The sequence below is a fragment of the Nocardioides nanhaiensis genome (assembly GCF_039542785.1).
Taxonomy (GTDB): domain Bacteria; phylum Actinomycetota; class Actinomycetes; order Propionibacteriales; family Nocardioidaceae; genus Nocardioides; species Nocardioides nanhaiensis.
Genome location: NZ_BAABIM010000002.1, coordinates 106149 through 333060, shown reverse-complemented (window position 1 = coordinate 333060; position 226912 = coordinate 106149). Strand labels below are relative to the sequence as shown.

At 74.0% G+C, this 226912-nt stretch carries 207 protein-coding genes, 2 tRNA genes and 1 pseudogene (2 of these 210 only partly in view); 137 read left to right on the top strand and 73 right to left on the bottom strand.

Annotation, left to right across the window (positions count from 1 at the left end; all coding sequences use genetic code 11):
- A protein-coding gene (locus ABD948_RS09740; RefSeq protein ID WP_345265197.1) for a hypothetical protein crosses the window boundary here: on the bottom strand, positions 1-30 show its beginning. 936 nt of this gene lie to the left of the window's left edge; the window shows 30 of its 966 coding nt (coding positions 1-30); it begins with the start codon at positions 28-30; its stop codon lies off the left edge, out of view.
- A gap of 387 nt (positions 31-417) precedes the next feature.
- On the opposite strand from ABD948_RS09740, the gene ABD948_RS09735 reads away from it, so the two are divergent.
- The 9 genes from ABD948_RS09735 to ABD948_RS09695 all read left to right on the top strand — a co-directional run bounded on the left by ABD948_RS09735 (position 418) and on the right by ABD948_RS09695 (position 15293).
- Positions 418-1665 carry a DUF2786 domain-containing protein gene (locus ABD948_RS09735; RefSeq protein WP_345265195.1) on the top strand — a complete coding sequence of 416 codons (1248 nt, stop codon included), beginning with the start codon at positions 418-420 and terminating at the stop codon, positions 1663-1665.
- Positions 1666-1669: 4 nt separating this feature from the next.
- The gene (locus ABD948_RS09730; RefSeq protein WP_345265193.1) at positions 1670-2671 is read left to right on the top strand and encodes an ADP-ribosylglycohydrolase family protein; all 1002 of its coding nucleotides are present in this window, start codon (positions 1670-1672) and stop codon (positions 2669-2671) included.
- A 153-nt stretch (positions 2672-2824) separates the two neighbouring features.
- Entirely contained in the window at positions 2825-3400 is a 576-nt protein-coding gene (locus ABD948_RS09725; RefSeq protein ID WP_345265191.1) for a nuclease-related domain-containing protein, read from the top strand.
- Positions 3401-3528: 128 nt separating this feature from the next.
- The gene (locus ABD948_RS09720) at positions 3529-4215 is read left to right on the top strand and encodes a nuclease-related domain-containing protein (RefSeq protein ID WP_345265189.1); all 687 of its coding nucleotides are present in this window, start codon (positions 3529-3531) and stop codon (positions 4213-4215) included.
- 73 nt (positions 4216-4288) lie between these two features.
- Positions 4289-7240, top strand: a complete 2952-nt coding sequence (locus tag ABD948_RS09715; RefSeq protein WP_345265187.1) for an alpha/beta fold hydrolase — start codon at positions 4289-4291, stop codon at positions 7238-7240.
- Complete coding sequence (locus ABD948_RS09710) at positions 7237-8073, top strand: ABC transporter permease (RefSeq protein ID WP_345265185.1); 837 nt, start codon at positions 7237-7239, stop codon at positions 8071-8073. Before ABD948_RS09715 ends, ABD948_RS09710 begins: the two co-directional genes overlap by 4 nt.
- Positions 8074-8182: 109 nt before the next feature.
- A complete protein-coding gene (locus tag ABD948_RS09705) occupies positions 8183-11536 on the top strand; it encodes an SNF2-related protein (protein WP_345265183.1) in 3354 nt (1117 codons plus the stop codon).
- A 185-nt stretch (positions 11537-11721) separates the two neighbouring features.
- The gene (locus ABD948_RS09700; protein WP_345265181.1) at positions 11722-14469 is read left to right on the top strand and encodes a class F sortase; all 2748 of its coding nucleotides are present in this window, start codon (positions 11722-11724) and stop codon (positions 14467-14469) included.
- Positions 14470-14552: 83 nt separating this feature from the next.
- Positions 14553-15293 (top strand): hypothetical protein, encoded by a 741-nt coding sequence (locus tag ABD948_RS09695; RefSeq protein ID WP_345265179.1) that lies wholly within the window; start codon positions 14553-14555, stop codon positions 15291-15293.
- Here ABD948_RS09695 and ABD948_RS09690 read toward each other — a convergent pair.
- The 3 genes from ABD948_RS09690 to ABD948_RS09680 all read right to left on the bottom strand — a co-directional run bounded on the left by ABD948_RS09690 (position 15275) and on the right by ABD948_RS09680 (position 17263).
- Positions 15275-16000: a hypothetical protein gene (locus ABD948_RS09690; protein ID WP_345265177.1), complete on the bottom strand. Its 726-nt coding sequence runs from the start codon at positions 15998-16000 to the stop codon at positions 15275-15277. The genes ABD948_RS09695 and ABD948_RS09690 overlap by 19 nt on opposite strands.
- Before the next feature lie 204 nt (positions 16001-16204).
- On the bottom strand, positions 16205-16807 hold the full coding sequence (locus tag ABD948_RS09685) for a mismatch-specific DNA-glycosylase (RefSeq protein WP_345265175.1): 603 nt from the start codon (positions 16805-16807) through the stop codon (positions 16205-16207).
- Positions 16808-16849: 42 nt separating this feature from the next.
- Positions 16850-17263 carry a VOC family protein gene (locus ABD948_RS09680; protein WP_345265173.1) on the bottom strand — a complete coding sequence of 138 codons (414 nt, stop codon included), beginning with the start codon at positions 17261-17263 and terminating at the stop codon, positions 16850-16852.
- A 76-nt stretch (positions 17264-17339) separates the two neighbouring features.
- On the opposite strand from ABD948_RS09680, the gene ABD948_RS09675 reads away from it, so the two are divergent.
- Positions 17340-17774: a hypothetical protein gene (locus ABD948_RS09675; protein ID WP_345265171.1), complete on the top strand. Its 435-nt coding sequence runs from the start codon at positions 17340-17342 to the stop codon at positions 17772-17774.
- Positions 17775-17783: 9 nt separating this feature from the next.
- Here the strand turns inward: ABD948_RS09675 and ABD948_RS09670 are convergent, their stop codons facing one another.
- Together ABD948_RS09670 and ABD948_RS09665 are read right to left on the bottom strand one after the other, a co-directional pair.
- On the bottom strand, positions 17784-19133 hold the full coding sequence (locus tag ABD948_RS09670) for a phosphodiester glycosidase family protein (RefSeq protein WP_345265169.1): 1350 nt from the start codon (positions 19131-19133) through the stop codon (positions 17784-17786).
- Positions 19134-19203: 70 nt separating this feature from the next.
- A complete protein-coding gene (locus ABD948_RS09665) occupies positions 19204-19980 on the bottom strand; it encodes a matrixin family metalloprotease (RefSeq protein WP_345265168.1) in 777 nt (258 codons plus the stop codon).
- A gap of 73 nt (positions 19981-20053) precedes the next feature.
- Here ABD948_RS09665 and ABD948_RS09660 point away from each other — a divergent pair, with 73 nt between their 5' ends.
- Positions 20054-21250 carry a site-specific DNA-methyltransferase gene (locus ABD948_RS09660; protein ID WP_345265166.1) on the top strand — a complete coding sequence of 399 codons (1197 nt, stop codon included), beginning with the start codon at positions 20054-20056 and terminating at the stop codon, positions 21248-21250.
- Positions 21247-22008 carry a class I SAM-dependent methyltransferase gene (locus ABD948_RS09655; RefSeq protein ID WP_345265164.1) on the top strand — a complete coding sequence of 254 codons (762 nt, stop codon included), beginning with the start codon at positions 21247-21249 and terminating at the stop codon, positions 22006-22008. The genes ABD948_RS09660 and ABD948_RS09655 overlap by 4 nt, the downstream gene beginning before the upstream one ends.
- A gap of 7 nt (positions 22009-22015) precedes the next feature.
- On the opposite strand, the gene ABD948_RS09650 is transcribed toward ABD948_RS09655, so the two are convergent.
- Positions 22016-23419 carry a WS/DGAT/MGAT family O-acyltransferase gene (locus ABD948_RS09650; protein WP_345265162.1) on the bottom strand — a complete coding sequence of 468 codons (1404 nt, stop codon included), beginning with the start codon at positions 23417-23419 and terminating at the stop codon, positions 22016-22018.
- 148 nt (positions 23420-23567) lie between these two features.
- On the opposite strand from ABD948_RS09650, the gene ABD948_RS09645 reads away from it, so the two are divergent.
- The 4 genes from ABD948_RS09645 (at position 23568) to ABD948_RS09630 (ending at position 27154) form a co-directional block, all read left to right on the top strand.
- Positions 23568-24278 carry a GmrSD restriction endonuclease domain-containing protein gene (locus ABD948_RS09645; RefSeq protein WP_345265160.1) on the top strand — a complete coding sequence of 237 codons (711 nt, stop codon included), beginning with the start codon at positions 23568-23570 and terminating at the stop codon, positions 24276-24278.
- A 152-nt stretch (positions 24279-24430) separates the two neighbouring features.
- Positions 24431-24826: a hypothetical protein gene (locus tag ABD948_RS09640; protein ID WP_345265158.1), complete on the top strand. Its 396-nt coding sequence runs from the start codon at positions 24431-24433 to the stop codon at positions 24824-24826.
- An 88-nt stretch (positions 24827-24914) separates the two neighbouring features.
- Positions 24915-26021: an FUSC family protein gene (locus tag ABD948_RS09635; protein ID WP_345265156.1), complete on the top strand. Its 1107-nt coding sequence runs from the start codon at positions 24915-24917 to the stop codon at positions 26019-26021.
- Positions 26021-27154 carry a DNA polymerase IV gene (locus ABD948_RS09630; RefSeq protein WP_345265154.1) on the top strand — a complete coding sequence of 378 codons (1134 nt, stop codon included), beginning with the start codon at positions 26021-26023 and terminating at the stop codon, positions 27152-27154. The genes ABD948_RS09635 and ABD948_RS09630 overlap by 1 nt, the downstream gene beginning before the upstream one ends.
- Positions 27155-27187: 33 nt before the next feature.
- On the opposite strand, the gene ABD948_RS09625 is transcribed toward ABD948_RS09630, so the two are convergent.
- From ABD948_RS09625 to ABD948_RS09610, 4 genes are all read right to left on the bottom strand, one after another.
- Positions 27188-28327, bottom strand: coding sequence for a glutamate--cysteine ligase (locus ABD948_RS09625; protein ID WP_345265152.1), 1140 nt, complete (start codon positions 28325-28327; stop codon positions 27188-27190).
- A gap of 45 nt (positions 28328-28372) precedes the next feature.
- Positions 28373-28927, bottom strand: coding sequence for a DUF402 domain-containing protein (locus ABD948_RS09620; protein ID WP_345265150.1), 555 nt, complete (start codon positions 28925-28927; stop codon positions 28373-28375).
- Between the two features lie 91 nt (positions 28928-29018).
- Entirely contained in the window at positions 29019-29861 is an 843-nt protein-coding gene (locus ABD948_RS09615; RefSeq protein WP_345265148.1) for an SDR family NAD(P)-dependent oxidoreductase, read from the bottom strand.
- The gene (locus ABD948_RS09610; RefSeq protein WP_345265146.1) at positions 29858-31411 is read right to left on the bottom strand and encodes a flavin-containing monooxygenase; all 1554 of its coding nucleotides are present in this window, start codon (positions 31409-31411) and stop codon (positions 29858-29860) included. Before ABD948_RS09610 ends, ABD948_RS09615 begins: the two co-directional genes overlap by 4 nt.
- 59 nt (positions 31412-31470) lie before the next feature.
- On the opposite strand from ABD948_RS09610, the gene ABD948_RS09605 reads away from it, so the two are divergent.
- On the top strand, positions 31471-32088 hold the full coding sequence (locus ABD948_RS09605; RefSeq protein ID WP_345265144.1) for a TetR/AcrR family transcriptional regulator: 618 nt from the start codon (positions 31471-31473) through the stop codon (positions 32086-32088).
- 88 nt (positions 32089-32176) lie between these two features.
- Here ABD948_RS09605 and rocD read toward each other — a convergent pair whose 3' ends face one another.
- The 4 genes from rocD to ABD948_RS09585 all read right to left on the bottom strand — a co-directional run bounded on the left by rocD (position 32177) and on the right by ABD948_RS09585 (position 36563).
- On the bottom strand, positions 32177-33388 hold the full coding sequence (gene rocD, locus ABD948_RS09600; protein WP_345265142.1) for an ornithine--oxo-acid transaminase: 1212 nt from the start codon (positions 33386-33388) through the stop codon (positions 32177-32179).
- A 103-nt stretch (positions 33389-33491) separates the two neighbouring features.
- Positions 33492-34943: a sensor histidine kinase gene (locus ABD948_RS09595; protein ID WP_345265140.1), complete on the bottom strand. Its 1452-nt coding sequence runs from the start codon at positions 34941-34943 to the stop codon at positions 33492-33494.
- 5 nt (positions 34944-34948) lie between these two features.
- The gene (locus ABD948_RS09590; protein WP_345265138.1) at positions 34949-35668 is read right to left on the bottom strand and encodes a response regulator transcription factor; all 720 of its coding nucleotides are present in this window, start codon (positions 35666-35668) and stop codon (positions 34949-34951) included.
- A gap of 4 nt (positions 35669-35672) precedes the next feature.
- Positions 35673-36563, bottom strand: coding sequence for a DUF6597 domain-containing transcriptional factor (locus ABD948_RS09585; RefSeq protein WP_345265136.1), 891 nt, complete (start codon positions 36561-36563; stop codon positions 35673-35675).
- A gap of 26 nt (positions 36564-36589) precedes the next feature.
- Here ABD948_RS09585 and ABD948_RS09580 point away from each other — a divergent pair, with 26 nt between their 5' ends.
- The 3 genes from ABD948_RS09580 to ABD948_RS09570 are packed head-to-tail and all read left to right on the top strand — an operon-like array spanning position 36590 to position 37952.
- Positions 36590-36991, top strand: coding sequence for a VOC family protein (locus ABD948_RS09580; protein WP_345265134.1), 402 nt, complete (start codon positions 36590-36592; stop codon positions 36989-36991).
- A gap of 60 nt (positions 36992-37051) precedes the next feature.
- Positions 37052-37375, top strand: a complete 324-nt coding sequence (locus ABD948_RS09575; protein WP_345265132.1) for a hypothetical protein — start codon at positions 37052-37054, stop codon at positions 37373-37375.
- Positions 37365-37952 carry a hypothetical protein gene (locus tag ABD948_RS09570; RefSeq protein WP_345265130.1) on the top strand — a complete coding sequence of 196 codons (588 nt, stop codon included), beginning with the start codon at positions 37365-37367 and terminating at the stop codon, positions 37950-37952. The genes ABD948_RS09575 and ABD948_RS09570 overlap by 11 nt, the downstream gene beginning before the upstream one ends.
- On the opposite strand, the gene ABD948_RS09565 is transcribed toward ABD948_RS09570, so the two are convergent.
- Positions 37940-39526 carry an FAD-dependent oxidoreductase gene (locus ABD948_RS09565; RefSeq protein WP_345265128.1) on the bottom strand — a complete coding sequence of 529 codons (1587 nt, stop codon included), beginning with the start codon at positions 39524-39526 and terminating at the stop codon, positions 37940-37942. The genes ABD948_RS09570 and ABD948_RS09565 overlap by 13 nt on opposite strands.
- 125 nt (positions 39527-39651) lie before the next feature.
- Here ABD948_RS09565 and hrpA point away from each other — a divergent pair, with 125 nt between their 5' ends.
- Both hrpA and ABD948_RS09555 read left to right on the top strand, forming a co-directional pair.
- Positions 39652-43440 carry an ATP-dependent RNA helicase HrpA gene (gene hrpA, locus ABD948_RS09560; protein ID WP_345265126.1) on the top strand — a complete coding sequence of 1263 codons (3789 nt, stop codon included), beginning with the start codon at positions 39652-39654 and terminating at the stop codon, positions 43438-43440.
- 45 nt (positions 43441-43485) lie between these two features.
- Positions 43486-44082 carry a hypothetical protein gene (locus tag ABD948_RS09555; protein ID WP_345265124.1) on the top strand — a complete coding sequence of 199 codons (597 nt, stop codon included), beginning with the start codon at positions 43486-43488 and terminating at the stop codon, positions 44080-44082.
- Positions 44083-44094: 12 nt separating this feature from the next.
- Here the strand turns inward: ABD948_RS09555 and ABD948_RS09550 are convergent, their stop codons facing one another.
- Positions 44095-44748, bottom strand: coding sequence for a hypothetical protein (locus tag ABD948_RS09550; RefSeq protein ID WP_345265122.1), 654 nt, complete (start codon positions 44746-44748; stop codon positions 44095-44097).
- A 178-nt stretch (positions 44749-44926) separates the two neighbouring features.
- Here ABD948_RS09550 and ABD948_RS09545 point away from each other — a divergent pair, with 178 nt between their 5' ends.
- Together ABD948_RS09545 and ABD948_RS09540 are read left to right on the top strand one after the other, a co-directional pair.
- Positions 44927-45328, top strand: a complete 402-nt coding sequence (locus ABD948_RS09545) for a type II toxin-antitoxin system PemK/MazF family toxin (protein WP_345265120.1) — start codon at positions 44927-44929, stop codon at positions 45326-45328.
- A 56-nt stretch (positions 45329-45384) separates the two neighbouring features.
- A complete protein-coding gene (locus ABD948_RS09540; RefSeq protein WP_345265118.1) occupies positions 45385-46809 on the top strand; it encodes an ABC transporter substrate-binding protein in 1425 nt (474 codons plus the stop codon).
- On the opposite strand, the gene ABD948_RS09535 is transcribed toward ABD948_RS09540, so the two are convergent.
- Both ABD948_RS09535 and ABD948_RS09530 read right to left on the bottom strand, forming a co-directional pair.
- Positions 46806-48176: an HRDC domain-containing protein gene (locus ABD948_RS09535; RefSeq protein WP_345265116.1), complete on the bottom strand. Its 1371-nt coding sequence runs from the start codon at positions 48174-48176 to the stop codon at positions 46806-46808. The two genes, ABD948_RS09540 and ABD948_RS09535, sit on opposite strands and share 4 nt — an antisense overlap.
- Entirely contained in the window at positions 48173-48802 is a 630-nt protein-coding gene (locus tag ABD948_RS09530) for a DUF3000 domain-containing protein (protein WP_345265114.1), read from the bottom strand. The genes ABD948_RS09535 and ABD948_RS09530 overlap by 4 nt, the downstream gene beginning before the upstream one ends.
- Before the next feature lie 69 nt (positions 48803-48871).
- On the opposite strand from ABD948_RS09530, the gene hemE reads away from it, so the two are divergent.
- Complete coding sequence (gene hemE / locus ABD948_RS09525) at positions 48872-49948, top strand: uroporphyrinogen decarboxylase (protein ID WP_345265112.1); 1077 nt, start codon at positions 48872-48874, stop codon at positions 49946-49948.
- Here the strand turns inward: hemE and ABD948_RS09520 are convergent.
- Entirely contained in the window at positions 49933-50697 is a 765-nt protein-coding gene (locus ABD948_RS09520) for a DUF4349 domain-containing protein (protein WP_345265110.1), read from the bottom strand. The genes hemE and ABD948_RS09520 overlap by 16 nt on opposite strands.
- 491 nt (positions 50698-51188) lie before the next feature.
- On the opposite strand from ABD948_RS09520, the gene ABD948_RS09515 reads away from it, so the two are divergent.
- From ABD948_RS09515 to ABD948_RS09500, 4 genes are all read left to right on the top strand, one after another.
- Complete coding sequence (locus ABD948_RS09515) at positions 51189-51833, top strand: ABC transporter permease (RefSeq protein WP_345265108.1); 645 nt, start codon at positions 51189-51191, stop codon at positions 51831-51833.
- Positions 51830-53059, top strand: a complete 1230-nt coding sequence (locus ABD948_RS09510; RefSeq protein ID WP_345265106.1) for an ATP-binding cassette domain-containing protein — start codon at positions 51830-51832, stop codon at positions 53057-53059. The genes ABD948_RS09515 and ABD948_RS09510 overlap by 4 nt, the downstream gene beginning before the upstream one ends.
- Positions 53056-53847, top strand: coding sequence for an ABC transporter permease (locus tag ABD948_RS09505; protein WP_345265104.1), 792 nt, complete (start codon positions 53056-53058; stop codon positions 53845-53847). Before ABD948_RS09510 ends, ABD948_RS09505 begins: the two co-directional genes overlap by 4 nt.
- Before the next feature lie 69 nt (positions 53848-53916).
- On the top strand, positions 53917-54879 hold the full coding sequence (locus ABD948_RS09500) for a glycine betaine ABC transporter substrate-binding protein (RefSeq protein ID WP_345265102.1): 963 nt from the start codon (positions 53917-53919) through the stop codon (positions 54877-54879).
- Between the two features lie 34 nt (positions 54880-54913).
- On the opposite strand, the gene ABD948_RS09495 is transcribed toward ABD948_RS09500, so the two are convergent.
- Complete coding sequence (locus tag ABD948_RS09495) at positions 54914-55852, bottom strand: LysR family transcriptional regulator (RefSeq protein WP_345265100.1); 939 nt, start codon at positions 55850-55852, stop codon at positions 54914-54916.
- A gap of 84 nt (positions 55853-55936) precedes the next feature.
- Between ABD948_RS09495 and ABD948_RS09490 the strand changes: the two genes are divergently transcribed.
- The 6 genes from ABD948_RS09490 to ABD948_RS09465 all read left to right on the top strand — a co-directional run bounded on the left by ABD948_RS09490 (position 55937) and on the right by ABD948_RS09465 (position 61913).
- Positions 55937-57199, top strand: coding sequence for an acyl-CoA dehydrogenase family protein (locus tag ABD948_RS09490; protein WP_345265098.1), 1263 nt, complete (start codon positions 55937-55939; stop codon positions 57197-57199).
- A gap of 156 nt (positions 57200-57355) precedes the next feature.
- The gene (gene sfnG, locus ABD948_RS09485) at positions 57356-58477 is read left to right on the top strand and encodes a dimethylsulfone monooxygenase SfnG (protein ID WP_345265096.1); all 1122 of its coding nucleotides are present in this window, start codon (positions 57356-57358) and stop codon (positions 58475-58477) included.
- A gap of 3 nt (positions 58478-58480) precedes the next feature.
- The gene (locus tag ABD948_RS09480) at positions 58481-59686 is read left to right on the top strand and encodes an SfnB family sulfur acquisition oxidoreductase (protein WP_345265094.1); all 1206 of its coding nucleotides are present in this window, start codon (positions 58481-58483) and stop codon (positions 59684-59686) included.
- Between the two features lie 24 nt (positions 59687-59710).
- Entirely contained in the window at positions 59711-60877 is a 1167-nt protein-coding gene (locus tag ABD948_RS09475; RefSeq protein ID WP_345265092.1) for an LLM class flavin-dependent oxidoreductase, read from the top strand.
- The gene (locus ABD948_RS09470; RefSeq protein WP_345265090.1) at positions 60877-61389 is read left to right on the top strand and encodes an NAD(P)H-dependent oxidoreductase; all 513 of its coding nucleotides are present in this window, start codon (positions 60877-60879) and stop codon (positions 61387-61389) included. Before ABD948_RS09475 ends, ABD948_RS09470 begins: the two co-directional genes overlap by 1 nt.
- Positions 61386-61913 (top strand): flavin reductase family protein, encoded by a 528-nt coding sequence (locus tag ABD948_RS09465; RefSeq protein ID WP_345265088.1) that lies wholly within the window; start codon positions 61386-61388, stop codon positions 61911-61913. The genes ABD948_RS09470 and ABD948_RS09465 overlap by 4 nt, the downstream gene beginning before the upstream one ends.
- 4 nt (positions 61914-61917) lie before the next feature.
- Here the strand turns inward: ABD948_RS09465 and ABD948_RS09460 are convergent, their stop codons facing one another.
- Positions 61918-62607 (bottom strand): MBL fold metallo-hydrolase, encoded by a 690-nt coding sequence (locus ABD948_RS09460; protein ID WP_345265086.1) that lies wholly within the window; start codon positions 62605-62607, stop codon positions 61918-61920.
- Between the two features lie 56 nt (positions 62608-62663).
- Between ABD948_RS09460 and hemG the strand changes: the two genes are divergently transcribed.
- On the top strand, positions 62664-64022 hold the full coding sequence (gene hemG, locus ABD948_RS09455; RefSeq protein ID WP_345265083.1) for a protoporphyrinogen oxidase: 1359 nt from the start codon (positions 62664-62666) through the stop codon (positions 64020-64022).
- 21 nt (positions 64023-64043) lie between these two features.
- Here hemG and ABD948_RS09450 read toward each other — a convergent pair whose 3' ends face one another.
- Positions 64044-65690, bottom strand: coding sequence for a DUF429 domain-containing protein (locus ABD948_RS09450; RefSeq protein WP_345265081.1), 1647 nt, complete (start codon positions 65688-65690; stop codon positions 64044-64046).
- A gap of 58 nt (positions 65691-65748) precedes the next feature.
- On the opposite strand from ABD948_RS09450, the gene hemQ reads away from it, so the two are divergent.
- Positions 65749-66471: a hydrogen peroxide-dependent heme synthase gene (gene hemQ, locus ABD948_RS09445; protein WP_345265080.1), complete on the top strand. Its 723-nt coding sequence runs from the start codon at positions 65749-65751 to the stop codon at positions 66469-66471.
- A gap of 162 nt (positions 66472-66633) precedes the next feature.
- Here the strand turns inward: hemQ and ABD948_RS09440 are convergent, their stop codons facing one another.
- A complete protein-coding gene (locus tag ABD948_RS09440; RefSeq protein WP_345265078.1) occupies positions 66634-67011 on the bottom strand; it encodes a hypothetical protein in 378 nt (125 codons plus the stop codon).
- A 126-nt stretch (positions 67012-67137) separates the two neighbouring features.
- Here ABD948_RS09440 and ABD948_RS09435 point away from each other — a divergent pair, with 126 nt between their 5' ends.
- On the top strand, positions 67138-67776 hold the full coding sequence (locus ABD948_RS09435; RefSeq protein ID WP_345265076.1) for a hypothetical protein: 639 nt from the start codon (positions 67138-67140) through the stop codon (positions 67774-67776).
- 15 nt (positions 67777-67791) lie between these two features.
- Here ABD948_RS09435 and ABD948_RS09430 read toward each other — a convergent pair whose 3' ends face one another.
- Both ABD948_RS09430 and msrB read right to left on the bottom strand, forming a co-directional pair.
- Positions 67792-68640, bottom strand: coding sequence for an NAD(P)-dependent oxidoreductase (locus tag ABD948_RS09430; protein WP_345265074.1), 849 nt, complete (start codon positions 68638-68640; stop codon positions 67792-67794).
- 10 nt (positions 68641-68650) lie between these two features.
- Complete coding sequence (msrB, locus tag ABD948_RS09425; protein WP_345265072.1) at positions 68651-69067, bottom strand: peptide-methionine (R)-S-oxide reductase MsrB; 417 nt, start codon at positions 69065-69067, stop codon at positions 68651-68653.
- Between the two features lie 144 nt (positions 69068-69211).
- Here msrB and ABD948_RS09420 point away from each other — a divergent pair, with 144 nt between their 5' ends.
- Genes ABD948_RS09420 through ABD948_RS09410 form a run of 3 tightly spaced genes read left to right on the top strand, consistent with a single transcriptional unit; the run spans position 69212 to position 71872 of the window.
- On the top strand, positions 69212-70285 hold the full coding sequence (locus tag ABD948_RS09420; RefSeq protein ID WP_345265070.1) for a ferredoxin reductase: 1074 nt from the start codon (positions 69212-69214) through the stop codon (positions 70283-70285).
- Between the two features lie 19 nt (positions 70286-70304).
- Positions 70305-71531 carry a fatty acid desaturase family protein gene (locus ABD948_RS09415; RefSeq protein WP_345265068.1) on the top strand — a complete coding sequence of 409 codons (1227 nt, stop codon included), beginning with the start codon at positions 70305-70307 and terminating at the stop codon, positions 71529-71531.
- Positions 71528-71872: a hypothetical protein gene (locus ABD948_RS09410; protein WP_345265066.1), complete on the top strand. Its 345-nt coding sequence runs from the start codon at positions 71528-71530 to the stop codon at positions 71870-71872. The genes ABD948_RS09415 and ABD948_RS09410 overlap by 4 nt, the downstream gene beginning before the upstream one ends.
- A gap of 4 nt (positions 71873-71876) precedes the next feature.
- Here the strand turns inward: ABD948_RS09410 and ABD948_RS09405 are convergent, their stop codons facing one another.
- A complete protein-coding gene (locus ABD948_RS09405; RefSeq protein WP_345265065.1) occupies positions 71877-72101 on the bottom strand; it encodes a DUF3107 domain-containing protein in 225 nt (74 codons plus the stop codon).
- A 53-nt stretch (positions 72102-72154) separates the two neighbouring features.
- Entirely contained in the window at positions 72155-72793 is a 639-nt protein-coding gene (locus ABD948_RS09400; protein WP_345265063.1) for a TetR/AcrR family transcriptional regulator, read from the bottom strand.
- Positions 72794-72974: 181 nt separating this feature from the next.
- Here ABD948_RS09400 and moeZ point away from each other — a divergent pair, with 181 nt between their 5' ends.
- The gene (gene moeZ / locus ABD948_RS09395; protein ID WP_345265061.1) at positions 72975-74183 is read left to right on the top strand and encodes an adenylyltransferase/sulfurtransferase MoeZ; all 1209 of its coding nucleotides are present in this window, start codon (positions 72975-72977) and stop codon (positions 74181-74183) included.
- On the opposite strand, the gene ABD948_RS09390 is transcribed toward moeZ, so the two are convergent.
- Positions 74149-74823 carry a TetR/AcrR family transcriptional regulator gene (locus ABD948_RS09390; RefSeq protein ID WP_345265059.1) on the bottom strand — a complete coding sequence of 225 codons (675 nt, stop codon included), beginning with the start codon at positions 74821-74823 and terminating at the stop codon, positions 74149-74151. The genes moeZ and ABD948_RS09390 overlap by 35 nt on opposite strands.
- A gap of 67 nt (positions 74824-74890) precedes the next feature.
- Between ABD948_RS09390 and ABD948_RS09385 the strand changes: the two genes are divergently transcribed.
- From ABD948_RS09385 to ABD948_RS09375, 3 genes are all read left to right on the top strand, one after another.
- Positions 74891-75604, top strand: coding sequence for a GAP family protein (locus ABD948_RS09385; RefSeq protein ID WP_345265057.1), 714 nt, complete (start codon positions 74891-74893; stop codon positions 75602-75604).
- Between the two features lie 68 nt (positions 75605-75672).
- On the top strand, positions 75673-76554 hold the full coding sequence (locus tag ABD948_RS09380) for a hypothetical protein (protein ID WP_345265055.1): 882 nt from the start codon (positions 75673-75675) through the stop codon (positions 76552-76554).
- Between the two features lie 197 nt (positions 76555-76751).
- Positions 76752-77063 (top strand): MGMT family protein, encoded by a 312-nt coding sequence (locus tag ABD948_RS09375; RefSeq protein WP_345265053.1) that lies wholly within the window; start codon positions 76752-76754, stop codon positions 77061-77063.
- A gap of 15 nt (positions 77064-77078) precedes the next feature.
- On the opposite strand, the gene ABD948_RS09370 is transcribed toward ABD948_RS09375, so the two are convergent.
- Together ABD948_RS09370 and tpx are read right to left on the bottom strand one after the other, a co-directional pair.
- On the bottom strand, positions 77079-79532 hold the full coding sequence (locus tag ABD948_RS09370; protein WP_345265052.1) for an SCO7613 C-terminal domain-containing membrane protein: 2454 nt from the start codon (positions 79530-79532) through the stop codon (positions 77079-77081).
- Between the two features lie 71 nt (positions 79533-79603).
- Positions 79604-80095 (bottom strand): thiol peroxidase, encoded by a 492-nt coding sequence (tpx, locus tag ABD948_RS09365; RefSeq protein WP_345265051.1) that lies wholly within the window; start codon positions 80093-80095, stop codon positions 79604-79606.
- A 55-nt stretch (positions 80096-80150) separates the two neighbouring features.
- On the opposite strand from tpx, the gene ABD948_RS09360 reads away from it, so the two are divergent.
- On the top strand, positions 80151-81569 hold the full coding sequence (locus ABD948_RS09360; protein WP_345265049.1) for an amidase: 1419 nt from the start codon (positions 80151-80153) through the stop codon (positions 81567-81569).
- A gap of 3 nt (positions 81570-81572) precedes the next feature.
- Here ABD948_RS09360 and ABD948_RS09355 read toward each other — a convergent pair whose 3' ends face one another.
- Entirely contained in the window at positions 81573-82784 is a 1212-nt protein-coding gene (locus tag ABD948_RS09355; RefSeq protein ID WP_345265047.1) for a YncE family protein, read from the bottom strand.
- Complete coding sequence (locus tag ABD948_RS09350; RefSeq protein ID WP_345265045.1) at positions 82781-83329, bottom strand: SigE family RNA polymerase sigma factor; 549 nt, start codon at positions 83327-83329, stop codon at positions 82781-82783. Before ABD948_RS09350 ends, ABD948_RS09355 begins: the two co-directional genes overlap by 4 nt.
- Before the next feature lie 159 nt (positions 83330-83488).
- On the opposite strand from ABD948_RS09350, the gene ABD948_RS09345 reads away from it, so the two are divergent.
- The gene (locus ABD948_RS09345) at positions 83489-84559 is read left to right on the top strand and encodes an alkene reductase (protein WP_345265043.1); all 1071 of its coding nucleotides are present in this window, start codon (positions 83489-83491) and stop codon (positions 84557-84559) included.
- Between the two features lie 31 nt (positions 84560-84590).
- Here ABD948_RS09345 and ABD948_RS09340 read toward each other — a convergent pair whose 3' ends face one another.
- Together ABD948_RS09340 and ABD948_RS09335 are read right to left on the bottom strand one after the other, a co-directional pair.
- Entirely contained in the window at positions 84591-85316 is a 726-nt protein-coding gene (locus tag ABD948_RS09340; RefSeq protein WP_345265041.1) for an FAD-binding oxidoreductase, read from the bottom strand.
- Positions 85317-85326: 10 nt separating this feature from the next.
- Complete coding sequence (locus ABD948_RS09335; protein WP_345265039.1) at positions 85327-85959, bottom strand: sulfite oxidase-like oxidoreductase; 633 nt, start codon at positions 85957-85959, stop codon at positions 85327-85329.
- 47 nt (positions 85960-86006) lie between these two features.
- Between ABD948_RS09335 and ABD948_RS09330 the strand changes: the two genes are divergently transcribed.
- Entirely contained in the window at positions 86007-86660 is a 654-nt protein-coding gene (locus ABD948_RS09330; protein ID WP_345265037.1) for a DUF6198 family protein, read from the top strand.
- Here the strand turns inward: ABD948_RS09330 and wrbA are convergent.
- On the bottom strand, positions 86657-87253 hold the full coding sequence (gene wrbA, locus ABD948_RS09325; RefSeq protein WP_345265035.1) for an NAD(P)H:quinone oxidoreductase: 597 nt from the start codon (positions 87251-87253) through the stop codon (positions 86657-86659). The genes ABD948_RS09330 and wrbA overlap by 4 nt on opposite strands.
- Positions 87254-87339: 86 nt before the next feature.
- Here wrbA and gatC point away from each other — a divergent pair, with 86 nt between their 5' ends.
- From gatC to ABD948_RS09270, 11 genes are all read left to right on the top strand, one after another.
- Positions 87340-87639, top strand: coding sequence for an Asp-tRNA(Asn)/Glu-tRNA(Gln) amidotransferase subunit GatC (gene gatC / locus ABD948_RS09320; RefSeq protein ID WP_345265033.1), 300 nt, complete (start codon positions 87340-87342; stop codon positions 87637-87639).
- Complete coding sequence (gene gatA, locus ABD948_RS09315) at positions 87636-89180, top strand: Asp-tRNA(Asn)/Glu-tRNA(Gln) amidotransferase subunit GatA (protein WP_345265031.1); 1545 nt, start codon at positions 87636-87638, stop codon at positions 89178-89180. The genes gatC and gatA overlap by 4 nt, the downstream gene beginning before the upstream one ends.
- Positions 89177-90679, top strand: coding sequence for an Asp-tRNA(Asn)/Glu-tRNA(Gln) amidotransferase subunit GatB (gatB, locus tag ABD948_RS09310; protein WP_345265029.1), 1503 nt, complete (start codon positions 89177-89179; stop codon positions 90677-90679). The genes gatA and gatB overlap by 4 nt, the downstream gene beginning before the upstream one ends.
- A gap of 64 nt (positions 90680-90743) precedes the next feature.
- Positions 90744-92288 (top strand): prenyltransferase/squalene oxidase repeat-containing protein, encoded by a 1545-nt coding sequence (locus tag ABD948_RS09305; RefSeq protein ID WP_345265027.1) that lies wholly within the window; start codon positions 90744-90746, stop codon positions 92286-92288.
- Between the two features lie 242 nt (positions 92289-92530).
- Positions 92531-94129, top strand: coding sequence for a prenyltransferase/squalene oxidase repeat-containing protein (locus tag ABD948_RS09300; protein ID WP_345265025.1), 1599 nt, complete (start codon positions 92531-92533; stop codon positions 94127-94129).
- A gap of 2 nt (positions 94130-94131) precedes the next feature.
- A complete protein-coding gene (locus ABD948_RS09295) occupies positions 94132-95130 on the top strand; it encodes a hypothetical protein (RefSeq protein ID WP_345265023.1) in 999 nt (332 codons plus the stop codon).
- A complete protein-coding gene (locus ABD948_RS09290; protein WP_345265021.1) occupies positions 95127-96278 on the top strand; it encodes an energy-coupling factor transporter transmembrane component T family protein in 1152 nt (383 codons plus the stop codon). Before ABD948_RS09295 ends, ABD948_RS09290 begins: the two co-directional genes overlap by 4 nt.
- Positions 96275-97870 carry an ABC transporter ATP-binding protein gene (locus tag ABD948_RS09285; RefSeq protein WP_345265019.1) on the top strand — a complete coding sequence of 532 codons (1596 nt, stop codon included), beginning with the start codon at positions 96275-96277 and terminating at the stop codon, positions 97868-97870. The genes ABD948_RS09290 and ABD948_RS09285 overlap by 4 nt, the downstream gene beginning before the upstream one ends.
- Positions 97867-98709, top strand: coding sequence for an ECF transporter S component (locus ABD948_RS09280; protein ID WP_345265016.1), 843 nt, complete (start codon positions 97867-97869; stop codon positions 98707-98709). Before ABD948_RS09285 ends, ABD948_RS09280 begins: the two co-directional genes overlap by 4 nt.
- Before the next feature lie 123 nt (positions 98710-98832).
- On the top strand, positions 98833-99054 hold the full coding sequence (locus ABD948_RS09275) for a hypothetical protein (RefSeq protein ID WP_345265014.1): 222 nt from the start codon (positions 98833-98835) through the stop codon (positions 99052-99054).
- Positions 99055-99069: 15 nt separating this feature from the next.
- Entirely contained in the window at positions 99070-99987 is a 918-nt protein-coding gene (locus ABD948_RS09270; protein WP_345265012.1) for an alpha/beta fold hydrolase, read from the top strand.
- A 16-nt stretch (positions 99988-100003) separates the two neighbouring features.
- On the opposite strand, the gene ABD948_RS09265 is transcribed toward ABD948_RS09270, so the two are convergent.
- Positions 100004-100876, bottom strand: coding sequence for an EamA family transporter (locus ABD948_RS09265; RefSeq protein ID WP_345265010.1), 873 nt, complete (start codon positions 100874-100876; stop codon positions 100004-100006).
- A 53-nt stretch (positions 100877-100929) separates the two neighbouring features.
- Between ABD948_RS09265 and ABD948_RS09260 the strand changes: the two genes are divergently transcribed.
- The 4 genes from ABD948_RS09260 (at position 100930) to ABD948_RS09245 (ending at position 105954) form a co-directional block, all read left to right on the top strand.
- A complete protein-coding gene (locus tag ABD948_RS09260; protein ID WP_345265008.1) occupies positions 100930-102051 on the top strand; it encodes a WD40/YVTN/BNR-like repeat-containing protein in 1122 nt (373 codons plus the stop codon).
- Positions 102052-102108: 57 nt separating this feature from the next.
- The gene (gene ilvD / locus ABD948_RS09255; RefSeq protein ID WP_345265006.1) at positions 102109-103794 is read left to right on the top strand and encodes a dihydroxy-acid dehydratase; all 1686 of its coding nucleotides are present in this window, start codon (positions 102109-102111) and stop codon (positions 103792-103794) included.
- Positions 103795-103805: 11 nt separating this feature from the next.
- The gene (locus ABD948_RS09250; RefSeq protein WP_345265004.1) at positions 103806-104792 is read left to right on the top strand and encodes a hypothetical protein; all 987 of its coding nucleotides are present in this window, start codon (positions 103806-103808) and stop codon (positions 104790-104792) included.
- 142 nt (positions 104793-104934) lie between these two features.
- Positions 104935-105954, top strand: coding sequence for a S66 family peptidase (locus ABD948_RS09245; protein WP_345265002.1), 1020 nt, complete (start codon positions 104935-104937; stop codon positions 105952-105954).
- A gap of 15 nt (positions 105955-105969) precedes the next feature.
- Here ABD948_RS09245 and ABD948_RS09240 read toward each other — a convergent pair whose 3' ends face one another.
- Positions 105970-107535, bottom strand: coding sequence for an acyl-CoA carboxylase subunit beta (locus ABD948_RS09240; RefSeq protein WP_345265000.1), 1566 nt, complete (start codon positions 107533-107535; stop codon positions 105970-105972).
- Positions 107536-107667: 132 nt separating this feature from the next.
- Here ABD948_RS09240 and ABD948_RS09235 point away from each other — a divergent pair, with 132 nt between their 5' ends.
- Complete coding sequence (locus tag ABD948_RS09235; RefSeq protein WP_345264998.1) at positions 107668-108495, top strand: hypothetical protein; 828 nt, start codon at positions 107668-107670, stop codon at positions 108493-108495.
- 154 nt (positions 108496-108649) lie between these two features.
- On the opposite strand, the gene ABD948_RS09230 is transcribed toward ABD948_RS09235, so the two are convergent.
- Complete coding sequence (locus tag ABD948_RS09230; protein WP_345264996.1) at positions 108650-109867, bottom strand: GNAT family N-acetyltransferase; 1218 nt, start codon at positions 109865-109867, stop codon at positions 108650-108652.
- A 35-nt stretch (positions 109868-109902) separates the two neighbouring features.
- Here ABD948_RS09230 and ABD948_RS09225 point away from each other — a divergent pair, with 35 nt between their 5' ends.
- Complete coding sequence (locus ABD948_RS09225) at positions 109903-111144, top strand: kynureninase (protein ID WP_345264994.1); 1242 nt, start codon at positions 109903-109905, stop codon at positions 111142-111144.
- On the opposite strand, the gene ABD948_RS09220 is transcribed toward ABD948_RS09225, so the two are convergent.
- From ABD948_RS09220 to ABD948_RS09210, 3 genes are read right to left on the bottom strand one after another with little or no spacing between them, the layout of a single operon-like run.
- On the bottom strand, positions 111141-112502 hold the full coding sequence (locus ABD948_RS09220; RefSeq protein ID WP_345264992.1) for a threonine/serine exporter family protein: 1362 nt from the start codon (positions 112500-112502) through the stop codon (positions 111141-111143). The two genes, ABD948_RS09225 and ABD948_RS09220, sit on opposite strands and share 4 nt — an antisense overlap.
- A 12-nt stretch (positions 112503-112514) precedes the next feature.
- Complete coding sequence (locus ABD948_RS09215; RefSeq protein ID WP_345264990.1) at positions 112515-112865, bottom strand: UBP-type zinc finger domain-containing protein; 351 nt, start codon at positions 112863-112865, stop codon at positions 112515-112517.
- A 4-nt stretch (positions 112866-112869) separates the two neighbouring features.
- Positions 112870-113541: a Pr6Pr family membrane protein gene (locus tag ABD948_RS09210; protein ID WP_345264988.1), complete on the bottom strand. Its 672-nt coding sequence runs from the start codon at positions 113539-113541 to the stop codon at positions 112870-112872.
- An 80-nt stretch (positions 113542-113621) separates the two neighbouring features.
- On the opposite strand from ABD948_RS09210, the gene ABD948_RS09205 reads away from it, so the two are divergent.
- The gene (locus ABD948_RS09205) at positions 113622-114425 is read left to right on the top strand and encodes a 4a-hydroxytetrahydrobiopterin dehydratase (protein ID WP_345264986.1); all 804 of its coding nucleotides are present in this window, start codon (positions 113622-113624) and stop codon (positions 114423-114425) included.
- Complete coding sequence (locus tag ABD948_RS09200) at positions 114422-115660, top strand: FAD-binding domain-containing protein (RefSeq protein WP_345264984.1); 1239 nt, start codon at positions 114422-114424, stop codon at positions 115658-115660. Before ABD948_RS09205 ends, ABD948_RS09200 begins: the two co-directional genes overlap by 4 nt.
- Here the strand turns inward: ABD948_RS09200 and ABD948_RS09195 are convergent.
- Entirely contained in the window at positions 115629-117863 is a 2235-nt protein-coding gene (locus tag ABD948_RS09195; protein ID WP_345264982.1) for a molybdopterin-containing oxidoreductase family protein, read from the bottom strand. The genes ABD948_RS09200 and ABD948_RS09195 overlap by 32 nt on opposite strands.
- Positions 117864-118103: 240 nt before the next feature.
- Here ABD948_RS09195 and ABD948_RS09190 point away from each other — a divergent pair.
- The 3 genes and pseudogenes from ABD948_RS09190 to ilvC form a co-directional block, all read left to right on the top strand.
- Positions 118104-119891, top strand: a pseudogene (locus ABD948_RS09190) (acetolactate synthase large subunit); the annotation flags it as partial.
- Positions 119888-120439 carry an acetolactate synthase small subunit gene (gene ilvN, locus ABD948_RS09185; protein ID WP_345264978.1) on the top strand — a complete coding sequence of 184 codons (552 nt, stop codon included), beginning with the start codon at positions 119888-119890 and terminating at the stop codon, positions 120437-120439. The pseudogene ABD948_RS09190 and the gene ilvN, both read left to right, overlap by 4 nt.
- A gap of 42 nt (positions 120440-120481) precedes the next feature.
- A complete protein-coding gene (ilvC, locus tag ABD948_RS09180; RefSeq protein WP_345264976.1) occupies positions 120482-121510 on the top strand; it encodes a ketol-acid reductoisomerase in 1029 nt (342 codons plus the stop codon).
- A 118-nt stretch (positions 121511-121628) separates the two neighbouring features.
- Here ilvC and ABD948_RS09175 read toward each other — a convergent pair whose 3' ends face one another.
- A complete protein-coding gene (locus ABD948_RS09175; RefSeq protein WP_345264974.1) occupies positions 121629-122477 on the bottom strand; it encodes an ABC transporter permease in 849 nt (282 codons plus the stop codon).
- Entirely contained in the window at positions 122474-123421 is a 948-nt protein-coding gene (locus ABD948_RS09170) for an ABC transporter ATP-binding protein (protein WP_345264972.1), read from the bottom strand. Before ABD948_RS09170 ends, ABD948_RS09175 begins: the two co-directional genes overlap by 4 nt.
- Before the next feature lie 120 nt (positions 123422-123541).
- Here ABD948_RS09170 and ABD948_RS09165 point away from each other — a divergent pair, with 120 nt between their 5' ends.
- The 4 genes from ABD948_RS09165 (at position 123542) to efeB (ending at position 127742) form a co-directional block, all read left to right on the top strand.
- Positions 123542-124270 carry a DsbA family oxidoreductase gene (locus ABD948_RS09165; protein WP_345264970.1) on the top strand — a complete coding sequence of 243 codons (729 nt, stop codon included), beginning with the start codon at positions 123542-123544 and terminating at the stop codon, positions 124268-124270.
- A gap of 108 nt (positions 124271-124378) precedes the next feature.
- The gene (gene efeU / locus ABD948_RS09160; protein WP_345264968.1) at positions 124379-125254 is read left to right on the top strand and encodes an iron uptake transporter permease EfeU; all 876 of its coding nucleotides are present in this window, start codon (positions 124379-124381) and stop codon (positions 125252-125254) included.
- A 35-nt stretch (positions 125255-125289) separates the two neighbouring features.
- Positions 125290-126471 (top strand): iron uptake system protein EfeO, encoded by a 1182-nt coding sequence (efeO, locus tag ABD948_RS09155; protein ID WP_345264966.1) that lies wholly within the window; start codon positions 125290-125292, stop codon positions 126469-126471.
- Complete coding sequence (gene efeB / locus ABD948_RS09150; RefSeq protein ID WP_345266768.1) at positions 126468-127742, top strand: iron uptake transporter deferrochelatase/peroxidase subunit; 1275 nt, start codon at positions 126468-126470, stop codon at positions 127740-127742. The genes efeO and efeB overlap by 4 nt, the downstream gene beginning before the upstream one ends.
- A gap of 25 nt (positions 127743-127767) precedes the next feature.
- Here the strand turns inward: efeB and ABD948_RS09145 are convergent, their stop codons facing one another.
- A complete protein-coding gene (locus ABD948_RS09145) occupies positions 127768-129339 on the bottom strand; it encodes a hypothetical protein (RefSeq protein WP_345264964.1) in 1572 nt (523 codons plus the stop codon).
- A gap of 7 nt (positions 129340-129346) precedes the next feature.
- The gene (locus ABD948_RS09140; protein WP_345264962.1) at positions 129347-130498 is read right to left on the bottom strand and encodes a P-loop NTPase family protein; all 1152 of its coding nucleotides are present in this window, start codon (positions 130496-130498) and stop codon (positions 129347-129349) included.
- Between the two features lie 127 nt (positions 130499-130625).
- On the opposite strand from ABD948_RS09140, the gene ABD948_RS09135 reads away from it, so the two are divergent.
- Complete coding sequence (locus tag ABD948_RS09135) at positions 130626-130748, top strand: hypothetical protein (protein WP_345264960.1); 123 nt, start codon at positions 130626-130628, stop codon at positions 130746-130748.
- Here ABD948_RS09135 and ABD948_RS09130 read toward each other — a convergent pair.
- Positions 130723-132357, bottom strand: a complete 1635-nt coding sequence (locus ABD948_RS09130; protein WP_345264958.1) for an ABC-F family ATP-binding cassette domain-containing protein — start codon at positions 132355-132357, stop codon at positions 130723-130725. The two genes, ABD948_RS09135 and ABD948_RS09130, sit on opposite strands and share 26 nt — an antisense overlap.
- A 219-nt stretch (positions 132358-132576) precedes the next feature.
- Between ABD948_RS09130 and ABD948_RS09125 the strand changes: the two genes are divergently transcribed.
- The 4 genes from ABD948_RS09125 to serA all read left to right on the top strand — a co-directional run bounded on the left by ABD948_RS09125 (position 132577) and on the right by serA (position 135842).
- On the top strand, positions 132577-132999 hold the full coding sequence (locus ABD948_RS09125; RefSeq protein WP_345264956.1) for a hypothetical protein: 423 nt from the start codon (positions 132577-132579) through the stop codon (positions 132997-132999).
- The gene (locus ABD948_RS09120) at positions 132996-133343 is read left to right on the top strand and encodes a hypothetical protein (protein ID WP_345264954.1); all 348 of its coding nucleotides are present in this window, start codon (positions 132996-132998) and stop codon (positions 133341-133343) included. The genes ABD948_RS09125 and ABD948_RS09120 overlap by 4 nt, the downstream gene beginning before the upstream one ends.
- Positions 133340-134134 carry a WXG100 family type VII secretion target gene (locus tag ABD948_RS09115; RefSeq protein WP_345264952.1) on the top strand — a complete coding sequence of 265 codons (795 nt, stop codon included), beginning with the start codon at positions 133340-133342 and terminating at the stop codon, positions 134132-134134. The genes ABD948_RS09120 and ABD948_RS09115 overlap by 4 nt, the downstream gene beginning before the upstream one ends.
- Before the next feature lie 118 nt (positions 134135-134252).
- Complete coding sequence (gene serA, locus ABD948_RS09110) at positions 134253-135842, top strand: phosphoglycerate dehydrogenase (RefSeq protein ID WP_345264950.1); 1590 nt, start codon at positions 134253-134255, stop codon at positions 135840-135842.
- 171 nt (positions 135843-136013) lie between these two features.
- Here the strand turns inward: serA and ABD948_RS09105 are convergent, their stop codons facing one another.
- The gene (locus ABD948_RS09105; RefSeq protein WP_345264948.1) at positions 136014-137468 is read right to left on the bottom strand and encodes an HNH endonuclease signature motif containing protein; all 1455 of its coding nucleotides are present in this window, start codon (positions 137466-137468) and stop codon (positions 136014-136016) included.
- 402 nt (positions 137469-137870) lie between these two features.
- A complete protein-coding gene (yczR, locus tag ABD948_RS09100) occupies positions 137871-139343 on the bottom strand; it encodes a MocR-like transcription factor YczR (RefSeq protein WP_345264946.1) in 1473 nt (490 codons plus the stop codon).
- Between the two features lie 62 nt (positions 139344-139405).
- Between yczR and yczE the strand changes: the two genes are divergently transcribed.
- From yczE to ABD948_RS09010, 18 genes are all read left to right on the top strand, one after another.
- On the top strand, positions 139406-140086 hold the full coding sequence (gene yczE / locus ABD948_RS09095) for a membrane protein YczE (protein ID WP_345264944.1): 681 nt from the start codon (positions 139406-139408) through the stop codon (positions 140084-140086).
- 25 nt (positions 140087-140111) lie between these two features.
- A complete protein-coding gene (locus ABD948_RS09090) occupies positions 140112-141713 on the top strand; it encodes a hypothetical protein (RefSeq protein ID WP_345264942.1) in 1602 nt (533 codons plus the stop codon).
- A gap of 110 nt (positions 141714-141823) precedes the next feature.
- Positions 141824-143068 carry a toxic anion resistance protein gene (locus ABD948_RS09085; protein WP_345264940.1) on the top strand — a complete coding sequence of 415 codons (1245 nt, stop codon included), beginning with the start codon at positions 141824-141826 and terminating at the stop codon, positions 143066-143068.
- A gap of 3 nt (positions 143069-143071) precedes the next feature.
- Positions 143072-143575, top strand: coding sequence for a hypothetical protein (locus ABD948_RS09080; RefSeq protein WP_345264938.1), 504 nt, complete (start codon positions 143072-143074; stop codon positions 143573-143575).
- Entirely contained in the window at positions 143572-145293 is a 1722-nt protein-coding gene (locus ABD948_RS09075; RefSeq protein WP_345264936.1) for an AAA family ATPase, read from the top strand. The genes ABD948_RS09080 and ABD948_RS09075 overlap by 4 nt, the downstream gene beginning before the upstream one ends.
- On the top strand, positions 145290-146567 hold the full coding sequence (locus ABD948_RS09070) for a hypothetical protein (protein WP_345264934.1): 1278 nt from the start codon (positions 145290-145292) through the stop codon (positions 146565-146567). Before ABD948_RS09075 ends, ABD948_RS09070 begins: the two co-directional genes overlap by 4 nt.
- Positions 146567-147553 (top strand): glutamate ABC transporter substrate-binding protein, encoded by a 987-nt coding sequence (locus tag ABD948_RS09065; RefSeq protein WP_345264932.1) that lies wholly within the window; start codon positions 146567-146569, stop codon positions 147551-147553. The genes ABD948_RS09070 and ABD948_RS09065 overlap by 1 nt, the downstream gene beginning before the upstream one ends.
- A gap of 4 nt (positions 147554-147557) precedes the next feature.
- On the top strand, positions 147558-148703 hold the full coding sequence (locus ABD948_RS09060) for a hypothetical protein (protein ID WP_345264930.1): 1146 nt from the start codon (positions 147558-147560) through the stop codon (positions 148701-148703).
- Entirely contained in the window at positions 148703-151123 is a 2421-nt protein-coding gene (locus tag ABD948_RS09055; protein WP_345264928.1) for a serine/threonine-protein kinase, read from the top strand. Before ABD948_RS09060 ends, ABD948_RS09055 begins: the two co-directional genes overlap by 1 nt.
- Complete coding sequence (locus tag ABD948_RS09050) at positions 151120-152331, top strand: protein phosphatase 2C domain-containing protein (protein WP_345264926.1); 1212 nt, start codon at positions 151120-151122, stop codon at positions 152329-152331. The genes ABD948_RS09055 and ABD948_RS09050 overlap by 4 nt, the downstream gene beginning before the upstream one ends.
- Positions 152332-152383: 52 nt before the next feature.
- On the top strand, positions 152384-153661 hold the full coding sequence (locus ABD948_RS09045; protein WP_345264924.1) for a vWA domain-containing protein: 1278 nt from the start codon (positions 152384-152386) through the stop codon (positions 153659-153661).
- Positions 153658-154440, top strand: coding sequence for a double zinc ribbon and FHA domain-containing protein (locus ABD948_RS09040; RefSeq protein WP_345264922.1), 783 nt, complete (start codon positions 153658-153660; stop codon positions 154438-154440). The genes ABD948_RS09045 and ABD948_RS09040 overlap by 4 nt, the downstream gene beginning before the upstream one ends.
- 146 nt (positions 154441-154586) lie before the next feature.
- The gene (locus ABD948_RS09035; RefSeq protein WP_345264920.1) at positions 154587-156188 is read left to right on the top strand and encodes an ABC transporter substrate-binding protein; all 1602 of its coding nucleotides are present in this window, start codon (positions 154587-154589) and stop codon (positions 156186-156188) included.
- Positions 156176-157210, top strand: coding sequence for an ABC transporter permease (locus ABD948_RS09030; RefSeq protein ID WP_345264918.1), 1035 nt, complete (start codon positions 156176-156178; stop codon positions 157208-157210). Before ABD948_RS09035 ends, ABD948_RS09030 begins: the two co-directional genes overlap by 13 nt.
- A complete protein-coding gene (locus ABD948_RS09025) occupies positions 157207-158103 on the top strand; it encodes an ABC transporter permease (protein ID WP_345264916.1) in 897 nt (298 codons plus the stop codon). The genes ABD948_RS09030 and ABD948_RS09025 overlap by 4 nt, the downstream gene beginning before the upstream one ends.
- A 68-nt stretch (positions 158104-158171) precedes the next feature.
- Complete coding sequence (locus ABD948_RS09020) at positions 158172-158942, top strand: ATP-binding cassette domain-containing protein (protein ID WP_345264914.1); 771 nt, start codon at positions 158172-158174, stop codon at positions 158940-158942.
- Complete coding sequence (locus ABD948_RS09015) at positions 158939-159568, top strand: ABC transporter ATP-binding protein (protein ID WP_345264912.1); 630 nt, start codon at positions 158939-158941, stop codon at positions 159566-159568. The genes ABD948_RS09020 and ABD948_RS09015 overlap by 4 nt, the downstream gene beginning before the upstream one ends.
- Complete coding sequence (locus ABD948_RS09010; protein ID WP_345264910.1) at positions 159565-159945, top strand: TraR/DksA family transcriptional regulator; 381 nt, start codon at positions 159565-159567, stop codon at positions 159943-159945. The genes ABD948_RS09015 and ABD948_RS09010 overlap by 4 nt, the downstream gene beginning before the upstream one ends.
- Positions 159946-159949: 4 nt before the next feature.
- On the opposite strand, the gene ABD948_RS09005 is transcribed toward ABD948_RS09010, so the two are convergent.
- Positions 159950-160519 (bottom strand): O-methyltransferase, encoded by a 570-nt coding sequence (locus ABD948_RS09005; protein WP_345264908.1) that lies wholly within the window; start codon positions 160517-160519, stop codon positions 159950-159952.
- A gap of 432 nt (positions 160520-160951) precedes the next feature.
- Here ABD948_RS09005 and ABD948_RS09000 point away from each other — a divergent pair, with 432 nt between their 5' ends.
- From ABD948_RS09000 to ABD948_RS08990, 3 genes are all read left to right on the top strand, one after another.
- A complete protein-coding gene (locus ABD948_RS09000) occupies positions 160952-161092 on the top strand; it encodes a hypothetical protein (protein WP_345264906.1) in 141 nt (46 codons plus the stop codon).
- Positions 161093-161103: 11 nt separating this feature from the next.
- Positions 161104-162165 carry a 3-isopropylmalate dehydrogenase gene (locus tag ABD948_RS08995; protein ID WP_345264904.1) on the top strand — a complete coding sequence of 354 codons (1062 nt, stop codon included), beginning with the start codon at positions 161104-161106 and terminating at the stop codon, positions 162163-162165.
- Positions 162166-162238: 73 nt separating this feature from the next.
- A complete protein-coding gene (locus ABD948_RS08990; RefSeq protein ID WP_345264902.1) occupies positions 162239-163312 on the top strand; it encodes a branched-chain amino acid aminotransferase in 1074 nt (357 codons plus the stop codon).
- Between the two features lie 13 nt (positions 163313-163325).
- Here the strand turns inward: ABD948_RS08990 and ABD948_RS08985 are convergent, their stop codons facing one another.
- The gene (locus ABD948_RS08985) at positions 163326-163649 is read right to left on the bottom strand and encodes an ArsR/SmtB family transcription factor (protein WP_345264900.1); all 324 of its coding nucleotides are present in this window, start codon (positions 163647-163649) and stop codon (positions 163326-163328) included.
- 3 nt (positions 163650-163652) lie between these two features.
- The gene (locus tag ABD948_RS08980; protein WP_345264898.1) at positions 163653-164312 is read right to left on the bottom strand and encodes an SRPBCC family protein; all 660 of its coding nucleotides are present in this window, start codon (positions 164310-164312) and stop codon (positions 163653-163655) included.
- A gap of 129 nt (positions 164313-164441) precedes the next feature.
- Here ABD948_RS08980 and ABD948_RS08975 point away from each other — a divergent pair, with 129 nt between their 5' ends.
- Positions 164442-166289 (top strand): serine/threonine-protein kinase, encoded by a 1848-nt coding sequence (locus ABD948_RS08975; protein ID WP_345264896.1) that lies wholly within the window; start codon positions 164442-164444, stop codon positions 166287-166289.
- Positions 166290-166480: 191 nt separating this feature from the next.
- A complete protein-coding gene (cimA, locus tag ABD948_RS08970; protein WP_345264894.1) occupies positions 166481-168073 on the top strand; it encodes a citramalate synthase in 1593 nt (530 codons plus the stop codon).
- On the opposite strand, the gene ABD948_RS08965 is transcribed toward cimA, so the two are convergent.
- A complete protein-coding gene (locus ABD948_RS08965; RefSeq protein ID WP_345264892.1) occupies positions 168054-168668 on the bottom strand; it encodes a TetR/AcrR family transcriptional regulator in 615 nt (204 codons plus the stop codon). The two genes, cimA and ABD948_RS08965, sit on opposite strands and share 20 nt — an antisense overlap.
- 112 nt (positions 168669-168780) lie before the next feature.
- On the opposite strand from ABD948_RS08965, the gene ABD948_RS08960 reads away from it, so the two are divergent.
- The gene (locus ABD948_RS08960; protein ID WP_345264890.1) at positions 168781-170223 is read left to right on the top strand and encodes an amidase; all 1443 of its coding nucleotides are present in this window, start codon (positions 168781-168783) and stop codon (positions 170221-170223) included.
- Between the two features lie 95 nt (positions 170224-170318).
- Here the strand turns inward: ABD948_RS08960 and ABD948_RS08955 are convergent, their stop codons facing one another.
- Positions 170319-170633 carry a hypothetical protein gene (locus ABD948_RS08955; RefSeq protein WP_345264888.1) on the bottom strand — a complete coding sequence of 105 codons (315 nt, stop codon included), beginning with the start codon at positions 170631-170633 and terminating at the stop codon, positions 170319-170321.
- A 66-nt stretch (positions 170634-170699) separates the two neighbouring features.
- Here ABD948_RS08955 and ABD948_RS08950 point away from each other — a divergent pair, with 66 nt between their 5' ends.
- Both ABD948_RS08950 and ABD948_RS08945 read left to right on the top strand, forming a co-directional pair.
- Entirely contained in the window at positions 170700-171500 is an 801-nt protein-coding gene (locus ABD948_RS08950) for a MerR family transcriptional regulator (RefSeq protein WP_345264886.1), read from the top strand.
- A gap of 11 nt (positions 171501-171511) precedes the next feature.
- Positions 171512-171910, top strand: coding sequence for a VOC family protein (locus tag ABD948_RS08945; RefSeq protein ID WP_345264884.1), 399 nt, complete (start codon positions 171512-171514; stop codon positions 171908-171910).
- A 21-nt stretch (positions 171911-171931) separates the two neighbouring features.
- On the opposite strand, the gene ABD948_RS08940 is transcribed toward ABD948_RS08945, so the two are convergent.
- Genes ABD948_RS08940 through ABD948_RS08930 form a run of 3 tightly spaced genes read right to left on the bottom strand, consistent with a single transcriptional unit; the run spans position 171932 to position 173861 of the window.
- Positions 171932-172540, bottom strand: a complete 609-nt coding sequence (locus ABD948_RS08940; RefSeq protein ID WP_345264882.1) for an energy-coupling factor transporter transmembrane component T family protein — start codon at positions 172538-172540, stop codon at positions 171932-171934.
- An 11-nt stretch (positions 172541-172551) separates the two neighbouring features.
- Positions 172552-173244 (bottom strand): energy-coupling factor ABC transporter ATP-binding protein, encoded by a 693-nt coding sequence (locus ABD948_RS08935; RefSeq protein WP_345264880.1) that lies wholly within the window; start codon positions 173242-173244, stop codon positions 172552-172554.
- Complete coding sequence (locus ABD948_RS08930; protein ID WP_345264878.1) at positions 173241-173861, bottom strand: biotin transporter BioY; 621 nt, start codon at positions 173859-173861, stop codon at positions 173241-173243. The genes ABD948_RS08935 and ABD948_RS08930 overlap by 4 nt, the downstream gene beginning before the upstream one ends.
- 125 nt (positions 173862-173986) lie before the next feature.
- On the opposite strand from ABD948_RS08930, the gene ABD948_RS08925 reads away from it, so the two are divergent.
- Positions 173987-174562, top strand: a complete 576-nt coding sequence (locus ABD948_RS08925) for a TetR/AcrR family transcriptional regulator C-terminal domain-containing protein (RefSeq protein ID WP_345264876.1) — start codon at positions 173987-173989, stop codon at positions 174560-174562.
- A 10-nt stretch (positions 174563-174572) separates the two neighbouring features.
- On the opposite strand, the gene ABD948_RS08920 is transcribed toward ABD948_RS08925, so the two are convergent.
- From ABD948_RS08920 to ABD948_RS08900, 5 genes are all read right to left on the bottom strand, one after another.
- Positions 174573-175451 carry an alpha/beta fold hydrolase gene (locus ABD948_RS08920; RefSeq protein WP_345264874.1) on the bottom strand — a complete coding sequence of 293 codons (879 nt, stop codon included), beginning with the start codon at positions 175449-175451 and terminating at the stop codon, positions 174573-174575.
- Between the two features lie 55 nt (positions 175452-175506).
- Positions 175507-175965, bottom strand: coding sequence for a GNAT family N-acetyltransferase (locus tag ABD948_RS08915; RefSeq protein ID WP_345264872.1), 459 nt, complete (start codon positions 175963-175965; stop codon positions 175507-175509).
- A gap of 131 nt (positions 175966-176096) precedes the next feature.
- Positions 176097-177257, bottom strand: a complete 1161-nt coding sequence (locus tag ABD948_RS08910; protein ID WP_345264869.1) for a zinc-binding dehydrogenase — start codon at positions 177255-177257, stop codon at positions 176097-176099.
- A complete protein-coding gene (locus ABD948_RS08905) occupies positions 177254-178501 on the bottom strand; it encodes a hypothetical protein (RefSeq protein WP_345264867.1) in 1248 nt (415 codons plus the stop codon). Before ABD948_RS08905 ends, ABD948_RS08910 begins: the two co-directional genes overlap by 4 nt.
- Positions 178498-178992: a SigE family RNA polymerase sigma factor gene (locus ABD948_RS08900; RefSeq protein WP_345264865.1), complete on the bottom strand. Its 495-nt coding sequence runs from the start codon at positions 178990-178992 to the stop codon at positions 178498-178500. Before ABD948_RS08900 ends, ABD948_RS08905 begins: the two co-directional genes overlap by 4 nt.
- Before the next feature lie 150 nt (positions 178993-179142).
- Here ABD948_RS08900 and ABD948_RS08895 point away from each other — a divergent pair, with 150 nt between their 5' ends.
- The gene (locus ABD948_RS08895; RefSeq protein WP_345264863.1) at positions 179143-179496 is read left to right on the top strand and encodes a glyoxalase superfamily protein; all 354 of its coding nucleotides are present in this window, start codon (positions 179143-179145) and stop codon (positions 179494-179496) included.
- Between the two features lie 75 nt (positions 179497-179571).
- Here ABD948_RS08895 and ABD948_RS08890 read toward each other — a convergent pair whose 3' ends face one another.
- From ABD948_RS08890 to ABD948_RS08880, 3 genes are read right to left on the bottom strand one after another with little or no spacing between them, the layout of a single operon-like run.
- Entirely contained in the window at positions 179572-181890 is a 2319-nt protein-coding gene (locus ABD948_RS08890) for a GNAT family N-acetyltransferase (protein WP_345264861.1), read from the bottom strand.
- Entirely contained in the window at positions 181887-183185 is a 1299-nt protein-coding gene (locus ABD948_RS08885) for a lysine N(6)-hydroxylase/L-ornithine N(5)-oxygenase family protein (RefSeq protein WP_345264859.1), read from the bottom strand. The genes ABD948_RS08890 and ABD948_RS08885 overlap by 4 nt, the downstream gene beginning before the upstream one ends.
- Positions 183182-184681, bottom strand: coding sequence for a pyridoxal phosphate-dependent decarboxylase family protein (locus ABD948_RS08880; RefSeq protein WP_345264857.1), 1500 nt, complete (start codon positions 184679-184681; stop codon positions 183182-183184). Before ABD948_RS08880 ends, ABD948_RS08885 begins: the two co-directional genes overlap by 4 nt.
- A gap of 192 nt (positions 184682-184873) precedes the next feature.
- Between ABD948_RS08880 and ABD948_RS08875 the strand changes: the two genes are divergently transcribed.
- The 7 genes from ABD948_RS08875 (at position 184874) to ABD948_RS08845 (ending at position 192304) form a co-directional block, all read left to right on the top strand.
- A complete protein-coding gene (locus ABD948_RS08875; protein ID WP_345264855.1) occupies positions 184874-185362 on the top strand; it encodes a pyridoxamine 5'-phosphate oxidase family protein in 489 nt (162 codons plus the stop codon).
- 32 nt (positions 185363-185394) lie between these two features.
- Positions 185395-185673, top strand: coding sequence for a DUF7218 family protein (locus ABD948_RS08870; RefSeq protein WP_345264853.1), 279 nt, complete (start codon positions 185395-185397; stop codon positions 185671-185673).
- Positions 185674-185790: 117 nt separating this feature from the next.
- Positions 185791-188631, top strand: a complete 2841-nt coding sequence (gene ppc, locus ABD948_RS08865; RefSeq protein WP_345264851.1) for a phosphoenolpyruvate carboxylase — start codon at positions 185791-185793, stop codon at positions 188629-188631.
- A gap of 106 nt (positions 188632-188737) precedes the next feature.
- A complete protein-coding gene (locus tag ABD948_RS08860; protein ID WP_345264849.1) occupies positions 188738-189781 on the top strand; it encodes an acyl-CoA dehydrogenase family protein in 1044 nt (347 codons plus the stop codon).
- The gene (locus tag ABD948_RS08855) at positions 189778-191157 is read left to right on the top strand and encodes a PIG-L family deacetylase (RefSeq protein ID WP_345264847.1); all 1380 of its coding nucleotides are present in this window, start codon (positions 189778-189780) and stop codon (positions 191155-191157) included. Before ABD948_RS08860 ends, ABD948_RS08855 begins: the two co-directional genes overlap by 4 nt.
- Positions 191150-191875 carry a glycosyltransferase family 2 protein gene (locus ABD948_RS08850; RefSeq protein ID WP_345264845.1) on the top strand — a complete coding sequence of 242 codons (726 nt, stop codon included), beginning with the start codon at positions 191150-191152 and terminating at the stop codon, positions 191873-191875. The genes ABD948_RS08855 and ABD948_RS08850 overlap by 8 nt, the downstream gene beginning before the upstream one ends.
- Before the next feature lie 129 nt (positions 191876-192004).
- A complete protein-coding gene (locus ABD948_RS08845) occupies positions 192005-192304 on the top strand; it encodes a PspC domain-containing protein (RefSeq protein WP_345264843.1) in 300 nt (99 codons plus the stop codon).
- A gap of 94 nt (positions 192305-192398) precedes the next feature.
- Here ABD948_RS08845 and ABD948_RS08840 read toward each other — a convergent pair.
- A tRNA-Lys gene (locus ABD948_RS08840) sits at positions 192399-192474 on the bottom strand.
- A 222-nt stretch (positions 192475-192696) separates the two neighbouring features.
- Positions 192697-194310, bottom strand: a complete 1614-nt coding sequence (locus tag ABD948_RS08835) for a phytoene desaturase family protein (protein ID WP_345264841.1) — start codon at positions 194308-194310, stop codon at positions 192697-192699.
- A 142-nt stretch (positions 194311-194452) separates the two neighbouring features.
- Here ABD948_RS08835 and ABD948_RS08830 point away from each other — a divergent pair, with 142 nt between their 5' ends.
- From ABD948_RS08830 to ABD948_RS08735, 20 genes are all read left to right on the top strand, one after another.
- Complete coding sequence (locus ABD948_RS08830; protein ID WP_345264839.1) at positions 194453-196516, top strand: sensor histidine kinase; 2064 nt, start codon at positions 194453-194455, stop codon at positions 196514-196516.
- Complete coding sequence (locus ABD948_RS08825) at positions 196513-198672, top strand: sensor histidine kinase (protein ID WP_345264837.1); 2160 nt, start codon at positions 196513-196515, stop codon at positions 198670-198672. The genes ABD948_RS08830 and ABD948_RS08825 overlap by 4 nt, the downstream gene beginning before the upstream one ends.
- Before the next feature lie 28 nt (positions 198673-198700).
- Positions 198701-199651 carry a pirin family protein gene (locus ABD948_RS08820; protein ID WP_345264835.1) on the top strand — a complete coding sequence of 317 codons (951 nt, stop codon included), beginning with the start codon at positions 198701-198703 and terminating at the stop codon, positions 199649-199651.
- Positions 199652-199682: 31 nt separating this feature from the next.
- A complete protein-coding gene (locus tag ABD948_RS08815) occupies positions 199683-201677 on the top strand; it encodes a penicillin acylase family protein (RefSeq protein ID WP_345264833.1) in 1995 nt (664 codons plus the stop codon).
- Between the two features lie 462 nt (positions 201678-202139).
- Positions 202140-203141 (top strand): sugar ABC transporter substrate-binding protein, encoded by a 1002-nt coding sequence (locus tag ABD948_RS08810; protein ID WP_345264831.1) that lies wholly within the window; start codon positions 202140-202142, stop codon positions 203139-203141.
- Between the two features lie 100 nt (positions 203142-203241).
- Entirely contained in the window at positions 203242-204708 is a 1467-nt protein-coding gene (locus ABD948_RS08805) for a sugar ABC transporter ATP-binding protein (protein WP_345264829.1), read from the top strand.
- Positions 204705-205685 (top strand): ABC transporter permease, encoded by a 981-nt coding sequence (locus tag ABD948_RS08800; protein WP_345264827.1) that lies wholly within the window; start codon positions 204705-204707, stop codon positions 205683-205685. Before ABD948_RS08805 ends, ABD948_RS08800 begins: the two co-directional genes overlap by 4 nt.
- Positions 205682-206740: an ABC transporter permease gene (locus ABD948_RS08795; protein WP_345264825.1), complete on the top strand. Its 1059-nt coding sequence runs from the start codon at positions 205682-205684 to the stop codon at positions 206738-206740. The genes ABD948_RS08800 and ABD948_RS08795 overlap by 4 nt, the downstream gene beginning before the upstream one ends.
- A 16-nt stretch (positions 206741-206756) precedes the next feature.
- Positions 206757-208178 carry an amidohydrolase family protein gene (locus ABD948_RS08790; RefSeq protein ID WP_345264823.1) on the top strand — a complete coding sequence of 474 codons (1422 nt, stop codon included), beginning with the start codon at positions 206757-206759 and terminating at the stop codon, positions 208176-208178.
- Positions 208179-208190: 12 nt separating this feature from the next.
- Positions 208191-208760, top strand: coding sequence for a hypothetical protein (locus ABD948_RS08785; RefSeq protein WP_345264821.1), 570 nt, complete (start codon positions 208191-208193; stop codon positions 208758-208760).
- Positions 208757-209770: a Gfo/Idh/MocA family protein gene (locus ABD948_RS08780; RefSeq protein ID WP_345264819.1), complete on the top strand. Its 1014-nt coding sequence runs from the start codon at positions 208757-208759 to the stop codon at positions 209768-209770. The genes ABD948_RS08785 and ABD948_RS08780 overlap by 4 nt, the downstream gene beginning before the upstream one ends.
- The gene (locus tag ABD948_RS08775; protein WP_345264817.1) at positions 209771-211090 is read left to right on the top strand and encodes a PucR family transcriptional regulator; all 1320 of its coding nucleotides are present in this window, start codon (positions 209771-209773) and stop codon (positions 211088-211090) included.
- Positions 211087-212103, top strand: coding sequence for an FCD domain-containing protein (locus ABD948_RS08770; RefSeq protein WP_345264814.1), 1017 nt, complete (start codon positions 211087-211089; stop codon positions 212101-212103). Before ABD948_RS08775 ends, ABD948_RS08770 begins: the two co-directional genes overlap by 4 nt.
- A gap of 120 nt (positions 212104-212223) precedes the next feature.
- Positions 212224-213621: an amidohydrolase family protein gene (locus ABD948_RS08765; RefSeq protein ID WP_345264812.1), complete on the top strand. Its 1398-nt coding sequence runs from the start codon at positions 212224-212226 to the stop codon at positions 213619-213621.
- The gene (locus ABD948_RS08760) at positions 213618-214550 is read left to right on the top strand and encodes an NAD(P)-dependent oxidoreductase (protein ID WP_345264810.1); all 933 of its coding nucleotides are present in this window, start codon (positions 213618-213620) and stop codon (positions 214548-214550) included. The genes ABD948_RS08765 and ABD948_RS08760 overlap by 4 nt, the downstream gene beginning before the upstream one ends.
- Positions 214551-214680: 130 nt before the next feature.
- A complete protein-coding gene (locus ABD948_RS08755) occupies positions 214681-215784 on the top strand; it encodes an LLM class flavin-dependent oxidoreductase (protein ID WP_345264808.1) in 1104 nt (367 codons plus the stop codon).
- Positions 215781-216359, top strand: a complete 579-nt coding sequence (locus ABD948_RS08750; protein ID WP_345264806.1) for a carboxymuconolactone decarboxylase family protein — start codon at positions 215781-215783, stop codon at positions 216357-216359. The genes ABD948_RS08755 and ABD948_RS08750 overlap by 4 nt, the downstream gene beginning before the upstream one ends.
- On the top strand, positions 216349-217119 hold the full coding sequence (locus ABD948_RS08745; protein ID WP_345264804.1) for an alpha/beta fold hydrolase: 771 nt from the start codon (positions 216349-216351) through the stop codon (positions 217117-217119). Before ABD948_RS08750 ends, ABD948_RS08745 begins: the two co-directional genes overlap by 11 nt.
- Positions 217112-218260, top strand: a complete 1149-nt coding sequence (locus ABD948_RS08740) for a flavin reductase (protein WP_345264802.1) — start codon at positions 217112-217114, stop codon at positions 218258-218260. The genes ABD948_RS08745 and ABD948_RS08740 overlap by 8 nt, the downstream gene beginning before the upstream one ends.
- A gap of 106 nt (positions 218261-218366) precedes the next feature.
- Positions 218367-219134 (top strand): SDR family NAD(P)-dependent oxidoreductase, encoded by a 768-nt coding sequence (locus ABD948_RS08735; RefSeq protein WP_345264800.1) that lies wholly within the window; start codon positions 218367-218369, stop codon positions 219132-219134.
- 171 nt (positions 219135-219305) lie between these two features.
- On the opposite strand, the gene ABD948_RS08730 is transcribed toward ABD948_RS08735, so the two are convergent.
- The 3 genes from ABD948_RS08730 to orn form a co-directional block, all read right to left on the bottom strand.
- A complete protein-coding gene (locus tag ABD948_RS08730) occupies positions 219306-219794 on the bottom strand; it encodes a nucleoside deaminase (protein ID WP_345264798.1) in 489 nt (162 codons plus the stop codon).
- 147 nt (positions 219795-219941) lie between these two features.
- A tRNA-His gene (locus tag ABD948_RS08725) sits at positions 219942-220017 on the bottom strand.
- Positions 220018-220059: 42 nt separating this feature from the next.
- A complete protein-coding gene (gene orn, locus ABD948_RS08720) occupies positions 220060-220683 on the bottom strand; it encodes an oligoribonuclease (RefSeq protein WP_425576587.1) in 624 nt (207 codons plus the stop codon).
- Positions 220684-220864: 181 nt separating this feature from the next.
- Between orn and ABD948_RS08715 the strand changes: the two genes are divergently transcribed.
- Together ABD948_RS08715 and ABD948_RS08710 are read left to right on the top strand one after the other, a co-directional pair.
- Positions 220865-221596, top strand: coding sequence for a DsbA family protein (locus tag ABD948_RS08715; RefSeq protein WP_345264794.1), 732 nt, complete (start codon positions 220865-220867; stop codon positions 221594-221596).
- Between the two features lie 44 nt (positions 221597-221640).
- Positions 221641-222672: an adenosine deaminase gene (locus ABD948_RS08710; protein ID WP_345264792.1), complete on the top strand. Its 1032-nt coding sequence runs from the start codon at positions 221641-221643 to the stop codon at positions 222670-222672.
- Between the two features lie 237 nt (positions 222673-222909).
- Here the strand turns inward: ABD948_RS08710 and ABD948_RS08705 are convergent, their stop codons facing one another.
- Complete coding sequence (locus ABD948_RS08705) at positions 222910-223818, bottom strand: SGNH/GDSL hydrolase family protein (RefSeq protein ID WP_345264789.1); 909 nt, start codon at positions 223816-223818, stop codon at positions 222910-222912.
- A gap of 77 nt (positions 223819-223895) precedes the next feature.
- On the opposite strand from ABD948_RS08705, the gene ABD948_RS08700 reads away from it, so the two are divergent.
- On the top strand, positions 223896-225560 hold the full coding sequence (locus tag ABD948_RS08700) for a hypothetical protein (RefSeq protein ID WP_345264787.1): 1665 nt from the start codon (positions 223896-223898) through the stop codon (positions 225558-225560).
- Positions 225561-225585: 25 nt separating this feature from the next.
- Here ABD948_RS08700 and ABD948_RS08695 read toward each other — a convergent pair whose 3' ends face one another.
- Positions 225586-226912, bottom strand: the 3' portion of a protein-coding gene (locus ABD948_RS08695) for a HAMP domain-containing sensor histidine kinase (RefSeq protein WP_345264785.1). 149 nt of this gene lie beyond the right edge of the window; the window shows 1327 of its 1476 coding nt (coding positions 150-1476); its start codon lies off the right edge, out of view; its stop codon occupies positions 225586-225588.

The following is a 226912-nucleotide window of genomic DNA, read 5'->3' as shown; positions in this document are numbered from 1 at the left end:
GCTGGCCTTGACGATGGTCTCCTCGCTCACGGGGGCATCTTGCCCTCACCGGGTGCGATCCCAGGCACTGTCGGTGCGCGGTGACACCATGCCTCGCGGGGTCGCCGAGGCGAAGGGGGACACATGGGGAGCAACAGCAGGGCACGGCGGGCAGCCAAGGTAGGGGCACGCGATCGGCAGCGTCGGGTTGCCGCGGGGGTGCGTGCACCGGGACCCGAGGTGCGACCCGAGCCGGAGCCGGCGCAGGATGTCGGGGCGCACCGCCGCGCAGCGCTCGCGCGGTTGAGGGCGGCGCAGCGTGGGGGAGGCAAGGAGGAGCTCGGGCATGCGCAGGAGGCGTGGGATGCGATCGAGGAGCAGCTGCGGCTCGATGACCTCCGCGAGGCGGAATGGCGCTCGCAGCAGGAGGCCGAGCTCATGAGCGACGCGATGGACACCCGCGTCCGCGCGGAGGAGGGGTGGCTGCAGCTGCTGCAGGCGGTCCGTGGAGCCGTCCATCGTGTCCCAGCGCGTGCGGATGCCTTGGCGTTGATGCCCACCGCCGAGGTCGACGCGGTCGGGGAGCGGCTGCTCACCGGGCTGCTGCCGCACCTGTGGCGGGCCGGCTGGCAGCCCGCCGAGGTGGTGCGGCACGTGCGCCGGGAGGCCTCGGCGGCGGCCGCCTCGCTGGCGGAGCTGGCGATCCGGGTCGAGGACGCCGGCCGCACCGGTCAGGGCGTCGACCCGCGGTGGGCGCAGCAGGTGGCCGATCTCGACCACGCCCGGATCTCCACGCGCGGCGGTTGGCTCTCGGCGTGGCGACGCGCTCGCAGGCTCGACGAGGCGAGCGCCTACGAGGCGGCGGTGCAGGTGATGGGCGTGCTCGAGACCGTACCCGTGCTCGACGTGCTCGTCCCGCCGCCCGGGGCCGGCGCCGAGTCACTCACCGTGGTGGGCGTGCTGGCCGGAGGCGCCGCGGACGACCCGGTGCTCGGTCGTATCCGCAAGCTGCTGGCCAAGGCCGAGTCCACCGAGTTCGAGGGTGAGGCGGAGTCGCTGACCGCCAAGGCCCAGGAGCTGATGACCCGCCACGCCGTCGACCTCGCCGCGGTCCAGGTCGCCGCCGGTGACGGCGGCGCCCGCGACGACGTGCCCCGGATGATGCGGCTGCCTGTCGACGCGCCCTACGCCGACGCGAAGTCGCACCTCGCAGCGGTGGTGGCGCGGGCCAACCGGTGCCGCGCGGTGCTGCTGAGCCGGCTCGGGCTGTGCTCGGTGCTGGGCCACGCCCGCGACCTCGAGGTCGTCGAGCTGCTCTTCACCTCGCTGCTGGTGCAGGCCCAGCAGTCGCTCACCGCCGCGGGGCGGCGTGCGGGCGCTGGCAGCCAGCTGCGCAGCAGCAGCTTCCGCGCCTCCTTCTACCTCGGCTTCGCGCTGCGCATCGGGGAGCGCCTCGAGGCAGCCAACGAGGTCGCCATCACGCAGGCCGGTGCCCAGGGCACGAGTGCCCTCCCGGTGCTGCGATCGCGGGAGCAGGCGGTCCAGGACGCCTTCGACGAGCGCTACGGCGAGACGTTGGTGAGCAGCGGGATCCGCGGCGGCTACGACCCCACCGGCCACCACCTCGGCCGCAACGCTGCCGACCGGGCGCGCCTGGACTCCGGCCAGCTGCCGGGCCGAGGATGACCCGGTGAGTGCGACGACGCAGGAGATGCTCGACCGCGCCGTCGGAGTGCTGCTCGGGCAGGCCATCGGCGACGCGCTCGGTGTGCCCTACGAGTTCGCCACGCCGCCCGGCCCCGGCGAGCACGCCCAGATGCTGGGTGGTGGCCTGGGTGACTTCGCACCGGGGGAGTGGAGCGACGACACGGCGATGGCCGTCGGTGTCGCCGAGGGGCTGCTGGCGGCGCGACGTGGCGGCGGCAGCGTCGACGACGAGGTCGCCGCCCGCTTCCTGGCCTGGTACGACGACGGCCCGGCCGACATCGGCAACCAGACGGCGGCCGTGCTGGGTGCCACCCGCCGCGCGCTGGCCGGCCCCGACGTGGGCGCCGGTCCCGGCGCCGTGATGCGCCGCGAGGCGCAGGCCTTCGCCCTCGAGCACCCGCACAGTGCCGGCAACGGTGCGCTGATGCGCACCGGCGTCGTCGCGCTGGCCCACCTGGAGGACCGCGCCACCCTGGCGCAGTCCGCCCGGGCGATCGCCGGCCTGACCCACGCCGACCCGCTCGCCGGCGACTCCTGCGTGCTGTGGTGCGAGTCGGTGCGCCGGGCCGTGCGGGAGGCGGTGCTGCTCCCCGCGGCCGGGCTCGATCTCCTGCCCGAGGACCGCCGCGCGCCGTGGGCGCAGTGGCTGCGCGAGGCCGTCGACCCCGTGCGCGCCGCCGCCGAGCCGGTGCCCGGTCGCACCTTCACGCCGAACGGGTTCACCGTCACCGCCCTGCAGGCCGCCTGGGCCGCCATCGCCACCACCCAGGAGGAGGGCGGCGAGCAGGGGCCGGCGGAGGGGCTGCACGCGGCCGTCCGGATCGGCGACGACACCGACACGGTCGCCGCCATCGCCGGCACCCTGCTGGGCGCCCGCTGGGGGGCCGCGGCGTGGCCGACGCCCTGGCGCGAGTCGGTGCACGGGTGGCCGGGGCGGCGCGCGGACGACCTCGAGGCCGTGGCGCGGGGGTTGGCCGAGAGCTGACCAGATCTGGCCGGGGGCAGGCCGGGAGCAGGCCGTGCCACCACCAGCACCCACCCGGGTGGTTTCGCCGTCCGATCGGTCAGTCCTGCCCCGAACCCCTGGGCGAGCAGCGGCGACGTCCCTACCGTCGAGGGGTCACCGAGGGAGGGCCTGATGACTGCAGGGCGCGGCGAAGGCGCGCGGGCGACGGAACAGCGGTTCCGTCGTCTGGCTGAACGTTGGGTCGCCGGACGCGAGTCCACCCACGCCACCGCCGTGGCGCTCTCGGCGCTACCACCCTCGGAGTGGGTGGTGCTGCACGAGCCCGCCCGTCCCGGCCGATCGCGGCGCGGGTGCGACCACCTGGTCGTGGGCCCGGCAGGCGTCGTCGTCATCGACTCGGCCAGCTGCGCCGGGTACGACCGCGACGACCCCGTGATGACCACGGAGGGACTCCCGCACCCCCGGGTGGTCCGCGACGTCCAGGCGTCGGCCGACGCGGTCTCCGAGCGGGTGCCCGGCCGGGTGGCCGCCAGCGTCTGGCCGGTGCTGTGCGTGGGCTGGAACCTGCCGCGCGGGATCACGGTCGGCCGGACCCGGGTCACCTCGCCGGCGATGCTGCCCCTGCTGCTCGCCGACCTGCCGCCGGTGCTCTCGGCGCCGCACGTGGTGGCGGTGGCGCACGGGCTACGCCAGGACCTCGCCTCGCGGAGCACCGCCCGAGCCGGCCGTGGCCGCTCCGCAGGCTGACCCGCGCGGGCCCCACGAGGTCCCGCGCCCTGGTCCGTCCGGGTGGTGCACGACGGACCGATCGTCGCGCAGAAGCGGGTGGCGAGTGGGTACTGGTCCTGCAAGCCCCGCCCCCAGGAGGTGACACCGTGCGCCACACCCCTCAGCATCAGCACACCCCCGCCGAGCACCAGCTGCACGCCCTCGACGGCGCCGCACCCGTGCGCGCCTTCGCGCCGCTGCACCGCTACGGCTGGACGGTGCTGCACGACGTCGCCTGGCCCGAGCGTCGCTTCGCCACCATCGACCACGTCGCCGTCGGCCCGGCCGGTGTCTTCGTCGTGGTCTCCACCACCGACCCCGGCGTGCTGACCTCGCTGGCACCTGCGTCCACGGCGGACCCGATCCCCGTGCGTCCCGAGCTGGAGGAGGTCCTGGCGGCCGCCACCGCACTGCGCCAGGTGCTGCCCGAGTGGGTCGCGGATCGGCTCCAGCCCATGGTCAACGTGGTGAGCAGCGCACCGCACGAGTCGCAGGCGCACGGGGTGCTGGTCTGCTCGACCACCAGCCTGCCCGACGTCGTGGCGTCCTGGCCCGCCGTGTGGGCCGAGTGGCAGACCTCGGTGGCCGTCGACGACGTGCGCGAGGCGGTGCGACGCGACCTCCGCGGTCCCCGCGCCCTTCCGCCGCAGCGCCCGGCGCCCCGACACCGCACCCGCGCCCGGCTCGGGATGGCGGCCGGCGCCGCCGCCCTGGCGGGCAGCTCGGTGGCCTTCGCCAGCCAGACGGCCCTGGTCGCCGAGACCGCGCAGCTGCTCAGCGGCCTGCTCGCCTGACCTGAGGGCGCGCAGTCGCCGGTCGCACCGGACCCGCGCGCCCACGTCACCACGGGTCCCGGAGAATGGCGCGGTGAGACACCGACGACGCCGAGGCGGCGCACCCGGCCGACGCGCGGCCGTCGTCGTGACGGTCCTGCCGGCGCTCCTGGCGGCGCTCCTGCTGGTGACCCCGGCCCAGGCGATCCAGGCAGCCCCGGCCAGCGCGGCGGAGCAGGAGCGCCCGGAGGGTGGCACGCCCCTCACGGTGGCCGTGACGCCGGAGCCCGACGGCGGGCAGGTGAGCCTGGAGGCCACGCTGTTCCTGCCCCCGGAGGGCACCGCCGGTGCCGACGACGACGGCCGCTACGCGGCCGTGATGCTGGCGCACGGGTTCGGCGGCAGCCAGGACGACCTGTTCGCGCAGGCGCGCGAGCTGGCGGCGGAGGGCTTCGTGGTGCTGACCTGGACCGCCCGCGGCTTCGGCGGGTCCGGGGGCCGGATCCACCTGAACGCACCCGACTACGAGGTCGACGACGTCAGCCGGCTGCTCGACCTGCTGGCCGCCCGGCCCGAGGTGCGCCTCGACGCCGCGGGGGACCCGCGCGTCGGCATCGCGGGCGGTTCCTACGGCGGGGCGATCGCGCTGCTCGCCGCCGGCTCCGACGACCGCGTCGACGCCCTCGTGCCGGCGATCACCTGGCACGACCTGGCGCAGAGCCTGGTGCCCCAGTCCGTGGTCGGATCGACGGCCGGGGACGCCGCGCCGCAGTCCCCGGCCGCCGTCGACCCCGTGGCCACCGCCGGGGTGTTCAAGAAGCGCTGGGCCTCGCTGTTCTTCGCCTCCGGCCTCGGGTCGAGCCAGGGCGGCGACGCCGAGGCGGCTGCCGAGGGCGGCTCCTGCGGTCGCTTCGACCCCACGGTGTGCCGTGCCTTCCTGCGCGCCGCCACCACCGGCGTCGCCGACGAGGCGACCCTCGAGCTGCTGCGCGCCAGCTCGCCGGCCGCGGTGCTCGACCGCGTGGAGGCGCCCACCCTGCTGGTGCAGGGCGCCCAGGACTCGCTGTTCGGTCTCGACCAGGCCGACGCCACGGCCCGCGCGCTCGCCGCGGCCGGCACGCCGGTCGCCGTCCGCTGGATCGACGGCGGCCACGACGCCGCCGCCGACACCTCCTTCGCCGAGGACCTGCTGGACCCCTCGCTGGCGTGGTTCGACCACTACCTGCGCGGGGGGCCCGACCCCGGCGCCGCGTTCGACTTCACCCTGCCGGTCACCGGGCTCGACGACGGTCCGCCCGAGCGTCGCCGGGCCGGTGAGTACCCGTTGGCCGCCACCGACGGAGCCGGCGCCGACATCGACAGCGCGGTCGTCGAGCGCGAGGCCCTCGACCTCGCCGGTGGCACCCAGACCCTGGTCGCCCCGCCGGGCGGCGAGCCGGCCGCGCTCACCAGCCTGCCCGGCACCGGCCCCCTGCTGCAGGCCACCGGCCGCGCGGGAGCCGGCTACCCCCTCGCCGCACTGCCGGGGGAGTCGGCGGTCTTCGAGTCCCAGGCGCTCGCCGAGCCGTTCACCGTCGTCGGGTCACCGCGGGTGCGGCTGGCGGTCACCTCCTCGGTCGCCGACGCCGTGCTGTTCGCCTCGCTGTGGGTGGTGAGCGCCGACGGCACCGCCACCCTGCCGCGCCAGCTGGTGGCGCCGATGCGCCTGGAGGGACTGACGCCGGGCGAGCCGCGCGAGGTCGAGGTGGCGCTGCCGGCGTCGGCCTACCGGGTGCAGGAGGGGCAGCGGCTGCGGCTGGTCGTCTCCACCACCGACGCCGCCTACGCCCTGCCGGCCGACCCGCGGCTGTACCGCGTGGGGCTGGCCGACGGCGCACCCGACGCCCTGGTGCTGCCGAGCGTGCCCTCCGAGCGGGTCGAGGCCGCCGGTCGGCTGGTGCCCCCGGCGCTGCTCGGCGTCGTCGCGGCGCTGCTGCTGCTCGCGCTCGTCTCGGCCCTGGTGGCCCGGCGCCGTCGTCGCGCCCCCGTGCCCGCCCCCGGGCTGGAGGACGTGCCGCTGGTGGTCGAGGGCCTGGTCAAGGCCTACCGCAACGGCTTCCGTGCCGTCGACGGCGTCTCGTGGCGCGCCGAGCGCGGGCAGGTAGTGGGCCTGCTCGGCCCCAACGGCGCCGGCAAGACCACCACCATGCGGATGCTCGTGGGCCTGATCCGCGCCGACGCCGGCACCGTGCACGTGCACGGCGAGCCCGTGGTGGCGGGCTCGCCCGTGCTGCGTCGCGTGGGCGCCCTGATCGAGGGGCCCGGCTTCCTGCCGCACCTCTCGGGCCGTGAGAACCTGCACGCCTACTGGGCGGCCACCGGTCGCCCCGAGCACGAGGCCGGCTTCGAGGAGGCCCTCGAGGTGGCCGACCTCGGCGTCGCCGTCGAGAAGCCTGTGCGCTCCTACAGCCAGGGCATGCGCCAGCGGCTCGGGATCGCGCAGGCCATGCTCGGGCGACCCGAGGTGCTGCTGCTCGACGAGCCCACCAACGGCCTCGACCCGCCACAGATCCGTGCGATGCGCGGCGTGCTGGCGCGCTACGCAGCCGCCGGCCGCACCGTCGTGGTCTCCAGCCACCTCCTGGCCGAGGTCGAGCAGACCTGCAGCCACGTCGTGGTGATGCACCGCGGGCGGGTGGTGCTCACCGGCGAGGTCGCCGAGCTGCTGGAGGGCTCGCAGACCACCCTGATCGGTGTCGAGGGTGGCCGCGAGGAGGCGCTGCGCGCCGCGCTGCTGCTCGGCGCGCTGGAGGGCTCCGACCGGCTCGAGGAGGTCGACGTGGACCCCGACGGTCGCGTGCGGGTGCGCGGCCGGGTGCCGCGCCCACGCCTGGTGACGGCCCTGGTGGGCGGACGGGTCGCGGTCTCCTCGGTCGACGGGCGCCGTCACCTCGAGGAGGTCTTCATGGGGCTGGTCGGCGAGGACCGCCCCGCGCAGGTGGCCGACGTGGGTCAACCGGACAGCCAGCCGACGAGCCGGTCGGAGAAGCCGGGGGGTGCGCGATGAACGACCGACGTGCGGTGCGCTCCGCGGCGCCGCTGCCGCTGCGCGCCGAGCTGCGCCGCCAGCTGGGTCGCCGTCGAACGCTGCTGACCTTCGGCTTCCTGCTGCTGCTCCCGCTGATCCTGGTGGGCGCCTTCGCCCTGGGTGACGGCGGCTCGGGTCGCGGTGCGAGCTTCGTCGACCTCGCCCAGGTGGGGCCCGCCAACTTCACCGTCTTCGCGCTGTTCGCCAGCACCGGCTTCCTGCTGGTGGTGGTAGTCGCGCTGTTCGGCGGCGACGCGGTGCCGGCCGAGGCCAGCTGGGCCTCGCTGCGCTACCTGCTGGCCGCGCCGGTGCCGCGCGGGCGGCTGCTGCGGGTCAAGCTGCAGGTGGCGCTGCTCTCGAGCGCTGCCGCGCTGGTGGTGCTGCCGGCGTGGTGTCTGGTCGTCGGCACGGTCGCGTACGGCTCGACGCCGTTCGAGGGCGCCGGCGGCGACCGCCTCGACTGGTCGCAGTTCTGGCCGCGGCTGGCGCTGATCGTGGGCTACCAGCTGGTGAGCCTGCTGTTCGTGCTGGCGCTCGCCTTCTGCGTGGGCGTGGTCACCGACGCGCCGCTGGGTGCTGTGGGCGCGGCGGTGCTCGTCACGATCGTCTCCTCCATCCTCGACAGCATCGAGGCGCTGGGCGGGTTGCGCGAGGCGCTGCCCACCCATGCCCAGTTCGCGTGGGCCGACGCACTGCGCGAGGAGGTCGCCTGGTCGGGCATGGCCACGGGTGCCCTGTGGTCGCTGGCCTACACGGTGGTGCTGCTGGGCGCGGCGTTCTACCTCTTCTCGCGCAAGGACGTGCTCAGCTGACGCGCGGCCGGTGCTCTCCACGGGCCGGGCGGCGACCCGCGCGGCTGTCGGCGCCCCTCGGTAACCTCCAGCACTCGGGGCCGGCGGGCCCGTCGGGGGGAGGTAGGCGATGACGCAGCAGGACCTGGTCGACCTCGTCGACCCCTCCCTGGGGCACGACTTCGACGCCGGCACGCTCCAGCGTGCCCGCGCCCTGCTCGCCCAGCACGCCGTCGCCCGGCTGCGCGTCGAGCGCGATCCCGACGTCGTGCACGCCACCGCCGCGGTGGCGGGGTCCGGCTACGTGCCCTACGAGGTGCACGCGTGGCTGCGGCGCACCGACCACCCGGCCGCCCGCGCCGCCGGCGAGGAGGTCGTCGTCACGACCTCCTGCACGTGCCCGGTCTCCCGCCAGTGCAAGCACGGCGCGGCCACCGTCTGGGCGGCGCTGGACCAGGCCGAGCAGCAGCGCCGACCGGTCTGGGAGACCACGCTCGAGACCGTCCTGGAGGAGCTCGCCGAGCGGCCGCGCCGCAGCGGCGCACCCAGCGCCCTCGCCCTCCAGATCGACCTGCTGGCGCCGAGCGTCGGCGCGGGGTGGCGCGGTGGGCCGGTGCTGCTGATGCGGCCACTGCGCCGCAACGCCAAGGGCACCGCGTGGATCAAGAGCGGCGTCGGCTGGAACCGCCTCTCGCTGGGCACCGACCCGCACGCCTTCGTGCCCGAGCACCTCGAGGTGCTGAGCCAGCTGCAGGCGGCCTCCACCGGGTTCCGCACCTACTCCTACGGCAACGACGCGCTGGCGCTGGGCGACGTCGGGCCGCGGCTGTGGCGGCTGCTGCAGCGCGCCGTCGAGCTGGGCGTCGAGCTGGTGCCCGCGGGCGCGCTCGCCGAGGTCGAGGTGACGCCCGAGGAGCTCGAGGCGAGCGTCGAGCTGCGTGGGGGTGAGCCGGGGGAGCAGCTCCCGGGTGCGGCGGGCGTGGTCGCCGCGGCGGGCGAGCCGGGCGTCCTGGCCGAGCTCGGCGTGCAGGCGCAGGGCCGCTGGTGGTCGGGGCGGTCGCTGGTGCCGGTCGGGCGGCCGGCGCACGGCGTCGCCCTGCTGGAGCAGCTGCCCGGCCCGAGCGTGGCCTACCGCGCCGTGCTCGCCGGTCTCTCGCGCCCGCTGCCCGCCGCCGTCGCCCGCCTGGCGCAGGAGCCGCTGTGGGTGCCGGCGCAGGCGCGCGCGAGGTTGGAGGCGGAGTACCTGCCGCGCCTGGTGCGCCAGCTGCCGGTGGCCTCGCGCGACGGTGCCGTCGAGGTGGCGCGACCCGAGCCACCCCGGCTGCTGCTGCAGGTCGACTGGGCCGAGGCCACGCGTGCCGCGCTGCGCTGGCGGTGGGCCTACGGGCGCGGTGAGGGCGTCGTCGAGCACGGGTTGACCGACGCCGACCAGGAGCGCGACCCGCGGGGTCTGCGCGACCCCGAGGCCGAGCAGGAGCTGCTCGCCGAGGTGGTGGGCAGCGGGCTGGTCGACCACCTGCTGAGCGCCGGGGCGCTGCGCGAGCACGACGAGGTGGCGGGCGCCGCCGCGCTCGCGCTGGGGCGCTGGGTGCTGCCCGCGTTGCGTGAGAGCGGGCTGGTGGAGGTGCGCGAGACCGCGGCGCCCACCTTCCGCGAGGCCGAGGGGGCGCCCAGCATCCACGTCGGCGCCGAGGAGGGCGCCGGCCCGGCCGGGCGCGGTGCGGGCGGTGGGCAGGACTGGCTGGACCTGTGGGTCACCGTGCGCATCGACGACGAGCAGGTGCCGCTACCCACCGTGCTGGAGGCGCTCACCCTCGGCGAGCCGCTGATCGTGCTGCCCAGCGGCCTGTTCTTCCCCACCGACCACCCGGCGCTGACGCGGCTGCGCGAGCTGGTGCAGGCCGCGGCCGAGATCCACGGCACCGGCGAGGACGACGAGGAGGGCCTGCGGGTCTCGGTCGACGACGTCGACGCGTGGACCACCCTGGCCGAGATCGCGGAGATCGACCGTGCCGCCGCCGCATGGGCCGAGCGTGCGGAGGCGCTGCGCGACCTCGACGAGCTCCCCGAGCGGCCGGTGCCGACCGGGCTCGTCACCGAGCTGCGCGCCTACCAGCGCACCGGCTTCTCCTGGCTGGGCTTCCTTCGCGAGCACGGCCTCGGCGGCGTGCTGGCCGACGACATGGGGCTGGGCAAGACCCTGCAGGTGCTGGCGGCGATCGCCGAGGCGAGGGGTGCGGGCAGTGCGCCGTTCCTGGTGGTGGCGCCCACCAGCGTCGTCGGGGCCTGGGTCTCCGAGGCGGCCCGGCACGCACCGGACCTCACGGTGGTGGCGGCCACCGGCTCGTGGTCGCGGCACGGCGGTGCCGCCGAGCTGGCCCGGCAGCTGGAGACCGCCGACGTCGTCGTCACCAGCTACACGCTGCTGCGCCTCGACGAGGTGTACGCCACCCACGAGTGGGGCGGCCTGGTGCTCGACGAGGCCCAGCACGTGAAGAACCACCGCTCCAAGGGGCACGCAGCGGTGCGGGCCATCCGGGCGCCCTTCCGGGTCGCGGTCACCGGCACGCCGTTCGAGAACCGGCTGCTCGAGCTGTGGTCGCTGCTCAGCATCACCAACCCCGGGCTCTACCCGCACCCCGCCCGCTTCAGCCGCCACGTCGTGCGCCCCATCGAGGCGGGCGAGGAGGAGGCGCTCGTGCGGCTGCGCCGTCGGCTGCGGCCCTTCCTGCTGCGCCGCACCAAGGAGGTCGTGGCCGCCGACCTGCCGCCGAAGCAGGAGCAGGTGCTCGAGGTCGAGCTGGCGCCGCGGCACCGCACCCTCTACGACACCCACCTGCAGCGCGAGCGGCAGCGCATCCTCGGGCTGCTCGAGGACTTCGACGAGAACCGCGTCGCCGTCTTCGCCGCCCTCACCCGGCTGCGCCGCCTGGCGCTGCACGCCGGGCTCGTCGACGCCGAGCACGAGGGGCTGCCCTCGGCCAAGCTCGACGTGCTGGTCGAGCACCTGCACGAGCTGGCCGCCGAGGGCCACCGGGCGCTGGTGTTCAGCCAGTTCACCAGCTTCCTGACCCGGGTGCGTGCCCGCCTCGACGACGAGGGCATCGCCAGCGCCTACCTCGACGGCTCCACCCGCGACCGGCCGGCCGTCGTCGAGGGGTTCCGCAGCGGGCAGCAACCGGTGTTCCTGATCAGCCTCAAGGCCGGCGGGGTGGGGCTCACCCTCACCGAGGCCGACTACGTCTTCGTGCTCGACCCCTGGTGGAACCCCGCCGTCGAGGCGCAGGCCGTCGACCGGGCCCACCGGATCGGCCAGACCCGCTCGGTGCACGTCTACCGCCTGGTCTCCGCCGAGACCATCGAGGAGAAGGTGATGGCGCTCAAGGAGCAGAAGGCGCAGCTGTTCGCCGATGTCCTCGACGGCGGCGGCGGGTTCGGCGCGGCCATCGGTGCCGACGACATCCGGGCGCTCTTCGAGGACTGATCGCCGGGCCGACGCGGCCCGACGGGTGACGACGGACACCGCCACGGCCCACCTCTCGTCCACAGAGCCGGGGCGCGACGGGGTTCTCCACAGGCCGGCGTCACGGGCGAGCGCGATCAGGCCGTCGCGGGCGAGGGTCGTGCGCACCAGCGACGACCAGCGACGACCCGACTCGGAGGATCCTCATGCCCGCACCACCGACCGTGACCACCCGGCCCCGACCTCGCCGTCGGTCGGCCCTGACCCTGCTGCTGGGGGTGCTGGGCCTGCTCGTCGGCGCCGTGACCCCGGTGCTGGCACCGCTGGCGGCGCCCTCGCTCGCGCCGCAGGCCGCCGCCGCCACCGTGGCGCCCGACGCGGCCTGCCGGCGCCTGGACCCGAACCTGGTGCGCGGCGTCTGCCTGCGCTACACCCTCGGCGGACGCACCGCCCACACCTGGCTGGGCACCTACCGCACACCCGACGGCTCGATCTTCTTCTGCATCGACTGGCTCTTCGACTCCCGCCTGCCCAGCCGGGCGCGGGAGGTGAGCACCGAGGACCTGCGCAACCAGCTGGGTCGGCGCATCGGCGACGCCGAGGTCGCCGCGCTCAACCAGCTGATCTCGCGGTGGGCGCCGCGCGGCTCCACGGGCAGCGACGTGCGCGACGCCGCCATCGCGCTGATCGTGCGCGAGGTGATGAGCGACGGCGAGCGCCGCGGCGGCGTCGTCTACCCGGCGGGCCTCGAGGTGGGCGAGCAGGTGCAGCCGCCGGTGGGTGGGCTGCCGGGTCCGGTGCTGCCGACCGCCGAGCGGATGTGGCAGGAGGCCTCGCGCTGGCGTGGCCCCTACCGGCTGCGGCTGACGACGCGCGCCGAGGGTCCGATGCGCCTGGGCCGGGCCCGCGCCTACCGCGTGGTGGTGCGCGCGGCGACCGGTGCCGCCGTGCCGGGACTGCGGGTGCGGCTGCGCTGCAGCGGTCCGGTGCGCTGCCCGGAGTCCGTGCGCTCGCGTACCCGCCCGGTGCGGGTGCTGCTGCGACCCGCCGGGCTGGGTCGGGTGGTGCTGCGCGCCGAGGTGGAGGGCCCGGCCGCCGACGGCCGGCTGCACGTCGTGCCGGGGTGGCGCCCCCACGGCGGGCCGCTGGCCCGGGACGCCGGGGTGCAGCGCGGCTGGATCGCCGGTCGCAGCACCGCGCGCGCCGCCGTCAGCGCCCGGGCGGACGTGCGCCGCGCCCGGCCGCGCGTGGTCACGGAGACCTCGGCGGCGGTGGTGCGGCCCGGAGAGCCCGTGCACGACGTGGTGCGGGTCAGCGGAGCGCCGCGCGGCTACCGCGCCACGGCGGTGGCCACCTTCTACGGTCCCTACGCCGAGCAGCCGGGTCGCGAGGACTGCCGCCCCGGGCAGGAGGCGGCGCAGGTGCGCTTCGCCGTGCGGGGCAACGGGACCTACCGCACCCCGGCGGTCACCGTGACCGAGCCCGGCTACTACACGTGGGTGCAGGAGCTGCCGGGCGGCCGCCGGGCGCTCGCGGTGCGCACGCCGTGCGGACTGGTGCCCGAGACCACCCGGGTGGCGAAGGCCCAGCCGGTCGTCACCACCGAGGTGTCGCGCCAGCGCGTCACCGTGGGGGCGCGACTGCGCGACACCGTGACGGTGAGTGGGCTGGGCCCGGCGCTGCCGGTCACGGTGCAGTGGACGCTGCACGGTCCGCTGCCCGACCGGTCCGGCTCGTGCGCCGGCCTGGCCTGGAGCGCGGCGCCCGTCGCCGCGCGCGGCCGGCTGGCGGTGCCCGGCGACGGCACCTTCACCACGGCCCCGACCCGGGTGCGCGCCGGCGGCTGCTACACCTACAGCGCCGCCGTCGCGGCCACCGCGCGCAGCGAGGCGGCCGCCCACCCGCCCGGCATCGCCGTGCAGACGGCACTCGTGGAGCGCCGCACGCCGCGGGTCCGCACGCGCGCCTCGCAGCAGCGAGCCCTGGTCGGCGACGTCGTGCACGACCGCATCTGGGTGTCGGGCCTGCCGTCCTGGGGGAGCGCCACGGCCCACTGGACCCTGCACGGTCCGATCGCGCCGCGACCGGACGGCACGTGTGACCGGCTCGACTGGTCGCGCGCCCCGGTGGCCGACCGCGGCGTCGTGGTGGTGCGCCGCAACGGTGAGCACACCGGCGGGCGCACCCGGGTCGCCAGGCCCGGCTGCCACACCTACAGCGTGCGGCTGCCTGCCACCGGTGCCACCGAGGAGGTGCTGAGCCCGGCGGGTCACCCGCTCGAGACCCTGCTGGCCCGGCGCCCGAGCATCCCGTTCGTGCCCGAGGTGCCCACCGGTCCGGTCGGCGGCATCGACCTGCCGGCTCGCGCTGCGCGAGGCGTCCGGGAGCCCGGGCTCGTGCTCCGCGGGGCGGCCACGGGACCCGAGGCCAGCGCGCCGACGGCGCGGGCCGTGCCCCAGCACCGGTGGAGCCGTTACCAGGCCGCGGCCGGCACGATCGAGCCCAGCAGCGGCATGCGGCTGCAGGTGCCGGCGGTCGGCGTCGACGCTCCCGTGCACCGGGTCGGGCTCGACGGCGGCGCGATGGCGGTGCCGGGCGACGTGCGCCGCGTCGGCTGGCTCGGCAGCTCGGCGGCACCGGGTGACCCGATGGGCTCGGCGGTGTTCTCGGGGCACGTCTCCAGCCGGACCGGTAGGCCGGGAGCCTTCGGACGGCTGCGACTGGTGCAGCGCGGTCAGCGGGTGCGCTGGGTGGCCGGCGGCACCACCCACACCTACGTGGTCACCGGGGTGCGCCGCTACTCGCGTGGGGCGGGGGTGCCGGCCGCGGTGTTCCGCACCGACGGGCCGGCGGTGCTCAACCTGGTCACCTGCGCCGGCAGGGTCGCCACCGACACCGGGTTCCACTACACCCAGAACCTGGTGGTGACCGCGCGACGGGTGGGCCCGCGCTGACCCGAGGCCGAGGGGGCGACGGGGCCGGAGTCTTTGCCCACGGGCGCAGACGCGGCCCCGCTCGCCGCCCTATCCTGCCGAGGGTGGCGCCCCACGAACCCCAACGGCCGCCGGCTGAGCCCGGTGACCCCGGCCAGGGCCCGGCGCGGGAGGAGCAGCCGGGCAGCTGGGAGGTCTATCGTCCGGACCCGCCGGGCGCCACCCGGGCCCCCCGTCCCCTTCCCGAGCCGCGACGTGGCTCGGCTCCGCTGCTGGTCGCCCTGGGGGCGATCGCACTGGTGGCCGGAGCCGGCATCGTGGCGGTGGTCGTCCTGGCGGGAGGTGGGGACGCCGAGCAGCAGGGGACGGAGGCGCCGGCACCCGCGATCGCGCAGGAGGTCCGACCGGAGGCGCCACCGCAGCTGCACACCCCGGAGGGGTGGCGCTCGCTGGTGCAGGCGGTGCGCGAGGAGACCGGCGGCACCCGGGCGTTCAGCGTCGTCCTCTACCCCGAGTACGCCGTCCTCGACCTGCCCGTCCAGGCCACGGGGTCCCGCTTCCACTCCTACCGCTTCGACGGCGAGCTCACGATGAGCACGAAGGGCACCAGCCCCTACCGGGTTTTCGACCTGGGGCGGATCGACCCCGCGGTCACGGGTCGGCTGCTGGCCACCGCCCGTCGCGAGCTGGTGGAGGACCCCACGAGCACCTACGCGATCATCCGGCGTCCCGACGAGGGCACGGCCTGGTACTCCGTGTATGCCAGCAACGAGTACTCCGAGTCGGGGTTCATCCAGGCCGACCTGGCCGGCGTCGAGACCCGTCGCTACCTCTCCCCGCCCTGAGCCCCGGCGACCAGACGGACCAGCCGGCGCCCCGTGGGCACGAGGTCGAGGTCGCGGTCGGCGCCGAAGCGGGCGACGCTGGCCATCATCGCCGTCATTCGGCGCTCGAGCTCGCCCCGGTCGCCACCGCTGCCGTAGAAGGCGTGCACGTCGGTCACCGCCTCGGCGGGGAAGAGCTCCTCCACGAGGGCGGCGACAGGCTCGGAGCCCTCGACCACGGGGCCGCGCACCACGTTCTGCACGTAGCCGAACGTGCCCTGGGTGGCGATGGCGACGGGGGTGTGGTCCACCAGCCACCGGTGGCGCCAGGTGGCGTCGTCGAGCTCGGCGGGCCGCCGCAGCAGCGCCACGTTGGCCAGCGCCGGGACCCGCTCGCAGTCGTCCCAGACCTCCGGCGGGGGCAGCGGGCGCCGCTCCTCCACCTCCCACCCGTGCCACTCGCCCGCGAGCGCGGTCACCAGCGAGGTGGCGGCCGCGTGGTCCGCACCGTCGGTCCACAGGCTCACCACGGCCGTGAACGGCTCGCCCGTGCTCAGGCGCAGCGCGCCCGCCACCGGCTCGTCGTCGAGGTTGAGCTGCAGCCGCTCGACGCCAGCGCCCGCCAGCGCGGTGTGCCACGCGGGGTCGAGCAGCGCAGCGTGGTCGACCGCCCTCCCCGCGAACACCAGCTTGCGACCCGTGCCCGCCGACTCCTGAGCCTCACTCATGTACTCACGCTAGAACAGGTTCCACTCGGCGTCACCGACCTGGCGTGAGTGCGCACAGGTGGACCGCCGACCCGTCCTGACAGCGCACGGTTCGACCGCCGACCCGTCCTGAAAGCGCACGGTTCGACCGCCGACCCGTCCCGAGTGCGCACGGGTCGACGACCGAGCCGTCCCTGCTCGCGACAGGTCAGCGGGACGGTGCGGTCAGCCGGGGAGCAGCCCGGCGGCGCGCGCGGGCTCGGCGTAGGCGGCGGCCAAGGTCTCGGTGGTCTCGTGCGCGTTGAGGCCGCTGGGGTTGGGCACCACCCAGAGCTGGGCCCCGTGCAGGTCGGCGGGCTGTCGGCCGGGCGCGGCACGGCGCTCGCCGAAGGCCGTGCGGTAGGCCGTGATGCCGGCGATCGCGACCACGCGGGGGCGGGTGCGCTCCACCAGGGAACTCAGGCGCACGGCACCCTCGCGCAGCTCGTCGTCGCGCAGCTCGGAGGCCTTGGCCGTGGCGCGGGGCACCACGTTGGTGATGCCGATGCCGAGCGAGCGCAGGGCCGCGCGGTCGGCGTCGGTCATGCCGGCGGCCGGGTCGATGCGCTCGGTGAGGATGCCGGCGCGCAGCAGCGCCGGGTAGAAGCGGTTGCCCGGGTGGGCGAAGTGGGTGCTGGTGGCCGCCGTCCACAGACCCGGGTTGATGCCCACGAACAGCAGCGCCAGCGGAGGGTCGTCGGCCCCGGGCAGCCGGTCGGGCACCTCGGCGTCGCGGAAGGCCTCCAGCTCGGCGCGGGTGAAGCTGCGCCGCGCACCCGGGGTCGTCATGCCAGCAGGGTGCCAGGCGCCCCGCGCCGCACCGCGGCGAGGTCAGGCCACGAAGATGCAGAACGGGTGGCCGGCGGGGTCGGCGAACACGTAGAGCGGCTCCTCGGGGTCGTCGGTGCGGTCGAGCAGCAGTCGGGCGCCGAGCTCCTCGGCCCGCGAGCGCTGCCGCTCGAGCTGCGCCGTGTCACCCACCGTCAGGTCGAGGTGCAGCTGCATGGGCACCTCGGGGTCGGGCCACGTGGTCGGCGTCAACCGGTGCACCTGCTGGACGGCGAGCCGCCGCTCACCCTGCTGCGTGGTGAGCACCAGCCAGTCGACGTCGTCCGGGCTGTCGTCGGAGGGGGGCTCGTCGCCGGGTCGGTAGCGGAGGCCCAGCAGCTCGCGCCAGAACTCGGAGAGTCGCCGAGGCTCGGTGGTGTCCAGCACGGTGTGCAGCAGCTGCGGGTGGTCGCTCACCCCACCAACCTCGCCGTCGGCTGCTCGCGGGTCAAGGAGTGCGGAACCGGCAGGTCGGCAGTAGCGTCCGACCACCATGAGCCGTCGCGTCCTCCACCTGCTGCCCGTGCTCGTGCTGGTGGTGCTGCCGGCAGGGTGCGGCGAGTCCTCACCGACCACCGGCTCCACGACCTCACGCAGCTGGGAGCTCGTCGAGATCCTCGACGCCACCGCCGCCGGGGGCTCGGTGAGCAGCCGCCCGGTGCCGGTGGGCACGGCCGAGCAGCAGCGGGCGCTGACCCGCGACCTGACCCGACCCGAGCTCGCGCGGCGGCTCGCCGAGGTGGTGGCCGAGCACGAGACCGCACCCGGACGCCGGCTCGTGGGCGCGATCGTCGCCATCGGCTGCACGCCGCCCACCGAGGTGACCTACGACGACGGGCTGGTGCGGCCGCCGCCGTCCGGGGCGCAGGTGCAGTGCCTGGCGCCGGTCACCTCGCTCGCGGTGCTCGAGGTGCCGGCCGAGGGCTGACCAGCTGCGTCAGCGCGGTGCGCGGTAGGTCAGCTGCAGCCCGTTGGGCACGGCGCGCTGCGCGCCGTCCGACGGCGTGTTGACGGTGCGCAGGCCGCCGCGCGGGCCGCGCGCGAGCATGGTGGAGGAGCCACCGCCGTCGAGGTTGAGGGCGTCCTCGGCGCCGAGGTCGATCATCTTCTGCGCCAGCTCGACCATGGTGTAGCCGCGGCTCACCGAGGAGCGTCCGTCGACCACCAGCAGCAGCAGCGAGCGGGTGTCGCGGTCGAACCCGACGGCGGTGCGCGGGTGCATCTCGCGGTCGTCGACGACCTCGACGAGGCCGTCGCGCAGCAGGATCTTGTTGCCGGTGATGGCCATGCGTGGCTTGCCCTCGAGCCAGCGGCGCAGGGTGAGTCGCTGGCCCTTGCGAGCCCCGGCCAGCTGGCGAGCCCCCTCGCCGCGGCCCACGTAGACGGTGCCGCGGATCGGCTGACCGGCGGGGAGCGTCGTGCGGTTGGCCACCACGCGCCCCTTCTCGACGACGACCATGCGCACGTCCCGCTTCTGGCCGCCCACCCACCGCGCGCCGGCGGTGGTGCCCCAGGCCCGCGTGTAGACGCCGATGCCGCCGGGGCGGACCTCGGGGGAGTTGAGGTGGCTGATCCGCCAGGCCGGACGCTCCACGACACGGGTCAGCAACGGCAAGGTGTCGACCTCGTAGCGGCCGCTGCGCGTGAGGAAGAAGGCGGCGTTCCAGCCGTCGACCGGCGCGTGTCGCAGCCCCCGCTCGCGCGCGGCGCCGACGCCGAGCGGCGCGCCGGTGTCACCGATGTCGAAGAAGTCGCCGTTGACGGCCGCGACGACGGGCTTGCGGTTCGCGACCATCGTGCGCAGCGGCACGGTACGGCTGACGGCACCGGCGTCGAGGTAGTCGACCGCGAGGCCGGGCGTGCGCAGGTTCGCCGTGACCAGCTGCATGCGCACCGGGCCGCGCTTGGTCGCCTCGTCCCACTCGGTGACCGAGACGCCGGGGCTGACGGCGACGCGTCGCGGCACCGTGGTGCGGCCGATGCCGCGGCGCGACGGCGGCAGCGTGCGAGCGACCGGGCCGGGGACGCCGTCGGAGGAGTGCAGCCAGCGGGAGGGCACGCGCGGCCCGCGCGGCTGGGCCTGGGGCAGGGCGCTGTCGGCGGCCACCTCGACCCCGTCGGGGGTGAGGACGGTGGCGGTGAGCGCACGGTCCGGGCTGGAGATCGGCGAGCGTGGGTCCTCGGCGGTCGCGGGCGACGTCGTCAGCGGGGCGACGAGCGCGAGCGTCGCGAGGAGCGCGCCGAGGGCGAGGGGCGTGCGGGTGGCACGGGGGGAAGGGGTGTGCACCGCACCCAGGGTAGGCGGGCAGGGCCCCGCCGTCCGGCACTCCCGGCGCCTCCGCGCGCCGGGCCCGGGCTCAGCCGCAGGGCACGCGTCCGAGCAGCGCCAGGCCGGTGAGGTCGCCGGGCCCGAAGTCGGTGCGGCCCAGGTTGGTGGCGTGCATCAGCTCGCCCTCGTCGTCCACGTGGGCGAGACCGACCAGGTGGCCGAGCTCGTGGATCAGGATGGCGCGCTGCTGCTCGCGTCCGCCGATCATGCCGTCGAGGTCGGCGTAGGTGTCGGCGTCGAGCACCACCATGCCGCTCACGTAGCGGCCGAAGCCGGCGCTGCTGAGGGTCACCGGGCCGGCCAGCCCGGCGACGTCGCCCGCGAGCCCCTCGACCTCGTCCTCGTCGGCCCAGCCGATCAGCACCGGGTCGGGACCGCCGATCCCGATGCCGCCGCTGCGCTCGTCGAAGCCGCGGTCGTCGGTGGTGCCCTCGTCCTCGAACTCCAGGCCGGTGGCGGCGGAGACCTCGGCGACGCCGTCGTCCACCAGCTCCCGCCACTCCTGCGGCGCGCCCTCGGGGTTGACCACGAAGCGGATCGGCCGGCACGGGTTCCACCCCACGGGCTCGTCGCCGCCGGGCTGCGTGGAGAGGAAGCGGTAGGTGCCCTCGCCCGAGAAGGGGACGGCGGCGATGCGCCGCTCCTCGAGGCCGACCAGCCCGCGGAACCGACTGCCGGCGTCGCCGGGGTCGAGCATCAGCACGCAGGCCGCCACCAGCAGCGCCAGCACCGACCCGATGCTCATCCGGGAGCTCCCGGAGAGCCCGCGCCGGCGGGCGGGCTCGGGGGGTGGCCAGGGGTGCACGCGACCATCCTCCCCCGCGACCCCAGCGCGGCGGCGCGCGGAGGCGGGCACCGACCGGCCTATCCTGCGCCGGGTGTGGAACACGTTCGTCGAGGCCGACAACCTGGCGGTGCTGCGTGCGCTGCCGGCCGGCGTCGTCGACCTGGTGTACATCGACCCGCCCTACAACACCGGGCACGACTTCGCCTACGCCGACACGTTCCGCTCCGAGGCCCGGCCGGGGCGGGCCGGTAGGCACGAGGCGTGGCTGGCCATGATGCGCCCGCGGCTCGAGGCCGCCCGTGCCGTGCTGGCCTCGACGGGCGCGATCGCCGTCAGCATCGACGACCACGAGTCGGCGCACCTGCGGCTGCTGATGGACGAGGTGTTCGGCGAGGAGCAGCGGCTCGCGCAGGTGGTGGTGAACCTGAACCCGAAGGGCCGGCAGCTGGGGGGCGGCTTCGCGACGAGCCACGAGTACCTGCTGGTGTACGCGCGCGAGGCGCGGCTCTGCGTGCTCGACGCGAGCTCGGCCGACACCGTGGACCCCCGCGACTTCCCGCTGCTGGCGGACGAGGGGCGCCGCTACCGCAGGCTGCCGCTCAGGAATACCAACAAACGTTTCAACCCCGTCTCGGCGCCGACCCTGCACTACCCGCTGTGGGGCGACCCGGCCACCGGGGAGGTGCGCGCCGAGCACTTCGACGGCGCCACCCGGGTGCTGCCGGTCTTCGGGGACGGTCGCCCCGCCGTGTGGCGGTGGAGCCGCCCGCTCGTCGAGCAGCGCCCCGACGACCTGGTGTGCCGCGTGGTGCGCGGCAAGCTGGGGGAGCGGGTCGACGTCGAGCAGCGCGACTGGCTGCACCCGGGGCGCCGCAAGAAGCTGCGGACGGTGTGGATGGCCGAGGAGGTGGGCTCCACCGACACCGCCGTCGCCGAGCTCAAGGCCCTCGTGGGGCACGTGTTCGAGTCGCCCAAGCCGACCGGCCTGCTGCTGCGTCTGCTCGGCACCATGCCCTCCGATGCCCGGGTGCTCGACTTCTTCGCCGGCAGCGGCACCACCGGCCACGCCGTCGCCCTGGCCAACCTGGCCGACGGCGGCAGCCGGCGCTGCCTCTCGGTCAACCACGCCGAGCCCACGCGCCCGGGGTCCAACGCCGATCGTGCGGGGCTCCCGACCGTGGCCGAGGTGACGCGCCTGCGGCTGCGCGCCGTCGCCGAGCGTCTCGGCGGCGGCTACACCGAGCTCGGTGTCGGCGACCCGTGGCCGGGGGAGGGGTGCGACGCATGACCGGCTACGACGAGCTGGGCGAGGTGTACGAGTGGCTGATCTCGGACGCCAAGCTCGACCCCGACGACTTCGCGGCGACCTTCGACGACGTCCTCGCCCCGTTGCCCGCCGGCGCGCACGTGCTCGACAGCTCCTGCGGGACCGGTCAGCTGGCCGTGGGGCTGGCCCGGCGGGGGCTGCGGGTGACGGCTACCGACGCCAGCGCGACGATGGTGCGCCGGACGGCTCGTCTCGCCGAGGAGCACGCAGCCCCCGTGCGCGCGGCGCAGGCGACGTGGGAGGAGCTGCCGCGCCACCTCGACGACGCCTCCCTCGACCTGGTGTTCTGCGTCGGCAACTCGCTCCACCACGCCGCCGGTGATGGGGGTCGGGCTGCCGCCCTCGCGGCGATGGCGCGGGTGCTGCGCCCCGGGGGCCGCCTGGTCCTGACCTCCCGCACCTGGGAGCGCGTGCGGGCGCGGGGCTCCCGACTCGAGGTCTCGGAGCGGCTGGTGCGGCGCGCCGGTCGCGATGCCGTGGTGGTCTACCGCTGGGAGATCGCGGAGCGGTGGGAGGAGGAGCACCGCATCGAGATCGCGATCGCGCAGCTCCCGGACGACGGCTCCGCCGCGGTGCGGACCCGCTCGGAGCGGCTGTCGTGCTGGCCCTACCGCCACGAGCAGCTCGAGGCCGAGCTGCGTGGCGTCGGGCTGCTGCCGGAGAGCAGCACCTTCGACCCCGACGCCGAGAACTACCGGGTGGTCGCCGTCAGGGTCTAGTGCCGGGTCAGACGCCGGCCGCCTTCTCGAGCGCGGCCACCTCGTCGTCGAGGTGGGTGAGCAGGCGCTGCAGCCGCGGCACGGTGCGCCGGCAGCCGGTGAGGCCGAAGCCCAGCTTGCCGTCGTAGGAGGTGCAGGTGATGTTGAGCGCCATCCCTTTGATGGGGATCGAGAGCGGGTAGGTGCCGACCAGCTCGGCGCCGTTCCAGTACTGCGTGGTGCGGGGGCCGGGCACGTTGCTGATGATCACGTTGTACGGCGGGCGCACGATGCCCTGCATGCGCAGCATCGGCGTCAGGATCGCGGGGGCCTGGCCGAGCGCGCTCATGGCCACGATCTGCACCGGCGTCATCGAGGAGAGCGCCTGCTTGCCGTCGCGCATGGAGCGGTGGATCGAGGTCAACCGGTCGGCGGGGTCGTGGAGGTGGGTGGCCAGCTGCGCCATCACCGCACCCACCGCGTTGCCGCCGTCCGCGTTGGCGATCTGCGACTGCTTGGCGTTGAGCCCGACCGGCACCATCGCGACCAGAGGGGTCTCGGGCAGCGCGTCGAGCTCGAGCAGGTAGGTGCGCAGCGCGCCGGCGCACATGGCCAGCACGACGTCGTTGAGCGTGGTGCCGGTGGCCTTGCCGACGGTGCGCAACCGCTCGATCGGCCAGTCCTGGGCGGCGAAGCGGCGAGAGCCCGTGATCGACTGGTTGAAGATCGTGCGCGGCGCGTGCAGCGAGACCGCGGCCGTCTCGTTGCGCAGCCCCTTGCTGAGGGTCTTGACGAGCGCGCTGGGCAGGCCGGCGGCCTCGGCGGTCAGACCCAGCGCGGTGCGCAGCGCCGAGATGGGCACCTCGGTCAGCGGGGTGCCGGAGTCGGCCTCCTCGGAGCTCTTGCGTGAGCGCGGGCGGGCACCCCACGGCGCGGGCGTCCCACGCTTGTCGGGGTCGGTGCTGTGCACGCTGGCCAGCAGCCGCATGGCCGAGATCCCGTCGACCAGCGCGTGGTGCAGCTTCGTGTAGGTGGCGACCCGGCCGTCGCGCAGCCCCTCGATGACGTGGGCCTCCCAGAGGGGCCGCTCGGGGGCGAGTCGGGTGCCGTGCAGCCGGCCACAGAGCTCGAGCAGCTCGCGCACCCGACCGGGCTTGGGCAGCGCGCTGTGGCGCACGTGGTGCTCGGGGTCGAACTGGTCGTCGGGCTTCCACACGAGCTGTCCGGCGGTGCGCAGCGAGCGGTGGGGCGTGCGCAGGAACAGCGGGTTGATCTCCTCGGTGTCGCGCATGCTCTCGTACATCTCGCGCACGTAGGAGCGTCCGGCACCCTCGGGCTTGCGGTAGAGCTGCAGACCGCCCACGTGCATCGGCATCGAGCGGTTCTCGGCCAGCAGGAAAGCGGTCGAGGTGGGGTCGATGGGAGTGACCACGACGTGCCCCCTGTCCAGTTCGGGTCGGTGGCGCCGACCGCATCCGTCGATCCAACAGGGCGGTGACGCTCGACACAAGCAGCAGGGGTTTCCCTCGTCGTCGCGTCGCGGTCTTGTGGTGCTCACCGGACGCCACGAGGCTCCTCGGGTGACCACTCGGAGCACCACCGCCACGCCCCCGACCGCCCTCTCGCCGGTGCGACGCCTGCTGTCGTTCCTGCTCACCGCCGGTGTGCTCGCGCTCGGCCTGACCCTCGGGCTGGTGGCCGTGCCGCCGATGGCGGCCGCGGAGACCTACTCCGCGCCGTTGGCGCAGGCCGTCGAGGACCTGTCCGGGGCCAGCGAGGTGCGCACCGGCTACTCCCGCGACCTGTTCCCGCACTGGGTCGACGACGACGGCGACGGCTGCGACACCCGGCGCGAGGTGCTGATCAGCGAGGCCGACGACCCGGTGTCGGTGGGCAGCGGCTGCGCGCTCAGCGGCGGACGGTGGTTCTCCTACTACGACCGCGTCTCGTGGACGAACCAGGCCGACGTCGACATCGACCACATGGTGCCGCTGGCCGAGGCGTGGGACTCGGGCGCCCGCAGCTGGACGACGACCACCCGTCGCGCCTACGCCAACGACCTCGGCGACGCCCGCTCGCTGGTCGGCGTCACCGACTCGGTCAACCAGGCCAAGGGCGACCAGGACCCCGCCCAGTGGCTGCCGCAGTACGACCGCTGCCGCTACCTGCGCGAGTGGGTCGCGGTCAAGCACCGCTGGCGCCTCTCGGTCGACTCCGGCGAGCGGTCCGCGCTGCGCTCGCTGGCCTCCGGCTGCTCCTCGATGACGGTCACGGTGACCCGGGCGCGCTGATCGGACCGCTCCCCGTCCACAGCCGGGGGTCGTGACGTCGCCCCTCCACAGGCGTCGCCGACCCGCTCGCCGCAGCTCCTCGCGCTGCCTAGCGTCCTCGCCGACCGCCGGATCCCTCCGGTGGCACGGTCGAGACCGCTCGAGGAGATCCGATGACCCGACCCCAGCCCACCCCGTCCACCCCGTCCACCCCGTCCACCCCGTCCAGCCGGCGCCTGCGCCCCGGGCTGCTCGCCCTCGCCGGGGTGCTCACCGGCCTGCTCGTCGGGCTGCTCGGCGTGGCCACCGCGGCCGGCCCGAGCCGGGTGGCGGCACCACCGCCGGACACCATCGTGGCGGTCGAGGGCGACGCCGCCAACGGCTTCGGCATCCACTACTACGACGGCTCGGCGATCTACCCGCCCACGGACTCCGAGTCGCGGGCCGAGTGCTCGGAGTACGACACGCGGGTGGCCCGCGTGCGGTGCCGCACCGAGGTGCGGGTCTGGTACCGCGACCTGGCCGACCTGCAGCAGGCGCTCGCACACGCCCACAGCACCCGGCGCTGAGCCGGCACTGACCCGGCACTGCTCCGGCCCGGGTGCCCCGGGGGCGGCGAGCTCGCCACCCCCGGGGCACGCCTGCGAGGATCGGGGCATGGAGGCCTCGCTGGACCGGCTGTGGAGCCGCGGGCGGGTCTCGGTGCGCCAGCGGCTGGGCCGGCTGCGCGCCAAGCGCTTCCACGTCGCGCAGTGCGCGCTCGCGGCCGGCGTCGCGTGGTTCCTGGCCGCCGACGTCTTCGACCACCCCACGCCGTTCTTCGCCCCCATCGCGGCAGTCGTCAGCCTCGGCACCTCCTACGGCCAGCGGCTGCGACGGGTCAGCGAGGTCACCGTCGGCGTCGCGGTCGGCGTGCTGATCGCCGACGTGCTGGTGCAGGTCACCGGCTCGGGCGCCTGGCAGCTGGCGCTGGTGGTGGCCCTGGCCATGTCGACGGCGCTCGTGCTCGACACCGGCAACGTCCTGGTCACCCAAGCAGCGGTGCAGTCGATCGTGGTGGCCTCGCTGGTGCCGGCGCCCGACGAGGCGCTGGTGCGCTGGACCGACGCGCTGATCGGCGGTGCGGTGGCGCTGGTGGCGGCCACCGTGGTGCCCGCCGCACCGCTGCGCCGTCCTCGCGAGCAGGCCGCCCGGGTGGTGCGCAAGATCAGCGAGCTGCTGCGCGCGGCCGGCGACGTGATGCTCGACGGCGAGGTGGACCACGGCCTGGCCGTGCTGGCCGACGCGCGGTCCACCGACTCGCTGATCCGCGAGCTGCAGCTGGCCGCCGACGAGGGCATGTCGGTGGTGGCCTCCTCGCCCTTCCGGGTGCGGCACCGGCCGCACCTGCGCCGGATGAGCGAGCTGGTGGACCCGCTGGACCGGGCGCTGCGCAGCACCCGGGTGCTGGTGCGGCAGACCGCCGTCACCGCCTACCACCACCGCGAGGTGCCGCAGGCCTACGCTCGGCTCGCGCACGCCCTGGCCGACGCCGCCGAGGCCGCTGCGGCCGAGCTGGCCGAGGACCGGATGGCGGTCTCGGCGCGCGAGGCGCTCGTCGAGGTGGGCCGCGCCACCGGCGAGGTGGAGCGCTCCGCGGTGCTCGCCTCGGAGGCGATCCTGGCGCAGCTGCGCTCGATCACCGTCGACCTGCTGCTGCTCACCGGGATGGACCAGATGGAGTCCACCGACGCGCTGCCGCCCCCGCGACCGCTGGAGGGCTGATGCCGTCGCCGCAGGACGAGGCGCAGGACCAGGGCAGCCCACCGCGGTGGGTGCTGCACGTCGACCTCGACCAGTTCCTCGCGGCGGTGGAGGTGCTGCGCCGCCCCGAGCTGGCCGGGCGGCCGGTGGTCGTGGGGGGCCGCGGTGACCCGACCGAGCGTGGCGTGGTCTCCACCGCCTCCTACGAGGCGCGTGCGTTCGGCGTCGGCTCCGGCATGCCGCTGCGGGTGGCGGCGCGCCGCTGCCCCGAGGCGGTCTTCCTGCCGGTCGACCGACCGGTCTACGAGGCCGCCTCCGAGCAGGTGATGGCCACGCTCCGCGCGCAGCACTGGGACGGGGTGCCGGTGGTGGTGCAGGTGCTGGGCTGGGACGAGGCGTTCGTGGCACCCGGCGGGGGACCGGAGCCCGAGCGGGAGGGCCCACCGACCGCCGGCCGCGACCCGGAGGCCTTCGCCCAGCAGCTGCGCGCGGCGGTGCTGGAGGCCACGGGCCTGCGCTGCTCGGTCGGCATCGGGTCCAACAAGCTGCAGGCGAAGATCGCGACCGACCGCGGCAAGCCCGAGCCGGGCGTGCACGTGATCACCCACGACACCTGGTTCGACCAGCTGGGTCACGAGTCCACCCGGGCGCTGTGGGGCGTCGGCCCGCGGATCGCGGCCCGGCTGACCGAGCTCGGCGTCGAGACCGTGGCGCAGCTGGCGGCCGCCGACCCGCACGAGCTCGCCGCCGCGCTGGGGCCCACCACCGGACCCTGGTACCGGCGGCTGGGGCGGGGCGTCGACGACAGCCCGGTGGACGCCACCCCGTGGGTGCCGCGGGCCCACGGCCGCGAGGAAACCTTCCAGGCCGACCTGGAGCTGTGGTCGGAGGTCACCGACGCGGTGCGCCGGATCACGCGCCGGGTGCTGGCCGACGTCGAGGCCGAGGGGCGCGACGCCTGGCGGGTCGGGCTGAAGCTGCGCTACCGGCCCTTCACGACGGTCAACCGCAGCCGCAAGCTGCCCGCTCCCACCCGGGACCCCCGCGTGCTGGAGGAGGCGGCGGTGGCGCTGCTGGACCGGGTGGAGCAGGACAGGCCCGTGCGGCTGGTCGGCGTCCGGCTGGAGATGGTGCCGCCCGAGGGCGGCTACTGAGCCCTGGACACGGAGCACTGCCCGTGGGCCGGACTACCGCACCGGTTCCAGGCTGCTGCGCAGCTCGCGCACCACGGAGTCGACGACGGCGACCAGGTCGCCCTCGTGCGCCCGGGCGACGGCGCGCTGGCGCTGGTAGGAGGCGCCGCGCTCCGGGATCCGCGCCACCGAGGCGAGCTCTGCGGAGCAGCCGAGCCGCTCGGCCACGGGCGCGAGGCGCTCCAGCAGGTCGGCGAGGTCGTCGGTGACCAGCCGCTCGGTGGACTGCTCGTCGACGATCACGATCGCCTCGAGCCCGTAGCGCGCGGCACGCCACTTGTTCTCCTGCACGTGCCATGGCGGCATCGTCGGCAGCCGCTCGCCAGCAGCGAGCCGGGTGTCGAGGTCGACCACCAGGCAGTGCATCAGCGCCGTCAGCGCGGCGAGGTCCTCGACGGTCGAGACGCCGTCGCACACCCGGTTCTCCAACGTCCCGAGGTGGCAGGCGGGGCGCAGGTCCCAGCGGATCTCGGAGAGGTCGTCGATGACGCCGGTGGTGAGCTGGTCGCGGGCGAAGGCCTCGAACTCGGCCCACTCCTGGAAGTGGAAGGGCAGTCCGGCGGTGGGCAGCTGCTGGAACATCAGGGCGCGGTTGGAGGCGTAGCCGGTGTCGACGCCGGCCCAGATGGGCGAGGAGGCCGAGAGCGCCTGCAGGTGCGGGTAGTAGGTGAGCAGCGCGGTGAGCACCGGCATCACGCGGGACTGTTCGGGCAGCCCGACGTGCACGTGCACGCCCCAGATGAGCATCTGGCGGCCCCACCACTGGGTGCGGTCCATCAGCTCGCGGTAGCGGTGTCCCTCGGTGAGCTCCTGCGCGGTCCACGAGGCGAAGGGGTGGGTGCCGCCGCCGTAGAGGTCCAGGCCCAGCTCGTCGGCGGCGGAGAGCACCGGCACCAGCGTGCCCCGCAGCTGCGCCATCGCCTCGGGCACGGTCTCGCACACCCCGGTGACCACCTCGACGGTGTTGCGCAGCAGCTCCTGGTGCAGCCGGTCGGGCTCGGGCAGCCGGTGGCGTGCGCGCGCGAAGAGGTGCGAGGCGTCGTTGCGCAGGTCCCGCGTGCGTCGGTCCACCAGCGCCAGCTCCCACTCCACCCCGAGGGTCGGGGAGGGGGAGGCGTGGAAGTCGATGCGCACCGGCTCAGCGTTCCACAGCGCCAGGTGGCTCCGACGCGAGCCCGGTCAGGAGCCGGTCTGGTCGTGCGCGAGGGCGTCGTCCAGGACGGCGAACCAGGCGTCGACCCGGCCGTCGAACGGTGCGTGCGCCTCGCACAGGGCCGTGCGGATCCGCTCGGCGGTCGTGACGGCGAGCAGCACCAGCTCCTCGGGGTAGCCGAGCTCGGTGCGGTGCCGGGCGAACTCGTCCTCGTCGTCGACCCACACGCGGCCGCTGGGACCGCGCACGACGTCGAGGTCGAGGTCGACGGCGTTCAGGTCGGGGCCGGTCCAGTAGGGCGGCGTGGTCATGTCGACGTAGCACTCCACCGGACCGCCGGCGGCGTGGAAGGTGGCCACCCACCCGCGGTCGTGGCTGCGGCCCGGCGGGGGCACCAGGCACACCTGCGCGACCGGCGCGACGTACTCGGCGCCCGGCCGGACCATGCGGGTCCCCATCGGCACGCCGAGCCAGGTGCCGTCGTCGTCGGTGCCCAGCACCAGCGCGTCGAACTGCCAGTGCGCGCGCCGGCCCCACTTGGTCATGACGACGCGCGCGACGTCGCCAGCGTGGGGGGCCATGCCCCCATCCTCCCAAATGCGTGCCGGTACGTGGCCCGAACGGGGGAGCGGGCCGTTGCCGGCCCGCCCCCGCGGACGGTGTCGATCGGGGTCAGACGGCCTTGGTCTTGGGGGGCAGCACGCGCTTGGAGGCGATGGCGACGACGTCCTGGTAGCGCGAGCCGGTGAGCTTGGCGAAGTGGTGCAGGGCGTGGGCGTCGAGCCCCACCAGCACCCGCGCCTGGTTGCGCAGGATGCCGCGCACGATGATCTCGGCCGCGCGCTCCGGCGTCATCTTGGCCAGCTTCTCGTCGAAGAACTTCGCGGTGGCCGCCTGGTCCTCGCTCTCCGAGACGCGGGCGTTGCGGGCGATCGCGGTCTTGATGCCGCCGGGGTGCACGGCGGTGACGCCGACGCGGTGACCGGCGATGAGCATCTCCTCGCGCAGCGCCTCGGTGAGGCCGCGCACGGCGTACTTGGTGGCGTTGTAGGCGCTCTGCCCGGGCATCGAGATGAGACCGAAGAGCGAGGACAGGTTGACCACGTGGCCGTCGCCGGAGGCGATCAGGTGCGGCAGGAACTCCTTGGTGCCGTGCACGACGCCCCAGAAGTTGATGCCGACGATCCACTCCATGTCGTCGTAGGAGATCTCGGCGAGGTCACCGGAGAGCGCGACGCCGGCGTTGTTGACCACCACGTTGACGCGGCCGAACTGCTCGGCCACGGCGGCGGCGTAGGCGGCGAAGGCGTCGCGGTCGGCGACGTCGAGCCGGTCGCTGCGCACCTCGCGCGCACCGGCCCCCTTGACCAGGTCGACGGTCTCGGCGAGGCCGGCCTCGTCGACGTCGGAGAGCGCGAGCAGCGAGCCGCGGCGGGCGAGGTTGAGGGCGAGGGCACGGCCGATGCCGGAGCCGGCACCGGTGATCACGACCACCTTGTCGTCGAGGGTCTTCATGCGGAGGCCTCCTGGAGGTCGGGGGTGCTGGTGGGCTTGCTGGTGGGTGTGGGCTCGAGGCTGGTGGGTGCGGTGACGCGGTAGGCGTCGACGTCGAAGCTGGCGGTCTGGCCGCGGAACGCGAACGTGCTGCGCGGCCACAAGGTGGTGTTGTTGCCGTGCGCGTCGAGGTACCAGCTCGCGCAGCCGCCGGTGGTCCACACGGTGGGCTTCATCCGGCGCTGCAGGTCGGCGTTGTACCCGTCCTGCCTGGCCCGGTCGACCTCGAGCACCGCGTAGTCGTGGTGGCGCATGGTGCGCAGCGCGTCGCGGATGTAGGCCACCTGCGACTCGATCATGAACACCATGCTGGAGTGCCCCAGGCCGGTGTTGGGGCCGACGATGAAGAACAGGTTCGGGAAGTCCGCGACGGCGGTGCCCTTGTAGGCGGCCATGCCGGTCTCGCCCCACACCTGTGCCAGCGTGCGGCCCGAGCGACCGGTGAGGTGCTCGGTGATCGGCAGCTCGGTGGTGTGGAAGCCGGTGGCCACCACGAGCACGTCGATGGGCCGCTCGACGCCGTCGCGGGTCACGACGCCGCCCTCGGTGACCCGGGCGATCGGGTCGGTCACCAGCTCGACGTTCTCGCTGGCCAGCGCCGGGTAGTAGGTGTTGGAGATCAGGATGCGCTTGCAGCCGATCTCGAAGTCGGGCGTCACCTTGGCACGCAGCTCGGGGTCCTTGATGCCCTTGGCGATGTTGCCGAGCGCCATCTTCTTGGCGGGGTAGGCCAGCTTCGGCATCCGCGTGAACGCGGGCACGTAGCTCTCGCGGCCCCAGTAGATCGCCGTGCGGTACAGGCTCTGCAGGCCGGGCACGTGGCGCAGCGCGAGCTTCTCCACCCCGCTGTAGCGACGGTCGTGGCGCGGCAGCACGTAGGGCGCGGTGCGCTGGTAGACGTCGAGGTGGCCGGCCACCTGCTGCAGCTGCGGCACGATCTGGATGGCCGAGGCGCCGGTGCCGATGACGGCGACGCGCTTGCCGGTCAGGTCGGCCTCGTGGTTCCAGCGGGCGGAGTGGAAGATCTCGCCGCCGAAGCCCTCGATGCCCTCGATCTCGGGCAGCTTGGGCTCGGAGAGGCCGCCGGCGGCGCTGATCACCGTGCGGGCGGAGAAGTCGCCGCTGGTGGTCTGCACCTGCCAGCGCTGCGCGCTGTCGTCCCACGTGGCCGAGGTGACCTCGGTGTCGAACAGGAAGCGGTCGAGCACGCCCGAGCGCTGCGCCACCTTCTGGATGTAGGCCTGGATCTCGGGCTGCGGCGAGAACGACATCGACCAGTCCGGGTTCGGCGCGAAGGAGTAGCTGTAGAGCTGGCTCGGCACGTCGCACGCGGCACCCGGGTAGGTGTTGTCGCGCCAGGTGCCGCCGACGTCGGAGCCCTTCTCGATGACGACGAGGTCGCGCTCGCCGTCCTCGTCGAGCTTGATGGCGGCGGCGAGGCCCGCGAACCCGGCGCCGATCACCAGGTGGTCGACCTCGCGGGGTGCGGGGGAGGGGCTGGGGGTGCTCATGGGGAGGACTGTACGAGCGTTATTGAACAATCGTCAATAGAATCGGTAGGATGGTCCCCGTGAGCGCCACCACAAGTTCCGCCCGGACCCGGCTGACCCCCGAGCAGCGCCGCGAGCAGCTGCTCGACCTCGGCGTGCGCCTGCTGGCCAGCCGCTCGCTCGACGAGCTCTCGATCGACCTGCTGGCCGAGGAGGCCGGCATCTCGCGCGGGCTGCTCTATCACTACTTCGGCAACAAGCACGACTTCCACGAGGCCGTCGTCCGCCGGGCCGCCGACGACCTGATCGCCCAGACGGCGCCACCGGCCGGCGGGGAGCCGCTGGAGCGGATGAGCCGCTCGATGGCGGCCTACCTGGAGTACGTGGAGGCCAACTACGAGGGCTACCTCTCGCTGGTCAAGGGCGCCGCCGGCGGCAACCCGACGCTGCGCCTGATCTACGACGAGGCGCTCGGTGCCCTCACCGGCCGGATCTTCGCCGAGGACGCCCAGGGCGAGCTGATCCCCGACACCCCCGTGACCCGCCTGCTGGTGCGCGGCTGGGCCGTCATGGTCGAGGACATGGTGCTGACCTGGGTGGCCGACCCGGCCGGCTCCGCCGTCACGCGCGAGGAGCTGCTCGCCCTGATCGGCGGCTCTCTTCCAACGCTCGTGGGCGCGCTCGCCGACCCCGCCTGAGGGCGGCCCGGGCTCGGCGCGAAGGTTCGCGGCAGGAAGTGCTCCTGAGCAGCGCCGGTGCGCTGCTCAGGAGCTCGGGACGCTCGGGTCAGGCAGCGCCGACGACGGCGGCCAGCTGGTCCAGGCCCCAGCGCAGGTCCTCCTCGGAGATGACCAGCGGGGGAGCCAGGCGGATGGTGGAGCCATGGGTGTCCTTGGCCAGGACGCCGCGCGCCATCAGGGCCTCGCAGACGTCGCGGCCCGTGCCCACGGTGGGGTCGATGTCGATGCCGGCCCACAGGCCGCGGGTGCGGACGGCGAGCACCCCGTGGCCCACCATCGCCTCGAGCCGCTCGCGCAGCACGACCCCGAGCTCGGTGGCGCGTCGCTGGTGCTCGCCGGTGGCCAGCATCGTGACGACGGCGTGGCCGACGGCGCAGGCCAGCGGGTTGCCGCCGAAGGTGGAGCCGTGCTGGCCGGGGCGGAGGACTCCGAGCACCTCGCGGTCGGCGACGACGGCCGAGACGGGCACGATGCCGCCGCCGAGCGCCTTGCCGAGGATGTAGAGGTCGGGGACGACGTCGTGGTGGTCGCAGGCGAAGGTGCGCCCGGTGCGACCCAGGCCGGCCTGGATCTCGTCGGCGGCCATCAGCACGTTGTGGCGGGTGCACAGCTCGCGCACACCGGGCAGGAAGTCGTCGGGCGGGATGACGACGCCGCCCTCGCCCTGGATGGGCTCGAGCAGCACGGCCACGGTGTTCTCGTCGATGGCGGCCTCGACGGCGGCGAGGTCGCCGTAGGGGACGGCCTCGAAGCCGGGGGCGAAGGGGCCGAAGCCGTTGTGGGCGTCGGGGTCGTCGGAGAAGCCGACGACGGTGGTGGTGCGGCCGTGGAAGTTGCCGGTCATCACGATGATCTTGGCCTGGCCCGGCGTCACGCCCTTGACCTCGTAGCCCCACTTGCGGGCCACCTTGATGGCGGTCTCGACGGCCTCGGCGCCGGTGTTCATGGGCAGCACGAGGTCCTTGCCGGCCAGGTCGCCGAGCGCGGCGCAGAAGTCGGCGAACCGGTCGTGCACGAAGGCGCGGCTGGTCAGGGTGAGCCGGTCCAGCTGCTCGTGCGCCACGCGCAGGAGCTCGGGGTGGCTGTGGCCGAAGTTGAGGGCGGAGTACCCGGCGAGCAGGTCCAGGAAGCGGTTGCCCTCGACGTCGGTCATCCAGGCGCCCTCGGCGTGCTCGACCACCACCGGCAGCGGGTGGTAGTTGTGCGCCGTGCGCTCCTCGGCGAGCTGGTAGGGCGTGCGGGTCGGCGTGACGGTCACGAGGGCCTCCTTCAGTCCCCGCCAGATTGTCAGACAATCTGCGGTTCGGCCAATCCGGGCCGGTGGCGGCCGAGCCCCGTCTCCCGATGGGACGGTGGGTGACTCAGCGCGCGGGGAGCTCCACCTCGATGGTGGTGTCCCCGGGCGCGGTTCTCAACTCCACGCGCCCGCCGTGGGCGCCGACCACGGCCTCGACGATGGCCAGGCCGAGCCCCGCGCCACCGGATCGACCGCGGGTGCGGGCGGCGTCGCCCCGGGCGAAGCGCTCGAAGGCGCCGCGGCCGTCGGCGCTCACCAGGTCGGCGGGGAAGCCCGGTCCGTCGTCGTGGACGGCGAAGCCGGCCGGGCGCGCGGTCAGCGTCACCGTGGTGCCGGGCGGGGTGTGCTTGCGGGCGTTGGTGAGCAGGTTGGTCACGACCTGGTGCAGGCGCTGCTCGTCGCCCAGCACCTCGACCGCCTCGTCGGGCAGCTCCAGGCGCCAGCGGTGCTCCGGCGCCAGCACCCGGGCGTCGGCGACCGCCTCGAGCAGCAGCCGGGTCAGGTCCACCGGCTCGCGCGCGAGCGGGCGGCCGGCGTCGAGCCGGGCCAGCAGCAGCAGGTCCTCGACCAGCGAGGTCATCCGCGCGGACTCCTCCTCGACCTTGCCCAGCGCGGTGGCCGCGGCCTCGGGGTCGCCGGGCCGCCGGCGGGCCAGCTCGGTGTAGCCGACGATCGTGGCGAGCGGGGTGCGCAGCTCGTGCGAGGCGTCGGCCACGAACTGGCGCACCTGCTGCTCGCTGCGGTGCCGGGCGTCGAGCGATCCCTCCACGTGTGCTAGCAACGTGTTGAGCGCGGCACCCACCTGTCCGACCTCGGTGTGCTCGTCGGTCAGGTGCGCCGGCACGCGCTCGGTGACGCCGATCTCGCCCGAGGCCAACGGCAGCTCCGCGACGGCGTGCGCGGTCTGGGCCACCTCGGTCAGCGGGCGCAGCTGGCGGCGGACGACGACGCGCCCCGCCAGCCAGGCGGCCGCCGCGCCGAGCACGACCAGGATTGCCTCGGCGAGCAGCAGGAGCCGGACGGCGCCGTCGACCTCGCTCGTGGGCAGCCCGGCGACGGCCACGCCGCCGTCCTGCGTCGTGCGCGCCTCGACGCGGTAGGTGCCGAGTCCGGGGAGCTCCGCGGTCACGGGTCCCCGGTCGGGCTCCACCTCGGCGAGCGCGTCGAGCACCGCGTCGTCGAGGTCGCGCAGGTCGGCACCGATCTTCGGCTCCTCCGCGAGGACCCGGCCGTCGCGACTCCCGTCGTCGAAGCGGGCGCTGACGGTGCCGATGGCCTGCCCGCCGACGATGAAGTCCTGCACCTCCTCCGGTGGCGGCGGCAGACGCGACATCTCGTCCGGGCCGGGGCCGCGGACCTCGCGCGCCAGCGCCTCGGAGACGTCGCCGTCGAGCCGGTCGGAGAGGTAGGCGTGCATCACCACCGACGTCAGCGCCGCGACCACCACCGTCACCAGCAGCACCAGCGCGACGACGGTGAGCACCAGGCGCGAGGTCAGCGAGCGCGGCGCCCTCACCGGCCTCACGGCGCCGGCTTCAGCACGTAGCCGGCCCCGCGCATGGTGTGGATCATCGGCTCGCGGCCGGCGTCGACCTTCTTGCGCAGGTAGGAGATGTAGAGCTCGACGACGTTGGCCTGGCCGCCGAAGTCGTAGCTCCACACCCGGTCGAGGATCTGCGCCTTGCTGAGCACCCGGCGCGGGTTGCGCATCAGGAACCGCAGCAGCTCGAACTCGGTCGCCGTCAGGGTGATCTCGAGGCCGGCGCGGCTCACCTCGCGGCTGTCCTCGTCGAGCACCAGGTCGCCGACCACCAGCTGCGCGCCGGTCGCCGCGCGCAGCGCGCCGGCGCGTCGCACGAGCGCACGCAGCCGGGCGACGACCTCCTCGAGGGAGAAGGGCTTGGTCACGTAGTCGTCGCCGCCGGCGGTCAGTCCCGCGACGCGGTCCTCGACGGCGTCGCGCGCGGTCAGGAACAGCACGGGCACGTCGGGGTCGCCGGCGCGCAGGCGCCGCATCACCTCGAGGCCGTCGAAGTCCGGCAGCATCATGTCGAGGACGACGACGTCCGGCCGTGCCTGCTGCGCCGCAGCCACCGCCCGGCTGCCGGTGTGAGCAGTGCTCACCTGCCAGCCCTCGTAGCGCAGGGCCATCGCCACGAGCTCGGCGATGTTGACCTCGTCGTCGACGACGAGCACGTGGAGGGGTGATCCGTCGGCGCGGGTCAGGTCGGGCTCGGGCACGTGCCTACCCTGCCCCGCCAGCCTGTGCGCCACCTGTGAACGCGCTGTCCGCGCGCTGCGCCCGGTACGCGCCGGGCGTGGTCCCCACCAGGGCAGCGAAGTCCCGGCCGAAGTGCGCCTGGTCGTACCAGCCGTACCGGACGGCCAGGTCGGCGAGCGATCCGTCGTACCCGTCGTCGAGGTCGCTGACGACGTCGTGCATGCGGTAGCGGGCCAGCACCCACTTCGGCGTCACGCCGAGGTGGTGCGAGAAGAGCCGCTCCAGGCGGCGCCGCGGCACCCCGAGCTGCTCCACCACCTGCTGGACGCGCACCAGCGAGCGGTCGGCGAGCAGCGCCTCCACCAGGGCGATCACCTCGTCGTAGGCCGCGTCGCCCTGGGTGACCCTGCCCGCGGCGGCGTGCCGCAGTCCCTCGGTGGCCAGGTCGGCCGCCTGCTCGTCGCCGAGGCCGGCGTGGAGTCGGCCCAGCACCCCCACCGTCCGCGCAGGCAGCAGTGCGGACGCGGCGACGGTGCGGTCGGTGAGTGGGCGGACCGAGCTGCCGAGCAGCGCGGCGAGACCGCCCGGCCGGAAGCGGACCCCCCACACCCAGCCCTCACCGGTGGTGGCGACGTCGAAGCGCTCGGTGGTCACGCCGGTGACGAGCACCCGTTCGGCGCCGACGCCGGCGCGGGGCGAGCCGCGCTCGACCGTGAGGTTGCAGGTGGGGTGCGGCAGCACCTGGCTGGGGAAGGTGCGGCCGGGCGGCAGGCTCCACCGCAGCCGCCAGTGGTTCTCGACCCACCGGGCGAGGTCCGGCGCCGGCTCGCGACGCGTCAGCTGCACGTGCCGGGCGAACTCCTCGGGGCGCAGGATGCCGGCCGTCGTCGCCGTCGCACTTCTCCTATCCGGCACCCGCTGATCCTAGGGAGGGTGGAGCCATGACGACACCGACCGGCGGCCCTGCCACCGCCACGCTGAAGATGACCTCCTTCGACTGCCGTGACCCCCGTGCGGCGGCCGCCTTCTGGGCGGCGCTGCTGGGGTGGCAGGTGGCGGTCGCCGAGGACGAGTACGCGATGGTCGTGCCCGGGGTGGAGGAGCCCGTGGGCGCGGCGCTCGGGTTCGGGCGCGTGGCAGACCACGAGCCCGCCGCCTGGCCCGACGAGGGCGGCCGCAAGCAGGTGCACCTCGACCTCGCCTGCGGCGACATGGAGGCCACCGAGCATCGCGCGCTCGAGCTGGGCGCCGAGGTGGTGACGCCACAGCCCGGCGAGACCTGGCGGGTGCTGCGCGCGCCGGGCGGTCTGCTGCTCTGCCTCACCGACGTGGGCAGGTGGTGAGGCAGAGGAGTCTGTCAACCCTTGGTTGACATCCCTGACGCCGTGCGCTGGGATCGGGGCATGAACAAGCTTGCCCCCCTGCTGGCCACGGGCGCCGCCATGACGCTCGTCGTCGGCCTGCTCACGGGCATCGGCTGGCCCGGGTACGTGATCGGCGCGGTGCTGGCCCTCTCGCTGTGGGTGATGCTCTTCGCGGGCAGCTACTCGGGCACGCACCGCGGCGTCGTCGACCCGGTCGACTTCGCCATCGCCGCGGTGGTCGGCCTCGTCATCGGCTTCGTCGTCTTCCTGGCCGGCGACGAGCCCGGCTTCTGGGCGGTCGGGGTGATCATGGGCGGCGTGCTCGTGCCGGCGGGCCGATCGGCGCAGCGCGGTGGGCGGTGACCCCCTCGAGGGCGTGCGCGAGGCCGACCGCAACGCCCGGGAGGCCCAGGAGTCGCTGCGCACCGCGGTGCAGCAGGCACGCGAGGCCGGCCACAGCTGGGCCGAGGTCGGCCGCACCCTCGGCGTCAGCCGCCAGGCGGCGTTCAAGCGCTTCGGCAGCCCCCGCGACCCCCGGACAGGAGACCCGATGACCCCCGCGCCCCTGCGCACCGGCGAGCTGCTCGCCACCGCCGAGCGACTCTGGCACCGCCTCGACGCCGGCGACTACGACGCGGTGCGCGAGCAGATGACCGACGAGGTCGCCGCCGTGCTGACCCGCGAGACCGTGCTCGGCACCTGGGCCCAGGTGGTGGCCGAGACCGGCAACCTCGAGCAGTGCCGCGAGCCCCGCCTCGAGACGCCGGACGGCAGCGCGGTGGCCGACGGCGACCCGGTGCTGGGCGTGCTGGTGGCCCACGCCGAGCTGGCCTGCGAGGCCGGCAGCTGGGTGGGTCGGGTGGCCCTCGACGGCGACCGTCGCGTCGTCGGCCTCTACGTCACCACGCTCGACACCCCGCGCGCCGACTACCCGTTCTGACCCGCCGCTCGCCGGTCGGCGAGCAGGTCGCGGACGGCCAGCGAGGCGAAGACCATCGCCGAGCCGAGCGGCGCACCCGGCCCCGGGTAGACGGCGCCGAACACCGAGGCTGAGGTGTTGCCGACCGCGTACAGGCCCTCGATGGGGGAGCCGCCCTCGCGCAGCACCCGCGCGGCGACGTCGGTGACCAGGCCGCCCTTGGTGCCGAGGTCGGAGAGCACGAACCGGGCGGCGAGGTAGGGCGGCTGGTCCAGCGGCACCAGCGCCGCCTGCGGCCCGCCACCGCCCGCGAAGAACGTGTCGTACTCGTCCTCGCCCCGACCGAAGTCCTCGTCGCGGCCCCGCGCGCAGGCGGCGTTCCAGCGCTCGACGGTGGCTGTCAGCTGCTCGGCTGCCACCCCTGCGGCCTGCGCGAGCTCCTCCAGCGAGTCGGCCCGCACCCAGGTGCCGGCAGCCAGGTGCTCCTCGGGCTCGCCCTCGGGCATCGCGATCGCGGGGAGCCGCCCGCCCTCCCGGGAGTCGAACACGAACCACGACGGCACGCGGGCGGCGTCCTTCGCCATCTCGCGGCCGAAGCGGTCGTAGGGCAACGACTCGTTGACGTAGCGGCGACCGTGCGCGTCGACCATCACGCCGCCGCGGAACCCCAGCGTGAACGAGCCCCCGCCGTCGGGCTGCTCGAGACCGGGGCAGAACCAGCCGCCGGCGCTGAAGTCGGTGGCCGCCCCCAGGGCCATGGCGGCCTGCAGCGGCTCGCCGGTGTTGGTGCCGCGGGGCGCCATGGTCCAGGCGACGTCGCCGGGCACGCCGCGCTCGGCCCGGCGGGCGGCGTCGCCCTCGAACCCGCCCGCACCCAGCACGACGCCGCGCCGGGCCTCGAGCACCACGGGGCCCTCCGGCGTCATGGCGGCGACCCCGCGCACGGCGCCCCCGCCATCGACGCCGTCGCCGGTGAGCAGGCCGGTGACCGGCAGGTCGGTGCGCACCTCGCCGCCGTCGCGCACCAGCATCCACGCCAGCCGGGCGATCAGCGCCTGGCCGCCGGTCAGCGTGCGGCGCCCGCCCTGCCCGGCGCGGTCGCGCTCCACCGGTGGCCGCACCCAGGCGGCCACCTCGGGCGGCAGCTCGTCGCGGCGCACCTCGGCGGGCTGGATCGACCGGCCGAACGGCACGCGCCCCGGGGCGTCGTAGTACTCCGAGAACGGCAGCCACGAGAACGACAGGAGCGGGTCGTCGTCGAGCTCGCGGACCAGCTCGGGGGAGTGGGCCAGGAAGGCCTCGACCCTTGCGGTGTCGGGGTCCTCGAGGATCGCGGCGAGGTAGCTGCGCGCGCCGTCGGTGGAGTCCGGCAGTCCGGCCGAGGCCTGCACGTGGCCGCCGGGCAGCCAGCACGCCCCGCCCGAGTACGCCGAGGTGCCACCCAGGTAGGAGGTCTTCTCGACGACGCACACCCTCAGCCCGGCCCGCGCTGCCAGCGCCGCCGCCGTCAGCGCCCCGCCCCCCGACCCCACGACCACCAGGTCCCAGGTGCCCAGCACGTCGCTCCCGGCCGTCGGATCCACCGTCTGCGTCACCGCCCGATCCTCGCAACGAGAACACGTTCTAGGCAAGCGGCGCCCGCTGGGCTGCCGCGCAGAAGCGCCGACGGGGCACCTCCGGGAGCGCGCGGTAGCGCCGGGTCGGCACAATGGGCCGAGCCATGACCACCGAGCAGCTGTCGATCACCTACCCCGAGCAGCTGCCGGTCAGCCAGCGGCGCGACGACATCGCCGCCGCCATCCGCGACCACCAGGTGGTGGTGGTGGCCGGTGAGACGGGGTCGGGCAAGACGACGCAGCTGCCCAAGATCTGCCTCGAGCTCGGTCGCGGGCGCGGGGGTCGCGAGGGCGGGATCATCGGGCACACCCAGCCGCGCCGGATCGCGGCGCGCTCGGTGGCCGAGCGGATCGCCAGCGAGCTGGGCACCGAGCTCGGCGGCGAGGGCAGCCCGGTGGGCTACCAGGTGCGGTTCACCGACCGCACGACCCGCAGCACCCGGGTCAAGCTGATGACCGACGGCATCCTGCTGGCCGAGCTGCAGCGCGACCGCCAGCTGCGCAAGTACGACACGATCATCATCGACGAGGCGCACGAGCGCAGCCTCAACATCGACTTCCTGCTCGGCTACCTGCGGCGGCTGCTGCCGCGCCGCCCCGACCTGAAGCTGATCATCACCAGCGCCACCATCGACGTCGAGCGCTTCGCGCAGCACTTCGACGCACCCGTCGTGGAGGTCTCCGGCCGCACCTACCCCGTCGAGGTGCGCTACCGGCCCTTAATGGACCTCGGTGAGGACGACGACGACGGCGAGCCGGTGGTCCGCGACCAGACCGAGGCCATCGTCGACGCCGTCCGCGAGCTCGGCCAGGAGGGACCGGGCGACGTGCTGGTCTTCCTGCCCGGCGAGCGCGAGATCCGCGACACCGCCGACGCGCTGGCCGACCTGCCGCGCACCGAGGTGCTGCCGCTCTACTCGCGCCTCTCCGCGGCCGAGCAGCACCGGGTGTTCAGCAGCCACGGCAACGCCACCCGCCGGGTGGTGCTGGCCACCAACGTGGCCGAGACCTCGCTGACGGTGCCGGGCATCAAGTACGTGGTCGACACCGGCGTCGCGCGGATCTCGCGCTACTCGGTGCGCACCAAGGTGCAGCGCCTGCCGATCGAGGCGATCAGCCAGGCCTCGGCCAACCAGCGCTCGGGACGGTGTGGGCGCGTCGAGGCAGGCGTCGCGATCCGGCTCTACTCCGAGGAGGACTTCGAGTCCCGGCCGGAGTTCACCGACCCCGAGATCCTGCGCACCAACCTGGCCAGCGTGATCCTGCAGATGGCGAGCCTGGGGCTCGGCGACCTGGACCGCTTCCCGTTCGTGGAGCCGCCCGACCGTCGCAACGTCAGCGCCGGGGTCCAGCTGCTGGAGGAGCTCGGTGCGCTGCGCGAGGGCCGGCTGACCAAGCTCGGGCGGCGCCTCGCGCGATTGCCGATCGACCCGCGGCTGGCCCGGATGATCGTGGAGGCCGAGCGGCTGGGGTGCGTGCGCGAGGTCGTGGTGATCGCCGCCGCCCTCTCGCTGCAGGACCCCCGCGAGCGGCCCGTGGAGCAGCGCCCGCAGGCCGACCAGCAGCACGCGCGGTTCACCGACGACTCCTCGGACTTCCTCACCTGGCTCAACCTGTGGCGCTACCTCAAGGAGCAGCAGCGCGAGCTCTCCAGCTCGGCGTTCCGGCGGATGTGCAAGCGGGAGTTCCTCAACTACCTCCGGGTCCGCGAGTGGCAGGACTTCGAGAGCCAGCTGCGCCAGGTGTGCAAGGAGATGCGCATCGAGGTCGGACGACCGGCCGACACCCCGGACGCCGACGGCATCCACCAGGCGCTGCTCTCCGGGCTGCTCAGCCACGTGGGTCTGCTCGAGGAGCGCGACCGCAAGGAGCGCGGCGCCCGCGAGTACCTCGGCGCCCGCGGCGCCCGGTTCGCGATCTTCCCCGGCAGCGTGCTCAAGCGGCGCAACCCGCAGTTCCTGATGGCGGGCGAGCTGGTGGAGACCAGCCGGTTGTGGGCGCGTCAGAACGCCGCCATCAAGCCGGAGTGGGCCGAGCGGCTGGCCGGCGACCTCGCCAAGCGCACCTACTCCGAGCCGCACTGGTCGCTCAAGCGCGCCTCGGTGGTGGCGCGCGAGCGGGTGACGCTCTACGGCGTCCCGCTGGTGGCCGACCGGTTGGTGCAGTACGGCCGGATCGACCCGCCCCTGGCACGCGAGCTGTTCATCCGTCATGCCCTCGTCTACGGCGAGTGGCGCAGCCGGCACCGCTTCCTGGAGCAGAACCGGCAGCTGCTCGAGGAGGCGCACGAGCTCGAGCACCGCGCCCGCCGTCGCGACCTGGTGGTCGACGAGCACACCCTCTTCGACTTCTACGACGCCCGCGTCGGCGCCGAGGTGGTGAGCGGCGCCCACTTCGACCAGTGGTGGAAGCAGGAGCGCCGCCGCAACCCCGAGCTGCTCACGTTCGACTCCGCGATGCTCACGCACGACACCGCCGAGGAGGTGCGCGAGGCCGACTATCCCGAGCGGTGGGTGAGCGGCAACCCCGACGGCGAGGGCGGGTTGACGTTCCCGATCAGCTACCACTTCGAGCCCGGTGCCGCCGACGACGGCCTCACCATCGAGGTGCCGGTCGCGACCCTCAACCAGGTCTCGGCGGAGGACTTCTCCTGGAACGTGCCCGGCCTGCGCCACGAGCTCGTCACCAGCCTGATCCGCAGCCTCCCCAAGAACCTGCGCGTCTCGTTCGTGCCGGCGCCCGACCGTGCGCGGGAGTTCCTGGCCGCCACCCCCGTCGGCGAGGAACCTCTGCTGGACGCGCTCGAGCGCTGGTGCCGCGCCACCACCGGCGTGCACGTGCCCCGCGAGGCCTGGGACTGGGGCAAGGTGCCCGAGCACCTGCGCCCCACCTACCGCGTGGTCGACGACGGCGGGGGCGAGCAGGCGCGCGGCAAGGACCTCGAAGCGCTCAAGGAGCCGTTGCGCCCGCGTTTCGCGCAGGCGATGGCGGAGGTGGCCGAGAGCTCCGGACTGGCGCGCAGCGGCGCCACCACCTGGGTCTTCGGCGAGGTGCCGGAGAGCTTCCGCGAGGTGCGCGCCGGGCACGAGGTGCACGCCTACCCCGGGCTGGACGACGAGGGCGACGCCGTCGGCCTGCGCGTGTGCGGCTCGGCCGCCGAGCGCGACGCCCGCCACCGGCTCGGCGTCGCGCGGCTCGCGCTGCTGGCCACCCGCTCGCCCGTGCGCGAGGTGCTCGACGGGCTCGACAACACCGCCAAGCTGGGCCTGGCCGGCTCCCCGTACCCGACGGTGGCCGACCTGCTCGAGGACGCCCGCGCCGCCGTCGTCCGCCAGCTCGTGGACGACGCGCCGCCGGTGCGCGACGAGCCGGCCTTCGACGCGCTCGTGGCACGGGCACGCCAGGAGGCGGGTGCCGAGGCGGTGCGTGCGCTGGTGCCCGAGCTGGTGCGCGTGCTCGGCCTGTGGCGCGAGGCCGACAAGCTGCTGAGCGGCCGCGCCGAGATGACCATGCTGCCGGCGCTCTCGGACCTCAAGGGCCAGCTGGAGCGACTGGTCCACCCCGGGTTCGTGGCCGGGGCCGGGCTGGCGCAGCTGCGCCGCTACCCGGTCTACCTGCGCGCGCTGGTGCAGCGTCGCGAGGCGCTGGGGCAGGGCGGCGCCGCCGTCAACCGCGACCGCGCGCTGATGGACCGGGTGAGCGCCCTGCAGGAGGCCTACCTGCACCAGGTGGCGGCCCAGCCGACCGGGCGGCCACCGGACGCGGCGCTGCGGCAGGTGCGGTGGCTGCTCGAGGAGTACCGGGTCTCGCTGTGGGCCCAGCACCTGGGCACCGCGGGCAAGGTGAGCGACGAGCGGATCCGCAAGGCGCTCGCCCAGGTGGGTGCGGCCTGAGCCTGGGCCGACCCGGGCCGGGCGCACCGACGTAGAGTCGGCCGGGTGTCCGAACGAGCCCACCACCGGCCGACCCAGCGCGAGGGTGAGTTCTTCGACGAGTTCGAGGGCGGCACCGACCCGGCGCTGGTGCGCGAGGCCGGTGACCGTGCGGCGGCGCTGCTGGTGCGGGGCGTGCGCGGCAGCGACGACGACGCGGTGGCCGACCGCGTGTTGCGCCTGGCCGAGACCGAGGGCATCGAGACCATCGCCGAGGTGTGGTCCGGCGCCCCGGCCGACTCGCTCGCCGGCTGCCTGTGGCGCCTCTACCTGCTCCGCTCCTGGGTGCACGCCGCGCCGGCGCAGCTCGCCGCCGACTTCGAGGAGGGTCGGTCACGGGCACCCGTGGCCCGGGTGGTGGCCGGTGTCGCCGACCCGCCCGGCCCCGAGCAGCTCAAGGCGATGGTCGACGCCGTGCTGCGCGGCATCGCCGTCGGCGACTTCGCCGACGTGCTCTTCCGCGCCTCCGCGTTCGCCCGGGTCGTCGCCGCCGGCCGCGCCTCGCGGGCCGAGGCCAGCGACGCCGAGGTGCGCCGCACCCTCACCCTGGCCGAGCAGCTCGAGGCGGCCGGTCACCTCGAGCTGGCCCGCGGGCTGGCCTGACGGGCAGGATCCTCAGCCGCCGCAGCGGACGCGGCCGAACAGCGGTCGGGGTAGCCGTGCCTGCCCCGTGCTCTCGCCCTGGCTCCACGCCAGCTCGGGCGGGCCCAGCTCGAAGCCCTTGGCGGCGTCGATGGTGACGAACAGGTAGTGGGTGCCCGGCTCCAGCTCGACGCCGCGCGCCGGCTGCCGTTCGGACCAGGCCTCGGACGCCGCCGCGCGGCCGGCGCTGCCGACCTCGCCGCCGATGGCGGGCTCGTCGTCGGAGGGGTCCGAGACCGGTTCTCCCGGTACGCCGTCCCGGGAGAACCCGTAGTCGGGGGCGTCGGGGCCAGGGTCGGAAGACACGAAGGTGCGCAGGGTGAGCGAGGCGCCCGGCAGGGCGCCCTGACCAGTCGGGAGGACGTCGCCGAGGGTGACGGGATCGACGACTCGGACCCGCGCCCAGATGACGAAGGAGCCCCGGGGGCCCCCGAGGCTCGCGCAGGAGCGCCGCCCGCTCGGCTCGGCGAGGAACGCGATGGGCTCGACACCCGTCGGCGTCGAGGACGAGCCAGGCAGGGGCTCCGCCTCGGGATCGTCCCCGCCGTCGGTGCATCCCCCCAGCCCGACGGCGAGCACGACGCCCAGGAGTCCACGGACGAGCACGCGCACCGGTGTCTGCCTCATCACCCGAACCTACGTCCGGGCGGCTGGAACGGTGGGGAACGGCTCGCTATCGTGGTGAGTCGGTGCGCGTCGGGCTGCGGTAGCCCCGGGTCCCACAAGAAGCCGCTACGAGCGGCCATGCGCCGTGAGGCGCTTCCCGGTCCGGCGCGCACCACCGATCGGCGCCTACCCTGCGGTCATGGGAGTCACCTACGCACCCGAGCAGGACGGCGAGCCCGACCCCGGTGAGGTGGTCTGGGCCCACGTCCCCTACGAGGACGACCCGAGCCAGGGCAAGGACCGGCCGGTGCTCCTGCTCGGCCGCGGCGCCGACGGCGAGTGGCGCGGCCTCTACCTGACCAGCAAGGACCACGACCGCGACGCCGAGGACGAGGCGCGCCACGGCCGGTACTGGATGGACCTCGGCACCGGGGGCTGGGACAGCCAGGGCCGCCCCAGCGAGGTGCGGCTGGACCGGCTGCTGCGGCTGCGCGACGACGGCGTCCGCCGCGAGGGCGCCGCGCTGGGCCGCGAGCTCTTCGACGCCGTCGTCGCCGCAGCCGCGCCGTACCACGACCCGCCGGAGCGGCCGGTAGGGTGACGGCTCCTGGCTCTGCCAGGTCCGCACGAGGCCGTCACGAGGGAGCACCCAGGTACATGGCAGAGCAACGGCGCCGGGCAAGACGCGGCGCGGCCACGGCCCTGGCCACCCTTCTCGCCGCCGGCGTGCTCGTGGCCTGCGACGGACAGGAGGACCCCACGCCGGCCCCCACCCCGACGCCCCGTCCGCCGGCGGAGACGATCGAGCTCACCTTCGGCGCCTACGGCTCCGAGGCCGAGGTGGAGGCCTTCCGCGGCGTCGTCGACACCTACAACGACAGCCTGGAGGGCGTGGAGGTGACGCTGGAGGCGTTCCCCGACGCCGAGGCGCTCGCGCAGGAGGTGCGCGACGGCGACACACCGCCCGACGTCTTCCTGCTCTCCCGCGCCGACCTGGACGAGACGATCGCCGCGGGACGCAGCACCCCGCTGGGCGAGCTCGTCGACGAGCGCGGCGTCGACTTCGGCGACGGCTACTCGCGGGACTCCGTGCTCGCCTTCGCCGCCGACGGCGACCAGCAGTGCATGCCCTACGGCTCCTCGCCGATGGTCGTCTACTACAACACCGCGCTCGTGGACTTCGAGCGGATGGCCGAGCGCGGCCTGGACGCACCGGTCCCCGACGAGGAGACCGGTGACATCGAGCGCTTCACGTTCGACCAGTTCCGGGCGGCGGCGCAGTTCGCCAGCCGTCCCCGCCGCGGCACGAAGGGCGTGTACGTGGAGCCCACGCTGCGCGGCCTCGCCCCGTTCGTCTACTCGGGCGGCGGTCAGCTCTTCGACGACAACGGGGAGCCGACCTCGCTGGCGTTCTCCAGCGACGACACGCGCGAGGCGCTCGCGCCCACCCTCGAGCTGCTGCGCGATCCCGCCGTCACCCTGACCGACGAGCAGCTGGCCGAGGCCACGCCGCTGGAGTGGTTCGCGCGCGGCCGGCTGGCGATGGTGCCGGGCTTCCGCTCCGCGACGCCCGCGCTGCGCGAGCAGGAGGGCCTGGACTTCGACGTGCTGCCGATGCCGGTCATCGACGACGCCGTCACCACCGGCGACCTCACCGGCCTGTGCATCTCCTCCGAGACCGGCGCCCAGGCGGCGGCCGCGGACTTCCTGGTCTACCTGGTCTCCGCCGAGGCCGTCTCGCGCGTGAGCGCCCAGGGCTACCTGGTGCCCGCCAACCTCGAGGTGGCCAGCTCGGCGGACTTCCAGCAGCCCGGGCAGCTGCCCGAGCACGCGCAGGTGTTCACCGACAGCATCGACGACCTGCTGCTGCTCCCGCTGATCGAGAGCTACGCCGACCTCGAGCAGGCCGTGCGCGCCCCGCTGCGCCAGCTGTTCACCACCCCGGTGCCCGACGTCGAGGCGCTCACCACGCAGATCGACGAGCAGTCGCGCACCGTGCTCGACCCCGAGGGACTGGAGTCGGAGAGCCCCTCCGACGAGGCCAGCGAGGACGCCGGCGACGAGGCCAGCGAGACCCCCTAGTCCTCGGCGGGCTCAGCGGGCTCGGCGGGCTCGGTCTCCGGCGCATCGGGTTCGGGCTCGGGCGGCTCGTCGGCGGCCAGCACCGCGGCCGTGATCACCGGCGCGGCCAGCCCGCACTGCCAGGGCCGGGCGCCGAGCGCCGTCAGGGCCTCGGTGACGGCGGCCTCGAGCTCCGCGGGCTCGCGGGTGCGCGGCGGCGACCAGAGCACGCGTCGCAGGTAGTCGGGGGTGAGCAGGTTCTCCACCGGCAGCTCGTGCTGCTCGGCCACCAGGCTCAGAGCCGGACGGGCCAGCTCCAGGCGGCGTGCGGCCACCGGGTCCTTCTCGGCCCAGGCGCGCGGCACCGGGGGTCCGTCGCCGCGCGGGCTGCGGGTGGGCAGCTCCTCCTCGGGCAGCTCGGCGGCCTCGCGCAGCGCCCCCACCCACCGGTTGGCGTAGCGCTCGGCGCCCCGGCCGTGGAAGCCCTTGAGCTCCAGCAGCGTGCGGCGCTCGGTGGGCATCGCGGTGGCGGCCACCACGATGGCGGCGTCGGGGATGATCCGGCCCGGAGTCACGTCGCGGGCCCGGGCGATCTCGTCGCGGGTCTCCCACAGGGCGCGCACCGCGGCCAGCCCTCGACGTCCGCGCACCCGGTGCATGCCGGAGGTGCGTCGCCAGGCGTCCACGCGGGGGGTGGGGGCGAAGGAGCGCAGGTGGTCGAACTCCTCGCGCGCCCAGCCGTCCTTGCCGGCGTCGACCAGCTGCTCGGCCAGCACGTCGCGCAGCTCGACGAGCACCTCGACGTCGAGCGCGGCGTACTCCAGCCAGGGGCGAGGCAGCGGTCGCGTGGACCAGTCGACGGCCGAGTGCTCCTTCTTCATCCGGAAGCCCAGGAGCGACTCCACGAGGGTCGCCAGGCCCACCCGCGGGTAGCCGAGCAGCCGCCCGGCCAGCTCGGTGTCGAACAGGGCGGTGGGCTCGAGGCCGAGCTCGGTGAGGCAGGGCAGGTCCTGGGTGGCGGCGTGCAGGATCCACTCCGTGCCCTCCAGCACCTCCTGCAGGGGCGCGAGGCTGGTGAGCGCGATCGGGTCGATCAACCACGTGGTGCTGCCCTCGCGGCGCAGCTGGATCAGGTAGGCGCGGTTGGAGTAGCGGTAGCCGGAGGCACGCTCGGCATCGATGGCCACCGGCCCCTCGCCGGCCTCGAGGTCGGCGCAGGCACGGGTGAGCGCGGCGTCGTCGTCGACGAGGTCGGGCAGGCCGTCGGCCAGCGTGAGCAGCGGGAGCGGCTCGGGCTCGGGTGCCGGCTCGGGTGCGGGCTCGGGTGCGGGCTCGTCGGGCACCTGGGACGACGGTGCGGGGGCGTGCGGGTCCTGCTCGGGGGTCATCGGGGGTCGGTGCTCCGCTGTCCGCGCCGGCTGGGCATCACCGCGACGCCCTCGGGCACCGGCTCCAGCCCCGCGGCGGTGCACAGCAGCTCGCCCCAGGCCTCCACGTGCGCGGTCAGGTCGGGGGCCTCGTCGGGGTCGTGGTCGGGCGTCCAGGAGGCGCGGATCTCGACCTGGGCGGTGCCGCCCTCGTCGCCCATCTCGCCGAAGCTCTCGGTGGCCACCCGGGTGACGGTGCCCGACGCCGCGTGGTGCGCGGCGTCGTGGCCGGCCAGCGCGTCGGTGAGCCAGGTCCAGCCGACGTCGGCGAGGAGCGGGTCGGTGACCAGCTCGAGGTCGATCTCGGCGCGCACGTAGGCCACCAGCCGGAAGGTGCCGGCCCAGGCGTCGTTGCCGGCGGGGTCGTGCAGCACGATCACGCGCCCGGTGCCCACGTCGGTGCCCTCGACGGTCACGTCGGCCGAGAGGGCGGCGGCGAACGGGGCGATGCGCTGCGGCGCCGGCATCTCCTCGCAGAACACCTCGGGTCGCATCGTGGCCGCGTTCATGGAGGCGACCGCCGCCCGGAACTGCGGGGGCGGCACCGCCGCGCCCGTGCCGGGGCGCGTCTCGGATCGAGCGACCATGGGCTCACAGTAGGGCGGCGGCGACGATCCGATATGCGAACACGCCGGGCGACCTGCCACGCTTGCGGGGTGACCGACGCCGCCAGCACCCCCGCCGAGAGCCCCGCCGCGCGCGACCCGCGCCTCGCGGAGAGCCAGTTCCTGCGGGCCGCGCGCGGGGAGCCGGTGACGCACACCCCCGTGTGGTTCATGCGCCAGGCGGGCCGCTCTCTGCCCGAGTACCTGGCCATCCGCGAGGGCGTGGGCATGCTCGAGGCCTGCATGGATCCCGCGCTCGTCGTCGAGATCACCTTGCAGCCGGTGCGCCGCTACGGCGTCGACGCCGCCATCTTCTTCTCCGACATCGTGCTGCCGCTCAAGGCGGTGGGCGTCGACCTCGACATCGTGCCCGGCGTCGGCCCTGTCGTGGCCTCGCCGGTGCAGACCCTCGCCGACGTCGAGGCCATCCCCGAGCTCGAGCCGGACCACGTGGGCTTCATCACCCAGGCGGTGCGCGGGCTCGTGGCCGAGCTGGGCGGCACGCCGCTGATCGGCTTCGCGGGAGCACCGTTCACGGTCGCCTCCTACCTGGTGGAGGGCGGCCCCTCCAAGGAGCACGCGCGCACCAAGGCGATGATGTTCGGCGCCCCCGAGGTGTGGGAGGCGCTGATGGCCAAGATCGCGCGCATCTCGGCCGCCTACCTCGAGGTGCAGGTGTCCGCGGGTGCCAGCGCCGTCCAGCTCTTCGACTCCTGGGCCGGCGCGCTGACCCCCGGCGACTACGAGCGCCTGGTGCGACCGCACTCCGCGATGGTGCTCGAGCGCGCCGGAGCGCTGGGCGTGCCCCGGATCCACTTCGGCGTGGGCACCGCCAACCTGCTCGACCAGATGGGCGAGGCAGGTGCCGACGTCGTCGGCGTCGACTGGCGCACCCCGCTCGAGCGCGCCATCCCGCTGGTGGGGGAGCGGGCCGTGCAGGGCAACCTCGACCCCACCCTGGTCTTCGCCCCGACCGAGGTGATGACGGCGCGCGCCGCCGAGGTGATCGAGGCCGGTCGCGTGGCGCGCGGGCACGTGTTCAACCTCGGGCACGGCGTCATCCCCAGCACGAACCCCGACCAGCTGGCGCGGCTCACCGAGTTCGTGCAGGGCTACCCGCTGGCCTGAGCCGTCCCGCCGCCCCCGGCCGCCCGGAGCCGGGACCCGCGGCGGCGCAGCAGCATCCAGCCGGGCACGCCCAGCAGCGCCAGGACGACGGCGAACGGCAGCAGCGCACCGGTCAGCGTGGCGAGCGCCGTGCCGGCGGCCGTGAGCGCGCCCCAGCCGCGGTCGAGCCCGGGCAGGAAGCCGGCCGCGTCGTCCTCCTCCGGTGCCGGCTCGGCCTCCGGGCCGGGCGTGCGCTGCAGGTGCACGGTGATGGTCGCCAGCGAGGTCTGGTCGGCCAGGTAGGCCCGGCGCTGCTTGAGGCTGTCGAGCGCGGCCTGCCGCCGGGTCAGCTGGGCCTCCACCGCCACCACCTCGCGGATGCTGGTGGCCTGCGCGAAGAGCACCTCCACCCGGGCCAGGCTCTGCTCCTGCGCCCGGATGCGCGCCGCGACGTCGATCACCTCGCCGCTGACGTCCTGGGAGGTGCGGGTCGAGGAGAGCAGCCGTCCCACCTCCTCGAGCGCCGCCACGGCGTCGTCGAACCGGGCCGACGGCACCCGCAGCACCAGCTGCGAGCGACGGACGTCGTCGGCGCCGCCGTCGGTCTCCTCGTCGCTCACCTGGCCGCGCAGCTCGTCGACCAGGCGCTGCACCTCGAACCGGGCAGCCGCCACGTCGTCGCTCTCCAGCGACACCGTGGCGGTGGAGATCACCGATCGGGCGCCCGCGAGCGGGTCGGCCGCGCCGGGCTCCTGCGCGGTGCTGCGCACCGCGGTGTCCGCGTCCTGAGCCGACTCGGCGGCTGCTGCCCGCGGCGCGGCCTCCGCAGCGCTGCCGCCGTCGGAGCCCCCCGAGCCGCCCGAGTCATCCGCGATCTCGGAGGACGGCGAGGAGTCGGACGAGTCGAGATCGGTCGAGCAACCGACGGCGAGGAGAGCGAGGAGACCGAGGGTGCTGAGCAGCGCGGCGGGGCGTGCGAGGCGGTGTGTCGGAGGGTGGTTTCGGCGTCGCGGAGGTGGTGGGTTCATGCGACCTCCGACGGCGACGCGGGGTCGGCGGTTCCCGGGTTAGTCGGACCTGGCGGCGGTCGTCGTCTACGGTGGGCGGGCAGCACACGCGCTGGAACGCGTTCTCGGGGGACGCGTGTGGCCCTGACGGGCCGCTCCGGCGAGCCCCGCCGTCGTGGAGAAGACCGCGCCGGACCAACCGCCCTGCTCCCAGCCTGACCCGACGAGCACGGACGGCCGATCCCTGGAGGAACGTGACCTTCCTCGAGTACCTGTCCAACAACTACGACAACCTGCTCGAGCTCTCGGTGGAGCACATCCGCCTGGTCCTCATCTCGATGGGCATCGCCCTGGCCGCCGGACTGCCGTTGGGCGTGCTGGCGCACCGCTACCGGATCACCCGGGCGCCCATCCTCGGCGTCGCCTCGTTCTTCCTCACCCTGCCCAGCCTCGCGCTCTTCGCGCTGTTCATCCCCCTGCTGGGCCTGGGCGCCGCGCCGGCGATCGCCGGCCTCACGCTCTACGCGCTGCTCCCGATCATCAGCAACACCGTGGCGGGCCTCGGCGGCGTCGACCCGGCGATCGTCAAGGCCTCGCGCGGCATGGGCCTGGGGCCCACGCGGCGCCTGCTGCAGGTGGAGATGCCCCTGGCCTGGCCGGTGATCATCACCGGCATCCGTGTGTCGACCCTCGTGGTGGTCGGCATCGCCTCGATCGCCGCGCTCGTGGGCGGACCGGGCCTGGGCCAGGAGATCTTCCGCGGCATCCGCTCGGTGCCCAACGCCAACGCGCCCAACCTCATCTACGGGGGCACGCTGGCCATCATCGTCCTGGCGCTGGCCTTCGACGCCGTCTTCGTCCTGATCAAGCGCTTCACGACCTCGCGAGGTATCCGATGACCACCGACGCCCAGCCGCACGCCGCAGCCCCGGACGCCGGGCGCGAGCAGTCCGGCGACCCGATGATCCAGCTCGTCGAGCTGACCAAGACCTTCGCCGGCCAGTCGAAGCCCGCGGTCGACCGGCTCGACCTCTCGGTGCGACGCGGCGAGATCCTCGTGCTGGTGGGGCCCTCCGGCTGCGGCAAGACCACCTCGATGGAGCTGATCAACCGGCTCATCGAGCCGACCTCGGGTCACATCATCCTCGACGGTGAGGACGTCACCCGGGGCAATCCCGACGAGCTGCGCCGCCGGATCGGGTACGTGATCCAGGAGACCGGGCTGCTGCCGCACCGCACCATCGCCCAGAACATCGGCACCGTGCCGAAGCTGGTGGGCTGGGAGAAGCCGCGCATCGCCGAGCGGGTCGACGAGCTGTTGACCACCATCGGGATGGACCCGGAGATGTACCGCAGCCGTTACCCCAAGCAGCTCAGCGGCGGTCAGCGCCAGCGCGTGGGCGTGGCCCGCGCGATGGCGGCCGACCCGCCGGTGATGCTGATGGACGAGCCCTTCGGTGCGATCGACCCGATCACCCGCGAACGTCTGCAGAACGAGTTCCTGCGGCTGCAGGCGCAGATCCAGAAGACCATCATCTTCGTCACGCACGACATCGACGAGGCGATCAAGATGGGCGACCGGATCGCCGTGCTGCGCGACCAGTCGCACATCGCCCAGCTCGACACCCCGGAGAACATCCTCTCCAACCCCGCCGACGACTACGTGGCCGACTTCATCGGTGCGGGCGCCTCGCTGAAGCGGCTCAACCTCTCGCGGGTGCGGGACCTCGAGGTCACCGCCGACGCTCCCACCGGCCGCCTCGACGAGGACGTCGAGCAGCTGCGCCGTCGCCTGCTGGACTCGCACTGGTCGGCGATGCTGCTGCTCGACGAGCGCAACCGCCCGGCGCGCTGGGTCACCATGGGCGACCTGCGCCGCGGCGGCGACCTGCGCACGATCGGTCTGGAGGCACGGGCGCTGGTGGAGCCGCAGGCCACGCTCGCCGACGCCCTCAACGAGCTGATCACCTCCAACGGTGGCTGCGCGATCGTCGTCGACGCCCACGGCGCCTACCAGGGTGTCGTCGACCTCGAGACGATCATGGTGGCGGTGCGCTCCATGCGCGACGAGCACTCGGCGTTCTACCTGGCGCAGAAGCTGCTCGACGACGAGGAGCCTCGATGAGCGAGACGGCCGCCGCAGCGCTGGGGTCGGGCGCGGCTCCCGTCAAGGTCGTCCACGCCGACCGGCCGACGTTGGTCGAGTGGCTGGGCATGCCGGTCTTCCTGGCGGCAGTTCTCGGTGCCACCTACTACTGGGTGACCTCGCAGGAGCTCGACACGATCGAGCAGCGGGTGCTGACCCGCGAGCTGCTGGTGGAGAAGACGGTCGAGCACCTGCAGCTCACCGCGGTCTCGACCCTCGTGGTGGTGCTGCTCGCGGTCCCTCTGGGCATCCTGCTCACCCGGCGCGTCGCCCGACCGGCGGTGCCCGTGGTGCTGGGCGTCGCCAACATCGGGCAGGGCATCCCCTCCTTCGGCCTCCTGGCCGTCATCTTCGTGGCATTCGGCAGCCTGGGCTTCACGCCGGTCGTGGTGGGTCTGGTGGCCTACTCGCTCCTGCCGATCCTGCGCAACACCATGGTCGGTCTCCAGCAGGTGGACCGGAACCTGATCAAGGCCTCGAAGGGCATGGGCATGTCGTCGCTCACGGTGCTGCTCCGCGTCGAGCTGCCGCTGGCCGTGCCGGTGATGGTCGCCGGCCTGCGCACGGCCCTGATCATCAACGTGGGCACGGCCACGCTCGCCACGTTCTTCGGTGCCGGCGGCCTCGGCTACGTCGTCTACAACGGCATCACGCTCAACCGCGAGACCGTCCTCATCACCGGGGTGGTGCTGGTCTCCGGGCTCGCGCTCCTCGTCGACTACCTGGCCGGCATGGCGGGCCGTCTGCTCTCACCCCGCGGGGTCTGAGAGCACTGCTCCAGCGCACCCGCGCACCCCGTCACCGGCACGACAACGCTCTCGAAAGGAGCACGCACGATGCACACCAGGAAAGTACTCGCCGCTTCCGGCGCCCTGATCATGACGCTGGGCCTGGCGGCCTGCGGTGGTGACGACGGCGGAGGCGGAGGCGGAGGTGGCGACACCGCGGGCCTGCTCGACGGCGCCTCGATCACCGTCGGCTCCAAGGACTTCGACGAGCAGCTGATCCTGGGCAACATCAGCAAGCTGGCGCTCGAGAACGCCGGTGCCGACGTGACCGACCAGATCAACACCGGCGGCACCGACGTCGCTCGCGCCGCCCTGGTCAACGGCGAGATCGACACCTACTGGGAGTACAACGGCACCGCCTGGATCTCCTTCTTCCAGGAGACCGAGCCGATCGCCGACCGCATCGAGCAGTACGAGGTGGTCCGCGACCGCGACCTGGAGGAGAACGACCTCCACTGGCTCGCACCGGCCGACTTCAACAACACCTACGCGCTGGCCTACCAGGCCGACGCTGCCGACGACCTCGGCAACCCCGAGACGCTCTCCGACCTCGCCACCCTGATCGAGGAGGACCCCGACGCCGCGACGCTGTGCGTGGAGAGCGAGTTCTCGGCGCGTGACGACGGCCTGCCGGGCATGGAGGCCACCTACGGCTACCAGTTCCCGAGCGACAACGTGACGGTGCTCGACACCGCGATCGTGTACTCGGCCGCGGCCGAGGGTGACCCCTGCAACTTCGGCGAGGTGTTCACCAGCGACGGCCGCGTGAGCGCGCTCGACCTGGTGGTGCTCGAGGACGACGAGGGCTTCTTCCCCCTCTACAACCCCAGCCCGGTCTTCACCGACGACGTCTACGCCGAGTACGGCGACGAGCTCACCGAGATCTTCGACCCGATCTCGGCCGCGCTGACCCAGGAGGAGATGACCGCCCTCAACGAGCGCGTCTCCGTGGACCTGGAGGACCCCGCCGACGTGGCGGAGGACTGGCTGTCGGAGAACGACTTCATCTGAGCAGGACCTGCACCGTCCGCGGCCCCCGTCGAGATCACTCGGCGGGGGCTGCGGCCGTCTGGGCTGTCTGGGCCGTCTGGGCCAGCAGCGCGGTCTCGCGCAGCGCCAGCGTGACGGCGCGGACCGCGGGCGCGGTCCGGGCCTCGCGCCGCTGGCGCAGCACCAGCGTGACGCCGGTGCGGTCGTGGCGCAGCGGGCGGTGGGTCAGCACCCCCGCGCGCTCCAGCGGGTCACCGCGCACGCTGAAGTCGGGCAGCACGGTCAGCCCCAGCCCGTCGGCCACCATCACCTTGCCCATCTCGGCGCCGTCGGTCACGTGCCGCTGGCGCGGCAGGTCGCTGCCGAAGAGCCGGTGCACGAAGCGGTGCATCAGGTAGCCCGACCGCATGGTGATGAAGGGCTGGGCGCGCAGGTCCTCCACGGTGAGCGCGTCCCGCTCGGTGAGCGGGTGGTCGTGCGGCAGCACCACCACCGGCCGTCCGCGCACCAGGTCGGTGCTGGTCAGCTCGACCGGGGTGTCGTCGCCGTCGAGCACGTTGACCAGACCCAGGTCCAGGGACCCCTCCAGCAGGCCGGCCTCGATCTGCGCCTGCTGCAGGGTCAGCACCTCCACCGAGAGGTCCGGGGCCTCCTCCTGCACGGCGCGCAGCGCCGGCACCAGCACCGTGGCGGTGGCGGCGTTGACGGTGCCGAGGCGCACCACGCGCGCCGCGCTGGTCTGGTCACCGGCCGCGGTGCGCAGCCGGTCGACCGCCTCGAGCACCCCCACCATGTGCTGCAGCAGGTCACGCCCCTGGCGCGAGATGCGTGCGCCCGTGCGCCGACGGTCGAGCAGCGTGACGCCGAGCTCGCGCTCGAGCTTGCTGAGCGACTCGCTGACGGCGGGCTGGGAGAGGTGCAGCTGCTCGCTGGCGCGGCGCAGCGAGCCGTGCTGCACGACGGCGGCGAGGTGCTCGAGCTGCTCGATGCGCATGCGGTGGTCTCCTCGATCAAAACTGTAGTAACTTGGTAGAGATAAGTCAGCAAGGCTCATCGTACCGAGCAGAGGAGCACACCTGTGACCACGACCCGATCCGAGACCCGACCCGCGCTCCGGCCCGTCCCGACCGCCTGGGCGACCCGCCCCACCTCCCCGCAGGCCTGGGTGCAGCGCGCCCGCGAGGTGGCCACCGACCTGGCCGTCGACGCCGTCGCGCGCGACCGCGCCAACCGGACGCCGTACGCCGAGGTCCAGCTGCTCAAGGACTCCGGTCTGGTGACCCTGCTCGGCCCGCGCGAGCACGGCGGCGCCGGCGAGTCGTGGACGACGGCGCTGCAGGTGGTGCGCGCGGTCTCCGCCGGAGACGGCTCCATCGGCCAGCTGCTGGGCTACCACTACCTGTGGGCCTGGGCGGCCCGCCTGGTGGGCACGCCCGAGCAGGTCGCGGCCGTCGAGCAGCAGGCCACCGAGGGCACCTGGTTCTTCGGGGGTGCCGTCAACCCGCGCGACGCCGACCTGAGCATCCGCGTCGAGGGCGAGGAGCTGGTCTACCGCGGTCGCAAGTCCTTCAGCACCGGCGGCCGGGTCTCGGACGTGACCGTGCTCGAGGGCGTGATCGAGGGCACCGACGACCACGCGTTCGCGATCGTGCCCACCGACCAGCCGGGCATCCGGTTCCTGGACGACTGGGACAACCTGGGGCAGCGGCTCACCGAGAGCGGCGGCGTCGAGATCGACGGGGTGCGCGTGCCGTGGGCGGCCGCGGCCGGCTACGTGCAGCAGCCCGACGGCGCCTACCGCTTCGTGCCGCGCACCTACAACACCCTGAACGTGCCGCTCATCCAGCTGATCTTCGTCAACCTCTACCTGGGCATCGCCGAGGGCGCACTGGCCACCGCCGCCTCCTACACGCGCGACCGTACCCGCGCCTGGCCGTACTCGCCCGACCTGAAGACCCGGGGCAGCGACGAGTTCTACGTGCAGGAGACCTACGGCGAGCTGCGCTCACGGCTGTGGGCGGCCGAGGCGCTCGCCGAGCGCGCCGCGGGCCTGATCGAGCAGGTCAACGCGCACGCCGACGACGTCACCCCGGCCGAGCGCGGCGAGGCGGCGGTGGTGATCGCCGCCGCCAAGCAGGTCGCCATCGAGGTCGGGCTCGACGTCACCACCCGCGTCTTCGACGTGACCGGTGCCCGGGCGACGGCGAACGCCGTCGGCCTCGACATCTTCTGGCGCAACCTGCGCACCCACAGCCTGCACGACCCGTTGGCCCACAAGAGGGCCGAGGTGGGGCGCTACGCGCTGCTCGGCGAGATTCCGGAGCCCACCTGGTACACGTGACCGCCCTTCGCGCGGGCGGTGCGGCGATCGGGTGAGAGGTGCTGCCTCTCACCCGATCGCCCGAATCTGACGAGGCGCGAGGGGTGTCACCTTGCATTCGTGCCATTTGTCTAGCAACCTGATCAACATACGTTCGAACCCGAGGAGACACCACCGATGAGCGAGTCCGTCGTCACGCCGAACACCGAGCCGCTGCAGTTCGCCTACTGGGTGCCCAACGTCAGTGGCGGCCTAGTCGTGAGCAAGATCGAGCAGCGCACCGACTGGGGCTATGAGTACAACAAGACGCTGGCGCAGCTGGCCGAGCGCAACGGCTTCGACTACGCGCTCTCCCAGGTGCGCTACATGGCCTCCTACGGCGCCGCCTACCAGCACGAGTCGACCAGCATCAGCCTCGCCATCGCCCTGGCCACCGAGCGTCTGAAGGTGATCGCCGCGGTGCACCCCGGCCTGTGGCAGCCCGGCGTGCTCGCCAAGCTCGTCGCGAGTGCCGACGTGATGACCGGCGGCCGGATGGCCGTCAACGTGGTCAGCGGCTGGTTCAAGGACGAGTTCACCAAGCTGGGCGAGCCCTGGCTCGAGCACGGCGAGCGCTACCGCCGCGCCGAGGAGTTCATCTCCTACCTGCGCGAGATCTGGACCAGCGAGCACGCCGAGCTGGCCGGCGACTTCTACCGCCTGCACGACTTCGACCTCAAGCCCAAGCCCGTCGCCGTGCCCGGACGCCGCCACCCCGAGATCTTCATGGGCGGCAACTCCACCGCCGCTCGGGGCATGGGCGGTCGCGTCGCCGACTGGTACTTCATGAACGGCAACACGCCCGAGGGCATCGCCGAGCAGGTCCGCGACGTCTCCGACGTCGCCCAGGTGCACGGCCGCGGCGTGCGGTTCGGCGTCAACGGGTTCATGGTGGCCCGCGACAGCGAGGCCGAGGCGCGCGACGTGCTGCGCGAGATCATCGACAAGGCCGACCGCGAGGCCGTCGAGGGCTTCGGCTCCGCCGTCAAGGAGGCCGGCCAGTCCACCGGCGACGGCAAGGGCATGTGGCAGGACTCCCAGTTCGAGGACCTCGTGCAGTACAACGACGGCTTCCGCACCGGACTGGTGGGCACGCCCGAGCAGATCGCGCACCGGATGCTGGAGTACAAGAAGCTGGGCGTCCACCTGTTCCTGCTGGGCTTCCTGCACTACCACGAGGACGTCGAGTACTTCGGGCGCGAGGTGCTGCCGATCGTCCGCGAGCTCGAGGCCGCCGAGCTCGCCCGGGTGGGTGGCTGACCCGTGCCCGTCCCGGTCCTGACCGAGCGCGAGGCGCTGCGGGTGGCGGCGTTGCTCGGCGAGCAGCTCGCCAAGTCCGCCTCCACCCGCGACGCCGAGCGGATCCTGCCGCTGGAGGAGATGGACGAGCTCGCGGCGTCGGGCCTGCTCGCCGTCACGGTGCCGCACGAGCACGGCGGGGCCGGCCTCTCCGTGGCCGTGCTCACCGAGGTGGTGCGCCTGCTGGCGCAGGGCGACCCCAACATCGCCCAGGTGCCGCACAGCCACTTCGTGTACGTGAACGCGCTGCGCCACCAGGGCACGCGCGAGCAGCAGGCGCTGCTGTTCGGCGAGGTGCTCGAGGGGCGTCGCTTCGGCAACGCGCAGTCCGAGGTGGGCACCAAGCACGTGCGGGACTTCCGCACCACGCTCACCCCGCACCCCGAGGGCCCGGACGCCGACGGCACCGCGCGCTGGCTGCTGGACGGCGAGAAGGGCTACAGCACCGGCGCACTGCTCGCCGACTGGATCCCCGTGCTGACCCACCGCGACGTCGACGGGCCGATGCACGTGGCGTGGGTCGAGGCCACCGACCCCGGCGTCACCGTGGTCGACGACTGGGACGGCATGGGCCAGCGCACCACCGCCAGCGGCACCGTCCGGCTGGAGTCCGTGGAGGTCCTCGACACCCTGGTGACGCCCTGGCACCTGACCTTCGACGGCCCGCAGACCTACGGCGCCTTCGCCCAGGTGCTGCACGCGGCCATCGACGCCGGCATCGCCCGGGCCGCCCTGGGCGAGGCCGCCGAGTTCGTCACGACCCGCAGCCGGCCCTACCCCGACGCCGGGGTGGAGCGCCACGCCGACGACCCGCTCGTCGTGCGCGCCTTCGGCGAGATGGAGCTCGCCGTCCGGGGGGCAGAGGCGCTGCTGGCCGACGCCGCCCGCGCTGTCGACGCTGCCGACGCCGACCTCACCGCCGACACCGCGGCGGCCGCCAGCCTGGCGGTGGCCGCGGCGCGGGCCAGCACCACCGCCGTCTCCGTCGAGGTGGGCAGCCGCCTGTTCGAGGTGGCCGGCACCCGCTCCGCGCTGGCCTCGCTCAACCTCGACCGGCACTGGCGCAACGCGCGCACCCACACCCTGCACGACCCGGCCAGCTGGAAGCTGCAGCACCTGGGGCGCTACGCGCTCGAGGGCACGCTGCCCCCCAACCACGGCCAGCTCTGAGAAGCCCAGAAGCGAGAGGAAGACATGTCCCAGCTGAAGTTCCACTGGTTCCTGCCCACCAACGGCGGCGACGGGCGGCACGTCGTCGGTGGCGGCCACGGCGTCCAGGCCGGCGCCGCCGGGCGCCCGGCGTCGGTGCCCTACCTGGGGCAGATCGCCCGCAGCGCCGAGCAGCTGGGCTTCGAGGCCGCGCTGACGCCCACCGGCGCCTGGTGCGAGGACGCCTGGGTCTCCACGGCCATGCTCAGCGCCGCCTCCGAGCGGCTGAAGTTCCTAGTGGCCTTCCGTCCCGGGCTCACCGCCCCCTTCCTGGCCGCGCAGATGGCCGGCACCTTCCAGAACCTCTCCGGCGGGCGGCTGCTGCTCAACGTGGTCACCGGCGGCGAGAGCCACGAGCAGCGGATGTTCGGCGACTTCCTCGACAAGGAGGAGCGCTACGAGCGGTGCGACGAGTTCCTGCACATCGTGCGCGCGCTGTGGCGCGGCGAGACCGTGACCTTCCACGGCAAGCACCTCTCGGTGGAGGACGCGACCCTCGCCCAGCGGCCCGACCCCCAGCCGCTGATCTACTTCGGCGGCTCCTCGCCGGCCGCCGGCACCGTCGCGGCCAAGCACGCCGACGTGTACCTCACCTGGGGCGAGCCCCCCGCCGCCGTCGCCGAGAAGGTGGACTGGATCCGCAAGCTCGCCGCCGACGAGGGCCGGGAGGGCCAGGTGCGCTTCGGCATCCGCCTGCACACCATCGCGCGCGACACCTCGGCTGCCGCCTGGGCTGAGGCCGACCGGCTGCTCGAGCACATCAGCGACGAGGACATCGCCCGGGTCCAGTCCGGTCTCAAGCGCTCGGAGTCGGTGGGTCAGCAGCGGATGCTCGAGCTCAACGCGGGTTCGAAGGACGGCCTGGAGATCCACCCCAACCTCTGGGCCGGCGTCGGCCTGGTGCGCGGTGGCGCCGGTACCGCGATGGTGGGCAGCCACAGCGAGATCGCCGACCTGGTGGAGCAGTACGCCGCCGTCGGCATCGAGGAGTTCGTGCTCTCGGGCTACCCCCACCTGGAGGAGTCCTACTGGTTCGGCGAGGGCGTGCTGCCCGAGCTGGCCCGCCGCGGGCTCTGGTCACACCCCGCCCCCGACCCGCTCGGTGGCGGGGGAGCGGTGCCCTTCGGGGCCGGCAGCCGAGCGGCCTCCTGATGGCGCGCGTCGCCGTCGTCGTCGGCAACCCCAAGCCGGCCTCGCGCACCCGCGCGGCCGCCGAGCACCTGGCCCGGGAGCTCACCGGCGAGGCGCCCGAACTCGTCGTCGACCTGGCCGAGCTGGGCGGTCGGCTGCTGGACTGGTCGGACGCCGAGGTGCCGGCGCTGGTGGAGCAGGTGGCCGCCGCCGACCTCGTGGTCGTCGCCTCGCCCACCTACAAGGCCACCTACACAGGCCTGCTCAAGCTGTTCCTCGACCGCTTCGCGCCCGCGCGGGGTACGGGGCTCACGGGTGTCGCCGTCCCGCTCATGCTCGGCGGCGGACCCGAGCACTCCCTGGCACCCGAGCTCACCCTGCGACCGGTGCTCTCCGAGATCGGAGCACCGCTCACCACCGCTGGCCTGTACGTGCTCGACAGCCACCACGACGACCCCACCGCCTACGAGGCGTGGCTGGGGCGGGTCCGCCCGCTCCTCACCCCGCTGCTCACGACAGGAGTCCCCGCATGACCGTCTCGCACCTGCCCACCAACCAGGACCTCGACCCGGCCCGCCTGCGCGCCGCGTTCGGCGTCTTCCCCAGCGGCGTGGTCGCCGTGGCGGCCGAGGTCGACGGTGCGCCCGTGGGGCTCGCCGCGAGCTCCTTCACCTCGGTGAGCCTCGAGCCCGCGCTGGTCTCGTTCTCCATCGCCAACTCCTCCAAGACCTGGCCCGACCTGCGCCGTGCCGACCGGCTCGGCGTCACGATCCTGGCCGACCACCACGGTGACGTGTGCCGCCAGCTGGCCGGCCCGGTCGAGCAGCGCTTCGCCGAGGTCGCCTGGTCGGCCTCCGACGGCGGCGCCGTCACCCTCGACGAGGGCCTGGCGCGGTTCGAGACCTCGATCTACCGCGAGGTCGAGGCGGGTGACCACACGATCATCCTGCTCGAGCTGCACGCCGTCGAGCAGGGCACCGGCGACCCGGACGCCGCCCCCGGCAGCCCGCTGGTCTTCCACCGCAGCGGCTTCGGACGGCTGGCCCAGCCGGCCTGAGAGCTCAGGGCTCCCACACGGCGGCGTCGTGCGCGAACAGCACGCGACGCGGGTCGAGCTCGAGCAGCCGGGCCATCCAGGGGCTGGGCTCGGGGAGCGGCGGCTCGTGGCCGAGCTCGGCGGCACGGGCGGCCAGCACGTCGGACGACCACGCCGAGGCCGTGTCGTGCGCCTGGCCGGCCAGCACCACCGTGCCGTCGTCGCAGCGCAGCACCACCGACTGGTGACCCTCCACGTGACCCGGCGTCGGCAGGACCAGGACACCCGGCGCCAGCTCCGTCTCGCCGTCGAGCTCCTCGTACCGCGCACCGGGGAAGTCGACCAGCCGGTCCACGGTGTAGCCGCCGGCGCGGGCGGTGGCCAGCTCGCGCCGCTGGCAGAGGATCGGGGTGTCCGGCAGCCGTGGGTTGCCGCCCACGTGGTCGAAGTGCAGGTGGCAGTTGACGACGAGGTCCACCTCGTCGAGGCGCGCGCCGACCTCGGCGAGCGCCTCCTCGACCAGGCGACGGCGAGGCCGGTACCAGGCGTCGGTCTCCTCGTCGGCCTCCCCGAGGCCGGTGTCGAGCAGCAGCAGCCCGACCGGCGTGCGCGCCAGGTAACCGAGCACCGCCTCGACGCGGGGCGGCCCGCCGGTCTCCTCCGGCGGGCGCACGAAGGTGCCCAGGTCGAGACGGACGACGTCGCTCGCGAGCATGGGCCCACAGTAGGTCCGCTCCGGGCGGGCACGCGGGTGCGTGGGACGATGGTGGTGTGCGGATCGTCGTCGTCGGGGGTGGAGTCGGGGGGCTGACCGCGGCGCACAGGCTGGGCGGCGAGGGGCACGAGGTGCTGCTGCTGGAGGGCTCTGCCGAGCTGGGCGGCAAGATCCGTCGGCGCCGGGTCGCGGGCGTCGAGGTCGACGTCGGTGCGGAGGCGATGGTGAACCGTCGCCCCGAGGGAGTCGGGCTGGCCGCGCACCTGGGGCTCGACGTCGTCCACCCCACGACCGCCTCCTCGCGGATCTGGACCCGGGGCGCCCTGCGGCCGCTGCCGCGCACCCTGCTGGGCGCGCCGCTCGACGGCGACGGCCTGGTGGCCTCCGGCGTGCTGAGCCCCGAGGGAGCCCAGCGGGCGCTCGCCGAGGTGGTGGCGCCCGTGGAGGGCGACCCGTCGGTCGGCGACCTGGTGGCCGCACGCTTCGGCGACGAGGTGACCGACCGGCTGGTGGAGCCCATGCTCGGCGGCGTCTACGCCGGCCGGGCCCGCGAGATCTCCGCGCGGGCGGCGGCACCGGCGCTGCTGGCGTTGGCCGAGCGCGGCTCGATCCTCCAGCAGGCGGCAGCACTACCCGTGGACGCCCGGCCTGTCTTCGCCGGCCTGGAGGGCGGCATGGGTGGGCTCGTGGCCGCCCTGGCCGCGGGGGCCTTCGAGGTGCGGACCGGCGCCCAGGTGCGCACGGTCGCGCGCCGCGGCGAGGGGTTCGAGGTCACCTGGGCGGCCACCTCCGAGGAGGGTCCGCGGCCGCACGAGCGCACCACCGCCGACGCCGTCGTGGTCGCCACCCCCGCCGCGCCCACCGCCCGGCTGCTCGCCGACCTCGCGCCCGACGCCGCGGCGGAGCTGCGCGCTGTCGACCACGCCTCGATGGCGGTCATCACCCTCGCCTTCGCTCTCGACGACGTGCCGCGCCTCGCGGAGACCGACGCCTCGGGCTTCCTCGTCCCGCCCGTCGACGGCCGCCGCATCAAGGCCTCCACGTTCTCCTTCGCCAAGTGGGGCTGGGTGCGTGCCGCGGGTGCGGCCGAGGGCGTGCTGCACCTGCGCACCTCGCTGGGCCGCGTGGGGGAGGAGACCGCGCTCCAGGCGTCCGACGACGAGCTGGTCGCCCGCTCGCTGGCCGACCTGCGCGAGGCGGTCGGGCTCGAGGCCGCGCCGGTGGACACCCACGTGCAGCGCTGGGGCGGGGGGCTGCCGCAGTACCGCCCCGGCCACGTCGACCGGGTGGCGCGGGTCAGGGCGGCGGTCGCCCCCGTGCCCGGGCTCGTGGTCTGCGGCGCGGCCTACGACGGCGTCGGCGTCGCCGCCGTCATCGGCTCGGCCGAGCGCGCCGCCGCCGAGCTCGCCCCCTGACGCGTCGGTTCGGCGTCGGCGTCAGGACGTCTCGTCGCGCAGCCGCTCGAGCCGCTGGGTCAGGAGCGGTCGCCGGTGGCTGTTGGCGTGCAGGGCCACGTAGCGCTCGCCGAACTGCTGCAGCAGGGCGTCGTCGAGGCGCCGCACCGCTCCGGGCGGGTAGCGGTAGTCCATCCGCTCCCGGATGACCTCCTCGTCGACCTCGCGCAGCACGCCGGCCAGCTCGACCAGCGTGGTGATGCCCAGCTCGAGCAGCACCCCCGAGATCCAGCCGTAGTGCTCGGTGCGCGACCAGCCGGCGTCGGCGTACTGACCGGCCAGGAAGGCCGCGAGCTCGCCGGCGGCGATGCGCGGGTCGTCGTCGAGGGGCTCGCTGGGGGTGGCACCACGCAGCCGCTCGCGGATCGCGGAGAACTCCTGGTCGGCGAGCTCCAGCAGACCAGCCGCCAGGGTGAACCGGCGGTCGAACTCGCTGGCGTGCTCGGCAGGCACGACGCCCTTGTAACGGATGTCGTGCTCGAACTCGGCCCAGGCGTGCTGCAGCACCGTGCGCAGCTGCACCTGCACCACCCGGCCGTCGATCTCCACCTGCAGGTGCCGGCTGGAGTAGCCGAAGCGCCCCTGGCTGGCGGTCACCTCACCGAGGTCCTGGTCGTCGAGCACCCGCAGCTGGGCCCCGAGCAGCGCGGCGGTGACCTCCACGTCGTCACGCACGTAGGTGATGACGCGCAGGCCCAGCTGGTCGGTGATGTCGCGCAGCGGGTCGGGGTACAGCAGCCTCCCGCCCTGGGTCCGGGCGGCCTTCTCGGCGAACGAGGCGACGCTCTTGGCCCGCCCCGCCACGGTGAGGTAGTCGACGCCGGCCTCGTCGAGCACCGTGCGCACCACGGTCACGGCCTCCGCCGCGGCGGCCACCAGCTCGGGGTGCCGGGCGGCGTACTGCTCGACGGCCGAGCGGCGCGCGGCGCCGTCGACGGGGGGCGTGAGTGCGGGCGTGAGGATCATCCCGGTCTCGTCGTCGCCGTAGGTCGCGATGCGCCCGGGCTGCTGGTCGACCAGCAACGCCACGTAGGCGCAGACCACCGCGTCCACCTGGTCCTCCACGACCCGCAGCTGGCTCTTGCGCGTGGCGGCCACCACGGCGGCGCGCCGCTCGGCCCACGCTGCGTTCGTGTCCACCACCGTGGCCAGCAGGTCCATGAGCCGCAGCAGCTCGGCACGCATCGAGTCCAGGTCGCGGCCGGGCTTGGCCTTGTACTTCAGGGTCTTCGCGAGCCCGAACAGCGCGACGGTCGCGGCGTGCGGGTACACCTCGTGCGCCGTGCGGTGCACCTGCAGTCCCAGCAGCGTGGCCACCCGCTCACCACGGGTGCCCTCGGCGAACTCGGGCTTGCCGGTGTTGGAGGGGTGGGTGCCCGCCTCGAACCGGCGGAAGTCCGCGCTCAGGGCCTTCTCGGCGGGTCGCGAGCCGGTGGCGTTGCGCACGACCAGGGGCGCGTCGATGCCGGCGACGGCGTCCGGCCCGAGCCACGGCAGCAGCGAGGCCTTGATCTCCTCGTCGGTGCGGACGGCGTCGAGGTGCACCAGGCGTCCCGAGGAGTCGAGCACCGCCAGGCCGGTGGGCTGGCGGGTGCCCCATGCCAGGTCGATGCCGAGGTACGCCGTCACCGCTCCACCGTAGGGGGCGCGCCCCGGCCGGCGTGCGACCGCGCGGCACAATGGACCCATGAGCGACCAGCCCCAGTCCAACGCCGCCCGGCTGCGCGAGATCAACGAGTCGATCGTCTACACCATGTGGTCGGTGTTCCGGCTGCGCGACGTGCTCGGCACCGCCGACCGCTCGGCCGAGGCCGCCGAGGTCGAGAAGCTCGTCGCCGAGCTCGCAGGGGAGGGCGACGGCGAGGGCGTCACCGTGCGCGGGTTCTACGACGTCAGCGGTCTGCGCGCCGACGCCGACGTCATGGTCTGGTGGCACGCACCGCGCAGCGAGCAGCTGCAGGACGCCTACCACCGCTTCCGGCGCACCACCTTCGGCGCCCGCCTCGACCCGGTGTGGTCCCAGCTGGCCCTGCACCGTCCGGCCGAGTTCAACAAGAGCCACGTGCCGGCCTTCCTCTCCGGCGAGGACGCCAAGGCCCACGTGTGCGTCTACCCGTTCGTGCGCTCCTACGACTGGTACCTGCTCCCCGACGAGGAGCGCCGCGACCTGCTGCGCGAGCACGGCCAGATGGCGCGCCCCTACCCCGACGTGCGCGCCAACACCGTCGCCTCGTTCGCGCTCGGCGACTACGAGTGGATCCTCGCCTTCGAGGCGGACGACCTGTTCCGCATCGTCGACCTGATGCGCGACCTGCGCGCCTCGGGCGCCCGCCGTCACGTGCGCGAGGAGATCCCCTTCTACACCGGCTCCCTCGCACCGATCGGCGACCTGGTGGCCCGGCTGCCCTGACGCCGCCGCCCCGCGCGGGCGGTGCGGCAGTGACCGTTCGTGCATGCGAGACGGTTGCTGAGCCACCCCCACCCCGCGCGGGGGGTGCGTCAGTGACCATTCGCGCGCGAGCAACGGTCACTCAGCCACCGCCACCCTCGGGCGCGCGGGCCAGCGCCGTCGTCAGGCGCAGAAGGCGTGCACCACGAGGCGGTGGTCGCGCTCGCCCAGCACCTGCTCCAGGGCCGGCCCGACCCAGCGCGCCGAGAGGTGCGGTGCGCCGCCCGGGGCCGTGACGACGACACCCCCGGGCACCTGGCCCGTGCGGTCGGCGGGAGCGGCGCCGGTCCAGCAGTCGTGACGCGCCAGGAGCCGCTCGACCCGGACGGCGGCCGGCGAGAGCGGTGCGTCCTGGGGGACGACGAGCGGCGCCGGCGCGGGCGCGGTCTCCACCTGTGCGGAGGCACCCACGAGCGAGACGACGAGCAGCCCGAGCGCGAACCCGGCGACGGCGAGCGCGCGGCGGGCGACCAGGCGTGCGAGGAGGCGGAGCAGCGGCATGGGGACTCCGGCGTGGGAGGGGGAGTGCCCGAGATCCGTCCGGGGGGAGACGGTGACGACAACCCAACGACCGCAGGCCGGTCAGGTGACGGGGAACCACCACACGGGGCCGCACGTCACACCGCCATGACCCGTGAGCACCACCCCCGCACGCACCTCCTGCGCGCGGCACTGCTGGCAGCCGTCGCCCCGCTGCTCCTGGCCTGTGGCGACGACGCCCCACGGACGACCACCGTCTCCGACCCGCCCCCGCGTCCCTCGTCCGTGCCCGCCGCGGACGGTGAGGTGGTGACCGTCCTGCCGGCACTCGTGATCGACGACGGCGGGGGCACCGAGATCTGCCTCGGCGCGGTGGCGGAGTCCTACCCGCCGCAGTGCAGCGGCCCGGAGCTGCGCGACTGGGACTGGGCCGAGCACGAGGGCGACTACGAGGAGGCGGCCGGCCAGCGCTTCAGCACCTTCCTGGTGCGCGGCACCTGGGACGGCACAGCCATGACGGCCACCGCCATCGCACCGGGGTCGGGCAGCACGCCGTTCGAGCAGGAGCCGCCGCCGGTGCCGGCGGAGGGTCCTGCGCGCAGCGAGGAGCAGCTGCGGGGGATCGCCGAGGACCTGCTCGCCATCGAGGGGATGCTCGACGCGAGTCCCGAGGGTGGGCGCGTGATCGCCCACGCCGTCCACGACGACGGCACCGTGCAGCAGTGGGCCGACGACACCTACGGAGAGGGTGTCGTCGTGGTCAGCTCCGCGCTCGAACCCGCGTAGCGAGCCGGCTGCCTGTCAGAACGCCGAGCGCACCGCGGCCATGTCGTCGCCGCCGTGCCCGGCCTCCGCAGCCGCGTCGTAGCGGCCGAGGACGGCCCGCAGCAGGCTGGGGTCGACGCCGTGGGCGGTCGCCGCGGCGGTGATCAGCCCGAGGTCCTTGCGCACGCCGTCGACGTCGAAGGCGACGCTGTCGTCGTCGCTGGTCATCCAGCCCGCCTTGATGCCCACGTACGGCGCGTCGACGGCGCTCCCGCCGACGGCGTCGACGAACAGCTGGGCGTCGAGGCCCAGCCCCTCGGCGAGGGCGACGGACTGGCCGATCGCCGCCGTGATCGAGCCGACCCACGCGTTGCACACGAGCTTGAGCCGGCTGGCGTCACCGAGGTCGTCGCCCACCCAGACCGTCCGGCTCCCGATCGCCTCGAACACCGGCTCGGCGATGCGACGCAGACGCGGGTCGCCGCTGGCCAGGACCGTCAGCTTGCCCTGCTCGGCCGGCCCACGGGTCCCGAGCACCGGCGCGTCGAGGAGCCGCAGCCCCAGACCCTCGGCCGCCTCGGCCACCCGGGCGATCTCGAGACCCACCGTGCTGGCCTGCACCACCACGGTGTCGGCGCCGACCTGCTCCGCGGCCGCCTGCAGCACCTCGACGACGGAGTCGGCGTCGAAGAGCACCACCAGGACGACGTCGGCACCGCGCACGGCCTCCGCCGGGTCCGAGGCGACGACGGCGCCGTCGTCGGCCAGCGCCTGCGCCTTGTCGAGGCTGCGGTTCCAGACCCTGACGTCGTGCTCGTGCGCCAGGAGCCGGCGGGCCATGGCCGCGCCCATCTTGCCCGTGCCCAGCACGGCGACCGTGGTCATGGAGCGGGACTCAGGCCTGCGGGGCGCAGGGGTCGACCGGCTCGAGCGTGAGGCTGATCGAGTTGATGCAGTAGCGGTCGCCGGTGGGCGTGCCGTAGCCGTCGGGGAACACGTGGCCCAGGTGCGAGCCGCACGAGGCGCAGCGCACCTCGACGCGCTTCATGCCGTGGGTGTTGTCCTCGATGTACTCGATGGTGTCGCTGATGGGCTGGTAGAAGCTCGGCCAGCCACACCCGGAGTGGAACTTGGTGTCGCTCTCGAAGAGCTTGGCCTGGCAGGCCTTGCAGCGGTAGATGCCGGTGGTCTCGGTGTCGGTGTACTTGCCGGTGAAGGCGCGCTCGGTGCCGGCCTTGCGCAGGACGGCGTACTCGTCGGGGGAGAGCTGCTCGCGCCACTCGGCGTCGGTCTTCTCCACGTCGTAACCCATGCACCCAGCCTAGGTCGCGGCCTCAAGCAGGTGGGTCGCCCCGGGGCTGGGTCGTGGGACGGCGACGGGAATGTCTTGACCATTGCCGGAGAACGGTTGTTCACTGAGCGCGAACGGGGTACCCGGTCCCCGAAGGAGGTCGTGATGTCCGCCACAATTCCCTGGGATCGGGTCCGCCGCGCCGGCTCGAAGCTCACCACGCCGCTGTTGCCCGATGACTACCTGACCCTGATCAACCCCCTCTGGACCTCCCGCGAGCTGCGGGGACGGGTCGAGAAGGTGGTGCCCGAGACCGAGGACGCCGCCACGCTCGTCATCCGTCCCGGCTGGGGGTGGCGCTACGACCACCGAGCCGGCCAGTACGTCGGCATCGGCATCCAGGTCGACGGCAAGTTCCAGTGGCGCTCCTACTCGATCAGCTCCCCGCCCAAGCGCAAGGGGCGCACGCTCACGATCACGGTGCGGGCGATGCCCGAGGGGCTGCTCTCCTCGCACCTGGTCAACGGCCTCGAGCCCGGCACCATCGTGCGTCTCGCGGCCCCCGAGGGCGACTTCGTGCTGCCCGACCCGCCGCCGGCGCGGATGCTCTTCCTCGTGGGCGGCTCCGGCGTCACTCCGGTGATGTCGATGCTGCGCACGCTCGACCGCCGCCGGACGATGCCCGACGTCGTCGTGCACTACTCATCACCGACCCCGGACCGGATGATCTTCCGCGAGGAGCTCGAGGCGCTCGAGCAGCGCCACGACGGCATGACCCTCCACCAGCTGCACACCGACACCGACGGCATGCTCGACCTGGCCGACCTCGACTCCCTGTGCCCCGACTGGCGCGAGCGCGAGACCTACGCCTGCGGGCCCGCCCCGATGCTCGACGCCATCACCGAGCACTTCCAGGCGGCCGACCTCGAGGAGCAGCTCCACCTGGAGCGCTTCTCCCTCGAGCTCGGTGGCGACGGCGGGGAGGGCGGCACGATCACCTTCCGCAACTCCAACAAGTCCGTCGACGCCGACGGCGCCACCACCGTGCTCGAGGCCGGCGAGGAGGCCGGGGTCGGGATGCCCTACGGGTGCCGGATGGGCATCTGCCACACCTGCACCGTGACGATGGTCAGCGGCACCGTCCGCGACCTGCGCAACGGCAACGAGTTCAACCAGCCCAACGAGCAGATCCAGACCTGCGTGACCGCCGCCGTCGGCGACTGCACGCTCGACATCTAGTAGATCCGGGAGACGGCCCATGGCCATCAGTGACGTCAAGGAGTACACCCACCTCAGCGAGGAGGAGGTCGAGCAGATCGGCCGCGAGCTCGACGCGATCCGTGCCGAGATCGAGGAGTCGCGGTGCGACGCCGACGCCGCCTACATCAACCGGCTGATCCGCATCCAGCGCGGCCTGGCCGCGGCGGGCCGCATCACGCTCATCGCCGGCACCCAGTCCAAGCGCACCCGGGTGCCCGCCGCCGTCGCCGGCGCCGCGCTGCTCGGCGTGGCCAAGATCCTCGAGAACATGGAGATCGGCCACAACGTCATGCACGGCCAGTGGGACTGGATGAACGACCCCGAGATCCACTCCTCCAACTGGGAGTGGGACACCGCCCAGCCGGCCGAGCAGTGGAAGCACTCGCACAACTACGTGCACCACCAGTTCACCAACGTGCTCGGCTACGACAACGACATCGGCTACGGCGTCCTGCGGATGGCGCGCGAGCAGAGGTGGCACCCGGCCAATCTCGGCCAGCCGGTCTACAACGCGCTGCTGGCGGGCCTGTTCCAGTGGGGCGTCGCGCTGCACGACCTCGACATCGAGGCGATCCGCAAGCTCGAGAAGGACCCGAAGGAGATGAAGCGCCAGCTCAAGCAGATCGCGCGCAAGGGCTTCAACCAGGCGGTCAAGGACTACGTCGTCTACCCGGCGCTGGCCGGCCCGCAGTGGCGCACGACGCTCAAGGCCAACGCCGCGGCCAACGTGACCCGCAACCTGTGGGCCTACATGATCATCTTCTGCGGCCACTTCCCCGACGGTGCGCTGCACTTCACCGAGGAGGAGATCGAGGACGAGACGCGGGCCGAGTGGTACCTGCGCCAGATCCTAGGTGCGGCCAACTTCGAGGGCGGCGAGCTGCTGCACATCATGTCGGGCAACCTCGGCTACCAGATCGAGCACCACCTGTTCCCGGACCTGCCGAGCAACCGCTACGGCGAGATCGCGGTCAAGGTGCGCGCACTGTGCGACAAGTACGACATTCCCTACACCACGGGTCCGCTGCACCGTCAGTACGGGCAGACGCTGCGCACGATCATGAAGCTCTCGCTGCCCAACTCCATGACCTCGCCCGACCAGCCCGAGCCCCCGGGACCGCGCGTGGACAACCCCGCCGCCCCGGTCGGACGTCGCCGCAAGACCGACGCCGAGCGCCCGGGACGCCGCCGCGAGCTGGGGGCGTGGTCGCGGAGCGCCTCGTGAGTGCGGCCGAGCCGGTGACCCTGCCCTTCGCGTGGGAGGGGTCCCTGCGCAAGGTGGCGCGCAAGCGCGTCATCCAGTGCGCGCTCAGCCGGATCTGCGGGGTCTGCCGGGCCAGCCTGGGGCGTCCGGTGGCGTTCGTGGGCACCCCGCAGGAGGTGGCGCGCAACGAGTTCCACTTCCCGCCGCTGCACGCCGCCTGCGCGGACCAGCTGTGCGCCTTCGACGCCGCCGACCCGAGCTGGCAGGTGGTCACCACCTCGGGCTTCGAGCTGGTGCGCGCCGGCCGCGACGACCCCGACCCCGAGCCGAGGTTCGCCCCGAACTCCCTGCTCGAGCCGTGAGCAGCTAGCTGCGGAACCCGACGGTGCCGGCGACCCCGCCGCCGATCTCCACGTAGGCGATCTTGGCGGCGGGGACGACGGTGCGTCGTCCCTTGTTGTCCTCGAGCGACAGCAGTCCGGCCTCGCCCTGCAGCGCCTTGCTCACCAGCTCCTCGACGGCGGCGGCGTCCTGGTCGGTGTCGATGACGAGCTCGCGTGCGGCGTGCTGGACGCCGATCTTGACCTCCACGGTCGGTCTCCTTGCAGTGGATCTGAGTGGGTCTGGGTGGGTCCGGTGGGTGATCAGTGGTCCTCGTTGAGCGGGTACCCCGCGATGCCGCGCCATGCCAGCGCGGCCACGAGGTCCGAGGCCTGCTTGCGCTCGAGGCCACCGGCCTCGATCAGCCAGAACCGCGCGCTCACCTGTGCCATTCCTACCAGCGAGACCGCGAGCAGCCGCGAGGCCTCCTCGGGCAGACCGGTGTCGTCGCGGATCACGTGGGCGATCAGGTCGGCGCACTGGACCGTCACGCGCTCCACCTGCTCGCGCACGGCGGGCTCGTTGGTGAGGTCGGACTCGAAGACGAGGCGGAACGCGCCGGTGTCGTTGGAGACGTAGTCGAAGAAGGCCGTCATGGTGGCCTCGACGCGCAGTTTGTTGTCCTGCGTGGACTCCAGCGCCTCGCGGCACCGCATGATGATCTGGTCGCAGGAGCGCTCGAGCAGTGCCAGGTACAGGTCGAGCTTGCCGGGGAAGTGCTGGTAGAGCACCGGCTTGGAGACGCCGGCGCTCTCGGCGATGTCGTCCATCGCGGCGGAGTGGTAGCCGTGGGCCACGAACACCTCGAGGGCCGAGGTGAGCAGCTGGGCGCGGCGCTCGCGGCGCGGCAGGCGGCCGCCGCGGGGGCGTGCCTCCTCGAGGGGCCGGGACAGGTCGGACATGCGGGCGAGCCTACCCGCCGGTAGCCCTCGGGAGCGGTGTGGTCGGGTCCGGATGACGGGATGTGGCGCCCGGCGCCACCACCACCGCGCCACCATGGACGTCCCCGGGAACACCCGCCCGCGCTCGCGTGTTGCGCCGGTGTCGCCCGAGCATGAACCACAACCGACCCAGGAGTGTGCCGTGAGTTTCCCCGCGCTGGTGGAGCCCGCCGACGAGCTGACGATCGACGAGGTGCGTCGCTACAGCCGTCACCTGATCATCCCCGACGTCGGCATGACCGGCCAGAAGCGCCTGAAGAACGCCAAGGTGCTCGTGATCGGCGCCGGAGGACTCGGCAGCCCGGCGCTGCTCTACCTGGCGGCGGCCGGCGTCGGCACGCTGGGGATCGCCGAGTTCGACGAGGTCGACGAGTCGAACCTGCAGCGCCAGATCATCCACACCCAGAGCGACATCGGGAAGTCCAAGGCCGTCTCGGCGCAGGAGTCCATCGCCGAGGCCAACCCCTACGTGAACGTGGTGCTGCACGAGGAGCGCCTCGACAACGACAACGTCATGGACGTCTTCCGTGGCTACGACCTCATCGTCGACGGCACCGACAACTTCGCGACCCGCTACATGGTCAACGACGCCGCCTACTTCCTGGGGATCCCCTACGTGTGGGGCTCCATCTACCGCTTCGACGGCCAGGCCTCGGTCTTCGCGCCCACCATGGCCGACGACGCCCCCTGCTACCGCTGCCTCTACCCCGAGCCGCCGCCGCCGGGCATGGTGCCCAGCTGCGCCGAGGGCGGCGTGCTCGGCGTGCTGTGCGCCAGCATCGGCTCGATCCAGGTCAACGAGGCCATCAAGGTGCTCACGGGCATCGGCGACCCGGCCATCGGCAAGCTGGTCATCTACGACGCCCTCGAGCTGGAGTGGCGCAAGCTGAAGGTGCGCAAGGACCCCAACTGCGCGCTGTGCGGCGAGAACGCCACCGTCACCGAGCTGATCGACTACGACGCCTTCTGCGGTGCGGTCTCCGAGGAGGCGGCCGACGCCGCCGCCGGGTCCACCATCTCGGTCACCACCCTCGAGCACATGCTCAAGGAGCGCGAGGAGGGAAGCCGCGACTTCGTGCTCGTCGACGTGCGCGAGCCCAACGAGTACGAGATCAACAAGATCCCCGGCTCCGTGCTGATCCCCAAGGGCGACTTCCTCAACGGCAGCGCCCTGGAGAAGCTGCCCAGCATCGACTCGGGCACCCAGGTGGTCATGCACTGCAAGTCGGGCGTCCGCTCCGCCGAGACGCTCGCCATCGCCAAGAACGCCGGCTACGACGACGCCGTGCACGTGGGTGGCGGCGTGGTCGCGTGGGTCAACCAGATCGACCCGAGCCAGCCGTCCTACTGAGCCCGACCATGGCCAGGTGCGCGCGCAGCGTCTCGCGCGTGCGCACCTGGTCGACCGGGCCGGGGTAGAGGAACGACTCGACGGCGAGCCCGTCGACGAGCGCGTGCAGCGTGGCTGAGGCCTGCTCGTCGTCCGGGTCGTCGAGCGGGTGGGTGAGCAGGCGGCCCAGGTCGGGGTCCAGCTCTCGCCCTCGCACCCACGAGGTGGCGATCCGGGCCAGTTGTCGCATGCCCGTGTGCGCGTCGCCGCGCGCCTGGTCGAGCGCCGGGTCGAGGCGCGAGGCGTCCATGGTGGCCAGCCAGACGTGCATCTCGAGCAGGCGCTGCTCGTCGAGCGGCAGGACCTCCTCCATCAGCCGCTGTGCCGCGCCCCGGGGGTCCGTGCGCACGGTGGCGTCCTCGAACCACGCCCGCAGGTGGGTCTCCACGCGCGCCGGTACCTGCTCGTAGGCGCGGGCGATGACCAGACGCAGCAGCGCCGCCTGGTCGGGGAAGTAGTGCCGCACGGCGCCGGGTGACCACCCGGCCTCGGCGGCGACCCGTCGCACCGTCGCCGCCGCGGTGCCCTCGGCCAGCACGACGCGCCCCACGGCGTCGGCGATCTCGGCGCGGCGCGCTGCGTGGTCGACCACCTTCGGCATGTCGCTTTTCTAGCACATCTGTGCTTTCATTTTGGCGACACAGTTGTGTGACAACGGAGGTGGCGACGTGGGGTTCGGGATCCTGCTCGGGCTGGTCGGCCTCGCGCTGGTGGACAGCACCAGCATCGGCACCCTCGTCCTGCCGGTGCTGCTGCTGCTCGCTCCGCGGGTGCACGTGGGTCGGTTCCTCGCCTACCTGGGCACCGTGGCCGGGTTCTACGCCGTCGTCGGGCTGGCCCTGGTGGCCGGCGCCGGGTGGCTGCTCGACACCGGCGCGGCGCTGGGTGAGGTGCGCGCGCTGCGCTGGGCCGAGCTGGCGCTGGGTGCGGCGCTGCTGGCCGTCGGCGTGCTCGGGGACCCGCGCGGCTGGTTCGGCCGCGCGCCCGCCGCACGGGCGCGCGGGGCGCGGACCGGTCGCCTGCGCGCCAGGCTCGTCGGTGCCGAGGCGACCTACGGCGCGGTCGTGGGCGTGGGCCTGCTGGCGGCGCTGGTGGAGGTGGGCTCGATGCTGCCCTTCCTGGCCGCCGTGGGGCTGATCACCGCCGCCGACCTGCCGGCGGCGGGCGTGGTCGCCGTCGTGCTCGGCTACGTGACGGTGATGGTCCTGCCCGCCCTGGCGCTCCTCGGTGGCCGGCTGCTCCTGGGGGACAGGTTGCAGGGCCCGCTGGACCGGGTGGCCGGCTGGATGGACCGGCACGCCGGCGGCGCGGGCCTGTGGGCGGCCGCGATCGTGGGGCTGCTCCTGCTGCAGGACGCGTCCGTGGCGCTGGGGTGGGTCTGATCTGTCGGTCCTGGTCGGGAATGACCGGCCGGACGTAACCCGCCCGGGGGGCGTGGCGTTGACACCCCATGCCCTCGACCCGCCGCCACCGCCGTGCCTGGACCGCCCTCGCGCTCGCCGTCGGGGCGGCGAGCGCCGTCGCCGTGACCAGCACGGCCCCGGCCACCTCGGCCGCGCCGGGCTACGCGCCCGCGGCGCGCGCGACGATCACCCCCGGCGTGCAGATGTACACCCAGGGCTCCCAGTGCACCGGCAACTTCGTGTTCACCGACGCCGAGCGCCGCACCTACGTGGGTTACTCGGCGCACTGCGCCGGGCTGGGCGAGGCCACCGACACCAACGGGTGCGCCGCGCGCTCCCTGCCGCTCGGCACCCGGGTCACCTTCAACCGCGGCGGATCGCTGCTCAGCCCGGGCACTCGGGTGGGGAGCGGTCGGCTGGCCTACAGCTCGTGGCTGACCATGCGCCAGCGCAGTGAGCGCAACGCCAACGCCTGCGCCTACAACGACTTCGCGCTCGTGCGCGTCGCTCGGGCCGATGTCCGCAAGGTCAACCCCTCCATCCCGTTCTGGGGTGGCCCCACGGGCATCGACCGCGACGGCACCCGCACCGGTGAGCGGGTGTACTCCTACGGCAGCTCCAGCCTGCGCGGCGGCGTGACGCTCCTGTCGCCCAAGACCGGCGTCTCGCTGGGCGACGCCGCCGCCGACGGCGGCTGGTCCCACCCCCTGTACACCCTGACGCCGGGCGTGCCCGGGGACTCCGGCTCGGCGTTCGTCGACGCGCGGGGACGTGCCATCGGCACGCTCTCCACGCTGGGTCTGGCCCCGCTGCCCGCCTCCAACAACATCGGTGACCTCGCGCGTGAGCTGGACTACGCGAAGGCGCACTCCGGCATCAAGGGCCTGCGGCTGGTGAAGGGCACCCAGCGGTTCGACCCCCTCCTCTGAGGACGACCACCCCGCCGGTCCCACCCAGACTCGGCCACGGGCGCCGCCGGTCGGCAGCGGCACCGCGCAGCGCCCGTGGTCGACCGTGCCCGGTCAGCCGACGCACCACGGAGACCGGCACGCCCCCCAGGGAGGCCCGTGCGGCCCGGCCCCCCGGCCGGGTCGCACGGGTGAGCGCCCTGCGCGAGGATGCCCCCATGACGCACCGCACGACCGAGGCCTACGTGGCAGCGGTGCTCGACGTCGTCGAGCAGGTGCCGCGGGGCCGGGTGACCACCTACGGCGCGATCGCCGAGGCCGTCGGCGGCGGCCCGCGCCAGGTCGGCAACGTGCTGGCCCGGCACGGCGGGCCCGTGCCCTGGTGGCGCGTGGTGCGGGCCGACGGTTCGCTGCCGCCGAGCCACCTCGAGGAGGCGCAGCAGCGCTACCTCGAGGAGGGCACCCCTCGTCGTGCGCCGGGGCGGCTGGACATGCCGGCCGCGTACTGGGACCCGGTGACCCGCACCTGACCCGCACCCGGCTGCTCAGCGCAGCCGGTCCAGGACGCCCGCCGCTGCGCGGACCTCGCCCAGCCGGCGCTCCCACGTGACGCCGACCGCGGTGAGGACGGCGCCGGCCGCACCGATCAGCACCCACTGCGGGGTCTGGGCCGCGTAGGGCGCCAGCTCGCGCACCACGACGGCGCCGCCCACGAGGGCGCCGACCAGCAGCGGCGCGCTCCACCGCAGGCGCAGGCCGAGCAGCACCAGCCCGAGGCACGCGGCGCCGAGCAGGGCGGCCCGCAGGCTGAGCGGGTCGGCCAGCACCCACACGAGCGAGGGCACGGTGGCCAGCGCCAGGCCGGGCACGAGCAGCGCGCTGGGTGCCTGGTCGCGGCTGCGCAGCCGGAGCACCGCCAGGAGGCACAGCACCGCGGCCGTCGGCAGCGTGTAGGCCTCCGGGGCGGTGACGCCGAGGTCGGCCAGGCGCACCCAGGTGGCCGCCGCGAGCAGCAGCCCGCCCGGTGCCGCGGCGCGACGTCGGTGGTCGTGCAGCAGCGAGGTGGCCACCACGAGGGCGCCGGCCACGGTCAGGTGCAGCGCCAGCGAGGTGGCGAGCCCGAGCCCGGCGACGCCGTCGGCAGACCCGACGGCGGCCAGCGCGCCCAGCGTCGCGACCAGGGCGGCGGGGACCTCGCACTCCTGCCGCGGGCGGGCAAGGGCGAGCAGTCCCAGCAGCACCAGGAGCGGGAGGCCGCGACCGGCCACCGCCAGGCCACCCACCTCGGCCCACGCCCACCAGGCGCCTCCCAGCGCCAGCGGCAGCACCGCCTCGGCCATCGCGGTCGCGCGCGGCGCCACCGGGCGCACGAGCAGGCCGACGGCGGCGAGCGCTGCCACGGTGGTCGCCACCCCCGTGAGCGCGGCACTGGGCAGCGCGACGACGACGGCCAGGCCGAGCACCACCAGGCCGACCCAGGGCAGGTCGCGCTGCACGAGACCGGCCACCAGCACGGCACCGAGCCCGCTGACCAGCAGGGCGGCGACGACGGGCCACAGCAGCCCCGAGGTCAGCGCCAAGCTCGCGGCGCAGGTGCAGCCCAGGAGTGCGGCCGACGGCGTCACGACCTCGCGCAGCCCCCGGCGCAGTCCCAGCGCACGGGCCGCGACCACGACCAGCAGCCCGAGCGCCAGGACACCGGGCACCGCCAGCGCCGGGTGGGCCACGGGCAGGGCCGGCGCCGTCGCCGCCGTCAGAGGAGCGCTGAACGCCGGACCGGCGCCGAGCACGGCGTCCGCGGCCTGGGCAGCGAGGTGCAGCAGGACGCCGACCAGGGGGACGGCCGCGATCCCGGCCGGGGCCAGGGGGGCGGCGGCCCACGCGCGGGGGAGGGCTGCTGCCGCAGCGGAGCCGAGCAGCACCACCGCCAGTGCGGCGAGCGCGACGGCGGTGGTGCCCTCGTCGACGACGGGCAGGGTGAGGGTGGCAGCCGCGGCGACCAGGGCCAGGGCGACGACGACGACTCGCGCGACCGGCGTGCGCGCCACGAGCAGGGCGGGGCCCGCCAGCGCGACGGCGGCGAGCAGACGCCAGCCGGTGCCGTCCGCGCTCCACAGCGCGGCCAGCCGCGGGGCGGCGAGGGCGGCGTCCAGGCCGTGGAGGGTCAGGAGGGCCCAGGTGGTCATCGCGACCGCCAGCCCCGTGGGCGCGAGGGCCCGGGCGGCGCCCTGACGCCCGTGCTGGCCGAGCGCGACGACGCCGAGCCCCGCCACGACGCCTGCTGCCTGCACGAGCAGCGAGCCGGAGGTCAGCTCCATCGCGCCCGCCCACGCGGTGAGCAGGGCGATCCCGGCCAGCACCTGGGGTGCGACCAGCTGCGGCTGCGCGAGGCTCCACGCGAGCCCGGCCACCAGGACGGCGCTGCCCAGCACCGTCGTCGTGGCTCCCGCAGGCTGCTGCGGCAGCCATCCGGCCGAGGCGGCGCCCAGCACGTCGAGGGCCAGCAGGCCCAGGGCCACCGTGGCCAGGGACTCGCCGGCCACGCGCAGGCCGCGCCGGGCGAGCACGACGCCGCCGGCCGCCGCGGCGCCGGTGAGCGCGAGCAGCACCCCGGTCCGGCCGCCGACGCCGAGCGAGGACCACGCCACGGCCAGGAAGATCACCGCTGCCACGAGCAGGCACAGCGCTCCGAGACCCAGCAGCAGGGCCGGCACCGAGGAGGGGCGCAGCCCGCGGCGCGGCAGCGGTGCCGGGCGGCTGGCCGCCGGGTACGGCGACGGGGCGGCGAGGGACGCGGCGGTCGGTGCGGGGGCCAGGGCGCGCAGCTGCGCGAGCAGCTCGTCGGCCCGGCTCAGCGTCGCCAGCAGCTCACGCCCCAGCGGGTGCTGGAGCGGCAGCCCGCAGGCGGGGCAGCCGCCGGTGGTGGCGAGCGCCGCGGTGAGCGTGGCGGAGCAGTCGGGGCAGCGGTGCGGGTCGGCGAGGGGCGTGGATCGGCGCATGCCCCCATCAACGCGCAGCAGGGCGGACGCACACAGCGTCCGCCCTGCTCAGCGCGGGTGAGTACGGGTGCTCAGGAGAGGGAGGCCACCGCGGCGTCGTAGTCGGGCTCCTGGCCGATCTCGGGCACCAGCTGGGAGTGGATCACGGTGCCGTCGGTGTCGAGCACGACGACCGAGCGGGCCAGGAGGCCCTCGAACTTGCCGTCGACGAGGCGCACCCCGTAGTCGTCGCCGAAGGTGGAGCGGAAGGCCGAGGCGGCGGTGACGCCGTCGATGCCCTCGGCGCCGCAGAAGCGGGCCTGGGCGAAGGGCAGGTCGTTGCTGACGCACACGACGGTGGTGTTCTCCAGCGACGCGGCGATCTCGTTGAACTTCTTCACGCTCGCGGCGCACACCCCGGTGTCGACGCTCGGGAAGATGTTGAGCACGGTGCGGGTGCCGGCCTGGTGGGTGACGGTGCTGAAGTCCGAGCCGAGCAGCTCGAAGGAGGGCGCGGTGGTGCCCTGGGCGGGCAGGTCGCCGATGGTCGAGACGGGGGTGCCCCCGAGTGCAGTGGTAGCCATGCCGCCAGTCTGGCAGGAACGCCCGGCCCGTGCGCCGACCGGTAGCGTCGTGGTCGTGACCGCGGTGGAGGCCGGCTCGAGCGCCCGGGCGATGGCGGGCGCGGTGGCCCGCCGCGAGATCTCGGCGCGCGAGCTGCTGGAGCTGCACCTGGAGCGCATCGCCGAGCGCAACGGCGACCGCGACGCAGGCGTCAACGCGATCGTGGGGCTCGACGTCGAGCGCGCCCGCGAGGGGGCGACGGTGGCCGATGCCCACCAGGCGGCGGGCGCGCCGCTGGGGCCGTTGCACGGGCTGCCGTTCGCGGTCAAGGACACCCACCGCCTCGCCGGCTGGCGCACGACCTTCGGGTCGCCGCTCTTCGCCGACCACGTCCCCGACGTCGACGACCTCCCGGTCGAGCGGGTGCGCCGAGCCGGCGTCGTCCTGCTGGGCCGCACCAACACCCCCGAGCTCGCCGCCGGCTCGCACACGTTCAACCCCGTGCACGGCACCACCCGCAACCCGGCCGACCTCACGCGCAGTGCCGGCGGCTCCAGCGGGGGAGCGGCAGCGGCACTGGCCGCCGGCATGGTGCCGCTGGCCGACGGCTCCGACATGGGCGGCTCGCTGCGCAACCCGGCGTCGTTCTGCGGCGTCGTCGGCCTGCGGCCCTCGCTGGGCCGGGTGCCGACGTGGCCGGTTGCGAACCAGTGGGAGGTCACCGCCACGTACGGCCCGCTGGCTCGCACGGCCGACGACGTCGCGCTGCTGCTGGGGGTCCAGGCGGGCCCGGACCCGCGCGCGCCGCAGGCTCTGGGCGACCCCGGCCACCTGCTCGGCGCGCCGCTGCCACTGGGGGCGCGGGCGCTGCGCGGGTTGCGTGTGGCGTGGAGCCTGGACCTCGGGCGCCTCTTCCCGGTGGACGACGCGGTGGCCAGGGTGGTGGAGGAGGCCGGACGCCTGATGGCCCGTAACGGCGCGAAGGTGTTCGCGGCGGCGCCGGACCTGAGCGAGGCCGACACCACCTTCCGCACCCTGCGGGCGTGGCACCTGCACGCCAGCTACGGCGAGCTGCTGGCCCGCAACCCCGGGGGCATCAAGCCGGCGCTGGCCGAGAACATCCGCGCCGGAGCACTGCTCACCGGTCGCGACGTCGACCGTGCCTACCGCGCTCGCACCGAGCTGGGTGAGCGGATGCGCCGCTTCTTCGCCGACTACGACGTGCTGGCCCTCCCGGCCGCCCAGGTGCCGCCCTTCCCGGTGGAGGAGGAGTACCCGGCACAGGTGGCCGGCGAGCCGGTGCGCGACTACCTGGACTGGATGCGCGCTGCCTACCTGATCACCGTGACGGGTTGTCCGGCGATCTCCGTGCCCGCCGGCACCACGCCCGAGGGCTGGCCGGTCGGCGTCCAGCTGGTGGCGCCCCACGGCGCCGACCGCCGGTTGCTCGAGGTCGCCGCCGCCCTCGAGGCGGCGTCGGGCTCGTCCCGGTAGGGGTCAGGACTCGTAGGTGCGCCCGCCCACCCGCAGCGTCTCGTCCCATCCGCCCCCGCCCTCGAAGTAGCAGATCTCGCCGGTCGCGCCGCGCTCGCACACCTCGCGCTGCGGCGTCGGTGCCGGGACGTCGATGCCGTGCGGTCGCGTGGTGCACTCGCCCGTGTCGGCCTCGCAGGTGGTCAGGTCGGTCTCGGTGAGGAAGAACAGGTCGCCGCTCCCGGTCCAGCCGACGTCGTAGGGCGGGTGCTCGACGGTCACGGCCTCGCCGGTCCCGACGTCGTACACCTCGAAGCCGGTCGCCCCCGGCGAGGTCATGTCCTCGGCCGTGACCATCAGGTAGCGCCCGTCCGGGGAGAGGTCGGCCCAGGAGTCGGTGTCGCCGTCGTTGACCAGAGGTGTCGAGAGCAGCTCCTCGCCGCTCGCGAGGTCCACCACGGTGGCCTCGTCGGTGTCGGCACGGACCACCCGGCCGCCGGTGACCGAGGGGATCCCGGGGTCGATCGCGTCGGTCGGCGTCGCGGTGCCGGCTCGCCAGTCGACGAGGTAGGGCTGCGGGGAGCTGCCGACCCACACCCGGTCGCCGTCCAGCGCCACCGGGGGCACTCCCCAGGCCCCGTCGGAGTTGGCGGCGGCCGGCAGGGTGATGCTCGCGACCTCGTCGTCGCTGCGCAGGTCGTGCACCGTCACCTCGTAGCTGCCGCCGGCGGCCGGCGAGGCGTAGGCGAGGTACGGCTGCTCGGGATCGGTGCCGGGCACCGCCTCCTCGGTGACGACGCCGATCGGGGAGACCGAACCGTCCGGCCGCACCAGGGAGAAGCGCTGGGGGCCCCCGCCGTCGCTGTTCTGGTTCTCGCCGTGCCGCACGAGCACGCCCGCGCTGGTGTAGAAGAGCGACTTGATGGCCTTGTCGTCGATCCGCGCCTGCTCGGAGCCGCCCTCGAGGTAGACGGTGGTGCCGAGCGAGAACACGGGGCCGGCGTCGGAGGGTGTGGCCGGGTCGACGGCGTCGGTGCCGCTGCCGCCGGCGAGCGCGTCGACGGCCAGCACGCTGCCGCCGACGGCGGCCACGAGCGCGAGCGCGCCGACGGCCGAGGTGGCTCGACGACGACGTCGCACGCCGCGACCGGCGGCCAGCACGGCGCGGGCATCGGGGGCGGGCACCTCGAGGCCGGAGGCCTCCTCGTGCAGGAGCTGGGCGAGACGCTCGGTCATGACAGGTCTCCGGTCGTGGGGGTGGTCGAGGTGGTCTGGGGGACGACGGCGTCGCCGAGGAGCGTGCGCAGCCGGGCGAGCCCCGCGGAGGTCTGGCTCTTGACGGTGCCCTCGGAGCAGCCGAGGGCACGCGCGGTCTCGGCGACGCTCAGGTCGTCGTAGTAGCGCAGCACGACGACGGCGCGCTGCCGCGGCGCCAGCCGGGCGAGCGCGTCGACGAGCGCGGGTCTGTCGGTGGGGTCGGCGTCCGGCGCCGCCCGCTCGGGCAGGGTCGCGGTGGGCTGCTCCCCGTGCCAGGAGCGCTTGCGGAACCAGGAGGTGGCGGTGTTGACCAGCACGGTGCGGGCGTAGCCGGCGGCGGCGTCGACCTCCCGCACCCGGCCCCACGAGGCGTAGGTCTTGGCGAGCGCGGTCTGCACCAGGTCCTCGGCCTCGCCGCGGTTGCCCACGAGCAGGTAGGCGGTCCGGTAGAGCGCCGGCCAGGCGGCGTGGACGAGCTCGGTGAACTGCTCGTCGCTGGGTGGTCGTGTCAGTGCTCGTGTCATCGGTGGCTCCCGTCGGTCACACCCTGCTAGATGCGATGACGGCTCGATCGGTTGGCTCGGCTGTGGCGGTTCTCTCATCGGCGCCGGATCGGGAAGCGGTCGGTGGCGCGCGACGTTCCTCCCCATGTCCCCATCCCCGACCCCACAGGAGTACGCGTCGTGCCTGACCTCTTCAGCCCCCTCACCGCCGGTGCCTGGAACCTGCCCAACCGCCTGGTGATGGCACCGCTGACCCGCAACCGCGCGAAGGGGACCGTGCCCGGCGACCTGCAGGCGCAGTACTACGCCCAGCGCGCCTCGGCCGGTCTCATCGTCACCGAGGGCAGCCAGCCCAGCGCCCGCGGCCAGGGCTACCTCGACACCCCCGGCTTCCACAGCGACGAGCAGCTGGCCGGCTGGCGCGCCGTCGCCGACGCCGTGCACGCCCGCGACGGCCGGATCGTCGCGCAGCTGATGCACGTGGGCCGCATCGCCCACCCCGACAACACCGGTGGCCAGGAGATCGTGGCCCCCAGCGCGATCGCCGCGCCCGGCGAGATGATCACCGCCGGCGGCCCGAAGCCCCACCCGACCCCGCGGGAGCTGCGCACCGAGGAGATCCCCGACATCGTCGAGGAGTTCGTCTCCGCCGCACGCAACGCCGTCGCGGCCGGGCTCGACGGCGTCGAGGTGCACTCCGCCAACGGCTACCTGCTGCACCAGTTCCTCGCGCCGAGCTCCAACGAGCGCACCGACGCCTACGGCGGCTCGCCGGAGAACCGTGCCCGGCTCACGATCGAGGTCACCCGCGCCGTGGCCGAGGCGATCGGCGCGGACCGCGTGGGCATCCGGATCTCGCCGGCCCACAACATCCAGGGCGCGCTCGAGGAGGACCCGGCCGACGTCGAGGCCACCTACACCGCGCTGGTGCAGGGCATCGCTCCGCTGGGCCTGGCCTACCTGAGCGTGCTCGCCGACCCCCGCCAGGAGCTCGTGCAGACCCTGCGCCGCGAGTTCGGCGGCGTGCTGGTGGCCAACGACGGCTTCGGAACCCTCACCACCCGCGAGGCCGCGCAGGCCGTGCTGGACGAGGACCTCGCCGACGCCGTCGCGGTCGGCCGACTGTTCATCGCCAACCCCGACCTGCCGCAGCGCTGGCAGCAGGACGCCGAGCTCAACGAGCCCGACAGCGACACCTTCTACGGTGGCGGCGCCGAGGGGTACGTGGACTACCCGGCGCTCTCCGCCTGACCTCGGCAGCACCTGGTTCGGCGCCGCGGGGCTACCCCGTGGCGCCGAACTGCTCCACGCGCACGGTGCTGGCCCGCACGCCCAGCTCGCCCAGCAGCCGGGTGGCCCACGAGGCGAACCCGACCGAGCCGCACACGTAGGCGCGCTCGACGCCCTCGGCCAGGTGCGCCACCTCGTCCGGGTAGGGAGGCGCGGCCACGCGCTCGCCGCCGTCGGGTCCGGCGCCTGGCAGGTTCTCGCGGGTCAGCGCCACGAAGGCTCCCGCCGCACGCAGCTCCTCGGCGTAGGGCAGCCGGTCCCAGGTCTGGGCCAGCACCACGACCCGCAGCCGGTCCTCGACGTCGAGCCGGCGCGCGTGCCGCAGCATCGAGACCACCGGCACGACCCCGGTGCCGCCTGCCACGCACAGCGACGGCGTCTCGCCGTCCCAGGTGAACCAGCGGCCGATCGGGCCGCGGTACTCCACCACGTCGCCGGGCTGCGCGACGTCGTGCAGGTGCCCGGAGACCTCGCCGTCGGGGAGCGCCTCGACCATCAGCTCCACCAGCCGGTCGCCGGGGTCGGAGGCGATCGAGTACGAGCGCTGCGCGGTGTAGCCGTCGGGGGCGCGCAGCCGCACCACGCAGTGTTGACCGGGGAGGTGACGGCGGCGGTCCGGCACCTCGAGCCGCAGCCGCACGAGGCGCACCTGCTCGTCGCCGCCGTGCTCGACGTCGACCACGGTGGCGGTGCCCCAGCGGCCGGCAGGCTCGCTCACGGCCGACACCTCACGGGTCGCCCTGGTAGCGCTGCTCGAGCCAGGGGTCGCCGCGATCGTGGTAGCCGTTGCTCTCCCAGAAGCCCGGGCGGTCGGTCGCCATCAGCTCCAGGCGGGTGACCCACTTGGCCGACTTCCAGAAGTACAGGTGAGGCACCAGCAGCCGCACCGGCCCGCCGTGCTCCACCGGCAGCGGTCTCCCGTCGACCTCCCACACCACCCACGCGCGGCCGCCGGTCACGTCGGCCAGCGGCAGGTTGCTGGTGTAGCCGGTGGTGCTGTGCGCCATCACGAACGCCGCCTCGGGCAGCGGACCGGCGGCCTCGAGCAGCGTGTCGACGCTGACGCCGCGGAAGCGCATGTCGAGCTTGCTCCACGTGGTGACGCAGTGGATGTCGCCCTCGTAGCCGCTGCCCGGGAGCGCGTGCACCTCGCGCCAGGTCCACGACCTCGGCGTGGCCACCAGCCCGTCGACGGTCATCGTCCAGCGCTCGGGGTCCAGCTGCGGCGTGGCCTCCGCCGTCAGGCTCGGCCACTGCTCGCCGGCGTCGTACTGGCCGGGCGGGATGCGGCGACCTCGCTGACCGGGCTGCGCGTCGGGGCGGCGGTCGGGGCGTCCGGTGAATCCTCGGGTGACGGGCACCCGCCCAGTCTGCCCGGTGGGACGGGGGCGTGGCACGCTCGGCGACCGTGAGCACCACCCCAGGACCGCGACGCCTGCTGCCCTCCCCCCGCCAGCTCGTGCTGCTGGTGGTGGGGTGCGTGGTGCTGGGGGTCGGCGTGGGGCTGCTGCTGGCGGCGGACCTGGGCTCGGACGGCTACTCCACGCTGGTCTACGGCACCTCGTTGGCCCTCGGCGTGCCCTTCGCGGTGGCCAACCTGGGCATCGGCGTGCTGTTCGTGGGGCTCGCCGCGCTGCGACGCGTCGTGCCCGGGCTCGGCACGGTCGTGCAGGTGGTGCTCGTCGGGCTCGTCGTCTCCTGGGCGCTCGAGCTGCTCGCGGTGCCCGACGCCTGGTGGCAGCAGGGGCTGCTGCTCGCGGCGGCCTTCCCGGTGCTGGCGCTCGGCATCGCCGCCTACCTGGGCAGCCAGACCGGTGCGGGCCCGACCGAGGCGATGGCGCTCGCGTGGGACCCGCCCGTGCCGTTCCGCTGGAGCTACAGCCTGGTGCAGGGCGGCGGTGCGCTGGTCGGCTGGCTGTGCGGCGCGACGGTCGGCCTCGGCACGCTCGCCGTCATCGCGCTGCTCGGCCCCGGGGTGGACCTGGCCGCCCGGGTGCTGCGGGTCGACGTCCACCAGCCGGCTCCGGGGGAGCCGGCCGGTGGCGCGAGGGGCGATTCCTAGCCGGCCAGCTTGGCGCCGATCGTCAGGGCGCGGACGACCAGGTGGTCGAGGGCGGCGTTGTCGTCGTCGGTCAGGTCCGAGCTCTGGCCGGTCACCTTGCCGACGCCGTAGGGGTTGCCGTCGGTGAACTTGACCTGGTCGGTGTAGCCCGGGGGAACGATCACGCCGCCGAGGTGGGCGAACGTGGTGTGCAGCGCCTGGATGGTGGTCTCCTGGCCGCCGTGCGCGGTCTGGGAGGACGTGAAGGCCGTGTAGACCTTGTCGGCCAGCTTGCCCTCGGACCACAGCGGGCCGAGGGTGTCGAGGAAGCCCTGCAGCTGGCTGGTCACGTGACCGTAGCGGGTGGGCGAGCCCATGACGACGACGTCGGCCCACTCGAGGTCCTCGGGCTCGGCGACGGGCAGCTGGGCCATCTCGTCGGCGTGCGCCTTCCAGGCGTCCTGGCTCTCGACGACCTCGCGGGGGGCGGTCTCGCGGACGTGGCGCAGGCGCACCTCGGCGCCCTGCTGCTCGGCGGTCGCAGCGATGCGCTGCGCCATGGCGTGGGTGGCGCCGTAGGTGGAGTAGTAGACGATCGCGATCTTGGTGGTCATGTCAGCCCGGTACCCCCGCACGGGTGGCCCGACGACCCCGCCCACCGATGGCGTCGCTGCGCGGCCCCGCTCCTAGGATGGCGCCCATGCCCGAGATCAGCAGGTCCGAGGTGGCCCACCTGGCCACCCTGGCGCGCATCGACCTCGACGACGCCGAGCTCGACCACCTGGCACCGCAGCTGTCGGTGATCCTGGAGTCCGTGGCCTCGATCGCCGGCGTGGCCGGCGACGACGTGCCGCCGACGTCGCACCCGATGCCGCTCACCAACGTGTTCCGCGACGACGTCGTGGTGCCCGGCCTCACCGCCGAGGAGGCGCTCAGCGGCGCCCCCGAGGTCGACGAGCAGCGCTTCTCCGTGCCGCGGATCCTGGGGGACGAGCAGTGAGCCACCACGTTCCCGCCGAGATCCGCCGCACCGCCGCCGAGCTGGCCGACGACCTCACCGCGGGCACCACCACCTCGGTGGCGCTCACCCAGGCGCACCTGGACCGCATCGCCGCCGTCGACGGCGCCGTCCACGCCTTCCTGCACGTCGACGCCGAGGGCGCGCTCGAGCAGGCCGCCGCCGCCGACGAGCGGCGCGCCGCGGGTACCCCGGCCAGTGCGCTCGACGGCGTGCCGGTCGCCGTCAAGGACGTGCTCGCCACCCGCGGGCTGCCCACCACCTGCGGCTCGAAGATCCTCGAGGGCTGGGTGCCGCCCTACGACGCCACGGTGGTGACCCGCCTCAAGCAGGCCGGGCTGCCGATCCTGGGCAAGACCAACATGGACGAGTTCGCGATGGGCTCCTCCACCGAGCACTCCGCCTACGGCCCCACCCACAACCCGTGGGACCTCGAGCGGATCCCGGGCGGCTCCGGCGGCGGCTCGGCCGCCGCTCTGGCCGCCTTCGAGGCGCCGCTGGCGCTCGGCACCGACACCGGCGGCTCGATCCGCCAGCCCGGCGCCGTCACCGGCACGGTCGGCGTCAAGCCCACCTACGGCGCCATCTCGCGCTACGGCCTGGTGGCGATGGCCAACAGCCTCGACCAGGTCGGCCCGGTCACCCGCACCGTGCTCGACGCCGCGCTGCTGCACGAGGTGATCGGCGGGCACGACCCGCGCGACTCCACCTCGATCGACCAGCCGGTGCCCGGCCTCGTGGACGCCGCGCGCCAGGGTGCGCAGGCCGACCTCGCCGGTCTCAGGGTCGGTGTCATCCGCGAGCTCGGTGGTGAGGGCTACCAGTCCGGCGTCGAGACGCGCTTCCGCGAGACCCTCGACCTGCTGGTGGGTGCGGGCGCGGAGGTCGTCGAGGTCTCCTGCCCCAGCTTCGTGCACGCGCTGGCCACCTACTACCTGGTGATGCCGTGCGAGGCCTCCAGCAACCTCGCCAAGTTCGACGCCATGCGCTACGGCCTGCGGGTGCTGCCCGAGGGCATCGACTCACCCAGCGCCGAGGAGGTCATGCGGGCCAGCCGCGACGCCGGCTTCGGCGACGAGGTCAAGCGCCGCATCATCCTGGGCACCTACGCCCTCTCCAGCGGCTACTACGACGCCTACTACGGCCAGGCCCAGAAGGTGCGCACGCTCATCTCGCGCGACTTCGACGCCGCCTTCGGCCAGGCCGACGTGCTGGTCTCGCCCACCTCGCCCACCACGGCGTTCAAGCTGGGCGAGAAGCTCGACGACCCGCTGGCGATGTACCTCAACGACCTCGCCACCATCCCGGCCAACCTGGCCGGCGTGCCCGGCATCTCGGTGCCCAGCGGCCTGGCGGAGGAGGACGGCCTGCCGACCGGCTTCCAGGTGCTGGCACCGGCGCTGGCCGACGACCGCGTCTACCGGGTCGGCGCCGCCGTCGAGGCGCTGCTGGCCCAGCAGTGGGGTGGCGCGCTGCTCGACCGTGCGCCCGCCCTGCCGGAGAACGAAGGAGGCCGCGCATGACCGCGAGCCAGGAGACGCTGGTGCCGTTCGACGAGGTGCTGGAGCGCTACGACCCCGCCCTGGGTCTCGAGGTGCACGTGGAGCTCAACACCGCCACCAAGATGTTCTGCGGCTGCCCCGCCAGCTTCGGTGAGGAGCCCAACACCAGCACCTGCCCCACCTGCCTGGGCCTGCCCGGCGGCATGCCGGTGGTCAACGCCAAGGCCGTCGAGGCGGCGATCCGGATCGGTCTGGCGCTCAACTGCTCGATCGCCGAGTGGTGCCGCTTCGCCCGGAAGAACTACTTCTACCCGGACATGCCGAAGAACTTCCAGACCTCCCAGTACGACGAGCCGATCGCGTTCGAGGGCTTCATGGACGTCGACGTCGACGGTGAGACGTTCCGGGTCGAGATCGAGCGCGCCCACATGGAGGAGGACACCGGCAAGTCGCTGCACGTCGGCGGCGCCACCGGTCGCATCCACGGCGCCGACCACTCGCTGGTCGACTACAACCGCGCCGGCATCCCGCTCATCGAGATCGTCACCAAGCCGATCACGGGAGCGGGGGAGAAGGCGCCGCTCGTCGCGCGCGCCTACGTGCAGCAGCTGCGCGACCTGATCGTGGCGCTCGGCGTCAGCGAGGCGCGGATGGACCAGGGCAACCTGCGCGCCGACGTGAACCTCTCGCTGAGCCCGACCGGCTCCGGGGTGCTCGGCACCCGCACGGAGACCAAGAACGTCAACTCGTTCCGCTCGGTGGAGCGTGCCGTGCGCTTCGAGATGTCGCGCCACGCCGGCGTGCTCGACGGCGGCGGCTCGATCCTGCAGGAGACCCGGCACTGGCACGAGGACACCGGCGTCACCACCTCGGGCCGCGAGAAGAGCGACGCCGAGGACTACCGCTACTTCCCCGAGCCCGACCTGGTGCCCGTGGCGCCGAGCCGCGAGTGGGTCGAGGAGCTGCGCGGCACGCTGCCCGAGAACCCGGCTGCGCGCCGTGCCCGGCTGCAGGCCGAGTGGGGCTTCTCCGACCTGGAGATGCGCGACACCGTCGGCGCGGGCGCGCTCGGCCTGGTCGAGGAGACCATCGCCGCCGGCGCCTCCCCGCAGGCCGCCCGCAAGTGGTGGCTCTCCGAGCTTGCCCGCCGCGCCAACGACACCGGCCGCGAGATCACCGATCTCGGTGTGACGCCGGCCGACGTCGCCGGCGTGCAGGCGCTCGTCGACGCCGGGCGGATCAACGACAAGCTGGCCCGCCAGGTCTTCGACGGGCTGCTGGCCGGTGAGGGCACGCCCGAGGAGATCGTCGCCGCCCGCGGCCTCGAGGTGGTCAGCGACGACGGCGCGCTCGGCGCCGCCGTCGACGCCGCCATCGCCGCCAACCCCGACGTCGCCCAGAAGATCCGCGACGGCAAGGTCGCCGCCGCCGGTGCGCTGATCGGCTCGGTGATGAAGGAGATGCGCGGGCAGGCCGACGCCGGTCGCGTGCGCGAGCTGATCCTGGAGAAGCTGACCTGATCTGAGCTGCCTGATCTCAGCGGATCCGGGCACGGGGCGGACCGCGCCGTGATCTGCTGTGCCGGTGCTCACGACCCGCTCCGTGCTCCGACGCTCGATGCTGCTGGCGTCGGCGAGCCTGCTCGCCGGCACCGGGACCCCGACAGCGGCGTCCGCCGCGGCGCTGCCGGGCCACGACGGGGAGGCGCTCCGCACCACCCCGCCGCCGGGCTGGCGCAACGCCTACCTGCCCCAGGAGCGCGCCCAGTCAGCCGTCGTGGGCGGTCTGTCGCAGCTCACCGGGGACGTCCCGCTCCTCGGTCAGCTGACGCTGGGTGCGGCCGAGCTGGCCTTCGGCCACCCCGGCGGGAGGGTGCGAGCCGCCGTCGCGTTCCTCGAGCCACGTGCCGAGAGGGAGTGGTACGCGCTCGACGGCGTCGCGCGGGCTCGCCCGCTGGCCCAGGCGCTGCTGCTGGCCGCGCTGCTCGACGACCCGCGCGACTTCGGCGGTGTCGACCTCGTCGGCCGGCTGGAGCAGCTGGGCGCCGTGGGGGACACCAGCACGCGTGCACTGGCCGCTCGCGCGCTCACGACCGCCGGGAGCGACTCCGCCGCCGAGCGCCGCGACGACCTGGTCGGTCAGCAGTGCGGCGGTGGTTGGTGGACCGTGCAGCCCGGCACCTGCGACGGCGCGGCCCCGGACGTCACAGCCACGGCACAGGCGGTGCTGGCCCTGCGCGAGGCTCCCGAGCCGGCCTCTGTCACCGCGGCGGGAGCCGGCCTCGACTGGCTGGCGAGTGCCCAGGGCGCAGATGGCTCCTTCGACGACGGTCTGGTGCTCCCGACGGCGCTGGCCGGCCGCGCGCTGGGGGAGGCGGGCCGGTCCGAGCCGGCCGGCCGGGTGGCCGTGTGGCTCCGACTCGCGCAGGCCTCGCACCAGCGGGACTGCGGAGCGAAGATCCCTGTGGGACTCGTGGCCCCCTCGCGGGCGGCCTACGGTCGGGCCATCGAGCCGGGCCTGCCGGCAGGCTACGAGCGGACCTGGCTGCCCGCCACCGCAGCGGCGTCCCACGCGATGCGCTTCCCGCCGCGAGGTGACGGCAGCTGGCCGCGGCTGAAGGCTCCCGCCGGCTACCAGCGTGGCGGCAGCGTGGGGCGCTTCGTCGCCGCCGGCGTGCCTGCTCTCATGGAGGTCTGCCTGACGCTGGGGGACACCGGGGTGCTGGCCCGCGCGGACGAGCAGGGGCGCGTGGTGGTGCGCACCCGGCTTCCCCGCGCCGGGGGCTCGGTCCGGGTCCGCCTGCTGGCCTACGACAGGAAGGTCGTGCGCCGGAGCGAGCGGGTCAAGTTGCTGCAGGCGCGGCGCCTGACGGTCTCGCTGCGGGCGCCGGTCATACGGCCGGGTGGTCGGCAGGTCGCCGTCGTTCGCGACCTGGCACCACAGGAGCGCGTCGCGCTGCGCTACCGGGGTCGCATCGTCGCCCGTGGCCTCGCGACAGAGCAGGGTGTCCTCCGAGCCGGGTTCGACGTGGGTCGTGGCACCGGCCGCGAGCCCGTCGTCGCGGTGGGTCGCTTCGCGAACCGCCGCGGCAGCGCGGTGTTCACCCTCGCTCCGGCATCCGGTCGCTGATCGTGCCGCCCCGGCGCGGCCGGGGTACGCTGCCGCAGCCAACTACATGTACGCCCGTGGATGGGGAAAGCCGGTCGAAGTCCGGCGCTGACCCGCAACCGTAGGCGGCACGCACGGCCCCCGGGCCCGCGTGCTGCGAGCCGGAGCACCCGCCGCGACGCGTCCTGAACACATCGCTGTCGTGGAAAGCAGCGGGTGTCCTCGCCCTGGGGCCCCGTCTGCGTGCAGCGGGAAGGACCCCCATGACCACCCAGTCCCTGCGTCGCGGATGCGCCGCGATCGCGGCCGCCGCCCTCGGCGCCTCCGTGCTCGGCGTCGTCACCGGCGCCCCCGCGCAGGCCGCGGAGGGCACCACCGCCCGCACCGCCGGCGCCGCCACCTGGATCGTCGGCCAGCTCGGCCAGGACTCCCTGCTCGCGGGCCAGTTCGGGCCGGACTACGGCCTCACCATCGACGCCGGCCTGAGCCTCGCCGCCACCGGCGAGCAGCCGGCGGCGCTGGCGCGCATCTCCGACGCGATCGCCGCGAACCTCCAGAGCTACATCACCGGTGAGGACTTCGGCGACACCGGGAGCACCTACGCCGGCGCGGCCGGCAAGGCGCTGGTGTTCTCGCAGGTCGCCGGCGCGGACCCCGCCGACTACGACGGTGGCGAGCTGCTCGCCCGGGTCGAGGGTGTCGTCGACGACTCCACCGGTCGTTCCGCCGACGTCTCGCAGTTCGGCGACTTCGCCAACACGATCGGCCAGTCCTTCATCGTCCGCGGTCTCAACGCCGAGGGCAGCGAGGAGGCGGCCTCGGCCACCGACTTCCTGCTCCAGCAGCAGTGCTCCGAGGGCTTCTTCCGCCTCGGCTTCTCCGAGGAGGGCGCCTCGGACCAGACCTGCGACGGCGACCCCGCCGCCGCGCCGGACACCGACGTGACCGCCTTCGCGCTTCTCGCGCTGGTGGAGCAGGCCGGCGACGCCGAGGTCGACGCCGCGATCGAGTCCGGCGTCGCCTGGCTCGAGTCGACCCAGGCCGAGGACGGCTCCTTCGGTGGCGGCGTCGCCACCGAGGCCCCCAACAGCAACAGCACCGGCCTCGCCGGTCAGGCGCTGGCCGAGGCCGGTGCCGACCAGGCTGCCGGCGCGGCCGCCGCCTACGTGGCGGCGCTCCAGGTGCCCGCCACCTGCGAGGCCGGGCCGCTGGCCTCCGAGGCCGGCGCCGTCGCCTACGACTCCGCTGCCTTCGAGGCCGGTCAGGCCGACGGCATCACCGAGGCGACCACGGACCAGTGGCGCCGCACCACCGCGCAGGCCTTCCCGGTGCTGCAGTCCGTGCCGGGCGCAGCGGCGGCCACCGCCCTGCGACTGGTCGGCCCGAGCGGCTTCGTCCGTGCCGGCAGCCAGGTCACGCTGACGGTCCAGGGCCTCGGCGCCGGTGACACGGCCTGCGTCTACAACCCGAACAGCCGGGCCACCGCCACCGCGGCGGCGCCCACCGTCCGGCTCGTCGCGCCCCGCGGCACCACCCGTCGGATCTTCACGGCGCTGTGGCTGGGCGAGCCGGCCCGCACCTCGGTGCAGGTGCTCGACAAGAAGGCGCTCGTCGTCGGCCTGGGCAAGAAGCAGGTCAAGCGCGGCGCGGCCCAGGTGATCCGCGTCCGCGGCCTCGCCGCCGGCGAGCGCGTGGTCGTCAAGCTGCGCAACAAGGTCGTCGCGCGGGGCACCGCGTCCCCGGCCGGGCGCTTCGACAAGCGCGTCGTCGTGCGCGGCGCCGCCCCCGCCAAGGCCAAGGTCGTCGTGGTGGGCCAGTTCAACGACCGCCGCGGCAGCGCCACCTTCCGCGTGGTGCGCTGACCATGCTCCGCAGCCTCGTGCGCCTGCTCGCGGCGGTCCTGGTGACCGCCGCGGCGGGCCTCGTGGTCGTCGGCGGCAGCACCGCACCGGCCCAGGCGGCCGCCTGCAGCACCAGCGCCGGCGTCACCGTCGTCGTGGACTGGAACGCGCTGGGCGGTGGAGTGCAGGAGACCTGCGACGCCTCCGGTGGCGGCAAGCGGGCCAGCGACCTGTTCAACGCCAACGGCTTCACGCTCAAGTACGCCGCGCGGCAGCCCGGCTTCGTGTGCCGGGTCAACGACAAGCCCGCCAGCGACCCGTGCGTCAACACCGCCCCCTCCGATGCCTACTGGAGCCTGTGGTGGACCGACGGCCGCAGCGGCTCGTGGACCTACAGCAGCCTCGGCGCCTCCTCGCTGACCATCCCTGCCGGCGGCTCGGTGGCGTTCTCCTGGAACACCGGCGGCGACCGGGACGGGCCGTCCACGGCCGCCGGCACCCCGCCGCCCGCCAGCACCCCGACGCCCGCCCCCGAGACGGGCTCCGACACCGGCTCGGGCTCCGGGTCGGGCAAGGGTCGCGGCTCGCGCGGTAGCGACGGCAGCCGGGGCGACGGGGGCTCGCGCGGCGACACGACCGACGGCGGCTCGCGGGGCGACGCGGACGCGCCGGCGACCGACGGGCCGACTGACGACTCCTCCGACGACGCGGGCGACCCGGCAGCCACCCCCTCGGCCAAGGCCGACCGGGCGCGCGGCGACCGCCGTCGGGGCGCCAAGGGCGACCGGCGCGACCGCGCCGAGGCGAGCGAGTCGCCCTCGGCCGACGCCTCGGAGTCGGCGTCCGCGGACGTGGACGCGGACGAGCCGGCCTCGGAGTCCTCGGACCCGCAGACCACCGCCTCGCCGCCGGCCGCCGACGGCGGACTGCCCGGCTGGGTGGCGCCCGGCGTCGTCGTGCTGCTCTTCGCGGCCGCCGCCGGCGTGCTGGTGATGCGTCGCAGGGGCACCCCGCACCCGTGAGCTCGTGGGTGGGCGCTCGCCGCTCGCGTGACCTGCACCCCGTGGCCTGGTGGCTGTGGGCGATCGGTCTCGCGGCGGCGGCATCCGCCACCACCAACCCGTGGTTCCTGTTGCTGCTGGTCGGGGTGGCGAGCCTGGTGGTGATGACGTGCCGCAGCGACCAGCCCTGGGGGCGGTCCTTCCGGCTCTACGTCTACCTCGGGGTGCTGATCGTGGTGCTGCGGGTGCTGTTCAGGCTGGTCTTCGGCGGCACCTACGGCACCACCGTGTGGCTCGACCTGCCCGAGATCCCGCTGCCCGACTTCGTGCTGGGCCTGACCCTGCTCGGGCCGATCACGCGGGAGTCGCTGCTCTTCGGCCTCTACGACGGGCTGCGGCTGGCCACGATCGTCATCTGCATCGGCGCCGCCAACTCGCTCGCCAACCCCAAGCGGCTGCTCCGCTCGGTGCCGCCGGCGCTCTACGAGATCGGCACCGCGCTCGTGGTCGCCGTCTCGGTGCTGCCGCAGTTCGCCGACAGCGTCCGCCGCGTGCGTGCCGCCCAGCGGCTCCGGGCCGGGCAGGCCGGCCGCGTGCGCGGCCTGCGGCGGCTCGTGGTGCCGGTGCTCGAGGACGCCCTCGAGCGCTCGCTGGCCCTGGCGGCCGGCATGGACGCCCGTGGCTACGGACGAGCGCCCGGCCTCACCCGCGCCCAGCGACGGCGCACCGGCGCGCTGATGGTGGTTGGCCTGTGCGGCGTCTGCGTGGGCACCTACGCCGTGCTCGACCGGACGGCGCCGCGCGTGCTCGCGCTGCCCATGCTGGCGCTCGGGCTGCTGCTCGCCGTCGCCGGCCTGGTCAGCGCCGGGCGCCGCGTGCAGCGCACCCGCTACCGCCCGGACCCGTGGCGTCTGCCCGAGACCGGGGTCGCGGCGTGCGGCGTCGCGGTCGGCGTCGTCGGGTTCTGGCTGGCCGAGCGGCAGCCGATGGTCGCCTTCCCCGACCCCGCCTTCGCCCCCGCGCTGAGCCTGACCGCGCTGCTGGGCGCGCTCGTGGGCCTCGGCGCCCTGCTGCTCGCCCCGCCGCCGCGGATGGTCGAGCAGGGCCCGCCGCCCCGGACGACGACGTCGTCCGCCGCCGCCCCGGCCCGCGAGGAGGTGCCCGCGTGATCGAGCTGCGCGGGGTCACCGTGACCTACGACGAGTCCGCCACGTCGCGGCCCGTCCTCGACGGCGTCGACCTCACGGTCGAGGAGGGCGAGCTGCTCCTGCTCAGCGGACCCACCGGCGTGGGCAAGTCCACGCTGCTCGGCGTCGTCACCGGGCTGGTGCCGCGGTTCAGCGGCGGTGTCCTGCGCGGCGACGTGCTGCTGGACGGCGAGAGCGTGCTCGGCGTGCCGCCCCGCGAGCGTGCGCACCACGTCGGCTACGTGGGCCAGGACCCGGCCGCGGGCTTCGTCACCGACACCGTGGAGGAGGAGCTCGCCTACGGCATGGAGCAGCTGGGCCTGCCCGGCGACACCATGCGTCGTCGTGTGGAGGAGACGCTCGACCTGCTCGGCGTCGCCGACCTGCGCCACCGGGACCTGCGCACGCTCTCGGGCGGGCAGCAGCAGCGTGTGGCGATCGGCTCGGTGCTCACGATGCACCCGCGGCTGCTCGTGCTCGACGAGCCGACGTCCGCGCTCGACCCGACCGCCGCCGAGGAGGTGCTGGCCACGCTGACCCGGCTGGTGCACGACCTCGGTGTCTCGGTGCTGCTGGCCGAGCACCGCCTGGAGCGCGTCGTCCCCTTCGCCGACCGGATGTGCCTGCTCACCGGCGACGGCCGGCTCGAGGTGGGGGAGCCCGCTGTCGTGCTGGAGCACTCGCCCGTGGCCCCGCCCATCGTGGAGCTGGGGCGCGCCGCCGGCTGGCGCCCGCTGCCGCTCTCGGTGCGCGAGGGGCGCCGTCGCGCGCGCGGCCTGGACCTGGTCGCGCCCGTTGCTTTTGCCCCCGGAGCGACCGGTGCGCGCGAGGTGCTGCTCGAGGCGCGCGGGCTCACGGTGCTGCGTGGCCGCCGCGCCGCCGTCGACGGTGTGGACCTGCGGTTGGAGAGCGGTCGGGTCACGGCACTGATGGGCCGCAACGGCGCCGGCAAGTCGACGCTGCTGTGGGCGCTGCAGGGCTCGCTGGCCCGGCAGGCGGGCCGGGTCGACGTCACCGGTGCCGACCCGGCCGACCTCGACGACGCCTCCCGCCGCGAGCGCGTGGGTCTGCTGCCCCAGAACCCCGCCGACCTGCTGTACCTGGAGACCGTGGCGCAGGAGTGCGCCGCCGGCGGCGCCGGCACCCGCGAGCTGCTGGACCGCCTGGTGCCGGGCATCCCCGACGACACCCACCCCCGCGACCTCTCCGAGGGGCAGCGGCTGGCCCTGGCCCTGGCGCTGGTGCTCGTGGCCCGGCCGAGGGTGCTCCTGCTCGACGAGCCCACGCGCGGGCTCGACTACGCCGCCAAGGCGGCGCTGGCCGACCTGCTGCGCGGCCTGGCGCGCGAGGGGCACGCGGTGCTGGTGTGCACCCACGACGTCGAGTTCGTGGCCGCGGCGGCCGACGACGTCGTGGTGCTGGCCGAGGGCGAGGTGGTCTCGTCCGGCCCCGCCGCGCAGGTGCTGCCGGCCTCGCCCGCCTTCGCGCCCCAGGTCACCAAGGTGCTGGGTGCGGACTGGCTCCGCGTGGGCGACGTCGAGGCAGCGCTGGCGGCTGCCGGGGGCGCGCGATGACGACGACCCTGCCCCCGACCCGGCCTGCCCTGCCACCTGCCATCCGGCTCTCGCGCCGCTCGGCGCTGGTCATGGCGATCGCCTCGCTGGGCGGGCTGATGATGCTGTGCTGGCCGCTGCTGCTGCAGGTGCCGGAGTCCACCCGGGTCGACCCGCCGTTCCTGTTCCTGGCCCTGCTGCCGGTGGTGATCGCCGTCGTGCTCGCCGAGATCAGCGAGGGTGGCCTCGACCCGCGGGCACTGGCGGTGCTGGGGGTGCTGAGCGCCGCGATCGCGGTGCTTCGCGGCATGTCGGCCGGCACCGCCGGCGTCGAGCTGGTCTTCTTCCTGCTGATCCTGGCCGGTCGGGTCTACGGTCCCGGGTTCGGCTTCGTGCTGGGCTGCACCTCCCTGTTCGCCTCCGCGCTGATGACGGCGGGCGTCGGGCCCTGGCTGCCCTTCCAGATGCTGGTCTCGGCGTGGGTGGGCATGGGCGCCGGGCTGCTGCCGCGACGGGTGACGGGCCGCTGGGAGGTGGCGATGCTGGCCGCCTACGGGGTGGTCTCGGCCTACCTGTTCGGGCTGCTGATGAACCTGTCGGGCTGGCCGTTCCTGCTGGGCGTGCAGGTGCCGGGCCACGAGGGGTCGTTGGCCTACGTGCCCGGCGCGCCGATCCTCGACAACCTGCAGACCTTCCTCGTCTACACGCTGATCACCTCCACCGGCAGCTTCGACACCGGCCGGGCGATCACCACCGCCGTGGCCATCGTGCTGCTCGGCCCCGCCGTGCTCACCACCCTGCGCCGCGCCGCCCGCCGAGCCGTCGTGGTGGGTCGGGTCGAGGGCGTCGACGCCTCGTAGCCGGACCGCCTCACCTCACCATCGTCCGGCGGTCGTAGCGGTCGTCGACCCGGCTGAGAGTTAACGAAGAAGTCACGCCGCGGGGGTGCGTCGCACCCGGGTCCGGGTCTAGCGTCGACCCCGATGCAGCTGCCACTCGCCCCGCTCCTCGACGCCGCCCGCCGGTGGTCGGTGGAGAGCCAGCAGGTGGCGCGGCGCAACGCGATGGTGGCCTCGACGGCGTGCGCGCAGCGTCGCGCCGAGCGGCTCGAGGTGGCCGACTTCCTGGCCCAGCGCGACGGCGGCTCGAGCACGACCCCGGATGCCGCACCTGACGCACGTCACAGCGCAGCCGCCACCACCTGAGGCACAATCGGGCCCATGCCGACCTCCGCCGCACGCTCCGCGACGTCCGGGCAGCTGAGCTTCCACGACATCCTCTCCGACGACGGCACCCACCTGCGGGCGTGGACCAACGACCCCGACCTGCTCATCGACGGGCCCACCGTCGTGCTCTGCAACGGGCTGGGCACCAACCCGTGGATGTGGCCGGCGCTGCTGCGGCCCGACTGCGGCGTCCGGGTGATCTCGTGGTTCCACCGAGGCGTCGGGGGCTCCGAGCGCCCGCGCGACCCGGCCCACGTGGAGATCCAGCACTTCGTCGAGGACGGCCTCTCGGTGATGGACCACTTCGGGGTCGACCGGGCCGTGCTGATGGGGTGGTCGATGGGCGTCAACACGATGTTCGAGCTGGCCGTGCGCCACCCCGAGCGCGTGGCCGGGCTCTTCGCCGTCTGCGGCGTCCCGGGCGACACCTTCCGCACCATGCTCGCGCCGTTCCACCTGCCCCACCAGGTGGCCCGCCTGGCCACGGTCAGCATGGCCCGCGTCATGAAGCACACCGGCTTCCTGCTCGACCCGGTCGCCCGCCGGCTGCCCATCGGCCCGCGCGCCGTCGACGTCATCCGTCGCACCGGCTTCATGGGCGCGGTGCCCGACCCCGAGCTCGCGGCGGTGGGCGTGCAGGAGTTCCTCACCACCCCGCTCTCGTGGTACTTCCACCTCGCGCTCAGCACCTCGAAGCACTCGCGGGTGAGCCTCAGCAAGATCACGGTGCCCGCCATGTTCGTGGCGGCCGACCGCGACGTGCTGGCCGGCTCGCGCGACATGCGCAGCGCGGCCGAGCGGATGCCGAGCGCGGGCTTCGTCGAGCTCGACGGCACGCACTTCGTGGCCATGGAGCAGCCCGACCGGGTGCACCGCCTGCTGCTGGACTTCCTGCAGCGCGCCGGCGCCTGACTGCGCCCGACCTGCCTCAGTCCGGCGCGGGCTCGCTGATCACGGCCGTGCCGCGGGTGGCGCCCACGCTGGCCACCACCACGCAGGCCACCGCCACCAGCTGCAGCGGCGTGAGCACCTCGCGCAGCACGAGGAACCCGGCGAGCGCGGCCGCCGCGGGCTCCAGGCTCATCAGGACGCCGAACGTGGCCGGGCGCAGGCTGCGCAGCGCCACCAGCTCGCAGGTGTAGGGGATCACCGAGCTGAGCAGGCCGATCAGGAACCCGACGAGCAGCACGTGCGGGTCGAGCGCGGCGGCGCGGCCGCCGTCGAGCAGCAGCAGCGGCAGCAGCAGCGCGGCGGCGATGACGCTGGCCATCGAGAGACCGTCGATGCCGGGCCAGCGGCGGCCGGTCTGGGCGCTCAGCAGGATGTAGGCCGCCCAGGCGGCGCCGGCCAGCAGCGCGAACAGGACGCCGGCGAGGGTGAGGTCTGCGTCGTCGACCCCCAGGAGCAGGACGCCGATCGCCGCGAAGCCCACCCACACCAGGTCGCGCGCGCGCCGGGACCCGAGCACCGCGAGGGTGAGGGGGCCGACGAACTCGATGGTGACGGCGATCCCGAGCGGGATGCGCGCGAAGGCCTGGTAGATCGACCAGTTCATGACGCCCAGCGAGACCCCGAAGCCGAGCACGACGAGCCACTCCTCGCGGGTGCGGCCGCGCAGCGCCGGGCGCGCCACCAGCACCAGGACGAGCGCGCTGAAGGCGAGCCGCAGGAAGACGATGACGGTGGGGGAGGCGTCGTCGAAGAGGTCCTTGGCCAGGCCCGCGCCGAGCTGCACGGAGGCGATGCCGGTGAGCACCAGCCAGACGGGCGGGATGCGCACCGATGAGTTCTGCGCCGCCACGCGGTCGATGCTAGGAGGAGCCCAGGGGACCACCGAATCGAGGAGGAGCCGCCATGACCGGCGCAGGGAGCGGGACGGGAACGGTGCTGATGATCGGCACCCGCAAGGGACTGTGGATCGCCACCTCCGACGAGGCGCGCGAGGACTGGGAGGTCACCGGCCCCCACCACGACATGGAGGAGGTCTACTCCTGCCTGGTCGACCCGCGCACCGGGTCGCAGGGCCGGCCGCGGCTGCTGGCCGGTGCGTCGTCGTCGTGGACCGGGCCCTCGGTGCGCTGGTCCGACGACCTCGGCGCCTCCTGGCACGAGACCCCGGGCGGGGGCGTGCGGTTCGGGCCCGATGTCGACGCCTCGGTCGAGCGGGTGTGGCAGCTGGCGCCGGGCAGCCCGGCCGGCCCCGACGGCGTCGTCTGGGCGGGCACCGAGCCGGGCGCCGTCTGGCGCTCGGTCGACGGTGGCGAGACGTTCGCGCTCGAGGAGGCGCTGTGGCACCACCCGCAGCGTGCCGAGTGGGGCGAGGGCTACGGCGGGCAGGCCTTCCACACGATCCTGCCGCACCCCGCGGACCCCGCCTCGGTGACCGTGGCGATCTCCACCGGCGGCGTCTACCAGACCCACGACGACGGCGGCTCCTGGACGGCCGCGAACCGGGGGATCCGCGCGGAGTTCCTGCCCGAGGGGCAGCAGTACCCGGAGTTCGGCCAGTGCGTGCACAAGGTGGCCCGCCACCCCGACCACCCCGAGCGGCTCTTCCTGCAGAACCACGGCGGTGTCTACCGCTCCGAGGACCACGCGGCCTCGTGGACGCCGATCCACGACGGCCTGCCGGCCGACTTCGGCTTCCCGGTCGTGGTGCACCCGCACCAGCCCGAGACGCTCTACGTGTACCCGCTCGGCGCGGGCGAGGGTCGCTACCCACCCGACGGGCGGGCGCTGGTGTGGCGCTCGCGCGACGCCGGCACCTCGTGGGAGCCCGGTGGCCAGGGCCTGCCCGAGCACAGCTACGTGGGCGTGATGCGCGACGCGATGAGCGCCGACGACCACGACCGCGCCGGGCTCTACGTCGGCGCCCGCAACGGCGCCGTCTGGGTCTCGACCGACGACGGCGAGCGCTGGCGCCCGGTCGTGACCGACCTGCCCGACGTGATGGTGGTGCGCGCGGGTCGGTGCTGAGGGTGCTGGGTGAGATCCGCCGTCGCGGCGTCGGCGCGGGCGATTAGCCTTGCCGGTATGACGCACGCCTCGCCCACGCCCGACATCAAGCCCCGCTCGCGCGACGTCACCGACGGGCTCGAGCGCGCCGCGGCCCGCGGCATGCTGCGCGCCGTGGGCATGGGCGACGAGGACTTCGCCAAGCCGCAGATCGGCGTCGCCTCCTCGTGGAACGAGATCACCCCCTGCAACCTCTCGCTCCAGCGGCTCGCCCAGGCGGTCAAGCACGGCGTGCACGCCGCCGGCGGCTATCCGCTGGAGTTCGGCACCATCTCGGTCTCCGACGGCATCTCCATGGGCCACGAGGGGATGCACTTCTCCCTGGTCAGCCGCGAGGTCATCGCGGACTCCGTCGAGACGGTGATGATGGCCGAGCGCCTCGACGGCTCGGTGCTGCTGGCCGGCTGCGACAAGTCGCTGCCGGGCATGCTGATGGCCGCCGCCCGCCTCGACCTCGCCGCGGTGTTCCTCTACGCCGGCTCGACGATGCCCGGGCAGGTCGACGGCCAGGACGTCACGATCATCGACGCCTTCGAGGCCGTCGGCGCCTGCCTGGCGGGCAAGATCAGCCGCGAGCAGGTCGACAAGATCGAGCGCGCCATCTGCCCCGGCGAGGGCGCCTGCGGCGGCATGTACACCGCCAACACGATGGCCTCGGTGGCCGAGGCGATGGGCATGAGCCTGCCCGGCTCGGCCGCGCCGCCGGCGGTCGACCGGCGTCGCGACGGCTACGCGCACAAGTCCGGCGAGGCCGTCGTCGAGATGCTGCGCCGCGGCATCACCGCGCGCCAGATCATGACCAAGGAGGCCTTCGAGAACGCGATCACCGTGGTGATGGCGCTCGGCGGCTCCACCAACGCCGTGCTGCACCTGCTCGCGATCGCCCGCGAGGCCGAGGTCGACCTGACACTCGACGACTTCAACCGGATCGGCGACAAGGTGCCGCACCTGGGCGACCTCAAGCCCTTCGGCCGCTACGTGATGAACGACGTCGACAAGGTCGGCGGCATCCCCATGGTGATGAAGGCGCTGCTCGAGGCCGGTCTGATGCACGGCGACTGCCTCACCGTCACCGGCAGGACGATGGCCGAGAACCTCGCCGAGATCGCGCCGCCGCCGCTCGACGACGACGTCATCCGCAGCCTCGACCGGCCCATCCACGCCACCGGCGGCCTCACCATCCTCAAGGGCTCCCTGGCCCCCGAGGGCGCGGTGGTCAAGAGCGCCGGGTTCGACGAGTCCGTCTTCAGCGGCACCGCGCGGGTCTTCGACGGCGAGCGCGCCGCCATGGACGCGCTGGCCGCGGGCGGCATCACCGCGGGCGACGTCGTCGTCATCCGCTACGAGGGCCCCAAGGGCGGCCCCGGCATGCGCGAGATGCTGGCCATCACCGGCGCGATCAAGGGCGCCGGGCTCGGCAAGGACGTCCTGCTGCTCACCGACGGTCGCTTCTCCGGCGGCACGACCGGCCTGTGCGTCGGGCACGTGGCGCCCGAGGCCGTCGACGGCGGTCCGATCGCGTTCGTCCGCGACGGCGACCCGATCACCCTCGACGTCCTCAACCGCACCCTCGAGGTCGAGATGCCCGACCTCGAGGAGCGCAAGGTCGGCTGGGAGCCCAACCCGCCCAAGTACACCCGCGGGGTGCTCGGCAAGTACGCCAAGGTCGTGCAGTCCGCGGCGCACGGCGCCGTCACCAACTAGCGGGGCTCCCGGTGGCCACCGACCGCTCGCGCGCGGTGCTCGGCGCCGCCGCGCTGGCGCTGGTGGTGCTGCTCGGCGTCGCGGTGCTCACGCGCGTGCTCGACGGCGACGGCGAGGACGGCGGCGGCGAGCCGGCTGCCCGGCCGGGAGTGTCCGAGGCGACGTCGAGCACGGACCGGGGTGCCGCGTCCCCACCGGGCGCGCGCCGGGTGCTGCGGCTGCCCTCGGGCGGCCAGCACCACTTCACCAAGAACCGCTTCCTGGTGGCCTACTACGGCACCGCGGGCACCGACGCCCTCGGAGTGCTGGGCGAGGGCACGCCGGCCCGGGTGCACCCGCGCCTGCTGCGGGCCGCGCGCGACTTCGCCGGCCCGGACCGGCCGGTGCAGCCGGTCTACGAGCTGATCGTCACGGTCGCCGACGCCACGCCCGGTCGCGACGGCGACTACTCCCACGACATCGCGCGTGCGTCGGTGCAGCGCTACATCGACGCCGCCCACCGCCACGGCGCGCTGCTGCTGCTCGACATCCAGCCCGGTCGCAGCGACTTCCTCACGGTGGCCAAGCGCTGGAAGTGGGCGTTGCAGGACCCCTACGTGGGGCTCGCGCTCGACCCCGAGTGGCGCATGGGCCCGCGCGAGGTACCGGGGCGCACCATCGGCTCGGTCGACGCCACCGAGGTCAACGAGGTCAGCAGCTGGCTGTCCGGCGTCGTGGAGCGCCAGCAGTTGCCCGAGAAGCTGCTGGTGGTGCACCAGTTCCGCACCGACATGCTCACCCGTCCGCGGCTGGTCAAGCAGCGCGAGGGCCTGGCGCTGGTGCAGCACGTCGACGGCTTCGGCACCCCCGGCCAGAAGCGCGCGACCTACGGCACCGTCGCCCGCCCCGGCACCTTCACGATGGGCTTCAAACTGTTCTACGACGAGGACAGGCCGCGGATGAGCGCCCGCGACGTGCTGGCGCTCGATCCACAGGTCCGTTTCGTCAGCTTCCAATGAGCGCGCAGGTGCCGTGCGAGGAACGAGCACCGCGCCGTGGCGCGCGAAGGTTGAGCAAGCCCCGCGGGTGAGCCCGAGAACCCGCGACGGGCGCGCCGAAACCCGGTGACCGTGGGCAGGGGCGCCGTGCGAGGCTGCCGGCATGGTGATCCGCTACCCCGCCCCGCTGCGCCCCGGCGACACGATCGGGGTGACTGCGACCTCGAGCGGCGTGGCGGACGCGCTGCGACCCCGGCTCGACCACAACGTCCGGTGGCTGCGCGAGCGCGGGTACGCCGTGCGGGTGGGGGAGTGCCTGCGCGACGACACGGTGGTCTCGGCGCCCAAGGCGCAGCGGGCCGCCGAGCTGATGGGCATGCTGCGCGACCCCGAGGTCCGTGCGGTCGTGCCGCCGTGGGGTGGCGAGCTCGGCATCGACCTGCTCGACCAGCTGGACTGGGAGGAGCTCGCGACGCTCGACCCCACCTGGTTCGTGGGCTTCTCCGACGGGTGCTCGGTGCTGCTGCCGCTCACGACCCGGCTGGGCTGGGCCGCGATCCACGGCACCAACCTGATGGACACCGCCTTCCGCCAGCCGGAGGGGCTCCTGCACTGGACCGACCTCGCCTCGTCTGCCGGGCCCTTCACCCAGACGAGCCCCGGTCGGGTGCGGGTGGGCTCCTGGGACGACTACGAGGCGGACCCCGGCGTGGAGGAGCTCACGTTGCCCGACGCCGGTGCGTGGGAGGTCGTCGGCGGCGGTGGCGTCGACGTCGTCGGGCGGCTGGTCGGTGGGTGCGTCGAGATCGTCTCGGTGCTGGCCGCCACTCCCTTCGGCGACGTGCCCGCGTGGGCTCGCTCCGAGTCGGCCGAGGGCACGATCGTCATGCTCGAGGTGGCCGAGTCGGACCCGTTCACCGTCGGGAGAGCACTGCACTCGTTGCGTCTGGCCGGTTGGTTCGACGAGGCCGAGGCGGTGCTCGTGGGCCGCACGCCCGCGCCCGACGACACGCGGATGACCCAGCGCGAGGCGGTGCTCGACGCGCTCGGCGGGCTCGACGTGCCGCTCGTGCTCGGCGTCGACATCGGCCACACCCAGCCCTCGATGCCGCTCGTCACCGGCGCTGTCACGCATGTGGTGGTCGGCGGGGGTTCGGCCAGGGTGACGCAGGAGCTGGTCTGAGCGGGTGCTGCCCGGCTACCAGGTGTCGACCGGCAGCCCGCTGCCGGTGAGCCGACCGCCCGCGTCGGCGGCGTCGAGCACCCGGGCCACGAGCCCGCGGGTCTCGGCGGGGTCGACGACGTCGTCGATCTCGAAGACGCGGGCCACCTCCAGCGCGGTGGAGGAGGCCTGGGCGTAGGCGGTCAGCTCGCGCACGGTGCGCTCGCGCTCCTCGTCGTCGGCGATCGCCTCCAGCTCGCGACGCATCGAGAGCCGGACGGCGCCCTCCAGGCCCATGGCACCGAGGTGCGCGCCGGGCCACGCGAGGGTCAGCACCGGCTCGTGCGTGCTGCCGCCGAGCATGGCCTGCGCGCCGAGCCCGTAGCCGCGGCGCAGCACCACGCCCACCAGCGGCACGCCCAGCCGCGCCCCGGCCACCAGCAGCCGCGAGGTGTGGCGCACCAGACCGGTGCGCTCGGCGTCGGGGCCGACCATCATGCCGGGGGTGTCGACGAGCGAGACGACGCCGAACCCGAACGCGTCGCACAGCTGCAGGAAGCGCGCCGCCTTGTCGCCGGCGTCGGCGGTGATGGCGCCCGCCAGGTGCCGCGTGTCGTTGGCCAGGAAGCCCACGGTGCGCCCCTCGACGCGACCCAGCGCCGTCAGCAGCTCCGGCGCGAAGCCCGGGCGCAGCACGGTCAGGGTGCCCTCGTCGGCGATCGTCTCCACGATCGCCTCGACGTCGTAGGAGGTGCGCTCGCCCTCCGGCACCGCGTCGCGCAGGGGTGCCTGGTCGGCGGCACTCCAGGAGTCGTCGCGGCCGAGGAAGTAGCCGATCAGCGCCCGGGCGGCGTCGACGGCGTCCTCGTCGTCGACCGCCACGTCGACCACGCCGTTCGCGGTCATCACCTCCAGCGGACCGACCGCCTCGGCCGCCACCTCGCCCAGCCCGCCGCCGGCGATCATCGCCGGCCCACCCATGCCCAGGGAGGCACGCGGCGTGGCCACCACCAGGTCGGCGCACCCCGCGATCACGGCGTTGCCGGCGAAGCAGTTGTCGTCGACGACGGCGATCCGCGGCACCCGGCCCGAGAGCCGCGCCCAGGCCGCGAACGTCGTCACGTCGAGCGCCGAGACCAGCGGGATGTCGGTGTCACCCGGCCGTCCGCCGCCACCGGCGGCGAAGAAGACCGTGGGCAGCCGCAGCCGCTCGATCACGTCGAGCAGCCGGTCGGTCTTGCGGTGCCCCCGCATGCCCTGGGTGCCCGCCATGACCAGGTAGTCGTAGGAGAGCACCGCCACCTGGTGCCCCTCGATCGTGGCCAGCCCACCCACGATGCCGTCGGCCACCGTGCGGTCGAGCAGGTCGTCGCGCTCGCGCTTGTCGCTCTGCGCGGCGGTCACGAAGCGCCCGTACTCCACGAAGCTGCCCTCGTCCACCAGCGCCCCGACCTTCTCCCGCGCCGAGGTGCCGCCCCGTGCGTGCTGCCGCGCCACCGCCTCCGGCCGTGCGGCGTCCTGCGTCAGCGCCCGCCGGGCCAGCACCTCCAGCAGGTCGGCGCGGATGGGTGGGGTGGAAGCGTCAGCGGGCTGGTCGGGCACGGTCGCGAGTGTAAGGAGACGGCACCTGTGGAGAGCCGGTTGCCGCGACGTCGAGACGACAGGCGTCTGTCGGACATGTCCGTGCCGGTGGTGGAGCACCTCGAGCGTCTGGGTGGTGTGGCGCGGCGCGGCATGCTGCTCGACCTGGTGGAGCGCTCGGACCTCGAGCGTGCGGTGCGGGTGGGAGACGTCGTCCGCGACGCACGAGGCCGATACGCCCTCACTGGAGCCGACGCGGCTGTCCGGACCGCCGCCTCGCTGGACGGTGTCGTCGGCATGACGGACGCCGCGCTGCACCACGGCTGGGCGGTGAAGGTGGTTCCGCGGGTCCCGCACGTGGTGCTGAGCCGTGGTCGGGAGAGCGGCGGTCGTCAGGCCGTGGTCCACCGGGCGGAGCTGCAACCCGAGGAGATCGACGGTCACTGGACCTCCGAGGAGCGGACCCTGGCGGACTGCCTGCGAAGGCTTCCCTTCGACGAGGCGCTGTGCGTCGCCGACTCGGCTCGTCGCGAGGGGGTGGGACAGGCCGTGCTCGAACGGTTGGCCGAGCGGGCCCGGGGGCCGGGATCCCGCCAGGTCAAGCGGGTGGCAGCGCTCTGCACGCCGCTGGCGGCGAACCCCTTCGAGTCGGTGGCCCGGGCGATCGCCTTCGACGTGCCCGGGCTCGACCTACGCCCCCAGGTGGTGCTCGAAGGGCTCGGCCACCGCGCCGACCTGGTGGACGAACACCTGCGACTCGTCGTCGAGTGCGACTCGTTCGCGTGGCATGGCAGGCGCTACGCCCTCGAGCGGGATGCGCGCCGCTACAACGAGATGGTGGTCGGCGGGTGGGTGGTACTGCGACTGGTGCATCTCGACGTGATGCTGCACCCCCAGGTGGTCCGCTCCACGCTCATCGGTGCCGTGGCACACGCCGAACTCATGAACAAAGGGCTCGCTGCGCTGCGTCGTGCCGCCTGAGGACTCCGTCGTGACGGCCGTTTGTTCATAGGTTCGGCGGGAAGCCCGCTGGCGGGTTTCGACTCGCCGCCGCGGCTTCGCGGGCTCAACCGCGCCGCTCGCTCAACCTGCCGCAGCGACGCCGTCACCTCCTTCGTCGGTGACGACTGCTGCGTCAGAAGTAGTCGCGCACGTGCAGCTGGGCACCCGCGGTGAGGGCGTCGAGCAGCTCGTCGCCGTCGGTAGGGCCGGTGAGGTGGCCGAGCCGGCGCAGGGTGGCGCAGCTCTGGGCGCCCGCCCACCACAGCGCCACCCCCTGAGGAGTGAGGGTGGGGGCGTCCTCGGGTGGGGACACCCGCTCGCAGGTGGCGGGTGCACCGGACTCCACGGCGAGCCGGTAGCCACCGTCGAGCACGCCCAGCCGGTCGCCGGCCACCCGCAGCGTCACCCCACCGGCGCCGCCGAGTGGCAGCGTCAACTGCCGGGCCTCCACCGCCCCCACGAGGTCGAGCACGCGCAGCATGTAGGGCCGGCGGTCCACGGGCTGCCAGGTGACGCCGGGCAGCACCAGGCGGGCCTCGTCGGCGCCGGAGGTCCACAGGCGCACGGTGCCGGCCACGGTGGCGAAGGACCCGAGCACCGCCCACAGCGCGCGGTAGGCCTCGGGGGTGGTGGCCAGCAGGTCGCGCGCGGTGAGCCGGGCGGTGGCCGGGTCGTAGCCTTCGCCCCGGTCCCAGCGCACGCAGCCCAGCACGCGACCCCCGGCGTCGACGGCGAGGGTGGTGCCTGTGTGGTCCGCGATCGCCTCCTCGGCGGCCTCCTCGTACAGCGGACCGGTGCGCGTCAGCGGGCCGTGCTGCTCGCGCGCCCAGCCGGTGTACAGCTCGCGCAGTGCCGGCACGTCGTCCGGCGTCGCGCGGCGGGTGCTCACCCCGACGCCGGGCCGCACCGCCGCCAGCGCCGCAGTGGGCAGGTCGACGGCGTCGAGCGTGGCGACCAGCTCGTAGCCCAGGCCGCGGTAGATGCCGGGGGCGGTCGGGTAGAGCGTCGAGACCACCTCGCCGCGCTCGAGGGCCTCGGCCAGCACCCGCTCGAACACCCCGCGCAGCAGACCCTCGCCGCGGTGCTCGGCCGCCACCGCCACCGAGGCGATGCCGGTGGTGCCCACCGCCTGCCCGCCCCACCACGAGGCGCACGCACGGCCGACCACCTGCGCCAGCACCCGGCCGCCCTCGACGACGCCCCACCGGTGCAGGCCGGGAGGCTGAGAGACGGGCGGGGCCAGCGCCGACGAGCCGGGCGGCCTGGCGCCGAAGGCCTCCTCGCCGAGGGCCAGCCACGACGCGCGGTCCTCCAGGGTCAGCCGGCGCGCGATGCGATCAGTGTGGTCCACAGCGAGCACGGTAGGGCGTGCGGTAGACAGGCGCCGTGACCAGCCCGACCAGCCCGACCAGCCCGACCAGCCCCTTCGCCGAGCTCGACGCCGCCGACCCGCTCGCCCACCACCGCGACGCCTACGTGGGCGCCGAGACCCCGCTGGTCTACTTCGACGGCAACTCGCTGGGCCGCCCGCTGCGTGCGACCGCGGCGCGGATGGCCGCCTTCGTGGAGCAGGAGTGGGGCGGGCGGCTGATCCGCGGGTGGGACGAGTCGTGGTTCGAGCTGCCGCTGACCGTGGGTGACCGGCTGGCGCAGGTGGCGCTGGGCGCCCCCGCAGGCACCGTCGCCGTCGGCGACTCGACCACCGTGCTGCTCTACAAGCTGCTGCGTGCCGGCGTCGCGCTGCGGCCCGGGCGGCGCGAGGTCGTCGTCGACACCGACAACTTCCCGACCGACCGCTACGTGGCCGAGGGGGTTGCGCGCGAGCTCGGGCTGGAGCTGCGCTGGGTCGAGACCGACCCGACCACGGGCATCACCCCCGAGCAGGTCGCGGCCGTGCTCGGCCCGCAGACGGCGGTGGTGCTGCTCAGCCACGTGGCCTACCGCTCGGCCTGGATCGCCGACGTCGCCGGCATCACCGCGCTCGCGCACGAGGCGGGCGCCGTCGTGCTGTGGGACCTCTCGCACTCGGCGGGCTCGGTGCCGGTCGAGCTGGAGGCGTGGGACGTCGACCTCGCCACCGGCTGCACCTACAAGTACCTCGGGGGAGGGCCCGGGGCGCCGGCCTACGGCTACGTCGCCGAGCGGCACCTGGCCGCGCTGGAGCAGCCGATCACCGGCTGGATGGGCCACGCCGACCCGTTCCTGATGGGCCCCGGTCACACTCCCGACCCGGGCATCCGGCGCCTGCTCAGCGGCACCCCGCCCATCCTCGGCATGCAGCCGCTCGTGCACGCGCTCGAGCTGCTGGGCGAGGTGGGCATCGCCGCGGTGCGCGAGAAGTCGGTGGCGCTGACGACGTTCGCCGTCGAGCTGGCTGACCAGCTGCTCGCACCGCACGGCGTCGCGCTGGCCTCGCCGCGGGAGGCCGGCCGGCGCGGCGGTCACGTGACGCTCACCCACCCGGCCATGCGCGAGGTCACGGCGCGGCTGTGGCGCCGCGACGTGATCCCGGACTACCGCGACCCTCACGGCCTGCGGCTGGGCCTCGCGCCGCTCTCCACCTCCTTCGCCGAGGTGGAGGCCGGGCTGCACGCCGTCGCCGAGGTGCTCGCGGAGGTGACGGTCTAGGGAGCGTCCGGGTCGGCGCCGGGGCGCCGGCTGCGGGTCCGCGTGCGCTCGCGCAACGGGCCCACCAGGCGAGGGCCGGAGAGCCGGCCCTCGAGCCGCCGCGCCTCGCGCTTGAGCGGCTGGGCGAGGTACTCGCCCAGGATCACGCCCGCGGCGAGCGCGAGCGCCGTCGAGGCGGCCACCACGAGGGCCAGGACGCCGCGGAAGTCGCCGCTGCTCTCGGTCAGCAGCGAGAGACCGCGGTAGATCGTCAGTCCGGGGAGCAGCGGCACGATGGCCGAGACGACGACGACCAGCGGCGGTACCCGGAACCGGCCGGCGACGCCGTAGGAGACCAGGCCGATGCCGAGGGCTGCGACGCCGACCGACCAGGCGCGGGGGAAGCCGGCCAGGAGGGGTGCCTGGGAGAGCAGGGTGGCGCCGGCGGCGATCAGCCCGATGGCGGGCACCACCCGCCACGGCGCGTAGCTGGCCACGGCGAACGCGGCGGCGGCGACCCCGGCCCCCACCGCCATCAGGGTCAGGGTGTCGAGTGCCGCGGTGCGCCCCGGGACGAAGCGCCCGACCTCGATGCCGGCGATCTCGGCGACCGCCAGGCCGCCGGAGACGCCGCCGATGATGCCGGCGGTGGCCAGCATCGCCTCGAGCAGGCGCGCGGAGGAGGTCACGTAGAAGCCGGAGAGCGCGTCCTGCAGCGCCCCCATCAGGCCGATGCCCGAGAGCAGCATGACGATGTTGGCGGTGACCATCAGCGAGAGCCCGTCGGCGAGGCCGAGCGTGACGGCGCCGATCGCCATCAGCGTGGCCACCCCGCCGCCGGCCACCTGCTGGTAGAACGCGGGCAGGCGGCGGCGGCCCATCGCCAGCTGCAGCCGGTCGATCACCATCGCGGTCACCGAGGCGACCGCCACCACCAGCGGGTCGCCGCCGAGCATGATCGCGATGCCGGCGCACATCACCCCCCAGGCCACGGTGATGGCGGCGCGCGCCGTCTGGTGGCCCGAGGAGGCGATCCGGGCGGCCTCGGCCCGGGCCTCGCGCAGCGTGGTGCGGTCGGCGAGCACGTCACGCACCAGGTGGTCGACGCGCGTGAGGTCCTCGTAGTCGATGTCGCGCTGCTTGACCTGGCGCAGCATCACCACGGGCGGGTCGTCGGTGCCGGGGTCCTGCCAGCTCATCGAGAGCGAGGTGAAGGTCACGTCCAGCTCGGCGCCGCGCAGCCCGCGGTGGAAGGCGAGGGACCGCATCGTCGCCGTCACGTCGGCGGCGCCGGCGCCGTTGGACATCAGGATCTCACCCACGCGCAGGCACAGGTCGAGCGTGGGCGCGACCTCCTGGGGGTCGACGAGGGGACGCATGCCCCGATGGTGTCAGCGGTGCACGTGCTCGTTCCAGTCGGCGGGCACCCGCCCGGCGGGTCCGGGCGCCGGCTGGTCCTCGGGGCGCGAGACCGGCGGCGCGAGTGGCTGCCCGAGCACGCCCTTGTGGCGCTCGAAGTCCCAGAACCAGTCCTCGCCCGGCTCGAAGCTCGTCATCACCGGGTGGCCGCTCTCGCGCCAGTGGGCGGTGGCGTGCTGGGCGGGGGAGGAGTCGCAGCACCCCACGTGACCGCACGCGGCGCAGCGGCGCAGGTGCACCCACCAGCCGCCCACGTCGTCGCAGTCCGAGCAGCCGGTGCCGCTGGGCGGGACGCTGGGGTCGATGCCGGGCCGGGCGCTCATGGCCTCAGTGTGCCCTGCGGCGGGGGTGCCGGTCACCGGTCGCGGGCAGCCGGCGGTCGAGCACCAGCGCCACCACCAGCAGCACCCCCACCAGGAGGGTGATGGCCGCGCAGGACGCCACGACCGCGCCGACGCCGTCCTGACGCGGGTCCAGGAAGGGGTAGGGGTACCAGCCGGTGGTCGCTCCCACCGTCAGCGTGACGACGAGCCACGCGAGGGGCCACGCCAGGACACCCAGCGCCACGCCACCCGTGACCCGTGGCCGCGGCCCCAGCACGAGCCACCCGGCGAGGGCCAGCAGCGGCACCGCGCGGTGCAGCAGCACGTCGGCGAGCGCGTCGGCGCCGTCGAGGTCGAGGAGCGGCGCCAGCAGCACCAGGTGCACCAGACCCGTGACGACGATGCCCGCCGTCGAGGCCAGGCGGAGCACCCTCCACCGCGGCCCGTCGCGGTGCGGGTCGCGCACGAGCGTCCAGGCCGTCACGGCCACCAGCAGGTTGCTCTGCACGGTGAAGTAGGCGACCAGCCGGGCCAGGCGGACGGGCAGGTCGGGTGGCTCCGCCTCGTCGAGCACCCGGCCGCCCTGCACGACGAGCAGTACCTGCAGCAGCAGGGCCGCGGTCGCGACCACCGCGGTGAGCCCGTGCCACGCCCGCGCACTGCTGGTGCGGCCCATCCGGCGAGGGTAGTGGCGCGCGGCCTCGGGGGGTACCCGGTGCTCCTCGGCCACCGACAGATCGGACGCGTGCTGCTGCCATGAGCGACCAGACTGGTTCCACCCCCGGCGTCTCCAGCGAGACCACGGTCAACCCGACCGACGATCCACGCAAGACGCTCACCGGTCACGACGTCGAGGCGGCGCTGCTGAGCGACTGGCGGGTCATGTTCGACACCCTGCAGGCGCGCTTCGCGACCGGCGACTTCGCCACCGGGCTGCGGCTGGTGAACGCCATCGGCGAGGCGGCCGAGGCGGCGAACCACCACCCCGACGTCGACCTGCGCTACCCGTGGGTGCACGTGCGGCTGAGCAGCCACGACGTCGGCGGCATCACCATCCGCGACCTCGACCTCGCCCGCGAGATCACGGCCGCGGCGGGTCGGCTCGGCGCCGAGGCGCAGACCTCGGCCGTGCAGGTGCTGGAGCTGGCGCTCGACACCCACGACGCCGCCGAGATCCGCCCGTTCTGGGCCGCGCTGCTGGGGCTCTCGGTCGACGACGGCCGCCCCGACGAGGTGGTCGACACCGCCGGTCACCTGCCCGCCATCTGGTTCCAGGAGTCCGTGCGCCCCGAGGGCGGTGCGGCACCGTCGCAGACCTGGCACCTCGACGTCCGGGTGCCGCCCGAGCACGCCGAGGCACGCGTCCGGGCTGCGCTCGAGGCCGGCGGCACGATGGTCAGCGACGACCGCGCCCCCACCTTCTGGGTGCTCGCCGACGCCCAGGGCCACCAGGCCTGCGTCACCACCTGGGTGGGCCGCGCCGTCTCGCCCGACGAGCTGCCCGACCAGGCCGACACCGAGTCCGACGACGAGTCCAGCGACAAGCCCAGCGACGAGTGACGAGCCTCCCCACCCCGCCCGCCCCCTCCGAGGGTGCGAGCACCGACGACGTCGTCGCCTGGGTGAGCACCCACCTGGGCGACCTGGCTCGGGAGGGCGCCGACGGCGTCCGCCCCGGCGTGGTGCGCGGTGGCCAGGCCGCGGCCGACACCGTGCTGGCCGGGCTCGACGTCGCCGGCTACGCCCGCACCCGCAGCACGGTGCTGCCCGAGGAGCGGCGGGGCGCCACCCGCGTCTCGCCCTACGTGCGGCACGGGCTGATCCAGCTGCCCGAGTTGTGGGACGCGGTGGCCGACGCCCCGGCCCGCGACCGCGGCAAGTACCGCGACGAGCTGCTCTGGCAGGAGTACGCGCGCCACCTCTACGCCCGCGTGGGCTCGCGCCTGGCGTGGTCGCTGCGCCGCGAGCAGCCGCGACCGGACCCCTGGCCCGAGCCGCTGCGCACCGACATGGCGTGCGGCGCCTTCCTGGTCGACTCGCTCACCGAGGACGGCTGGCTGGTCAACCAGACGCGGATGTGGCTGGCCTCGCAGTGGACCGTGCGCGGCGGTGGCGAGTGGCGCGCGGGCGAGGACGCGATGTTCGCCCACCTGCTCGACGGCTCCCGCGCCGCCAACCGGCTGGGCTGGCAGTGGACCATCGGCACCGGCAGCGGCAAGCCCTACGGCTTCAGCCGCTGGCAGGTCGAGAAGCGCGCGCCCGAGCTGTGCCGGGGGTGCGTCCTGAAGGACGCCTGCCCGGTGCAGGGGTGGCCGGACGCCGAGCCCGGCCCCCAGGTGGCCGACGCCCCCGACCTGGGCAAGGGCCCGGTCCCCGGAGGTCCCGAGAACCTCCAGGGCGACGGCGGCGAGCTGGTGTGGCTGACCGCCGAGTCCCTCGGCACCGCCGACCCCGCGCTGGCCGCGGACCCCGACCGTCCGGCGGTCTTCGTCTTCGACGAGGCGCTGCTGCGCCGGCTGCGGCTCTCGGGCAAGCGGCTGGTCTTCCTGGCCGAGTGCCTGGGAGACCTGGCCGCCGAGCGCGAGCTGGAGGTGCGCCGGGGCGACGTCGTCGAGCAGGTCGCCGAGCACGCGGACGGCCGGGCGCTGGCCACCACGTACGCGCCGGTGCCCGGGTGGGGGCCGCGCGCCGAGAGGCTCGACCCGGCCGAGGTGCACCCGTGGCCGTGGCTGGTGCAGCCGCGGCCGGCCGCGGTCCGCTCGTTCAGCGCGTGGCGGAAGACCTCGGGGCGGTGACCCCTCCGCTCACGGGGGTCACCTCGACCTCGTGCGCGAGCATGATCGCCTGACCGCTCACCGGGTCCATGTGGGCCGGTCCGCCGGGCACCACGTCGTTGACGTTGACGCCGGGCAGCGCCCGCGCGCGCCGTGCGCCGCTGGTGGCGTGCCCCCAGCCGTGCGGCACCACGACCACGCCGCGGGCGACGTCGGTGGTGAGCGCGACCGGCAGCGTGACGGCGCCCGTCGCGCTGGAGACCTGCACCTGTGTGCCGTCCGCGACCCCGCGGTCGGCGGCGTCGTCGGGGTGCATCAGGGCGGTGTTGCCGGCGGGCTGGCGGATGTGGCTGTTGTTGTGCATCCAGGAGTTGTGCGAGCGGCGGTCGCGGCGACCGACCAGGCGCAGCACGCCGGGGCGGGCGAGGTCGGCCTCGGCGGCCTCGAGCCGGGCGAGGTCGGCGAGCAGGTCGGCGGGGGCCAGGTCGACCAGCCCGTCCGGGGTGGCGACGCGATGGCCCAGGAACGAGCCGGGCTCCGTGGGCGGCAGCAGCACCCCCTCGGGCTTCTGCCTGAGCTCGCGCAGCGAGGTGCGCCGGCCCCAGCGCAGCAGCACCGCGATGATCTGCTCGAGCCCCAGCTGCGGCGAGCCGGGCAGCCGGCGCAGCAGCCGGTTGAGGCGGGGGAGCGCGTGCGCGGCGGTGAGGCCGATCGGGCGCACGCCGCTGGCGAGGGCGAGGTCGGAGAAGATCTGCCACTCGTTGCGTCGCTCGCCGAGGGGCTCGACCACCGGCGGGGTCCACTGGGCGTGCGGCACCAGCTGCAGGGACTGGTGGGAGGCGGGGTAGTCGCCGCGCTCGAGCATGTCGGTGGCGGGCAGCACGTAGTCGGCGTGGTCGGCGGTCTCGTTGCGGTAGAGGTCGACGCTGACCAGCAGGTCGAGCCGGGGCAGCGCCTCGCGCAGATCCGAGCCGGGCACCGAGTGCACGGGGTTGCCTGCGGTCACGAACAGGGCCCGGACCCGGTCGGGGTGGTCGGTGGTGATCTCGTCGGCCAGGGCCGCCACCGGGAAGGCGCCGGCCACGCGGTGCCAGCGGCCGTCGGTGGTGCGGTGCTCGTCGAAGCTCCCCAGGCCCACGAGCCGGGCCAGGCGCAGCGTGTCGAAGGCGCCGCGCGGCACCAGCAGCCCGCCGCGACGGTCGAGGTTGCCGGTGAGCAGGTTGAGGGCCTGGATCAGCCAGTAGGCGAGCGACCCGAACGGGCCCATGTTCACGCCGGTGGAGCAGTAGAGCGCCGCGCCGCCCCCTCCCTGACCGGCACTGGCCGCGGCGTAGTCGGTGGCCAGCGCGCGGATGGTGGCGGCGGGGATGCCGGTGACGGCCTCGGCGCGCTCCGGCGTCCACGGCGCGGCCGCCGCGACCAGCTCCTCGACGCCGCGCGCCACGCGTCGGGCGTGCGCCAGGTCGAGCCCCTCCTCGTGGGTGAGCACGTGCAGCATCGCGGCCAGCAGGTAGGCGTCGGTGCCGGGCCGGATGGGCAGGTGCTCGCCCAGCCGCTGCGCGGTCTCGGTGCGTCGCGGGTCCACGATCACGACCCGGCCGCCGCGCTGCTCGATCCGCTGCAGCACCCCGGCGGCGTCGGCCACGGTGAGCACCGACATCTGGCTGACCAGCGGGTTGGAGCCCAGGCACACGAACATCTCGGTGTGCTCGAGGTCGGGCACCGGGTGCACCAGCGAGGCGCCGTACATCTCGGTGGAGACGTGGAACTTGGTGTTGACGTCGATCGAGTGCGAGGCGAAGACGTTGGGGGAGCCGAGCGCCTCCACGAACGCGGTCGACATCAGCGTGTGCGCGAGGGAGAAGAAGCTCGGGTTGCCCTGGTAGAGCGCCACCGAGCGGGGACCGTGCTCGCTCACCAGGTCGCGCACCCGCGCGCCGATCTCGGCGAGCGCCTGGTCCCAGCCGATCGGCACCAGCCCGCCGTCGACGCGCTTGAGGGGCGTGGCCAGCCGGTCCTCGTCGTGGTGCAGGGCGCCGAGCCCCAGGCCCTTGACGCAGCAGTAGCCCCGCGAGACCGGGTGCTCGCGGTCGGGGCTCACCTTCAGCACCCGCTCGCCGCCGGGGCTGGACGGCGTGCCCGCCACCTCCACCACCAGCCCGCAGTGCACCTCGCAGATCCGGCAGAAGGTGCGCACCTGGCGGCTCGGGCGGCTCGTCTCCACCCCCCGATCATGCCCGGATGACGTGCCGGCGTCTCCCGGATGCCGGGATGCTTGTCCCGCCATCTGGGACGGGTGGCACACTGGCCCCCGGCACCGAGGCCAGGGCGGTTACGGTGGAGCCATGCTCACGCACCTCCTCGTACTCACCTGGCGCGCCGCCTGACCCACCCGGTCCCGCGCGCGCCGCCCCTCGTTGCCTTCGGCCGAGGGGTTTTTTGTTGCCCACAGCCCCATCCAGCAGCACCCAGCAGTAAGGACACAGGCGGCATGACCGCAGAGATGACCGGCGCACAGAGCCTGATCAGGTCGCTGGAGCACGCCGGGACCGACACGATCTTCGGCATCCCCGGCGGTGCCATCCTCCCGGCCTACGACCCGCTGATGGACTCCTCCATCCGCCACATCCTGGTGCGTCACGAGCAGGGCGCCGGCCACGCCGCGCAGGGCTACGCATCGGCCACCGGGCGCGTGGGCGTGTGCATGGCCACCTCCGGGCCGGGCGCCACCAACCTGGTGACCCCGATCGCCGACGCGCACATGGACTCGGTCCCCATGGTCGCCGTCACCGGCCAGGTGGGTGCCTCGATGATCGGCACCGACGCCTTCCAGGAGGCCGACATCCGCGGCATCACGATGCCGATCTCCAAGCACAACTTCCTGGTCACCGACCCCGCCGACATCCCGCGCACCGTGGCCGAGGCCTTCCACATCGCCTCCACCGGCCGCCCCGGACCGGTGCTGGTCGACGTCGCCAAGTCGGCGCTGCAGGCCACCACCACGTTCGCCTGGCCCACCGAGCTCCACCTGCCGGGCTACCGGCCGGTCACCAAGCCGCACGCCAAGCAGATCCGTGAGGCCGCCCGACTCATGCTGGAGTCGCGCCGCCCGGTGCTCTACGTCGGCGGCGGCACCATCCGCTCCGGCGCGCACCGTGAGCTGGCCCAGCTCGCCGAGCTGACCGGCATGCCCGTCGTCACCACGCTGATGGCGCGCGGGGCCTTCCCCGACAGCCACCCCCAGCACCTGGGCATGCCCGGCATGCACGGCACCGTCGCCGCCGTCGCGGGTCTGCAGAAGAGCGACCTGATCATCAGCCTCGGTGCGCGCTTCGACGACCGGGTCACCGGCACCCTGGACTCCTTCGCGCCTGGCGCGAAGGTGATCCACGCCGACATCGACCCCGCCGAGATCGGCAAGAACCGTCACGCCGACGTGCCGATCGTGGGCGACGTCCGCGAGGTGCTGACCGAGCTGCTGGCGCTGCTGCGCAGCGAGGCCGAGGCCGGCCGCACCGGCGACTACGAGGGCTGGGCCGCCTTCCTCGCCGGCGTCAAGCAGACCTACCCGCTGGGCTACGACAAGCCGGCCGAAGGTCTCTCGCCGCAGTACGTCATCGAGCGCCTGGGCAAGATCGCCGGCCCCGAGGCCGTCTACACCTCGGGCGTGGGCCAGCACCAGATGTGGGCCGCGCACTTCATCTCCTACGAGAACCCGATGACCTGGCTCAACTCCGGCGGCCTCGGCACCATGGGCTACGCGGTCCCGGCCGCCATGGGCGCCAAGGTCGGCCGCCCCGACGCGACCGTGTGGGCCATCGACGGCGACGGCTGCTTCCAGATGACCAACCAGGAGCTGGCCACCTGCGCGATCAACGACATCCCGATCAAGGTCGCGATCATCAACAACGAGTCGCTCGGCATGGTGCGCCAGTGGCAGACGCTCTTCTACAACGAGCGCTACTCCAACACCGACCTGCACTCCAAGCGCATCCCCGACTTCGTGAAGCTGGCCGACGCCTACGGCTGCGTGGGTCTCTCCTGCGAGACCCCCGAGCAGGTCGACGCCACGATCGAGAAGGCCATGGAGATCAACGACGCACCGGTCGTCGTCGACTTCCGCGTGCACCGCGACGCCATGGTGTGGCCGATGGTCGCCGCCGGCACCAGCAACGACGAGATCAAGTACGCCCGCGACCTCGCTCCCGAGTTCGACCGGGTCGAGGACGACTGGGAGGTCCGCACGTCATGACCAGGCACACGCTCTCGGTCCTCGTCGAGGACAAGCCCGGCGTCCTGGCCCGCATCGCCGGCCTGTTCAGCCGTCGTGGCTTCAACATCGACAGCCTCGCCGTCGGCCCCACCGAGCACCCCGAGATCTCGCGGATGACGATCGTCGTCAACGTGGAGTCCAGCCCGCTCGAGCAGGTCACCAAGCAGCTCAACAAGCTGGTCGAGGTCATCAAGATCGTCGAGCTCGACACCGACGCCTCGGTGGCCCGCGAGCTGATGATGGTCAAGGTCGCCGCCACCACCGAGACGCGCGGGCAGGTGCTCGACACCGTGCAGCTCTTCCGCGCCAAGGTGGTCGACGTCGCGCCCGACGCCGTCACCATCCAGATCACCGGCAACGCCGCCAAGCTGGGCGACTTCCTGAGGGTGCTCGAGCCCTTCGGCGTCCGCGAGCTGGTGCAGTCCGGCATGGTCGCGATCGGCCGCGGCTCGCGGTCGATCTCCGAGCGCAGCCTGCGCCCGGTCACCGTGGCGGTGCCCGCGCCGCCGGCCGCGGCCGCGCAGTAACCAGTCCTCCACCGAGTCCCCAACCAGAAGGAGAAGCCACCCGTGGCTGAGATGTTCTACGACGACGACGCCGACCTGTCCCTGATCCAGGGCAAGAACGTGGCCGTCATCGGCTACGGCAGCCAGGGCCACGCCCACGCGCTCTCGCTGCGCGACTCCGGCGTCGACGTGCGCATCGGCCTGCAGCCGGGCTCCAAGAGCCGCGCCAAGGCCGAGGCCGAGGGGCTGCGCGTCGTGACGCCGGCCGAGGCGGCCGAGGAGGCCGACGTCATCGTCATCCTGGCGCCCGACCAGCACCAGCGGAAGCTGTACTCCGAGGAGATCGAGCCGCAGCTCGCCGAGGGCGACACCCTGGTCTTCGGCCACGGCTTCAACATCCGCTTCGGCTACATCACCCCGCCCGAGGGTGTCGACGTGTTCATGGTGGCCCCCAAGGGCCCCGGCCACCTCGTGCGCCGCGAGTACGTGGACGGGCGCGGCGTGCCCGTGCTCGTCGCGGTCGAGAAGGACGCCTCCGGCAACGCCTGGCCGCTCGCGCTCTCCTACGCCAAGGGCATCGGCGGCCTGCGCGCCGGCGGCATCAAGACCACCTTCACCGAGGAGACCGAGACCGACCTGTTCGGCGAGCAGGCCGTGCTCTGCGGCGGCGCCTCCCAGCTCGTGCAGTACGGCTTCGAGGTGCTCACCGAGGCCGGCTACCAGCCCGAGGTCGCCTACTTCGAGTGCCTGCACGAGCTCAAGCTGATCGTCGACCTCATGTACGAGGGCGGCATCGCCAAGCAGCGCTGGTCGGTCTCCGACACCGCCGAGTACGGCGACTACGTCTCCGGCCCGCGGGTGATCACCCCGCAGGTCAAGCAGAACATGGTCGAGGTGCTCGAGGACATCAAGAACGGTGCCTTCGCCAAGCGCTTCATCGACGACCAGGACGCCGGCAGCCCGGAGTTCACCAAGTTCCGCGAGGAGTCCGAGAAGCACCCGATCGAGACCACCGGCCGCGAGCTGCGCAAGCTGATGGCCTGGGTCAAGAGCCACGACTCCGACTACGTCGAGGGCAGCTCCGCCCGCTGACTCGGTCGCTGGCCCGACTGCTGGCCCGACTGCTGGTCCCCCGGCGCTGCACGCACGACGAGCCCCCACCCGGTACCGGGTGGGGGCTCGCTGCGTTCGTGGGTGCGGCCGCGTGCGGCTACTTGACCTCGGCGCGGCTGACCAGCCAGAGGCCCAGGGCCAGCGGGAGCACCAGCCACGGCAGGGACGAGACGGCCAGGTGCAGCCACTCCTGACCCTCGGGCAGCCGCTCGAACAGGATGCCCTGGTTGTACTGGAAGTCGGCCCACGGGCGGGCGTCGACCCACCAGTCCTGGAAGGCGGCGAGCATCTCCGAGACGGTCGTGAAGACGAACGAGTACACGAAGTAGCCCACGATGCCGGCCGCGGAGCTGCGGGTGAGCACACCGAGCATGAAGCCGATCGCCATGTTGATCAGGTTGGCCCCCACGATGGCGGTGAACTGGCCGACGGTGACGTCCCACACCGGGTCGAGCCCGGTGAGCAGCGAGCCGACCAGGGTGCCGAGGGCGCCGACGCCGAGGGCCACGAACATCGAGACGACGCCGATCAGCACCGAGCCCACGGCCTTGGCGGCGATCACCCGGCCGCGGTGCGGCACCATCGTGAAGGTGCCCAGCCCGCTGCGCTGACTCCACTCGCTGGTGATCGACAAGATGGTGATCATCGGCAGCAGCACGGTCATCGGGACGCCGATGGCGGTGGCGAAGGTGCCGAAGGTCAGCACCTCGTCGGGGGCGAACGCGATCACCGCCCCGGTGGCGACGACCGCCAGGATGCCGACGCTGGCCATCAACCAGAAGCCCGCCCGGGTGTCGAACATCTTGCGCAGCTCCACGAGCACCAGCCGCGAGAACGGAGGGCGGGTCAGCGGCTCGGTGCGGCGGGCCGCTGCGGCCGGGATGCGCGGCGTGGAGGCCGGGGAGGCCGGGGAGGCCGGGGAGGTGGTGGCGGTGGTGGTGCTCATGCTGCTGCTCCTTGCGGGCGGGTCGTGGCGGTCAGGGTGGGCGCACTCTCGCGCTGGGTGTCGGCGGTGAGTTGCAGGAACATGTCCTCCAGCCCGGCGCCGTCTGCGGGCGCCAGGCGCGCCAGCGGCACGTCGGCGGCGTGCGCGGCACGGCCGACGTCGGCGGGCTCGCCCTCCACGCGCAGGCCGGCGTCGGCGTCGCCCCCGACGACGGCCAGGCCGGCGTCGGAGAGCACGCGTCGCAGCCGGTCGAGGTCGGTGGGCGCGGCCGGCAGGACGACGGTGCCGGCGCCGGCCAGCAGCTCGGTCTTGGTGCCCTGGGCGACGATCCGGCCGTGGCCGATGACCACGATGTCGTCGGCCACCACCTCGATCTCGCCCAGCAGGTGGCTGGAGAGCAGCACGGTGCCGCCCTCGGCGGCGAACCCGCGCAGCAGGTCGCGCATCCAGCGGATGCCGGCGGGGTCGAGCCCGTTGGCCGGCTCGTCGAGGATGAGGACCTCGGGGTCGCCGAGCAGCGCGGCGGCGATGCCGAGCCGCTGGCGCATGCCGAGGGAGTAGCCGCGCACGCGGCGGTCGGCCTCGGTGGGGGTGAGCGAGACGAGCTCGAGCATCTGCGCGACCCGGCTCGTGGGCATCCCGATCGTCTGGGCGGCGATTGTGAGGATCTCCCGCCCGGTGCGACCGGCGTGCTGCGCGGAGGCGTCGAGCAGCACGCCCACCTGGCGGGCGGGGTTGGGCAGGTCGCGGAAGTCGGCGCCGCACACGGTGGCGGAGCCGGAGGTGGCCGGCGTGAGGCCCACCAGCACGCGCATCGTGGTGGACTTGCCGGCGCCGTTGGGGCCCAGGAAGCCGGTGACGCGGCCGGGCTCGGCGGTGAAGGTGACGTCGTCCACGGCGCGGAACCCGCCGTAGACCCGGGTGAGTGAGTCGATCGTGATCATGGGTCGAGCCTCCTGGCAGGAGGGCCCCACCGGCATCGGGGAGCGACCCTGGCCGCCCCCTGACCGCGACCCTGGGGGAGGGCCCCGGAATGCCGGCGGCCGGGTCGGGGTTGTGGCGGCATGTCTTCGCTGCAGGTCGAGATCTGGTCCGACGTCGTGTGCCCGTGGTGCTACGTGGGGAAGCGCCGGCTCGAGGCGGCACTGGCCGGCTTCGAGCACCGCGAGCAGGTGGAGGTGGTCTACCGCTCCTTCGAGCTCGACCCCTCGGCGCCGCCGCACGGCCACGAGCTGACGCTGCCCGCGATCGCCGCCAAGTACGGCCGCAGCGAGGCGGAGATGCGCGGCATGGTGGAGCAGCTGATGCAGACCGCGGCCGGCGAGGGGCTCGACCTGCGGCTCCTCGAGACGGTGCACACCAACACCGTCGACGCGCACCGGCTGCTGCACCTCGCGCTCGAGACCGGCGGCCCGGCGCTGCAGCGCGACCTCAAGGAGGGGCTGCTGCACGCCTACTTCGAGCAGGCGCGCAACGTCGGCGACCACGACGTGCTGGCCGAGGTGGCCGTCGGCGCCGGCCTCGACGCCGAGCGCGTGCGCGCCGTGCTGGCCTCCCAGGAGTACGCCGAGGCGGTGGCGGCCGACGTCGCGCAGGCCCGCGCCTACGGCGCCTCCGGGGTGCCGTTCTTCGTCGTCGACCAGAAGTACGGGGTCTCGGGCGCCCAGCCGGTGGAGGTGTTCGAGCAGGTGCTGCGCCAGGCGTGGGACGCCTCGCACCCCGGGCTGCAGATGGCCGGCGGAGCCGCGACCGGGGACGGGGCGGCCTGCGGGCCGGACGGCTGCGCGATCTGAGGGCACCGCGCGGCCCGGGGCCGGCGCGTCGCGCCGTCGCACGGGTGAGGTGCGCCACTTCGAGAAAGGTTAGCCACGCCTAAGCAGACCGGAGTACGGTGGCTGCTTGTGTTGGGCAACTACCTGATCGGTCTGCGCGAGGGCCTCGAGGCCGCGCTGGTCGTGAGCATCCTCGTCGCGTACCTGGTCAAGTCCGACCGCCGCTCGCAGCTGCCGTTCATCTGGCTGGGCGTGGGCGTCGCCGTCGCGCTCAGCGTCGGCGCCACCCTGGCGCTCGGCTTCCAGTCGCGGCAGCTGACCTTCCGCACCCAGGAGCTGCTGGGCGGGGTCCTCTCGATCGTCGCCGCGGCCTTCGTGACCTGGATGATCTTCTGGATGGCCACGGCCGCCCGCAGCATCGCCGGCGACCTGCGCGGGCGCATCGACGCCGCCGCGGGCCGCTGGTGGTCCCTGACCCTGGTGGCCTTCCTGGCCGTCGGGCGCGAAGGCATGGAGACCGCACTGATCCTGTGGTCCAACACCCGCACCGCCACCGGTCGCGACCTGCCGGTCGGCGCCCCCACCAGCACGACGCCGCTGGTGGGCGCGGTGCTGGGGATCGCCACGGCCGTCGTGCTCGGCTACCTGGTCTACCGGGGCGCCATCAAGCTCAACCTCACGGTCTTCTTCACCTGGACCGGGGTGTTCCTTGTCCTGGTGGCCGCCGGGGTGCTCTCCTACGGCGTGCACGACCTGCAGGAGGCGGGCGTGCTGCCGGGTCTGAACGCCCACCTCTTCGACGTCTCGCACCTGGTGCCGCCGGGCTCCTGGTACGGCACCGTCCTGAAGGGCATCTTCAACTTCTCGCCGCAGACCACCTACCTCGAGGCCGCCGCCTGGCTGGCCTACGTGGGCACGGTGCTGCCGGCCTTCGTCGTCGTGCTGCGTCGTCGGCGCGCCACCTCCACCACCGCCCCGAAGCCGCCGGTCGAGGCCGGCGCCTGAGCTGCTTACCGCTCCGTCCACCCCAGAGGAACCCCGTGAACCGCACCCTGACCGGCCTCGTCGCGCTCGCGATCGCCGCCACCACCGCTCTGACCGCCTGCGGCACCGAGAGCACCGCTCCCACCGGGGGCGGCGAGGCCGCCGGCGCCGGCGACCCACGCTCGCTGACCGTGGAGTCCTCCGACGACGCCTGCGAGGTCTCGGCGGCCGAGGCGCCCGCCGGCGTGCTGACCTTCGACGTCACCAACACCGGCTCGCAGGTGACCGAGTTCTACCTGCTCGACGACGACGGTCTCGGCATCGTCGCCGAGATCGAGAACGTCGGCCCCGGCGCCACCGCCAAGCTGACCGTCAACGCTGCCGCCGGCACGTACCGCACCGCCTGCAAGCCGGGCATGGTGGGCGACGGCATCCAGTCCGACTTCACCGTCGAGGAGTCCGACGAGCAGGTGCAGGTGGCCGACGCGGCGCTGGTCGAGCAGGCAGAGTCCGGGTACGCCGCCTACGTGGAGGACCAGTCCGCGCAGCTGCTGGCCAAGACCCGCGAGTTCACCGAGCTCTACAAGGCCGGCGACGACGACGCCGCGCGAGCGCTCTACCCCGAGGCGCGCACCCACTGGGAGCGCATCGAGACGGTGGCGGAGTCCTTCGGCGACCTCGACCCGCTCATGGACGCCCGCGAGGCCGACGTGCCCGCCGGCGAGGAGTGGACCGGCTGGCACCGCATCGAGAAGGACCTGTGGCCCGCCCGCGCCGTCGACTACACCCCGCTGACCACGGCCGAGCGCGCCCGCTACGCCGACGACCTGCTCGCCAACACCGAGGAGCTCGACTCCCGGGTGCAGGGGCTCAGCTACACCGTCGACTCCATCGCCAACGGCTCGCGCGGCCTGCTGGAGGAGGTGGCTACCGGCAAGGTGACCGGCGAGGAGGAGTACTGGTCGCGCACCGACCTGTGGGACTTCCAGGCCAACGTCGACGGCGCCCGCGTGGCCTACGAGGGCGTCGCGCCCGTCGTCGAGCAGAAGGACGCCGAGCTGGCCGCCCGGCTCAACGAGCGCTTCGCCGCGCTGCAGACCCTGCTCGACGAGCAGCGCCAGGGCGACGGCTTCGTGACCTACGACCAGCTCAGCACGGCCGAGGTCAAGCAGCTCTCCGACGCCGTCAACGCGCTCTCCGAGCCGCTGGGCAACCTCACCGCGGCGGTGCTCTCCTGAGCCGGGTCAGCCGCCGCGGGCTGCTCGGCGGGGGAGCGGCCGCCGCCGGCCTCAGCCTGGCCGCCGGCGGGTTCGCCGCCGGCCGCGCGGGCGAGGCTGCCCCGGCCACGGGGGAGCCGGGGCTCGACGCCGCCACCTACCCCTTCCGCGGGGCGCGCCAGGCCGGCATCGCGACGCCGGCGCAGGACCGGCTGCACTTCGTGGCGCTCGACGTCGTCACCGAGGACCGCGCCCAGCTGGTCGACCTGCTGCAGCGCTGGACCCTGGCCGCCGAGCAGATGACGCGCGGCGAGGAGGTGGGCACCTACGGCGCCGTCGACGGTCCGGTGAACCTGCCGCCGGAGGACACCGGCGAGGGCATCGGCCTGCCGGCGTCGGGACTCACGATCACGATCGGCTTCGGCCCCACCCTGTTCCGCACCGCCGACGGCGTCGACCGCTTCGGCATCGCCGACCGGCGCCCGGCCGCGCTCGAACGACTGCCGCACTTCACCGCCGACGCGCTGGTGCCCGGCCGCTCCGACGGCGACCTGTGCATCCAGGCCTGCGCCCACGACCCGCAGGTGGCGGTGCACGCGGTGCGCAACCTCGTGCGGATGGGCTTCGGCACCACCTCGGTGCGTTGGTCGCAGCTGGGCTTCGGCCGCACCTCGTCGACCTCCACCAGCCAGCAGACGCCACGCAACCTGTTCGGCTTCAAGGACGGCACCGCCAACGTCAAGGCCGAGGAGAGGGGTGCTCTGGACGAGCACGTCTGGGTGCAGCCCGGTGACGACACCGCCGGCGACTGGCTGGCCGGCGGCAGCTACCTGGTCGCGCGGCGCATCGGCATGACCATCGAGGTGTGGGACCGCCAGCCCCTGGGTGACCAGGAGGCCTTCGTGGGTCGCACCAAGGGCACGGGAGCACCGCTCTCGGGGGGTGACGAGTTCACCGAGCCGGACTTCCAGATGCCCGGCAGCAACAACACGACGATCATCGCCCCGGACGCGCACGTGCGACTGGTGCACCCCGCTCAGCACGGCGGTGCCCGGATGCTGCGCCGCGGCTACAACTTCGTCGACGGCTCGAACGACCTCGGCGGGCTGGACGCCGGCCTGTTCTTCCTCGCCTTCGTGCGCGACCCGCGCACCCACTTCATCCCGCAGCAGACCGCGATGGCCACCCAGGACGCCCTGATGGAGTACCTGCGCACCGACGGCTCGGCGCTCTTCGCGGTGCCGCCCGGCGTCGGCGATGGCGAGCACTGGGGCCAGTCGCTGTTCGCCTGAGCCCAGGCCGAGTCCAGGCCGGGTCTCAGTGCAGCGTGAGGGTCCGCGCGGTCGTGCAGACGCGCGCGGGGTGCTCGGAGGCCAGCACCACGACCCCGGGGTAGTGGTCCACCAGGGCGCGCAGGCGGGCGCGCCCGTCGTCGTCGAGGGCGGCGTCCACGTGGTCGAGCAGCAGCAGCGGGGGCTCGCCCAGGCTGGCGCGCGCGACCTGGAGCAGCGCCACCTGGGCCGGGGTGAGCGGCGCACCACCGCGCCGCAGCTCGGTGCGCTCCCCCCGGTCGAGGGTCGCCACGGCGTCGGCGAGCCCCACCCGGTCGACGGCGGCCCGGGCGGCCGCGCCCGGCAGGTCGGGGCGGCGGTAGCGGACGGCGCGCGCCACCGTGCCGCGCTCCAGCGGCACGCCGGGTGCCGCCAGCCCCACGAGTCGTCGGCGCTCGCGCGGCGCCACGCGGGCCAGGTCGTGCCCCTCGACGACGGCGTGCAGCCGCTCGGGGTGGGTGGCCAGCCGGCGCAGCGCGGCCGAGGCGCGGGAGGCGTCCGGGGAGTGCAGGTGGATCCGGTCCCCGGCGCGGGCCACCAGCACGCTGCCGGCGTCGTCGAGACCGCTGACGCGCACGAGGCCACGGCCCGCCGGCACCTGCCGTGCACCGGTGCGCCCGGTGCGCCCCGCGCGTTCCGGGCGACCTGCGGCGGCGGGGACGAGCCGGGGCGCGAGGATGCGCTCGGCGGCGCGGAAGTTCTGGCGGTACTCCACCAGGCGCCCCGTCTCGGAGAGCGCAGCACCCAGCACGCCGGCGATCGTGAGCGCCGAGGCGACGGCGCCCGCCCCGAGCCCCGTCGTGCGTGCGGCGGCCGCCACGAGCACGGCCACCGCGGCGGCGGTGGCCAGCGCGGTGCCCTGCAGCAGCCCGGCGGTGCGCGCGCGGGCGACGGCGGCCTCGACGACCTCGAGGCTGCCCTCCTCGAGCCGCCTCTGCTCGCGCTCGGTGCCGCCGGCGGCGGCGATGCCCTCGCGCGCGTGCAGCGTGTCGGTCATCCGGGCGGCCAGCCTGCCGCGCACGCGCCGGAGCCGTCGGGCCCGCGCGTAGGCGTGGGGAGCCGCCAGCGCCAGCACCGCCGCGAGCACCAGCAGCGGCAGGGCCGCTGCCAGGGCCAGCAGCGGGTGCAGGAGCGCGAGCCCGAGCAGCGCCCCCAGCCCGAGCGGCACGGCGGCCACCAGCGGGGCGATGCCCTGGGCCACCCAGGTGCGCACGGCGGTGAGGTCGTTGGTGGTGCGGGCGATCGTGATGCCGAAGGAGGGTCCGGACTCCTCGCCGAGCGCGCCGGCCACCAGACCGCTGCGCAACTCGTGCACGTAGAGCTGACCCAGTCGCTCGGCGAGCACCCGCTCGCAGCAGACCGCCACGGCGGTGCCGGCCACCGCTGCCGCGAGGGCACCGGCCAGCAGCGCGGTGCGACCAGGCTGGGCGGACACCAGCGCGCCCACGAGGAGCGCCGTACCCACGGCGAGGGCCGAGCGGGTGACGGCCGCCGTGACGAGGCGACGCATCACCGGGCGGCGGGCACCGCGCAGCAGGGGTGGGAGTCGGGTCTGCATCGAGCCCTCAGCCGCGGGGCACCAGCGCGGTGGCGACCGCGGGGCGGCACAGCTCGTAGGTGTCCGTGACCTCGACGTCGAGCGCGGCCCGTGCCTCGGCGGCGGCGAGCGGGCTCGCCGTCAGCACGCCCGAGACGCCGGCCACGGGCAGCCCGTGGCGGCGCAGCTCGGTGACGCCGGCGGCGGCACCCAGGGCGTCCTGGGCCGCGAAGACCACGTGGTCGATGCGCGACCCGAAGGCCGGGTCGGCCAGCAGCCGCGAGGTCTCGCCCTGGTAGACGCCGTCGGCGATCTCGACGACCACGACGTCGGGACCGTCCTCGGCCAGCGCGGCCACCAGCGAGCCGAAGACGTCCAGCACCTGCTCGGCGTCCAGGCGGAAGGTGCTGGGCAGGCCGAAGTCGGTGAAGTCCAGCACCCGGGTGGCGCCGGCGTCCCGGAACAGGTGGGCGTCGTTGCCGGCACCGGTGCCCGTCGCCTTGCCCGCCGAGACCACCAGGCCCGCGGCGGTGAGACCGTTGACCAGGCACGCGAGCGTCGTCGACTTGCCCGAGTTCATGGAGGTGCCGAGGACGGCCACCACCAGGGGGCCGTCGGCGCGTGGGCCCGGCGCGCTCCGCGCCCAGGTCTGCGGAGTCACGGCGAGGGGGGCGTGCCGCTCGAGCCGAACGACACCGGCCTCGTCGGCGAGCAGCCCGAGGGGCTCGATGGCGGTGGGCTCGTCGATCGAGGCGTGCATGGCCGTGACGGTGCCGGCCAGGCCGCCCGCCGCCACCAGGTGGCACCGGCCCAGGTCGGCCGGCACCTCGGCGAGGAACTGGTCGGGGGCGTAGCGGTGGCCGTAGGCCAGCAGCACCTCGTCGCCGGGGAACAGCAGCTGGCGCCGCGAGCCCGGACCCTCCAGACGGGTGTGCTTGCCGATCTCGGTCACCCGCGCCACCACCAGGTCCCCCTCGCGGGGTGTCACCTCGGTGCCGGCCAGCAGGTGGTGGCCCGACGGGGAGGCCTCGAGCGAGGCGGCGGTGTACCGGGTCGTGTACGACTTCTTGACCCGGCGCAGCCGCTGAGGGTCGATCGGGGTCCGGGTCGTGGCCGCACGATCGCGAGCCGGGGCGTTGGAGTGGCCGAGGTCGGTGTCGGCGTCACGGAAGATCGTCATGGCCCGAACGCTCCCGGGTGCCGGTGAGCGGGTCGTGAGGCGTCGATGAGCGCGTTCTCATGACTCGCGGTGTGGCAGCGGGCGTCTCCTGGCCGATCCCGGCACCCCTGCCGGTGAGGGGGGAGCAGTGCTCTCCTTCGGCTCCACCGCCTCCGTCGTCGGCACGCCTCGCGAGGTGATCCTCTCGGAGCCGGCCTTCGAGGCCTGCTACCCCGCCGACGACGTCACCCGGGCACTGCTGGGGGGTTGAGGGCTCCCAGGTCCAGCTCACGCTCGACGCCCACGTCCTCCAGGAAGGCCGGGTCGTGGGAGACCACCAGGACCGCGCCACGGAAGTCGGCGAGCGCCGAGACCAGTGCGTCGTAGGAGGCGAAGTCGAGGTTGTTGGTGGGCTCGTCCAGCACGAGCAGCTGAGGGGCCGGGTCGGCGAGCAGCACGGCCGCCAGGCTGGCGCGCAGCAGCTCGCCGCCCGAGAGGTCGCCCACGCGGCGGTCCCCGGCCGCGCCGCGGAATCCGAAGCGGGCCAACCGGGTGCGCACCAGCGTGCGGTCGGCGTCGGGCTGCCGGGCCTGCACCTGCTCGGCCACGCCGCCCTCCGCCGCCAGCACGCCCAGGTGCTGGGGCAGGAAGCCGTGCGGCACCAGGACCCGTGCCGCACCCGACGCGGGGGCCAGGCCGTCGACGAGCGTGCGCAGCAGCGTGGTCTTCCCGCAGCCGTTGGGACCGGTGACCGCCACGCGCTCCGGTCCACGCAGCGCGAGGTCCACCGCCAGACCGGTGCGGAGCACGAGACCCTCGGTCCGCAGCACCTCGCGCCCGCGCGGCACCGCCGTGCCCGGCAGGTCGAGGCGCACCTCGGCGTCCTCGCGCAGCCGGCGCTCGGCGGCGTCGAGCCGCTCCCGCGCAGCCTGCTCACGCTCCTCGTGCAGGTGCCGGTAGCGCGCCCCGGACACCTGCGCGGACCGCTTGCGCAGCTTCATCACCGCTCGCGGTTCCTTGGCCGAGGCATACGCCTTGTCCGCCACCCGGCGGCGCTGGGCGAGCACCCGGTCGACGTCGACGCGGTCCTGCTGCTCACGGCGCAGCTCGGCGCGGGCGGTGCTCACGGCTCGGGTGGCGGCGGCCTGCTCGGCGTCGACCTGCTCCGCGAAGGCGGAGTAGCCGCCGCCGTACCAGTGCACCGCGCCGTCGCGCAGGTCGCCGATCCGGTCGACGCGCTCGAGCAGCTCCCGGTCGTGGCTGACGACGAGCAGCGTGCGGCTCCACTCCTCCACCACGCGGTGCAACCGGCCGCGCGCCGCGGCGTCGAGGTTGTTGGTGGGCTCGTCGAGCAGCAGGACGTCGGGCCGTCGTAGCAGCAGGCGCGCCAGACCCAGCTGCACCAGCTCGCCGCCGGAGAGCTCGCCGGTGCGCCGGGTCAGCACGTCGTCGGGCAGGCCGAGTCGTGCCAGCTCGGCACGGGCGCGCTCCTCGACGTCCCAGTCGTCGCCGATCAGGTCGAAGTGCCGCTGCTCCACCGAGCCCGCCTCGACCGCGCGGATCGCGGCCTGGACCCCTGCGATGCCGAGGAAGTCGGTCACGGCGAGCGCCGGGTCGGGGGCGAGGTCCTGCGGCAGCAGGCCGACCTCACCGACGACGTGGACGGCGCCGGCCGCGGGGGTGAGCTGGCCGGCCAGCAGGCGCAGCAGCGTGGACTTGCCGCTCCCGTTGCCGCCGACGAGACCGGAGCGGCCACGCCCCACGGTGAGGTCGAGGCCGTCGAGGACGGGGTCGCCGTCCGGCCAGGAGAAGCGCAGGCCGGTGCAGGAGAGGACGGGCGCGGACTCGGCGCGCGCGGGGGTCGACGAGGACGAGGGCATGGAGGCTCCAGGGAGGTGGCTGCTGGTGGGGCGGCGGACCTCAGAGCTTCAACGGATGCCTCGCGACGTCGGGGACGGGACGACCACCACGGTAGGCAACCGCGGTGCCGGGTGCCACCGGTTTTCCACCGTCCCGAGGGCCTGTGGATGAGCGCGCGCACGATCTCGTCGTCCGGGTGAGCATGGTCGCCACCACCTGATCTAGGGAGAGGAACCGACATGGACCACCTGCACCTGCACCCTGACGACACCCGGCACGACACCCGGCACGAGGAGCACCTGCAGCGGCTGCACGAGGGCGTCGAGCACGCACGGCACCGCGCCTCCGCGGCCGAGCAGTACCGCGCCCGGCTGGAGCGGCTGCGCGTCACCGGGCACCACGAGGGCGTCACCGTCGTGCTGGGCCACACCGGCGCCCTGGTCGACGTGCGGCTCGAGGAGCCGTTGCGCCGGGCGTTGCTGGCCGCCAACGCGGTGGCGCGCGGGCGCCTGGTCGACCAGGTCACCGAGCTGACGGCGGAGGCGTTCGGCGTCGCCTCGGCCACCACCGGCGCCGTCGTCGAGGCCTACGAGCGCGCCCTGCAGGGAGCCGCGCCCGTGGCGGCGGTCGGGCAGGACCGGCCCGTCGCGGTGCTGCGGTGAGCGCCGAGCTGGCGGTGGTGCAGCACGAGCTGCTGCGTCACGCGGTCGCCCTGGAGGGCCTGGCCGGCCACGCGCGGGAGTGGCTGGAGCCTGCGGCGGCCAGCGCCGTCGAGGGGCGCGCCTTCGGGCTCATGTGCGCCTTCCTGGGCGAGTGGCTCGCCTCGTCCCAGGAGGCCGGCGTGGCGGCGGTCCGGCACGCCGCGGGCGGTGTCGAGCTGGCCGCGGAGCAGCTGCGGGCGGTGGGTCGCCTGGTGGAGTCGACGGACACCGACGTCGCGGCCTCCCTCGCCCAGCTGCACGCTCAGCTGGACCCACCGTCCGGTCGTCGTCGGGAGCGCGCGTGAGCGGGCCGGCCGACCAGCTCGCCGACGCAGCCTCGGGCGCCGGCGCGATCGAGACGCTCACCGGCACCGGCAGGGCGATGGTCGACGGCGACTGGGCCGAGGCCGGGTTGCTGGGTGCCACCGCCGGGCTGGAGGCGCTGGCCGCCGGGCGGGAGCCGGCCGGCGAGCTCGCGGCCGCCGGCATCGGCTGGGTGCTCGACCACGTGCAGCCCCTTGCCGGCTGGTTCGACGAGCTGGCCGGCGACCCCGCTGCGGTGCAGTCGCAGGCCGCGACCTGGCGCAGCGCCGCCCGGGCGGTGCGCGACACGGGGGAGCGACTGCAGGAGGAGGTGGCCGCTGCCTCCTCGCCGTGGGAGGGCACCTGGCTGGCGGCCTACCGCGGCGCGACCGAGCGCCGGTGCGCGCGGTTGGCGGCGTGTGCGCAGGGGCTCGACGGCGTCGCCGAGGCCACCGAGCAGGCGGGTGTCGCGGTGGCCGGCGTCCGAGAGACCGTGCGCCGCGCGATCAGCGAGGTCGTGGCCTACCTGGTCTCGCGCGCGGCCATCCTGTTGTCCGGCGTGGGCACGGGGCCGGTCCTGGCCGAGGCGGGCGTCAAGGTCGCCCGGTGGGCCTCACTGCTGCGTGGCCTCGTGGAGGGGCTGCTGCGCTCGGTGCGCCGGCTCACGGTGATGCTCGACGAGGTGGCCGGGGCCTTCCGACAGCTCGCCCGGGAGGTGGCCGACGACCCCGCCGCCTGGGCGGCAGCCGGTGCCACCGGTGCGGGCAAGCAGCAGATGGCACGTGACGACTGAGCCTGCCTCGCGGCGCTGCGCGGGGGTAGGGTGACGGGTCGCACAGCGTCGTGCCCCGCTCTCCTCCCGTGTCTCCCCACCACGGGCGAACCGTCGTCGAGCCCCGAGGACCGTTGCTGTGACCGACCGCCCCGTCGTCCTGATCGCCGAGGAGCTGAGTCCTGCCACCGTGGAGGCGCTCGGCCCGGACTTCGAGATCCGCAGCTGCGACGGCGCCGACCGCGCCGAGCTGCTGGCCGCTGTCCCCGACGCCGCGGCGCTGCTGGTGCGCTCGGCCACCCGGGTGGACGCCGAGGTGCTGGCGGCCGCGCGCCGGCTGCGCGTCGTGGCCCGCGCCGGCGTCGGCCTCGACAACGTCGACGTGCGGGCCGCCACCCAGGCCGGCGTCATGGTGGTGAACGCGCCCACCTCCAACATCGTCAGCGCCGCCGAGCTCGCCGTCGCGCTGATGCTGGCGGCCGCCCGCCACGTCTCGCCCGCGCACGCGGCGCTGCGCGCCGGCCAGTGGCAGCGCTCCCGGTTCACCGGCACCGAGCTGTTCGAGAAGACCGTGGGGATCATCGGCCTGGGCCGGATCGGCCTGCTGGTGGCGCAGCGGCTCACGGCCTTCGGCATGACCGTCATCGCCTACGACCCCTACGTGCAGGCCGGGCGCGCTGCGCAGATGGGTGTGCGGCTTGTCGACCTCGACGTGCTGCTGGCCGAGTCCGACTTCGCCTCGGTGCACCTGCCCCGCACCCCCGAGACGATCGGCCTGATCGGCGCCGAGGAGCTGGCCCGGGCCAAGCCGTCGCTGGTGCTCGTGAACGCCGCTCGCGGCGGGATCGTCGACGAGGCCGCGCTGCACGACGCGCTCAAGAACGGCCGCATCGCCGCCGCCGGGCTCGACGTCTTCGCCAGCGAGCCCTGCACCGACAGCCCGCTGTTCGAGCTCGACAACGTGGTGGCGACACCCCACCTGGGCGCCTCCACCGAGGAGGCACAGGAGAAGGCGGGCCTCGCCGTCGCGCGCTCGGTGCGACTCGCGCTCGCGGGCGAGCTGGTGCCGGACGCCGTCAACGTGCAGGGCGGGCTGATCGCCGAGGACGTCCGCCCCGGCATCCCCCTGGTCGAGAAGCTGGGTCGGCTCTTCACCGGCATCGCCGGCGAGGTGGCCGCCCAGATCGACGTCGAGGTGCGTGGCGAGATCACCCACCACGACGTCAAGGTGCTCGAGCTCGCGGCGCTCAAGGGCGTCTTCACCGACGTCGTCGAGGAGCAGGTCTCCTACGTCAACGCGCCGCTGCTGGCCGCCGAGCGCGGCACCGCCGTCCGACTGGTCACCGAGGAGGAGAGCGCCGACCACCGCAACCTGATCACCCTGCGCGGCACGCTCGCCGACGGAGCCGCAGTCTCGGTCAGCGGCACGCTGGTGGGCATCCACCAGCGCGAGCGGCTGGTGGAGGTCAACGGCTTCGACGTCGACCTCGAGCCCACCGAGCACCTGGCCTTCCTCAGCTACCCCGACCTCCCGGGCATGGTGGGCACCGTCGGCGGCATCCTCGGCGCGCACGGCGTCAACATCGCCGGCATGCAGGTCTCGCGCGACGCCAAGGGCGGCCTCGCCCTGATGGCGCTCTCCGTCGACACCGCTATCACCCCCGAGGTGCTGGAGGAGATCGATCGCGCGACCACCGCGACCTGGGTGCGCGCCGTCGACCTGACCTGACCTGCGCGGGCTGGTCGAGGTGCGAGGCCGGTCACGGTCGAGCCTCGAGACCCCGCACCCGTGCTGCTGTCGGTGACCGGGGGGATGGCGGGAGGGGCTTGGCTGCCAGGGATCTCGGTACGCGTGGTCCCTCGTTCCTCGGGACCGCGCTGCTCGATCACCGGTGGCGTGTCAGTCGAGGACGGGGTCGTCGAAAGGTTCGATGTCGAAGTCGTCGGGCGGTGGGGGCTTGGGCCACTGTGGTTCGTGGGTGCCTAGGTGGTCGCGGACGATGGTCATCCCGGTCTGGAACTCCCACTCGTACGCGCCCGGTCCGAGTCGTCGGTAGGTGACGGCGCCGTGGGTCTTGAACCGGTGGTGGCGTCGGCAGAGTGGGGCGAGGTTGCAGGTGCAGGTCGCACCGCCCTGCTCGTAGGGCTTGAGGTGGTCGCAGTCGCAGCGGTCGGCGGGGCGGCTGCAGCGGGGGTAGACGCACCGGGGGTCGGTCCACCGGGTGCGTTGCTTGATCCGGTCGGGGACCTCGTACTGCTCGACGTGGACGGCGTTGTTGAGGTCGATGACGGGCCGCACGATGATCCGGGCGGCGGAGCCGCACCACTCACGGATCACCTCCGCGCTCACCGGGGTCTGAGTGTTCTCCAGGCGCCCGACCATGAACCCGGCAGCGGTGATCGCCTCGTCGGAGAGGTGCACGACGAGGTCGACGCCACGGCCGTGGGGCGCCGATGGCTCATGGATCTCGCCGGTCTCGAGGTCGAGGGCGAGCTGGTTCCTCGCCAGCTCCCCCACCGCGGCCGCGCGGCGGATGTCCAACGAGTCCTCGCACCCGGCCCTGCCGAGCGCGCGGGCGGTGTGCCGGATCGCGGCTTCCAGGTCGGCGGCGTCCGCGGCGTCCAGGCAGCCCGTCACCTCGACGGTGCCGGCCAGCGACTCCAGGGCTCCGGCGATGGACTCGGTGCGGCGGGACTCGCCGATGTCGAAGAACCGCCGCTCCCGCTTCTTCTTCTCAGCCTCCGCTGCGGCGGTGGGGTCGAACCGGGCCTGGGTCTCGGCGACGAGGCGCTCCATCTGGCGCTTGCCGATCTTGCCGGCCACGGCCTCGACCTGCCGGTCCAGGTGCTCGGCCGCCTCGGCGGGGAGGGGCTGGGTGAGGTCGGCGAGCTCGAACGCCTTCCACACCGGCAGCTGGAGCTGCTCCACCCGCTGGTAGAGCCGCGGGAGGCGGTACTTCAGCTCCAGCACCCGCCCCACCAGGGTGAGCCCGGCGTCGGTGCCCATACCCAGCGTGGAGGCGAGCTCCATCACCGCGAACTCACTGACGACGGGCGCGCCGGGACCGGCGACACTCAACCAGCGGTCGCAGAACCCTTGGTCGCCCAGGGCTGCCTCGAGCTCCTCGACCTGCTCGTCGCTCATCTCGGCGTCGGGGTCGGCCTCACCCTCGAGGTGGTCGGCGTCGAGGCGGTTGACCTTGGCCCACTCCACGATCACCCGCAGCTTGGCGACCTCGGCGCTCATCAGCTGCGTCTGCATGGACCGCACCATCCGTAGCGCGTGCTCGCGCTCACCGCGCTCGCGCTCCTCGCGCGCGAGCACCGCGGCGAGGTCGGGAGTGGTGGTGGTCATGGGTCTACTCAAGCACTCGCCACCGACATAGAAGGCCCGGATTCGGGGGTTACGCACCGATGCGAGAGGAACAAGCTGGTAACAGTTTTCTGGGTGCTGAGCATGGGTTCGAGGTTGACACTCGGGTGCGGAGTCTCGGATCGAGCACGCCGAGTGTCTCGAAGGCTCGCCACCCAGCTACTCGAGCGAGGGTGGGCGGCGCTCGACCACGATCTCCACGTGGCGACGTGCGCCTGCCTTCGCTGCGCTCGGCGCGGGTTCGTTCCTCACCCGCGCGTCGCTGCGCTGGTGCCCGGTCGGCGGTCACCGGGTCTCGACACGCTCTTCGCGGGTTCGTTCCTCACCCGCGATCGCTGCTCGACCACCATCGGCGTGAGGTTCGCAGGCTCACCTCACGCCACCTCACGCCACCATCACCCGGCCACGCGCAGGGGTGGCGCCCGGGCGGCGCGAGCAGACGACCGCCCAGGCGGCAGCGAGGCGCTCCACGGCCAGACGCAGCTCGTGGGGCGGTCGGGTCCAGGGGATGCGGACGAAGCGGTCCAGGCCGCCCTCGGCGGCGAAGGTGGGTCCGGGGGCGACGATGACACCGTGTCGCTCGGCCTCGTCGGCGAGCGCCGTGCCGGAGGACCCGGCACCGGGGGCGTCGGGGGGCAGCTGGCACCACAGCGCCAGTCCGCCACCCGGGCGGTGGAAGCGCCACGAGGGCAGCAGCTCCTGGACGGCGTCGATCAGTGCAGAGCGCTGCTCTCGTAGGCGCGATCGGTGCGCCTCGACGACGGCGCCCGCGCCGTCGCGCTCCGCCGCCAGCAGGTGCGCCAGCACCAGCTGCTCGAGCACCGGCGCGCCGAGGTCCAGCCCCACGCGCGCCTCGGTGATCCGTTGCTCCTCACCGCGGGGCGCGCGGATCCAGCCCAGGCGCAGGCCACCCCAGAAGGTCTTGCTGGCCGACCCCACGGTCACGGTGTCGGGTGCGTGGGCGGCGAAGGGTGCCGGCATCTGCTGTCCGTCGAGGGCGAGCCCCTGGTGCGCCTCGTCGACGACGGCGCGCGTGCGGGTGCGGCGCAGGGCGGTGGCCAGCTGTGCACGCTGGTCGTCGGTCATCAGGTGGCCGGTGGGGTTCTGGAAGTCCGGGATCAGGTAGGCCAGGCGGGGCGCGGTGTGGCGTGCGGTGGCCGCCACGGCGTCGAGGTCCCAGCCGCCGGGGTCCACCGCGGCCGGCACGAGCCGGGCGCCGGTGTGCCGGATCGCCAGGGTGGCGTTGGGGTAGACCGGCGACTCCACGAGCACCCGGTCGCCCGGTGCCGAGTAGGCCTGGGCGACGACGGCGGTGGCCGCGAGTGCGCCCGGGGTGATCAGCACCTGGTCAGGCTCGGTGGGCAGCCCGCGTGCCTCGTAGGCGGCGGCCACCTCGGCCTGCAGCCGGGGGAGTCCGGCCGGGAAGTAGCCGTGACCGCCGAGGTAGGCGGGGAGGTCGGTGGCAGCAGCCGCGTAGGCCTCCGCGATGCCGGGGGGAGCCGAGGCGGCCGAGCAGTTGAGGTCGATGGCGTCGTGGTCGCCGGCGCGCGGCATCAGTGCGCGGTCGTGGGCGCGGGCGAGTCCGCCCGGGACGCGGGTGAAGGTGCCGGCACCCACCCTGGCCTCGGCGTAGCCGGTCTCGCGCAGGACGGCGTAGGCGCGGGTGACCGTGGTGCGCGAGACGCCGAGGGCGTCGGTGAGCTCGCGCTCGCTGGGCAGTCGCGTGCCCAGCCCGATCCGGCCGTCGCCGACGAGGTGGGTCAGCGCCGTGGCCAGGCCGGCGTAGGCGGGGTCGCGGTCGAAGCCGTCGACGAGTCCGGCGATCCGGGCGGCGCTGATCCGGGTGGCACTGCTCATGCAGTCCACTGTTCCACGATTGGCTATTCACCACCAGGCCAATCACGACGCAGACTGGGGCCGTGTCCACCGCCCCGCCCACGACGCCGCCCCGCGCCGCGACCCTCCTGCTGGACCTCGGGCCCCTCGCCCAGCTGCGGGCCGGCCGCCTGCCCCTGCGCCTGCTGGTGCTCGCCGTCGGCCTGGCGCTGTACGGCGCCAGCCTGGCGATGATGGTGCGCGGCGATCTCGGGCTCGCGCCCTGGGACGTCCTGCACTCCGGCATCGTGCGGCACGTGCCGATCACGCTCGGCCAGGCGGTCATCGTGATGAGCTTCGCGGTGCTGCTGCTCTGGGTGCCGCTGCGCGAGAAGCCCGGGGTGGCCACGGTGGCGAACGCCGTGCTGGTCGGGCTCTCCGCCGACGCCACCCTCTGGCTGCTCGACCGGCCGGACGCCCTGGCGGCACGGGTGGGTCTGATGGTCGGCGGGGTCGTGCTCTGCGGGTTCGCCACGGCGCTCTACATCGGCGCCCAGCTGGGGCGCGGGCCCCGCGACGGGCTGATGACCGGCCTGGCCCGCCGCACGGGCTGGTCGATCCGCCTGGTGCGCACCGGCATCGAGGTCACCGTGGTCCTGCTGGGCCTGCTGCTGGGTGGCGTGCTCGGGGTCGGGACGGTGGTCTTCGCGCTCGCCATCGGGCCGCTGGCGCAGCTGATGATGCCGTGGTTCGTGGTGCGGTTGCCCGAGCGCCGCGATCCGTAGCGCGCAACTCGTCTACAGTCCGCACGTGCGGGGGATCCTGGGGGCCGTGACGGTGTGTGCCCTGGCGCTGACGGTGGGAGCCGTTCCAGCAGCCGAAGCCGATGACGCGACGACGAGCACGACGAGTGCGGCCGACGCCGCCGGCTGGGCCACGCGGCTCGACCGCCCCGGCACGGAGGAGTCCGGCACCCGGATCTCCGCGGTCGGCGGGGTCACCTACGCGGCCGCCACCACCGGCCAGGGGCGGGACCGCGACGTGGTCGTGGCCCGGCTCGACGCCGCCGGACGCGTGCAGTGGACGCGTGAGGGCGGCACCGCGCGGGGCGACGTCGTCACCGACGTCGTCGCGCGACCGGACGGCGTCCTGGTCCTCTCGGACACGGTGGGCGCGGACCCCGAGGGCTACGACGGCTACACCGTCACCCGCTACGACGCCGCGGGCGAGCACCTGTGGACCCGCACGCGGTCGCACGACGGCTTCATGGTCGGGCTGGCCGTGCTCGACGACAGCTACTACGTCGTGGGTCAGCGGGGCGGCGCCCCGGTCGTCGTGCGTCTCGCGCTGACCGACGGCGAGCAGTTGGCACGCAGCGCGGCGCCGGGACCGATCGGCGTCACGTCGTGGCAGTCCGTGGCGGTGCTGCGCGACGACGTCGTGGTGCTGGGTGCCGCTGCGTCCGCCGCCGGCGGGAGTGACGGTCGCCGGATGGGTCTGAGCCGCCTCGACGGTCGCGCCCTGACGCGCGACTGGTCGGTCGCCGTGGACACCGCGGCCGACGACTATCCCGCCCGCGTGCGGGTGCGCGACGGGCGCGTCCTGGTGGCCGGGCTGAGCATCGTGGGCGGCGACCCCAACAGCCAGGAGTACGCGATGGCCGTGGGGGCCTACTCCTCCGACGGCACCCGGCAGTGGCTGCGTCGCTTCGGGTCCGGTGCCGTGGACGGCTACGTCGACCTCGCCGCCACCCCGCGGGGACCCGTGGTCTTCGCGACGGCGACCACGCTCTTCGGCGACCTGGTGGGCATGACCCTCTACCCCTTCGGTCAGGACGGCACCCCGCGCGAGCGCGTGGCCGTGGGCGGCGAGTACCCGCGCGCGACCGGTGGCTCCGTGGAGTGGGACGACGTCGCCGGCCTGCTGGTGGCCGGGACCGACCTCGACGACACCTTCGGTCCCTCGGTCGGCGACGCCGAGGCGTTCGTCGTCCAGGCCCAGCCCGCCGGAGCGCCCGCGGTGCGTCGTGGCGTGCGGGTCACCCTCGCACCGGCCCGCGCCGTCGTGCGCCCGGGCGACGTCCGGGCCGTCCGGGCGCGGCTGGTCAACGCCGGCAGCGCCGCCACCCGGCTGCGCGTCCAGGGGTGCACCCCCGGTCGTGGTGTGGTGGTCCGCGCGTACGCCGGCGGGCGCGAGGTGACCGGCGCCGTGCGTCGCGGCACCTGGCGCACCGGGTCGCTCGCCCCGGGCGAGGCCACGGCGCTCACGCTGCGGATCACGGCGCGGGCCGGCACGAAGCCGGTCCGGGTGCCCTGCCGGGTGACGGTGCGCGACGACGCGGCACCCACCGCCCCGCGCGCCACGGCGTCGGACGCGGTGCAGATCCTGGTCCGTGCCGCGCGCCGTCGTTGACGTCGTTGGCTCGGGGTGAGAACCAGGGTTAGCCCGGGGCGAACGGGGGAGACTCCCGGGGCCCGGGGCCGATAGCCTCCGGGCATCACCCGCGCACCTCGGAGGGACCCATGACCGAGACCCCCACGCCCGACCAGTCCGGCGCCGCTGCCGCCATGCCGCTGGCCCCTCCGGACCCGGTGGTCACGCTGACCGCGCCGGAGGCCCCTGCGAAGGTGATCGAGACCCAGGCGCCCAAGATGGCGCCGCAGGTGTCGGCCGAGCAGGTCCCCGAGCTCGACAAGAAGGTCGACGGCTTCCTCACCGCGCTCGAGACCGCCCAGGTGGGCAGCCCGGAGTTCGCCGCGCAGGCCGAGAGCGTGCGGGTCATGGGCGACGCCGACATCCGCAAGGCGGCCGAGACCTCCAACCGGATGCTGCAGCAGCCGGTCCGCGCCCTCAAGGAGGGCGGTCTGGCCGAGGGGTCGGCGGTGGGCAAGACGCTCCTGGACCTTCGGCGCACGGTCGAGGACCTCGACCCCAGCCAGGCCACGGGCGCCAAGAAGTTCCTGGACTTCCTGCCCTTCGGCGACAAGATCACCGACTACTTCCGCAAGTACCAGTCGGCGCAGACCCAGCTGAACGGGATCCTGCACAGCCTGCGCAACGGCCAGGACGAGCTGCAGAAGGACAACGTGGCGCTCAACCTGGAGAAGACCAACCTCTGGACAGTCATGGGGCGCCTCAACCAGTACATCTACGTGGCCGAGCGCCTCGACGCGAAGCTCTCGGCCAAGATCGCCGAGCTGGAGCTGAGCGACCCCGAGGCGGCCAAGGCGCTGAGCCAGGACGTGCTGTTCTACGTGCGCCAGAAGCACCAGGACCTGCTCACCCAGCTGGCGGTCTCGATCCAGAGCTACCTGGCCATCGACATCATCATCAAGAACAACATCGAGCTCATCAAGGGCGTCGACCGCGCGAGCACCACCACGGTGGGCGCGCTGCGCACCGCCGTCATCGTGGCGCAGGCGCTGGGCAACCAGAAGCTGGTGCTCGACCAGATCACTGCTCTCAACACCACCACGTCGGGGATGATCCAGCGCACCTCGGAGATGCTGCGCGACAACTCCGCGGCGATCCAGGAGCAGGCAGCGAGCTCGACGATCGGCATGGAGCAGCTGCAGGCCGCCTTCTCCAACATCTACGCCACCATGGACAGCATCGACGAGTTCAAGCTCAAGGCGCTGGACTCCATGTCGCAGACCATCGGCGTCCTCGACGCCGAGGTGGCCAAGTCCAAGTCCTACCTCGAGCGCGTGCAGGCCCACGACCAGCGCAACGCCGCGGGTGCGCTGGACCTCTCGCAGATGCCCTGACGCGTGGGTATCGGCTCCTGGTTCCGGCGAAGGCGTGAGCCCGAGCCCACCCCTGTTGCCCAGCCACCCACCGAGCAGGAGGTGCTGGCGGCGCTCAACCGGGTCAACGCCCAGCTGCGCGAGGGCAACGCCCCGCCGGTGGTGATCTCGCGGGTGGTGCGCATCGCGCGCACCATCAACGACGCGCTGCCGCGGCTGCGCCACCTGGGTCTGGGCAGTCCCGAGGCCTACTCGGTCGTGGCCACCGCCACCAGCTACCTGCCCGAGGCCGTGGGCGGCTACCTGCGCCTGCCGCGCGACTGGGCCGACACCCGCCCCATCGACGGCTACAAGACCGCGCTCATGGTGCTCGTCGACCAGCTGGAGCTGCTGGGCTCCACGATGGACAAGATCCTCGACGCCGCCAACCGCGCCGACGCCCAGGCCCTGCTGGCGCACGGCATGTTCCTCCAGGCCAAGTTCGGCACGCCGAACGGCCCCGACCTCACGCTGGGATCCCCCTCATGAGCAGCTCTCCCGCAGCCCCCCTGACCGACGCGCTCGACGCCCTGGCCGAGGCCGCGCGCGGCGCCGGCCTCGACCCCGCCCAGGCGCGCGCCGAGGGCGAGGCGCTGGCCGCGGCCGTCGCCGAGCACATGAAGGGCTCCTTCGCGCGGTGGTCGGAGCAGACCGGGCGCCAGATCTCCGCCGAGGCGTTCATGGAGGCCGCCATGGCCGGCCGTCGGTACCGCACCTCGCCCACCCCGCTGGCCTCCCAGCTGCTCGGCGGGCAGCCCACTGCTGCCGCCCCCTACCTCGACGCCCTCACCGGCGTGGCCGCCGCGGCCGCCACGCTGGGCGTGCCCGACGAGCGCACCGCCGGCATCGTGATGATGGCGAGCGCCGCCCAGCGCGGTGTCGCCCCGGCCGCACCGACCCCCGCGCCCGGCCCCGCGGCTCCCGGCGTGCGCGAGCCTGCGCCCGGCGTCCTCGACGGCGTGGGCGCCCGGGTGATGCAGCAGCTGCACGCCCTGCAGCGTGGCGTCGAGCGCAGCGCCGGTGAGCTCGGCCGCACCGCGTCGAACCTCGACCTCGCGCAGGTCGACGCCGGCGTGCCCGGCGCCTTCGACCTCACCGGCACCGGCCCCACGCAGCCCACCCAGCCGACCCAGCCGACCCAGCCCACCCAGCCGACGCAGCCGACCCAGCCGACCCAGCCCGCACCCGCCGAGCCGACGCCCGCCGAGCCCGAGCAGCCGGCGGAGCCGGAGGAGGAGCCCCGCTCGGTCGAGGAGCTGCTGGCCGAGCTCGACGAGCTGGTGGGCCTGGAGACGGTCAAGGGCGAGATCCACCGCCAGGCCGCCGTGCTGCGCGTCGAGGGGCTGCGCAAGGAGGCCGGGCTGGCCGCGCCCACCATCACCCGGCACATGATCTTCAACGGCAACCCCGGCACCGGAAAGACCACCGTGGCCCGGCTGGTGGCCGGCATCTACCGCGCGCTGGGGCTGCTCTCGCAAGGTCAGCTCGTGGAGGTCGACCGCTCCGAGCTGGTGGCCGGCTACCTCGGGCAGACGGCCATGAAGACCGCCGAGGTCGTGGCCAAGGCGAAGGGCGGCGTCCTCTTCATCGACGAGGCCTACGCGCTGGCCGGCGACCAGTACGGCCAGGAGGCCGTCGACACGCTGGTCAAGGAGATGGAGGACAACCGCGACGACCTGGTGGTCATCGTGGCCGGGTACCCCGCGCCGATGGAGGTCTTCGTCGCTCAGAACCCGGGGCTCGAGAGCCGATTCCGCACCACCATCGACTTCGTCGACTACACCGACGAGGAGCTGGTGGCGATCTTCGAGGTGATGCTCAAGGGCGCCGAGTACGACGCCGGCCCCGAGGTGCTCGAGCGGCTGGCGGCCAAGCTGGCCACGGTGCAGCGCGGCCCGAGCTTCGGCAACGCCCGCTACGTGCGCAACCTGCTCGAGGCGGCCATCGGCCGCCACGCCTGGCGCCTGCGCGAGGTGGAGGAGCCCACGATCGAGCAGCTGCGCACCCTGGAGCCCGACGACCTCGACGTCGCCCTCGAGCCGCCCGCCGACGCGGCCGGGGACCAGCCCGCCGTCGAGCTGGGGGAGGCGTTCGGGGACCAGGCCAGGGACGAGGCCGGGGACCAGCCGGGGTCGGACCCCGAGGCGCCGGAGCCCCCGGTGGGGCAGGCTGAGCAGCCCCGACCGGACTCCGAGGAGGACCGATGACGCAGGCACCCGGTGCGGCGAGCGCGCCCGCGCGGCCGGCGCCGGCCGGTGCGCCCCCGGCCCCGGCTGTCGCGGCAGCGCCCGGACTCGACACCGCCCAGGCCCAGCGACTGGGCGAGGACGTGCCGCAGCTGCTCAACCGGTTGCAGGTGGCGGCGGTCGCGCTGTGCGTCGTCTTCGGGGTGCTGGCCGGGCTGGTGCAGCTGCTCGCGTGGCAGGGCAGCGGCCGCGCCGCGGACAACACCGAGCAGCTCGTGCGGGTGCAGGCCATCGAGACGTCGCTCTACCGCGCCGACGCGCTGGCCACCAACGCCTACCTGAGTGGAGGCCTGGAGCCCGCGGAGCAGCGCGCGGCCTACGACGACGCCATCGAGCAGGTGCTCGCCGACCTGACGGCGGCCGCCGAGGCCCAGCCCGCCGACCGCGAGGCGCTCACCGCGCTGGCCGGCGAGGTCAACCGGTACACCACCGCCATCACCCAGGCCCGCGACGGCAACCGCCAGGGCTACCCGGTGGGCAAGGCCTACCTGGCCGAGGCCGGCACCGCCTTGCGTGGCGAGGCAGCGGCCGTGCTGGACGCGCTGGTGGAGGCCAACACCGAGCGCTCCGAGGAGGAGCTGCAGGCACACCATCCCGTCTGGCTCATCGTGCTGGCCGTGCTGGTGGTGCTCGGGCTGTGGTTCGTCAACCGCCAGATCGCCCAGCGCTTCCACCGCCGCGTCAACCTCGGGATCGCGGTCGCCGCCGGCGTCGTGCTGCTGGCCACGCTGGTGGCCGCCGCGTACGGCTCGGCGCGCAACGGCACCGCGGAGGAGCTGCAGGCCGGGGCGTTCCGCACCGCGGTCGACGAGGCCGAGGCCCGCACCGCGGCCAACGACGCCAAGGCGCAGGAGAGCAAGCGGCTGATCAACCGGGCCGCCGGCGAGACCGCGGAGGAGCCGTGGCTGGCCGCCTCCGCGATCGTCCGCGACAACACCACGCGGCTCGCCGAGTGGAGGTACTACGTCGGCGTGCACGGGCTCGTGGTCAAAGCCGACGACGAGGGCCGCTACGACGACGCCGTCCAGCAGGCCACCGGGGGCAGCACCACCGCCTTCGACCAGTACGACGAGCTCGCCGCCGCCGAGGTCGAGCAGGCCAGCGGCGAGGTGACCGCCGAGCTGCGCAGCCGGGGGTTCAGCCTGGTGCTCGTGGTGTTCCTGCTGCTCGCCGGGCTCGTGGCCTCGGGCGCGGTGGCCTGGGGGATCAACCAGCGACGGAGGGAGTACGCCTGATGCGCACCCGACCCACCCGCTCCCGCGCCGCGCTGGCGGGCCTCGCGCTGGCCGGCGCGCTGCTGGCCGGCTGCGGCTACGACGCCACCCCGGTGCCCAACGCCGAGTCGGCCTCCGAGGAGCCGTCGGTGCCCCCGCCCAGCACCCAGGACTGCGGCGACCCCACCCGCTCCTACGCGCCCGAGGGCACCGTGGCGCAGCTGCGCGACGGTCGCGGCACCCGCGCCATCGAGAGCCGCGGCCGCCTGGTAGTCGGCATCTCCGCCGACTCCTACCTGCTGGGCTCGCGCGACCCGATCAGCGGCGACTTCGAGGGCTTCGACATCGACATGGTCCGGGCGGTGGCGCGGGCGATCTTCCCGCAGACCGACGCCGAGGCGATCGACGACAAGATCACCTACCGGGTGATCACGGCCGCCGACCGCATCCCCGCCCTGGAGTCCGGCCGCGTCGACCTGGTGGTGCGCAACTTCAGCATCACCTGCGACCGCTGGGAGCAGATCGCCTTCTCGGCCACCTACTACGAGTCGGGCCAGCAGGTGCTGGTGATCAGCGACCTCGCGCAGGAGGTCGACGGTCCCGAGGACCTCGCCGGGCTGCGTGTCTGCGCGCCCGACGGCACCACCAGCCTGACCAACATCGTCGAGGCGGCCGACGACGCCGAGATCGTGACGGCGGCCAACCACACCGACTGCCTGGTGAAGCTGCAGAACGGCGAGGTGGAGGCCATCACCGGCGACGACACCGTGCTGGCCGGTCTCTCGGCGCAGGACCCCTACGCCGTGGTGCCCACCGGCCAGGAGTCGTTCAGCCGTGAGCCGTACGGCATCGGCGTCAGCGCCGACAACCCCGATCTGGTGCGCCTGGTGAACGCGGTGCTGGAGCAGTCGCGCACCGACGGCACCTGGGAGGCCAGCTACAACCAGTGGCTGCGCCCCGAGCTGGGGCCGGCCACCCAGCCGCAGCCCGTCTACGGGCGGGAGTGACGCCGTGGTCACCGCACTGACGACGGCGCCGCCGGCGCCCGGGCGCCTGGGCCAGGCCCTGGCGCCCGCCGCGATCGGCACCTACCTGACAAGGCTGGAGGGGTGGCTGCGCGCGCGCCGCACCGAGCTCGACGAGATCGACGCCGCCGCGCTCGCCTCCGACCGCGGGGGCCAGGTCGCGGGCGACATGATGCTCTCGCTGGCGCTCTGGAAAGCCGTCAGCGACCGCTACCAGCTGATCTTCGCCACGTGGGACGGCGGCCGCGTGCTCGAGACCGAACGCGAGCGGATCAGTGCTCTCATCTGGGGTCGGCTCGACGGTGCGGGTGACGTGCCCGGCGGGATGCCGGTCTCGGTTCCCGAGGCGTGCCGGCTCTCCGACGCGTTGGCGGCCCAGCTGCGCAGCACCCTGGCGCTGGTGGTCGGCGCGGACGCCTCGGCCGCCCGCATCCGCGACCTGCGGGCACAGCTGGAGCGGCTGCGCGACCAGGTGGCGCTCGAGCCCGCCAACGCCCGGCCGGCGGCGCAGGCACGGCTGGTCGCGCTCGAGCAGCGGCTCGCGGTGATCACGGAGAAGGCCGAGCGCGGCGGCGACGTCGGCGGCCTGCTCGGACCGCTGGAGGCGGACGCCACCACCACCGAGCGCGACCTGATCGTGGGCAACGCCCAGCGCCGCGACGCACGCGACCAGCTGACCCGGGTGCGCGAGCTGCGCGCCGACCTGCAGCTGCGCGAGAACGCCCTCGAGCGCCTGGCGTCCCAGGCCGTGGCCACCGTGGAGCCCGCGCCGCGCTACGCGGTGCCCGACGTCGACGCGCTCGGGGCGATCCCCAACACCCCCGACGAGCTGCGCGCCTTCCAGCAGCGGCTGCAGCGCGTCTCCGAGGCGATGAACGTCGCGCAGCACGCCTACACCGACGCGCTCGAGGAGCACCAGCAGCTGGAGGCGCTGCTCGATGCCTACGTGGCCAAGGCCCGGGCGCTCGACGTCGCGGGCCGCGACGACCTGGCCGAGAGCGAGCAGCGGGCGCGCGACGTGCTCGCGCGGCGCCCCTCACCGCTGACCGTCGCCCGCCAGCTGGTGGCCACCTACCAGACCTGGCTCGACCAGGCCACGCGTCCCGGCGCTGCCGGCAAGGAGAGCGCCTGATGACCAGCTGCACCCAGTCCGGCTGCACCGGCAGCATCCAGGACGGCTACTGCGACGTGTGCGGCATGGCGGCTGCGAGCGCTCCCGTCGCCTCCACATCCGCCGCGGCCCCGGTGAGCTCGCCGATGACGGCGCCCGAACCGACCGCCAAGCGTGGCCAGGTCGTCGCGGCCGCGAGCGACGCCGTCGACCGGGCGGCCGACGGTCGGCGCTGCGCGCAGCCCGGCTGCACGGGCACGATCCTCGACGGCTACTGCGACGTGTGCGGCAGCGCCGCGGACTCCGCCCCCGCGCCGGCCGCGGCCGACTCGCCGCTGGGCGCCGAGGTCTCGGTGGCCACCTCGGCCAGCAAGGTGGCCTCGACGGCTTTCGGCTCCGCGCGCGCCACGCACGGGACGCTCAGCACCCGGCGCACCCGGGTCGGGTCGCAGCGCATGCGGGCCGCACGGTTGGGCGCCGGCATCACCCGCGTGCCGCCCGCCCCGCCGGTCGACGCCGCCGGAGCCATCAACCCGAACCCGGCGGTGCCCGAGGACAAGCGCACCTGCTCCAAGTGCGGCACCGCGATCGGCCGCAGCCGCGACGGCGTCCCCGGCCGCCAGGAGGGCTTCTGCCCCCAGTGCGGCCAGGAGTTCTCCTTCACGCCCAAGCTGCAGCCGGGCGACCTGGTGGCGGGCCAGTACGAGGTGGCCGGTGCGCTGGCGCACGGCGGCCTGGGCTGGATCTACCTGGCCCGCGACAAGAACGTCTCCGACCGCTGGGTGGTGCTCAAGGGCCTGCTCAACTCCGGCGACCCCGACGCGCTGGCCGCCGCCATCGCCGAGCAGCAGTTCCTGGCGCAGGTCGAGCACCCGCTGATCGTCGAGATCTACAACTTCGTCACCCACGAGGGTGCCGGCTACATCGTCATGGAGTACGTGGGCGGCACCTCGCTCAAGCAGATCCTCAAGAAGCGGATGCGCGAGAACGGCGGCAGCTACGACGCGCTGCCGGTCGACCAGGCGCTGGCCTACATCCTCGAGGTGCTGCCGGCCTTCCAGTACCTGCACGACCTCGGTCTCGTGTACTGCGACTTCAAGCCCGACAACCTCATCCAGGTGGGCGACGCCGTCAAGCTGATCGACCTCGGTGGCGTGCGGCGCATCGACGACCAGGAGTCGGCCATCTACGGCACCGTGGGCTACCAGGCGCCCGAGGTGGCCGAGGTCGGTCCGAGCGTGGCCTCGGACGTCTACACCATCGGCCGCACCCTGGTGGTGCTGTGCATGGAGTTCCGCGGCTACCAGGGCACCTACCTGCACTCGCTGCCGCCGCCGGCCTCCACGCCGCTGTTCGCCGCCAACGACTCCTTCTACTGGCTGGTCTCCAAGTGCTGCGCGCCCGACCCGGCCGACCGGTTCGCCTCCGCCGACGAGCTGCGTGTGCAGCTGCTGGGCGTGCTGCGCGAGTTCGTGGCCAAGAAGCACCCCGCGGTCGCCACCAGCTCGGCGGCCTCGGTCCTCTTCGGTCTGCCCGGCGGCTCCACCTCCGCGCTCTCGTGGAAGCAGCTGCCGCCGCTGCGCGAGGACACCTCCGACCCTCAGTTCTCCTGGCTGGCGGGCATCGGCACCGAGGACCCCGCCGAGCGGCTGCGCGAGCTCGAGCAGGCGCCCGGGGAGAGCGCCGAGGTGCTGCTCGCCCGGGCGCGCGCCGCCCTCGACCTCGGCGACATCGGCCGTGCCCGCGCCGTCGCGGCGCAGCTGCTGGCCGACGACCCGTGGGAGTGGCGGGCGCTGTGGGTCGACGGCCTGGCCACGCTGGCGGCCGAGGACTGGACCAGCGCCCAGGGCTCCTTCAACGCCGTGTGCCAGCAGGTGCCGGGCGAGCTGGCGCCCAAGCTGGCGCTGGCCGTGGCCTGCGAGCGCGGCGGCCTGCCCGACGTCGCCGAGGGGCTCTACGACACCTGCGCGCAGGTGGACGCCGCGTACGTCGCCCCTGCCTCCTTCGGCATGGCCCGGGTCCGGGCCATGCGCGGCGACACCGAGGGTGCGGTCCGCGCGCTCGACCAGGTGCCCTCGAGCAGCCGCGGCTACGTGGAGAGCCGCCAGCTGCGCGCGGAGGTGCTGCTGGCCAGCGGCAAGCACGACCTGGGCCTGCTGAACGACGCCATGCGCACCGTGGAGTCGGTGACCATGGACGCCACCTCGCAGCGTCGCTTCACGGTCAGGATCCTGGGCGAGGCGCTGACCCTGGTGCGGCAGGGCGGTCACACCTCGGCGCAGCGCCGCGGCACGGTGGGCTCCTTCGAGGCCACCGAGGCCGGACTGCGCGACGGCCTGGAGGCCACCCTGCGTAGCCTCGCCCGCGACACCCCCACGCTCACCGAGCGCATCGCGCTGGTCAACCAGGCCAACGCCGTGCGGAACTGGACGCTGACATGACCCAGACCCCCGGCCAGGACCCCGCACACCCGCCGGCTTCGCCCGGCGCGCCCGCTGCGGGCAGGGCCTGCCCGCACTGTGGCGCGGCCCTCGACCCGGCGGCACGCTTCTGCGAGGGCTGCGGCCAGGCCGTGACGGCGGGGGCCGCCGCGCCGGGCTCGTCGGCCGCGGCGCAGGCCGCCATCGCGAGCACCGCGACCGGCCCGACGGTGGCGGGGGAGGCCTCGCCGGGCGACGACCTGGGCCACAGCCCGATCAGCGCCCCCACGCACCTGACGCCGGTGGCGCCCGCGCCGCCGGCCGGGCGACGCCCGTGCACCGCCTGCGGGGGCCAGGTGGGCCCCGACCTCTACTGCGAGCAGTGCGGGACCAAGGCGCCCACCGAGCGTGACCACTTCCGTGAGGAGCCGGCCGGATGGGTGGCCGGGGTGTGCGACCGCGGCATCGCCCACCACCGCAACGAGGACGCGATGGCGCTCGCCGCCACCCCCGTGCCCGGGGAGCGTGCCGTGCTGGTCGTGCTCGACGGCGTCTCCTCCTCGATCGACTCCGATGTCGCGTCGCTCGCGGGTGCCCGGGCGGCCCGCGAGGTGCTGCGGCAGCGGCTCCCGCAGGGCATGGGCACCCCCGAGAGCCGGGCCGCCGCGGTGGCCAAGGCGTTCGGTGACACGGTGGTGGCCGCCAACGAGGCGGTCGTGGCGGCAACCGCGCCCGACTCCCCGAACCCCGCCTCGGCCACCTTCGTGGCCGCGGTTCTCGAGGGGCGTCGCCTGGCGTTCGCCAACGTGGGCGACTCCCGCGCCTACTGGCTGCCCGACCCGGGCCAGCCCGGCGAGCCGGTGCAGCTGACCGTCGACGACTCCGGGGCGCAGGCGCAGATCGAGGCGGGCGTGCCCCGCGAGCAGGCCGAGACCTCCACCCACGCGCACGCCATCACCAAGTGGCTCGGCCGTGACAGCCCCGACCTCACCCCGCGGGTGGGCGAGCTCGAGCTGTCGGGATCCGGCTGGGTGCTGGTGTGCTCCGACGGTCTGTGGAACTACGCCTCCGAGCCGACCGCCATCGCCGAGGTCGTGGTCCGCGAGCAGGAGGCCGGCGCGACCGACCCCGCCGCGCTGGCGCTGGCGCTCGTGCGCTTCGCCAACGACTGCGGCGGTCGCGACAACATCACCGCCACCCTGGCGCGCGTGGACGCGCCCGTAGCCTGACCCGACCAGCCAGCCAGCCAGCCAGCAGCCCAGCACCCAGAGGGGGAGACCGATGGCCGAGTTCACCGCCGCCGTCTACCAGAACGAGTACCTGCCCGACGGCGGCACCGACGTCAACGCCATCGTCACCGTCACCTGCACCGGTGCCGGGGTGGCCGGCAAGACCGGCTCGGGCTCGGCGGGCGAGATCATCATCGTCGACACCTCGGGCTCGATGGGCACCGAGACGATGGCGGCGGCGCGCAAGGCGGCCAAGGCCGCGGTCAACGAGATCCTCGACGGCACGATGTTCGCGATCATCGCGGGCTCGGACCGTGCCGCGCTGGCCTACCCGCGCGTGACCTCGGGCCCGGGCCTGGTGGCCATGGACAGCGGCACCCGCGCCGAGGCGCTGCGGTCGATCGACCAGTTCGTGGCCAGTGGCGGCACCGCCATGAGCACCTGGCTCGACCTGGCCGTCACGCTGTTCGGCTCGGTGCCGCAGGTGCGGCAGAAGCACGCCATCCTGCTCACCGACGGCGAGAACCGCGAGGACGCCGGCAAGCTCGACGCCGCCATCCGCCGGGCCACCGGCGTCTTCCAGTGCGACTGCCGCGGAGCCGGCACCGACTGGGTGGTGGAGGAGGTGCGCCGCATCGCGACGGCGCTGCTCGGCACGGTCGACATCATCCCGAGCGCCGAGCAGATGCAGACCCAGTTCCAGCAGATCATGCAGAAGGCGATGTCGCGCGGCGTGGCCGACGCGCAGCTGAGGGTGTGGACGCCGCAGGGCGCCCAGGTGCTGTTCGTGCGCCAGGTGGCGCCGACCGTGGAGGACCTCACCAGCCGCCGCACGGAGGTCAACCCGCTCACCGGCGGCTACCCCACCGGCGCCTGGTCCGACGAGTCGCGCGACTACCACGTCGCCGTCCGCGTGGCGGCGAAGGCGATCGGCCAGGAGCAGCTGGCCGCGCGCGTGCAGCTGGCGCTGGGCGACGACGTGGTGTGCCAGGGGCTGGTCAAGGCCACCTGGTCCAACGACTCCGGCCAGACCACGCGCATCGACCCGCAGGTGGCGCACTACACCGGCCAGACCGAGCTGGCCTCGATGATCCAGGAGGGTCTGGCGGCCAAGGCGCAGGGCGACGAGGCCACGGCCACCACCAAGCTGGGCCGCGCGGTGCAGCTGGCCGCCGAGACCGGCAACGAGGAGGCCACCTCCAAGCTGCGCAAGGTCGTCGACGTCGAGAACGAGGCCGAGGGCACGGTGCGGCTCAAGCGCGCCGTCGACAAGGTCGACGAGATGGCGCTCGACACGGCCTCCACGAAGACCACCCGGATCAAGAAGTGAGCACCTGCCCGGCGGGCCACACCACCACGGCCGACGACTACTGCGACACCTGCGGCCTCCCGGTCGTCGCGGGCGGGCCGGGTGACACCGGGCTGCTGCCGACCACCCCGGCGGCCCCGACGGCCCCGGACTCCTCCGCCAGCGGCACACCCAGCGGCACCTGCCCGCACTGCTCGGCGGCCAACCCGGCCGACGCGCTGTTCTGCGAGGCCTGCGGCTACGACTTCACCACCGGCAGCCTGCCGCGCCCGGTCGAGCCGCTGGCGCCGCCCGCCGTCGCAGGCACGGACGGCGCACCGGCCGCTCCCGTGGTGCCCTCCACTCCCGCCGCCGCCGCGGCGCCGGCCGAGGACCTCAACCCGGCACCGCCGCCCGCGGAGGCGTGGGTGGCCGAAATCTGGATCGACCCCGACTGGTACTCCGACCAGAAGTCCACCGACCCGCTGCCCTCGCCGGGGCTGCCCACGGTCGTGGCGCTCAAGCACCGCTCGGTGCTGATCGGGCGGGCCTCGCGCAGCCGCGGCATCTCGCCCGACATCGACCTCTCCTCCGACAACGGCATCAGCCGCCGCCACGCCCAGCTCACCACCGACGGCACCCGCTGGTTCGTCGAGGACCTCGGCTCCTCCAACGGCACCTACGTGGGCAGCTCGGTGGGCCCCCTGCCCACCGAGGCCCTGCCCGTGGGCCAGCGCCGCGAGTTCGACGACGACGACCGCGTCTACCTGGGGGCCTGGACCCGGCTGGTGATCCGGCGCGCGGCCCCGGGCGAGGGCTGAGACACCTGCTGCGTTAGGTTCCTTGTTGCAGACGACTTGCAACAAGGCCGGTCGTCGGGACGACTCCCGGGAGCCAGACGCCGATGCGCCGATCCGCGACCAGCCGACCTGCCCACCCCCGACACCGGGCTCGCCGCGCTCGCCAGGTGACCGCCGCCGCCGTCGCCCTGACCGCCGGCGCCCTGACCGCCTGCGGCGGCACCACCACGGCCGGGTCGGGTGGCGCGAGCAGCGAGGGTGGCGCGCCGACCGAGCTGCGCCTGGCCATCGGCGGGGAGTCCGAGGAGGGCTACGACCCCACGCTCGGCTGGGGCCGCTACGGGTCGCCGCTGTTCCAGTCCACCCTGCTCACCCGCGACGCCGACCTGGAGCTGCAGCCCGACCTGGCCACCGACTACGAGGTGAGCGAGGACGGCCTGACCTGGACCGTGCGCATCCGCGACGACGTCGCCTTCACCGACGGCGAGCCGCTCACGGCCGACGACGTCGCGTACACCTTCAACACTGCCGCCGAGCAGGGCGGCCTCACCGACGTCACGGTGCTGGAGGAGGCCGTCGCCACCGACGAGACCACGGTGGAGCTGCGCCTGGAGCGGCCGCAGAGCACCTTCGTCAACCGCCTGGCCTCGTTGGGGATCGTGCCCGAGCACGCGCACGGCGAGGACTACGCCCAGCAGCCAGTGGGCTCGGGGCCCTTCGAGCTGGTGAGCTGGCAGCAGGGCCAGCAGCTCGTCGTGGAGCGCAACGAGGACTACTACGGCGAGCAGCCCGACTTCGAGCGGGTGACGTTCGTGTTCACCGACGAGGACGGCTCGCTCGCCGCCGCCCGCGCCGGCGAGGTCGACATGGCGGCGGTGCCCGCCGCGCTGGCCACCCAGCAGGTGCCCGGCATGCGCCTGGAGGCGATCGACTCGGTCGACAACCGCGGCGTCATGTTCCCCACCGTGCCCGAGGGCGCCGTCGCGGGCAGCGGGAACGAGCAGGTGGGCAACGACGTGACCGCCGACCTCGCGATCCGCCGCGCCGTCAACACCGCCGTGGACCGTGCGGCGCTCGTCGAGGGGGTGCTGGAGGGCTTCGGCTCCCCGGCCTCGGGGCCCGCCGACGCGGCGCCGTGGGGCAACCCTTCGGCCGCCGTCGCGGACGCGGACCCGCAGGCCGCGGCGACCATGCTCGAGGAGGCCGGCTGGCGCGACGAGGACGGCGACGGGGTGCGCGAGAGGAACGGCCTGCGCGCCTCGTTCGCGCTGCTCTACCCGGCCGAGGACTCGCTGCGCCAGGGCCTGGCACTCAACGTGGCCGACATGGTGGCCGAGGCCGGCATCGAGGTGCGCGCCGAGGGCGTCTCGTGGGAGGAGATCGACCGCCGCCTGCACACCGACGCCGTGCTGTTCGGCTGGGGCAGCCACGACCCGACCGAGATGTACAACCTGTACCACTCCTCGCAGGCCGGGGTGGAGTACTGGAACCCCGGCTACTACGCCAGCGACGCCGTCGACGCGCACCTGGACACCGCGATGGCGGCCACCGACGAGGCCACGGCCACCCGCGCCTGGCAGGCCGCCCAGCTCGACGAGCAGGGAGAGGGCTTCACGGCCTCCGGCGACGCCGCCTGGGCGTGGCTGGTCAACCTCCAGCACACCTACTACACCGACGAGTGCCTCGACCTCGGCGAGACCCAGACCGAGCCGCACGGCCACGGCTGGCCGGTCACCGCGGGCATCACCGGGTGGTCGTGGACCTGCTGACGGACGGCGCCGCGCGGACCGCGGAGGCTGCTCCGGCACGCATCGGGCGCCTCGGCCCGGTGCTCCGCACCGTGCGGGTCCTCTCGCTGCTGGTGGCCGTGGCCGTGGGCGCCTTCGTGCTGGTGGCCGCCTCGCCGGTGGATCCCGTCGACGCCTACGTGGGCGCCGACCTGGCCGCCGTCGGACCCGAGCAGCGCGCGCAGATCGAGGAGCGCTGGGGGTTGGGCGACCCGCCCCTCGAGCGCTTCGCGGCGTGGGCGGGCAACGTCGTCACCGGTGACCTGGGCACCTCCCAGATCTACGGGCTGCCGGTCACGACCGTCATCGCCGACCGCTTCGCCGCCAGCCTCTCGCTGATGGCGCTGGCGTGGCTCCTCTCGGGGGTCGTGGGCTTCGGGCTCGGGCTGCTCGCCGGCATGCGCGCGGGCACCTGGGTGGACCGGGTCCTCAGCTGGTGGGCCTACCTGCTGGCCTCGGCGCCCACCTTCTGGGTGGGGCTGCTGCTGCTCTACGTGTTCTCGGTGTCGCTGCAGTGGACGCCGGTCTGCTGCGCCGCGCCGATCGGCACGCTGCCGGGCGAGGCCTCGCTGCTGGAGCGGCTGCACCACCTGCTGCTGCCCGCGCTCACGCTGAGCCTGGTGGCCGTCTCGCCGGTGCTGCTGCACACCCGGCAGGCCACGATCGAGGCGCGCGAGAGCGACTACGTGGCCTTCGCCCGCGCGCAGGGCGACCGCGGCACCGGGCTGGTGCTGCACCGGGTGGTCCGCAACGCTGCCGGCCCGGCGCTGATGCTGCAGTTCGCGGCCCTGAGCGAGCTGTTCGGCGGGTCTCTGCTGGCCGAGCAGGTCTTCACCTACCCGGGGCTCGGCGAGGCCACCACCCAGGCCGCGCTGCGCCAGGACGTGCCGCTGCTGCTCGGCATCGCGCTGTTCACCGCGGTGTTCGTCTTCGCCGGCAACGCACTGGGCGACGTCGTCCACCGCCGCGTCGACCCGCGCGCACGGCGGGAGGTGGCGGCGTGACCGCGCTCGACGAGGGTGTCGGGGCGACGACCCGCCCGGGTGAGCCCGCCGGACCCGACCTGGTCGCGCGGTTCGGCCGCGGCCGCCGCAGCCGCACCCTGTGGACCCTGGGGCTCGCCCTGGTGGTCGTGCTCGCGGTCGCCGTGGCGGGTCAGCTCCTGCAGACCTCGGCCGGCGACCCCGACCTGCCCTCGCGGCTGCAGCCGCCGTCGCCCGTGCACCCCTTCGGCACCGACCGCTTCGGCCAGGACCTGCTCCAGCGCACGCTGGTGGGGTTGCGGCTCAGCCTGCTCGTGGGCACCTCGGCAGCGGTGCTCTCCGGCGCCCTCGCGCTGCTGCTGGCGCTGGTGGCCGTGGTGGGCGGGCGGGTCGCCGAGGCCGTCGTCGGGTGGCTGGTCGACCTGTTCCTGGCGCTGCCGCACCTGGTGCTGCTGATCCTCATCTCCTTCGCGCTCGGCGGCGGCACCCTCGCCGTGGTGATCGCGGTCGCCGTGACGCACTGGCCGCGGCTGACCCGGGTGCTCATCGCCACCGGCCGCGAGAGTGCCGGGGCCGACCACGTCGCGATCTCGCGAGCCCTGGGGCACGGACGGGTGCACGTGGCGCGGCGGCACCTGCTGCCGCACCTGGTGCCGCACCTGACCGTAGGCACCGTGCTGCTGTTCCCGCACGCGATCCTGCACGAGGCGGCGCTGTCGTTCCTGGGGCTGGGCATCGACCCCGGCGAGCCCGCCATCGGCATCCTGCTCGCCGACTCCATGCGCTCGCTCTCGGCGGGCCACTGGTGGCTGGCGGTGCTGCCGGGCCTCGCGCTGCTCGTGGTCGTCAAGCTGGTCGACACCATCGGCAACCAGGGCCGCGCCCTGCTCGACCCGAGGAGCCACCACCTGTGAACCGGAGGGAGCTCGACGTCTCTGTCGAGAGCGCCGCTCTCGACGTGCGTGACCTCAGGGTGGCGTTCGTGCAGTATGAGCGCGGCCTGCGCCGTCGGGTGGTCGAGGCGGTGCGGGGCATGACCCTCAGCGCGCACCCGGGGGAGGTGGTGGCGCTGGTGGGAGCCAGCGGTGCGGGCAAGAGCCTGTTCGGCCACGCGGTGCTCGGCATGCTGCCGCCCAACGCCCGCGCCACCGGCGAGGTGCGGCTGGGCGGGCGGTTGCTCGACGAGGCGGCGCGGCGCCGGCTGGCCGGCCGTGGCCTGGTCCTGCTGCCGCAGGGCGGCTCCTACCTCGACCCGACGGCGCGGGTGGGCGCGCAGGTGCGGCGGGCGGCCCGGCTGGCCGGGCGCCGTGACCCGGCGGCGGCCGCCCGCGAGGCGCTGGCCGAGCGCGGGCTCGAGGCGGGCGTCGAGCGGCTGTACCCGCACGAGCTCTCGGGCGGCATGGCGCGGCGCGTGGTGGGTGCCGTCGCCGGAGTCGGCGACCCGGCCGTGGTGATCGCCGACGAGCCCACGCCGGGCCTGCACCCCGAGGCGGTGGCGGCTGCGCTGCAGGGCCTGCGGCGCACGGCCGACGGCGGCGCCGCCGTCGTGCTCATCACCCACGACCTGCGCGGTGCGCTGGGCGTGTCCGACCGTGTGGTGGTGTGTCGCGCCGGCAGCACCGTCGACGAGGCCGCCGTCGCCGACTTCGCCGGCGACGGCGCCGGGCTGGCACACCCGTACACGCGTGCGTTGTGGCAGGCCCTGCCCGGGCACGGCTTCCGTGCGCCCGCGGAACCGGGGGCGGCGTCGTGAGCCTGGTGCTCGACGACGTCTCGTACCGCTACCCGCGCGTCGCCGGCTGGGCCGTGCGGGGTGCCTCGCTGGTGGTGGCGCCGGGCGAGGTGGTGGGGCTCGCCGGCCCCTCGGGGTGCGGCAAGAGCACGCTCGGCAAGCTCGCGTGCGGGGTGCTCGTGCCGGCGGAGGGTCGCGTGGTGGTCGACGACGGCCCGGCGCGGCCACGACGCGGGGCCAGGCTCGTGCAGCTGGTGCACCAGGACCCGGTCGCGGCGATGAACCCCCGCTGGAGGGTGCGCGCGGTGCTCGACGAGGCCGACCCGACGGGTTCGTCGCTCGCGGACCCGGTGGTGGGCGCGCTGGTCGAGACCGGCTGGCTCGACCGCTACCCGCACGAGATCAGCGGCGGTGAGCTGCAGCGTGTCAGTCTGGCGAGAGCACTGCTTGCGAAGCCGACCTACCTGGTGGCCGACGAGATCTCGGCCAGCCTCGACCCCCTCACCCAGGCCGCGCTGTGGCGCGACCTGCTCGGCGTCGTGCGCGAGCGGGGCCTCGGGGTGCTGGCGGTCTCGCACGACGCCGCGTTGCTGGCCGAGGTGGCGGACCGGGTGGTGTCGGTGGGCGGTGGCACGCTGGCGGTGTGACGCAGCCCGACCCGCCGCCCGACCCGCCACCTGACCCGCCGCCCGACCTGCTGGCCGCCCTGCTCGCCGAGCGGGCTGAGGTGCTGGCACGCCTGGAGCGGCTGGGCGCCGAGGTCGCCGGGTTCGTGGAGGCCTCGCGCGACACCAACGCCGACGACGAGCACGACCCCGAGGGCGCCACCATCGCCTTCGAGCGCTCCCAGGTGGCCTCGGTGCAGCAGGCCGCGCGGCGCCGGCTGGGCGAGGTGGAGGCCGCGCTCGCCCGGCTCGAGCGGGGCGTGGGCGCCGTCGTCACGTGCGCACGGTGCGGGCGCCCGATCCCCGCGGAGCGGCTCGAGGCGCGGCCGTGGGCCACCACCTGCGTGGGGTGCGGGTGAGCGGTCAGCGCTTGGTGGCGATGAGCGTGGAGGCGTCGGAGGCCACCATGACCTCCACGGTGGTGAAGCGCTCGTCGGTGAGCCACTGCTCACGCAGGGTGTCGACCCGGCCGTAGGCGATGGGCGGCCACATCTCGCACGGCGTGAAGTCGTCGAGCACCACGATGCCGCCGTCCTCCACCAGGTTGGCGACGGCGTCGACCCCGACCTCGGTGGGCTCCCCGGAGTCGAGGAACAGCAGGGAGTAGGGGCCGCGGTCCAGCAGCGTGGACCAGTCGGCGGCCAGCACCTCGACCTGCGGGTCGTCGGTGAAGATCTCGGCGGCGGCCCCGGCCAGCCGCGGGTCCAGCTCGGCGGTCACGATCCGGGCCTTCTCGCCCCGCACCCCCGAGCGCAGCCACGCGGTGCCGACGCCGGTGCCGGTGCCGAACTCCGCCATGGTCCCGTCGCGGGTGGCGGCCAGCATGGCCAGCAGCCGGCCGGTCTCGTTGCGGCAGAAGGAGACGTAGCCCGCGCGGCGCGAGACGTCGAAGGCGCGCCGCACGATCTCGGGAAGGTCGGGAGGCGCGGACATGCCAGGAGTCTGGTCGCCCGCCCGTTCGCCCGGGCCGCCGCGTCTCGTCATCCGGTCACTTCCGGCAAACCCCTTGGCCGGCCGGGGGAGGCCGCCCTAGGCTCTGGCCATCATGCGGAGCGTGTTCGTACTCATCGACTGCCGCGGCGAGGCCTGACGAGAGGCCACCTCGCCGCGGTGTTCGGCGTTGCGTGGGCCTCTCTCCCGATCGAGTGACCTCCCTGTCTGGGACCTCCTCGATCATCCGGCTCCGACGACGCCCGCCGCAGCGGGTCGCCAGCGCTCGACCAGCGCGATCCGCGACCGTCCGCTGACTGCCCCGTGCGACCCACGAGGTGACGCCACCCGCTCCGGCGGTCGGTGTCGGAAACCGGTTCACCACCTGCACGACCCAGAACCGCACCACCGACACGACCAGACCAGGAGACAGCCATGTACGAGATGTATCCCGAGTGGGGCCCCGCCAAGCACCGCGAGGAGGGCGGCCGCGACGGCGCCTGGGAGCACACCGGCGCCGTCCAGACGGCGCTTGACCTGCGAGACAAGGGCGCCCAGCGACCGGACGACAACTAGCGTTCGCCCCCATGAGCACCCTGCAGCTGGCAGTCATCCCGGGCGACGGCATCGGGCCGGAGGTCACCGCCGAGGCCCTCAAGGTCCTCGAGGTCGCGGCGCCGTCCGACGTCAAGGTCGAGCCCACCCGCTACGACCTGGGCGCCGAGCGGTACCTCGCCACCGGCGAGGTGCTGCCCGACAGCGTGCTCGCCGAGGTCCGCGGGCACGACGCCATCCTGCTGGGGGCCGTGGGCGGCAAGCCGAACGACCCGAACCTGCCCCCCGGCATCCTGGAGCGCGGGCTGCTGCTGCGGCTGCGCTTCGAGCTGGACCACTACGTGAACCTGCGCCCCTCGCGCATCTTCCCCGGCGTGGTCTCGCCGCTCTCCGAGGCGGTCGTGGGCGGTCGTGAGATCGACTTCGTGGTCGTGCGCGAGGGCACCGAGGGCCCCTACACGGGCAACGGCGGCGCGCTGCGGGTCGGCACCCCGGCCGAGGTGGCCACCGAGGTGTCGGTCAACACCGCGTTCGGCGTCGAGCGCGTGGTGCGCGACGCGTTCGCCCGCGCGCAGCGCCGCCCCCGCAAGAAGCTGACGCTGGTCCACAAGACCAACGTGCTCGTGCACGCCGGCGCCGTGTGGTGGCGCCTGGTGCAGCAGGTGGCCAGCGAGTTCCCGGAGGTCACCGTCGACTACATGCACATCGACGCCGCGATGATCTTCATGAGCACCGACCCCGCTCGCTTCGACGTGATCGTCACCGACAACCTCTTCGGCGACATCATCACCGACCTCGCTGCCGCCATCACCGGTGGCATCGGGCTCGCGGCCTCCGGCAACGTCAACCCCGACCGCACCGCGCCCTCGATGTTCGAGCCCGTCCACGGCTCGGCGCCCGACATCGCGGGCCAGGGCAAGGCCGACCCCACCGCCGCGATCCTCTCGGCCTCGCTGCTGCTCGACCACCTCGGGCACGCCGAGGCCGCGGCCGCCGTCGAGGCCGCCGTCATCGCCGACCTCGCCGAGCGGACGCCGGGCACCACCCGCAGCACCGCCGAGGTCGGCGACGCCGTCGCCGCCCGCCTGGCCTGAGCCTCCCCGGAGCAGGGAGGCGCGCGCCGCGGCGCCTCCCTGACTCCTAGGAAGTTCGACTACCTTGACCCGCATGCAGATCAGCACCACGCCCGCCACCAGCCCGGTCCCCGACGAGCGGCTCGCCGAGATCCTGGCCAACCCCGGCTTCGGCACCCACTTCACCGACCACATGCTCACCGTGGAGTGGACGCCCGACGCCGGCTGGCACGACGCCCGGATCACGCCCTACGGCCCGCTGCAGATGGACCCGGCCACCGCGGTGCTGCACTACGCGCAGGAGACCTTCGAGGGCATGAAGGCCTACCGGCACGACGACGGCTCGGTGTGGTCCTTCCGGCCCGAGGAGAACGCCGCACGGATGGTGCGCTCCAGCCACCGGCTGGCCTTCCCCGAGCTGCCGGTCCAGGACTTCGTGGCGTGCGTCGACGCCCTCGTGCAAGCCGACGAGCGCTGGGTGCCCGACAATGCGGGGGAGAAGAGCCTCTACCTGCGGCCGTTCATGTTCGCCAGCGAGGTCTTCCTCGGCGTCCGGCCCTCCCAGCACGTCACCTTCATGGTGATCGCCAGCCCCGCGGGGGCCTACTTCAAGGGCGGCGTCAAGCCGGTGACGCTGTGGCTCACCGAGGAGTACACGCGCGCCGGGCGGGGTGGCATGGGTGCGGCCAAGACCGGCGGCAACTACGCCAGCTCGCTGGTCGCCCAGCAGGAGGCCATCGGCCAGGGCTGCGACCAGGTGGTCTTCCTCGACGGCCAGGAGGGCCGCTACATCGAAGAGCTCGGCGGCATGAACCTCTACTTCGTCTTCGACGACGGCACCATCGCCACCCCCGCGACCGGCACGATCCTCGAGGGCATCACCCGCGCCTCGATCATCGAGCTGGCCGGCAAGCTCGGCCACCAGGTCGAGGAGCGTCGCGTCAGCATCGACGAGTGGCGCGAGGGCGTCACCAGCGGCCGGATCACCGAGATCTTCGCCTGCGGCACCGCCGCTGTCGTCACGCCCGTGGGGTCGTTGAAGTCGGCCGCCGGCGAGGTGCCCGCCCCCGCCTCCACCGACCTCACGATGCGGCTGCGCCAGGCGCTCGTCGACATCCAGTTCGGCCGCGCCGAGGACACCTTCGGCTGGATGCACCGCATCGTCTGAGCGGGCCGCCCGGTCAGCCCTCGCGCCGGCCTCGGGCGAGCTCGGTGTCGAGCGCGTCGAGGCGCTGCTCCCAGAACCGTCGGAAACCCTCGAGCCAGCGGTCCACCTCGGCCAGCGGCTCAGGGTCGAGGGCGTAGAGGCGACGAGCGCCCTCGGGTCGCACCGTGGTGAAGCCGGCCTCGCGCAGCACCCGCAGGTGCATCGAGACCGCGGGCTGACTGATGCCGAACTCGTCCCCGATGGCGGCCGCGAGCGCGCCGGCGGGCTGCTCGCCGTCGGCCAGCAGCTCCAGCAGGCGACGTCGCACCGGGTCGCCCAGGACGTCGAGCGCGTGCACGGCTCAGGCGTCCCCGGGGTCGTGCTCGGTGCCGGCGCCGGTGTAGAAGGCGAAGGTGCGGTCGGCGGCGGCGCGCGCCTGCTCCTCGGGTGTGCCCCACGCGACGGCGGCCGCGGCCCAGCCGTCGGCGGCCTCGCGCATCAGCTCGGTCAGGCCGGGCATGGTGACCAGCTCGGCCTCGGTGGGGCGCGGTGCCTCGGGGGCGGCGAGGTGCTCGGCCATCCCCATCAGGCCCAGCTCCCAGCCGAGGCCGGTGGCGCCGGGGCCGTAGGTGGCGTCGAACTCGGCGAAGCCGGCGGGGTCGGCGCTGTGGTCGAGCTGCAGCAAGGTGCCCGCTGCCACCGGTCGCAGCGTGACGTCGACCCAGCTGTGGCCCTCGGGCATCTCCCAGGTGAGGCTGAGCAGCTCGGGCTCGCGGCACACCAGCACCTGGCCCCCGGCGTTGCCCTCCACCTGGTAGCGCCCTCCCACGCGCAGGTCACCGGTGACCGGCGCGAACCAGCGGGCGAGCCGCTCGGGCGTCGTCAGGGCGTGCCACACCTCGTCGGGCGCGGCCGCGTAGGTGCGGTGCACGGTGAGCATCCGCAGCTCCGTGCCCTCGCGGGTGACGGTGTGCAGCGAGCGCTCGGCGGCGCCGAGGTGGTCGGCGGGGGAAAAGGTCATGGTCGGCTCCAGGATCGGCGAAGATTCAGTGACAACTTATATCAGTACCTGCTGATCAACGACAGTCCCGGCGACGTCGAGCGGCCCGCCTCACGACTCACGCGGCAGTGCGCCGCGTAGATTGAGCGCGTGACCGCTGCGCCCACCCCCACCCCGCCGTCGGGCACGCACGGCGTCGAGGGGGCCCTCGGCGTCGTCGGCGAGTACCAGCTGCTCGCCAAGATCGGCGAGGGCGGCATGGGCATCGTGCACCTGGCGCGACGGCCCGGCGGCGAGCGCGTGGCGCTGAAGATGCTGCGCCCCCACATCGTCGGCGACGACGAGGCGCGGGCGCGCCTCGCGCGCGAGGTCAACTCCCTCTCGCGCATCCGCAGCCGCTGGGTGGCCGAGATCGTCGACGCCGACCCGTGGGCGCCCGTGCCGTTCGTGGCCACCCGCTACGTGCCCGGGCTGCCGCTGCACGACCACGTCACCGAGGAGGGCCCGATCGGGGGCGCCGACCTGGTGTGGCTGGCCGCGTGCCTGGCCGAGGGGCTCGCCGCCGTGCACGAGGTCGGCGTGCTGCACCGCGACGTCAAGCCCTCGAACGTGCTGATGGAGGGGCGCACCCCCATCCTGATCGACTTCGGTCTGGCCCGGCTGGCCGACGACCCGCGGCTCACCCACACCGGCTGGCTGCTGGGCACCCCCGGCTACCTCGCGCCCGAGATCCTCTACGGCGACGACGCCTCGCCCGCCTCCGACCTGCACTCCTGGGCCGCCACCGTGGCCTTCGCCGCCACCGGCAACCCGCCCTTCGGGCGCGGCCCCTCGATGGCGATCATGGACCGGGTGCGTCGCGGCGAGCACGACCTGACCGGCGTGCCCGAGCCGCTGCGCGACGTCGTCGCGGCGGCGCTCGACCCGGACCCCGCGCGGCGGCCCACGCTGCTGCAGGTGCTGGAGTGGCTGCGCCCCCAGACCACGCGGCCGGCCAGCCGCGCCGAGACCCCGGCCCCGCCGACCGGTGCCGGCGAGGACATCTTCACCCTGCCGCTGGCGCTCGCCGCCCAGGGTGCGCTCGAGGCAGCGACGGCGCACGTGCCCGACGGCCCCGGCGAGCGGCTCGAACCGCACGCTCCCGAGCCCGGCGACCTGCCCTCGCCGACGCTGGTGATGCCGACCGTGGTGGAGCCGCGCCCCACGCCCCCGGGGCCGCCTCCCCCCGCACCGCCGCTCGCCCGGCCGGTCGCACCTCCTGCTGCCGTCGCGCCCGCCGTCGCGTACCGGCCCGTCACCACGCCGCCGGTCCAGCCGGTGCCGCCGGGCGTGAGCGGCAGCGAGTGGGAGCGCCGCTGGGACGAGGAGAACGGCCTGGCCGAGGAGACGGCTGCGCCGGTCCCCGCGGCCGAGCGGCTGCGGCGCGGCTCGCTCGTCGCCGCCGGTGCGCTCCTGGTGGGCGCGGCGACGGCAGCGGCACCCTGGCTGACGCTGGTGGGGGTGTGCGTGGTCGTCTGGTTGCTGCGCTCCGGCTCCCTGGCGGCCAGCTCGCTGCGCCAGCACCAGCAGCGCCGCGGCCGCAAGTGGTACGACGGCGCCCGCACCGCCGTCGCCTCGCCCTGGCACGTGGTGGCCTCGCTGCCCGGCACCGTGGGCCTGCTGCTGTGGGCCGCCGGGCTCGGGGTGGCCGCCGCCCTGCTTTGCTACGCCGTCGCCGCGGGGTTGGGGGCCACGCTCGCCGTCAGCGGTGCCGTGTTCGCGCTCTCGCTGTGGTGGGGCCCGGGCGGCAGCCGGGTGCGCGGGCCGCTGGGCCTCGTCGTGGCGCCGACCGCCCGGTCGGTGGGCGGGTGGCTCGCCGCCGTCGCCCTGGTGCTGGCCGCGACGGCCGGCCTGGGCCTGCGCGTGGGTGCCGAGGGCACCTCCTGGGCGCCGGCCTCCGAGCGGCCGTTCGCCGGGTACTCGGTGCCCGAGGGCGGCATCCTGAACCCCGGCCCCTGACCCGTCGACCAGACGCCCCTGACCGGATGCCGGGATCGGTGGCCGCGATCGGGACGCCGTGGCAGCATGGGGGCGTGATCCGCAGCACCCGCACCATCATCATCGCCTAGCGCGTCGAGCACCCGCTCGCGCGCCACCTCTCGTTCGCGGGAGGTTTTTTTGTGCCCAGACCCACCAGAGGACCGCACCCCATGGACCTGCACGGCGACTTCCACGTCTACGACACCACCCTGCGCGACGGCGCGCAGCAGGAGGGGCTCAACCTCACCGTCGCCGACAAGCTGAACATCGCCCGGCACCTCGACGGGCTGGGCGTCGGGTACATCGAGGGCGGCTGGCCCGGCGCCAACCCCAAGGACACCGAGTTCTTCCGGCGGGCCCGCGAGGAGCTGCATCTGACGCACGCGCGGCTGACCGCGTTCGGCGCCACCCGGCGCGCCGGCGTCGCGGCCGCTGACGACCCGCTGGTGGCGGCGCTGCGCGAGAGCGGCGCGGGCGTGGTGACGCTGGTGGCCAAGTCGCACGACCGGCACGTGGAGCTGGCGCTGCGCACGACCTTGGAGGAGAACCTGGCGATGGTGCGCGACACCGTCAGCCACCTGCGCGCCGAGGGCCAGCAGGTCTTCCTCGACGCCGAGCACTTCTTCGACGGCTACCGCGCCAACCGCGACTACGCGCTCGAGGTGCTGCGCACGGCCTTCGAGGCCGGCGCCGAGGTGGCCGCGCTGTGCGACACCAACGGCGGCATGCTGCCCGGCTGGGTCTCCGACGTCGTCCACGACGTCGTCGAGAGCACCGGCGGCAGGGTCGGCATCCACGCGCACAACGACTCCGGCTGCGCGGTGGCCAACTCGCTGGCCGCCATCGACGCCGGCGCCTCGCACGTGCAGGGCTGCATCAACGGCTACGGCGAGCGCACCGGCAACGCCGACCTGGTGACCGTGGTGGCCAACCTCGAGCTCAAGCTCGGCCGCCAGGTGCTGCCGCAGGGCCTGCTGCGCGAGGCGACCCGGGTGGCGCACGCCGTCGCCGACGTCACGAACTTCCCGCCCGCCTCGCGCCAGCCCTACGTGGGCAGCTCGGCGTTCGCGCACAAGGCCGGCCTGCACGCCAGCGCCATCAAGGTCGACCCCGACCTCTACCAGCACATGGACCCCGGGGGCGTGGGCAACGACATGCGGCTGCTGGTCTCCGACATGGCCGGCCGCGCGTCCATCGAGCTGAAGGGGCGCGAGCTCGGCTTCGACCTTTCCGGCGACAAGGAGCTGGTCACCCGGGTCACCGACCGGGTCAAGCAGCTGGAGGCCCGCGGCTACACCTTCGAGGCCGCCGACGCCTCCTTCGAGCTGCTGCTCGTCGAGGAGGTCGAGGGCGCCCGCCCCAGCTACTTCGAGGTCGAGAGCTGGCGGGTGATCACCGAGACCCTGACCCACGCGGTGCCGGGGGAGGAGGCGGTCTCGGAGGCGACGGTGAAGCTCAAGGCCCAGGACGTGCGCTACGTCGTCACCGGTGAGGGCAACGGCCCGGTCAACGCCCTGGACTCCGCACTGCGCGCCGCCATCGGGCAGGCCTACCCCGGCGTCGCCAAGTTCGAGCTGATCGACTACAAGGTGCGCATCCTCGACCAGGGTCACGGCACCGACGCCATCACCCGCGTGCTCATCGAGACCAGCGACGGCGAGTCCTCGTGGGTCACCGTGGGCGTGGGTGCCAACGTCATCGAGGCCTCGTGGGGGGCGCTCGTGGACGGGCTGACCTACGGGCTCAGGCGCCAGGGGGCCTGACGACGCGGGCCACCAGGTCGGCCCACCCGCGGTAGACGCGTTCGACGGAGAAGCCGTCCACGCGCACCTGCTGCTCGAGGATCGGCACCTCCAGCGGCGCCAGGATCGCGGTCGCCAGGATCGGGAGATCGCCGCTCACCCCGAGCTCGGCGAGCAGGTGGCGCACGTGCATCGCCACGAAGGAGTAGGGCGCCCCGGAGCTGGCCGCGCTCTGGCCGGCGGCGCTGATCAGCTCCGAGTGCAGGAGCGTCGCCTCCAGGCGGGAGCGCCCGAACGCCAGGAGTCGCTCCAGCGGCGGAGCGCCGGGGCCGAGCGGCGGGGGGCCGGTGATCACCGAGGCCTGCCAGGCCGACTCGGAGTGGTCGAGCAGCGCCGCCATCAGCCCCTCGCGGGAGCCGAAGCGGCGGAACACCGTGCCCTTGCCGACGCCGGCCCGCGCCGCGACCGCCTCGGTGGTGACGGCGGCGACCCCGTGCTCCTCGACGAGCGCACGGGCCGCGACCAGCAGGGCCTCGCGGTTGCGGGCGGCGTCGGCCCGCTCGCGCGCAGGTGCGCCCGACCCCAGCATGGGCAGCAGCGGGCGCTCGGGGGTCACGCGCACACCCTAGTGACGTGCTGCCGTCGAGCCACGCCGTCCGGACAGTGGTGGGTGTCCTGGTCGGCACCGAGCCGGCCGTTCGCGCCACCTGAGCGCTACGGTCGGGTGCGTGAGCGAGATCCACGACCTGACCGCGCTCGAGCAGGGCGCGCTGGTGGCCCGCGGCGAGGTGAGCTCCACCGAGCTGGTGGAGCACTACCTGGAGCGGGCCGAGCGGCTCGACGACGTCGGCGCCTTCGTGACGCTGACGGCGAGCCAGGCGCGCAGCAGCGCCCAGCACCTGGCGCTGGCTCCGGCGGTGGCTGGTGACTCGCCCCTGCGCGGGGTGCCCACGGCGATCAAGGACCTCAACCTGACCGCGGGGGTGCCCACCCGCTTCGGGTCACCGGTCTTCGCCGACCACGTGCCGGAGGTCAGCGACGCCGTCGCGCTGGCGATCGGTGAGGCCGGGATGCCCAGCCTCGGCAAGACGAGCACGCCGGAGTTCGGGTCGCCCTGCTACACCGAGCCGGAGGGCGCGCCACCGGCGGTGACGCCGTGGGACCGCAGCCGGATGGCCGGCGGATCCTCGGGCGGAGCCGCGGCCGCGGTGGCAGCCGGCCTGGTGCCGGTGGCCCAGGGATCCGACGGCGGGGGGTCCATCCGGATCCCGGCCTCGTGCTGCGGGCTGGTGGGCCTCAAGCCCTCGCGGGGGCGGATCAGCGGGTTCCCGATGTACGGCGACCCGGTGGGCCTCGGCACCTCGGGCTCGATCGCGCGCACCGTGCGCGACGCCGCTGCGCTCCTCGACGTGCAGGCCGGACGGCGACCCGGCGACCCGGCGTGGGCGCCGGCGCCGGCGGGCTCTGGTGCCTCGCTGTTCCTCGAGGCCTGCGACCGCGAGCCGGGACTGCTGCGCATCGCACGCTTCGCCACGCCGGTGATCGCTGCTGACAGCCCCGTCGACCCGGAGTGCCTGGCGGCCTACGAGGATGCCTCGAAGCTGCTGGAGGGCCTCGGCCACGACGTGGACGACGTTCCCGTCCCGTTACCGCTCGAGGCAGTGCCCGTCTTCGAGACGTGTTGGGCGGTGCTCACCGCGCTCTCGGTGGAGCCGCTGCCCGAGGCGGCGCGCGAGCGGCTGCGCCCGCTCACCCGGTGGCTGGCCGAGCGCGGCTTCGCCGTCAGCGGCCCGCGGTTCGGCCTGGCCGTCGGCGAGCTGCGACGGCTGGCGGCGCGGGCGCTCGAGGCGTTGGCGCCCTACGACGCCGTGCTCACCCCCACGGTCGCGACGCCGCCGCTGCCGGTGGGCGCCATCCGCGACGACGCCGACCCCGCGCGCGACTTCGAGAACCAGAAGCGCTTCACGCCCTGGACCTCGGCCTGGAACGTGACCGGCATGCCGGCCGTCTCGCTGCCGCTGCACTGGACCTCGCCCACCGAGACGACGCCGACCCTGCCGGTGGGTGTCATGCTCGCCGCGCGCCCCGCCGAGGAGGAGCTGCTGCTCTCGCTCGCCGCGCAGGTCGAGGCCGCCGCCCCGTGGCACCACCGGCGACCGCCCGGCTGGTGATCTCGCACCGGTGATCGAGTAGCGCCGTCCCGAGGCACGAGGGGCGGGGCGTGCCGAGATCCCGTGAGTCGACCGTCCTCCGGTGACCCACGACCTCAGGCCAGCGCCGGCAGGCCCCACGCCTTGCGGAACTCCGCGGGGTCGAGGGTCTCGAGCTGCTCGTGCACCACGGCCAGCAGCTCGGGGACGGCGTCGGGCGCGGGCAGCGGGACCCGCAGCTCCTCGCCGCCGTCGTGACGACGCCGCACCACCAGGTCGCCGGCACGGCTGAGCTCCATCCGCCCACCGCTGGCGGCGCACCACAGGTCGGCGAGGCCGCGCAGCACCCGCAGGGGCGCCGAGTAGTGCCGGGGCTCGAGGCCGACGACGTACACCTCGTCGGCGCAGCCGGGTTCGAGCGTGGCGGTCATGCCTCCAGGCTACGCCGCGGGCGAGGGCTTGCTCCTGACGTGGCGTGAGGTCCTAGCGTTCGGGCCATGAGGAACGAGGGCCGGAGCATCGGCGAGGTGGCGGCGCGCACGGGGCTCACCGAGCGCACGTTGCGCTACTACGAGGAGCTGGGGCTGGTGTCGCCGGCACGCGACGGCGGCGGCCGGCGCCGCTACGACCAGGTGAGCCTGGACCGTCTCTACCGGGTGCGGCTGCAGCGCGACCTGGGCACACCGCTGGCCCGGGTGAGTCCTGACGACGCCGACGTGCTGACGCTGACCGGCGACCACCTGGCCGGCCTCGACGCCGAGATCGCTGCTCTCGCCCGGCGTCGCGAGCGGGTGCGCGCGGTGCAGGACCGGCTGATGAGGGGTACCGACCCCGCGCCCACGGAGCTGCTCGACCTGCTCGCCGGCCTGGGAGCGGACGAGACGGTGCCCACCCGTCGCCTGACGCTCCTGGTCTACCGCGACCTGTCCGCCGCGCACGAGCACCTGGTGGAGGTGCTGGGCTTCGGTGCGGGACCGGTCACCCGCGATGATGACGGGCGCGTCGTCCACGCCGAGGTGCACGTGGGCGACGGCGTCGTGTGGCTGCACCCCGAGCTGACGACGGCGCGGTTGGCCTCGCCCGCGACGGTGGGCAGCGCCTCTGCCTGCCTGGCGGTCGAGGTCGACGACGTCGAGGCGCACCACGCGCGGCTGGTGGCGGCTGGTGCGCGGATCGACTACGCGCCGACCGACATGCCCTACGGCGTGCGGGAGTACGGCGTGCGCGACCTCGAGGACCACCTGTGGTCCTTCCAGCAGCCCCTGCCCGAGTCCGACGCCCGATCCGAGGAGACCTGATGGCTGGCCAGATGACGTTGACCCCTTACCTGTGCGTGGCCGGTGCTGCACGGGCGATCGACTGGTACACCGAGGTCCTGGGTGCGCAGGTGACCCACGAGCCGATCCTGATGGAGGACGGGCGGGTCGGGCACGTCGAGCTCGCCGTGGGTGGCTCCGACGGCGCCCGCTGGATGATGAGCGACGAGTTCGACCAGGCGGGCGTCGCCGGCCCGGACACCGGCCGCGGGGCCGCCGTCACGCTGCACCTGGGCCTGCCCGGCGCGGACGACGTCGATGCCGTGGCCGCCCGCGTGGTGGCGGCCGGCGTCACCCTCGACCGCGGGCCGGAGACCAGCGACCCCGCCGGCCGGGTCGCCGTGTTCCGCGACCCGTTCGGTCACCGCTGGTTCCTCAACGCGCCTGCCTGAGCCCGTGGTCGACGGCCCGGCTCAGTCGTCGGCGATGCCGCGCGCGTGCAACGCGTCGCCGGTGGCGCGGGCGTGCGCGACCGAGCGGATGACCATGGGTGTGAGCAGTGCTCTCAGGTTGCGGTCGAGTCCGCGCGCCTGGGCCGCCTGGCGGGTCTCGCGGCCGATCTCGAGCGTGGTGGGGATCGCGCGGATCATCAACGAGAACGCCAGGGCCACCAGTGCGGGGTCGACGCCGAGTCGCCGGAACGGGCCGAGCGCGCGGGTCAGGGTGTCGAGCAACTCGTCGACCGAGGTCGTCACCGTGAGCACCGTCGCGAGCAGCACCAGCCCCACCAGGGCCCCGACGACGGCGAAGGCGTGCGCCCACCCCTGCTGCCACGCCTGCCAGGCGGTGAGCAGCGCCATCACCATCAGCAGGCCACGCAGGGTGCGCGCCAGCAGCCGCAGTCGCACGCGGGCGACGGCGAGCAGGGCCAGCACGACGGCCACGAGCACCCCCGAGGTGGCGGGGGAGCGGTAGGCCACGACGACCACGCTGATCACCGCCATCGCCGTCAGCTTCACGCCCGCCGGCATCCGGTGCAGGAAGGTCGTGCCGGGCTGGTAGACGCCGAGCAGGTCAGACATCGCTCACCCGCTCACCAGGCGCTCGCCCGGTAGTGCTCGACGACCTCGGCCGGGGCGCCGTCGGCCACGACGCGGCCGTGCTCCACCAGCAGCGCGCGCTCGCAGCGCAGCGCGAGGTCGAGGTCGTGGGTCACGAGCAGCAGCTGCTGGCGCAGGCCGAAGAGCAGCTCGGCGATCCGGCGGGTGTTGACGAGGTCGAGCAGGGTGGTGGGCTCGTCGGCCACGAGCACCTCGGGGTCGGTGGCGAGCACCCCGGCGATGGCGAGCAGCTGGCGCTGGCCGCCGGAGAGCGAGTGCACGCTGCGCTCGGCCAGCTGCTCCAGGCCGTACCCCTCGAGGACCCGCAGCGCGGCGGCGGTGCGCTCCTCGCGGTCGCGGTGGGTGTGTCGCAGCGAGAGGGCGACGTCCTCGACGACGGTGGGCATCACCAGCTGCGCGGAGGGGTCGGTGAACACGAAGGCGACCCGCCGTCGGACCTCGCGGCCCTGCTTCGCGACGTCGAGACCGTCGACGACGACCCGGCCCGTGGCGGCCCCGACCAGCCCGTTGACCAGGCGGGCGAGCGTGGACTTGCCCGAGCCGTTCGGGCCGATCAGCGCGACCCGCTGCTCGGTGAGGGTGAGCGTGGTCGGGGCGAGGATCTGCACCTCGCCCTGACCGGTGGTGGCCCGGACCGAGGCCTCCTGCAGCTCGATCCGGCTCACGCCGGCAGGCGCTCCTCGCCGGCGTCGGAGGTCACCGAAGCGGCGGCACCGCGGCGGCGTCGGGCGGGCAGCAGGTCGGGGAAGGCCCGGTGCACGGCGGTGGCGACGAGGGCCATCGCGATGTTCTTCAGCACGTCCCCCGGGAAGAACTGGGTGTCGTAGATGAAGGCCTCCTTGATGCCCAGGTCGGCGCGCCAGGCCAGGTTGAGCGGCCCGAGGGTGTGGATGAACAGGAAGCTGCTGAGCAGGCCGGCGGTGAAGACGAGGGTGAAGTCGGTGGCGCGCTGGCGGTTGCGCTGCACGATGAAGCCGCAGAGCGCGGCGGCCAGCGGGAAGGCCACCAGGTAGCCGGCGGTGGGGCCGGTGAAGTGGCCGACGCCGGCTGCGCCGCCCGAGAAGATCGGTAGACCGATGGCGCCGCCGGCCAGGTAGAGCACCACGGCCAGGAAGCCGCGGGAGGGGCCGAGGCAAGCACCGCAGAGCAGCACGGCGAAGGTCTGCAGCGAGAAGGGGACGCCGACGCCGGTCTTGATGTCGGGCAGCAGCGCGGTGGCGGCGATGATGGCGGCGAAGCCGGCCACCAGGGCGACGTCGGTGGCGGGGGAGCGGCGGTTCATGGGCGGTCTCGCTTCTGGCTACTCGAGCTGGTCGGACCTGAACGGTGGTCAGGTGAACGGCGTTCAGGTTAGGGTGCTCCCGGCACCAGGTCAACGTGACGTGGTCGGGGGATCGGAGGGCGGACGTGCGCTACACCCGCGCCACCGTCGTCGACCGGGCCCTGGAGGTGCTCGACCGCCACGGGCTCGCCGACCTGAGCATGCGCCGCCTCGGCGCCGAGCTAGGCGTCCGCCCCAGCGCGCTGTACCACCACGTGCCGAGCAAGCAGGTGCTGCTCGCCGCCGTCGCGGACGAGCTGCTGGCCCGCGGTCGCCGTCCGGCCGTCGAGCAGGTGTGGGACGCACGCGTCGTCGAGGTGTGCACCGCGCTGCGCGAGGCGATGCTGGCCTACCGCGACGGAGCCGAGGTGGTGGCCACCGCCTACGCCTTCGGCCTCGGGGCCGGCGAGCCCGCCGAGGAGCTGCTCGAGGTGCTGCTCGCCGCCGGTCTGCCCGACGACGTCGCCGCCGTCGCCACCCGCACCCTGCTGCACTTCGTCTTCGGCCACGTGGTCGACGAGCAGACCCACCTGCAGGCCGGCAGCGCCGGCGCTATCGACGCCCCGCCCCGCGAGGGGTCGGACTTCGCGCTCGGGCTGGCGTTCGTCGTCGACGGGATCCGGGTGCGGGTCGCCGGTGACCGCACGACCACGGCCGGCTGACCGCGGCCGGTCAGGCCGTGGCGATGAAGTCGCGCAGCGCGCGTGCGAAGCGCTCCGGGTCGTCCAGGTGCGGGAAGTGCCCGGCGCCGTCGAAGATCTCGACGCGACAGTCGGGCAGGGCCTCCTGGGCGCTGCGCGCGTGGGCGACGGGGATCATGTGGTCCTTGGAGCCCCAGACGATGAGGGTCGGGATCGGCAGCGCACCCTCCAGGTGGTCGTGCGCGCTGATGCTCTGCCCGCCGACGTCGATGACGGCGCGGGTGGTCGCCAGGAAGGCACGCCGGCTCCCGCGGTCGCCGAGCGACCTGAAGCCGCGCCAGACGGCGTCGACGTCGGAGCCGGGCTTCCAGCCGACCTTCGCGGCGCCCCGGCCGAGCAGCTCGACCTGCGAGAGCACCGGGGTCGAGGCGGCGATGCTGAGCACCCGGGCGGCGCCGGGCAGCGTCGCGGCGCGCAGCACCAGGTTGACCTCACGGCCGAGGCCGCCGCTGGAGACCAGCACCAGCCGCTCCACGCGCTCGGGGAAGAGGTAGAAGAACTGCATGGCGATGCCGCCGCCGAGCGAGTGCCCCACCAGCGTGACCCGCTCGATGCCGAGGTGGTCGAGCAGGTCGCGCATGGCGGCGGCGTGGGCGCTGAGGGAGTAGTCGCCGAACGGCTTCGCCGACTCGCCGTGGCCGAACAGGTCGGGCAGCACCACCCGGTGGTCGTCGTCCATCTGGTCGACGAGGTGCTCCCACTGCCGCTGCGACCCGAGGATGCCGTGGATGAAGAGCACCACCGGCCCCGAGCCGCTGTCGACGTAGGAGAGCTCGTGGCTGTGCAGGACGACCTTGCGCGGAACCAGCGGGCCATGGGGGTCCTCGGGATCGACGGGGTGGGTGGCCACGGTATCGCCGAGCGGTCCCGCCGACGTGGGCGGCGCCGAGCCGCGCCGGGGCGGGTCAGATGCCGAACGGCTCCGCGTAGCGGACGGTGCCGCTCGGCGGGGTGCGGTCGGGGTCCAGCGACATCGCCATGAGGGCCTCGTCGGGGACGTCGACGGAGAGCCGGATGCCGAGGAGCGACGCCCGGCGGAACCCGAACCGCGGGTAGTAGTCCGGGTGCCCCAGGACGACGACGAAGGGGCCCTCGTCGTCGCGTGCGGCGTCGAGCACGGCGCTGATCGCGGCCGACCCGGCTCCCGTGCGCTGGTGGTCGGGCAGCACCGAGCACGGGGCCAGGCACAGGGCCGGGGCGTCGTCGATCCAGCACCGGGTGAGGAGCGCGTGCCCCACCACCTGGTCGTCCGCCGTGGTCGCGACCATCGAGAGCCCGTCGATCCACGCGTCATCCGCCCGGAGCGCGTCGACCAGGTCCGCCTCGTCGGCGGTCTCGAAGGCAGCGAGCGTCAGAGCACGCACGGCCGGTCGGTCTCCGCCCGTCTCCGGGCGCGTCCTCCACGGGGTGGTGCTGGTCATCGTGGCCTCCTGGGTGTCGTTCCCAGCGTGGCACGACGGGTCGGCGAGGGGTGGACAGGCCGGCGGGGCCCTGCCTACGGGACGACGACGATCTTGCCCACGTGCTCGCGCCGCTCCAGCTGCCGCTGAGCCTCGACGACCTCGGCAAGCGGGTACCTCGCGGCGACGACGGGCGCCACGGCGCCCTGACGCGCGACCCCGACCAGCAGGTCGAAGATGCGTGGGGTGTGCATCGTCGACCCCACGAGCGAGATGTCGGCCAGGTACAGGCGGCGGACGTCGAGCCGCACCTCCCAGCCTCCCAGCGCGCCCGCCACCACCCAGCGTCCGCCGGGTCGCATCAGGCCCACCCCCGCCTCCAACACCTCACCGGCGATGACGTCGACCGCCGCGTCGTAGCCCTCGGGCGCGAGCCGCGCCAGGTCGGCCGCGACCTGACCCCGGCTGCGGTCCACCACCTCGTCCGCGCCGGCGGCGCGGACGGCGTCGGCCTTGTCGCCCGAGCAGACCGCCACGACGCGGGCCCCGCGTGCGCTGGCCAGCTGCACCGCAGCGAGCCCGACACCGCCCGAGGCGCCGGTGACCACCACGGTGTGGCCCTCCCGCACGCCGCCACGCTCCAGCATCCCCAGCGCGGTGCCGTACGCGATCGGCAGCGCGGCCAGCTGCTCGTCGTCGAGCGGGGAGTCGCCGACGTCGTGCACCCGTGCGGCCGGCGCGACCACGTACTCGGCGAAGCCGCCGTCACGCTCGCTGCCCAGCACGTCCGTGGGCAGCGCGTCGGGTCCGTCGTCGCCGTACAGCGCCGGGTCCACCAGGACCCGGGTGCCGACCAGCGCTGCACCCTGCCGGGAGCCCGCTGCGACCACGGTCCCGGCCACGTCGCCACCCTGGATGCGCGGGAAGTCCAGCGGCCCCAGCCACCCGGCCTTCGCGTCCGGTCCGGTGCCTGAGCCGTAGGAGCCCTCGCGGGTCCAGATGTCGGTGTTGTTGCAGCCGGCCGCCGCCACCCGCACCAGCACCTCGCCGGGGCCGGGCGTCGGGACAGGCACCTCGTGCACCGCGATGGCGTCCAACCCGCCGTGGTGGGTCGTGACGGCGGCCAGCATGGTGTCCGGCAGCGCATCGGTGAGGTCACGGTCGGGCGATTGCTGGGAGGGCATGGCTCCCAGCATGGCAGCGCCGCCGTGCTCGTCGCCGTCGCCGTCGTGGGCGCGGGTCTCGGGACCTCTCAACCCGGGATCGCGTCGATCGCCAGCGAGAGCTGCGGCTGGTCGGTCGGGAACGAGGCGACCTTGCGCAGAGCGCCGCTCTCGACGTCCCAGGTGACCAGCCACGTGGTCTCGGGCGAGCCGGCCGGTCGAACCTCGGCCAGCACCGTGTCGGGGTCGGTGAAACCGAGGGGCGTCAGGTTGGCGCTGTCGGAGTAGTAGGAGCCGCGGGTCGGCACGGGTAGGAAGCCGCGCACGCTGAGGTCGGCGAGGCCGAGGACGAGCAGGCCGTCGGTGTCGGTGGCGTCGCCCTCGCCGTAGGTGGCGCCGTTGGCGCGCACGGTGGCCAGCGAGGCTGCGTCGGAGGCCGGACGCTGGGTGCTCTCCAGGGCGCTGGTGTCGCCGACCGCCTCCACCTGACCCTCGCGCCACAGCTCCAGGGTGTTCGGCCGGGCGTCGGAGTAGCGGTCGGCGAGCACCGCGTCGCCGGCGGGCACGACCTCGTCGATGCGGTCGAAGGGCAGGCGCACTGCCTCGCCGGAGGACGCGTCGATCTCCCAGAACCGGTTCCACTCGCCCAGCAGCAGCCGGTCGGCCCCGACGAAGTCGAGGTCGACGTAGAAGTCCTCGGCGCCCGAGAAGCCGCGGGGCAGCGGCAGCGAGGTCCAGCCGTCGGGCGAGGAGACCGCCAGGACGCTGCCGCCCACGACGGCGGTACGCGACCCGTCGGGGGCGATGGCCACCGTGGGGTCCGTGCCGACGCCTGCGGGTAGGTCGGCGCCGGTGTACCAGCCCGAGGGGCCCAGGAGGTGGAGTGTGCCGTCGACCGCGGTGGCCGCCCGAGCCGCCCCGCGCTCGGCGGGCCCCTGGCCGATGGTGAGGTCGCGGGGCAGGCCCAGCGCCCCGTCCCACGGCAGCTGCTCGACGTCGTCGGGGTCCCAGGGCTGCTGGACGTCCTCGGGCTGGAGCGGGGCGGCGTCGACGGGCTCGGCTCCGGGGGAGGTCGGGTCCGCGGACGGTGCGATCGTGGGCCCGACACCGGCGGGTGGGGAGTCGGTCAGGAGGGCCCCACCGAGCGGCGTCACCAGCACAGCAGCCACGGCGGCCGCGGCGACGGCGCCGGTGGCGAGGCCTCGGCGTCGCCGTCGACGACGTCGGGCTCCCGCGAGGGCGGCGCCGGCCAGGTCCGGGCGCTCGACCCATGCGGTGGCGTCGTCGAGCAGGGCGGAGAGGCCGGCGGGGCCGGTCGGGTCGGGGTGGTCGTTCACGTGTTCCTCCCCATCAGGTCGAGCAGCTCGGGTGCGCCGGTGCGCAGTCGGGCCAGTGCGGCCGCGTTGGTGCTCTTCACGGTGCCGAGGCTGACCCCCAGCACCTGCGCGGTCTCGCGCTCGGTCAGGTCGTCGAAGTGGCGCAGCACGAGCACCGCGCGCTGGGCGGCGGTGAGCCGGGCCAGGGCCCGGGTGACGACGAGCGCCGCCTCGGGGTCCTCCGCGGTGGCCGCGCCACGGTCCGGGACGGCGTCGGAGGGGACCTCGCGGCGGGTGCGGCGCCACCAGCTCACGTTGTCGCGCACGATGATCCGGCGCGCGTACGCCGTCGGGTTGCCGCCGCGCAGCCGCGTCCAGCGCAGCGCCACCTTGGTGAGCGCCTCCTGCACGAGGTCCTGGGCCCGGTGCAGGTCGCCGGTCAGCAGGTAGGTCGAGCGCAGCAGGGTGCGCTCGCAGCCGCTCGCCCACGCCGTGAACTCCGCGTCGTCCATGCCGTCCCCACCTCCTCGCCCCTGTGGCCCTGCACCCGCACAACGGCGCGAGGTGGTCGGAAGGTTGGCACGACTTCCGCGCCCTCCGGCGCTCGACAGGCACGGCGGCGTCGCGCAGGATCGAGGTGACCCGACCACGAGGGAGCAGCCATGCGCGTCACCGAGATCATCGCCGACCTGCACGTGAGCGACATCGAGACGGCGAGGGACTTCTACACCGACTACCTCGGGTTGTCCGCCGAGGAGTTCAACCTCGGCTGGGTGGCGCGGTTCACCGATCCGCGCAGCGGAGTCAACCTGCAGCTGGTCACGCGCGACGCCACCGCCGTCACCGACCCGGTGGTGTCGGTCAGGGTCGACGACGTCGACGCGGCCTACGCCGACGCCGTCGCGCGGGGCTACGAGATCGTGCACCCGCTGACCACGGAGGAGTGGGGCGTGACGCGCTTCTTCGTGCGGGCCCCCGACGGCAACGTGCTCAACGTCGTGCAGCACCGCACCTGAGGGGGCCCACGTGGTGACGGGAGGGCGTGCGGTGTGCGGGGTTTCGACACGCTCGGCGCCGGGGCGCCTCACGGCTCAACCAGCGGTAGCGAGAGGGTTGTCGAGCTCGCCGGCGTACATCATCTGGTCGCCGTCCCCGGAGAGGTCGAGCATCTGGCGGGTGTCGCGCAGCTGGAGGCGGTTCACGCAGCTGTGCTTGAAGGTGGGGCGGGAGAAGTCGTACCGCTTGTGCTCCAGCGCCAGATCCGGGTGCTCGTCGGCGTGCTGGCGCACGCAGCGCCTCACCTCGGCCCAGAGCTCCGACGCCGGCAGCACGCCCTCGTCGTCGAGGATGCCGGCCAGGTGGCGCAGCACGCCCACCATCACGTCGGTCTGCAGCGGCAGGGCGCGCTCGTCGTCGTCCACCTCCGCGCGGGTGCGCTCCACCGCGGGCGGGAGGGGCCGGTCGTGCAGGAAGGCGACCTCCTCGCCGATGTCCTTCATCAGCGCTCGCACCGGCACGTGGTCGCGCAGCACCAGCACGAGGTTCTCCCCGTGCGGCATGAACGCCAGGTCGTGGGCCACCAGGCAGTGCACGATCGGGCGCACGTAGGCGTGCAGGTAGCTGCGCAGCCACGCCTGGGCGGTGAGCCTGGACGCCGTCACCATCGCGGCCGCCAGCGAGCGGCCCTCGGCGTCGCGGTGCAGCAGCGAGGCCATGGTGGCCAGACGCTCGCCGCGGCCCAGCCGCGGCAGCGGGCTCTCGCGCCACAGCGCCGCGAGCATCTTCTGGTGCGGGGTCGAGCGGTCGTCAGTGCGCGGGTTGGCGTGGTACGCGTCGCCGGTGTACCCGACGGCGGCGCGCTCGCGCAGCACCGAGAACCCGCACGCCTGCAGCGTCGGGTCGCTCGCGACGAGCGCTGCCACGTGGTCGTTGATGGCGGGGGTGTCGACCATGAACCCGGGGGAGAGACCGCGCACGAAGCCCATGTTCTGCACGGCGAGCGCCGTCTTCACGTAGTGCCGGTCAGGGCGCGAGCGGTTGAAGAACGTGCGGATCGACTGCTGCGGCTGGTAGGAGTCCGGGCCCTCGCCCAGGTGCACGAGGTCGCGCCGTGCCAGGTCGGGGGCGAACGTGACGGCGGCCTTGTTCTCCCACTGCCACGGGTGCACCGGCAGCAGCAGGTAGTCGGCCGGGTCCAGGCCCAGCGTGGTCAACCGCTCGTCGAACCCGGCGCGCACCTCGGGGTCGAGCTCGCCCGCCAGCAGCGCCTCCTCGGTGAGGCCGTCACCCAGGCTCAGGTGTGCCGAGGCTCGCCGGGCGGCCAGCCACACCAGCCGCACCGTGCTGCCGGTCTCCGGCGCGTAGGCGGCGTGGTCGCGGACACCGAGGCCGATCCGTCCGTTGTTGGCGAGGAAGGAGGGATGGCCCTCGGTCATCGCGGCCTCGAGCTCCTGGTAGTCCGCGTCTACCAGGTCGGTCGCCGTCGCCCGGTGGTGGTGGCGCTTCCAGGCGAATCCGGCGAGCGTGCCCGCGAGCTCCTCCAGGTAGGTGTGCAGCAGCTCGGTCGGCAGCCCGAGCACCTCGGCGTGCTCGGCGACGAACGCCTGCACGTCCAGCGGGGCCGGCTCGCCGTTGCGCGTGCGCATCACGCTGGCGGGCTCGATCACCCAGTGCTCGAGTGGCAGCACGCGCGCGCGGAAGTCGTAGCGGGTGCGTCCGTCCGGGGCGGTGACCCGCCAACGACCGTCGCCGAGCCGCTGGGGCTCCAGCAGCCGCTCGTGGCTCAGCTCCGCCAGCGCCTTGGTGAGCAGGTGCCGCTGACCGGCCTCCAGGTGGTCGGGCCGGAGGTGTGCCACCTCGCCCGTGGCGTGCTGCCACGCGGCGCGGGTGAGCACCGAGAGCATCGCGGTCTTGCCCGGCAGCGGCACCTCGCGCACCTCGCGGAATCCGTGCTCGGTGTTGAGACGCCGGATGGCGAGGTTGGCGGCGTCCGGCTCGACGACGACGCGCCGCACCGCCGGGTCGCGGAAGCAGTGCTCCAGGACGGCGGCGAACACCTGCCGCGTGAAGCCGCGGACCGGCTCGTCGGTCGGGGCGACCAGCACGTGCATGCCGAGATCGCCGGGCTCGAGGTCGGGCAGCGCCGTCAGGCCGGCGAGCTCGGAGCGCGCGGGGTCGTAGGTCTCGGCGAGGAAGGCGGGCTCGCCCCGGTGGCGTCCCAGCCATGCGTGGTGGTGGGGGTGCTTGGCGATCCGCGTGTACTCCGCGGCGACCTCGGCGGGCGAGGCCTCCTGCATCATCCAGAAGCGCGCCTTGGGGTGCGTCACCCAGCGGTGCAGCAGCCCGGCGTCGCGCTCGACGTCGAGGGGCTCCAGGGTCAGGTCCGGGCTGTGCGGGCTCGAGTGCGTCATGCGCTGGCCTCCCGCAGGTGTTCGGGCACGCCGAAGCTCTGCACGGCCACCTGCTTCTCGATCGGGTACACCTCGCGGCCGGTGAGTGCCGCGATGATGTGGGAGTTGCGGTAGGCGCCCATGCCGAGGTCGGGTGCCACGAAGCCGTGCGTGTGCTCCTCGGCGTTCTGCACGAAGACCTCCTCGCCGGCCAGGTCGACGGCATAGGAGCAGGTGGCGCGGTAGCGACCCTGCTCGTCGAGACGCAGCCGGTCGCGCACCGGCTCGAGGAAGGCCGGCACGCCCGCGGCGTAGCCGGTGGCCAGCACCAGACCCTCGGTGCGCAGCGCGAAGGGCTCGTCGGTCTCGTCGTGGTGCAGGGCCAGGTGGTGGGTGCGGCCGTCCCAGGACGCCGAGCGCACGCTGGTGTTGGTGAGCAGCGTGGTGCGCGGCCCCTCGCCGGCCACCCGCAGCTGGTAGTGCAGGTCACTGATGGCGTCCACCAGGTCGCCGCTGATCCCCTTGTAGAGAGAGCGTTGCTCTCGCAAGAGGTTCTCGCGGGTCGTGGCGGGAAGCCGCTGGAAGTAGTCGGTGTACTCCGGTGAGGTCAGCTCCAGGGTCAGCTTGGTGTACTCCATGGAGAAGAAGCGCGGGCTCCGGGTCAGCCACGTGAGGTCGTAGTCGTGGTCGGGGCTCTCGGCCAGCAGCTGGTGGTAGATCTCCGCGGCGCTCTGGCCGCTGCCCACCACGGTGACCGAGCCCAGCGCCTGCAGCTCGGCCTTGCGGTGCAGGTAGTCCGCCGAGTGCAGCGCGACGCCGCCCGCCTCCAGCACACCCTCGACGCCGGCCGGCACCCGCGGCCGGGTGCCGACGCCGAGCGCGATCCGCCGGGCGCGGTAGGTCTCGCCGGAGCGGGTGTGCACCGTGTACAGCTCGCCGTCGTGCTCCACCCGCTCGACGGCGCAGCCGAACCGCACGGTGCCGAGCCGGTGCGCGGCCCACCGGCAGTAGTCGTCGTACTCGCGCCGCAGCGGGTAGAAGGACTCCCGCACGTAGAACGGGTAGAGCCGCCCGACCTCCTTGAGGTAGCTGAGGAAGGACCACCGCGAGGTGGGGTCGGCCATCGTCACCAGGTCGGCCAGGAAGGGCACCTGCAGGGTGGCGTCGTCGAGCAGCAGGCCGGGGTGCCAGGCCAGGTCGTCGCGCGCCTCCAGGAACACGGCGTCCACCTCGGGCAACGGGTCCAGCAGGCACGCCAGGCCCAGGTTGAACGGCCCGACGCCGATGCCCACCAGGTCGTGCACGTGGGCGCTCACGCCGCCTCCCGCGCGGTCAGTCGCTCACCGAGTGCCACCAGGTGGTCGACGGCGGCGAGCACCTGGTCGGCGGTGGTGGCGGGGTTGAGCAGGGTCAGCTTGAGCCAGCGCTCGCCGTCGACCGTGGTGGCGGCGACCATGGTGCGGCCCGAGGCGTAGGCCTCGGCGCGGATCCGGTCCGTCAGCGCGCTGGCGCGGGCGGGGGAGAGGCCGGCTGGCCGGTAGCGCAGCACGATCGTGCTCAGCTGCGGCTCCGCGGCCAGCTCGACGTGGGGGTGCCGCTCCAGGGCGGTGGCCACCTCGGTCGCCAGGTCGACGACGTCGTCGACCATGTGGCCCACGGCGTCGGGACCGAGGCTGCGCAGGGTCAGCCACAGCTTGAGCGCGTCGAAGCGGCGGGTGGTCTGCAGGCTCTTGTCGACCTGTTCGGCCAGCTCCGGCTCGCCGGCCTCCTCGGGCGCGGGGTTGAGGTAGTCGGCGTGCCAGGTGACGTGGCGCAGGTGGCGTCGCTCGCGCACGAGCAGGGCGCTGGAGGAGACGGGCTGGAACCAGGTCTTGTGGTAGTCGACGGTGAGGGAGTCGGCGTGCTCGACGCCGGCCAGCAGGTGGCGTCTGGTGGGGGAGACGAGCAGCCCGCCGCCGTAGGCGGCGTCCACGTGCAGCCACGCGCCGTGCTCGCGGCACAGCCGCGCGACCTCGGGCAGCGGGTCGATCGCGCCGAAGTCGGTGGTGCCGGCCGTCGCGACGACCGCCATCGGCACCAGCCCCAGCGTCGAGCAGGCCTCGAGCCGGGTGGCGAGGGCGGCGGGATCCATCCGGCGCCGGGCGTCGGTGGGTACGGCGACGACGGCGTCCTCGCCCAGTCCCAGTAGACGCGCGGCCTTCTGCACGCTGAAGTGCGCCTGCTCTGAGGCCAGCACCCGCAGCCGGTGCACGGGGGTGCCCGCGGCGCGCGCCTGCTCGCGGGCGAGCAGCAGCCCCTGCAGGTTGCTCTGGGTGCCGCCGCTGGTGAAGACGCCGTCGGCGTGCGGGCCGAGCCCGGCGCGCTGCGCCGTCCAGGCGATCAGGGCGCGCTCGATGGCGGCCGCGCCGACGCCCTGGTCGAAGGTGTCGAGGCTGGAGTTCACAGCGCTCACGAACACCTCGGCCGCCAGCGCCGGCACGAGCACCGGGCAGTTGAGGTGAGCGAGGTAGCCGGGGTCGTCGAACCAGACCGTGTCGCGCAGGTAGACGCGGTCCAGCTCGGCCAGGGCCTCCCGGGCGTCGTCGAGCGGGCGGTCGAGGTCGAGTGCCGCGACCCGCGCCTCGGCCGTGGCGCGCGGCAGGCCGGTGGCGGGGCCGGTGCGCTCGCGCAGCACTCCCACCAGGTGGTCGACGGCGTCGCGCATCGCGGCGGCGTACGCCTCGGCTGCGCCGGGGCCGAAGAGCTGCTCCTGCGGCGTGGAGCCGGACGGCGGTGGCGGGGAGGCGGGGGAGGGTGAGGCGGTGGGGAGCACGGTCGCGTCCTTCCGAGAAGAGAACGGCTCGGTGGTTGATTAGGTGAGCCTTACCTTAGCGATCGGCAGGCGTCGGTCCGCAAGGGCGGCCGTCGAGACCACGGTCACACTGCGTGGCGCGCGCGCCGCCGGGTACCGCAGAGGACGACGGTCCGCGCACGAGCACGGCCGCGAGACTCCCGGGAGGCACAGATGAGCGCGAGCTCCGACCACGGCGACGCACGCACGCTGGTGGACCTGATCGACGGCATGCCCATCGCGATGATGACGACCTCCGACGCCGAGGGCCGCCTGCGCGCGGTGCCGATGGCCCGCCAGGAGGTGGCGCCCGACGCCGACCTGTGGTTCATCACCGGTCGCGACACCCAGCACGTGGTCGACATCCGGGCCCGCCCCCAGGTGGGGCTCACCTTCAGCTCGAGCGACTCGTGGGTCTCGCTGCGCGGCACCGCCCGCGTGGTGGACGACGAGGCGAAGCTGGCCGAGCTCTGGAACACCTTCGCCGAGGCGTGGCTGCCCGGCGGCCCCGAGAACCCCGAGGCGGTGCTGATCCACGTGGACGCCGAGCACGGCGAGTACTGGGACACCCCCGGCGGCAAGGTGGCCTCGCTGATCAGCCTGGTCAAGACCAAGGTCACCGGCGAGACCTACGACAGCAACACCGGCAGCGTCGACCTCTGACCCAGCCGGCTTCGACAGATCAGGAGAGAGTGATGGCAGGCGAGAAGAAGGACGACCCCGGCCCCAGCGTCAAGGACCCCGAGCTCTACGAGAAGCTGCGCGACGAGGGCAACAGCAAGGAGAAGTCGGCGCGCATCGCCAACGCCGCGGCAGCCTCCTCGCGTTCCGAGGTGGGGCAGAAGGGCGGCAGCTCGCCGGCCTACGAGGACTGGACGGTCGAGGAGCTGCGCGGGCGCGCGGCCGAGCTCGAGGTCGAGGGCCGCTCCTCGATGACGAAGGACGAGCTGATCGAGGCGCTCCGAGAGCACTGATCGCGCAGGCCGCCGACCTGTCGGGAGCGGCGTCCGTCGATGACGGTCGTCACTCCCGGCCGGTCGTTGCGTGGACGAGCCCCGCGTCCCACGCCGTCGCGGGGTTGGATGTCCCGCATGGCTGCCCCTGAGTTCGACCCCGTCGACGCCGACCGGCGCGAGCCCGACCCGGCGACCTTCGCGGGCGGCGTCGTCAGCGACGAGCACCACGCCGCCCTGCGCGCCTCGGTGCGCCAGCTGGCGGCCCTGCTCGGCGAGGCGCTGCGCCGTCACGAGGGCGAGGAGCTGCTCGCCCTCGTCGAGCGGGTGCGCGGCCTGGCTCGCCAGCCCGAGGACTCGCAGCTGCGCGCCACCCTCGACGACGTCGACCCCGCCACCGCGGTGGTGCTGGCGCGGGCGTTCACCGGCTACTTCCAGCTGGTCAACGCCACCGAGCAGGTGCACCGCAGCCGCGAGCTGACCGCTTCCGGCACCAGCCCGCTGGAGGAGGCCGTGGGGCGGATCGGCCAGGCGCTGGAGGGCGGCACGCTCGAGCGGGACCTGCTGCAGGAGGTGCTGGGCCGGCTGGAGTACCGGCCGGTCTTGACCGCCCACCCCACCGAGTCGAGCCGTCGGTCGGTGCTGCGGCTGCTGGCCGGGGTGGCGGGCGTCGTCGACCGGCTCGACGACCCACGCCGCACCGCCGCCGCGCGCACCCGCGACGAGCGGCGGCTCGCCGAGCTGGTGGACCTGCTCTGGCAGACCGACGAGCTGCGGGTGGTCAAGCCCGAGCCGCTCGACGAGGCGCGCACCGCCGTCTACTACCTGCGCTCGCTGGCCGGCGAGGTGCTGCCCGACCTGCTGGCCGACCTGGACGCGCACCTGGACTCGATCGGCGTCGAGCTGCCGGCCGACGCGCGCCCCCTGCGCTTCGGCGCCTGGGCCGGCGGCGACCGCGACGGCAACCCCAACGTGACACCGCAGGTGACCCTCGACGTGCTCCGGCTGCAGCACCAGTCGGGGCTCGCCGAGCTGGTGGCGCTGGTGGAGCAGGCGCTCACCGAGATGACGGCGACCACCCGGGTCGTGGGCGTGAGCGAGGACCTGCTGGTCAGCCTCGAGCGCGACGCAGCGGCGCTGCCGGTGACCCACGAGAGCATCCGGCGCCTCAACGCCGAGGAGCCCTACCGGCTCAAGCTGAGCTACGTGCGAGTGAGGCTGTTGCGGACCCGTGATCGGCTCGCACGCGGCACCGCCCACGAGCCGGGGCGCGACTACGCCGGCTTCGAGGAGCTGATGGCCGACCTGGTGCTCGTGCGCGACTCGATGCTGGCTGCCGGCGACCGGTTGACCGGCGACGGCACCATCCGCCGTCTGATCCGCACCGCGGCGGCGCTGCGCGAGGGGCTGGCCACGCTCGACCTCCGCGAGCACTCCGCCAAGCACCACGCGGCGCTGGCCGAGCTCTACGACCGCGTCGGCGAGCCCGCCACGCCGTACGCAGAGCTCGACCGGGAGCAGCGCATCGAGCTGCTGGCCGCCGAGCTGGACGCGCGCCGTCCGCTGCTGGGTGCCGGCGCCGACCCCGGGAGCGTGGACGGTCTGGGCGAGGCCGCCACCGCCTCGCTGGAGCTGATGGCGGCTCTGCGCACGGCCCAGGAGACCTACGGGCCCGAGGTGGTGGAGACCTACATCGTCTCGATGACCCACGACATCGACGACCTGCTCGCCGTCGCGGTGCTGGCGCGCGAGGCGGGACTGGTCGACCTCGGGTCCCCCGAGCGACCGGCCACCGCGCGGCTCGGGTTCGCGCCGCTGTTCGAGACCGTCGCCGAGCTGGAGGCCGCCGGTCCGCTTCTCGAGCGGTTGCTCGCGGTACCCGCCTACCGGCGGCTCGTGGCCGCCCGTGGTGAGGTGCAGGAGATCATGCTCGGCTACTCCGACTCCTCCAAGGACGCCGGCATCGCCGCCTCCCAGTGGCAGATCCACCGCGCGCAGCGGGCGCTGCGCGACGTGGCGGCCGCGCACGGCGTCACGCTGCGGCTCTTCCACGGCCGCGGCGGGTCGGTCGGTCGCGGCGGCGGCCCCACGGCCGAGGCGATCATGGCGCAGCCCAACGGCAGCCTGGACGGGCCGATCAAGATCACCGAGCAGGGCGAGGTGATCTCGGACAAGTACGCGCTGCCCGCGCTGGCCCGCCACAACCTGGAGTCCGCGCTCGCCGCGGTGCTGGAGGCCTCGGTGCTGCACCGCAGCGCGCTGCTGCCGCCGGCGGTGCTCGAGGGCTGGAACGACACGATGGACCAGGTGGCCGCGGCCGGCCAGGAGGCCTACCGGGCGCTGGTGCGCGACCCCGGCCTGGTGCGGTTCTTCGTGGCCGCCACCCCGGTGGACGAGCTGGGCCGGATGAACATCGGCTCGCGGCCCGCCAAGCGCCCGGGTGGCGACGGCGGGCTCGAGGACCTGCGCGCCATCCCGTGGGTCTTCGGGTGGACCCAGTCGCGGATGATCCTGCCCGGCTGGTTCGGCGTCGGCTCCGGCCTGGCCGCCGCACGCCAGGCCGGCCGCACCGAGCAGCTGCGCGAGATGTACGGCTCGTGGCCGTTCTTCCGCACCTTCCTCTCCAACGTGCAGATGACCCTCGCCAAGGCCGACCTCGAGATCGCCGCCGGCTACGTGGCGGCGCTGGTGCCGGCCGAGCAGCAGCACCTCTTCGAGCAGGTGCGCGCCGAGCACGCGCGCACCGTGGAGGAGGTGCTCGCCGTGACCGGGCAGGAGCAGCTGCTGGAGGGTTCGCCGCTGCTGCGCCGCACCCTCGCGCTGCGCGACTCCTACCTGGCGCCGCTGCACGCCCTGCAGGTCTCGCTGCTGCGCCGCACCCGCGAGCTGCCCGAGGGCGAGGAGCCCGACGCCGACCTGCAGCGTGCGCTGCTGCTGACGGTCAACGGGATCGCCGCGGGGCTGCGCAACACCGGCTGACCTCGACCGGCTGACCTCGACGGGCCCCGCCCACCCGTAGGGGGGAGTGGCCCGCGGGAGGGCACGGGTACCGGAGCGCGTCCGACGCGCGCCCCGAGAGGAACCCGTGACCCCACGCCCCGTCCTGCTGAGCCCCCACCACGACGCAGAGCCGTGGGAGACCGGGCAGCAGGTGGCCGAGCAGGCGACGCGGCTGGACCCCACGGCCGCCGGCATCAGCGCAGCCGTGGCCTGGGCGCCGCGGCTGGCGGCGCTGGCTCCGCTCCCTGGGGCCGGCTCCACGTGGTTGCGCTGGGAGCTGCTGGCCACGGTCGGCGCGGCCGACCTCACCGTGGCCCGGGCCGTCGAGCCGCACCTCGACGCCGTCGCGATCCTGGTCGAGGCCGGTCTGCCGGCACCCGAGGGCGCCACGCTCGGCGTCTACGCCGCCGAGGGCTCGGGGATGCGGGTGCAGGCCGAGCGACGCCCCGACGGCGGCTGGGTGCTGCGCGGCGCCAAGCCCTGGTGCTCGCTGGCCGGTGCGCTGAGCCACGCCCTGGTCACCGCCTGGGTCGACGACGAGCGCCGCGGGCTGTTCTGCGTGGACCTGGGCGCCCCGGGCGTGCGCCCCGCACCCGGCACCTGGGCTCCCACGGGGCTCCAGGCGGTGCCCAGCACCGGGATCGAGCTCGACGACGCGCCGGCGACCCCGGTGGGCGGACCGCAGTGGTATCTCGAGCGCCCCGGCTTCGCCTGGGGTGGCCTGGGCGTGGCCGCCGTCTGGTTCGGCGGGGCGGTGGGCGTGGCTCGTCGGCTGCTGGAGCAGGCGCACCGGCGCGAGCCCGACCAGCTGGCGCTGATGCACCTCGGCGCGGTGGACACCGCCCTGCACGCCGCCCGGACGGCACTCGCGGAGGCGGCGGACGCCGTCGACGTGGGGGAGTCGCACCCCGGGCTGCTCGCGGCTCGGGTGCGATCGGTGGTGGCGGGCGCCGTCGAGCAGGTGCTGGCCAGCGCTGCGCACGCGCTCGGCCCCGCGCCGCTGACCCAGGAGCCCGCGCACGCGCGACGGGTGGCCGACCTGGCGCTCTACGTGCGCCAGCACCACGCCGAACGCGACCACGTGGCGACCGGGCGGATGCTGGTCGAGGCGGGCAGTGCGCCGTGGTGACCTTCCAGCACGACGTCTCCGGCACCGCCGAGTCGGTGTGGAGCAGTGCTCTCGCAGAGCGGGACCTGCCGGCGCTTGACCTGCAGGCCCTGCCGGGGTCGGCTGGCTCGCGACCGCTGCGCAGGCTGGTGGTGGTGGCCGCGCACCCCGACGACGAGACGCTCGGCGCCGCCGGCCTGGTGGCGCACGCGCACGCCGCCGGCCTGGAGGTGCAGGTCGTGGTGGCCACCAGGGGCGAGGCCTCTCACCCGCACTCACCCACGCACACGCCCCAGATGCTGGCGCAGCGACGTCTGGCCGAGGTGGCTTCCGCCGTCGCCGTGGTGGCGCCGGGCCAGCACCTCGACGTGCTGTGCCTGCCCGACGGGCGGCTCGCCGAGCACGAGGCGGCGCTGACGGCGCGCGTCGTCGCGCTGGTGGGCGACGGTCGCGACTGCCTGGTGGTGGGGCCCTGGCGCGGCGACGGCCACCCCGACCACGAGGCCGCCGGCCGGTGCGCCGCCGCCGCGGCCGCGCGCACCGACGCGCGGCTGCTGGAGTACCCGGTGTGGTTCTGGCACTGGGGCACCGCCGACGACGCCCCGTGGGGGAGCGCGCTGCGACTCGAGCTGGGCCCGGAGGGGCGCGAGCTCAAGGAGCGGGCGGTGCAGGCGCACCACAGCCAGGTGGCGCCGCTCTCGGGCCGCCCCGGTGACGAGGTGCTGCTCGGTGACGATGTCCTGGCCCATCACCGCCGCGACTGCGAGGTGTTCTGGCAGCTCGAAGCCGAGGACACGGCTCTGGAACGGCTCCATGTCGATGAGGTCGACCCCTGGGGCGTCGACGAGCGCTGGTACGAGCAGCGCAAGCGCGAGCTGGTGCTGAGCTGCCTGCCGCGGCAGCGCTTCCGGCGCGCCGTCGAGGTGGGGTGTTCCACCGGCGCCCTGGCCGCGGCGCTGGCCGAGCGGTGCGACGACCTGCTGGCCCTCGACCAGAGCACGACCGCGGTGGGCCGTGCCCGGCAGCGGCTGGCCGACGCCGGCCTGGACCACGCCCGGGCCGAGCGGGCCTCGCTGCCCGAGGAGTGGCCGGTGGTGGCGGGCTGCGACCTGGTGGTGATCAGCGAGGTGGGCTACTTCCTCGGCGCCGCGCGGCTCGAGCAGCTGCTGGCCCGCGTGGCGACCTCGCTCGACGCCGACGGCGTGGTGGTGCTCTGCCACTGGCGCCACGAGGTGGAGGGGTGGCCCCTCGACGGTCCCTCGGTGCACCGGGCGGCGCGCAGCTCACGGCTGCTGCCGCCGGTGGCCGCCACCTACGCCGACCGCGACGTCGAGCTGCTCGTGCTGTGCGGAGCGGACCAGCTGCCCGACCCGCGGCCGGAGCCCCACGATGGATGAGCCCGCCCTGACGGCGGGCGGGATCCGTCGGGTCGGCGTCGTCGTCCCGGCGCACGACGAGGAGGCGCTGATCGGCGGCTGCCTGGCCGCCGTCGAGCGGAGTGCCTCCCTGGCGCGCGGCGCGCGCCCCGGGCTGGAGGTGCTCGTCGTCGTCGTGCTCGACCGCTGCACCGACGGCACCGCCGCGGCAGCCGTGGGCGCCGGCGTGTGCGTCGTCACCTCGGCGGGTGCCGGCGTGGGTGCCGCGCGGCGCACCGGTCACGAGGTGCTGGCGCGCTGGCAGCCACTGCACCCCGCGGCCCGGGTGTGGGCTGCCAGCACCGACGCCGACACCGAGGTGCCGTCCGGGTGGCTGCTGCAGCAGCTCGAGGCAGCCGACGACGGCGCGCGGCTGGTGCTGGGCACGGTGCGCCCGCGCGCCGTCGACCTGGAGGTGGCGGTGCTCAAAGCCTGGGAAGCGCGCCATCCCGCCGCCGGGCCTGCCGACGACGTCGTGCACGTGCACGGCGCCAACCTCGGCGTGCGCCTGGACGCCTACCTGGCCGCCGGCGGCTACCCCGCGGTCACCGAGCACGAGGACCGCTTGCTGGTGGAAGCCCTGCGTGCGCAGGGCGTGCTGCCCGTGGCGGGCACCCGCGCCGTCACCTCCGGACGGCGTCAGGGCCGGGTCGCGGGCGGGTTCTCCGGCTACCTGCGCGCGCTCGCGGCCACGCTCTGACTCAGGGACCGGGGACACCCTCGGGGTCGAGCCAGGGCCGATCCCGATGGTCCGCGGCGCCGTCGCGCAGCAGGCTGGTGTCACCTCGCCGGAGAATCCGGCGACCCACCCCAGGAAGGGACACCACCCATGGACGACATCCGCTCCGCCTTCGCCCGCCAGGGCCTCAGCCGCCCCCGCGACACCCGGGTCGTGGCCGGTGTCTGCTCCGGCCTGGGCCGCAAGCTCGGCCTCACCCCGTGGATCTCGCGGCTGCTGTTCGTGCTGCTGCTGATGGTCGTGCCGGGCAGCCAGCTGCTCATCTACCCGGTGCTGTGGATCCTGATGCCCACCGACGAGCGCCAGGTCGCCAGCGGCCCCGTGAGCACCTACGAGGCCCCCCGCCAGCCCGAGACCCCGAGCTACACCACCTACCCCTACGCGGGCTGACTGCTGCTGGGCAGCGCCTGCTCCCAGGGAGCCCCAGGACGCACGAAGGCCCTCGCGGACGGTGTCCAGCGAGGGCCTCTGCGGTGATGAGTGGTGGTACGGCATCAGGGACTCGAACCCCGAACCCGCTGATTAAGAGTCAGCTGCTCTGCCAATTGAGCTAATGCCGCATGCGGTGAACGCGAGAAGAACGTTACCAGCGAGGGCGAGGCCGGCGAAATCGCGATGGAGTGGTGGTGGGGGTCGGCGTCGCCCGGGGGTGGCGGTGCCTGGGTGCCCATGCGCGCGCGGGCAACGGGCACTCGCCCACCCTCGTCCCCGGGCAGCGGTGCGACAGTTCCCGCTCGCACCGGGGAAACGGTCACTGGGGCACCGCCACCCCCCGGTGACCCTCAGAACATCTCCAGCACGGCCTGGGCGGCGTTGTGGCCACCGAGCCCGGAGACGGCACCGCCGCGGCGCGCACCGGAGCCGCACAGCAGGACGGCGGGGCGGTCGGTGTGCACGCCCCAGCGCTGGCCGGGGGTCTCCAGGCGGGCGCGGTGCGGGGCCCAGGGCCACTCCAGGTCGCCGTGGAAGATGTGGCCGCCGGGCATGGCCAGGTCGCGCTCCACGTCTTGCGGCACCTTGGCCTCCAGGCACGGGTTGCCGTCGCCGTCGCGCGCCACGCAGTCCATCAGCGGCTCGTCGAGGTGCTGCTGCAGCGAGGCAAGCGCGCGGTCCACGGCCAGCTGCTTGGCCGCGGGGTCGACGCCGCCGGCGCCGTCGTCGAAGAGCGAGGCGGGGGTGTGCAGGCCGAAGTAGGTGAGGGTGTGCGTGCCCTCGGGCACCTCGCCGAGGATCGAGGGGTCGGTGAGGGAGTGGCAGTAGACCTCGCCCGGCATCGCGGCGGGCACCCGGCCGGCGGCGGCGTCGGCGTGCGCGGCCTCGAGCTCGGTGTAGTCCTCGCCCAGGTGCAGGGTGCCCGCGAAGGCCACGGCGGGGTCGACGCCGGAGCGCAGCCGCGGCAGCCGCGAGAGCAGCAGGTTGATCTTGAGCTGGGCGCCCTCGGGCTTGCTGGCGGCGTCCTCGCCGTCGCCCAGCAGGATGCGGAGCACCCACGGCGCCACGCCGGAGAGCGCCACCCGCGCGCGCAGCGTGTGCCGGCCGCCGGCGTCGTCGGTCCAGTCGACCTCGACGCCGGAGCCGAGGTCGCCCTCGTCGCGCCCGGCGCGGATGGCGCTGACGCCGGCGCCGGTCACCACCTGCGCACCTGCCTGCACGGCAGCGCGGTGCAGAGCGTCGGTGACCGCGCCCATGCCGCCCACGGGCACCCGCCACTCACCGGTGCCGTTGCCCACGAGGTGGTAGAGGAAGCAGCGGTTCTGGATGAGCGAGGGGTCGTGCAGCGAGGCGAAGGTGCCGATCAGCCCGTCGGTGGCGACGACGCCGCGCACGGTGTCGTCGGCGAAGCGCCGCTCGACCGCCTCACCCAGCGGGCGGGTGACGACGTCGGTCCACACCTGCGGACCGGCGATCGCCGCCACCTGGGCGGCCAGGGCGCGGTCGGTGGGCAGCGGCTGGGTGAGCGTCGGCTCGACGACGCGCGCCAGCTCGGCCACCTCGGCGTAGAACGTGCGCCACGCCTCGTGCTCGGCGTCGGTGCCGGTGAGCTCGCGGAAGGAGCGGCGGGTGGCCTCGCCCTCGTCGTGCTCGACCAGCAGGCCGCCCGGCCGCTCGCCGCGCAGGGTCGGGGTGAAGGAGGCGGTGCCGCGGGAGACGAGCGCGACGTCGAGGTCGAGGTCGCGCACCACGCTCTGCGGCAGCAGCGAGACCAGGTAGGAGTAGCGCGACAGCCGGGTGGGCAGCCCCGGGAAGGCCTGCGCGGAGACCGCCGCGCCGCCGGTGTGGCCCAGGCGCTCGAGGAGGGTGACCGACAGCCCGGCACGAGCCAGGTAGGCGGCGGCGGTGAGGCCGTTGTGGCCCCCGCCGACGATCACGACGTCGGTGTCCATGCCGTGGTCCATGCCGGGCAACCTACACACGTGCCCGACGCGCATGTGACGCCCGTGTTGCGGGTGGCCCGGTTGCCCCGCGCCGCGGGCCGGCGTGCGGTAGAACAGTGCCCCGAGGCGGTGGAGGGAACCGTCGCGGCCGCGGGAGGTGCAGGTGACGACGGACCTCGGGCACGTCGCCGAGAGGCTTCCCATCGTCCGCTCCGCGGCCTGGGTGCGCGGTGCCCTGCTGGTGGGAGCGCTCCTGGGGGGACTGGCCGCCGTCAACGCCAGCCCCGACGGCGGCGACGTCATCGGGATGTGGCCGGTGGGCCTGACGACGGCCGCGCTGGTGCTCGCCCCGCGCCGGCAGCGGTGGCCGCTGGCGGGGGTGGTGCTGGTCATCGGCGTGCTCACGGTGGCCACCGGGCGACCGCCCGGGGTGGCGGCCGGCTACGGCCTCGGTCTGGCGTTGAGCAGCGTGCTGGTGGCGGGCTGGTACGCGCCCGAGGGCACCGTCCGACCTCGCCTGCGCACCGACGGCGACCTCGCGCGCCTGCTCTGGGCCTGTGCCGGCGGCGCCACGGTGATGGCGGCCGCGGGGCTGACCACCTCGCTGGTCACGGGCGTCGGGGACCCCGTGCGGATCGCGATCCCGCTCTACTTCACCCACCTGGCCTCCACCCTGACCCTGCTGCCGCTCGTCTCGGTGCTTCCCGCCCAGGCCGCGACCGCCGACCAGGGCGAGCGGGTGGCGCAGTGGGCGGCCCTGCTGGCGCTCGGCGTCGCCCTGTTCACCCTCGGTGCGGTCCCGGTGGCAGTGGTGATCATCATCCCGGCGCTCGCCTGGGGCGCCCTGCGCGTCACGCCGCTGGAGGCGGTGGCCCAGCTGCTCTTCGTGCTGCTGATCGCGCTGCTGGCCACCTCGGCCGACCTAGGACCGCTCGCCGACGTGCCGCAGCGCTACGACCTCTTCGCCGACGCGCGGCCCGCGCTGCTGGGGCTCTTCTGCGTCACGTGCGCGCTCATCGTCATCCCGCTCACGCTGCGCGTGGGCCAGCAGATCGCCGAGGCCGGTGCCGCGGCCGGGGAGCGCGACGTCATCCAGCGCATCGTCGACGGCTCGCACGGCGTCGCGATCATCGTGGCCGACGCCGAGGGCCGGATCACCCTGTTCAACCCCGGGGCCGAGCGGATGCTCGGCTACACCGCCTCCCAGGTGCTCGGGCGCCACTCCTCGATGCTGCACCCGCCGGGCGACGGCGAGGGCCAGCGCGACTTCGAGCGACTGCGCACCGTGCTCGCCGAGCCGCGGGTGGGCGCGACGCCGGTGCGCTTCCGCCACGCCGACGGCTCGGTGCGCGTGCACATGCTCACCCTCAGCGAGATGCACGACGCCCGCGGCGCCGTCACCGGCTACGTGAGCACCTCCGAGGACGTCACCGAGCAGCGCGAGGCGCAGCGCGCGCTCGAGGAGTCGCTGCGCACCGAGCGCGAGGCGGTGGAGCGGCTGCGCGAGGTCGACGAGGTCAAGGACGCGCTGGTCTCGAGCGTCAGCCACGAGCTGCGCACCCCGATCACCTCCATGGTGGGCTTCGTGGAGCTGCTGCAGGACGGCACCTTCGGCGAGCCCACCGACGGCCAGCGCTACGCCCTGGACCGCGTGCACGCCAACAGCGCCCGCCTGTTGCGGCTCATCGACGACCTGCTCGTGCTCTCGCGGCTCCAGGCCGAGCAGGTCGACGAGCCGGGGGTGCTGCTGGACCTGCGTGAGGTGGCACGCGCCGGGGCCGCGGTGGTCGAGGCCTCGACGGCCGAGCGCGACCTGGAGGTGGAGCTCGACCTGCCCGAGCAGCCCCTGCCGGTGGTCGGCGACCGCGACGGCCTCGAGCGGGTGGTGGTCAACCTGCTGGGTAACGCGGTCAAGTTCACCCCCGACGGCGGCCGGGTGCGGGTCTCGCTGCGCGAGGTCGAGGGTGACCAGGTCGACCAGCTGGTCGAGCTCGACGTCGCCGACACCGGTATCGGCATCCCGGCCGCGGAGCACGAGCTGGTGTTCACCCGCTTCTACCGCGCCAGCAGCGCCACCCGCGACGCCGTCCCGGGCACCGGCCTGGGCCTGGCGATCACCCGGGCGGTGGTCGAGGCCCACGGCGGCAGCATCGCCGTGGTGCCTCGTGCGGCGCAGGACCCGGTCGGCACCACGCTGCGGGTGCGCCTGCCACGGGCGTCGACGTGAGCACCCGGGCCCTCGCGGCCCTCCTCGGCGTCGCGTTCGCGGCCGGCACCGCGAACCTCGCCGTGAGTGCCGAGGGCCAGGTGGCGCTCGGGTTCTGGCCGATCGGCCTGGCCGTCGGCGCGGTCCTGGTGGCGGGACGGCGTCGCCGTCTGGTCGTCCTGGCCGTCGTCGCGCTCGCGGTGGCCGTCTCCGGCCTGGCGGGCAGTCGCCCGCTCGACGTCGCGCTGGGGTACGGCCTGGCGGTCACGATCGCCTGCTGGACGGCCGTGATGGTGCTGGAGCGGCCGCTGCGCGGCAGCGGCGCCACCGAGCGTGCGGATCGCCCGTCGCTGCGCACCGGTCCCGAGCTGGGGCGCTACCTGCGGGCCGTCGTCGCGGCTGCGGTGCTGCTCGGGGTGCTGGGGGCGCTGATCTCCGCCCGCACCGGGTACGGCACCGCTGCGGTGGTGGGCCAGAGCCTGTTCTTCAGCGCCCTGGCCTCGTTGCTCATCCTGGTCCCCTTCTTCTGCGAGCTGCCCGACCGGCCGCTGCTGGGCAGGTCGGCCGAGCGGCTGGCGCAGCGGCTGCTGCTGGTGGTGCTCACCGTGGCGGTGTTCACCGTGCCGCAGGTCCCGCTGGTCGTGGTGCTCGTGATCCCGGTGCTGGCCTGGGGTGCGCTGCGGGTGACGGCGCGCGAGGCGTTCGTGCAGCTGCTCGTGGTGGTCGGCCTCGGGATGGGGCTCTCCGCGCAGGGTGGCGGACCCGTGGGCTCGGTGGCGGGCTACTACGACCTCTACCCGGACGCCCGGGTGATCCTGCTCGGGATGTTCGGGGCCACGTGCGCGCTCGTCGTCGTGCTGCTGGTCATGCAGGTCGGCCAGCACGTCACCGACGAGCGGCGGATCGCTGCCGAGCGCGACGTGGTGCGGCGCATCGTCGACGGCGCGCGGGGCGTGGCGATCATCGGCGCCGACGAGCGGGGCCGGATCACCCTGTTCAACCCCGGGGCCGAGCGGCTCCTGGGGTACACCGCGGCCGAGGCCCTCGGACGCTCGACCCGTTTCCTGCACTCCGACGACGCTGTGCGGACGGCCTGTCGCGAGCAGGGCGTGGCCTACGACTTCGTCGCGCTGAGCCAGGCGCTCTCCCGCCCGGGCACGGGGCAGCACCGGATGGGCTTCCGGCGCAAGGACGGCTCCGAGCGCATCCACCTGATGACGCTGAGCCGCCTCAGCGACGAGCGCGGCCGGGTCACCGGCTACGTGAGCACCTCCGAGGACGTCACCGACCTGCTCGCCGCGCAGGAGCGGCTCGAGGAGTCGCTGCGCGCCGAGCGCCAGGCGGTCGAGCGGCTGCGCGAGGTCGACGAGGTCAAGGACGCGTTCGTCTCGAGCGTCAGCCACGAGCTGCGCACGCCGATCACCTCGATGGTGGGCTTCCTCGAGCTGCTCACCGACGGCTCCTACGGCACGATGACCTCGGCACAGCGCTACGCCATCGAGCGGGTCTTCGCCAACAGCAACCGGCTGCTGACCCTCATCGACGACCTGCTGACCCTCTCGCGGCTCCAGCACCCGGGGGCGGCGGCGCCGGGCGAAATCCTCGACCTGCGGGAGGCCGTGCGAGCGGCCGAGCAGGTGGTGGCGCCCGCCTGGGCACCGCCGCGTCGCCTGCAGGTGGGCGTGGACCTGCCGGTCGATCCGGTGCAGGTCCTGGGGCAGCGGGAGGCGCTGGAACGCGTCGTGGTCAACCTGCTGGGCAACGCGGTGAAGTTCACCCCCGACGGCGGCTCGGTGCAGGTGCGTCTGGTCGACGACGACGGCCGGGCCCGCCTGGAGGTGGCCGACAGCGGCATCGGCATCCCGCGCGAGGAGCGGCACCTGCTGTTCAGCCGCTTCTTCCGCTCCTCCGTGGCCGTGCGCGACGCCGTCCCCGGGACGGGACTGGGCCTGTCGATCTCGCGCGCCATCGTGGAGAAGCACGGGGGCGAGATCGGGTTCGAGGCCCGCGAGGGAACCGGCACGGTGTTCACCGTCTCGCTCCCGACGCACCCCCCGGTGCAGCTGCCGGTGCAGCTACCGGTGCAGGCCGTGCCGGCGCTCGGGGCGCCCCGGAACAATCGGGGGGACGCCGCGGTTGTGGCCCACGACCAGCAAAACGGACCAGAGTCCGGATAGACCGCCTGACCACCCCGAGGAGACCCCGATGCCTGCCGTGACCGTCGACGACCTGACCGTGCTGCCGCGCCTCTCCGAGCCCGGGCTCGGCGACCAGCCCCGCCCGGTGTGGCAGGTGAGCACCGCGCCGTCCGGCTACGAGGGCGAGGGGTTCCCGGTGCGCCGCGCCTTCGCGGGCATCGACCTGCGCCACCTCGACCCGTTCATCATGATGGACCAGATGGGTGAGGTGGAGTACGCGCCCGGTGAGCCCAAGGGCACCTCCTGGCACCCCCACCGCGGGTTCGAGACCGTCACCTACATCATCGACGGGATCTTCGACCACCAGGACTCGCACGGCGGTGGCGGCACCATCACCAACGGCGACACCCAGTGGATGACGGCGGGCAGCGGGCTGCTGCACATCGAGGCCCCGCCCGAGTCGCTGGTGATGAGCGGCGGGCTCTTCCACGGCCTGCAGCTGTGGGTCAACCTGCCTCGCGAGCAGAAGATGAGCCAGCCCCGCTACCAGGACATCCGCTCGGGTGAGGTGCAGCTGCTCACCACCCCCGACGCCGGAGCGCTGGTGCGCGTCATCGCCGGCACCGTCGACGGCCACGCCGGCCCGGGCGCCACCCACACCCCGATGTCGCTGGTGCACGCCACCCTGCAGCCGGGCGCCCGGCTCGAGCTGCCGTGGGAGGTCGACTTCAACGCGCTCGTCTACGTGCTGGCCGGCAACGGCTCCGTGGGCATCGACGGCCAGCCGCTGCGCACCGGGCAGGCGGCCGTGATGGGCGCGGGCGACTACCTGACCATCGCCGCGGACAGGACCCAGGACAGCCGCACCCCGGCGCTCGAGGTGGTCGTCGTCGGCGGCCAGCCGCTGCGTGAGCCGATCGCCTGGGCCGGGCCGTTCGTGATGAACACCAAGGCCGAGGTGCTCGAGGCCTACCAGGCCTTCCAGCGCGGCGCGTTCGGCCAGCCCCAGGGCGCCTAGCCCAAGGGCTCGACGGCGTAGCCTCCGGCGGGTGGCCCGGCTCTACCGCGACGCGCACGGCGTCCCGCACGTGCGGGCCGCCGACCTACTGGACCTGGCCCGGGCCCAGGGCCGCGTCGTCGCCCACGACCGTGCGTGGCAGCTGGAGTGGCTGCGACGCCGGGCCACCGGCACGGCCGCGGAGGTGCTCGGCCCGGCCCTGCTCCCGTGGGACCGGCTGGCGCGGCGGGCGCTCGTCGTCGAGACGGCACGCCGGGCCCTCGACGCCCTGGACGAGGAGCACCGCGCCTTCGTGGGCGCCTACGCCGAGGGCGTCAGCGAGGTGCTGACGGCGGGGACCTTCGCGCCGTCACCCGAGCTGGAGTCGCTCGGCGTCGCGCCCGCCGCCTGGCCGGCCTGGATGCCGCTGGCCACCTTCCACGCCCAGCACGTGCTCTTCGCGAACCTCGGCCGCTCCCTGTGGCGCGCCCGGGCGCAGGCGGCGCTGGGGCCGGAGGCCGCGCTGCTCGCGCACGAGGGCCCCGAGGCGGCGGGCAGCAACGCCTGGGCCGTCGGCGGTGGGCGGACGGCGTCCGGGTTCCCGCTCGTGGCGGGTGACCCGCACCGCACGTTCGAGGCGCCCGGCTGCTACCTGCAGGTGCGGCTCGCGCTCGAGACCGGGGACGACGCCGACGGTGCAGGGCAGGGCTTCGACGTCGTCGGGTTCACCTTCGCGGGGGTGCCGGGCATCCAGCACTTCGCGCACGCGGGCGAGGTGGCGTGGGCCATCACCAACGCGATGGCCGACTACCAGGACGTGCTGCCGGTCGCGGAGTCCGGCGCGGTGGTGCGCAGCTGGACCGAGGATGTGCCGGTGCGCGGCGAGGCACCCGAGCAGCTCACCTGTCGCGTCTACGAGCACGGCCCGGAGTTCACCCCCGGCCACACCTTACGCGGTCCCTCCACCGTGCTGGGTGACCTCGGGTTCGGCGCCCTGCTGCCCCTGCTGCGCGCCCGCAGCGTCGACGACGTCGACGCCGCCCTGGAGCACTGGGTGGAGCCGGTCAACAACGTGGTGGTGGCCGACCGCACGGGCGCCGTGCGCTACCGCCTGGCCGGCCGCGTGCCGCTGCGCACGGACGGCTTCACGGGGGAGTGGCGCGGCTGGCACCCGGCCAACCGCCGGGACCTGGCCCCCGGCGAGCACGTCGTCACGGCCAACGAGCGCCGAGGCGCTGAGAGCGCCCTGGTGGGGCGCGAGTTCGCCCCGCCGCACCGCGCCCGCCGCATCGACGCCCTGCTGACCGGCCGCTCCGGCCTCACGGTCGAGGACCTGGCCGCGATGCACGCCGACACCCGGCTCTCCGGGCTGGCTGCGCTCCACGCGCTGGTGCCCGGCGCCTTCGGGGGGTGGGAGGAGCAGATGGACGCCGGCTCCCCGGCGGCCGCGCGGTGGGCCGCCTGGCGGCACGCCCTGGTCGCCCGGATCGTCGAGGCGCCACTGCTGGCGTCGCTGCGCGAGCCCGCCCCCGACCCGGTCTTCGCCGCCTCCCTCGACCTGCGCGGCGTCGTCGGCCTGGCGCTGCCGGGACTCGCGGCCGCCGGCACGCCCTTCGGCCTCGACCTGCCGGGGATGGCGCGCGAGGCACTGGCGGACGTCAACGCCGCCGGCGGGTCGGAGCCCTGGGGTGAGCGGCACCGCTTCGCGCCCACGCACGGGTTCGACCTGCTGGCCGACCCCGCGCGGCTGCCTGACGGCACCGCGCTGCGTCGTCCGGGCCACCCGCGCCCCGGGCTCGGCGGCGACGCCGAGTGCGTACGCTGCACCGGCAGCCTCCCCGGCGTCACCGACGCCGCCCAGCGCGGGTCGGTGGCCCGCTACGGGTGGTGCCTGGCCGACCGGGAGGCGAGCGGCTGGGTGGTGCCGCTGGGTGCTGCCGGTTCCCCCGGCCCCCACCACCACGACCAGCTCGAGGCCTGGTCGGCCGTCCGGCTGCTGCCCGTCGTCACGGACTGGGCGCGGCTCACCGAGGTGCCGCTGCCCTGAGTGCCGGCCCGCGGCTCGCGCAGCCGCGGAACGCGACGCCCGCCATCCCCCACGGACGACGGGCGTCGCTGATGATCCGGTCGGCGACCCCCCATGACTCGTCCCGGCCACCTGGGCTCTCAACGGGTGGCGGGCTGGCGAGGTGACGCCGGTTCGGGTGCGGTCTGGACCTGCGCCTGGTCGTGTGCCCCAAGGGTGGTGCCCGCCGGCATCGGCATCGGGCCGCACCCGTGGCAGTCGGGTCTCGTCTCACGGATTTCGTCATCCGCCCACGTCATTCTCACGTCGCGCGCCAGTGCTGCGCACTGCGGGCGCCGATGTACTAGCAGCGTTCACTGTGGCAGCAGTCACATCACGGAAGACGAGGCAAGCATGCGCGCGACCAACGGAACCGACGTGGGGACATCGACCGGTAGGACCCGCGGCTCCAGAAGCCGGCTGCAGCGAGCGAGGAGGACCGTGGTGGCGCTCGCCGTCACCGGCCTCGTGCTCGGCGCGGCTGCCTGCGGGGGCGGCGGCTCGGGAGACACGGCGGGGGGATCCAGCAGCAGCGATCTCTCGGACAAGAAGGTGACCCTGGTCCACTGCGGCGACGTCAATCCGTGGTGCGCGGTCTACAACAAGACCATCATCGACGGGCTCGAGGCGGAGGGCGTCAGCGTCGAGTACCTCCAGGACCCCTTCGACGTGGCGCTGGAGATCCAGAACCTCAACTCGGCGATCGCCTCGCGGCCGGACCTGATCCTGGTCTCGCCGACCGACGACAACTCGCTGGTGCCCTCGCTGCAGCAGGCCAAGGCACAGAACATCCCGGTCATCATCAACAACTCCATGCCCGCCGAGGCAGCCGAGGACCTGGTCACCGCAACCGTCAACGCCGACCAGGCGTCGCTCGGCACGTTCGCCGCCCAGAACATCGTGGAGGGGCTCCAGGAGATCGGCGTCGAGTCCGGGAACGTCATCGCCATCACGGGGTCCGACGCGACCGCGACCAGCGGTGACCGCATGGAGGCCTTCGAGGCTGAGCTGGCCAAGACCCCGGAGTACGAGCTCGTCGAGGTGCGCAACGGCAACTGGGACCCCGCCGCGACCGGCGAGATCGCCTCCCAGCTCTTCGCGCAGTACGAGAGCCGGGGCGGCATCCAGGCCGCCTACGGCATGGCGGACTACATGGCCAACGCGATCATCCAGAGCGCCGAGCAGGCGGGCCTCCCGGTCGGCGTCGGGGACAAGGGCCTCATCGTCACCGGCAGCAACTGCTTCAAGGTCGGCATCGACAACATCCGGGCCGGCAAGCAGTACGGCACCGCCACGCAGACGCCGAGTGCCGAGGGTGAGTTCGTCGTCGAGCACGTGCTCGCCTTCCTCCGCGGTGAGGAGATCGAGAAGGTCAACCTGAACTCCGAGGACCGGGTGACTGCCGACAACCTCGACGAGTTCGCCGACAGCTGCAGCCAGGCCTGATCGACACACCGGTGGTGGGCCGGCCGGTCCGGCCGGCCCACCATGCAACTGCGAGGGAGTTCGCGTGAAGGAGTCACCCCTGCGTCTCGAGGTCCGAGGCGTGAGCAAGACCTACGGCGCGATGCGTGCGCTCGACCGAGTCGCCTTCGATCTCCGCCCCGGCGAGGTGCACGCGTTGCTCGGCCACAACGGCGCGGGCAAGAGCACGATGGTCAAGGTCCTCTCGGGCGTGGTGCAGGCCGACGAGGGCAGCGTGCTCATCGACGGCGTCGAGGTGCACCCGCGCAACCCGCGCCAGGCCCAGTCCTCGGGGGTCGCGCTCGTCGACCAGGAGCTGAGTCTCGTCGGCACGCTGACCGTGGCCGAGAACCTCGCGGTGGGCGCCGACCGCGCGACCGCACCCGGCCGGACCGAGCTGAGGGCGACCCTCGACGAGCTGGGTCTCGCGCACGTGCCCCTGAACGAGCTGGTCTCCAAGCTGTCGCTCGGCGAGCAGCAGCTGGTCGAGATCGCCCGCGCCCTCAGCCGGAGGGCTCAGATCCTCATCCTCGACGAGCCCACGGCGACCTTGAGCGACACCGAGATCGACATGGTGTTCACGGCAGTCCGACGGCTCGTGGCCGAGGGGCGATCGGTCATCTACGTCTCCCACCGACTGGGGGAGGTGCTCTCGCTGTGCCAGCGCGCCACCGTCTTCCGTGACGGGAGGTGCGTGGGCACCCGCGACGTCGCCGACCTCGACCGCGACTCCATCGTCGAGATGATGCTCGGGCACCTGCCCGAGATGGCGACCCGGGAGCACCGGGCGGAGAGCACCGACGAACCCGTCCTGACGGTGTCCGGCCTCTCGGTCCCGCCGCGGCTGTCGGACTTCGAGCTCTCCCTGCGCCCGGGCGAGGTCGTGGGCATCGCGGGGCAGGTCGGCTGCGGGGCCAGCGAGGTCTTGCGCGCGATCGCCGGACTGGTGCCCGACGCGACGGGTGACGTGACCGTCCAGGGTCGCAAGGTCCGCCTCGGCGGACCACGCAGGTCCGCCCGTGCGGGAGTCCTGTACACGCCGAGCGACCGCAAGGAGGAGGGGCTCTTCCTCGGTCATTCGATCGCGCGCAACGTCGTCGCGACCCGAATCCCGCGCCTGGCGCAGCTCGGCGTCCTCCGACCTGGCGCTGAGCGGACGCAGGTCAGCGACCTCCTCGGCCTCACCGGCATCCCGGTGGCTCGCCGGCGGCTCCCCGTGGGGAGCCTGAGCGGCGGCAACCAGCAGAAGGTGCTGATGGCGAGGTCCCTGCACGCCGACCCGAGCTCGGTCCTCCTGCTCGACGAGCCCACACGCGGCGTCGACGTAGGTGGGCGGGCCGACATCCACGCGCTGATCCGGCGCGCGGCCGACCAGGGGGTGGCGGTGATCTTCGCCTCGACGGAACTCGACGAGGTCCTGGAGCTCAGCGACACGGTCGTGACGATGTTCGGCGGGCGGATGGTCGACGTGCACCAGCGCGCCGAGCTCACCGCCTCGCGGGTCCTGGCCGACATGACCCACGGCCGAGCGGTGGTGGAGGTCGCGTGAGCACGCTGACAGCACCCCGGACCGAGGGCGGCGCGTCCACCGGATTGCGCCCGAGCATCACCCAGGTCGCCATGGCGGTCTTCTTCGTGATCCTCCTGGTCGGATCGGTCACGACCGACGGCTTCTACACCGTCTCCAACGCCAAGGCCATCTTCAACTCGGCAGCGATCGTGGGCATCATCGCGGTGGGGACCACCGCCATCGTGCTCGGGGGACAGCTCTTCTGCCTCTCCATCGGGACGACCGTCGCCATCGGTGCGATGAGCTTCCTCTACTCCCTCCGCTTCGGGCTCCTGCCCGCGATCGTGCTGACGCTCGTGCTGGGGGCGTTGGTGCTGGGTGCCCAGGGCTTTCTCGTCGGGCGGTTCGGTGCCAACCCGATCATCGTGACCATCGGCGCCGGGGCGCTCCAGGAAGGGGCCGTCACCTGGTGGTCCGGGGGTGTCTCGGTGTACCCACCGTCGGACGGGCCGGACATCTCCTTCCTGGCGAGCCCGCTGCTGGGGATCCCCTTCCCTGTCTACGTCTTCGTGGTCGTGACGATCATCGGTGAGCTGGTCCTGCGCCGGACGGTGTTCGGTCGTCAGCTGGTCCTGATGGGAGAGAGCCCCCGTGCCGCCCGCGCAGCAGCCCTGCCGGTCGCGCGGATCACCGTCCTGGCCTTCGCGTGCGCCGGCATCACGGCCGCGATCGCGGGTGTGCTCCTCGGCGCGTTCAACCAGAGCGGGACCCTGACGACGACCGGGACGCTGACCTACGACTCCATCGCCGCCGTCCTGGTCGGCGGCACCGCGGTCCTCGGAGGGCGGGGCTCGGTGGTGCGCTCGGCAGCGGGTGCCCTCGTGCTGGCCGCGCTCTCGGACATGTTGCTGCTCCGCGGGTACTCCACACCGGTCCAGCTGCTGGCCCTCGGGGTCATCGTCTCGGCCGTGATCCTCCTCAACCACCTGCGCACGAAGGCGAGGGACGCCCGATGACGACCACCTTGACCGATCCGGATGAGGCGGTCACCGAGCTCGACCGGAGCCGTCGCTCGAGGCGCGCGTCACGCGCCCGCATCGTCTCGACGGCGGCTCCATTCGGCTTCGCAGCGACCATGCTGCTGGCGCTGTTCGTCGTGCCCTCCATGTCCGGCCGGGAGTTCAACGTCTTCAGCATCTACAACGCGATGCAGAGCTACTCGGGACTGGGTCTGGTCGCCCTGGCGCTGGGCCTGACGATGATCATCGGAGAGTTCGATCTCTCGGTGGTGGGCACCTACGCGCTCGCCGGCATGGTCGCCGTCAAGACCGGTGTCGACCAACCGCTGGTCGGCATCCTGTACGCGCTCCTGGTGTGCGGTGCCCTGGGCCTGGTCCACGGCCTCCTGGTGGCCCGTGCCGGGGTCAACTCGATGGCCATCACGCTGGGCGGCTACCTGGCGGCGATCGGTCTCACCGGGACGATCGCCGACAACAAGAGCCAGGCGTTCCCCAACTACGAGTTCAGCAGTCGGCTCAACGAGCCGATCGCCCAGATCTTCTCGATGCGCAGCCTGATCACGGTCGCTGTGGTCGCGCTGGTCGTCCTGCTGGTCATGGGCACTCGCGTGGGTCGCGACATGCGGGCCACCGGTGGCGGGCGCCGGGCGAGCCGGACGGCGGGGGTCCGGGTCGACCTGATCGTCGTCGCGACGTTCACGGCGTCCGGCCTCCTCGCCGGACTCGGTGGCACGCTGCAGGCGTACGGAGTGGCGACGGCGACCCCGAACCCCGGGCTCTCCCCGTTGATCTTCGCGATCACCGCGACCCTCCTCGGTGGGATCGCCCTGGCCGGGGGCAAGGGCACGCCGCTCGGCATCGTGGCCGGAGCCCTCGGGATGTGCTTCTTCGCCGAGCTGTTCACCACGCTCGCGACCCCCCAGTACGTCGTCAGTCTCCTGACCGGTGGCCTGCTCGTCGCGGTCACCCTCCTCACCACCGAGCCGGCACGGCGCGGCCTGTCGTCCCTGCGACGAAGGTCCTCCGGCGCGTCATCAGCCACCACCGCCTAGAACGAAGGTCGAGCACATGCGCAAGACACTGATCACCAACGGCTTCGTCATCACGATGGACCGCTCCCGCACGACGTTCTCGAAGGGGCAGGTTCTCATCGGCGACGACAAGGTCCTCGCCGTCGGGCACGACCTGCCGACCGACGGTGCCGAGGTCGTCGACGCCCAGGGCGGCATCGTCATGCCCGGTTTCGTCGACAACCACCGCCACATGTGGCAGACGAACCTGCGCGCCATGCTGGCCGACTGGACCCTGCACGAGTACATGCGGGGCATCCGGTTCAGCATCTCGCCCGTCCTGGTGCCCGACGACATCGGTGCTGCCAACTACGTCGGTGCCCTCGAGGCCCTCAACGCCGGAGTGACGACGGTCTTCGACTACTCGCACAGCAACAACAGCCCCGACCACGCCACGGCAGGGGTCGAGGCGCTGCAGCGCAGTGGCATGCGGGCCGTCTACGGCTACGGGCTGGTGCCCGCACCCGTGGACCACCCGGCGTTCCAGACCGTCGACGACCGGATCAAGGACGCGCACCGCATCCAGGACGAGCTGCTTCCGTCGAGCGACGCGCTCGTCACCATGGGCATGGCCCTCACCGAGACCGGGCTGATCCCCTGGAGCTCCTCGGTGAAGGAGATCACCGCAGCCCTCGAGATGGGGGTCCCGCAGTCCATCCACAACAACAACTACTTCGGGGTCACCGTCTCCCAGGGGGTCGAGCCCATGCACCACGCGGGCCTCCTGCACGAGTCCCAGATCCACGTGCACTGCAACACGAGCACGCCGGACCAGTTCCGGATGCTCGCCGACGCGGGATGCACCGTCGTGTCGACGCCCGACACCGAGATCCAGATGGGCATGGGCCACCCGGTCTTCAACGAGGCCAAGAAGTACGGCATCCGGTCGACCGTGGGGTGCGACATCATCACGCTCAACGGCGGCGACATCGTCGGCCAGCTCCGTCTCGGGCTCCAGGACGCCCGGGTGCGCGTCAACGACACGTTCAACGCCCGCAAGGAGATGCCGCTGACCCTCGACACCTCGTCGATGGATGCCCTGGCCTGGGGCACCATCAATGGCGCGGAAGCCCTCGGCCTCGGGTCGGTGACCGGCAGCCTGGAGCCGGGCAAGCAGGCCGACGTCATCATCATCGGGGGCGACGAGCCGAACATGTGGCCCATCAACGAGGAGCCCGGGATGGTCGTGTTCCACTCCCACCCGGCCGACGTGCGAACGGTGTACGTCGGCGGCAACCTGGTGAAGAAGGACGGCCGGCTGGTCGGGGTCGACTACGGCGCGACCCGCGCGATGGCCGAGGCGTCGCGCGACCGGATCATGGACGAGGTCATGCGGACGACGGGCGTCGTGCTGCCGCCCGAGGACGGCATGTCGCTCATCTCCGTCGAGGAGACCGCTGTCGCCAACATGAGCAAGTAGGTGTCGACCCGCATGGGCGTGACGACGAGGGCCGGGTTGCTCGCCGACTGCCGGGCCCTGGTGGTCGACGTCTCCGACGTCGTCGGGGTGGCGGTCGTGCGTCGGCTCGCCGCGGAGGGGGCGCGGGTGGCGTTCTCGAGCGTGGACGCAGATCGCTCGGCACGCCTGGTCCGGCGTGTGCGGGGCTTCGGCCGCGAGCTGGAGGCGCTCTCCTCCACGCTGGCTCCGCCTGACCTCCTCGCGACTGCCGCGCGCGTCCTGGGAGGTCTCGACCTGGTGGTCGTGCTCGGCGACCCAGGAGCCCTGGACGGACGGGGTGCCGGCGACGACCTGGCCCGGCTGGCGGTCCTGGTGCGCTCGGCGGCGAGCCTGGCGGTTGCGACGGAGGTGACGGTCGTGGCAGCGCGGCTCGACGAGGGTGCTCGCAGGGCCGGCGCCGGCCCCGGGGTCAGGCTGCTGAGCCTCGCCGACATGGGACTGGACGGCATCCCCGTCGCTGAGGGTCGCGCGGCAGCAGTGGCCATGGTGGCGGCTGGCTGGGCACCACCGAGCTGGGGGACGCGAGAGAGGTGGCCGGCGTGAGCGGCACGGACGGGACGCGGCTCAGGACGGCGGTCGTCGGCCTGGGTTGGTGGGGCCAGAAGATCGTCCGCAGCCTCGCGGACAGCGATCGGATCGACGTCGTCGTGGGTGTCGAGCCGTCGGCCGACGTGGCCGCCCTGGTCTCGCGCGACACCGGCCTCGACACCGTCGGGTCGCTGGCCGACGCGGTCGGGCGAGGTGACCTCGAGGCGGTGGTGCTCTGCAGCCCCCACCCGTGGCACGCCGAGCAGGTGGTCGCCGCTGCCGAGGCGGGACTCCACGTCTTCTGCGAGAAGCCGTTCACCGTGAGCTCTGAGGAGGCGCGCAGAGCACTGGCCGCGGTCACCGCTGCGGGGGTGCAGGTCGGGCTGGGGCACGAGCGCCGGTTCGAGCCCGCCGTCGTGGACCTCCGGGCGCTGGTCGCCTCCGGTGGTCTCGGTGTGCCGCTCGTCTTCGAGGGCAACTTCAGCCAGGACAAGTTCCTGTCGCTGCCCCCCGACAACTGGCGCCTGTCCAGCGAGCTGGCTCCCGTGGGTCCGCTCTCGGCGACCGGCATCCACCTGGTGGATCTGGCGATATCGATCTTCGGTCGACCCCACGAGGTGTGGGCGCGCCTGGGCACGCTGGCCACGGGGTTCGCCAACGGCGACACGTTGTCGGTGACCATGGGATTCCCGAGCGGCGCCACCGCGAGCATCACCGCGATCCTGACGACGCCGTTCGTGGGACGCGTCGCCGTCTTCGGGTCGCAGGGGTGGCAGGAGATCCGCGACCGCAGCCATCCCGAGGAGCCCACCGGGTGGGACGTGACCACCCAGATCCGCGGCAGCGCCCCCGCCACCGGACGGGTGGACCCCTACGACGCTGTTCGGCGTAATCTGGAGTGCTTCGCCGATGCCATCCGCGGAGGTGCGTCCTACCCGATCTCCGCGGAGGAGATCCAGACCAACGTCGACACCTTCGAGGCCATCAGTCGGTCGACGCACTCGGGCCGAATCGAGAACGTCTAGATGAAGGTGGCGGGTGTGGTGGACGTGGTGGGGGCTTCGCAGTTCGCCTTCGACGAGGAGTACTCGCTCGCCCTGCCCGACTGGGGTGTCCGAGCAGTGGCCGCGCGGGACTGGAGACCCCTCGTCGAGCAGGTGGTCACCCGGTGCACCGATCTGGTCTTCTCGGAGAACCGGTACGACGAGGCTTTCGTCGAGTCGCTGACCGACAGCGTGGGCGAGAACGCCCAGGCACTGCACGACGTCCTCACCGGACGGCTCGAGACCGGCGACGTGCCGTTGACCCAGCGCCTGCGGTTCGCGGCGCTGGAGGCGGAGGCCAGGATCCCGCACGCGTCGCTGCAACGGTCCTACCGCATCAGCTACTTCCTGCAGTGGCAGCACTGGGTGCGGGTGATCGAGCAGGCGGCCATCGACGAGCAGGTCGATCCCCGGGAGGCGATGCGGGCGGTGGGCTCGCTGACGGCGGCGGTGCACGCCTACTCCGACACCGTGATCTCCAACGTCGCCACGACGTTCGCGCGCTCCGAGGATGCGTTCAACCGCTCCCGCGCCCACGTGCGGCACCGCCTCGTCCGCGAGATCCTCGACGGTCGCGAGGAGGCGCTGTCCCCGGCTGACCTGGTGACGCTGGACTACTCGCTCCAGGCCTCCCACCTGGCAGTCCTCCTCCCGCGCACGCCGCAGGGCGCGGCGAACCAGCTGACCGTGGGTCTGCGTGCTGCCGTGCGGCCCTCGCACCTGCTCGTCTACCCCGTGGGCCTGCGGAGCTCGGTGGTGTGGATGGCCTCGGCCACGGCGTGGAGCGAGGAGCGGGTCGCCCGTGTCGTCGACGTCCTGGAGGCCGCTGGTGCCGTGGCGGCCCTGAGCGAGCCGCAGTCGGGACTCACCGGCTTCGTCGCCGGCTTCGAGCAGGCGCGCGACGTCGAGCAGGTGTGCGCCGCGGTCCTGACCACCGAGGGGTCGGGCGTCGTCCGCTACTCCCAGGTGCGACTCGAGATCCTCCTGATGCAGAACCGTCCGCTCGCGGTGGCGTTCATCCGTGAGGAGCTCGGACCTCTCGCGGACGACACCGCCGAGGCCGCCAGGCTGCGGGCGACCCTCGAGGTCTCCTTCCGACTGGGGAGCCACGTGGCGACGGCGGAGCACCTCGCCCTGCACGAGCACACCGTGCGCAACCGGCTCCAGCGGGCGACCGAGCTGATCGGTCCGCTGCACGAGCGACGCACGGAGCTGCAGGTCGCGCTGCGTCTGTGGCACATCGTGTCGAGCACGGGACCGGAGGCGATCGCCAGCAGCCGGGTCGGAGACCGGCCGTCATGATCAGCGACCCGCGCCAGCTGCTGGTGGACCCCGTCGAGGCGGTCAGCCAGCTCCGTCGGCGCCCGGTCGACCAGCTGACGGGAGTGCTCGTCCAGCCGTCCGGCTCGGTGCGACTGGAGGTCGGCTCCGTCGTCCCGGTGACCGGTGACCCGCCGGGGGTCCTGCTGAGTGTTCCCGCGCAGTGGGCGCCGCAGGACGGGGAACGCTCGCTCGTCGTCCAGCTGGACGGCGCGGGGGGCCGCCTGGACTGCGAGGTCGTGGACCACCTGCCCGCCACGCGGCTCACGGTGCTGGTGTGCCGCGTGGACCAGGCGCACGCGGCCGCACCGTCCTTCGTCCAGCTGTCGACCCGCCGCTCCTTCGACCTGGCCGACGACGCGTACCTGCGGGCCCGCGAGCTGGTCCTCCTGCGCCAGTACCCGCCCGACTCGACCCTCGACCCCGAGGACCTCGCCTTCGACCTCGGTGCGGACCCTCCGTCCGCCACCGTCGCGCTGACCCGCCTCGAGCTCGACGGCCTGGTCCGGCGAGATCCCGATCGCGGCTACGTCGTGGTTCCCTTCGACGCCCGGTCGGCCGACGAGACGTTCGACGCGCGGTGCGCCATCGAGCTCGGGGTCCTCGAGACCGCGCTGGCCGAGGTCGACGGCACCCGGATCGCGGAGCTGCGCCCCTCCTTCGACGCGATGGCCGGCCAGCTCGTCGACGGACGCTTCCTCGACTTCGAGCGCTACCTGGACGCCAACGTCGCGTTCCACCAGCAGATCGTCATGCTCAGCGACAACGAGGCGCTGAGAGCGGCCTACCTCCGCCTGGGGCTGAAGGCCGTCATGACGAGGAGCTTCGGGTCCACGCGGGCAACGTCGCAACGCTTCATCGGCATCCAGCGCGCCCTGCTGCGCAGCATCGAGGCGCGCGACCTGGAGGCCGCCAAGGAGTCGGCGATCGCCTACCGGGACCTGGCCAAGGACCGGGCGCGATCCATCCTCGGCCAGACCGGCGGCTGGCTCTGACGGCTCGCTGACGGTGGGCGTGAGTGAGCTGGGTGGGAACTCACGCCGCGAGCCAATGTGCTGACCGTCACACCGTCGTTGAATGGTGCCGCAACAGCACCGACCGCGAAGGAAGCACCCATGACGCCGTCCCGCACCCTCATCACCAACGCCACCGTCCTGACGGTCGACCCGAAGCTCGGGCAGATCGAAGGAGGCGACGTCCTCATCGAGGGCACCAAGATCGCCGAGGTCGGCCGCGGGATCGAGGTCGAGGACTGCGAGGTGATCGACGGCACGGGCACGATCGTCATGCCCGGTTTCGTCGACTCGCACCGGCACCTGTGGCAGTCGGTCATCCGCCACATCGGATCGGACTGGACGCACGGCCAGTACCTCACAGGCGTGCACCTCGGACTGAGCGGCGACTTCCGCCCCGAGGACACCTACATCGGCAACCTGCTCGGTGCCGTCGAGGCTCTCGACGGCGGCATCACCACGTTGCTGGACTGGTCGCACAACATCGACACCCCGGAGCACGGCGACGCGGCCGTCGAGGCGCTCTTCGCCTCCGGGATGCGGGCGGTGTTCGCCCACGGTGGGGGCGCGCGGATGTGGCAGCTGCCCAGCACGGTCCCGCACTCGCGCGACGTGCTGCGCATGCGTGACCAGTACTTCAGCTCGTCAGACTCGCTCGTGACGCTGGCGTTCGCGCTGCGCGGGCCCCAGTTCAGCGTCCCCGAGGTCGCCCACGAGGACTGGAAGCTGATCCGCGAGCTCGGCACCCGGGTCACCGTGCACAACGGGGACGGCGAGTGGGGCAAGAACCGCCCGGTCGCGTGGATGCGCGAGCACGGCATGCTCAACGAGCTCGTGACCCACGTGCACTGCTGCTCGCTCGCCGATGACGAGTACCAGATGATCGCGGACTCCGGGGGTACCGCGTCGGTCTCGGCGGACGTCGAGGCGCAGATGGGCCTCGGCTGGCCGGCGACCGGCAAGCTCATGGACGTCGGTGTGATGCCGAGCCTGAGCGTCGACGTCTGCGTCTCCAACGGTGGTGACATGTTCAACGCGATGAAGAGCACCATCGCCATCCAGCGGGCGCTCGACAACGCGGCCGAGGCGACGCCGGGGGAGCAGGACCGGGTCCGGCTCTCGTGCGACGAGGTGATCCGTATGGCGACCATCGAAGGAGCACGGGCCTGCGGTCTCGACCACGTGACCGGCAGCCTGACGCCCGGCAAGGACGCCGACGTCCTCGTCGTCCGTGCTGACGGCCTCGGCATGGCCCCGCTGAACAACCCCGCCGGGGCGCTGGTCTACTCCGGCCACCCGGGGCTCGTCGACACCGTCCTCGTCCGCGGGGAGGTGGTCAAGCGCCACGGCGTGCTGGTGCGCAGCGACGTGGCAGACATCCAGCGCCGGGCGGTCGAGGCACGCGACTACCTCTTCAAGGCGGCACTCCAGCGCCCGACGACCAGTGATGCCGTGACCGGCGGCAGCTGGATCCCCGGCATCCACAAGGTGCACCGGTGACCTCGACCGAGGCGCCCGCCCCCCAGGCCAGAGCGCCGCTCGACGGGCTGGTGGTCGGGCTCGTCGGGCTCGGTGCGATGGGCAGTCCGATGGCGCGCCACCTCCTCGCCGCGGGCGCCGACGTCCTCGGGCACGACCTCGACGCGGGTGCGGTGCGCCGGCACGTCGAGCGGGGCGGTCGGGCCTCCGGGGCGGTGTCGGAGCTGGCCGGGTGCGACGTCGTGGTGACGTCCCTGCCCTCGGCAGCGGCGCTGATGGCCACCCTCGCCGAGCTGGGGCCGGTCGCGCAGCAGCGCTCCTCCGTGCTTCCGGTGATCGAGACCAGCACGCTGTCGCTGGAGGAGAAGACGTCGGCCCAGCGGACGGCGGCCACCAGCAGGATCCACCTGGTCGACTGCCCGGTCAGCGGCACCAGCGCCCAGGCTGAGCTCGGAGACCTGGTCGCTTTCTGCAGCGGCCTCGAGGACGCGGTCCGCGGTCCGGTCGAGTCCGTCCTGGCCGCGGTGGCCCGGGCCACGCACGACGTGGGCACGTTCGGCAACGGCACGCGGATGAAGCTCGTCGCCAACCTGCTGGTGGCGGTGCACAACGTGGCTGCCGCCGAGGCCCTCCTGCTCGCGGAGCGCTCCGGGCTCGACCTCGAGCAGGTGATCGACGCGGTCGGGGACGGGGCCGGGTCCTCGCGGATGCTCCAGGTGCGCGGACCGCTGATGGCCCGGCGGACCTACGAGCCCGCCACGGCCCGGGTCGCGATCTTCGAGAAGGATCTGCGTGCGATCCACGGCCAGGCCGCGCAGGTGGACAGCCCGACCCCGCTGCTCGACGTCGCCGCCTCGCTCTACGACACCGCAGCCCGGCAGGGCCGACGTGACCAGGACGCGGCGTGCGTCTTCGCGGTCCTCGACGAGAGCACGTCCGGCCCCGGCTGACTCACGGGAAGCGGCAGCCAGGAGGTCAATTCCTCCCTCCGAACGCCAGTGATCGTGGCGGTTTCCGTGAGCAGACTCGATGCGAAGCCTCCGTGACGAACCTCAGCACTCACCCAAGAAGGGCACTCCCATGAAACTCGGCTACTTCGCCATGCCCCTGCACCCCCTCGGCCGCACCTGGGCCGAGACCCTGCAGGAGGACCGGGAGGCGGTGATCCTCGCCGACCAGCTCGGCTTCCACGACGCCTTCATCGGGGAGCACCTGACCGACGCGCACGAGAACATCACGAACAGCCTGCTCTTCCAGGCGACGCTGATCGCGGAGACCAGTCAGATCAAGCTGGGCACGGGCACCACGAACCTGTCACACATGCACCCGGCCCTGGTCGCGGCCAACTCCGCGATGTTCGACCACCTCAGCGGTGGTCGGCTCATCCTCGGAGTGAGCCCGGGGGCCCTGTCGTCGGATGCCGAGGCGCTGGGGATCCTCGACGAGGACCGCACCAAGATGTTCGCCGACGCGGTCGACGTGATCACCGCGATCTGGGAGCGGGAGGCGCCGTACGACATCGCCTTCGAAGGCAACCAGTTCCCGGTCTCGACCCGCCGAACGCAGGACGACGCCATGGGGCTGGGTTCCCTCCACAAGCCGCTGCAGCAGCCGCGCCCCGAGATCGTCGGCACCGTCGTCGCCCCCTTCTCCAAGGGCGTCATCGCGATGGGCCAGAAGGACTTCCACCCCCTCTCGGCCAACTTCCTGCTGCCGCAGTGGGTCGCGACGCACTGGCCCAACTACGTGCAGGGCAAGGAGCTCGCCGGCGTGACGGCCGAGCCGGCCGACTGGCGCATCGCCCGCACGATCTTCGTGGCCGACACCGAGGCCGAGGCGCGTGAGTACGCGGTGTCCGCCGAGAACAGCCCGTACCGCTTCTACTACAAGCAGATGCTCACCAAGATGCAGAAGCTCGGCCGGGTGGAGCTGTTCAAGACCAGCCGCGACGAGCCCGACGAGGCGGTCACGCTGGAGCGGGTGCTCGACCACCTGGTCATCGCCGGCACCCCCGAGTCGGTCACCGAACAGCTCCTGGCGTTCCGCGAGCGGGTCGGTGCCTTCGGCGAGATCGTCTACGCCGGCCTCGACTGGGTCGACGAGGCCCGCGCCCGGCGGTCGATGGAGCTGATGGCCACCAAGGTCCTGCCGGCAGTCAACGACGCGATCGGTGAGACGCAGTGATCGACCCGACGGCCACGGTCCGTCTCCCGCCGCTGCGGGACGCCGACCTCGACGACGCCCAGCGCGAGGCGGTGGCGGTCATCTCGTCCGGTCCGCGAGGAGGGGTCGTGGGACCGTTCGTCCCGCTGCTGCGCAGCCCCGAGCTGATGACGCGGCTGCAGCTGGTCGGTGCCTACCTCCGGTTCGAGGCCGACCTCGACCAGGACCTGCTCGAGCTGACGATCCTGGTCGTCGCTCGGCACTGGGACCAGCAGTTCGAGTGGGGCTTCCACCAGCCGCTCGCAGTGGCCGCCGGCGTTCCGCTCGAGGCGACCGAGGAGGTGGACCGTGGAGTGGCGCCGAGCATCGGCCGTCCCGAGCTCCGCTCCGTGTGGCAGTTCGTCACGGAGCTGCTCTCGGCGGGGGAGGTCGGGGACGACCTCTACGACACCTTGCTGGACGCGCTCGGCGAATCGGCCCTGGTGGAGCTCGTGGCGACGGTCGGCTACTACACGACGCTGGCGCTGACGATGAACGTGGCCCGCACCCCGCCTCCTGCGGGAGCACCTCTGCTCCGCGATCGAGATGGTGCCTGAGATGCCGCGTCCCGTCGTCCTGCTCCACCCGTTGGGTTCGGACCGCACGTTCTGGGACGGAATGCCTCTTCCCGACGGCCGGCGGTGGGCGGCACTCGACCTCCCTGGCCACGGAACGGAGGCCGCCCCGAGCGTGCACGGCGGTGTGGAGGGCCTGGCTGCCCGCGTGCTCGACCTGGCCGACGACGCGGGCCTCGCGCAGTTCGACGTCGCGGGGGTGTCTCTCGGTGGGCTCGTGGCCCAGTACCTCGCGGTCCAGCACCCGGATCGGGTGATCGGCGTCGTGCTGATCGACACCGTGGCGACCTATCCCGAGGCGATGGAGGAGATGTGGGTGGGGCGGGCAGCCACGGCCCGCTCCGAGGGGATGAGCAGCCTGGTGGGTCCGACGCTCGACATCTGGTTCACACCCGAGTTCCGGCGGTCCCGGCCCGACGTGGTCGAGCAGACCACCCGGACGCTGCTCAGCACCGACCCCGAAGGCTATGCCCGGACGTGCGAGATCCTGGCGTCGACCGACCTGACCCCTCGCCTCGCCGACCTGCCGGCACGGACCCTGTCGGTGTGCGGCGACTCCGACGGCGAACCGTTCCGCAATGCGGCCCGGGAGATCGCCGCGGCCACCGGCAGCACCGTGCGGTGGCTGCCCGGGATGCACGCTGCGGTGCTGGAGAGCCCCGCCGAGTTCGTCGCACACCTCGTCGCGTTCCTCGACGACGACGCGGCTTCGACCCCACCGGAACGGACCAGTCATGAATGAGACCCTCGACCTCGACCCGCACGGCATCGACGCCCGGACCTTCCGACACGTGGTCGGCCACCTCACGAGCGGGGTCACGGTCGTCACCACCGACTGCGAGGGCGAGCGCTTCGGGATGACCGCGAGCTCGGTGACCTCGCTGTCCGCCGATCCGCCGTTGATGCTGGCCTGTCTCAACAACTCCGTCCCGACGGCCGACGCGGTCTCGCGCAGTGGCCGCTACGCGGTGAACGTCCTCGGACAGGGGCACGGCGACCTCGCCCACACGTTCGCGATGCCGAGCCCGGACAAGTTCGCCGGAGTGGCCGTCACCCGCGGCTCCACCGGCTCTCCGCTCATCAGCGACGCTCTGGCCCACATCGAGTGCGAGGTCGCCGAGCGGGTCGTGGGCGGAACGCACACGATCTTCATCGGCCGGGTCGTCTCGGCGACGGCGTACGACGGTGAGCCGCTCACCTACTTCCGTGGTGGGTTCGGCCGCTTCGAGTTCGCGCGCGACGACGCGGTCTACACGCACGCGCGGGAGCGCATCCTCGACCGGGTCCACCGCGCGGGTGACGTCGTCGACGTGGACCAGCTCGCCGAGCAGCTCGAGGTGGACCAGACGGCGGTGTTCTACGCGCTGACCCGGTTGACCGGCGACGGGCTCGTGCGTCGCGACCCCGAGCGGGGCTACGTGGTCACCGCCTTCGACGCCAGCGCCTCCGACGCCACCTTCGAGGCCCGTCTTGCGATCGAGATCGGCGTCCTCGAGCAGGTCATCGGCCGAGTCCCCCCGGAGGACCTCGCCGCGGTGCGGCGCGACTTCGACGCGATGTCGGCGCTGCTCGTCGGGGAGCGCTTCGTCGACTTCGACGCCTACCTCGACGCCAACTACGCGTTCCACGAACGACTCGTCGGTCTGGCCCACAACCCGGTGCTCGACGCGACTTTCGGCACCCTCAGCATCAAGCAGGTCATGACCCGGAGCTTCGGATCGACGCCGGTCACCTCACAACGCTTCATCGAGGCGCAGCGCGGCATCACCGAGGGCCTGGAGGGCGCGGACCGGGAGAGAGCCCTCAGCGCTGCGCGTGAGTACACCGACCTCGCCAAGGAACGTGTCCGCGAGATCCTCCAGCAGACCGGTGGCCAGCTCTGAGCTGCCCGCGCGCCCTCTCGGGCACGTCGTGCGCCAACCGGCGTCGGCGGTACCGAGCCGTCCCGCGTCACCCGCGGGTGTGCTCACCACCAGAAGGAGTACCCAGATGTCTCAGCCCCGCTTGAACGGTGCTCGTGCCCTGGTCACCGGAGCCGTCGAGGGCATCGGTGCCGCCATCGCCGCCCGGTTCGCCGCCGAGGGCGCACAGGTCGTCCTCGCCGGTCGTCGCGAGGAGGGCGAGCAGACCGCGGCCGCGATCAGGAAGGACGGCGGGCACGCCACCTTCGTCCGCGGTGACGCATCGCAGGAGGACGAGGTCCGCGACCTTCTCGGCGCGTGTGAGTCGACGATGGGGGGCCTCGACATCGTGGTCAACAACGCCGGGATCGCCCCGGCCGGGCCGTTGGAGCAGATGACACTGGAGGCGTGGGACTCGGTGCTCGCCTCCAACATCACCACCATGTTCCTGGTGTCGAAGCACGCGATCCCCCTGCTCCGACAGTCCGAGCGCGCCTCCATCATCAACCTCGGCAGCACGTTCGGGGTGGTGGGCGCGGGCGGCTCGGTCGCCTACGCGATGTCCAAGGCGGCCGCCATCAACTTCAGCAAGTCCCTGGCTCTGGAGCTCGCCGCCGACGGGATCAGGGTCAACGCCCTGTGCCCGGGTGCGACGCAGACGGCCTTCCTGGAGGGGTGGGCCGCCGACACCGGCGACCGGGACGGCACCATGGACTGGTTGGTCCAGCACCACCCGCTCGGCCGGGTGAGCACCCCGGAGGAGCAGGCCGACGCGGCGCTGTTCCTCGCCTCGTCCGAGTCCTCGTTCGTGACCGGGCACGCCCTGATGGTCGACGGCGGCTTCACCGCGCAGTGACGCCCCCAGCGTCGGGAGCGACCGAGGCGGTTCGCCACCGTCGACAGCGTCCCCGGCCCCCGGGCACGTGGTTGCCAGAAGTGATGCCGAGCTGGCGGACCCGACCGTGCCCGTGCGGTGATGCTTCTCGACCCGAGTGACGGTGGGCTGGGCCAGCTCGCTCGACGTCGGTCAGGAGTGGTGCAGTGCCGCGTGGTCCTCGAACGGCGCGGTCGGGTGGGGGTGTGCGCCGTGCGCGGACGGCAGTGCCCGATCCTCGGGCGCGGCGGCGTACTCGTCGTAGAACGTGGCGAGGGTCATGTAACGGCCCCCGTCCTCGTAGTGCTCGTTCTCCTGCTCGCGGGTCGCGGCGTAGACGACGCGCTCGGGCTCGGCGTAGTAGAGCGCGCCCAGGCACATGGGGCAGGGGTAGGCGGTGACGTAGACGTCGCAGCCTCGCAGGTCGCTCCGGCCCTGCGCCGCGAGCTCGCGGATGGCGGTGATCTCGGCGTGGGCGGTCTTGTCGCCGCTCTGGACGACCTGGTTGGTCGCCTCGTGCAGCACCTCGCCGCTGGCGGCATCGACCACGACGCAGGCGAAGGGCTTCCCCCCGTCGGCGACGTTGCTGCGGGCGAGGTCGATGGAGCGAGCAACGAGAGCGGGATCCGCAGGTGAGGTCACTTCGCGGAGCGTAACCCGAGGAGTCCAGCGTCGGGCCTGCCCTGGGGTGACCGGCGGCTGGAGTCGGTCGCCGAGCCGCACTGCCCGGCCGGGGTGGAGCAGATCGAGCCCCTGACCACATCTCTGCAGGTCAGGGGCTCGATCTGTTGGGGTGAGTAACGGGACTTGAACCCGCGACATCCGCCACCACAAGGCGGCGCTCTACCAGCTGAGCTATACCCACCATGGCCCGGAGCGGCGCAGCCGTGCCGGACAGCAGGAGAGTCTAGACGGATCCGGCCCCGGCGTCGGAATCGGGGGATCCGGCGGGTTCGGCCGCACCGGTCAGCGCCCCGCCGTGCCGCGCGGCGAGCTGCTTGGAGGCGGCCGTGTCGGGCCCGGGCGCGGGCACGAAGACGGCGTCGCGGTAGTAGCGCAGCTCCTCGATGCTCTCGCGGATGTCGGCGAGCGCCCGGTGGTTGCCGCGCTTGGCGGGGGCGGCGTAGTAGGCGCGCGGGTACCAGTGCCGGGCCAGCTCCTTGATGGAGGAGACGTCGACGATCCGGTAGTGCAGGAACGCGTCGAGGTCGGTCATGTCGCGGGCCAGGAACGCGCGGTCGGTGCCCACCGAGTTGCCGGCCAGTGGCGGGCGTGAACCCTCCGGGCAGTGCTCGCGCAGGTAGGCCAGCACCTGCTCCTCGGCCTCGGCCAGCGTGATGCCCTGCTCCAGCTCCTCGAGCAGGCCCGAGCTCTCGTGCATCTCGCGCACGAACGGGATCATCTGCTCCAGCGCCTCGGCCGGCGGGCGCACGACCAGGTCGACGCCCTCGCCGAGCACGTTGAGGTCGAAGTCGGTGACCAGGGCCGCCACCTCGACCAGGGCATCCGCCCCGAGGTCGAGTCCGGTCATCTCGCAGTCGATCCACACCAGTCGTTCGTTCACGATCGTTCACCCTAGTGCGCGAGGCGGTGTGGGGCGCGGCGGCGGTGCTCTCAGGCGTCGTTCAGACCGGCTGCCTACAGTTCTCGGCAGGTTCCACCGGCCGGGGTGCGCCCCGGCCACACGTACGTCGAGACGGAGAGGTCCCCCGATGGCCAACAAGGCGAAGGCCGCCGAGCGCGCCGAGCGGGCTGCCGCCCTGCTCGCGGAGCAGAAGGCCAAGCAGCGCAAGCGCAACATCGTCACCGCCGTCAGCGTCGCCGGCGTCCTCGCCGTGCTGGTGGCCGCCGCGATCTTCATCGGCACCCTGGGCGGCGACGACGAGGGCGGCACGTTCGACGGTCCCGCCGCCGGCGAGAGCGAGTACGGGATGACCGTGGGCGACCCCGAGGCCCCGCACCAGCTCATCGTCTACGAGGATTTCCTCTGCCCCGCGTGCGGCGCGTTCGAGCAGGCGACGAACGAGGACCTCGAGGCGCTCGCCGAGAGCGGCGACGTGTACATCGACTACCGCCCGTTCGTGCTGCTGAGCCAGTTCGGCGACTACTCCGGCCGCGCGGCGCAGGCCTTCGGCGTCGTGCTCGAGGAGTCCGGTCCCGAGGTGGCCAAGGAGTTCCACGACCTGCTCTTCGCCAACCAGCCGGAGGAGGGCGCGGAGTCCTACCCCGACTCCACGGCGCTGATCGACCTCGCCGTGCAGGCGGGCGCCGACGAGGCCGCCGTGACCCCCGGCATCGAGGCGGGGGAGGGCGATTTCTCCGAGGGCGGCACCGAGGAGGCCCAGGACTCGAGCGTCTCCTCGACCCCGACCCTGGTGCTCGACGGCAGCTTCTTCGAGGTGCAGCAGTCGTGGGAGGAGCTCCTCACCGAGCTCCGCTCCTGACCCACGATTGAGGCGGGTCGGTCGTGGCGGGCGATGATGCGCCCGTGACCACCGACCCGCTCACCGGCTTCATCGCCGGGCTGCCCAAGGCCGAGCTGCACGTGCACCACGTGGGCTCCGCCTCGCCCCGCATCGTCGCCGAGCTCGCCGAGCGCCACCCCGGCCCCGTGCCGAGCGACCCCGAGCGGCTGCGCGACTACTTCGCCTTCCGCGACTTCGCGCACTTCATCGAGGTCTACCTCTCGGTGGTCGACCTGGTGCGCACCGCCGAGGACGTGCGCTACCTGACCTACGAGGTGGCGCGCGAGATGGCCCAGGGCCAACAGCTGCGCTACGCCGAGCTGACCTGCACCCCGTACACCTCGGTGCTGCGCGGCATCCCGATCGAGGCCTACACCGAGGCCCTCGAGGACGCGCGTGCCGCTGCCGAGCGCGACTTCGGGCTGGTGCTGCGCTGGATCTACGACATCCCCGGCGAGTCCGGCCTCCCGGCCGCCGAGGCGACGCTGGGCTACGCGCTCGACCACGCCCCCGACGGGCTCGTGGCCTTCGGCCTGGGTGGCCCCGAGCAGGGTGTGGCCCGCGACCAGTTCGAGCCGCACTTCAGTGCCGCCCGCGCCGCCGGGCTGCGCTCGGTGCCGCACGCCGGCGAGACCACCGGGCCGCAGACCGTCTGGGACTCGCTGCGCCTGCTGGGCGCGGACCGGATCGGGCACGGCACGTCCGCGGCGCAGGACCCCGAGCTGCTCGCCCACCTGGCCGAGACCGGCATCGCGCTCGAGGTCTGCCCCTCCTCCAACGTCGCCACCCGCGCCGTCGCCTCCCTGGCCGAGCACCCGCTGCCGGCGTTCGTGGGGGCCGGCGTCACCGTGAGCATCGGCTCCGACGACCCGCCCATGTTCGGCACCGACCTCAACCAGGAGTACGGCGTCGCTGCCCGCCTGCTGCACCTGGACACCGACGGCGTCGCCGAGCTGGCCCGCACCTCGGTCCGGGTCTCGTTCGCGCCCGACGACGTCAAGGCCCGGGTGCTGGGCGAGATCGACGACTACGCGAGCGCCCACGCCCCGGACTGATCCGTTCGTGCACAGCGATCGGCCCGTGGTCGAGCCGCGGCCGGTGGCGGACTAGCCGCGCCGTTGTGCAACTTGTCGGCCATCGCGTTGGCCGACAAGTGAGGGAGTACCCGGCCGACCGGGTAATCCTGTGGCCGGTGGGACGCATGTGACCATGTAGCCAAGCGGGGTTCAGCGACTCCGAGGAGGCGACATCGACGGGTGCGCGGCGCGGGCCCACACCAGCTCGAGGACGACTCAGCCCAGCCGCATCCGCCGGATGACCTGCTGCGCCATCCGGCGCTCGCCCAGCGCGTTGGGGTGCACGATCACCGGGTTGGTGCCGGCGACCACGGGCTCGACCCACCGCACGCCCAGGCGCTGGCAGGCGTCGTGGCCCTCGGAGACCCGGTTGAGGTTCACGTAGGTGACCTTGGTGGCCTTCGCAGCGCGGCGGACGGCGTCGTTGAGCACCGTCTGCAGCTGGCGCAGGTAGGGGACGTCGCCGCGGGCCACGGGCATCTGCGGGAAGCAGCCGCGGGTGCGGGGCAGGATCCACGGGTAGCCGATGATCGCCACGCGGGCGTTCGGGGCCGCCCTCTTCACGCCGCGCAGCGCCTTGACGATCGAGGGGTAGGTGGTGCGCCGGATGGTCCGCACGAACGAGTCACCGTAACGTCGCTGGCACGGGTTTCCCCGACCCAAGGCTGCCGTTCCTTCGGCGCCGCACCGAAGGATGGCGTTGATGAAGACCCCGGAGTCGTTGCCGCCGATCGTCATGGTGACCAGGCGGGTGCGGCGGCTCAGCGCGTCGAGCTGGCGCGGCACGCCCGGGTACTGGGCGGTGAAGAAGTCGCTGGTGTCGGCCCCGCCGCAGGTCACGTCGGTGAGCCGCGCCCCGATCTCGCGGGCGATCACGTGCGGGTAGTTGCGGGTGGAGCGCAGGCACTGCACCGCCGCGGTCGGGTCGAGCGGCAGCACGCCGCTGGCCGCGCTGTAGGAGTCGCCCAGCGCGACGTAGGGCAGCGGTGCGCGTCGCTCGGCCGTCTGGGACAGCAGGGCCCGGTCGGGCGCCGGCGCCGCGAGGGTCGGCGTCGTCAGGCCGGTGGCGACGAGGACGGCGGTGAGCAGCAAGGACGCGGCGAGAGCCGCCCGGCGCAGGGGCATGGCCCGACGGTACCCCTACGTGACCTGGCTCACCTCGGACGGCGAAGGACCGGTGACCGGCGACCTAGTATCCGCGCATGAGGCTTCCTCGCACGCTCGGGTGCGCGGTGCTCGCGGTCCTGGTCTCCTCGCTGGCCGCGTGCACCGACGACCAGCCGAGCTTCTCGGACGAGCTGGCGGACTACGGGCCGATCGCGGCCGAGCAGGTCACGCTCGACGACGGCACCGAGCTGGCGATCGGCGCGCGGGGCGAGGAGGAGTTCGCGGCGCAGTGGCGCGCGCCCGGCGGCGAGGGGTGGACCGCGCCGCAGACCGTGGTGGAGGGCGCCGACCTCGAGGCCGACCAGCTGACGGTGACCCCGGCCGGCGACACGATCGTGGCGGGTTTCTCCTGGTACGCCGCGGACGACGACGAGCGGGAGAACTACGCGAGGGTCGACGCCGCTGCCTGCCGCGACCTCTCCTGCGTCGTCGTCGAGGACGTGCTCGGCGCGCCGATGGTCGACGCCGAGGGCAGGTACGCCGCCGTCGAGCTGGAGCGCGAGGGTGACGACGACACCGCGCCCGAGCGGTTCGCCACGTGGGAGTCCGGCGCCGCGGAGTGGGAGGAGGTCGAGCTCGACGGGCTGCCGGTGCCCTCGGAGCAGTTCGTCGTCCCGGACGTCGTGCTGCTGGGTGACGGGTCCTTCGCCACCGTGCGCGGCAGTCTCGCCGGGACGTCGTGCAGCTACGAGCTGTGGCTCAGCGAGCCCCGTGGCACGACGCTGGCTCCGGTGGCCTCCACGTCGCCGCGCCCGGACCCCGGCTGCAGCCCCGAGTTCGTGCAGACCGACGGCACCTACGTGACCTTCTACGACCGCACCACCGACGACGACGTCAGGTTCGTGCAGCAGGACGGCTCCTGGGTCGACGACCAGCCGACCTCGGGACTGCTGGAGATCGACGACCGCGAGGGACGCGCCGGGATCGCGATGAACCTCACCGAGCTCGAGGACGGCAGCAGCGTCGCCGTCGGCTCACCCGACCTGGTGCGCGTCGTCGCCCAGTACCGCCCGGCCGGCTCCGCGGAGTGGACGCGACCGGTGACGGTCGCCCGGTCGACGCCGCAGCGGCCCTGCCGGACGGCGCGTTCGAGCACGATGTTCGAGCACACGGACGTGATGTACGTCGTCAGCTGCTGGCCCCGCGACTCGGCGTGGGGCGACGAGTACGACGACGCCCCGCCGCCCACGTCGGGTTTCGCGCTCGCGAGCGCGGACGGGCGCCGGTGGTCGGCTGCCCCCCTGGACCGGCCGGGTTACGATCCCGTCGCGCAGGTAAGCGAGCGGCTGCTGCTCGCCCGCGGCGGTGACCGCTCGGTGGTCTGGAGGCCGGGCGCCACGCGCTTCGAGGAGGTCACGCTCCCGCTGGCCGAGCCCACGGTGGACGCCCTCGCCGTCAGCGGGGGCACCGCCATCCGGGTGACCGGCAACGCCGACCCCGCGCGGCCCTGCCGACCGACGTGGAGCATCGCCCCGCTGACCGCGGACACCTGGCAGGACGGCGGCGCCATCCTGCCGATCGAGCCGTTCGCGCGCGGACCGCACGAGTGCTACGGCGTGGCGAGCGACGAGGAGGAGAACGGGCGGGTCTCCGTGCCGGGCCGGGAGATCCGGGTCGCGGGTGTCATCGAGAGCATCAACTCGTCGGTGGACGGCACGCTCGTGCGCACGCAGGGAGCCTGGCGCTTCCGGCGCGGCTGAGGACCCACCCGCCGGGGCGGGCTGCTCAGGCGGGAGGCGCCGCGGGCAGCCTCAGCTCGAACCTGGCGCCAGATCCCCGGACGGCGTCGCCGCACACCAGGTCGCCGCCGTGCGCGCGGGCGATGCCGCGCGCGATCGGCAGCCCGAGCCCCGACCCGCCGGCACCCGAGCGCGCCTCGTCGAGGCGCACCATCCGCTCGAAGACGCGCTCCCGCTCGGCCGGGGGCACGCCCGGGCCGTCGTCCTCCACCACCAGGACGACCCGACCCGCCGCCGGGTCGCTCGCCACCTGGACGGCGACGCGGGCCGCCCCCGCCTGCGCGGCGTTGTCGACCAGGTTGCCCACCAGGCGGCTGAGCCGGTCGCGGTCGGCCACCACCTCGGTGCCCGCCGCGCCGTCGGGGCCCCCGTCGTCGAGCGTCAGCGTGACGCCGGGGAGACCGAGCTCGCGGGCCGCCAGCACCTCGGCGGCCACGGTGCCCAGGCGGAGCCGCTCGCGGCGCAGCTCCAGGCCCTGGTCGATGCGCGTCATCAGCAGCATGTCCTCGACGAGGCGACCGGCTCGCCGGGTCTCGCGCACCAGGGTGGTGAGCACCCGCTCGCGCTCGGCGCGGGGCGGGTCCTCGCGCAGCACGTGCTCGGCGGCCGCCTGGGCGCCGGTCAGCGGGGTGCGCAGGTCGTGGGCGGCGTCGGAGAGGAACGTGCGCAGACGCTGCTCGGAGGCGATGGCGCGCTGCTCGGCGCCCACCACGGCGTCGAGCACCTCGTCGAAGGCCGTGGCGGTGCGGCCCAGCTCGGAGGTGGCGGGGTGCGGGTCCAGCCGGCGCTGCCGGTCGCCGCGGGTGATCTGGCGCGCCACCTCGGTGATCCGGTCGAGCGGCGAGAGGGCGCGACCGACCAGCCACGGCACGGCCAGACCGGCCAGCAGCAGCACGGCCAGCGCGACGACGCCCAGCACCAGGCGCACCTGCGCGACCGTCGCGCGCACGTCGGCGGTGTCGGCCACCAGCACCAGCTGCTCGTCGTCGCCGAGGCTGCGGTCCACGCGCAGCAGGTCGCCCTGCTCGACCACCTCGGTGGCGGGGCCTGCCGGGTCGGGCGCCGGGCCGTCGCGTGGCACGGGGGCCGGGGCAGCACTCGGGGGTCGGCGCGGCTCGGGCTCCTCGGGCTCCTGGGGAGTCGACGGGACGGCGGGGGTCGCCGTCGAGGCGACAGCGCCCGCCAGCGGCCCTTCGGCGAACACCTCGCCGTCGTCGACGAGCAGCACCGAGACGCCGTCACCCTCCAGCCGGCGCGCGAGGTCTCTACCCTCCAGCTGCTCGGCCAGCACGTCGGCGAAACCCGCGCGGTCG

Coding starts and splice junctions, on each gene's coding strand:
- msrB (WP_345265072.1), bottom strand. CDS start 69,067: ATGGGTTACGACGTGGAGAAGACCGACGCCGAGTGGCGCGAGCAGCTC.
- tpx (WP_345265051.1), bottom strand. CDS start 80,095: ATGGCTACCACTGCACTCGGGGGCACCCCCGTCTCGACCATCGGCGAC.
- ABD948_RS09045 (WP_345264924.1), top strand. CDS start 152,384: ATGGCCGAGTTCACCGCCGCCGTCTACCAGAACGAGTACCTGCCCGAC.
- ABD948_RS09260 (WP_345265008.1), top strand. CDS start 100,930: ATGACCGGCGCAGGGAGCGGGACGGGAACGGTGCTGATGATCGGCACC.
- ABD948_RS09300 (WP_345265025.1), top strand. CDS start 92,531: ATGACCACCCAGTCCCTGCGTCGCGGATGCGCCGCGATCGCGGCCGCC.
- ppc (WP_345264851.1), top strand. CDS start 185,791: ATGGCTGCCCCTGAGTTCGACCCCGTCGACGCCGACCGGCGCGAGCCC.
- ABD948_RS09475 (WP_345265092.1), top strand. CDS start 59,711: ATGTCCCAGCTGAAGTTCCACTGGTTCCTGCCCACCAACGGCGGCGAC.
- ABD948_RS09550 (WP_345265122.1), bottom strand. CDS start 44,748: ATGAGGCAGACACCGGTGCGCGTGCTCGTCCGTGGACTCCTGGGCGTC.
- ABD948_RS09350 (WP_345265045.1), bottom strand. CDS start 83,329: ATGACACGAGCACTGACACGACCACCCAGCGACGAGCAGTTCACCGAG.
- ABD948_RS08955 (WP_345264888.1), bottom strand. CDS start 170,633: ATGACCGCCACGCTCGAACCCGGCTGCGCCGACGAGGTGTACGTCGTC.
- ABD948_RS09510 (WP_345265106.1), top strand. CDS start 51,830: ATGACCACCGACGCCCAGCCGCACGCCGCAGCCCCGGACGCCGGGCGC.
- ABD948_RS09685 (WP_345265175.1), bottom strand. CDS start 16,807: ATGACGACCCCGGGTGCGCGGCGCAGCTTCACCCGCGCCGAGCTGGAG.
- ABD948_RS08990 (WP_345264902.1), top strand. CDS start 162,239: ATGCAGATCAGCACCACGCCCGCCACCAGCCCGGTCCCCGACGAGCGG.
- ABD948_RS09415 (WP_345265068.1), top strand. CDS start 70,305: ATGGCCATCAGTGACGTCAAGGAGTACACCCACCTCAGCGAGGAGGAG.
- wrbA (WP_345265035.1), bottom strand. CDS start 87,253: ATGACCACCAAGATCGCGATCGTCTACTACTCCACCTACGGCGCCACC.
- ABD948_RS09640 (WP_345265158.1), top strand. CDS start 24,431: ATGACCCGACCCCAGCCCACCCCGTCCACCCCGTCCACCCCGTCCACC.
- ABD948_RS08755 (WP_345264808.1), top strand. CDS start 214,681: ATGAAACTCGGCTACTTCGCCATGCCCCTGCACCCCCTCGGCCGCACC.
- ABD948_RS09000 (WP_345264906.1), top strand. CDS start 160,952: ATGTACGAGATGTATCCCGAGTGGGGCCCCGCCAAGCACCGCGAGGAG.
- ABD948_RS09710 (WP_345265185.1), top strand. CDS start 7,237: ATGAACGACCGACGTGCGGTGCGCTCCGCGGCGCCGCTGCCGCTGCGC.
- ABD948_RS09380 (WP_345265055.1), top strand. CDS start 75,673: ATGCCCTCGACCCGCCGCCACCGCCGTGCCTGGACCGCCCTCGCGCTC.
- ABD948_RS09420 (WP_345265070.1), top strand. CDS start 69,212: ATGTCCGCCACAATTCCCTGGGATCGGGTCCGCCGCGCCGGCTCGAAG.
- ABD948_RS08795 (WP_345264825.1), top strand. CDS start 205,682: ATGACGACCACCTTGACCGATCCGGATGAGGCGGTCACCGAGCTCGAC.
- ABD948_RS09615 (WP_345265148.1), bottom strand. CDS start 29,861: ATGAAGACCCTCGACGACAAGGTGGTCGTGATCACCGGTGCCGGCTCC.
- ABD948_RS08740 (WP_345264802.1), top strand. CDS start 217,112: ATGAATGAGACCCTCGACCTCGACCCGCACGGCATCGACGCCCGGACC.
- ABD948_RS09235 (WP_345264998.1), top strand. CDS start 107,668: ATGCTGCTCGACCTGGTGGAGCGCTCGGACCTCGAGCGTGCGGTGCGG.
- ABD948_RS09435 (WP_345265076.1), top strand. CDS start 67,138: ATGACCCGTGAGCACCACCCCCGCACGCACCTCCTGCGCGCGGCACTG.
- sfnG (WP_345265096.1), top strand. CDS start 57,356: ATGAGCGAGTCCGTCGTCACGCCGAACACCGAGCCGCTGCAGTTCGCC.
- ABD948_RS08950 (WP_345264886.1), top strand. CDS start 170,700: ATGAGGAACGAGGGCCGGAGCATCGGCGAGGTGGCGGCGCGCACGGGG.
- ABD948_RS09220 (WP_345264992.1), bottom strand. CDS start 112,502: ATGCGTCCCCTCGTCGACCCCCAGGAGGTCGCGCCCACGCTCGACCTG.
- ABD948_RS09070 (WP_345264934.1), top strand. CDS start 145,290: ATGACGCAGGCACCCGGTGCGGCGAGCGCGCCCGCGCGGCCGGCGCCG.
- ABD948_RS09075 (WP_345264936.1), top strand. CDS start 143,572: ATGAGCAGCTCTCCCGCAGCCCCCCTGACCGACGCGCTCGACGCCCTG.
- ABD948_RS09575 (WP_345265132.1), top strand. CDS start 37,052: ATGAACAAGCTTGCCCCCCTGCTGGCCACGGGCGCCGCCATGACGCTC.
- ABD948_RS09205 (WP_345264986.1), top strand. CDS start 113,622: ATGAGCGACCAGACTGGTTCCACCCCCGGCGTCTCCAGCGAGACCACG.
- ABD948_RS08995 (WP_345264904.1), top strand. CDS start 161,104: ATGAGCACCCTGCAGCTGGCAGTCATCCCGGGCGACGGCATCGGGCCG.
- ABD948_RS09355 (WP_345265047.1), bottom strand. CDS start 82,784: ATGACCGAGCGTCTCGCCCAGCTCCTGCACGAGGAGGCCTCCGGCCTC.
- ABD948_RS08775 (WP_345264817.1), top strand. CDS start 209,771: ATGAAGGTGGCGGGTGTGGTGGACGTGGTGGGGGCTTCGCAGTTCGCC.
- ilvN (WP_345264978.1), top strand. CDS start 119,888: ATGACCAGGCACACGCTCTCGGTCCTCGTCGAGGACAAGCCCGGCGTC.
- ABD948_RS08900 (WP_345264865.1), bottom strand. CDS start 178,992: ATGGACGACGCGGAGTTCACGGCGTGGGCGAGCGGCTGCGAGCGCACC.
- ABD948_RS09465 (WP_345265088.1), top strand. CDS start 61,386: ATGACCGTCTCGCACCTGCCCACCAACCAGGACCTCGACCCGGCCCGC.
- ilvD (WP_345265006.1), top strand. CDS start 102,109: ATGACGCACGCCTCGCCCACGCCCGACATCAAGCCCCGCTCGCGCGAC.
- ABD948_RS09735 (WP_345265195.1), top strand. CDS start 418: ATGAGCGACGCGATGGACACCCGCGTCCGCGCGGAGGAGGGGTGGCTG.
- ABD948_RS08850 (WP_345264845.1), top strand. CDS start 191,150: ATGGATGAGCCCGCCCTGACGGCGGGCGGGATCCGTCGGGTCGGCGTC.
- ABD948_RS09430 (WP_345265074.1), bottom strand. CDS start 68,640: ATGACCACGGTCGCCGTGCTGGGCACGGGCAAGATGGGCGCGGCCATG.
- ABD948_RS09370 (WP_345265052.1), bottom strand. CDS start 79,532: ATGCGCCGATCCACGCCCCTCGCCGACCCGCACCGCTGCCCCGACTGC.
- ABD948_RS09065 (WP_345264932.1), top strand. CDS start 146,567: ATGCGCACCCGACCCACCCGCTCCCGCGCCGCGCTGGCGGGCCTCGCG.
- hemQ (WP_345265080.1), top strand. CDS start 65,749: ATGAGCGACCAGCCCCAGTCCAACGCCGCCCGGCTGCGCGAGATCAAC.
- ABD948_RS09620 (WP_345265150.1), bottom strand. CDS start 28,927: ATGGCCCCCCACGCTGGCGACGTCGCGCGCGTCGTCATGACCAAGTGG.
- ABD948_RS08980 (WP_345264898.1), bottom strand. CDS start 164,312: ATGACCTTTTCCCCCGCCGACCACCTCGGCGCCGCCGAGCGCTCGCTG.
- ABD948_RS08890 (WP_345264861.1), bottom strand. CDS start 181,890: ATGACGCACTCGAGCCCGCACAGCCCGGACCTGACCCTGGAGCCCCTC.
- ABD948_RS08785 (WP_345264821.1), top strand. CDS start 208,191: ATGGGCGTGACGACGAGGGCCGGGTTGCTCGCCGACTGCCGGGCCCTG.
- ABD948_RS09105 (WP_345264948.1), bottom strand. CDS start 137,468: ATGACCACCACCACTCCCGACCTCGCCGCGGTGCTCGCGCGCGAGGAG.
- ABD948_RS09215 (WP_345264990.1), bottom strand. CDS start 112,865: ATGAGCGCCCGGCCCGGCATCGACCCCAGCGTCCCGCCCAGCGGCACC.
- ABD948_RS09085 (WP_345264940.1), top strand. CDS start 141,824: ATGACCGAGACCCCCACGCCCGACCAGTCCGGCGCCGCTGCCGCCATG.
- ABD948_RS09245 (WP_345265002.1), top strand. CDS start 104,935: ATGGTGATCCGCTACCCCGCCCCGCTGCGCCCCGGCGACACGATCGGG.
- ABD948_RS09705 (WP_345265183.1), top strand. CDS start 8,183: ATGACGCAGCAGGACCTGGTCGACCTCGTCGACCCCTCCCTGGGGCAC.
- ABD948_RS09655 (WP_345265164.1), top strand. CDS start 21,247: ATGACCGGCTACGACGAGCTGGGCGAGGTGTACGAGTGGCTGATCTCG.
- ABD948_RS09400 (WP_345265063.1), bottom strand. CDS start 72,793: ATGTCCGACCTGTCCCGGCCCCTCGAGGAGGCACGCCCCCGCGGCGGC.
- ABD948_RS09390 (WP_345265059.1), bottom strand. CDS start 74,823: ATGCCGAAGGTGGTCGACCACGCAGCGCGCCGCGCCGAGATCGCCGAC.
- ABD948_RS09005 (WP_345264908.1), bottom strand. CDS start 160,519: ATGTCCGCGCCTCCCGACCTTCCCGAGATCGTGCGGCGCGCCTTCGAC.
- ABD948_RS08790 (WP_345264823.1), top strand. CDS start 206,757: ATGCGCAAGACACTGATCACCAACGGCTTCGTCATCACGATGGACCGC.
- ABD948_RS09540 (WP_345265118.1), top strand. CDS start 45,385: ATGGCAGAGCAACGGCGCCGGGCAAGACGCGGCGCGGCCACGGCCCTG.
- ABD948_RS09050 (WP_345264926.1), top strand. CDS start 151,120: ATGACCCAGACCCCCGGCCAGGACCCCGCACACCCGCCGGCTTCGCCC.
- ABD948_RS08895 (WP_345264863.1), top strand. CDS start 179,143: ATGCGCGTCACCGAGATCATCGCCGACCTGCACGTGAGCGACATCGAG.
- yczR (WP_345264946.1), bottom strand. CDS start 139,343: ATGAGCAGTGCCACCCGGATCAGCGCCGCCCGGATCGCCGGACTCGTC.
- ABD948_RS08870 (WP_345264853.1), top strand. CDS start 185,395: ATGGCAGGCGAGAAGAAGGACGACCCCGGCCCCAGCGTCAAGGACCCC.
- gatC (WP_345265033.1), top strand. CDS start 87,340: ATGCCCGAGATCAGCAGGTCCGAGGTGGCCCACCTGGCCACCCTGGCG.
- ABD948_RS08705 (WP_345264789.1), bottom strand. CDS start 223,818: ATGCCCCTGCGCCGGGCGGCTCTCGCCGCGTCCTTGCTGCTCACCGCC.
- cimA (WP_345264894.1), top strand. CDS start 166,481: ATGGACCTGCACGGCGACTTCCACGTCTACGACACCACCCTGCGCGAC.
- ABD948_RS09295 (WP_345265023.1), top strand. CDS start 94,132: ATGCTCCGCAGCCTCGTGCGCCTGCTCGCGGCGGTCCTGGTGACCGCC.
- ABD948_RS09275 (WP_345265014.1), top strand. CDS start 98,833: ATGCAGCTGCCACTCGCCCCGCTCCTCGACGCCGCCCGCCGGTGGTCG.
- ABD948_RS09460 (WP_345265086.1), bottom strand. CDS start 62,607: ATGCTCGCGAGCGACGTCGTCCGTCTCGACCTGGGCACCTTCGTGCGC.
- ABD948_RS08930 (WP_345264878.1), bottom strand. CDS start 173,861: ATGAACCGCCGCTCCCCCGCCACCGACGTCGCCCTGGTGGCCGGCTTC.
- ABD948_RS09500 (WP_345265102.1), top strand. CDS start 53,917: ATGCACACCAGGAAAGTACTCGCCGCTTCCGGCGCCCTGATCATGACG.
- ABD948_RS08745 (WP_345264804.1), top strand. CDS start 216,349: ATGGTGCCTGAGATGCCGCGTCCCGTCGTCCTGCTCCACCCGTTGGGT.
- ABD948_RS09440 (WP_345265078.1), bottom strand. CDS start 67,011: ATGCCGCTGCTCCGCCTCCTCGCACGCCTGGTCGCCCGCCGCGCGCTC.
- ABD948_RS08700 (WP_345264787.1), top strand. CDS start 223,896: ATGAGGCTTCCTCGCACGCTCGGGTGCGCGGTGCTCGCGGTCCTGGTC.
- ABD948_RS09635 (WP_345265156.1), top strand. CDS start 24,915: ATGGAGGCCTCGCTGGACCGGCTGTGGAGCCGCGGGCGGGTCTCGGTG.
- ABD948_RS09530 (WP_345265114.1), bottom strand. CDS start 48,802: ATGGTCGCTCGATCCGAGACGCGCCCCGGCACGGGCGCGGCGGTGCCG.
- ABD948_RS09170 (WP_345264972.1), bottom strand. CDS start 123,421: ATGATCACGATCGACTCACTCACCCGGGTCTACGGCGGGTTCCGCGCC.
- ABD948_RS09610 (WP_345265146.1), bottom strand. CDS start 31,411: ATGAGCACCCCCAGCCCCTCCCCCGCACCCCGCGAGGTCGACCACCTG.
- ABD948_RS08735 (WP_345264800.1), top strand. CDS start 218,367: ATGTCTCAGCCCCGCTTGAACGGTGCTCGTGCCCTGGTCACCGGAGCC.
- gatB (WP_345265029.1), top strand. CDS start 89,177: ATGACCGCGAGCCAGGAGACGCTGGTGCCGTTCGACGAGGTGCTGGAG.
- hrpA (WP_345265126.1), top strand. CDS start 39,652: ATGACCACCGAGCAGCTGTCGATCACCTACCCCGAGCAGCTGCCGGTC.
- ABD948_RS09580 (WP_345265134.1), top strand. CDS start 36,590: ATGACGACACCGACCGGCGGCCCTGCCACCGCCACGCTGAAGATGACC.
- ABD948_RS08945 (WP_345264884.1), top strand. CDS start 171,512: ATGACGTTGACCCCTTACCTGTGCGTGGCCGGTGCTGCACGGGCGATC.
- ABD948_RS09725 (WP_345265191.1), top strand. CDS start 2,825: ATGACTGCAGGGCGCGGCGAAGGCGCGCGGGCGACGGAACAGCGGTTC.
- ABD948_RS08715 (WP_345264794.1), top strand. CDS start 220,865: ATGGCCAACAAGGCGAAGGCCGCCGAGCGCGCCGAGCGGGCTGCCGCC.
- ABD948_RS08765 (WP_345264812.1), top strand. CDS start 212,224: ATGACGCCGTCCCGCACCCTCATCACCAACGCCACCGTCCTGACGGTC.
- ABD948_RS09140 (WP_345264962.1), bottom strand. CDS start 130,498: ATGACGATCTTCCGTGACGCCGACACCGACCTCGGCCACTCCAACGCC.
- ABD948_RS09280 (WP_345265016.1), top strand. CDS start 97,867: ATGACGACGACCCTGCCCCCGACCCGGCCTGCCCTGCCACCTGCCATC.
- ABD948_RS09700 (WP_345265181.1), top strand. CDS start 11,722: ATGCCCGCACCACCGACCGTGACCACCCGGCCCCGACCTCGCCGTCGG.
- ABD948_RS08845 (WP_345264843.1), top strand. CDS start 192,005: ATGGACGACATCCGCTCCGCCTTCGCCCGCCAGGGCCTCAGCCGCCCC.
- ABD948_RS09165 (WP_345264970.1), top strand. CDS start 123,542: ATGTCTTCGCTGCAGGTCGAGATCTGGTCCGACGTCGTGTGCCCGTGG.
- ABD948_RS09675 (WP_345265171.1), top strand. CDS start 17,340: ATGAGCCGTCGCGTCCTCCACCTGCTGCCCGTGCTCGTGCTGGTGGTG.
- ABD948_RS08835 (WP_345264841.1), bottom strand. CDS start 194,310: ATGGACCACGGCATGGACACCGACGTCGTGATCGTCGGCGGGGGCCAC.
- ABD948_RS08770 (WP_345264814.1), top strand. CDS start 211,087: ATGATCAGCGACCCGCGCCAGCTGCTGGTGGACCCCGTCGAGGCGGTC.
- orn (WP_425576587.1), bottom strand. CDS start 220,683: ATGACCGGACTCGACCTCGGGGCGGATGCCCTGGTCGAGGTGGCGGCC.
- ABD948_RS09375 (WP_345265053.1), top strand. CDS start 76,752: ATGACGCACCGCACGACCGAGGCCTACGTGGCAGCGGTGCTCGACGTC.
- ABD948_RS09690 (WP_345265177.1), bottom strand. CDS start 16,000: ATGAGTGAGGCTCAGGAGTCGGCGGGCACGGGTCGCAAGCTGGTGTTC.
- ABD948_RS08820 (WP_345264835.1), top strand. CDS start 198,701: ATGCCTGCCGTGACCGTCGACGACCTGACCGTGCTGCCGCGCCTCTCC.
- ABD948_RS09545 (WP_345265120.1), top strand. CDS start 44,927: ATGGGAGTCACCTACGCACCCGAGCAGGACGGCGAGCCCGACCCCGGT.
- ABD948_RS09130 (WP_345264958.1), bottom strand. CDS start 132,357: ATGCCCTCGTCCTCGTCGACCCCCGCGCGCGCCGAGTCCGCGCCCGTC.
- ABD948_RS09505 (WP_345265104.1), top strand. CDS start 53,056: ATGAGCGAGACGGCCGCCGCAGCGCTGGGGTCGGGCGCGGCTCCCGTC.
- ABD948_RS09630 (WP_345265154.1), top strand. CDS start 26,021: ATGCCGTCGCCGCAGGACGAGGCGCAGGACCAGGGCAGCCCACCGCGG.
- ABD948_RS09270 (WP_345265012.1), top strand. CDS start 99,070: ATGCCGACCTCCGCCGCACGCTCCGCGACGTCCGGGCAGCTGAGCTTC.
- ABD948_RS09175 (WP_345264974.1), bottom strand. CDS start 122,477: ATGAGCACCACCACCGCCACCACCTCCCCGGCCTCCCCGGCCTCCCCG.
- ABD948_RS09535 (WP_345265116.1), bottom strand. CDS start 48,176: ATGACCCCCGAGCAGGACCCGCACGCCCCCGCACCGTCGTCCCAGGTG.
- ABD948_RS09055 (WP_345264928.1), top strand. CDS start 148,703: ATGACCAGCTGCACCCAGTCCGGCTGCACCGGCAGCATCCAGGACGGC.
- ABD948_RS09145 (WP_345264964.1), bottom strand. CDS start 129,339: ATGCAGACCCGACTCCCACCCCTGCTGCGCGGTGCCCGCCGCCCGGTG.
- ABD948_RS09470 (WP_345265090.1), top strand. CDS start 60,877: ATGGCGCGCGTCGCCGTCGTCGTCGGCAACCCCAAGCCGGCCTCGCGC.
- ABD948_RS08875 (WP_345264855.1), top strand. CDS start 184,874: ATGAGCGCGAGCTCCGACCACGGCGACGCACGCACGCTGGTGGACCTG.
- ABD948_RS08940 (WP_345264882.1), bottom strand. CDS start 172,540: ATGTCTGACCTGCTCGGCGTCTACCAGCCCGGCACGACCTTCCTGCAC.
- ABD948_RS09495 (WP_345265100.1), bottom strand. CDS start 55,852: ATGCGCATCGAGCAGCTCGAGCACCTCGCCGCCGTCGTGCAGCACGGC.
- ABD948_RS09210 (WP_345264988.1), bottom strand. CDS start 113,541: ATGGGCCGCACCAGCAGTGCGCGGGCGTGGCACGGGCTCACCGCGGTG.
- ABD948_RS09125 (WP_345264956.1), top strand. CDS start 132,577: ATGGACCACCTGCACCTGCACCCTGACGACACCCGGCACGACACCCGG.